The organism is Pseudomonas sp. 8_5_2 (genome assembly GCF_059295255.1).
On record NZ_CM181238.1, the window covers coordinates 2,119,088 to 2,342,832 of the forward strand.

The 223,745-nt window shown below is 58.0% G+C and carries 209 protein-coding genes, 1 tRNA gene and 12 pseudogenes (2 of these 222 running past the window's edge); 94 read left to right on the plus strand and 128 right to left on the minus strand.

The genetic code is table 11. The features are described 5' to 3' along the window. Positions 1-1,049, plus strand: the 3' portion of a protein-coding gene (locus AC5O5R_RS09755) for a TonB-dependent receptor family protein (RefSeq protein WP_494515462.1). It extends 1,048 nt beyond the left edge of the window; 1,049 of the gene's 2,097 nt are visible here — the last part of the coding sequence; its start codon lies off the left edge, out of view; the stop codon is at positions 1,047-1,049. 272 nt (positions 1,050-1,321) lie between these two features. Beyond that, positions 1,322-1,819 (plus strand): GNAT family N-acetyltransferase, encoded by a 498-nt coding sequence (locus tag AC5O5R_RS09760; protein ID WP_172286383.1) that lies wholly within the window; start codon positions 1,322-1,324, stop codon positions 1,817-1,819. Between the two features lie 51 nt (positions 1,820-1,870). Here AC5O5R_RS09760 and AC5O5R_RS09765 read toward each other — a convergent pair whose 3' ends face one another. Then, complete coding sequence (locus AC5O5R_RS09765; RefSeq protein WP_172225350.1) at positions 1,871-2,959, minus strand: asparaginase; 1,089 nt, start codon at positions 2,957-2,959, stop codon at positions 1,871-1,873. Between the two features lie 399 nt (positions 2,960-3,358). Here AC5O5R_RS09765 and AC5O5R_RS09770 point away from each other — a divergent pair, with 399 nt between their 5' ends. The 6 genes from AC5O5R_RS09770 to rbsD are packed head-to-tail and all read left to right on the plus strand — an operon-like array spanning position 3,359 to position 9,230. Further along, positions 3,359-4,318, plus strand: a complete 960-nt coding sequence (locus AC5O5R_RS09770; protein ID WP_494515228.1) for a sugar ABC transporter substrate-binding protein — start codon at positions 3,359-3,361, stop codon at positions 4,316-4,318. A gap of 20 nt (positions 4,319-4,338) precedes the next feature. Beyond that, complete coding sequence (locus AC5O5R_RS09775; protein WP_494515229.1) at positions 4,339-5,892, plus strand: sugar ABC transporter ATP-binding protein; 1,554 nt, start codon at positions 4,339-4,341, stop codon at positions 5,890-5,892. Next, a complete protein-coding gene (locus tag AC5O5R_RS09780) occupies positions 5,889-6,884 on the plus strand; it encodes an ABC transporter permease (RefSeq protein ID WP_172225341.1) in 996 nt (331 codons plus the stop codon). Before AC5O5R_RS09775 ends, AC5O5R_RS09780 begins: the two co-directional genes overlap by 4 nt. Before the next feature lie 4 nt (positions 6,885-6,888). Further along, on the plus strand, positions 6,889-7,911 hold the full coding sequence (locus tag AC5O5R_RS09785; protein WP_172225339.1) for a LacI family DNA-binding transcriptional regulator: 1,023 nt from the start codon (positions 6,889-6,891) through the stop codon (positions 7,909-7,911). A 15-nt stretch (positions 7,912-7,926) separates the two neighbouring features. Beyond that, a complete protein-coding gene (gene rbsK, locus AC5O5R_RS09790) occupies positions 7,927-8,835 on the plus strand; it encodes a ribokinase (protein WP_172225336.1) in 909 nt (302 codons plus the stop codon). Beyond that, positions 8,832-9,230, plus strand: coding sequence for a D-ribose pyranase (rbsD, locus tag AC5O5R_RS09795; protein ID WP_172225333.1), 399 nt, complete (start codon positions 8,832-8,834; stop codon positions 9,228-9,230). Before rbsK ends, rbsD begins: the two co-directional genes overlap by 4 nt. A gap of 117 nt (positions 9,231-9,347) precedes the next feature. On the opposite strand, the gene AC5O5R_RS09800 is transcribed toward rbsD, so the two are convergent. After that, entirely contained in the window at positions 9,348-9,560 is a 213-nt protein-coding gene (locus AC5O5R_RS09800) for a hypothetical protein (RefSeq protein WP_172225311.1), read from the minus strand. 259 nt (positions 9,561-9,819) lie between these two features. Here AC5O5R_RS09800 and AC5O5R_RS09805 point away from each other — a divergent pair, with 259 nt between their 5' ends. After that, entirely contained in the window at positions 9,820-10,140 is a 321-nt protein-coding gene (locus AC5O5R_RS09805; protein ID WP_172285951.1) for an I78 family peptidase inhibitor, read from the plus strand. Between the two features lie 200 nt (positions 10,141-10,340). Here the strand turns inward: AC5O5R_RS09805 and AC5O5R_RS09810 are convergent, their stop codons facing one another. Then, entirely contained in the window at positions 10,341-10,553 is a 213-nt protein-coding gene (locus tag AC5O5R_RS09810; RefSeq protein WP_012273095.1) for a cold-shock protein, read from the minus strand. A gap of 159 nt (positions 10,554-10,712) precedes the next feature. Then, a complete protein-coding gene (locus tag AC5O5R_RS09815; protein WP_494515230.1) occupies positions 10,713-11,015 on the minus strand; it encodes a hypothetical protein in 303 nt (100 codons plus the stop codon). Between the two features lie 338 nt (positions 11,016-11,353). Here AC5O5R_RS09815 and thrS point away from each other — a divergent pair, with 338 nt between their 5' ends. The 12 genes and pseudogenes from thrS to AC5O5R_RS09875 all read left to right on the plus strand — a co-directional run. After that, on the plus strand, positions 11,354-13,276 hold the full coding sequence (thrS, locus tag AC5O5R_RS09820; RefSeq protein ID WP_494515231.1) for a threonine--tRNA ligase: 1,923 nt from the start codon (positions 11,354-11,356) through the stop codon (positions 13,274-13,276). Beyond that, positions 13,276-13,827, plus strand: coding sequence for a translation initiation factor IF-3 (infC, locus tag AC5O5R_RS09825; protein ID WP_172230002.1), 552 nt, complete (start codon positions 13,276-13,278; stop codon positions 13,825-13,827). The genes thrS and infC overlap by 1 nt, the downstream gene beginning before the upstream one ends. 61 nt (positions 13,828-13,888) lie before the next feature. Then, positions 13,889-14,083 carry a 50S ribosomal protein L35 gene (rpmI, locus tag AC5O5R_RS09830; RefSeq protein ID WP_008100408.1) on the plus strand — a complete coding sequence of 65 codons (195 nt, stop codon included), beginning with the start codon at positions 13,889-13,891 and terminating at the stop codon, positions 14,081-14,083. Positions 14,084-14,110: 27 nt separating this feature from the next. Then, positions 14,111-14,467 carry a 50S ribosomal protein L20 gene (rplT, locus tag AC5O5R_RS09835; protein ID WP_040069108.1) on the plus strand — a complete coding sequence of 119 codons (357 nt, stop codon included), beginning with the start codon at positions 14,111-14,113 and terminating at the stop codon, positions 14,465-14,467. A gap of 109 nt (positions 14,468-14,576) precedes the next feature. Next, entirely contained in the window at positions 14,577-15,593 is a 1,017-nt protein-coding gene (pheS, locus tag AC5O5R_RS09840) for a phenylalanine--tRNA ligase subunit alpha (protein WP_172229999.1), read from the plus strand. A 32-nt stretch (positions 15,594-15,625) separates the two neighbouring features. Beyond that, positions 15,626-18,007, plus strand: a complete 2,382-nt coding sequence (pheT, locus tag AC5O5R_RS09845; RefSeq protein ID WP_494515232.1) for a phenylalanine--tRNA ligase subunit beta — start codon at positions 15,626-15,628, stop codon at positions 18,005-18,007. A gap of 4 nt (positions 18,008-18,011) precedes the next feature. Further along, positions 18,012-18,314: an integration host factor subunit alpha gene (gene ihfA, locus AC5O5R_RS09850; RefSeq protein WP_054887105.1), complete on the plus strand. Its 303-nt coding sequence runs from the start codon at positions 18,012-18,014 to the stop codon at positions 18,312-18,314. Then, positions 18,295-18,651 (plus strand): MerR family transcriptional regulator, encoded by a 357-nt coding sequence (locus AC5O5R_RS09855; protein WP_172229993.1) that lies wholly within the window; start codon positions 18,295-18,297, stop codon positions 18,649-18,651. Before ihfA ends, AC5O5R_RS09855 begins: the two co-directional genes overlap by 20 nt. A gap of 116 nt (positions 18,652-18,767) precedes the next feature. Beyond that, a tRNA-Pro gene (locus AC5O5R_RS09860) sits at positions 18,768-18,844 on the plus strand. Positions 18,845-19,805: 961 nt separating this feature from the next. Next, complete coding sequence (locus AC5O5R_RS09865) at positions 19,806-20,111, plus strand: hypothetical protein (RefSeq protein WP_410927083.1); 306 nt, start codon at positions 19,806-19,808, stop codon at positions 20,109-20,111. 26 nt (positions 20,112-20,137) lie between these two features. Next, complete coding sequence (locus AC5O5R_RS09870) at positions 20,138-20,353, plus strand: hypothetical protein (protein ID WP_086975761.1); 216 nt, start codon at positions 20,138-20,140, stop codon at positions 20,351-20,353. Positions 20,354-20,758: 405 nt separating this feature from the next. Next, positions 20,759-21,145 (plus strand): annotated as a pseudogene (locus tag AC5O5R_RS09875) (IS66 family transposase); the annotation flags it as partial. A 38-nt stretch (positions 21,146-21,183) separates the two neighbouring features. On the opposite strand, the gene AC5O5R_RS09880 reads toward AC5O5R_RS09875, so the two are convergent. After that, positions 21,184-22,146 (minus strand): arsenic resistance protein, encoded by a 963-nt coding sequence (locus AC5O5R_RS09880; RefSeq protein WP_494515233.1) that lies wholly within the window; start codon positions 22,144-22,146, stop codon positions 21,184-21,186. 93 nt (positions 22,147-22,239) lie between these two features. On the opposite strand from AC5O5R_RS09880, the gene AC5O5R_RS09885 reads away from it, so the two are divergent. Further along, positions 22,240-22,674 (plus strand): MerR family transcriptional regulator, encoded by a 435-nt coding sequence (locus tag AC5O5R_RS09885; RefSeq protein WP_274883511.1) that lies wholly within the window; start codon positions 22,240-22,242, stop codon positions 22,672-22,674. A 483-nt stretch (positions 22,675-23,157) separates the two neighbouring features. Then, a complete protein-coding gene (locus AC5O5R_RS09890) occupies positions 23,158-23,451 on the plus strand; it encodes a DUF1652 domain-containing protein (RefSeq protein WP_410927081.1) in 294 nt (97 codons plus the stop codon). A gap of 73 nt (positions 23,452-23,524) precedes the next feature. Here AC5O5R_RS09890 and AC5O5R_RS09895 read toward each other — a convergent pair whose 3' ends face one another. Next, positions 23,525-27,628: a CheR family methyltransferase gene (locus tag AC5O5R_RS09895; protein WP_410927080.1), complete on the minus strand. Its 4,104-nt coding sequence runs from the start codon at positions 27,626-27,628 to the stop codon at positions 23,525-23,527. Between the two features lie 86 nt (positions 27,629-27,714). Then, positions 27,715-28,047 (minus strand): hypothetical protein, encoded by a 333-nt coding sequence (locus tag AC5O5R_RS09900; protein WP_494515234.1) that lies wholly within the window; start codon positions 28,045-28,047, stop codon positions 27,715-27,717. A gap of 288 nt (positions 28,048-28,335) precedes the next feature. Here AC5O5R_RS09900 and AC5O5R_RS09905 point away from each other — a divergent pair, with 288 nt between their 5' ends. Then, the gene (locus tag AC5O5R_RS09905) at positions 28,336-28,716 is read left to right on the plus strand and encodes a termination factor Rho (protein ID WP_494515235.1); all 381 of its coding nucleotides are present in this window, start codon (positions 28,336-28,338) and stop codon (positions 28,714-28,716) included. Positions 28,717-29,023: 307 nt separating this feature from the next. On the opposite strand, the pseudogene AC5O5R_RS09910 reads toward AC5O5R_RS09905, so the two are convergent. Next, positions 29,024-29,212: pseudogene (locus AC5O5R_RS09910) on the minus strand (con-10 family general stress protein); the annotation flags it as partial. 267 nt (positions 29,213-29,479) lie between these two features. On the opposite strand from AC5O5R_RS09910, the gene AC5O5R_RS09915 reads away from it, so the two are divergent. Next, positions 29,480-29,866, plus strand: a complete 387-nt coding sequence (locus AC5O5R_RS09915) for an NUDIX domain-containing protein (RefSeq protein ID WP_494515236.1) — start codon at positions 29,480-29,482, stop codon at positions 29,864-29,866. Between the two features lie 6 nt (positions 29,867-29,872). On the opposite strand, the gene AC5O5R_RS09920 is transcribed toward AC5O5R_RS09915, so the two are convergent. From AC5O5R_RS09920 to AC5O5R_RS09930, 3 genes are all read right to left on the minus strand, one after another. Continuing rightward, positions 29,873-30,676, minus strand: coding sequence for an OBAP family protein (locus AC5O5R_RS09920; RefSeq protein ID WP_494515237.1), 804 nt, complete (start codon positions 30,674-30,676; stop codon positions 29,873-29,875). 61 nt (positions 30,677-30,737) lie between these two features. After that, positions 30,738-32,069 (minus strand): SDR family oxidoreductase, encoded by a 1,332-nt coding sequence (locus AC5O5R_RS09925; RefSeq protein WP_494515238.1) that lies wholly within the window; start codon positions 32,067-32,069, stop codon positions 30,738-30,740. Positions 32,070-32,125: 56 nt separating this feature from the next. Continuing rightward, a complete protein-coding gene (locus AC5O5R_RS09930; protein ID WP_410927077.1) occupies positions 32,126-32,269 on the minus strand; it encodes a hypothetical protein in 144 nt (47 codons plus the stop codon). 200 nt (positions 32,270-32,469) lie between these two features. Here AC5O5R_RS09930 and AC5O5R_RS09935 point away from each other — a divergent pair. The 3 genes and pseudogenes from AC5O5R_RS09935 (at position 32,470) to AC5O5R_RS09945 (ending at position 36,480) form a co-directional block, all read left to right on the plus strand. Next, a pseudogene (locus tag AC5O5R_RS09935) lies at positions 32,470-35,031 on the plus strand (bifunctional diguanylate cyclase/phosphodiesterase). A 152-nt stretch (positions 35,032-35,183) separates the two neighbouring features. After that, positions 35,184-35,540: a con-10 family general stress protein gene (locus AC5O5R_RS09940; protein WP_172224488.1), complete on the plus strand. Its 357-nt coding sequence runs from the start codon at positions 35,184-35,186 to the stop codon at positions 35,538-35,540. Positions 35,541-35,601: 61 nt separating this feature from the next. Next, positions 35,602-36,480, plus strand: coding sequence for a manganese catalase family protein (locus AC5O5R_RS09945; RefSeq protein WP_172224485.1), 879 nt, complete (start codon positions 35,602-35,604; stop codon positions 36,478-36,480). A gap of 39 nt (positions 36,481-36,519) precedes the next feature. Here the strand turns inward: AC5O5R_RS09945 and AC5O5R_RS09950 are convergent, their stop codons facing one another. Next, a complete protein-coding gene (locus tag AC5O5R_RS09950; protein ID WP_172224482.1) occupies positions 36,520-37,029 on the minus strand; it encodes a ferritin-like domain-containing protein in 510 nt (169 codons plus the stop codon). 188 nt (positions 37,030-37,217) lie between these two features. Between AC5O5R_RS09950 and AC5O5R_RS09955 the strand changes: the two genes are divergently transcribed. Then, the gene (locus tag AC5O5R_RS09955) at positions 37,218-37,436 is read left to right on the plus strand and encodes a hypothetical protein (RefSeq protein WP_494515463.1); all 219 of its coding nucleotides are present in this window, start codon (positions 37,218-37,220) and stop codon (positions 37,434-37,436) included. A gap of 45 nt (positions 37,437-37,481) precedes the next feature. Here the strand turns inward: AC5O5R_RS09955 and AC5O5R_RS09960 are convergent, their stop codons facing one another. From AC5O5R_RS09960 to cyoA, 5 genes are all read right to left on the minus strand, one after another. Next, positions 37,482-38,606 carry a mechanosensitive ion channel family protein gene (locus tag AC5O5R_RS09960; RefSeq protein WP_494515239.1) on the minus strand — a complete coding sequence of 375 codons (1,125 nt, stop codon included), beginning with the start codon at positions 38,604-38,606 and terminating at the stop codon, positions 37,482-37,484. An 86-nt stretch (positions 38,607-38,692) separates the two neighbouring features. Next, the gene (gene cyoD, locus AC5O5R_RS09965) at positions 38,693-39,031 is read right to left on the minus strand and encodes a cytochrome o ubiquinol oxidase subunit IV (protein ID WP_172224476.1); all 339 of its coding nucleotides are present in this window, start codon (positions 39,029-39,031) and stop codon (positions 38,693-38,695) included. Beyond that, positions 39,031-39,642 carry a cytochrome o ubiquinol oxidase subunit III gene (gene cyoC / locus AC5O5R_RS09970; RefSeq protein ID WP_494515240.1) on the minus strand — a complete coding sequence of 204 codons (612 nt, stop codon included), beginning with the start codon at positions 39,640-39,642 and terminating at the stop codon, positions 39,031-39,033. The genes cyoD and cyoC overlap by 1 nt, the downstream gene beginning before the upstream one ends. 3 nt (positions 39,643-39,645) lie before the next feature. Further along, positions 39,646-41,619, minus strand: coding sequence for a cytochrome o ubiquinol oxidase subunit I (cyoB, locus tag AC5O5R_RS09975; protein ID WP_494515241.1), 1,974 nt, complete (start codon positions 41,617-41,619; stop codon positions 39,646-39,648). A 5-nt stretch (positions 41,620-41,624) separates the two neighbouring features. Continuing rightward, complete coding sequence (cyoA, locus tag AC5O5R_RS09980; protein WP_494515242.1) at positions 41,625-42,548, minus strand: ubiquinol oxidase subunit II; 924 nt, start codon at positions 42,546-42,548, stop codon at positions 41,625-41,627. 219 nt (positions 42,549-42,767) lie between these two features. Between cyoA and AC5O5R_RS09985 the strand changes: the two genes are divergently transcribed. The 4 genes from AC5O5R_RS09985 (at position 42,768) to AC5O5R_RS10000 (ending at position 45,007) form a co-directional block, all read left to right on the plus strand. Beyond that, positions 42,768-43,085, plus strand: a complete 318-nt coding sequence (locus AC5O5R_RS09985; protein ID WP_172224467.1) for a hypothetical protein — start codon at positions 42,768-42,770, stop codon at positions 43,083-43,085. A gap of 96 nt (positions 43,086-43,181) precedes the next feature. After that, positions 43,182-43,406 carry a hypothetical protein gene (locus tag AC5O5R_RS09990; protein ID WP_494515243.1) on the plus strand — a complete coding sequence of 75 codons (225 nt, stop codon included), beginning with the start codon at positions 43,182-43,184 and terminating at the stop codon, positions 43,404-43,406. A 168-nt stretch (positions 43,407-43,574) separates the two neighbouring features. Beyond that, on the plus strand, positions 43,575-43,871 hold the full coding sequence (locus tag AC5O5R_RS09995; RefSeq protein ID WP_494515244.1) for a DUF6555 family protein: 297 nt from the start codon (positions 43,575-43,577) through the stop codon (positions 43,869-43,871). A 68-nt stretch (positions 43,872-43,939) separates the two neighbouring features. Next, entirely contained in the window at positions 43,940-45,007 is a 1,068-nt protein-coding gene (locus AC5O5R_RS10000; protein ID WP_494515245.1) for a zinc-binding metallopeptidase family protein, read from the plus strand. On the opposite strand, the gene AC5O5R_RS10005 is transcribed toward AC5O5R_RS10000, so the two are convergent. The 3 genes from AC5O5R_RS10005 to AC5O5R_RS10015 are packed head-to-tail and all read right to left on the minus strand — an operon-like array spanning position 44,991 to position 46,465. Next, on the minus strand, positions 44,991-45,434 hold the full coding sequence (locus AC5O5R_RS10005) for a DUF421 domain-containing protein (RefSeq protein ID WP_494515246.1): 444 nt from the start codon (positions 45,432-45,434) through the stop codon (positions 44,991-44,993). The genes AC5O5R_RS10000 and AC5O5R_RS10005 overlap by 17 nt on opposite strands. Positions 45,435-45,443: 9 nt before the next feature. Continuing rightward, positions 45,444-45,950, minus strand: coding sequence for a hypothetical protein (locus AC5O5R_RS10010; RefSeq protein WP_494515247.1), 507 nt, complete (start codon positions 45,948-45,950; stop codon positions 45,444-45,446). 11 nt (positions 45,951-45,961) lie between these two features. Next, positions 45,962-46,465 carry a CinA family protein gene (locus AC5O5R_RS10015; protein ID WP_494515464.1) on the minus strand — a complete coding sequence of 168 codons (504 nt, stop codon included), beginning with the start codon at positions 46,463-46,465 and terminating at the stop codon, positions 45,962-45,964. 180 nt (positions 46,466-46,645) lie between these two features. Between AC5O5R_RS10015 and AC5O5R_RS10020 the strand changes: the two genes are divergently transcribed. The 4 genes from AC5O5R_RS10020 (at position 46,646) to AC5O5R_RS10035 (ending at position 47,861) form a co-directional block, all read left to right on the plus strand. Further along, positions 46,646-46,879 (plus strand): PLDc N-terminal domain-containing protein, encoded by a 234-nt coding sequence (locus AC5O5R_RS10020; protein ID WP_064492737.1) that lies wholly within the window; start codon positions 46,646-46,648, stop codon positions 46,877-46,879. A gap of 91 nt (positions 46,880-46,970) precedes the next feature. After that, on the plus strand, positions 46,971-47,195 hold the full coding sequence (locus AC5O5R_RS10025) for a hypothetical protein (protein ID WP_064492789.1): 225 nt from the start codon (positions 46,971-46,973) through the stop codon (positions 47,193-47,195). A gap of 73 nt (positions 47,196-47,268) precedes the next feature. Then, a complete protein-coding gene (locus AC5O5R_RS10030; RefSeq protein WP_494515248.1) occupies positions 47,269-47,562 on the plus strand; it encodes a hypothetical protein in 294 nt (97 codons plus the stop codon). Further along, positions 47,559-47,861: a hypothetical protein gene (locus AC5O5R_RS10035; protein WP_494515249.1), complete on the plus strand. Its 303-nt coding sequence runs from the start codon at positions 47,559-47,561 to the stop codon at positions 47,859-47,861. The genes AC5O5R_RS10030 and AC5O5R_RS10035 overlap by 4 nt, the downstream gene beginning before the upstream one ends. A gap of 110 nt (positions 47,862-47,971) precedes the next feature. Here the strand turns inward: AC5O5R_RS10035 and AC5O5R_RS10040 are convergent. Then, a protein-coding gene (locus AC5O5R_RS10040; protein WP_494515250.1) for an IS3 family transposase occupies positions 47,972-49,341 on the minus strand; the annotation gives its coding sequence in 2 pieces (ribosomal slippage) (positions 47,972-48,850 and positions 48,853-49,341; 1,368 coding nt in all). 83 nt (positions 49,342-49,424) lie between these two features. Between AC5O5R_RS10040 and tnpA the strand changes: the two genes are divergently transcribed. The 4 genes and pseudogenes from tnpA to tnpC (AC5O5R_RS10060) all read left to right on the plus strand — a co-directional run bounded on the left by tnpA (position 49,425) and on the right by tnpC (AC5O5R_RS10060) (position 53,036). Continuing rightward, positions 49,425-49,745, plus strand: coding sequence for an IS66-like element accessory protein TnpA (gene tnpA / locus AC5O5R_RS10045; protein ID WP_494515251.1), 321 nt, complete (start codon positions 49,425-49,427; stop codon positions 49,743-49,745). Beyond that, positions 49,742-49,957 carry an IS66 family insertion sequence element accessory protein TnpB gene (tnpB, locus tag AC5O5R_RS10050; protein WP_494515252.1) on the plus strand — a complete coding sequence of 72 codons (216 nt, stop codon included), beginning with the start codon at positions 49,742-49,744 and terminating at the stop codon, positions 49,955-49,957. Before tnpA ends, tnpB (AC5O5R_RS10050) begins: the two co-directional genes overlap by 4 nt. A gap of 71 nt (positions 49,958-50,028) precedes the next feature. Continuing rightward, positions 50,029-51,054 (plus strand): IS110 family RNA-guided transposase, encoded by a 1,026-nt coding sequence (locus AC5O5R_RS10055; protein WP_494515253.1) that lies wholly within the window; start codon positions 50,029-50,031, stop codon positions 51,052-51,054. 447 nt (positions 51,055-51,501) lie between these two features. Continuing rightward, positions 51,502-53,036 (plus strand): annotated as a pseudogene (gene tnpC, locus AC5O5R_RS10060) (IS66 family transposase). A gap of 373 nt (positions 53,037-53,409) precedes the next feature. Here the strand turns inward: tnpC (AC5O5R_RS10060) and AC5O5R_RS10065 are convergent. Continuing rightward, positions 53,410-53,982 (minus strand): LuxR C-terminal-related transcriptional regulator, encoded by a 573-nt coding sequence (locus AC5O5R_RS10065; protein WP_494515254.1) that lies wholly within the window; start codon positions 53,980-53,982, stop codon positions 53,410-53,412. Between the two features lie 287 nt (positions 53,983-54,269). On the opposite strand from AC5O5R_RS10065, the gene AC5O5R_RS10070 reads away from it, so the two are divergent. From AC5O5R_RS10070 to AC5O5R_RS10080, 3 genes are all read left to right on the plus strand, one after another. Beyond that, the gene (locus AC5O5R_RS10070; RefSeq protein WP_494515255.1) at positions 54,270-55,628 is read left to right on the plus strand and encodes an MFS transporter; all 1,359 of its coding nucleotides are present in this window, start codon (positions 54,270-54,272) and stop codon (positions 55,626-55,628) included. A 39-nt stretch (positions 55,629-55,667) separates the two neighbouring features. Then, positions 55,668-56,138, plus strand: coding sequence for a cupin domain-containing protein (locus AC5O5R_RS10075; protein WP_494515256.1), 471 nt, complete (start codon positions 55,668-55,670; stop codon positions 56,136-56,138). A 94-nt stretch (positions 56,139-56,232) separates the two neighbouring features. Continuing rightward, a complete protein-coding gene (locus AC5O5R_RS10080; protein ID WP_494515257.1) occupies positions 56,233-56,541 on the plus strand; it encodes a DUF1330 domain-containing protein in 309 nt (102 codons plus the stop codon). A gap of 209 nt (positions 56,542-56,750) precedes the next feature. Here AC5O5R_RS10080 and AC5O5R_RS10085 read toward each other — a convergent pair. Together AC5O5R_RS10085 and mobH are read right to left on the minus strand one after the other, a co-directional pair. Continuing rightward, positions 56,751-56,975: pseudogene (locus AC5O5R_RS10085) on the minus strand (transposase); the annotation flags it as partial. An 893-nt stretch (positions 56,976-57,868) separates the two neighbouring features. Continuing rightward, entirely contained in the window at positions 57,869-59,581 is a 1,713-nt protein-coding gene (gene mobH, locus AC5O5R_RS10090) for a MobH family relaxase (RefSeq protein WP_494515258.1), read from the minus strand. A gap of 222 nt (positions 59,582-59,803) precedes the next feature. On the opposite strand from mobH, the gene AC5O5R_RS10095 reads away from it, so the two are divergent. Together AC5O5R_RS10095 and AC5O5R_RS10100 are read left to right on the plus strand one after the other, a co-directional pair. Then, positions 59,804-59,998, plus strand: a complete 195-nt coding sequence (locus AC5O5R_RS10095; protein WP_494515259.1) for a DUF7740 domain-containing protein — start codon at positions 59,804-59,806, stop codon at positions 59,996-59,998. Between the two features lie 124 nt (positions 59,999-60,122). Beyond that, positions 60,123-60,488: a histone-like nucleoid-structuring protein, MvaT/MvaU family gene (locus tag AC5O5R_RS10100; RefSeq protein WP_494515260.1), complete on the plus strand. Its 366-nt coding sequence runs from the start codon at positions 60,123-60,125 to the stop codon at positions 60,486-60,488. Between the two features lie 87 nt (positions 60,489-60,575). On the opposite strand, the gene AC5O5R_RS10105 is transcribed toward AC5O5R_RS10100, so the two are convergent. The 3 genes and pseudogenes from AC5O5R_RS10105 to AC5O5R_RS10115 form a co-directional block, all read right to left on the minus strand. After that, positions 60,576-61,514 carry an ArdC family protein gene (locus AC5O5R_RS10105; RefSeq protein ID WP_494515261.1) on the minus strand — a complete coding sequence of 313 codons (939 nt, stop codon included), beginning with the start codon at positions 61,512-61,514 and terminating at the stop codon, positions 60,576-60,578. 86 nt (positions 61,515-61,600) lie between these two features. Next, positions 61,601-61,924, minus strand: a complete 324-nt coding sequence (locus AC5O5R_RS10110) for a hypothetical protein (protein WP_494515262.1) — start codon at positions 61,922-61,924, stop codon at positions 61,601-61,603. A gap of 296 nt (positions 61,925-62,220) precedes the next feature. Beyond that, a pseudogene (locus AC5O5R_RS10115) lies at positions 62,221-62,585 on the minus strand (DUF3085 domain-containing protein). Between the two features lie 438 nt (positions 62,586-63,023). Between AC5O5R_RS10115 and AC5O5R_RS10120 the strand changes: the two are divergent. Beyond that, positions 63,024-63,386: a hypothetical protein gene (locus AC5O5R_RS10120; RefSeq protein WP_494515263.1), complete on the plus strand. Its 363-nt coding sequence runs from the start codon at positions 63,024-63,026 to the stop codon at positions 63,384-63,386. Here AC5O5R_RS10120 and AC5O5R_RS10125 read toward each other — a convergent pair. Genes AC5O5R_RS10125 through AC5O5R_RS10140 form a run of 4 tightly spaced genes read right to left on the minus strand, consistent with a single transcriptional unit; the run spans position 63,375 to position 67,560 of the window. Next, the gene (locus tag AC5O5R_RS10125) at positions 63,375-64,916 is read right to left on the minus strand and encodes a conjugal transfer protein TraG N-terminal domain-containing protein (protein WP_494515264.1); all 1,542 of its coding nucleotides are present in this window, start codon (positions 64,914-64,916) and stop codon (positions 63,375-63,377) included. The genes AC5O5R_RS10120 and AC5O5R_RS10125 overlap by 12 nt on opposite strands. Before the next feature lie 9 nt (positions 64,917-64,925). Further along, positions 64,926-65,228: a hypothetical protein gene (locus tag AC5O5R_RS10130; protein ID WP_494515265.1), complete on the minus strand. Its 303-nt coding sequence runs from the start codon at positions 65,226-65,228 to the stop codon at positions 64,926-64,928. Next, complete coding sequence (locus AC5O5R_RS10135) at positions 65,228-66,583, minus strand: integrating conjugative element protein (RefSeq protein ID WP_494515266.1); 1,356 nt, start codon at positions 66,581-66,583, stop codon at positions 65,228-65,230. The genes AC5O5R_RS10130 and AC5O5R_RS10135 overlap by 1 nt, the downstream gene beginning before the upstream one ends. After that, complete coding sequence (locus tag AC5O5R_RS10140; RefSeq protein WP_494515267.1) at positions 66,583-67,560, minus strand: TIGR03756 family integrating conjugative element protein; 978 nt, start codon at positions 67,558-67,560, stop codon at positions 66,583-66,585. The genes AC5O5R_RS10135 and AC5O5R_RS10140 overlap by 1 nt, the downstream gene beginning before the upstream one ends. Here AC5O5R_RS10140 and AC5O5R_RS10145 point away from each other — a divergent pair. Beyond that, complete coding sequence (locus tag AC5O5R_RS10145) at positions 67,559-67,687, plus strand: hypothetical protein (protein ID WP_263396446.1); 129 nt, start codon at positions 67,559-67,561, stop codon at positions 67,685-67,687. The two genes, AC5O5R_RS10140 and AC5O5R_RS10145, sit on opposite strands and share 2 nt — an antisense overlap. Positions 67,688-67,781: 94 nt before the next feature. Here AC5O5R_RS10145 and AC5O5R_RS10150 read toward each other — a convergent pair whose 3' ends face one another. The 9 genes from AC5O5R_RS10150 to AC5O5R_RS10190 are packed head-to-tail and all read right to left on the minus strand — an operon-like array spanning position 67,782 to position 75,207. After that, positions 67,782-70,523, minus strand: a complete 2,742-nt coding sequence (locus tag AC5O5R_RS10150; RefSeq protein WP_494515268.1) for a conjugative transfer ATPase — start codon at positions 70,521-70,523, stop codon at positions 67,782-67,784. Next, a complete protein-coding gene (locus AC5O5R_RS10155) occupies positions 70,523-70,942 on the minus strand; it encodes a TIGR03751 family conjugal transfer lipoprotein (protein ID WP_494515269.1) in 420 nt (139 codons plus the stop codon). The genes AC5O5R_RS10150 and AC5O5R_RS10155 overlap by 1 nt, the downstream gene beginning before the upstream one ends. Next, the gene (locus tag AC5O5R_RS10160; RefSeq protein ID WP_494515270.1) at positions 70,905-72,413 is read right to left on the minus strand and encodes a TIGR03752 family integrating conjugative element protein; all 1,509 of its coding nucleotides are present in this window, start codon (positions 72,411-72,413) and stop codon (positions 70,905-70,907) included. The genes AC5O5R_RS10155 and AC5O5R_RS10160 overlap by 38 nt, the downstream gene beginning before the upstream one ends. Continuing rightward, positions 72,403-73,209, minus strand: a complete 807-nt coding sequence (locus AC5O5R_RS10165; RefSeq protein ID WP_494515271.1) for a TIGR03749 family integrating conjugative element protein — start codon at positions 73,207-73,209, stop codon at positions 72,403-72,405. The genes AC5O5R_RS10160 and AC5O5R_RS10165 overlap by 11 nt, the downstream gene beginning before the upstream one ends. Continuing rightward, positions 73,206-73,847 carry a PFL_4703 family integrating conjugative element protein gene (locus tag AC5O5R_RS10170; protein ID WP_064492718.1) on the minus strand — a complete coding sequence of 214 codons (642 nt, stop codon included), beginning with the start codon at positions 73,845-73,847 and terminating at the stop codon, positions 73,206-73,208. Before AC5O5R_RS10170 ends, AC5O5R_RS10165 begins: the two co-directional genes overlap by 4 nt. Next, positions 73,844-74,245: a TIGR03750 family conjugal transfer protein gene (locus tag AC5O5R_RS10175; protein WP_494515272.1), complete on the minus strand. Its 402-nt coding sequence runs from the start codon at positions 74,243-74,245 to the stop codon at positions 73,844-73,846. Before AC5O5R_RS10175 ends, AC5O5R_RS10170 begins: the two co-directional genes overlap by 4 nt. A gap of 7 nt (positions 74,246-74,252) precedes the next feature. After that, entirely contained in the window at positions 74,253-74,630 is a 378-nt protein-coding gene (locus AC5O5R_RS10180; protein ID WP_494515273.1) for a TIGR03745 family integrating conjugative element membrane protein, read from the minus strand. Between the two features lie 15 nt (positions 74,631-74,645). Further along, positions 74,646-74,885, minus strand: a complete 240-nt coding sequence (locus tag AC5O5R_RS10185; protein WP_102689199.1) for a TIGR03758 family integrating conjugative element protein — start codon at positions 74,883-74,885, stop codon at positions 74,646-74,648. Further along, the gene (locus tag AC5O5R_RS10190; protein ID WP_494515274.1) at positions 74,872-75,207 is read right to left on the minus strand and encodes an integrative conjugative element protein, RAQPRD family; all 336 of its coding nucleotides are present in this window, start codon (positions 75,205-75,207) and stop codon (positions 74,872-74,874) included. Before AC5O5R_RS10190 ends, AC5O5R_RS10185 begins: the two co-directional genes overlap by 14 nt. 208 nt (positions 75,208-75,415) lie before the next feature. Here AC5O5R_RS10190 and AC5O5R_RS10195 point away from each other — a divergent pair, with 208 nt between their 5' ends. Further along, the gene (locus tag AC5O5R_RS10195) at positions 75,416-76,333 is read left to right on the plus strand and encodes a HamA C-terminal domain-containing protein (protein ID WP_494515275.1); all 918 of its coding nucleotides are present in this window, start codon (positions 75,416-75,418) and stop codon (positions 76,331-76,333) included. 1 nt (position 76,334) lies between these two features. Further along, entirely contained in the window at positions 76,335-78,434 is a 2,100-nt protein-coding gene (locus tag AC5O5R_RS10200; protein WP_494515276.1) for a DEAD/DEAH box helicase, read from the plus strand. Between the two features lie 114 nt (positions 78,435-78,548). Here AC5O5R_RS10200 and AC5O5R_RS10205 read toward each other — a convergent pair whose 3' ends face one another. From AC5O5R_RS10205 to AC5O5R_RS10275, 15 genes are all read right to left on the minus strand, one after another. Continuing rightward, on the minus strand, positions 78,549-79,013 hold the full coding sequence (locus AC5O5R_RS10205; RefSeq protein WP_494515277.1) for a nucleoside 2-deoxyribosyltransferase: 465 nt from the start codon (positions 79,011-79,013) through the stop codon (positions 78,549-78,551). Beyond that, entirely contained in the window at positions 79,006-80,643 is a 1,638-nt protein-coding gene (locus AC5O5R_RS10210) for an SIR2 family protein (protein ID WP_494515278.1), read from the minus strand. Before AC5O5R_RS10210 ends, AC5O5R_RS10205 begins: the two co-directional genes overlap by 8 nt. Before the next feature lie 315 nt (positions 80,644-80,958). Next, the gene (locus tag AC5O5R_RS10215; RefSeq protein ID WP_494515279.1) at positions 80,959-81,687 is read right to left on the minus strand and encodes a TIGR03747 family integrating conjugative element membrane protein; all 729 of its coding nucleotides are present in this window, start codon (positions 81,685-81,687) and stop codon (positions 80,959-80,961) included. Positions 81,688-81,725: 38 nt separating this feature from the next. Continuing rightward, entirely contained in the window at positions 81,726-83,849 is a 2,124-nt protein-coding gene (gene traD / locus AC5O5R_RS10220; RefSeq protein ID WP_494515280.1) for a type IV conjugative transfer system coupling protein TraD, read from the minus strand. Positions 83,850-83,858: 9 nt separating this feature from the next. After that, complete coding sequence (locus tag AC5O5R_RS10225; RefSeq protein WP_339467136.1) at positions 83,859-84,278, minus strand: integrating conjugative element protein; 420 nt, start codon at positions 84,276-84,278, stop codon at positions 83,859-83,861. Then, entirely contained in the window at positions 84,275-84,829 is a 555-nt protein-coding gene (locus AC5O5R_RS10230; protein WP_339467135.1) for a lysozyme family protein, read from the minus strand. Before AC5O5R_RS10230 ends, AC5O5R_RS10225 begins: the two co-directional genes overlap by 4 nt. After that, on the minus strand, positions 84,811-85,530 hold the full coding sequence (locus AC5O5R_RS10235) for a TIGR03759 family integrating conjugative element protein (RefSeq protein WP_494515281.1): 720 nt from the start codon (positions 85,528-85,530) through the stop codon (positions 84,811-84,813). Before AC5O5R_RS10235 ends, AC5O5R_RS10230 begins: the two co-directional genes overlap by 19 nt. Before the next feature lie 10 nt (positions 85,531-85,540). Beyond that, entirely contained in the window at positions 85,541-86,212 is a 672-nt protein-coding gene (locus AC5O5R_RS10240) for a hypothetical protein (protein WP_494515282.1), read from the minus strand. Further along, positions 86,209-86,724, minus strand: a complete 516-nt coding sequence (gene pilL2, locus AC5O5R_RS10245) for a PFGI-1 class ICE element type IV pilus protein PilL2 (protein WP_494515283.1) — start codon at positions 86,722-86,724, stop codon at positions 86,209-86,211. Before pilL2 ends, AC5O5R_RS10240 begins: the two co-directional genes overlap by 4 nt. A gap of 130 nt (positions 86,725-86,854) precedes the next feature. Further along, entirely contained in the window at positions 86,855-87,571 is a 717-nt protein-coding gene (locus AC5O5R_RS10250) for a DUF5983 family protein (protein WP_494515284.1), read from the minus strand. Positions 87,572-87,636: 65 nt separating this feature from the next. Next, positions 87,637-88,131 (minus strand): JAB domain-containing protein, encoded by a 495-nt coding sequence (locus AC5O5R_RS10255; RefSeq protein ID WP_494515285.1) that lies wholly within the window; start codon positions 88,129-88,131, stop codon positions 87,637-87,639. Positions 88,132-88,197: 66 nt separating this feature from the next. Next, a complete protein-coding gene (locus AC5O5R_RS10260) occupies positions 88,198-88,455 on the minus strand; it encodes a hypothetical protein (RefSeq protein ID WP_494515286.1) in 258 nt (85 codons plus the stop codon). 67 nt (positions 88,456-88,522) lie between these two features. Beyond that, the gene (locus AC5O5R_RS10265) at positions 88,523-89,056 is read right to left on the minus strand and encodes an STY4534 family ICE replication protein (protein WP_494515287.1); all 534 of its coding nucleotides are present in this window, start codon (positions 89,054-89,056) and stop codon (positions 88,523-88,525) included. A 741-nt stretch (positions 89,057-89,797) separates the two neighbouring features. Continuing rightward, positions 89,798-91,762, minus strand: a complete 1,965-nt coding sequence (locus tag AC5O5R_RS10270; RefSeq protein ID WP_494515288.1) for a DNA topoisomerase III — start codon at positions 91,760-91,762, stop codon at positions 89,798-89,800. A gap of 97 nt (positions 91,763-91,859) precedes the next feature. Continuing rightward, on the minus strand, positions 91,860-92,204 hold the full coding sequence (locus AC5O5R_RS10275; RefSeq protein WP_110159816.1) for a helix-turn-helix domain-containing protein: 345 nt from the start codon (positions 92,202-92,204) through the stop codon (positions 91,860-91,862). Between the two features lie 141 nt (positions 92,205-92,345). Between AC5O5R_RS10275 and AC5O5R_RS10280 the strand changes: the two genes are divergently transcribed. Continuing rightward, positions 92,346-92,573 carry a hypothetical protein gene (locus AC5O5R_RS10280; protein ID WP_183675066.1) on the plus strand — a complete coding sequence of 76 codons (228 nt, stop codon included), beginning with the start codon at positions 92,346-92,348 and terminating at the stop codon, positions 92,571-92,573. A gap of 93 nt (positions 92,574-92,666) precedes the next feature. Here AC5O5R_RS10280 and AC5O5R_RS10285 read toward each other — a convergent pair whose 3' ends face one another. From AC5O5R_RS10285 to AC5O5R_RS10325, 9 genes are all read right to left on the minus strand, one after another. Continuing rightward, the gene (locus tag AC5O5R_RS10285; RefSeq protein WP_012052638.1) at positions 92,667-93,095 is read right to left on the minus strand and encodes a single-stranded DNA-binding protein; all 429 of its coding nucleotides are present in this window, start codon (positions 93,093-93,095) and stop codon (positions 92,667-92,669) included. Positions 93,096-93,100: 5 nt separating this feature from the next. Beyond that, positions 93,101-93,595: a DUF3158 family protein gene (locus AC5O5R_RS10290; RefSeq protein WP_494515289.1), complete on the minus strand. Its 495-nt coding sequence runs from the start codon at positions 93,593-93,595 to the stop codon at positions 93,101-93,103. Then, positions 93,592-94,347 carry a PFL_4669 family integrating conjugative element protein gene (locus AC5O5R_RS10295; RefSeq protein WP_494515290.1) on the minus strand — a complete coding sequence of 252 codons (756 nt, stop codon included), beginning with the start codon at positions 94,345-94,347 and terminating at the stop codon, positions 93,592-93,594. The genes AC5O5R_RS10290 and AC5O5R_RS10295 overlap by 4 nt, the downstream gene beginning before the upstream one ends. Before the next feature lie 151 nt (positions 94,348-94,498). Further along, positions 94,499-95,722, minus strand: a complete 1,224-nt coding sequence (locus AC5O5R_RS10300; RefSeq protein WP_494515291.1) for an STY4528 family pathogenicity island replication protein — start codon at positions 95,720-95,722, stop codon at positions 94,499-94,501. Next, positions 95,716-96,267 (minus strand): DUF2857 domain-containing protein, encoded by a 552-nt coding sequence (locus AC5O5R_RS10305; RefSeq protein WP_086974438.1) that lies wholly within the window; start codon positions 96,265-96,267, stop codon positions 95,716-95,718. The genes AC5O5R_RS10300 and AC5O5R_RS10305 overlap by 7 nt, the downstream gene beginning before the upstream one ends. A gap of 16 nt (positions 96,268-96,283) precedes the next feature. Beyond that, positions 96,284-97,819: a ParB family protein gene (locus AC5O5R_RS10310; protein WP_086974437.1), complete on the minus strand. Its 1,536-nt coding sequence runs from the start codon at positions 97,817-97,819 to the stop codon at positions 96,284-96,286. A 14-nt stretch (positions 97,820-97,833) separates the two neighbouring features. Beyond that, entirely contained in the window at positions 97,834-98,712 is an 879-nt protein-coding gene (locus AC5O5R_RS10315; protein WP_086974436.1) for a ParA family protein, read from the minus strand. A 3-nt stretch (positions 98,713-98,715) separates the two neighbouring features. Then, on the minus strand, positions 98,716-98,931 hold the full coding sequence (locus AC5O5R_RS10320; RefSeq protein ID WP_494515292.1) for an AlpA family transcriptional regulator: 216 nt from the start codon (positions 98,929-98,931) through the stop codon (positions 98,716-98,718). 113 nt (positions 98,932-99,044) lie between these two features. Further along, positions 99,045-99,782: a hypothetical protein gene (locus AC5O5R_RS10325; RefSeq protein ID WP_494515293.1), complete on the minus strand. Its 738-nt coding sequence runs from the start codon at positions 99,780-99,782 to the stop codon at positions 99,045-99,047. Between the two features lie 301 nt (positions 99,783-100,083). Between AC5O5R_RS10325 and AC5O5R_RS10330 the strand changes: the two genes are divergently transcribed. Then, on the plus strand, positions 100,084-101,067 hold the full coding sequence (locus AC5O5R_RS10330) for an IS5 family transposase (RefSeq protein ID WP_086974433.1): 984 nt from the start codon (positions 100,084-100,086) through the stop codon (positions 101,065-101,067). A gap of 860 nt (positions 101,068-101,927) precedes the next feature. Here AC5O5R_RS10330 and AC5O5R_RS10335 read toward each other — a convergent pair. Genes AC5O5R_RS10335 through AC5O5R_RS10350 form a run of 4 tightly spaced genes read right to left on the minus strand, consistent with a single transcriptional unit; the run spans position 101,928 to position 106,894 of the window. Continuing rightward, positions 101,928-102,893 carry a LysR family transcriptional regulator gene (locus tag AC5O5R_RS10335; protein ID WP_494515294.1) on the minus strand — a complete coding sequence of 322 codons (966 nt, stop codon included), beginning with the start codon at positions 102,891-102,893 and terminating at the stop codon, positions 101,928-101,930. A gap of 32 nt (positions 102,894-102,925) precedes the next feature. After that, the gene (locus tag AC5O5R_RS10340) at positions 102,926-104,335 is read right to left on the minus strand and encodes an efflux transporter outer membrane subunit (RefSeq protein ID WP_494515295.1); all 1,410 of its coding nucleotides are present in this window, start codon (positions 104,333-104,335) and stop codon (positions 102,926-102,928) included. A 1-nt stretch (position 104,336) separates the two neighbouring features. After that, a complete protein-coding gene (locus tag AC5O5R_RS10345) occupies positions 104,337-105,368 on the minus strand; it encodes an HlyD family secretion protein (RefSeq protein WP_494515296.1) in 1,032 nt (343 codons plus the stop codon). Continuing rightward, the gene (locus AC5O5R_RS10350; RefSeq protein ID WP_494515297.1) at positions 105,365-106,894 is read right to left on the minus strand and encodes an MFS transporter; all 1,530 of its coding nucleotides are present in this window, start codon (positions 106,892-106,894) and stop codon (positions 105,365-105,367) included. The genes AC5O5R_RS10345 and AC5O5R_RS10350 overlap by 4 nt, the downstream gene beginning before the upstream one ends. A gap of 78 nt (positions 106,895-106,972) precedes the next feature. Here AC5O5R_RS10350 and AC5O5R_RS10355 point away from each other — a divergent pair, with 78 nt between their 5' ends. Continuing rightward, entirely contained in the window at positions 106,973-107,725 is a 753-nt protein-coding gene (locus tag AC5O5R_RS10355) for an IclR family transcriptional regulator (protein ID WP_494515298.1), read from the plus strand. A 509-nt stretch (positions 107,726-108,234) separates the two neighbouring features. Here AC5O5R_RS10355 and AC5O5R_RS10360 read toward each other — a convergent pair. The 4 genes from AC5O5R_RS10360 to AC5O5R_RS10375 all read right to left on the minus strand — a co-directional run bounded on the left by AC5O5R_RS10360 (position 108,235) and on the right by AC5O5R_RS10375 (position 111,304). After that, the gene (locus tag AC5O5R_RS10360; RefSeq protein WP_494515299.1) at positions 108,235-108,891 is read right to left on the minus strand and encodes a TetR/AcrR family transcriptional regulator; all 657 of its coding nucleotides are present in this window, start codon (positions 108,889-108,891) and stop codon (positions 108,235-108,237) included. Positions 108,892-108,923: 32 nt separating this feature from the next. After that, positions 108,924-109,355: a cupin domain-containing protein gene (locus AC5O5R_RS10365; RefSeq protein ID WP_494515300.1), complete on the minus strand. Its 432-nt coding sequence runs from the start codon at positions 109,353-109,355 to the stop codon at positions 108,924-108,926. 171 nt (positions 109,356-109,526) lie between these two features. Next, on the minus strand, positions 109,527-110,642 hold the full coding sequence (locus tag AC5O5R_RS10370) for an alcohol dehydrogenase catalytic domain-containing protein (protein ID WP_320327444.1): 1,116 nt from the start codon (positions 110,640-110,642) through the stop codon (positions 109,527-109,529). Positions 110,643-110,722: 80 nt separating this feature from the next. Next, positions 110,723-111,304, minus strand: coding sequence for an amino acid synthesis family protein (locus AC5O5R_RS10375; protein ID WP_494515301.1), 582 nt, complete (start codon positions 111,302-111,304; stop codon positions 110,723-110,725). Positions 111,305-111,429: 125 nt separating this feature from the next. Here AC5O5R_RS10375 and AC5O5R_RS10380 point away from each other — a divergent pair, with 125 nt between their 5' ends. From AC5O5R_RS10380 to AC5O5R_RS10390, 3 genes are all read left to right on the plus strand, one after another. Beyond that, positions 111,430-112,281 (plus strand): fumarylacetoacetate hydrolase family protein, encoded by an 852-nt coding sequence (locus AC5O5R_RS10380; protein WP_320327446.1) that lies wholly within the window; start codon positions 111,430-111,432, stop codon positions 112,279-112,281. A gap of 38 nt (positions 112,282-112,319) precedes the next feature. Further along, complete coding sequence (locus tag AC5O5R_RS10385) at positions 112,320-112,880, plus strand: VOC family protein (RefSeq protein WP_320327447.1); 561 nt, start codon at positions 112,320-112,322, stop codon at positions 112,878-112,880. A gap of 109 nt (positions 112,881-112,989) precedes the next feature. Next, a complete protein-coding gene (locus AC5O5R_RS10390) occupies positions 112,990-114,573 on the plus strand; it encodes a bifunctional 3-(3-hydroxy-phenyl)propionate/3-hydroxycinnamic acid hydroxylase (protein ID WP_320327448.1) in 1,584 nt (527 codons plus the stop codon). 131 nt (positions 114,574-114,704) lie between these two features. On the opposite strand, the gene AC5O5R_RS10395 is transcribed toward AC5O5R_RS10390, so the two are convergent. Then, on the minus strand, positions 114,705-115,388 hold the full coding sequence (locus AC5O5R_RS10395) for a GntR family transcriptional regulator (RefSeq protein WP_320327449.1): 684 nt from the start codon (positions 115,386-115,388) through the stop codon (positions 114,705-114,707). 391 nt (positions 115,389-115,779) lie between these two features. On the opposite strand from AC5O5R_RS10395, the gene AC5O5R_RS10400 reads away from it, so the two are divergent. The 6 genes from AC5O5R_RS10400 to AC5O5R_RS10425 all read left to right on the plus strand — a co-directional run bounded on the left by AC5O5R_RS10400 (position 115,780) and on the right by AC5O5R_RS10425 (position 123,737). Beyond that, positions 115,780-116,202, plus strand: coding sequence for a GlcG/HbpS family heme-binding protein (locus AC5O5R_RS10400; RefSeq protein ID WP_494515302.1), 423 nt, complete (start codon positions 115,780-115,782; stop codon positions 116,200-116,202). 98 nt (positions 116,203-116,300) lie between these two features. Continuing rightward, complete coding sequence (locus AC5O5R_RS10405; RefSeq protein ID WP_494515303.1) at positions 116,301-117,953, plus strand: DUF1302 domain-containing protein; 1,653 nt, start codon at positions 116,301-116,303, stop codon at positions 117,951-117,953. Positions 117,954-117,976: 23 nt separating this feature from the next. Beyond that, positions 117,977-119,326 (plus strand): DUF1329 domain-containing protein, encoded by a 1,350-nt coding sequence (locus AC5O5R_RS10410; RefSeq protein ID WP_320327451.1) that lies wholly within the window; start codon positions 117,977-117,979, stop codon positions 119,324-119,326. Positions 119,327-119,408: 82 nt separating this feature from the next. Next, positions 119,409-120,521, plus strand: a complete 1,113-nt coding sequence (locus tag AC5O5R_RS10415) for a WD40/YVTN/BNR-like repeat-containing protein (protein ID WP_494515304.1) — start codon at positions 119,409-119,411, stop codon at positions 120,519-120,521. After that, a complete protein-coding gene (locus AC5O5R_RS10420) occupies positions 120,518-122,938 on the plus strand; it encodes an efflux RND transporter permease subunit (protein ID WP_494515305.1) in 2,421 nt (806 codons plus the stop codon). The genes AC5O5R_RS10415 and AC5O5R_RS10420 overlap by 4 nt, the downstream gene beginning before the upstream one ends. Positions 122,939-122,975: 37 nt before the next feature. Continuing rightward, positions 122,976-123,737, plus strand: coding sequence for a hydroxypyruvate isomerase family protein (locus AC5O5R_RS10425; protein ID WP_320327453.1), 762 nt, complete (start codon positions 122,976-122,978; stop codon positions 123,735-123,737). 130 nt (positions 123,738-123,867) lie between these two features. Here AC5O5R_RS10425 and AC5O5R_RS10430 read toward each other — a convergent pair whose 3' ends face one another. Together AC5O5R_RS10430 and AC5O5R_RS10435 are read right to left on the minus strand one after the other, a co-directional pair. Then, positions 123,868-124,332, minus strand: coding sequence for a lipocalin-like domain-containing protein (locus tag AC5O5R_RS10430; protein ID WP_320327454.1), 465 nt, complete (start codon positions 124,330-124,332; stop codon positions 123,868-123,870). A gap of 9 nt (positions 124,333-124,341) precedes the next feature. Continuing rightward, positions 124,342-125,106, minus strand: a complete 765-nt coding sequence (locus AC5O5R_RS10435) for a 3-oxoacyl-ACP reductase FabG (protein ID WP_426622692.1) — start codon at positions 125,104-125,106, stop codon at positions 124,342-124,344. 101 nt (positions 125,107-125,207) lie between these two features. Here AC5O5R_RS10435 and AC5O5R_RS10440 point away from each other — a divergent pair, with 101 nt between their 5' ends. From AC5O5R_RS10440 to AC5O5R_RS10450, 3 genes are all read left to right on the plus strand, one after another. Then, complete coding sequence (locus AC5O5R_RS10440; protein WP_320327456.1) at positions 125,208-126,143, plus strand: LysR family transcriptional regulator; 936 nt, start codon at positions 125,208-125,210, stop codon at positions 126,141-126,143. A 149-nt stretch (positions 126,144-126,292) separates the two neighbouring features. After that, positions 126,293-127,402, plus strand: coding sequence for an alcohol dehydrogenase catalytic domain-containing protein (locus AC5O5R_RS10445; protein WP_320327457.1), 1,110 nt, complete (start codon positions 126,293-126,295; stop codon positions 127,400-127,402). 104 nt (positions 127,403-127,506) lie between these two features. Further along, positions 127,507-128,511: an AraC family transcriptional regulator gene (locus AC5O5R_RS10450; protein ID WP_404601812.1), complete on the plus strand. Its 1,005-nt coding sequence runs from the start codon at positions 127,507-127,509 to the stop codon at positions 128,509-128,511. A 420-nt stretch (positions 128,512-128,931) separates the two neighbouring features. Here AC5O5R_RS10450 and AC5O5R_RS10455 read toward each other — a convergent pair whose 3' ends face one another. Genes AC5O5R_RS10455 through srpA form a run of 5 tightly spaced genes read right to left on the minus strand, consistent with a single transcriptional unit; the run spans position 128,932 to position 135,361 of the window. Next, on the minus strand, positions 128,932-129,225 hold the full coding sequence (locus AC5O5R_RS10455; RefSeq protein ID WP_135198386.1) for a LysR family transcriptional regulator: 294 nt from the start codon (positions 129,223-129,225) through the stop codon (positions 128,932-128,934). Beyond that, positions 129,212-129,595 (minus strand): antibiotic biosynthesis monooxygenase, encoded by a 384-nt coding sequence (locus tag AC5O5R_RS10460; RefSeq protein ID WP_494515306.1) that lies wholly within the window; start codon positions 129,593-129,595, stop codon positions 129,212-129,214. The genes AC5O5R_RS10455 and AC5O5R_RS10460 overlap by 14 nt, the downstream gene beginning before the upstream one ends. Positions 129,596-129,647: 52 nt before the next feature. Beyond that, complete coding sequence (gene srpC / locus AC5O5R_RS10465; protein ID WP_320327459.1) at positions 129,648-131,060, minus strand: solvent efflux RND transporter outer membrane subunit SrpC; 1,413 nt, start codon at positions 131,058-131,060, stop codon at positions 129,648-129,650. Continuing rightward, positions 131,050-134,199, minus strand: a complete 3,150-nt coding sequence (srpB, locus tag AC5O5R_RS10470) for a solvent efflux RND transporter permease subunit SrpB (protein ID WP_254466020.1) — start codon at positions 134,197-134,199, stop codon at positions 131,050-131,052. Before srpB ends, srpC begins: the two co-directional genes overlap by 11 nt. A gap of 13 nt (positions 134,200-134,212) precedes the next feature. Beyond that, positions 134,213-135,361 (minus strand): solvent efflux RND transporter periplasmic adaptor subunit SrpA, encoded by a 1,149-nt coding sequence (srpA, locus tag AC5O5R_RS10475; RefSeq protein WP_494515307.1) that lies wholly within the window; start codon positions 135,359-135,361, stop codon positions 134,213-134,215. 226 nt (positions 135,362-135,587) lie between these two features. Between srpA and srpS the strand changes: the two genes are divergently transcribed. Together srpS and AC5O5R_RS10485 are read left to right on the plus strand one after the other, a co-directional pair. After that, a complete protein-coding gene (gene srpS / locus AC5O5R_RS10480) occupies positions 135,588-136,367 on the plus strand; it encodes a solvent efflux transporter transcriptional repressor SrpS (RefSeq protein WP_423519610.1) in 780 nt (259 codons plus the stop codon). Between the two features lie 5 nt (positions 136,368-136,372). Next, a complete protein-coding gene (locus AC5O5R_RS10485) occupies positions 136,373-137,023 on the plus strand; it encodes a TetR family transcriptional regulator (RefSeq protein ID WP_494515308.1) in 651 nt (216 codons plus the stop codon). A gap of 18 nt (positions 137,024-137,041) precedes the next feature. Here the strand turns inward: AC5O5R_RS10485 and AC5O5R_RS10490 are convergent, their stop codons facing one another. The 10 genes from AC5O5R_RS10490 to mhpB all read right to left on the minus strand — a co-directional run bounded on the left by AC5O5R_RS10490 (position 137,042) and on the right by mhpB (position 149,705). After that, positions 137,042-138,685, minus strand: coding sequence for an acetolactate synthase large subunit (locus AC5O5R_RS10490; RefSeq protein WP_494515309.1), 1,644 nt, complete (start codon positions 138,683-138,685; stop codon positions 137,042-137,044). Between the two features lie 194 nt (positions 138,686-138,879). After that, a complete protein-coding gene (locus AC5O5R_RS10495) occupies positions 138,880-140,628 on the minus strand; it encodes an FAD-dependent oxidoreductase (protein WP_135198394.1) in 1,749 nt (582 codons plus the stop codon). 373 nt (positions 140,629-141,001) lie between these two features. Beyond that, the gene (locus AC5O5R_RS10500) at positions 141,002-142,243 is read right to left on the minus strand and encodes an MFS transporter (RefSeq protein WP_135198395.1); all 1,242 of its coding nucleotides are present in this window, start codon (positions 142,241-142,243) and stop codon (positions 141,002-141,004) included. Positions 142,244-142,305: 62 nt separating this feature from the next. Next, the gene (locus AC5O5R_RS10505) at positions 142,306-143,574 is read right to left on the minus strand and encodes an OprD family porin (RefSeq protein WP_135198396.1); all 1,269 of its coding nucleotides are present in this window, start codon (positions 143,572-143,574) and stop codon (positions 142,306-142,308) included. Positions 143,575-143,615: 41 nt separating this feature from the next. Further along, complete coding sequence (gene mhpT, locus AC5O5R_RS10510) at positions 143,616-144,833, minus strand: 3-(3-hydroxy-phenyl)propionate transporter MhpT (protein ID WP_135198397.1); 1,218 nt, start codon at positions 144,831-144,833, stop codon at positions 143,616-143,618. Positions 144,834-145,100: 267 nt separating this feature from the next. Continuing rightward, on the minus strand, positions 145,101-146,111 hold the full coding sequence (mhpE, locus tag AC5O5R_RS10515; protein ID WP_423519600.1) for a 4-hydroxy-2-oxovalerate aldolase: 1,011 nt from the start codon (positions 146,109-146,111) through the stop codon (positions 145,101-145,103). An 11-nt stretch (positions 146,112-146,122) separates the two neighbouring features. After that, a complete protein-coding gene (locus tag AC5O5R_RS10520) occupies positions 146,123-147,061 on the minus strand; it encodes an acetaldehyde dehydrogenase (acetylating) (protein WP_494515310.1) in 939 nt (312 codons plus the stop codon). 13 nt (positions 147,062-147,074) lie between these two features. Continuing rightward, the gene (gene mhpD / locus AC5O5R_RS10525; protein WP_494515311.1) at positions 147,075-147,869 is read right to left on the minus strand and encodes a 2-keto-4-pentenoate hydratase; all 795 of its coding nucleotides are present in this window, start codon (positions 147,867-147,869) and stop codon (positions 147,075-147,077) included. A gap of 11 nt (positions 147,870-147,880) precedes the next feature. Further along, complete coding sequence (locus AC5O5R_RS10530; protein ID WP_173880905.1) at positions 147,881-148,738, minus strand: alpha/beta fold hydrolase; 858 nt, start codon at positions 148,736-148,738, stop codon at positions 147,881-147,883. Positions 148,739-148,760: 22 nt separating this feature from the next. Continuing rightward, positions 148,761-149,705 carry a 3-carboxyethylcatechol 2,3-dioxygenase gene (gene mhpB, locus AC5O5R_RS10535; RefSeq protein ID WP_494515312.1) on the minus strand — a complete coding sequence of 315 codons (945 nt, stop codon included), beginning with the start codon at positions 149,703-149,705 and terminating at the stop codon, positions 148,761-148,763. A 336-nt stretch (positions 149,706-150,041) separates the two neighbouring features. On the opposite strand from mhpB, the gene AC5O5R_RS10540 reads away from it, so the two are divergent. Next, positions 150,042-150,707 (plus strand): GntR family transcriptional regulator, encoded by a 666-nt coding sequence (locus AC5O5R_RS10540; protein ID WP_039591843.1) that lies wholly within the window; start codon positions 150,042-150,044, stop codon positions 150,705-150,707. Here the strand turns inward: AC5O5R_RS10540 and AC5O5R_RS10545 are convergent. From AC5O5R_RS10545 to AC5O5R_RS10555, 3 genes are read right to left on the minus strand one after another with little or no spacing between them, the layout of a single operon-like run. Then, the gene (locus AC5O5R_RS10545) at positions 150,702-151,619 is read right to left on the minus strand and encodes a SphA family protein (RefSeq protein WP_232891669.1); all 918 of its coding nucleotides are present in this window, start codon (positions 151,617-151,619) and stop codon (positions 150,702-150,704) included. The two genes, AC5O5R_RS10540 and AC5O5R_RS10545, sit on opposite strands and share 6 nt — an antisense overlap. Before the next feature lie 22 nt (positions 151,620-151,641). After that, positions 151,642-152,181 carry a cupin domain-containing protein gene (locus AC5O5R_RS10550; RefSeq protein WP_494515313.1) on the minus strand — a complete coding sequence of 180 codons (540 nt, stop codon included), beginning with the start codon at positions 152,179-152,181 and terminating at the stop codon, positions 151,642-151,644. Positions 152,182-152,226: 45 nt separating this feature from the next. Then, positions 152,227-153,342, minus strand: coding sequence for an alcohol dehydrogenase catalytic domain-containing protein (locus AC5O5R_RS10555; RefSeq protein WP_494515314.1), 1,116 nt, complete (start codon positions 153,340-153,342; stop codon positions 152,227-152,229). Positions 153,343-154,021: 679 nt separating this feature from the next. On the opposite strand from AC5O5R_RS10555, the gene AC5O5R_RS10560 reads away from it, so the two are divergent. Further along, complete coding sequence (locus AC5O5R_RS10560) at positions 154,022-154,168, plus strand: antitoxin Xre/MbcA/ParS toxin-binding domain-containing protein (protein ID WP_426622686.1); 147 nt, start codon at positions 154,022-154,024, stop codon at positions 154,166-154,168. A 413-nt stretch (positions 154,169-154,581) separates the two neighbouring features. Here the strand turns inward: AC5O5R_RS10560 and AC5O5R_RS10565 are convergent, their stop codons facing one another. After that, positions 154,582-155,112 carry a hypothetical protein gene (locus tag AC5O5R_RS10565; RefSeq protein WP_494515315.1) on the minus strand — a complete coding sequence of 177 codons (531 nt, stop codon included), beginning with the start codon at positions 155,110-155,112 and terminating at the stop codon, positions 154,582-154,584. Positions 155,113-155,719: 607 nt separating this feature from the next. Here AC5O5R_RS10565 and AC5O5R_RS10570 point away from each other — a divergent pair. Continuing rightward, positions 155,720-156,420 (plus strand): annotated as a pseudogene (locus AC5O5R_RS10570) (transporter substrate-binding domain-containing protein). An 18-nt stretch (positions 156,421-156,438) separates the two neighbouring features. After that, positions 156,439-156,861 (plus strand): annotated as a pseudogene (locus AC5O5R_RS10575) (EamA family transporter); the annotation flags it as partial. A gap of 104 nt (positions 156,862-156,965) precedes the next feature. Here AC5O5R_RS10575 and AC5O5R_RS10580 read toward each other — a convergent pair. From AC5O5R_RS10580 to AC5O5R_RS10595, 4 genes are all read right to left on the minus strand, one after another. Further along, on the minus strand, positions 156,966-158,216 hold the full coding sequence (locus AC5O5R_RS10580) for an amidohydrolase family protein (RefSeq protein ID WP_494515316.1): 1,251 nt from the start codon (positions 158,214-158,216) through the stop codon (positions 156,966-156,968). A gap of 137 nt (positions 158,217-158,353) precedes the next feature. Next, positions 158,354-159,661: a c-type cytochrome gene (locus AC5O5R_RS10585; RefSeq protein ID WP_494515317.1), complete on the minus strand. Its 1,308-nt coding sequence runs from the start codon at positions 159,659-159,661 to the stop codon at positions 158,354-158,356. Positions 159,662-159,671: 10 nt separating this feature from the next. After that, positions 159,672-161,447, minus strand: coding sequence for a GMC family oxidoreductase (locus AC5O5R_RS10590; RefSeq protein ID WP_494515318.1), 1,776 nt, complete (start codon positions 161,445-161,447; stop codon positions 159,672-159,674). A gap of 70 nt (positions 161,448-161,517) precedes the next feature. Further along, complete coding sequence (locus AC5O5R_RS10595; protein WP_494515319.1) at positions 161,518-162,234, minus strand: gluconate 2-dehydrogenase subunit 3 family protein; 717 nt, start codon at positions 162,232-162,234, stop codon at positions 161,518-161,520. 233 nt (positions 162,235-162,467) lie between these two features. On the opposite strand from AC5O5R_RS10595, the gene AC5O5R_RS10600 reads away from it, so the two are divergent. The 13 genes from AC5O5R_RS10600 (at position 162,468) to AC5O5R_RS10660 (ending at position 176,770) form a co-directional block, all read left to right on the plus strand. Next, positions 162,468-163,514 carry a LacI family DNA-binding transcriptional regulator gene (locus AC5O5R_RS10600; RefSeq protein WP_320327489.1) on the plus strand — a complete coding sequence of 349 codons (1,047 nt, stop codon included), beginning with the start codon at positions 162,468-162,470 and terminating at the stop codon, positions 163,512-163,514. Positions 163,515-163,633: 119 nt separating this feature from the next. After that, entirely contained in the window at positions 163,634-164,839 is a 1,206-nt protein-coding gene (locus AC5O5R_RS10605; protein WP_494515320.1) for a mandelate racemase/muconate lactonizing enzyme family protein, read from the plus strand. Between the two features lie 55 nt (positions 164,840-164,894). Beyond that, entirely contained in the window at positions 164,895-166,283 is a 1,389-nt protein-coding gene (locus tag AC5O5R_RS10610) for an MFS transporter (protein WP_494515321.1), read from the plus strand. A gap of 35 nt (positions 166,284-166,318) precedes the next feature. Next, complete coding sequence (locus tag AC5O5R_RS10615) at positions 166,319-167,506, plus strand: L-dopachrome tautomerase-related protein (protein ID WP_494515322.1); 1,188 nt, start codon at positions 166,319-166,321, stop codon at positions 167,504-167,506. A gap of 153 nt (positions 167,507-167,659) precedes the next feature. Continuing rightward, on the plus strand, positions 167,660-168,154 hold the full coding sequence (locus AC5O5R_RS10620) for a GlcG/HbpS family heme-binding protein (protein ID WP_320327493.1): 495 nt from the start codon (positions 167,660-167,662) through the stop codon (positions 168,152-168,154). Between the two features lie 67 nt (positions 168,155-168,221). Further along, positions 168,222-168,764 (plus strand): GlcG/HbpS family heme-binding protein, encoded by a 543-nt coding sequence (locus AC5O5R_RS10625; protein WP_183674152.1) that lies wholly within the window; start codon positions 168,222-168,224, stop codon positions 168,762-168,764. Beyond that, complete coding sequence (locus AC5O5R_RS10630; protein ID WP_183674154.1) at positions 168,761-169,660, plus strand: DoxX family protein; 900 nt, start codon at positions 168,761-168,763, stop codon at positions 169,658-169,660. The genes AC5O5R_RS10625 and AC5O5R_RS10630 overlap by 4 nt, the downstream gene beginning before the upstream one ends. Positions 169,661-169,730: 70 nt before the next feature. Then, the gene (locus tag AC5O5R_RS10635) at positions 169,731-170,753 is read left to right on the plus strand and encodes a LacI family DNA-binding transcriptional regulator (RefSeq protein ID WP_494515323.1); all 1,023 of its coding nucleotides are present in this window, start codon (positions 169,731-169,733) and stop codon (positions 170,751-170,753) included. Between the two features lie 241 nt (positions 170,754-170,994). Continuing rightward, complete coding sequence (locus AC5O5R_RS10640; protein WP_320327497.1) at positions 170,995-171,717, plus strand: gluconate 2-dehydrogenase subunit 3 family protein; 723 nt, start codon at positions 170,995-170,997, stop codon at positions 171,715-171,717. A 17-nt stretch (positions 171,718-171,734) separates the two neighbouring features. Beyond that, entirely contained in the window at positions 171,735-173,501 is a 1,767-nt protein-coding gene (locus tag AC5O5R_RS10645) for a GMC family oxidoreductase (RefSeq protein ID WP_320327498.1), read from the plus strand. An 8-nt stretch (positions 173,502-173,509) separates the two neighbouring features. Then, complete coding sequence (locus AC5O5R_RS10650) at positions 173,510-174,829, plus strand: c-type cytochrome (RefSeq protein WP_494515324.1); 1,320 nt, start codon at positions 173,510-173,512, stop codon at positions 174,827-174,829. Between the two features lie 131 nt (positions 174,830-174,960). Continuing rightward, positions 174,961-176,250, plus strand: coding sequence for a carbohydrate porin (locus AC5O5R_RS10655; protein ID WP_320327723.1), 1,290 nt, complete (start codon positions 174,961-174,963; stop codon positions 176,248-176,250). 115 nt (positions 176,251-176,365) lie between these two features. Next, positions 176,366-176,770, plus strand: a complete 405-nt coding sequence (locus AC5O5R_RS10660; protein ID WP_320327500.1) for a helix-turn-helix domain-containing protein — start codon at positions 176,366-176,368, stop codon at positions 176,768-176,770. Here the strand turns inward: AC5O5R_RS10660 and AC5O5R_RS10665 are convergent. Beyond that, complete coding sequence (locus tag AC5O5R_RS10665) at positions 176,753-178,165, minus strand: tyrosine-type recombinase/integrase (protein ID WP_320327501.1); 1,413 nt, start codon at positions 178,163-178,165, stop codon at positions 176,753-176,755. The genes AC5O5R_RS10660 and AC5O5R_RS10665 overlap by 18 nt on opposite strands. A 640-nt stretch (positions 178,166-178,805) precedes the next feature. Here AC5O5R_RS10665 and AC5O5R_RS10670 point away from each other — a divergent pair. Continuing rightward, positions 178,806-180,374: a GmrSD restriction endonuclease domain-containing protein gene (locus tag AC5O5R_RS10670; RefSeq protein ID WP_494515325.1), complete on the plus strand. Its 1,569-nt coding sequence runs from the start codon at positions 178,806-178,808 to the stop codon at positions 180,372-180,374. A gap of 244 nt (positions 180,375-180,618) precedes the next feature. Here AC5O5R_RS10670 and AC5O5R_RS10675 read toward each other — a convergent pair whose 3' ends face one another. After that, positions 180,619-182,295, minus strand: coding sequence for a DNA cytosine methyltransferase (locus AC5O5R_RS10675; protein ID WP_494515326.1), 1,677 nt, complete (start codon positions 182,293-182,295; stop codon positions 180,619-180,621). A gap of 279 nt (positions 182,296-182,574) precedes the next feature. On the opposite strand from AC5O5R_RS10675, the gene AC5O5R_RS10680 reads away from it, so the two are divergent. Then, on the plus strand, positions 182,575-183,039 hold the full coding sequence (locus tag AC5O5R_RS10680) for a very short patch repair endonuclease (protein WP_494515327.1): 465 nt from the start codon (positions 182,575-182,577) through the stop codon (positions 183,037-183,039). A 105-nt stretch (positions 183,040-183,144) separates the two neighbouring features. On the opposite strand, the gene AC5O5R_RS10685 is transcribed toward AC5O5R_RS10680, so the two are convergent. From AC5O5R_RS10685 to AC5O5R_RS10730, 10 genes and pseudogenes are all read right to left on the minus strand, one after another. Next, positions 183,145-184,059, minus strand: a complete 915-nt coding sequence (locus tag AC5O5R_RS10685) for a PD-(D/E)XK motif protein (protein ID WP_494515328.1) — start codon at positions 184,057-184,059, stop codon at positions 183,145-183,147. Continuing rightward, a complete protein-coding gene (locus AC5O5R_RS10690; protein ID WP_494515329.1) occupies positions 184,052-184,750 on the minus strand; it encodes a DUF6339 family protein in 699 nt (232 codons plus the stop codon). Before AC5O5R_RS10690 ends, AC5O5R_RS10685 begins: the two co-directional genes overlap by 8 nt. Further along, the gene (locus AC5O5R_RS10695; RefSeq protein ID WP_494515330.1) at positions 184,747-185,706 is read right to left on the minus strand and encodes a hypothetical protein; all 960 of its coding nucleotides are present in this window, start codon (positions 185,704-185,706) and stop codon (positions 184,747-184,749) included. Before AC5O5R_RS10695 ends, AC5O5R_RS10690 begins: the two co-directional genes overlap by 4 nt. Continuing rightward, on the minus strand, positions 185,703-187,751 hold the full coding sequence (locus AC5O5R_RS10700; RefSeq protein WP_494515331.1) for a hypothetical protein: 2,049 nt from the start codon (positions 187,749-187,751) through the stop codon (positions 185,703-185,705). The genes AC5O5R_RS10695 and AC5O5R_RS10700 overlap by 4 nt, the downstream gene beginning before the upstream one ends. Positions 187,752-187,754: 3 nt before the next feature. After that, positions 187,755-190,583, minus strand: coding sequence for a Z1 domain-containing protein (locus AC5O5R_RS10705; RefSeq protein WP_494515332.1), 2,829 nt, complete (start codon positions 190,581-190,583; stop codon positions 187,755-187,757). Positions 190,584-190,980: 397 nt separating this feature from the next. Next, a pseudogene (locus AC5O5R_RS10710) lies at positions 190,981-191,171 on the minus strand (hypothetical protein); the annotation flags it as partial. A gap of 62 nt (positions 191,172-191,233) precedes the next feature. Further along, a pseudogene (gene tnpC / locus AC5O5R_RS10715) lies at positions 191,234-192,726 on the minus strand (IS66 family transposase). Next, positions 192,608-193,099 carry an IS66 family insertion sequence element accessory protein TnpB gene (gene tnpB, locus AC5O5R_RS10720; protein WP_494515465.1) on the minus strand — a complete coding sequence of 164 codons (492 nt, stop codon included), beginning with the start codon at positions 193,097-193,099 and terminating at the stop codon, positions 192,608-192,610. Before tnpB (AC5O5R_RS10720) ends, tnpC (AC5O5R_RS10715) begins: the two are co-directional and overlap by 119 nt. 20 nt (positions 193,100-193,119) lie before the next feature. Beyond that, a pseudogene (locus AC5O5R_RS10725) lies at positions 193,120-193,386 on the minus strand (transposase); the annotation flags it as partial. 123 nt (positions 193,387-193,509) lie between these two features. Then, positions 193,510-194,879, minus strand: a protein-coding gene (locus AC5O5R_RS10730) for an IS3 family transposase (protein WP_494515250.1) whose coding sequence is annotated in 2 segments (ribosomal slippage) — positions 193,510-194,388 and positions 194,391-194,879 — 1,368 coding nt in all. Because the reading frame shifts where the segments join, the coding sequence is not laid out codon by codon here. A gap of 108 nt (positions 194,880-194,987) precedes the next feature. On the opposite strand from AC5O5R_RS10730, the pseudogene AC5O5R_RS10735 reads away from it, so the two are divergent. After that, positions 194,988-195,685 (plus strand): annotated as a pseudogene (locus AC5O5R_RS10735) (HNH endonuclease); the annotation flags it as partial. Positions 195,686-195,839: 154 nt separating this feature from the next. On the opposite strand, the gene AC5O5R_RS10740 reads toward AC5O5R_RS10735, so the two are convergent. Both AC5O5R_RS10740 and AC5O5R_RS10745 read right to left on the minus strand, forming a co-directional pair. Next, the gene (locus tag AC5O5R_RS10740) at positions 195,840-196,103 is read right to left on the minus strand and encodes a DUF3077 domain-containing protein (RefSeq protein ID WP_494515333.1); all 264 of its coding nucleotides are present in this window, start codon (positions 196,101-196,103) and stop codon (positions 195,840-195,842) included. A gap of 160 nt (positions 196,104-196,263) precedes the next feature. Then, entirely contained in the window at positions 196,264-196,506 is a 243-nt protein-coding gene (locus AC5O5R_RS10745; protein ID WP_494515334.1) for a hypothetical protein, read from the minus strand. Between the two features lie 482 nt (positions 196,507-196,988). Between AC5O5R_RS10745 and AC5O5R_RS10750 the strand changes: the two genes are divergently transcribed. After that, a complete protein-coding gene (locus tag AC5O5R_RS10750) occupies positions 196,989-197,705 on the plus strand; it encodes a hypothetical protein (protein ID WP_494515335.1) in 717 nt (238 codons plus the stop codon). A gap of 30 nt (positions 197,706-197,735) precedes the next feature. On the opposite strand, the gene AC5O5R_RS10755 is transcribed toward AC5O5R_RS10750, so the two are convergent. The 3 genes from AC5O5R_RS10755 to AC5O5R_RS10765 form a co-directional block, all read right to left on the minus strand. Next, on the minus strand, positions 197,736-198,434 hold the full coding sequence (locus AC5O5R_RS10755) for a hypothetical protein (RefSeq protein ID WP_172286268.1): 699 nt from the start codon (positions 198,432-198,434) through the stop codon (positions 197,736-197,738). Next, entirely contained in the window at positions 198,419-199,258 is an 840-nt protein-coding gene (locus AC5O5R_RS10760) for a hypothetical protein (protein WP_494515336.1), read from the minus strand. Before AC5O5R_RS10760 ends, AC5O5R_RS10755 begins: the two co-directional genes overlap by 16 nt. Positions 199,259-199,535: 277 nt before the next feature. Next, positions 199,536-199,694, minus strand: coding sequence for a hypothetical protein (locus AC5O5R_RS10765; protein WP_494515337.1), 159 nt, complete (start codon positions 199,692-199,694; stop codon positions 199,536-199,538). Positions 199,695-199,904: 210 nt separating this feature from the next. Here AC5O5R_RS10765 and AC5O5R_RS10770 point away from each other — a divergent pair, with 210 nt between their 5' ends. Further along, positions 199,905-200,402 (plus strand): hypothetical protein, encoded by a 498-nt coding sequence (locus AC5O5R_RS10770; RefSeq protein WP_494515338.1) that lies wholly within the window; start codon positions 199,905-199,907, stop codon positions 200,400-200,402. A 478-nt stretch (positions 200,403-200,880) separates the two neighbouring features. On the opposite strand, the gene AC5O5R_RS10775 is transcribed toward AC5O5R_RS10770, so the two are convergent. Genes AC5O5R_RS10775 through AC5O5R_RS10785 form a run of 3 tightly spaced genes read right to left on the minus strand, consistent with a single transcriptional unit; the run spans position 200,881 to position 203,578 of the window. Next, the gene (locus AC5O5R_RS10775) at positions 200,881-201,063 is read right to left on the minus strand and encodes a hypothetical protein (protein ID WP_494515486.1); all 183 of its coding nucleotides are present in this window, start codon (positions 201,061-201,063) and stop codon (positions 200,881-200,883) included. Next, positions 201,060-201,323 carry a bacteriocin immunity protein gene (locus AC5O5R_RS10780; protein WP_494515339.1) on the minus strand — a complete coding sequence of 88 codons (264 nt, stop codon included), beginning with the start codon at positions 201,321-201,323 and terminating at the stop codon, positions 201,060-201,062. The genes AC5O5R_RS10775 and AC5O5R_RS10780 overlap by 4 nt, the downstream gene beginning before the upstream one ends. Continuing rightward, complete coding sequence (locus AC5O5R_RS10785) at positions 201,320-203,578, minus strand: pyocin-S2/colicin E7-DNase domain-containing protein (protein WP_494515340.1); 2,259 nt, start codon at positions 203,576-203,578, stop codon at positions 201,320-201,322. The genes AC5O5R_RS10780 and AC5O5R_RS10785 overlap by 4 nt, the downstream gene beginning before the upstream one ends. Positions 203,579-204,133: 555 nt before the next feature. On the opposite strand from AC5O5R_RS10785, the gene betT reads away from it, so the two are divergent. Further along, entirely contained in the window at positions 204,134-206,356 is a 2,223-nt protein-coding gene (betT, locus tag AC5O5R_RS10790) for a choline BCCT transporter BetT (protein ID WP_172286277.1), read from the plus strand. Here the strand turns inward: betT and AC5O5R_RS10795 are convergent. Beyond that, positions 206,349-207,431 (minus strand): hypothetical protein, encoded by a 1,083-nt coding sequence (locus AC5O5R_RS10795; RefSeq protein WP_172286278.1) that lies wholly within the window; start codon positions 207,429-207,431, stop codon positions 206,349-206,351. The genes betT and AC5O5R_RS10795 overlap by 8 nt on opposite strands. A gap of 303 nt (positions 207,432-207,734) precedes the next feature. Here AC5O5R_RS10795 and AC5O5R_RS10800 point away from each other — a divergent pair, with 303 nt between their 5' ends. Then, positions 207,735-208,133: a hypothetical protein gene (locus AC5O5R_RS10800; protein WP_172219143.1), complete on the plus strand. Its 399-nt coding sequence runs from the start codon at positions 207,735-207,737 to the stop codon at positions 208,131-208,133. Between the two features lie 523 nt (positions 208,134-208,656). Here the strand turns inward: AC5O5R_RS10800 and AC5O5R_RS10805 are convergent. Together AC5O5R_RS10805 and AC5O5R_RS10810 are read right to left on the minus strand one after the other, a co-directional pair. Further along, positions 208,657-209,820, minus strand: coding sequence for an AAA family ATPase (locus tag AC5O5R_RS10805; RefSeq protein ID WP_172219145.1), 1,164 nt, complete (start codon positions 209,818-209,820; stop codon positions 208,657-208,659). A 180-nt stretch (positions 209,821-210,000) separates the two neighbouring features. Next, positions 210,001-210,180, minus strand: coding sequence for a hypothetical protein (locus tag AC5O5R_RS10810; RefSeq protein ID WP_172219147.1), 180 nt, complete (start codon positions 210,178-210,180; stop codon positions 210,001-210,003). Between the two features lie 277 nt (positions 210,181-210,457). On the opposite strand from AC5O5R_RS10810, the gene AC5O5R_RS10815 reads away from it, so the two are divergent. Then, positions 210,458-210,757: a hypothetical protein gene (locus tag AC5O5R_RS10815; protein ID WP_172219148.1), complete on the plus strand. Its 300-nt coding sequence runs from the start codon at positions 210,458-210,460 to the stop codon at positions 210,755-210,757. 8 nt (positions 210,758-210,765) lie between these two features. Here AC5O5R_RS10815 and AC5O5R_RS10820 read toward each other — a convergent pair whose 3' ends face one another. From AC5O5R_RS10820 to AC5O5R_RS10830, 3 genes are all read right to left on the minus strand, one after another. Then, a complete protein-coding gene (locus AC5O5R_RS10820) occupies positions 210,766-211,593 on the minus strand; it encodes a helix-turn-helix transcriptional regulator (protein ID WP_172219149.1) in 828 nt (275 codons plus the stop codon). A 286-nt stretch (positions 211,594-211,879) separates the two neighbouring features. Then, positions 211,880-214,831 (minus strand): autotransporter outer membrane beta-barrel domain-containing protein, encoded by a 2,952-nt coding sequence (locus AC5O5R_RS10825; RefSeq protein ID WP_172219170.1) that lies wholly within the window; start codon positions 214,829-214,831, stop codon positions 211,880-211,882. A 302-nt stretch (positions 214,832-215,133) separates the two neighbouring features. Further along, positions 215,134-216,042 (minus strand): LysR family transcriptional regulator, encoded by a 909-nt coding sequence (locus AC5O5R_RS10830; RefSeq protein ID WP_172219150.1) that lies wholly within the window; start codon positions 216,040-216,042, stop codon positions 215,134-215,136. A 139-nt stretch (positions 216,043-216,181) separates the two neighbouring features. Between AC5O5R_RS10830 and AC5O5R_RS10835 the strand changes: the two genes are divergently transcribed. Both AC5O5R_RS10835 and AC5O5R_RS10840 read left to right on the plus strand, forming a co-directional pair. Then, entirely contained in the window at positions 216,182-217,006 is an 825-nt protein-coding gene (locus AC5O5R_RS10835; protein ID WP_172219151.1) for a phytanoyl-CoA dioxygenase family protein, read from the plus strand. A gap of 80 nt (positions 217,007-217,086) precedes the next feature. Beyond that, the gene (locus AC5O5R_RS10840) at positions 217,087-218,478 is read left to right on the plus strand and encodes an amino acid permease (RefSeq protein WP_172219152.1); all 1,392 of its coding nucleotides are present in this window, start codon (positions 217,087-217,089) and stop codon (positions 218,476-218,478) included. A gap of 153 nt (positions 218,479-218,631) precedes the next feature. Here AC5O5R_RS10840 and AC5O5R_RS10845 read toward each other — a convergent pair whose 3' ends face one another. The 4 genes from AC5O5R_RS10845 to AC5O5R_RS10860 form a co-directional block, all read right to left on the minus strand. After that, on the minus strand, positions 218,632-219,978 hold the full coding sequence (locus AC5O5R_RS10845; protein ID WP_256678412.1) for an MFS transporter: 1,347 nt from the start codon (positions 219,976-219,978) through the stop codon (positions 218,632-218,634). A 93-nt stretch (positions 219,979-220,071) separates the two neighbouring features. After that, positions 220,072-220,254 carry a DUF2783 domain-containing protein gene (locus AC5O5R_RS10850; protein ID WP_172219153.1) on the minus strand — a complete coding sequence of 61 codons (183 nt, stop codon included), beginning with the start codon at positions 220,252-220,254 and terminating at the stop codon, positions 220,072-220,074. An 11-nt stretch (positions 220,255-220,265) separates the two neighbouring features. Beyond that, positions 220,266-221,966, minus strand: a complete 1,701-nt coding sequence (locus tag AC5O5R_RS10855) for an FAD-dependent monooxygenase (protein ID WP_172219155.1) — start codon at positions 221,964-221,966, stop codon at positions 220,266-220,268. Between the two features lie 130 nt (positions 221,967-222,096). Next, positions 222,097-223,745: the 3' portion of an OPT family oligopeptide transporter gene (locus AC5O5R_RS10860; RefSeq protein WP_172219157.1), read on the minus strand. It continues 109 nt past the right edge of the window; the window shows 1,649 of its 1,758 coding nt (coding positions 110-1,758); its start codon lies off the right edge, out of view; its stop codon occupies positions 222,097-222,099.

Consider the following 223,745-nt stretch of genomic DNA (forward strand, 5'->3'; position numbering starts at 1 on the left):
TGCCGGGCAACCTCACCTTTACCGTCGGCGCCGATTACGACCAGAGCAAGGACGACCGCCGCGGCTACCAGAACTTCAGCGGCGATCAGCTAGGCGTGAAGGGCGAACTGCGCCGTGACGAGCAGGACACCGCCACCAGCCTGGACCCGTACCTTCAGGCCCACTGGGAAATCGGCAACTGGACCAGCGAGCTGGGGCTGCGCTACAGCACGATGGAAATGCGGGTAGATGACCATTACCTGGCCAACGGTGATTCCAGCGGCTCGAAAAAGTACCAGCAGGCCACACCTTCGCTGTCGGTGATGTACGCGTTCACGCCTGACCTGCGTGGCTACGTGAGTGTTGGCAAAGGCTTCGAAACCCCCACGCAGGCCGAGATGGCCTATGCCCCGGGTACCGCCGAAAGCTTCAACTTCGGCCTCGAACCCGCCACCAGCATGCAGTATGAAATGGGCGTGAAGTACCGGCTTGGCGAACGCACGCGGCTGAATGCGGCGGTGTATGAGATTCGGACCGATGACGAAATCGTCGTCGACAGTTCAAAAGACGGCCGCACCAGCTATCGCAATGCCGGGCGTACTGTGCGGCGCGGTTTTGAGGCGAGCCTGCAGAGTGACCTGAGCGAGCAGTGGCAGACCACCCTGGTCTACACCCGCACCGATGCGCGCTACGCCGAGGATGTCAGTCAGACCATCGAAAGCGGTAACCGGTTGCCCGGTGTGCCGCTCGACAACCTGTATGGCGAGCTGCTGTGGAAGCCCGTCGCGTCCATCAGCATGGGTGTTGAAGGCCAGTACCGCAGCAAGGTCTACGTGGATGACAGCAACAGCGCCAAGGCGGCGCCGGCGTATGCCGTGTTCAACTGGCGCACGCGGTTCGAGCAGCATGTCGGGGCGTGGACGTTCCACCAGCTGGTGCGGCTGGACAACCTGTTTGACCGGCAGTACGTGGGGTCGGTGATTGTCGGCGACGGCAATGGGCGGTACTACGAGGCAGCGCCTGGGCGCTCCTGGTATGCGGGGGCGGGGTTGGAGTATCGGTTCCGGTAACGGTGTTGCTGACAGGTTTTGGGGCTGGCCCGGAATACTCCCCACCGGGCCGATCCAAGCGCAGTTTGACGAACAGAAGCTGCAGCAGTTGATGGAGTTGTTGAATGACCTGAAGCGTATCGAGCCTTGATTCCCCAGGCCGCTCCTGCTTCGACTGCATGGGTGTCAAGCCATCTGCAGTATCGGTGGGAGCCTGGCTTGCCAGCGCTCACCGGCGCAGCCGGTGCCATGCACTGCGATAATACAATCAAACTGATTCTGGAGCCTGTCCCATGAGCAACACGCAATTCCGCCAGCCTGTCGTGGCAGACGCCGAGCGCTGCTACGCCATCGAGATTGGCGCCTACGAGGGTGACGAAGCCGCCACCCTGGAAAAGATCCGCACCCGTATCAGCCAGTACCCGCAAGGCTTCCTGCTGCTCGAAGACTCGCAAGGCATCGTCGGCTTCATCAACAGCGGCTGCGCCCACCAGGTAGTGATGTCCGACGAAGCGTTCAAGGAACTGGTCGGCCACGACCCGCAGGCACCCAACGTGGTGATCATGTCGGTAGTGGTCGACCCGGCAGAACAGGGCAAAGGCTACGCCAGGTTGCTGATGAATGAATTCATCCAGCGCATGAAGGCGCAGGGCAAGCAGACCATTCACCTGATGTGCAAGGAACAGCACGTCGAGTTGTACCGCAAGATGGGCTATCAGTACGTACAGCCTTCGCCCTCTGACCACGGCGGCATGGCCTGGCATGAAATGGTCATGAACCTGCAGGGGTGAGACCCAGGGAAGCGGGGCACGAGGGTGCCCCGGCTTCCTTGGGTTAAGCGATCAATACTCCCAGAAGATCCGCTGCAGCTCTTTGCTGTCCTGGGTCTTGGTCATCGCCACCATCGCCAGAATCCGCGCCTTCTGCGGGTTCAGGTCATGGGCCACGACCCAGTCGTTCTTGTCATCGGGCTGCTCGGCGTTGCGCAGCACGAAGCCACCCTGGTTGACGTGGGACGAACGGATGATCTGCACGCCATTCTTGCGCAGTTCCTGCAGCGCCGGCACCACCCGCGACGACACCGAACCGTTGCCGGTACCAGCATGGATCAGCGCCTTGGCACCGCCCTGTGCCAGCGCCTTGTAGGCGGTGTCGGTGACGTTGCCATAGCCATAGGCGATGTCCACCTGCGGCAGGCTGCTGATCTGCTTGATGTCGAACTCGGAGTTGACCGTGTGGCGCTTGGCCGGCAGGCGGAACCAGTAGGACTTGCCTTCCACTACCATGCCCATCGGGCCCCAGGCGCTCTTGAAGGCTTCGGTCTTGATGTTGACCGATTTGCTGACATCACGACCCGACTGGATCTCGTCGTTCATGGTCACCAGCACGCCCTTGCCACGCGACTGCTTGTCGCCGGCCACGGCCACGGCGTTGTACAGGTTGAGCATGCCGTCTGCGGACATGGCGGTGCCCGGGCGCATCGAACCGACGACCACGATCGGCTTGTCGGTCTTTTCCACCAGGTTGAGGAAGAACGCGGTCTCTTCCAGGGTGTCGGTGCCGTGGGTGATGACGATACCGTCGACGTCGTTGCTGTCGGCCAGTTCGGCAACGCGCTTGCCCAGTTTCAGCAAGTCTTCGTTGGTGATGCTTTCGGAGGCGATCTGCATCACCTGCTCGCCGCGGACGTTGGCGATATCGGCCAGTTCCGGCACGCCGGCGATCAGCTTGTCGACGCCCAGCTTGGCGGCCTGGTAGGTGGCGCTGTTGGCGGCGCTGGCGCCAGCACCGGCAATGGTGCCGCCAGTGGCGAGGATGACCACGTTGGCCAGCTTCTGCTGGGTTTCGGCTTCTTTGGCCGAGGCGGTGGCGGGCAGGATCAGCAGCAGGGCGAGTGCGCTGGGGGCGAAGGTTTTCAGTGCGGCATTCATCGTTATTGTTCTCTCTTCCTAATGAGACGTTTGTTGTGTCGCCCCGTGTTTCAGGCACTTTTCATACCACACCGGAGCGTGCTGTCTGTAGGAGCGGCCTTGTGCCGCGATGGGCTGCGTAGCAGCCCCGACTTTCTTCGCTGAATCATCCATCCTGGGGCTGCTGCGCAGCCCATCGCGACACAAGGCCGCGCCTGCAAAGGCAAGCATTCCATTCGAGATTCCGAACAAGCATAGGAAAAGGTGTTCGGTTTTTCGGAAAAAATCTGGATAATCGGGCCAGCAGTGTTTTGGCCAACGATAGCCAAGCGGCATTGACAAACCACGGTCCTGTTACCATAGTTAGTCAACGCAAACGTTTGCGATCCGATAAAAAAACAAGATTCGGAGTCATCGTCCATGAAACTGCCGTTCCCCGGTCGTCTGCTGGCCCTCGCTGTCGTTTCCTCGCTGTCCCTCACCCTGCCGTTTTCCGCCGCCCACGCCGAAGACCCGCCCAAGGTCGCCCTGGTCATGAAGTCGCTGGCCAACGAATTCTTCCGCACCATGGAAGACGGCGCCAAGGACTACCAGAAAGCCCACCCCGACCAATTCGAGCTGGTCGCCAACGGCATCAAGAACGAAACCGACACCGGCGAACAGATCCGCATCGTCGAGCAGATGGTCAATGCCGGCGCCAAGGCCCTGGTTATTGCCCCTGCTGATTCGAAGGCGCTGGTATCGGCGGTCAAGAAGGCAATGGACAAGGGCGTGGTGGTGATCAACATCGACAACCGCCTGGACCCTGAGCTGCTCAAGAGCAAAGGCATCAGCGTGCCCTTTGTGGGCCCCGACAACCGCAAGGGCGCACGCATGGTCGGCGATTACCTGGCCAGCCAGAAGCTCAAGGCCGGCGACCAGGTGGGCATCATCGAAGGCGTGCCGACCACCACCAACGCCCAGCAGCGCACCGCCGGCTTCAAGGACGCCATGGATGCCGCGCAAATGCAGATCGTTTCGGTGCAGAGCGGCAACTGGGAAATCGACAAAGGCAACGCGGTTGCCGCGTCCATGCTCAACGAGTACCCCGACCTGAAAGCCCTGCTGGCCGGCAACGACAGCATGGCCCTGGGCGCCGTGTCGGCCGTGCGCGCCGCCGGCAAGGCCGGGCAGGTGCAAGTGGTGGGCTACGACAACATCAACGCCATCAAGCCGATGCTTGCCGATGGCCGCGTGCTCGCCACCCTCGACCAGGCTGCCAGTCAGCAGGCCGTTTACGGTATTCAGGCCGCGCTGAAAATGGTCAAGGGCGAGAAGCCCGATGTGGATGCCGACAATGTCATCCAGACCCCGGTCGAACTCATCACCAAGAAGCCCTGACGCTGCCAGGAGAAACGGCCATGCCGGCATCGGCCAATGAAGTGGTGCTCGCCGCCAGCGGCCTGGGCAAGACCTACGCCCAGCCCGTGCTGGGCGAGGTCAGCCTGAACCTGCGTGCCGGCGAAGTGCTGGCCCTGACCGGCGAAAACGGCGCCGGCAAGAGCACCCTGTCCAAGCTGATCAGTGGTCTGGAAACCCCCACCACCGGCCACATGCGCTACCGCGGCCAGGCCTATGCGCCCGGCAGCCGCAGCGAGGCCGAGCGCATGGGTATACGCATGGTCATGCAGGAGCTGAACCTGCTGCCGACCCTGACCGTGGCCGAGAACCTGTTTCTCGACAACCTGCCCAGCCGTTTTGGCTGGATCAGTCACAAGCGCCTGCGCCAGCTGGCCACCGCTGCCATGGCCCACGTCGGCCTCGACGCCATCGACCCGGACACCCCGGTCGGCGAGCTGGGCATCGGCCATCAGCAGATGGTCGAAATCGCCCGCAACCTGATCGGCGACTGCCATGTGCTGATTTTCGACGAGCCCACCGCCATGCTCACCGCGCGCGAGGTGGAGCTGCTGTTCACCCAGATCGAACGGCTGCGCCAGCGCGGGGTGGCCATCGTCTATATTTCGCACCGGCTCGAAGAGCTGCAGCGCGTGGCCCAGCGCATCGTCGTGCTGCGCGACGGCAAGCTGGTGTGCGACGAGCCGATCCAGCGCTACAGCAGCGCCGAGCTGGTCAACCTGATGGTCGGCCGCGAACTGGGCGAGCATATCGACCTGGGCCGCCGGCAGATCGGCGCGCCGCTGCTGAAGGTCGACAAGCTCAGCCGCGCTGACAAGGTGCGCGAAGTGTCGTTCGAGGTCAGGGCAGGGGAGATTTTCGGCATCTCCGGCCTGATCGGCGCCGGCCGTACCGAGCTGCTGCGGCTGATCTACGGCGCTGACCGTGCCGACAGCGGCAGCATCGCGCTGGGCCAGCCACTGCAGGCCGTAAAGATCGATTCGCCCAGGGCGGCGGTGCGGGCCGGTATTGCCTTGATTACCGAAGACCGCAAAGGCGAAGGCCTGCTGTTGACCCAGTCGATCAGCGCCAATATTGCCTTGGGTAACCTCGGCGCGGTGTCGCGCGCCGGTGTACTCGAGGGCGAGGCCGAGCGGGCCCTGGCCGAGCGCCAGATCCAGGCCATGCGCATCCGCAGTGCCGGCACCCACCAGGTGGTGGGCGAATTGTCTGGCGGCAACCAGCAGAAGGTGGTGATTGGCCGCTGGCTGGAGCGCGACTGCCAGGTATTGCTGTTCGACGAGCCCACCCGTGGCATAGACGTCGGAGCCAAGTTCGACATCTATGGCCTGCTGGCCGAATTGGCGCGCCAGGGTAAGGCGCTGGTAGTGGTGTCCAGCGACTTGCGCGAGCTGATGCTGATCTGCGACCGCATCGCCGTGCTGTCCGCCGGCCGCCTGATCGACACCTTCGACCGTGACCACTGGAGCCAGGACCAGCTGCTGGCGGCCGCCTTCGCCGGTTATCAGAAACGTGACGCGCTGCTGCATGATGCAGCCCCCAGGATGGACGCATGAAAACCACCCCGCTTGACAGCCAGGGCGCTACCCCCGTGCGCCGCAGTGGCAGCTACCATGGCCTGGGCACCTACCTGGGCCTGGCCGGCGCCTTGTTGGCGATGATCGTGCTGTTCTCGTTGCTCAGCAGCCATTTCTGGTCCTACAACACCTTCAGCACCCTGGCCAACCAGATCCCCGACCTGATGGTGTTGGCGGTAGGCATGACCTTTGTGCTGATCATTGGCGGCATCGACCTGTCGGTGGGTTCGGTGCTTGCGCTGGCGGCCTCGGCGGTAAGCGTGGCGATTCTGGGCTGGGGCTGGGGCGTGCTGCCTTCGGCGCTGCTGGGCATGGCCGTGGCCGCGCTGGCGGGCAGCATTACCGGCGCCGTCACCGTGGCCTGGCGCATTCCGTCGTTCATCGTTTCGCTCGGCGTGCTGGAAATGGCCCGTGGCCTGGCCTACCAGTTCACCGACTCGCGCACTGCCTATATCGGCGATGCCTATGCCTGGTTCTCCGACCCGGTCGCGTTCGGTATTTCCCCTGCGTTCATCATCGCCTTGCTGGTGATCGTGCTGGCCCATCTGGTGCTGACCCGCACCGTGTTCGGCCGCTACCTGATCGGTATCGGCACCAACGAAGAGGCCGTGCGCCTGGCCGGCATCGACCCGCGCCCGTACAAAGTGCTGGTGTTCGCCCTGATGGGCCTGCTCGCCGGCCTGGCCGCGCTGTTCCAGATATCGCGGCTGGAAGCGGCCGACCCCAATGCCGGCGCCGGCCTGGAGCTGCAGGTGATCGCCGCCGTGGTGATTGGCGGCACCAGCCTGATGGGCGGGCGCGGCTCGGTCATCAGCACCTTTTTTGGCGTACTGATCATTTCTGTACTGGCCGCCGGGCTGGCGCAGATCGGCGCCAGCGAACCCACCAAACGCATCATCACCGGGGCGGTGATCGTCATCGCCGTGGTGCTGGACACTTACCGCAGCCGGCGTGCAGCCCGGCGGAACTGAAACCATGGCAACCATCAAAGATGTCGCGGCACTGGCGGGTATTTCCTACACCACCGTGTCCCATGTACTGAACAAGACCCGGCCTGTCAGCGAGCAGGTACGGTTGAAGGTAGAAGCCGCCATCGTCGAGCTCGACTACGTGCCCAGTGCCGTGGCGCGCTCGCTGAAGGCGCGCAGCACGGCCACCATCGGCTTGCTGGTGCCCAACAGCGTCAACCCGTATTTCGCCGAGCTGGCGCGGGGCATCGAAGACGTCTGCGAACGCAACGGCTACTGCGTGATCTTGTGCAATTCCGACGACAACCCGCAAAAGCAGCGCAGCTACCTGCGCGTGCTGCTGGAAAAGCGCATCGACGGCCTGGTGGTGGCCTCGGTGGGCCAGGACAGCGACCTGCTGCAAAGCCTGGCCTGCGTGCGCACGCCTATGGTGATCGTCGACCGTGAACTGGAAGGCGTCGATGCCGACCTGGTGCGCATCGACCACGAGCAGGGCGCCTACCTGGCCACCCGGCACCTGCTGGAGCTTGGCCATCGGGACATCGCCTACATCGGCGGCCCCGCCGAAACCGGCGTCACCCAGCTGCGCCTCGGCGGTTTTCGCCGGGCCATGGCCGAAGCCGGGGTGCAAGTACAGGGCAGCCGCGTGCTGCACTGCGACTTCACCAGCCCCGGTGGCCATGCAGCGGCAGCCCGGGTGCTGGAGGGCGAGCGGCCCACCGCGATTTTTGCCGGCAACGACATGATCGGCTTTGGCGTGCTGCGTGCGGCGGCCGAACGCAATATCAACGTACCTGGCGAGTTGTCGGTGATCGGTTTCGACGACATCGAACTGAGCCGTTACGTGTACCCACCGCTGACCACGGTGGGCCAGTCGATTCGCGAGCTTGGCGAAAACGCCGCGTCGCTGTTGCTGGCGCGCATCGGTACGCCCCGCCAAGGCGCGGCAGAGCAACGCATCGTTGCCCCGCGCATTGTCTTGCGCGAGTCCACCGGGCCGCGCCCGGACCTGTTCAACGATTACCGCTAACGCTAAGGAAATGTCATGAATGCCAAGGTCGTGGTGGTCGGTAGCCTCAACATGGACCTGGTGGCCCGCGCGCAGCGCCTGCCCCGGGCCGGCGAAACGCTGCCTGGCGACAGTTTTTTCACCGTGCCGGGCGGCAAAGGTGCCAACCAGGCGGTGGCAGTGGCGCGGCTGGGCGGCAGCGTGGCGATGATCGGCAACGTGGGTGACGATGATTATGGCCGGCAACTGCACCGGGCCTTGTACGTCGAGGGCATCGACTGCCAGGGCGTCAGCACTTGCCCGGGGGTGTCCAGCGGGATAGCGCTGATTACCGTGGATGCCGCCAGTCAGAACTGCATCGTCATCATCCCCGGCGGCAATGGCCTGCTGACGCCACAATCGGTAAAGGCGTTTGATGCGTTGCTGCAGGCGGCCGAGGTGATCATCTGCCAGCTGGAGGTGCCCATGGATACCGTGGCCTGGACCCTGGCCAGGGGGCGTGAGCTGGGCAAGCAGGTGATCCTCAACCCCGCGCCCGCCACGGGCCCGTTGCCCGCGGACTGGTTCGCGCACATCGACTACCTCACCCCCAACGAGAGTGAGGCCGAGGCCCTGACCGGTATTGCGGTCACCGACCAGGGCAGTGCCCGGCGGGCCGGCGAGCGCTTGCTGCAACTGGGGGCGGGCAAGGTCATCATCACCTTGGGCGCGCAAGGGGCGTTGCGGGTGAGCGCCCAAGGCCATCAGCACTATCCGGCGCCGGTGGTGCAACCGCTGGACACCACTGCTGCCGGCGATACCTTCATCGGCGGCTTTGCCGCTGGCCTGGTGCGCGGGCTGGGGGAGGGCGAGGCCATCGCCTTCGGCCAGCGCGCAGCGGCCCTGTCGGTCACCCGCGCCGGGGCCCAGCCGTCCATTCCTTATCTGGCGGAGCTAGCGCCATGAAGAAAACCCCGCTGCTGAACGTTGCCCTGTCGCGGACCATTGCCGGCATGGGGCATGGCGATATTCTGGTGATCGGTGATGCCGGGTTGCCAGTGCCGCCGGGGGTCGAGCTGATTGACCTGGCCATCACCCCGGGGCTGCCGGATTTCGCCAGCGTGTTGCGGGTGGTGCTGAGCGAATTGCAGGTCGAGCGGCATGTGCTGGCGGAGGAGATGCAGAAAGTGGTGCCGCCGGCGCTGGTCGAGATCGAGCGCTTGAAGGGCAAGCTGGGCAAGCGGGAATGGCTGAGCCATGAAGAATTCAAGGTGCTGTCGCGCAGTGCCCGGGCGGTGGTGCGTACTGGGGAGTGTCAGCCCTATAGCAATATTGCGCTTGTTTCTGGTGTGACCTTTTGAAGGTGGGTGTTGGCCGTCGATCGCTGGCAAGGCAGTCCGTCAGGGATTGCATCAGGGCTGACAGGTGGTTACCGGAAAATATGCGGCGCCTGTCAGTCCCGATGCAGCCCAACCCGCTCAACGCCCGTTTGGCGCGATCGGAACAGCGGCATGCGAAGCAAACCGCTCGAACACCTGGTCGATAAAGCTGCGTGCCGCCTCGCTGCCGCGATCGCGCACCAGCAGGTCGACGGCAATCAATAGCAATTCCTCGGGGGTACTGGGGCTATAGGCGCTCTGGCCCTCGGCCCACCTGACCTTGATATCGGCATCGATGCTGTGGCTGCTCATGAAAGGCTCTCGCTTGCGGCCCGGGACGAAAGGGCGAACACCGGATCCTGATGTTCGCAGGAGGCATTGTGCCTTCACTTCCTAAAGTAAATCATGACTTTGCAGGGCAAACCAAGCGCCTCGTCAGTTAAGCGGTAAAATTCGGTCACGATTACCTTTCGCCTGACACGCCGGGTTGAGGCAGACTTGTCCGGTTTTGCAACCAACGCTTGGCGGAACTGTCGTATCAGGCAGTTCCCACACCGATTTAGGAGGATTCATGTTCCGTACCCGTGCTTTGTTGGCAACCCTGGCTGTGGCAGCTGTCCTGGCTGGTTGCAGCACTGGTGGCAGCGCTGGGGGTGGCAAGGCGCCAGAATCCCCAGCCGGCAACGATGGCCGCTGCGAAGCCAGCGGCGCCGATTTCGCCATCGGCAAGCAGGGCAGCGCCGAGCTGCTGGAGCAGGCACGCAAGGCCAGTGGTTCGCAGATGGCGCGCATTCTCAAGCCCCACGATGTGGTTACCCTGGAATATCGCTCCGAGCGTCTGAACCTGAATGTAAACGAGCAGGGCACCGTGACCCGCGTCAACTGCGGTTAAACTCGCAGCCTGGCTCCGCCCTCTGTATCAGTAGGAGCAGCCTCGAGCTGCGAAGAGGCCGGCACTGACCGACCATTATGTGCCGGCCATGTGGGCCACTTCGCAGCACAAGGCTGCTCCTACCAGCTCGGCGCCGGCTTCAGGGGCGGTGGCCCATAAAAAAACCCGCCACAAGGGCGGGTTTTTTCACAGCTTCCGAATTACTCCGGACGAACCTGTGCAGCCTGCATGCCCTTCTGGCCGCGCTCGGCGACGAAGGAAACAGTCTGGCCTTCTTTCAGGCTCTTGAAGCCGTCGGATTCGATGGCCTTGAAGTGAACGAACAGGTCGTCGCCGCCGCCTTGTGGGGTGATGAAGCCGAAGCCTTTCTCATCATTGAACCATTTGACGGTGCCGGTTTGGCGATTGGACATGGGATGAATCTCCAGACATTAAATTTTCAGTAGTGCAATGCGGCGAAAGCTACGGAGCACGGACAACATCATAGTCTAATTCTGCGCGTGTAGCGCCTTTTACATTCATCAGAAGCTGATTCAGCTCAAATAAATGCTCGCCAACCCCGCTTTAAGGCTTCAGCTATGGGGTGTGCAGGCCTTTTTTACAACGTTTTGGGCCTTGGCCATCAGCTTGGCATCCACCCCGTCACTACTATCGAGGTCGGCAATCTCTGCATCGGTGAAGTTTTTCTTGATGGCTTGCGCGCCGCACGAGCAGTGCTTGGTTGCCATTTCGGCGCTCACGCCCTGGTTTGTCGCTACCTGCCGGCACTGGGTCATGTAGTCTTTCTCCTTACCTGGCGGGAAATCACCTGCGTGAGCCGCCAGCGGCAGCAGGGCGCTCATGGCACATACGGCCAGAAGGGACTGAAATCTCATAACCGGTTACTCCTTGGGTCAAGGTCTCATCAAGAGTAGGTTGCTTCCCAAAGTCTGAGCGGTATTTTTCCGCGTTAGTTCACCGCTTCGGCGCAATTGCCAAATATTTCTGCTTGGGGTGCAACCCGCGTGCTAGCATGCTCGGCTTGTGGTCGCACTGTGCCGGCTGCAGCTATCTTTTTTCTTTCCAGTCACTCTGGTTCGCCCCTGACAAGCCGAAAGGCTTCTGCCACTGTGAGGCAGGCTTCCTTGATGAAGGAAGGCAGGCCGGATCTTGTACTGGCTCATCCCAACCCACGTGACCTTTGGTAGGGGTCACCACTAGGAGAGGAGGCGCCATGCCCGTAATTACTCTTCCCGATGGCAGTCAACGTTCGTTCGATCACGCCGTATCCGTAGCCGACGTTGCCGCTTCGATCGGTGCCGGCCTGGCCAAGGCCACCGTCGCCGGCAAGGTCGACGGCAAACTGGTCGACGCCTGCGACCTGATCAACCACGACGCCACCCTGCAGATCATCACCCCTAAAGATGAAGAGGGACTGGAGATCATCCGTCACTCGTGTGCCCACCTGGTCGGCCACGCGGTGAAGCAGCTTTACCCGACCGCCAAAATGGTGATCGGCCCGGTCATCGACGAAGGCTTCTACTACGACATCGCCTACGAGCGGCCCTTCACCCCGGAAGACATGGCCGCCATCGAAAAGCGCATGATGCAGCTGATCGAAAAAGACTACGACGTGATCAAGAAGGTCACGCCGCGTGCCGAAGTCATCGACGTGTTCACCACCCGTGGCGAAGACTACAAGCTGCGCCTGGTCGAAGACATGCCGGATGAACAGGCCATGGGCCTGTACTACCACGAAGAATACGTCGACATGTGCCGCGGCCCGCACGTGCCCAACACCCGCTTCCTCAAGGCATTCAAGCTGACCAAGCTGTCCGGCGCCTACTGGCGCGGCGATGCCAGGAACGAGCAGCTGCAACGCGTGTACGGCACTGCCTGGGCTGACAAGAAGCAGCTGGCAGCCTACATCCAGCGCATCGAAGAAGCCGAAAAACGCGACCACCGCAAGATCGGCAAGCAGCTCGACCTGTTCCACCTGCAGGAAGAAGCCCCGGGCATGGTGTTCTGGCACGCCAATGGCTGGACGGTGTACCAGGTGCTTGAGCAGTACATGCGCCAGGTTCAGCGCGCCAACGGCTACCTGGAAATCAAGACCCCGCAGGTTGTCGACCGCATTCTCTGGGAGCGTTCCGGCCACTGGTCCAACTACGCCGAGAACATGTTCACCACTTCGTCGGAAAGCCGTGACTACGCGGTAAAACCGATGAACTGCCCGTGCCACGTGCAGGTGTTCAACCAGGGCCTTAAAAGCTACCGCGACCTGCCGCTGCGCCTGGCCGAGTTTGGTGCCTGCCACCGTAACGAGCCTTCCGGCGCCCTGCACGGCATCATGCGCGTGCGTGGCTTCGTACAGGACGATGCGCACATCTTCTGCACCGAAGAACAGGTGAAGAAAGAAGCCGCAGACTTCATCAAGCTGACCCTGGACGTGTACAAGGACTTCGGCTTCAGCGACATCGCCATGAAGTTGTCCACGCGTCCGGCCAAGCGCGTCGGTTCCGAAGAGCTGTGGGACCGCGCTGAGTCAGCGCTGGCCGACGCCCTGAACGAATCGGGCCTTGAGTGGGAATACCAGCCGGGCGAGGGCGCCTTCTACGGCCCGAAAATCGAGTTTACCCTGCGCGATTGCCTCGGCCGTAACTGGCAGTGTGGTACCCTGCAGTACGACCCGAACCTGCCAGAGCGCCTGGATGCCAGCTATATCGCCGAAGATAACAGCCGTGTGCGCCCGGTCATGCTGCACCGCGCCATCCTCGGGTCGTTCGAGCGCTTCATCGGCATGCTGATCGAGCACTACGCTGGCGTGTTCCCGGCGTGGCTGGCACCGACCCAGGCGGTGATCATGAATATCACCGACAAGCAGGCCGATTTCGCCCTCGAGGTAGAGAAATCTCTGAACGGTAGCGGTTTCCGTGCCAAGTCGGACTTGAGAAATGAGAAGATCGGCTTTAAAATCCGCGAGCATACTTTGCTCAAGGTCCCGTACCTTTTGGTTATAGGGGACCGCGAAGTCGAAACGCAAACCGTCGCTGTGCGCACTCGCGAAGGCGCTGACCTGGGCTCCATGCCCGTCGCCCAATTCGCAGAGCTGCTGACACAAGCGGTTTCCCGGCGTGGTCGCCAAGAATCGGAGTAATGACTATTAAGCGTGAAATGAGAAACGATAAGCGTGCTGTACCGAAGGCCCCGATCAACGAGAATATCTCGGCCCGCGAGGTTCGGTTAATTGGCGCAGACGGCGAGCAGGTTGGCATCGTCTCGATTGATGAAGCGCTGCGTATCGCTGATGAAGCGAAGCTGGACCTGGTAGAAATCTCTGCAGACGCGGTACCACCGGTCTGCAAGGTCATGGACTACGGCAAGCACATCTTCGAAAAGAAGAAGCAGGCCAACGAAGCCAAGAAAAACCAGAAGATCATCCAGGTCAAAGAAATCAAGTTTCGTCCAGGGACGGAGGATGGGGATTACCAGGTAAAACTACGCAACCTGGTACGTTTCCTTACCGATGGGGACAAGGCCAAGATCTCTCTGAGATTCCGTGGTCGTGAGATGGCCCACCAGGAGCTGGGCATGGAGCTGTTGAAGCGGGTTGAAGCTGACCTCGCCGAATACGGCACCGTTGAGCAGCATCCTAAGATGGAAGGACGCCAGCTTATGATGGTCATCGCCCCCAAAAAGAAGAAGTAATCTCCCGGGCACGGCAGGCCTGATGATTATTGTGTAATTTTTTTCGAATGCGGAGTTCAACATGCCAAAAATGAAAACCAAAAGCGGTGCTGCGAAGCGCTTCCTGAAGACAGCTTCGGGCTTCAAGCACAAGCACGCTTTCAAGAGCCACATCCTGACCAAAATGTCGACCAAGCGTAAGCGTCAACTGCGTGGTAGCAGCTTGCTGCACCCGTCCGACGTGGCGAAAGTCGCGCGCATGCTGCGCGTTCGTTAATTCTGGTTAAGATAGAGGAAGTTACTCATGGCTCGTGTTAAGCGCGGCGTTATCGCTCGTAAGCGTCACAAAAAAATTCTGAAACTGGCTAAAGGTTACTACGGTGCACGTTCGCGCGTATTCCGTGTAGCCAAGCAAGCGGTCATCAAGGCAGGCCAATACGCCTACCGCGACCGTCGCCAGAAGAAGCGTCAGTTCCGCGCACTGTGGATTGCTCGTATCAACGCCGGTGCCCGCGTTAACGGTCTGTCCTACAGCCGTTTCATCGCTGGTCTGAAAAAGGCTTCGATCGAAATCGACCGTAAGGTTCTGGCTGATCTGGCAGTGAACGAAAAAGCGGCGTTTGCTGCGATTGTCGAGAAAGCTAAAGCCGTTCTGGCTTAAGTACCCGCGACAATCACCCGGCGGCGCTAGCGCCGTCGGGCATTGAACGTCATCGATAGGGGAAGAGCCTTCAAAGCTCTTCCCCTATTTTCGTATCTGGAGTCTGTACATGGAAAACCTGGATGCGCTGGTCTCCCAAGCCCTTGAGGCCGTGGAGCGCGCTGAAGACATCAATGCCCTGGAACAGATCCGGGTTAATTATCTCGGCAAGAAGGGCGAGCTGACCCAGGTGATGAAGACCCTGGGCAACCTGCCAGCCGAAGAGCGGCCGAAAGTCGGCGCGCTGATCAACGACGCCAAAGAGCGCGTCACCGTTGTGCTCAATGCCCGCAAGGCCGCCTTTGAAGAGGCTGAGCTCAGCGCTCGCCTGGCTGCCGAATGCATTGACGTCACCCTGCCAGGCCGCGGCCAGGCCACCGGTGGCCTGCACCCGATCACCCGTACACTCGAGCGCATCGAGCAGTTCTTCACCCACATCGGCTACGGCATTGCCGAGGGCCCAGAGGTCGAAGACGACTACCACAACTTCGAAGCGCTCAACATCCCCGGCCACCACCCGGCCCGGGCGATGCACGACACCTTCTACTTCAATGCCAACATGCTGCTGCGCACCCATACCTCGCCGGTGCAGGTGCGGACCATGGAGTCCAGCCAGCCGCCGATCCGCATTGTCTGCCCGGGCCGCGTCTATCGCTGCGACTCGGATATCACCCACTCGCCGATGTTCCACCAGGTCGAAGGCCTGCTGATCGATCGCGATATCAACTTCGCCGACCTCAAGGGCACCATCGAAGAATTCCTGCGGGTATTCTTCGAAAAAGAACTGGCGGTACGTTTCCGCCCATCGTTCTTCCCCTTCACCGAGCCGTCCGCCGAAGTCGACATCCAGTGCGTGATGTGTTCCGGCAACGGCTGCCGCGTGTGCAAGCAAACCGGCTGGCTCGAAGTCATGGGCTGCGGCATGGTGCACCCAAGCGTGCTGCGCATGTCCGGCATCGACCCTGAAGAGTTCCAGGGCTTCGCCTTCGGCATGGGCGCCGAGCGCCTGGCCATGCTGCGCTATGGCGTCAACGATTTGCGTCTGTTCTTCGACAACGACCTGCGCTTCCTCGCGCAATTCCGCTAGGTCAATGCCGACGCAACTTTCAGGAGAACAGCATGAAATTCAGTGAACAGTGGCTGCGCGGTTGGGTAAACCCGCAAGTCTCCCGTGACGAACTGGTCGCCCGCCTGTCCATGGCCGGCCTCGAAGTCGACAGCGTTACCCCCGCTGCCGGCCAGTTCAGCGGCATTGTCGTGGGCGAAATCCTCGCCACCGAACAACACCCGGACGCCGACAAGCTGCGCGTGTGTCAGGTGACCAACGGCCAGGAAACCTTCCAGGTCGTGTGCGGCGCGCCTAACGCCCGCCCAGGCATCAAGGTGCCATTCGCCATGATCGGCGCCGAGCTGTCTGGCGACTTCAAGATCAAGAAGGCCAAGCTGCGCGGCGTCGAGTCGTTCGGCATGCTGTGCTCGGCTGCAGAGCTGGAAATCAGCGAAGAAAACGACGGCCTGCTGGAACTGGCTGCCGACGCCCCGGTGGGTGAAAACATTCGCACCTACCTGAGCCTGGACGACGCCAGCATCGAAATCGGCCTTACGCCGAACCGCGGTGACTGCCTGTCCATCGCTGGCCTGGCCCGCGACGTCAGCGCCCTGTACGACACCCCGGTCACTCGCCCGGTGGTGCCTGCCGTCGCGCCGGCCCACGACGAAGTGCGCCCGGTCGAAGTCAGCGCCCCGGCTGCCTGCCCACGCTACCTGGGCCGCGTTATTCGTAACGTCGACCTGAGCAAGCCGACCCCGCTGTGGATGGTCGAGCGCCTGCGCCGCAGCGACGTGCGCAGCATCGACGCCGCCGTCGACATCACCAACTACGTGATGCTCGAACTCGGCCAGCCGATGCACGCCTTCGACCTGGCAGAAATCAACGGCGGCATCCGCGTACGCATGGCCGAAGAGGGCGAAAAACTCGTCCTGCTCGACGGCCAGGAAGTGGCCCTGCGCGCCGACACCCTGGTAATCGCCGACCACACCCGCGCCCTGGCCATCGCCGGCGTAATGGGTGGCGAGCACAGTGGTGTGAACACCGAAAAAACCCGCGACCTGTTCCTCGAAAGCGCCTTCTTCGAGCCGATTTCCGTCGCTGGTAAAGCCCGTTCCTACGGCCTGCACACCGATGCCTCGCACCGCTACGAGCGCGGCGTCGATTCGCAGCTGGCCCGCGAAGCCATGGAGCGCGCCACCGCGCTGCTGCTGGACATCGTTGGCGGCGAAGCCGGCCCGATCGTCGAAGCCGTCAGCCAGCAGCACCTGCCACAAGTGGCCCCGGTGACCCTGCGCGACGAGCGCATCACCCAGATGCTCGGCATGCAAATGGACCCAGCCCAGGTCGAGCAACTGCTCAACGCCCTGGAACTGACCACCACCCGTGAAGGGGAAGGGCAGTGGACCGTCAGCGTGCCAAGCCATCGCTTCGACATCAGCCTGGAAGTAGACCTGATCGAAGAGCTGGCCCGCCTGTACGGCTACAACAACCTGCCGGTTCGCTACCCGCAAGCCCGCCTGGCCCCGCAAGGCAAGCCGGAAACCCGCGGTGACCTGCCAACCCTGCGCCGCCTGCTGGTTGCCCGCGGCTATCAGGAAGCCATCACCTACAGCTTCGTCGACCCGAAACTGTTCGAGCTGTTCAGCCCGGGCGTAGAGCCGCTGCTGCTGGCCAACCCCATCTCCAGCGACATGGCCGCCATGCGCGCGTCCCTGTGGCCAGGCCTGGTCAAGGCACTGCAGCACAACCTGAACCGCCAGCAAGACCGCGTGCGCCTGTTCGAAAGCGGCCTGCGCTTTGTCGGCCAGCTGGGTGACCTGCAGCAGCAGCCAATGATCGCCGGCGTTATCACCGGCAGCCGCCTGCCAGAAGGCTGGGCCAACGGCCGCGACAGCGTCGACTTCTTCGACGTCAAAGCCGACGTCGAAGCCCTGCTGGGCTACTCCGGTGCACTGGCCGACTTCACCTTCAGCGCCGGCAAGCACCCAGCCCTGCACCCAGGCCAGACCGCCGCCATCGAGCGCGACGGCAAACTGGTCGGCTACCTCGGCGCCATCCACCCAGAGCTGGCCAAAGCCCTGGACCTGGACCGCCCGGTGTTCCTGTTCGAGCTGGTGCTGGGTGAAGTGGTCGAAGGCCGCCTGCCGAAATTCAGCGAACTGTCCAGGTTCCCGGAAACCCGACGCGACCTGGCCTTGATCGCCGGCCGTGATGTGGCTTCCAGCGCGGTGCTTGAATTAATTCGTGACAATGCAGGCGAATGGCTCACAGACCTCAGGCTGTTTGATGTCTACCAAGGTAAAGGCATTGATCCTGATAGAAAAAGCCTTGCCGTCGGCTTGACCTGGCAGCATCCATCGCGCACTCTTAACGACGATGAGGTGAACACTACCCTGCAAAACATCCTCACCTCGCTCGAACAAAGGTTGAACACCACGTTAAGGAAATAACGGCATGGGTGCTCTGACGAAAGCTGAGATGGCCGAAAGGCTGTACGAGGAGCTAGGGCTTAACAAGCGTGAGGCCAAGGAGCTGGTCGAGCTGTTTTTCGAAGAAATTCGGCACGCACTTGAAGAGAACGAGCAGGTCAAGCTGTCCGGTTTCGGCAACTTCGACCTTCGCGACAAACGCCAGCGGCCGGGCCGCAACCCCAAAACCGGGGAAGAGATCCCGATCACTGCACGGCGCGTCGTCACCTTTCGTCCAGGGCAGAAGTTGAAGGCCCGGGTTGAGGCCTATGCTGGAAGCAAGCCATAACGACGAACTGCCCCCCATACCGGGCAAACGCTACTTCACCATTGGTGAAGTAAGCGAGCTTTGCGCGGTAAAGCCGCACGTGCTGCGGTATTGGGAGCAGGAGTTCGATCAGCTGAACCCGGTTAAGCGGCGGGGGAATCGGCGGTATTATCAGCGGCAAGACGTGCTGATGATTCGGCAGATTCGGGCCTTGCTGTATGAGCAGGGGTTCACCATTGGCGGGGCGCGGTTGCGGCTCTCCAGTGATGAGGCCAAGGATGAATCTAGCCAGTACAAGCAGCTGATTCGGCAGATGATTGTCGAGTTGGAGGATGTGCTGGTGGTGTTGAAGAAGTGAGCCTGGGTTTTTCTGATGAGTGGAAATTTTTTTGAGAAAAAGCTTTCACTTATCAGATGGTTAGGGTACATTCTTCAACGTTCTCGGCAGGATTGAGAACATGCTTCAAGCCCAGTCGGGGCGTAGCGCAGCCCGGTAGCGCACTTGCATGGGGTGCAAGGGGTCGAGTGTTCGAATCACTCCGTCCCGACCAAAAAACTCCAAAGAATCCAGTCACTTAACGGTGACTGGATTTTTTTATGGCTATGGTTTTTTGCGGTGAATTCATTTTTGCCCCACTTTTTGCCCCACCGCGAAATCTCTTGAGTTTGTTGGCTTGTTATTGGTTCCTCTTAGATTGTCTGACCTTCAGCCAAGTGCTTACTCAGGGTTTCGCGTGAAAATCAGGTGTTACCAGGTGGTGTACGCCTTTCAGGATACGTCTATCGGCTGCTGACAATGACCGCGTGGCGGTCTGATCAATGCAGTTTTTAGGGCGACAACAAGCCTGGCTTATCCAGTCCGAGTATCCGAGTCCATGTGCCACTGCTTCAGCTCCAGACCCTGCTGAGCAAGCCAGGCTTTGAAGGCGGCATATTCCTCGTCGAAGTCTGGCTCGTCGGGGTGGCTCCACCATCCGTCTTGGTCGCGCTCGACTGCCACACGTTGGATCAGCTTGATTCTTCAGGCATGACGTTTCCTTAAGCTGATGAATTCAGCTTTCTTTGGGAATAAGACAGGGGGTTTGATGGTCTAGATGGCAGACGGCCAGCAAAACCCTACTTAAACGAAAGTGGGCTGCGCGCGTTATGAGGAAAAATTAAATGCTTAATGCCGACCAGAAATATCGTGCATATCAGCTCCTAAAGGAGCTTGATAAGACGACTTCGTTGCTCATGAATCGTGTGGCGTACAGCCATGGCGCAAAGCTTTGCTGGAGTGAAGATCTCGAGTCTCAACGCAAAGCCTTTGAGGACTGGATGCATTTCGCTAGAACTATAAGCGACGATCTGTAAAGATTTTCGAAGAAAATTGTACAATAATATTAAGATGTACAGGTTTTGGCCGATTGTCAGTTTCAGTTCTCAATGTTGCAATTTCCGCTTGTCTGTCGGGATATATTCGTTATTTTTGGTTTCTAGTAAGGAATACAGATCAAATTTAACGGAGGAATTATGAGAACTCGAGGACAAGCGTATTGGGATTGGGCAGACCCGAGTCTTCACCACCGCTCCCATGACGAGATCCTTGACGATGGCACTCAGATTGATGTGCAAGTCAGGTTATCTCGCACAGGCAACACGCAGTTGTTCATCGGTGTCTATGCTCAATCAGGTATTGCATTGTACGAACAGGCTTTCGATTCCCGGCCCGGAGAGTCAATGACCAAAGCGCTGGCTTGGGGCGTGGGACGTGCTCGCGTATTCGCTTGTGAGCCATCTTCAACCAAATCTACGTCAGCTTTGGCAAGTGGAAGGTAGCGACAGGACGTTCGGAGGACAGACCAATGTCATCAGCCAACGAAGTGGAAATTCAGCTTGAGCAAGCGTTGCTCTCAGTACTTGCGGCAGCGGACCAGTTGGGGGTGGACCCGGAAGACCTGCGACTCGTAGCCATCGGCGGCATCTTGGGTCACGGCTCGTGGAGCTGGGTGGATAATGACCAGGCGCTAGGTACCGTTGCAGTCCTGAATCGTGCTGCGGAGACTTTGGAGTTACATTAGGTGGCGCATAGATTCCATTTCATGGCAGGAGCACAGATGTGCTCCTGCCAGCATTTTCGCTACAGGATAGCGTGCGGCTGTAGAGCGAGACCCTTCACTGCCTCGCGGTAAATGAATTTGATATTGTCCCAAAGGGATCGTCTGGCGCTGAGCATATTCACCCTCGCCATCGCAGATCTCGCACCCCTCTCTTGGCTCGTCCAGTTCGAGGCATTCAGGGCATTCGCGGGTTACCTTCAGCTTGAACTCGCCAAGCAATAGGGCTTTGGCTCCATTCTCGGCGATGGGCCGCCTGGGCATGATGCAGTACCCTTCAGGAATCAATGCAGCCGGCGCGCTCGATTCCGTCATCGGGCCAAGACCCACGACCGGCAGCCCAGTAGCCGCCGCATCCCTCTCTGCCTGGCGGTGCCGATCAGCAAAACATTACATGAGTGGATGTTGGCCCAGCGCCACCTAGTGCCCGACGGATCAGCCACGGCCAAAGCCCTCGATTACAGCCTGAATCGCTGGGTAGCGCTGACGCGCTACCTGGGCGATGGGGCTGTGCCCATCGACAACAACCAGGTTGAGAACCAGATACGGCCATGGGCGCTCGGACGCTCGAACTGGTTATTTGCCGGGTCGCTACGCAGCGGGAAACGGGCGGCTGCAATCATGAGCCTGATCCAGTCAGCGCGGCTGAATGGTCATGATCCGTACGCCTATCTAAAGGATGTTCTCACGCGCCTGCCGACGCAGCGCGCGAGTGAGCTTAATAAGCTGCTGCCGCACAGGTGGGCACCTGTTTAATCGCGCAGGGTGTTTTGTCCTTAGGTCTTCCCTGGCATCTACATTTTGCGCCACACCAAAGCAGGAATTGCTCGGATGTAAATTAGTTCGCTGACCAACTCAATCAGAGTTTGAGTAATGACTGCTGCCGCAGCGAGCCCTCTGATTTCCTCGGGCAAGGCCAATGCCAATGGTAGAACTACCAATGAGTTTCGTGTCGAGCTGCTGAAAGCGACTGATCTTGCCGTGCTAGCCGGTAACTTAAACGCCCGAGCCACCAGCGCACCCACCACGGGTGCCAAGAGCATGAAACCAATGTAGACGGGAATAACAGGCAGCAGCTTGTCCATGTCTCTGACCACCGTTGAAATCTGAGAGCCGATCACTACGACCAATACAGCCGCCATAGCTGGCACAGGCATCCAAGCCCATACATTGTTCCAGCCCTCAACGACGCGTGACCCCTTTGCCCCGGCAGCTGTTGCTACTGCCAAGACCAAGGGTAAAGCGATCAGCACTACGAAGGCCTCAACAAATAGGCCGACCGATATAACCACCGCCGAGTCATCACTCACCATGAAGGCTAGATAGAGGGGTAGTAGCACAAGCTGAAGCACGAGTAGTAATGGCGTTGCCGCCAGAGTCAGTTTGGAGTCGCCCTTACCGATATGGGTAAACACCACAACATAATCGATACAAGGCGTCAGCAAGACCAATAGTGCGCCCACCAATATCGCCGGGTGGTCGGCTAGGCCCATCGTCAACGCCCAAACCAACAGGGGGATGGCGACGAAATTGGCGGTCAGCAGCGCGGTCATGAAACGCTTGTTTGCAAGCCCTTTGCGGAGATCCAGGAATGGGATCTGTAGAAACATGGCGTACATCAGCACAGCAATGGCTGGTGTCACCAACGCACCTAACGCTTGAGAGGCATCAGGTGCGAGCAGGCCTCCGATAGCCGCGACAATGACCGCGACGAAGTAAACGGGAATCTGGTTCTTCTCTAGCTGCTCTCTGTCCACGGAATGCCCTTAAAACGCGTGAAATCATTTTTCGATTGAGCAGGTTAATATCTGTAGCTACTACAGGTTCAAGAAAATGCTTGGGGAGTTTGGATGTCAGGAATCGGAGCACTGTCGAAATCAACGGGTTGCCACATTGAAACGATTCGCTACTACGAGAAAATAGGCCTTCTCCCTCCGGCCCTACGGTCGACAGGGCGGCATCGAATCTATACCGAAAAGCATCGGTCACGACTCATCTTCATCAGGCAGAATCGTGAACTGGGCTTTCCACTCGACGATATCCGCGAACTCATTGCGCTCGCGGCAGATGCTGATCGTCCGTGTGCTGATGCGTTGTCAGTGGTCAAGAAGCACTTGGCAGAAGTGGAATCTAAGGTAGCTAAGCTCCAGCAGATCCGGATAGAGCTGCTCTCAATGACAGGCACGTGTGAGTCAACATGCCTAGGCTCGAACACTCCAGACTGTACGATTGTTGAGTCACTGTTCGAACCCGTTGCTGGGGCTCGCTCTGGTTGCTGCTCCTAGACGAGTCAAGAGCATAGGGGGAGCAAGCTGCCGTCGAAACCGAATAGCGCGATAGTCTCGACAGGGTGTTTCGAGCGTCCGTCTACACCAAACGGGCTGGTGCAAGATGTGTTCGGCAGACGCTTACCTACGGACGTCTTGCCGACCTCTACATACCTAGACCCAGAAATGCACATCCGTACCCTGAGGATCGCTTCGCGCCACATACCCGAGGCAGGAGCCGTATGCGGTAGTTCCGCACGTACGGATCTGTGCGGGGGGTGGCAGGTAACTGCCATCCCTACCGAGACCACTTGTTTAGCTGCAGGCACTCCTGAGCCTCGCCCGCTTCCCAAGTTTACGTGCAGATACCATCTGCCTCCGAACGGATAAAGGACATGATCATTGAAGAAAAACGCTCCCGGTAAGGTCTCGCAGCAGGGCAGAATTTTTGAACAGGCATAGGAGTTTAACCTCAAAATTAAAACGCCTGAGGGAATGATCATGGACCTTTACGGGCTATCTAATCTAGAAATTCTCCAGCTGATAGAGCGCGCGTTTCTACCAGATGTCTGCAGGTGCACGTTAGCTGGAGACCTCCTGAGCTTGAGCCTTACGAGCTATCGCGACCCCAAAAAAAGTGTTGTGCTGCAGGCGGTTGATTCACAGGTCCTTAATTCCGCCCGTGAAATTGCCGGTTTGATTGCAGATGCACGGATTCAACTCGCAGGACTGACGGCAGTAGACGTGGTGCACGTAGCTGTTTCTGTAGAAGTGGGGCCACGGCGCGACCCGTAGGCCGCCCTGGCGATAGAGTACGTTGCGGTTCGGCGGTGCTCACGGCTGAGCCTCAGTGGAATAACATATGAATTTACGAAATGCGTAATCCTTCGATAGTTTCTATCAGTACCTCATACTGCACAGGCTTGGTCAGGTGCTGATCAAATCCGGATAGAGTAGAGGATACCTTGTCACCATAGCCCGAAAGAGCGATGGCAGGCGTCTTCTGCAAATGGTTGATCTTGCGCAGTTCACCAACCAGTTGATGTCCATCCATACCCGGCATGCCAATGTCCGAGATAATGACATCGTAGTGGGTAACTTTGGCGTGCTCGACCACTTGCAAGGGATCATGAAATGCCGTCACCACAGCTTCTTCCATTTCAAGTAACTGTTGCATGACGTCCAATATTTCGGTCGAGTCGTCGACGAGCAAAATCTTGATGCCATGCAACCGCGCAGCTTGCACCGGATCCTGGGAAGGCCCATTGACCGATGACTGAGCACAAAGCGGCAAAGTGACGGTGAAGGTACAGCCAAGGCCGATACCTGCGGAAGAGGCCGCAACGCTTCCACCATGGGCTTCAACCAGCTGACGAACCAAAGACAAGCCAATGCCAAGGCCTTCCCGCTTGTGCGTGGAATGCTGATGCGTGGCTTGACTGAACAGGTTGAATACACGATCCAGATCCTGTTTCGTCAGCCCGACCCCGTTATCGACAAACTGCAGTTTCACCGTGTCGTTCACTTGCTTGACAATAATCTGGATGACGGGATGCGCTGCGCTGAACTTCAGGGCATTGTTGAGTAGATTCCAAATCACTTGTTCAAGGCGCGTGACATCGCCGTTCACCCAGCAGTCACCCCTGGCCTCAGGCTCGATCTCGAGCGTGATGTGGCCTTCAGGACATTCGCTGGAGGCGACGGCAAAGATTTCTTCCAGGATGGCCGTGATTTCAACCGGCTGCTTTTTGAGTTTCAGTTTGCCTGTGCGAATACGGGCGACGTCCAGCAAGTCGTCAATGATACGCGCTTGGCTGGCAACCGCATCACTGATGGTGTCCACGGCCTTGCTGGCGCGCTCCGCTGCCCGAACTGCCGGTACGCGTCGCAAGATTTCAGCATTGAGCTGTATCAAGTTTAACGGGTGCTTCAGCTCATGAGACATCACAGCGAAAAATTCGTCCTTCATGTGACTGTTGGTCTGGGTTTCTTTGAGGATACGGCTTTGCTGCTCTTGCATGCGCTTGTGCCCAGTGAGGTCGCGGGCAATTTTTACATAACCGCTGAGTGAGTCGCTTGTCAAAGTGGCGACTTCGCCACTGCAGTAGAAGCGTTCGCCCCCTTTACGCACATGCCAACGCTCGTCTAGGCAGCGGCCCTCCAGGTGGGCCTTGCGCAGCTCCTCTGCCGGTACGCCGCTGGCGCGGTCTTCGGCGCAAAAGATCAGCTCAAAGTATTTGCCGATAACTTCCTCTTTGACATAACCAAAAATCATCTCTGCGCCCGTGTTCCAGTCGCTGATCATGCCGTGTTCGTCCATGACAATGATGGCGAAATCGTGAGTGCTTTCCGCTACCAAGCGCATGCGTTCCTGCCCCAGCCGCAGGCTTTCTTCAGCGGCGCGGCGCTTGGTAATATCGATGAACGTCAGGACCGTCCCATTGATCAGGTTTTCGTTTGACCGGTACGGCAGCAAGCGGGCGATATACCAGCGTTGGTTGTTACTGGGGACTTCGCGTTCGATGATATTCAACGTTTCAAATACAGCCGCCGCATCGTCGGTAAGCTGCGGATAATCCAGCCGGTGGGTAATGTCTAGCAAGGAGCGGCCCGTGTCGCTGGTCAACATGTTGAAAATATCGGTAGTACGAGGCGTGAACCAACGAATGCGCATACTTTTATCGACAAAGATGGTCGCGATGTCGGTGGACGCTATCAAATTGCTAAGGTAGTCGTTGACTTTGTCGGTTTCTTCGACTTTGGTCTTCAGCTCGTAGTTGACGGTTAAGAGTTCTTCATTGATCGACTGCAGCTCTTCCTTACTGGTTTCCAATTCCTCCGTAGCTGAGCGCAGCTCTTCGTTGATGGCTTGGGCTTCCTCGTTCGAGGCTTTGAGTTCCTCACTCGAGACTTCCGACTGTTCAATGGTCTCCTGAAGCTGAAGTTTGGTTTGATGCAGTTCCTTTTCCAGCACGGCCAAGGCAGGGTTGTCCGCGCTCGACGGTGCCTCTTGCCGCTCAGGCGAAGACGGCGGGCCAACCTGAAAGACGACCAGGAACACGTCATGATCGGTGGCTTCGTCGCGGTATGGCTCAATGAGCACGCGTACACGTTCGTCGCCGAGTGTCGCCACGCGCGAGCTCGCGCGCTTACCGCTTTGCTGGGCCTGGTAAAGCGTTGTGCGTAACTCCAGACGCAGCGCAGGGTCGATCAAATTGACCAGATTACGGTTAACTTCACCGGCGACATAACGCAGAAAGCGCCCCACCCCGTTGTCCAAGTGCAGAATATCCAAATTGCCGTCGACCACCAGGCTGGGCGGCTGGATGCTTTCCAGGGCGCGCCGATGGATATCGGCAAAGGAAATTTTCCCGGCACGCTTGGGCACCACTGGCACTGACTCATCGATGCCGCTGCGTACATAGCCTGCACGTGGAATGGTAGGCGAACGCCGTTCCGTACTGCTGAGCTTCGCGCGATAAATACGATTGCGCTTATCAATGGCGACAAACAGTTCAGGACACACATCGGCGGACTCGGATGAGCCCAGAAACAGGTAGCCACCGGTGCGAAGCGCGAAATGGAACATTTGAAGGATTTCGCGTTGAACTTCGCGGTCGAGGTAAATCATCAAGTTGCGGCAGACAATCAAGTCGATTTGCGAGAACGGCGGATCCGCCAGGATGTTGTGCTTGGCAAACAATACGACATCGCGCACTTCCTTGTTGATCCGGTAGTGCGATCCTTCCTTGACGAAGTAGTGGCGTAAACGGGTAGGTGGGACGTCGGTCAAAATGGCTTCGGAGAACTGCCCGGCGCGGCCTTTGGCAATGGCGCGCTCATCCACATCGGTGGCGAACAGCTGAATTTTGCGCTCGCTGTTTTCCAGCGACTGATGCTCCATTGCCAAGATCGCGAGGCTATAGGCTTCTTCACCGCTCGAACAACCTGCCGACCAGATGCGAATCTCTTCTCGCTGGGAAGGGTTCTGAGGCTTTCGTGCGAAAATTTCGCCGAGAACGCTTCGTTCCAACGCTTCAAACGCTTCACGATCGCGGAAGAAATTGGTGACGCCAATCAACATGTCACCTAATAGCGCCTTGGCTTCTTCGGCATGGGTTTCAATGTAGGTGAGGTAGGCGGCCAGGTCAGCTTGGGTCGTCACCTGCAGGCGACGCTCGAGTCGCCTCAGCACTGTCGCGCGCTTGTAGTGTTTGAAATCATGCCCGGTACGGTTACGCAGCACAGCGAGTATTTGCCCCAGCAGGTATTCATCGTCATATTCGGGGGAAACCGCGACGGCGTCGCAAGGCTGGAAGGCATTGGAGGCGGGGAGTCGAATCGTTTGAGCGTTGCGCCACAGATCGAGCAGTTTTTGCGGCATCTCGGCAACTGGCAATATGACATCCACCAACTGCGTTTCGATTGCAGCCCGTGGCATGCCATCAAATTCCGCATCCTCCGGGTTCTGCACAAGCGTCACGCCGCCTTGCTCTTTGATTCGCGACAAACCCACCGCGCCGTCCGAACCGGTTCCCGATAGCACCAGGCAAAATGCGCGGTGCTTGTGAACGTCTGCCAGGTCTCGAAAGAACAAATCGATGGCGACATGAGTCCCCTGAGGCCGGGTTGCAACATTGGCGTGCAGGTAGCCATCGTTCATCGCCAATTGCCTGGCAGGCGACAACACGTACACGTGATTAGGCTTGATCTCGCAACGCCCGGTCACCTGTTGAACGGGCATTTTGGTGCTTGAGGCGAGAATTCTGTCGATGACGCTTTCGTGATCGGGCGAGAGATGTAGCACCACCACGAATGCCATACCGTTATCGGCTGGCATGTTCTCGAGAAATTTTTTGAGCGCCTGAATGCCCCCCGCCGACGCACCGATGCCAACCACCGGAAATGGCAGCTCGCTCGGCACTATCTCTTTGCGCTGCGGTAATGCGGTTTTGTTATCGTCAGCGCTCATAGCAGGATTCTCATCGGAAGGACAAAAGCGGCCAGTCTAGTTCAGCCCGACGCGCAACAAAACAGGCATGTAAGGAAGGCCCTTGTTCAGTCGGTGAACGCGAGCGTACGCGGGTGATAATGCTCGTCTTTCGTGGCGGCCGATGCCGGCGCCAGGGTGTGCGCAACGTCGTTGCTGGCCGGGGGCTCAGGGAAGTCCCTGTCGATAACAGCGAGGTGTTCTAATGCATCTGCATAGCAGCGCAGCGCTGAAGCTTTCAGTCGTTTATAGCGTTCGAACTGCTCCGCATCCAATTGGGGGTGAGTCAAAATTTGCTCCGCTTGCTTGAGGCGTCGATGCGCCTCGCCGAGCAGCCGTTGATTCTGTTCAAGAGCAAGGGCTCGGCATCGTTTCAGTTCATTCGCTTCATCAGACTGCATCGCGGCGTTCTCCACAGAATACCCTTTAACTTGTGACTGGGTACGCATCAGTGGGTGCTATCGAATGTGTTCGAAAATCTGCAACGTGTGAGCGCTTAATGCATCGATTTTTTCAACCGATAAGCCGCCTATGGCTTGAGCATGCAAGTGAGCGACAGGCGACGGAATATCCCTCGAATCGGATGCTGACGGATCAGGTACCTGCTGCAGCCGTTTATCCATTTTTCGGCACTCTGCCGAAGGGCAGGTGTTCAACCGTTCACCCAGAGCCTTTCAGGAGTGACGGTCATGCCCCGTGGAGACAAAGACAAATACACCGAGAAGCAAAAACGCAAAGCTGAACACATCGAAGAAAGCTATGAGTACAAAGGCTTTTCCAAAGATGAAGCAGAGTCCCGCGCTTGGGCCACTGTCAACAAACAGTCCGGTGGCGGAGAGAAAAAGGGCGGTTCGGGCAAGCAGACGCCGGCGAGCGAGAAGAAAACAGCGCGCTCCGATTCGGCCAGGCGCGCAGCTAAAACCCGAGAGGGCCACGCACGCACCTCGGGATCTTCGCTGCAAACCCAGACCAAGGAAAGCCTGATGAAGGAAGCCCGCAGCAAAAACATCAAGGGGCGCTCGAGCATGTCCAAGGCGCAATTGATAGAGGCGCTGCAAAAACACGGCTGAATCGCCAGCATGGGTTGCTGCAAGGAGTTTGCATGACGGGCGCCGTTCGCTCACCGTGGTGAAAGCATGCAGTAAATTGCCTGCTTGAACGGGTTGTTGCGCGGGGCCTTCCATTTGCCCGGTCCAAGCGTCCCGTGACAGCTTGCGATCTAGCAGCGCAGGAAAGAAGAACGTGCCTATTTAATTACAAGGCTCCAGCGCGTCGATGAGAGAGGGCACTGATCAGCCCGCGCCAACGACCCGAGCTGATCAGCCATGCCAGCGTGAAGCTAGGTCAGCATGCTGACCTGGCCTCGGTCACGCGAGGTCATTCACTCTTGCGACCACCACCGTGGCTGTGCTGGCCGCCAACGCGGCCGGCTTCGGATGCACGTTCACGGTCATTGGCGAAATTGCCGCCTGAAGCTTTCCCCCCTTTGCGCCCGGCCTCGGACGCCTTCTCCCGATCATTTGCGAAATTGCCTGGGTTGTTTTGAGCAGTGCCGCCTTGATTGCCACGGTTACTTTGATTGTTAGCCATGATCTTTCACCTCATGTCAGCGCACAGGAAAGTCTGTGTTCAACTAGGACGGTAGGCGCGGCGCAATTGTCTCGGGTGATGTGGACATTTACCGATGAGTTGCACTAAAGATAAAGTCGGCAATGTGTTGTGCTCAAATGCTTTGGCATCAATGTATTAGGCAACGTCAACACGCTATTGGCTTGAACCTCCGCGGTGAGGAACCAGTCCATCGTCATATGAGAATGGTGAAAGGAGGCGGGCATGTCCAAGCCAGGCAAGCTCAGGTCAAGAGCAACCGTGCTGTGCTTTCGCGGGGCCAGGGTATTGCTGGTGCGCCGCAAATCGCGCAAATGGAATTTTCCAGGGGGCGGCGTCAAGCCGCACGAGGCCCCGTTGAATGCGGCCATTCGCGAACTCCAAGAGGAAACAGGCATTTGCCGAGAGCACCTGGTACCGCTGTGTACCCTTCGTGCGGGCGATATTGTTCATCACATCTTCACGATGCAGATCGATGAGCGAGACCACCCCGTGCCGCAAAACGAGATCGTGGCGTGTAAGTGGGTGCAGCGCGACAAACTGGCACCGTCTCTGCTCAAGCCCGCTGCTGCCGCACTGCTGGCACGAGAGCTACCGGCACTGATCGCCTGACACGGCTCAAGGACTTGAGCGGCTGTTGGCATCGTTTGGCGTCGGGGACGCGGCAGGGCTATGCACATGCTGGCCGGTCGGGTCAGTGAGCTGAATGATTGTGCCATGCTCCCAACCGTTGGCTGCGGGGTCGACAGGGGGGATCGGTATATCCGCACGTTGGACCTTGCGCTTGCGAGTATCCAGCTGCAATCGCTGATTGCGTTGCCGAACCATGGCTGGGTCGGCCTGCCCATCTGCGGTGAACCCCATCATCAATTGCGGCACACCCAAGGGCAGGCGCTTGTCCTGATCGGTATGCCATGTATGCCACGTCTTGCCATACGTATGGGCCAGCCGGGTCATCAACGCGTGTTCGGCGCTTGCAGGGATGTTGGGTGCGCTCAACTGCCCGGATGACACTTCATACCCGTGGCTGTGCCACATGGCCTTTTCAGCGGCAGGCAGTTTGGCGAACAGGCTGGCATCGATGATGTACTCTACGCCCATGATCTTCGCGTCTTTGGTTGTGCCATCGTAGATCACGCATTGAATGACATCCTCGTTGAGGACAGCGCAGTAATGATGAGCCTCCATTTGTGCGTCTGGCTGGCCATTATAGAAATGAAACCCGTTGAGGTAGGCATTGAGGGCATCGATCGGGGGCTTGGTCTGAAGCACTGCAGCGCCTGCTTCAAGCAGCTGGGTGCCAGCGGTTTCCGGCCTTCCAGGTGCCTCTACGGGAGACTGCGTGGCAACACTGCCGCAGCCCCAGACAAACAGGCTGCAGGCAACAGGAAGGACAGCGCGGAAGGTTTGGATTGCGTGCATGGGGCGTTTTCCAGGGCAATGCGCGTCTCGCCGGGCCGAGACGCGCGATGGTCAATGGGCGTTATCGTTCAGTGCGGTTGCGCAGCAGCGCGTAGGCGCAGGCGCCCACCAGCAACGACACGGCAATACCCATTAATACGGGGGCTTTTTGCTGGCCTTCGCGCCATCCGCCATGTACCTGGCGCTCGCCGCTTGGCGGGGCGAACAGGTTGCCCGATGAAACATCGGCGGCGGGGCTGCGGCTCAATCCGAGACGGGCCAGCCAGCCTGCCAGATGGCCAAGCCCTGGAACGATGTAGCTGGCCAGATGTGCTACGCGGGCTGCGCTCCCCACTGTCGTGGATGCCCTCGGTGTGATCGCACAGTTCACCATCGCCTTGGCTACGCGCTCGGGGTCATAGATTGGCCCTGGCGGCTTGAGTGCATGCCCGGTGTAGTTGCCACCGTCACGAAACCCTGGGGTATCCATCACGGCGGGGTAGATATCGCAGACATGAATATCTGCAAACTCGGCGAGCTCGCCGCGCAGGGCTTCGGTCAGGCCACGCAAGCCAAACTTGCTGGCGGAATAAGCAGCCGCATAAGGTTGAGCGACCCAGCTTCCCAGCGACAAGGTATTGATCAAGATGCCGCTTCGCTGCGACTTGAAGTAAGGCAGGGCCACATAGGCGCCGCGCAAGTAGCCGATCAGATCGGTCTGAATCACTTGCTCATGGGCTTCAAGGGGTGTTTGGTCGAAACGCCCCACGGCCCCCACACCTGCATTGTTGATCCATATATCGATGCGGCCTTTGCCGAATTCGGCGGCGCGCGCTGCCAACGCCTGCATATCCGCGCTTTGGGTAACGTCGGTGGTCACCGCAACGGCATCGGTACCGCACTCGGTGCATTCATCGAGCACTTCGAACAGGGCGTTCTCATCGCGTGCAGCGAGGACCAGGCGTGCCCCTTTGCAGGCAAACGCATGCGCTGTAGCGCGGCCAATGCCACTGGATGCACCGGTGATAACCACTACCTTGCCACGCAGTGGTCCAGTGAACGTTTTGCCGTTTGGCTCGCTCAAGGCTTGATCAGCCTCTGGCAATTCATCGTCCACACTGGAAGCAGACACATCAGCCTCGATTCGCGACAGTTCGAGTGACGTCCCGTCGACCAACTTCAACGTGAGGTTTTCAATGTGACCGGCAACCCGATCGGGGAAAACCGGTTCGCCCTCGGCATCCAGGCTGTCATAGATGAACCGCTGCCCATCGAGCCAGCCAACGGCGGTCAGCAGCTCGGGCCCCAGATAATACTTACCGTCCAGAAAAAAGCCTGCAAATTGATGCGCACGTTCAACGTTCTCGACGCGATAGCGTTCCCCTGGCTTCATACCCGTTGCTTTATCGATCATGGCTGACACCTCTGCCTGGTTTCAATGGGTTATGGCGTGGGCATTGCCCAGGCGCATCAGCCATCGGACTGCTCTTCGGGTGGCACCTGATCGTCAGGCCAATCGGGAGCCTGTTGACCAGGGGCGGGCTTGGGCGCGGGTTCACCTGGGTTCTGAGGGACATCATCGACATACGGGTCGTGTTCGTCGGGGGCTGCCATGGGGGGCTCCTATGCAGTTGGTTTGCCTTCCATTAGGCAGCCGTTATGCTCTGGCTGTTCCATCTGATTGTTTGGCAATTCAACGATTGCCGAACTCCGGGGTTGGCCTGTGCAATGCGTAGGCCACCGGTTGTCATTTTTACCGATCGTTCTTCTTGATCGGTCTGTCAATGGAAAGAATCCCTGCAGATGGTGACTGAATGGACCCGATTTCTGATAAAGATCTATCGACGCGTAGCCACGTGGTCCGACAATTGATCGTCGTGTTTACCGGCCTGTTGATGGTGGTACTGATTGTCGGCTTGGTGTCTCTCTACCGGATTGCCGGGTCACTTGATCAACGCGAAATGGCGCAAAGCCGTTTTCATGCTGAGTCTGCAATGGCCCAGCTACAAAAAAATGAGCGAAGCTATGTCCTTACCCACGCCATCTGGCAGTCTGCATTTGACCATCTAGGCCGCGAGGTCGATGTGCAGTGGGCTTTTGATGAAGATAACGTTGGCCCCACGCTGTTTACCGCTGACGGTTATGTGGGCGTGTTCGTACTCGATGATGACGGCAGCCGCTACGCCATGGTCGATGGCCAATTGAGCGATGCATCATTCGCCCACTACAGCCCCGAGGCTGACCTGATCCTCAGCCAGGCGCGGCAGGTTGCTGCCAAGCAACAAGCCACTTCAGGCTATTTCCAGTTTGGTGGGCAGCCGGCACTGTATACGGCTGCGGTCATCCAGCCGCCCTCGATGCCACATCATCTACCGGCGCCCAGTGCGGTACTGGTATTTGTCCGGCGTCTCGATGCCAGCCTGCTCGAGCCCTTGGGCCGTGCTGCTGGCCTGTCTGGCTTTGCCGTCTCGGATCGCATGGCCGCCGACGGGGCGAAGGGTAGGCTGGCGCTTGAAGGCAGTGGTCATACGCTGACGTGGCACAGCGAACGCCCGGGCAGTGAGCTGGTGTCCACCGTGGTGCCTGCGCTGGCCTTGGCGGGAGTGCTCATTGGCTTATTGATGACGCTGTTTGCCCGTTATGCCATCCGCGCCAGCACGGGCATGGACCGCAGCCATGAACAACTCGCGGCGTCCAAAGCGGCGCTCGAGACCAGCGAGGAGCGGTTTCGGGCTGTGGCCGAAGCGTCATCCGACTGGATCTGGGAAACCGATGCCGACTTGCACCTGAGCTATCTGTCGGCGCGGTTCGCTGAACTCACCGAGCACAAGGCAGACGCTTGGCTGCATCGACCGATTACCGAGCTGCTCGATTGCGACACCGCGCAGCTTGAAAACTGGCTGCACGGCCTGGCTGCCAGCCACGCTACGGGCAGCTTGCGCTGCCAGTATCATGATCACCTGAGGCAGCAGCGTATTTGCCGCATTGCGGCACGGGCAAGTTTCGATCGTGGTGTCTGCAAAGGGTTTCGTGGCACCAGCAGCGATATCACCGACGAGGTTGCCGCCCATGCACAGATACAACACCTGTCGCTTCACGACGCCCTCGGGGTTGCCAAACCGCAATAAGCTCTTTCGATTCCTGGAACAAGCGGGGCAAGGCGCTGTGCCCCAAGCCATCGCGCTGATCTTGCTGGACCTCGACAATTTCAAGCCCATCAATGACAGCTTGGGCCACCCGGCCGGTGACGCTGTGCTGATCGAAGTGGCGAGGCGCCTGGGTGAGATAACGCGCGACACTGACTTGGTAGCACGTTTGGGGGGCGACGAATTCATCATCGTGCTCTCGCGCCCCGGGCAGCGCGTCGACATGGACCGCTTTTGTGCTCGCGTCGTGGAGTCGTTGCAACAACCCATGTTGGCTGAGGGCCATTCCGTGCAGGTCGGGGTCAGCCTGGGTGTGGCACTCTCAGCGGAGTACCCGGGCACCCCCAGTGACCTGATCCGATACGCAGACATTGCGCTGTACAGCGCCAAGTCTGCTGGCAAACACACCTGGCGTTATTTCTCTGCGCAGATGAACGAGGCGCTGCTGGAAAAGCGCGTGCTTTAACGCGAATTGCGCGAAGGCATTGGCCGTGATGAGCTCGTATTGCATTTCCAGCCGCGCTACAAGGTCGATGGCACAACGGTCGCCTCGGTAGAAGCGCTGGTGCGTTGGCAGCATCCGCGTCAAGGTTTGTTACGCCCTGATCGCTTTATTGCGTTGGCCGAGGAATCCGACCTGATCGTGCAGTTGGGCAACTGGGTGATCCACGACGCTTGCGCCAAGGTCAAGGCCTGGCCAGTGGCAATCATGGTCTCGGTCAACATGTCACCCGCGCAGTTCAGCCGTAGTGAGTGGTACGTGATGTCGCCGAGGCGCTGCGCCAGACAGGGTTGCCTGCCCACCGCCTGGAACTGGAGATCACCGAAAACGTGATGCTCAATGACGTCGAGGGGGCCTTGCAGACCATGAACGCGCTGAAGGAGCTGGGCGTTCGGCTGAACATGGATGACTTCGGCACCGGTTACTCTTCGCTGGGCTATCTGCGAACTTACCCGTTCGACAGCATCAAGATCGACAAACGTTTCGTTCAATCCTTAGGTAAGAGCGTGAGTGACCGCAGCGTGGTTCAGGCCATCATCAATCTGGGCAATGCCATGGGCATGACGGTAACCGCCGAGGGCGTTGAAACTGCCGAGCAACTGGCCCTGCTCAGCGATGATCAGTGCCATGAAGTACAAGGTTTCCTGCTCAGCAAACCGGTCGACAACGACGCCCTGATACGGCTCATGCTTACTCGACAGCCGAGCGCTGAAATGCCCACCGATTAATAAAGCTACGGCTTATCTTGCCCGAATATTTTGTGCTCAATACCTTCGAGCGTTTCGTCAGGGATCGCAAAATTTCTTTCACCTACAAGCCATTGCTGCAGGTCATTAGTGAACACAGAACATCCTGTGTTAACGACATGAGGTGAAAGATCATGGCTAACAACCAAGACAACGACCGTAGCAACCAGGGCGGCAACGCCAACACTAACCCAGGCAACTTTGCCAATGACCGGGAAAAAGCATCCGAAGCAGGTCATAAAGGTGGCCAGATGTCGGGCGGCAATTTCAAGAACGATCCTGAACGTGCATCCGAAGCGGGTCACAAAGGTGGTCAAGCATCAGGCGGCAACTTCAAGAACGACCCTGAGCGTGCATCCGAAGCAGGCCAGAAAGGTGGCCAGGCCTCCGGTGGCAATTTTGCCAACGACCCGGAAAAAGCCTCGGAAGCAGGCCGCAAAGGCGGCCAGCACAGCCATGGCGGCGGGCGCAAGAGCGATGACAATCGCTGATCAACGTTGAATCGACCGGGGCGGCTCTGGCCGCCCCGGCGAGCTGATGAGGATTTTGCCAATGTTCATGCACAACAAGCGATTGCAATATACCGTGCGGGTCGCCGAGCCCAACTCTGGGCTGGCCAACCTGCTGCTGGAACAATTCGGTGGCCCGCAGGGCGAACTGGCTGCGGCCATGCGCTACTTTACTCAGGCGGTGACGGAGGACGACCCAGGGCGCAAGGACATGCTGTTCGACATTGCCACGGAAGAGTTGAGCCACTTGGAGATTATTGGCTCGATCGTGGTCATGCTCAACAAGGGGGCCAAGGGGCGCCTGGCCGAGGGGGCTGAAGCGGAAGGTGAGCTGTATCGCTCGCTGACCGGCGCCGGCAACGACTCGCATATCACCAGCTTGCTGTATGGCGGTGGTGCGGCCCTGGTGAACTCTGGCGGCATCCCCTGGACGGCCGCCTACATAGACACCATCGGCGAACCTACTGCCGACCTGCGTTCAAACATTGCCGCCGAGGCCAGGGCGAAGATCGTTTACGAGCGACTGATCAATGTCACCGATGACCCCGGTATCAAGGATGCCCTCGGCTTTTTGATGAGCAGGGAAATCGCCCACCAGATGTCGTTCGAAAAGGCCCTGCACTCGATTCAACCGAACTTCCCGCAGGGCAAGCTGCCCGGTGATCCGGCCTTCAACCGCACCTACTTCAATATGTCTCATGGGGCAGAAATGCGGGGGTCGTGGAACGAGGGACCGGATTGGAATTACGTCGACCAGCCCGAACCTGCCGTGGATGGCGGCGATGGCATGGCAAGTGTGCAGCTTGACCAGGCTTCGGCTGCGGCTGCCGATGCCATGAAAGTCAGAACTCAGTCCAATCCCGAAGCACAACCCTTGACCGGCGCTGAACTGGGCAAGGTCAACGGCGACCAGCCGGCCTGAAAATACCCGCAGCGGAGGGTGTCCGCTGCGGGCCTCATTCTAGCGTTTAGCCTCGGTGTCCGGGTTGGCAGACCGGGCCAGGAACGCACGGGTAATTTCCGGAAGGTGGTCCTTGAGCCACTGAGCCATCGCTTCTTCTTCCTTGAGTATGGACCTGCAGGCTTGCGCGGTGGCGGTGTCACCGGCCGCTTCGGCCGCCTCTATCAATACCGTGTACGACGCGATCTCCATGTTTTCGAATACATAGCCAGACATGGCGCCCTTGACCACTTCATCGCTCATGACCATGCCACCGACAGCCTGGCCGAACGCCATGAGCTTGCCGGCAAGGTCCTTGAGCGTGGAAGTGCTACCCCCCAATCGCTCGATGCACCCGAGCAGCAGGCGTTGTTGCCCTTGGGTTTCTTCGATGTGCTGAACGATACGCCCCTTGAGCTCGGGGTAATGTTCGAGACGTTCGGCCTGGCCCTTGAGCATGCTCTCGGCCTGTTGCTCCATGGCATGTGCGTCGCGCAGCCAGTCCAGCAGATTGTCTTGTACCGTTGCCATTTCAAGTACCTCGCTTCCAGTAATGGGTACAGTTGGGAAAACGCCAGTGCTGTAACGATCGATTGAAACGACAGATGGCACCCAAAGCATCAAGCTAGAGCCAGTCGTCAGCCCTGCTGAACGCCAACGCTCAAGCCTGGATCAACCCAATGAGTCGTCCCCGTCTGCAAGCCTCGGAGAACCCAGCGATGGCCAAGTATTTGTATTTGATCAGCTACATCTTCGACAACCAGCCCGGCACTTGCGAGTTCCGCAGTGACGAAGAAGACCTTAGCCGCGAGGCTGCCCGCGAGTACCTGCAAGGTTTGCACCGCAACGAAGCGTCCTCTTTCACGGACGTACAAGTGCAGCGGCAGGAGCACGATCATGAACCGGGCACTTCGCCCGGCCATTATCAACAGCCTTGAGTCAGGCCGTGGGCAAGGGGGGCGAGATGCCCTTCATGCCCTTGTTCAAGCGCCTCTGAGGCCTCGCCCCTCACGGCCTTGCCCCAGCCGGTTGGCCTCCTCTGGCAAGGCGGTGACTTTGATTGCGCGTACCGGCACGGCGAATTTGGCCCCTATCGTGGAGAAGCGCTCCAGGAGCCGAAAATTGATGGCCTGCTGAATATCCATGTACAGGTTGTAGCCTGGGTCCTTGACGATATAGACACATTCGAACTCCAGCGCTTCCTTGCCGAAGCCGCGCAGATGTGCGCGGTCGAAGCGTACCTGCTGTTGGTCTTTGATGGCTTCTTCGACGATGGCCGGCGCTTTTTTCACCGCCTCGGTAGGCGTGTCATAAGAGAGGCCGAATTCAAACACGATCCGCCGTTCTTGCAGGCGCTTGTAGTTCTGGATCGTGCTGCTGATCATGCTGGCGTTGGCCATCACGATCTGCTCGCCACCGAGGCTACGGATGCGCGTGGTCTTGAGGCCAACGTGCTCGACGGTGCCAGCCAGCGGCCCGATGACGATGAAGTCGCCGACCTCGAAGGGCTTGTCCACCGCAATCGACAGCGAGGCGAACAGATCGCCGAGGATGTTTTGCACGGCCAAGGCTACCGCGATGCCGCCCACGCCCAGACTGGCGACAAAAGCGGTGATGTTCACCCCCAGGTTCGACAGCATTGCCAGAAGCACCATGGACCATAGCAGCACCCGCGCGCCCCAGGCCGAAAGGGTGGCCAAGGCACTGCCTTGGTTCAGGCCGGTAGCATTGTGGCGGGCGAAATAGCGGCTCAACCCCAGGCCAATGGCGCGGTTGGCCCACAGGCCGATCTGCAATGCGGCAACCACGAACCACAGGCTGCTGACCCGAGTCAGCCAGCGTTCTGGCAGGTCGAGCATACTCAGGCCCACCAGCAACGAGGCGAGGAACAGCAAAAAGTTGCTGGTACCTGACATTACTTTGGCCAGTACCTGGCTCAACGCGCCATCGTGCTCGGACCAGCGCCGGACCCGGCGCAACAGAAAACTGATGGCAGCGCGGGCCACCAGAAACGTGAGCAGTGCCACGCACAGTGCTACAAGCACATTGAGAATGGAGATACCGAATACGGTGGTGTCGGTGAACAATGCAATGAGTCGATCATTCATTGGCGGTTAGCCTCCTTGGTTGCCCTGGATTGATAAGCAGGTCACTGTGCTTGGACGTCAATGAGGCGCCGCATGTCGATCGGATTTCACAAACCCAGCATGTTGTAATGCACGTAGTACATGATCCACAGCGAGAGCCCCACCAGCAGTACGATGATCACGGCCGTAAACACCAGTGCTACCAAGCTCCAGCGTTGCTCGCGTGCGGTAGTCAGGTGCAGGAAGAACACCATGTGCACGAGGATCTGGATCACTGCGCAGGTCAATATCAGCAAGAAGGTGATACTGCGCGGGAGGCTGGGATACAGGGCCAGAGCGAACGGAATCAGCGTCAACAATGCGGCCAGCACGAAGCCGATGTTGTAAGTCTTGTGGCTGGATTGGCTGGCCCCGGCGCTGCTGTGAACCTGGCTTTCGCTGCTCATCAGATCACCCCGAACAGGTAGACGACGGTAAAGACGCATACCCACACGATGTCGAGAAAGTGCCAGAACAGGCTGAGGCAACTAAGCCGTGTGGAGTTGACGCAGCACAGGCCGCGCTGTTGCACTTGAATCATCAGCAGGGCCATCCACACCAAGCCAACCAGCACATGCAGGCCATGGGTGCCGACCAGCGTGAAGAACCCGGTGAGGAATGCACTGCGTTGCGGGCCGTAGCCTTCGGCGATCAAGTGATGGAACTCGTTGATCTCCATGGCGATGAACCCCAGGCCTAGCACAAAGGTAATGCCCAGCCACTGCAGCACTCGACGCTTGTCTTTGCGATGGTTGGCCAGCATGGCGTAGCCATACGTAATGCTGCTGAACAGCAAGAGAAAGGTTTCTGCAAGCACGTAGGGCAGTTCGAAGATGTCCGCTGCGCTGGGCCCACCGGCCACCGCCTGGCCCAGGACGGTATAAGTGGCGAACAACGTGGCGAACAAAATGCAGTCGGTCATCAGGTAAATCCAGAAGCCGAACAGGCTCAGAGAGCCGGCATCTTCATACCCTTGCTCCTGCTGATGGGCAGACTCATTCAGAACGATATGCGACATGGTTCAGGCCTCCGCCATCAGTTGGCGCCGTTCGGTTTCTACGCGCTCGACTTCCTCGGCCGTGACGTAGTACTCGGTATGCTGGTCGTAGCTACGTACGACCAAGGCTGCGACTGTGGCAAGCAGGCTGGTAATCACCAGCCACCAGATGTGCCACACCAAGGCGAAGCCCAGGACGGTGCTGAGCACGCCGATCACCACGCCCAGGCTGGTGTTGCAGGGCATGTGAATCTTGCGGAAATCCGCCTCGATCAGTGTCTTGACGCCACGCTCCTTCATTCCCCAGTACGCGTCGATACCGTGGACCACCGGCTGCTCGGCGAAGTTGTAGAACGGCGGCGGCGACGCGGTAGCCCATTCCAGTGTGCGTCCGTCCCACGGGTCACCGGTGTGGTCGCGGTTTTCGTGGCGCTTGCGAATGCTCACGACCAGTTGCATGACTTGGCAGGCCACGCCACAGAGAATGATCAGCACACCAACCATTTCCAGTAACAGGAAGGGGCGCCATTCCGGCACGTTGAAGTGGTTCAGGCGCCGGGTCATGCCCATGAAGCCGAGGAAGTAGGAGGGCATGAAGGCAAAGTAGAAGCCTGCCAGCCAGCACCAGAACGCGGCGCGGCCCAACGGGTCATAGAGCTTGAAACCAAAAGCCTTGGGGAACCAGTAGGTGAGGCCGCAGAGGTAACCGAATACTGCTCCCCCAATAATTACGTTATGGAAATGCGCAATCAGAAACAGGCTGTTGTGCAGCAAGAAGTCCGCGCCCGGCACGGCCAGCAGTACACCGGTCATACCGCCAATGCTGAAGGTGACGATGAAACCTACGGTCCACAGCATCGGCGTTTCAAAACGTACTCGACCGCGGTACATGGTAAATAGCCAAGTGAAGATTTTTACCCCGGTGGGCACGGCAATGATCATGGTCATGATGCCGAAGAAGGCGTTCACGTTGGGCCCTGCGCCCATGGTGAAGAAGTGGTGCACCCAGACGATGAACGACAGCACGGTGATCACGATGGTCGCCCACACCAGTGAGTGGTAGCCGAACAGGCGCTTGCGTGAAAACGTCGACGCCACTTCCGAGAAGATGCCGAAGGCCGGCAGAATCAGAATGTAAACCTCCGGGTGACCCCAGGCCCAGATGAGGTTGATGTACATCATCGGGTTGCCGCCCATCTCGTTGGTAAAGAAATGCATGCCCAAGTAGCGGTCCAGGCTAAGCATGAACAAGGTGGCGGTAAGGATCGGAAAGGCTGCCAGAATCAGGATCGACGTGCACAGCACCGTCCAGGTGAATACCGGCATGCGAAACAGTGTCATGCCGGTCGTGCGCATTTTGAGAACAGTGACGAAGAAGTTCAGCCCCGTCAGCAACGTGCCTATGCCGGATATTTGCAGTGACCAGATGTAATAATCGACCCCCACCCCAGGGCTGTAACCGATGCCCGACAGCGGCGGGTAGGCGACCCAGCCGGTGCGGGCGAACTCACCAATGCCCAGCGAGATATTCACCAGCAAGGCGCCCGAGACGAACAGCCAGAAGCTCACTGCGTTGAGGAACGGATAAGCCACGTCACGCGCGCCGATCTGCAGCGGCACCACGATGTTCATCAGGCCGACCACGAACGGCATGGCCATGAAAAAAATCATGATCACGCCATGGGCGGTGAAAATCTGGTCGTAGTGTTCCGGCGGCAGATAGCCGGGTGAGCCATCCGATGCCATCGCTTGCTGCGTGCGCATCATCAACGCGTCGGCGAAACCGCGCAGCAACATCACCAGGGCGACAACGATATACATCACACCGATGCGTTTGTGATCGACCGAGGTGAACCACTCCGTCCAAAGGTACGTCCATTTGCGCTTGTAGGTGATGGCCCCGACCCCGCCAATGCCGATCAGACCGACCACGGCGAGGGTGTACATGATGATGGGCTCGTCGAGGGGGATGGCGTCCCAGCTCAATTTTCCGAACATGTGCGTTACTCCTTGCTGCCTTGCGGCGTTTCACCTTGCGGGTCGCTCAAACGCCGCTCGACCTCGCGAGAACGGTTGACGCCCTGGTACTTGTCGATGAGTGACTGGAACAGCTGAGGGGTGACCGCAGCGTAATGCTCCACCGGGTGGGCGACGCTCGGTTTGGCCAGCCGGGCATAGCCGTCCGGGTCGAGCTGACGTTCTGAGCTGCGTACCTTGGCGACCCAGGCATCGAAGCCAGCCTGGTCGAGCGCCAGCGCCTTGAAGTGCATGTCGGAAAACCCCGGGCCGTTGTAGTTGGCGGCGATTCCGGTGTAGGTGCCTGGGTGATTGGCGATCAGGTGCAGCTGGGTCTGCATGCCGGCCATGGCGTAGATCTGGCCGCCCAGCGCGGGGATGAAGAACGAAGTAATGGCGCCATCGGCGGTCACGCGAAAGTCCACGGGCGTATCAACGGGCATTGCCAGTTCATTGACGGAGGCGATGCCCAGCTCGGGGTAGACGAATAGCCACTTCCAATCGGTGGCGATCACCTGCACTTTGACCGGGGGCCTGTCGGATTCGAGTGGTCGATAAGGGTCTAGGGCATGGGTAGAACGCCAGGTCACGATACCGAGCACGATGATGATGACCAGGGGCACACCCCACACCACCGCTTCGATGACCCGAGAATGGCTCCACTCCGGGGTGTAGCGGGCCTTTTCGTTGGAGGACCGGTAGTGCACCGAGAAGACCAACGCCATGATCATCACCGGGACCACCACGATCAGCATCAGCAGCGTGGCCAGGATGATCAGGTTGCGTTGTTCCGACCCCACCTGGCCTTTTGGGTTGAACAACACCATGTCGCAGCCCGCCAACTGCAGCGTGACGAACCCCAGCAGCATCAACCCGAGCAGCCGGGCGCCCTTCGTGAATCCCTTTGCCATGTCCTTGTCCCGTAATTGTTGCCGAATGTTTTGGCTTGTTCAGTTAGAAGAATGAACACGGCAGGAAGGTTGTCTGGAATTCATGTATTGACGACGAATGGCGGTTGTACAAAAAGAAGGTTTTGTACAACCAAGCCGGCTGTCTGACGTTGTTGATTGTTTTCGACTGATGAGCGGTGAGAACGATCTACCGGCTACACCATCGGCGAGGGCAGACAAATGAAAAAAAGAGGCGAGACCTACCGACAATGGTATGACCCGATCCTGCACCATCAGACCCACGAAGAAGCCCTTGATAACGGCACCTGCCTGGAGGTGCAGGCACGGTTGTCACGCACAGGTGCCACGCAATTGTTCATCGGTGTCTATCGCGCAGACGGTTCACTGATTTGCGAGCGGGCATACTCGCAACGTGCCGGCGAAACCGTGAGTCGCGCACTGGTATGGGGGGTTGGTTATGCCAGACGGGTTGCGGTAGAGGGCAAGATGAATACGTCGTCATTACGGCCTACGGCGCGGCGTTGGCCAACCCGCTGACGCGTCGGGCCTGTTGGCCGTTGAGGCAAACGGAACAAACTTTTTGCCCGCCTTCGGGTTCTTCTGAAATGACTTCAACAGTACGAGGAAATCCCCATGAAGCGCACCGATGACAACACAGGCGACAAGGTCCCGCAGCCGCTTGCTTCTGAACAGGCGCAACGTGGCGAACAGCTATCAGGCCCGGTGCTCAAACAGCCGGAGCCGGAAACCGAGGCGGTGGACAAAGCCATAACGCCTACCTCGATCAAGGAACAGGAGCAGCAGACCCAGCACATCAATCAGCGTCTGGCTGAGGTCGACGAAAAGAAACAGTCTTGATCGCCACAACATGCGACCGGGTGTCTAGCCCGGTTTCATGGCGAGCTCCGCGAAGGCGTAGTGCCTTCGCGATTGCAACGCTAAACGCGCAATGACCAGTCAGTCTAAATTTCTGAATTTTTTTTGCTTTCGCCCGCTCCATTAGCCTGAGCAATGGAGGAGAGTCCCATGGCAGGACCGCAAATGTATGTCATTGAATATGAGCTACATGGAGAATTCCGCACCTTCATCATCCGGCTTGAGCGTATGGACAACGCTGAAGCCTGGCACTGGGCGAGCTGCGATGCGGGGGTAGGCATCATTCCCAGGTTCGGCCAGCACAAGATAAAGAAGGTCAGCCGGCCCATGGCGGAGCGGTACGGCATTGCCAATGTACGTTGGAGGCCATCAGGGCAAGGCCCCGAATTTGTCCCGCTGCCTATCGATGTCAAGAAATTCTCGAACAGCGGCACAAGCAGCGCCTGAGGCGTTGCTTGCTGGCAGGCAAGGCCAGGGTCGTCGCCCTGGCTATTTCAAAAGACAGAGGTAGCCCCATGGAAATCATGCCGCTGCTAGAAGCCTTGTTACTGGCCCGCGGCCCAGGCGGCCAAGAAGATGAAGTGCGGGCGGTATGTCGCGATGCGCTTGGGGCGTACTGCGACGATGTGCATACCGACAACGCCGGCAACCTGCTCGGGGTGATCCGCGCCGCTGGCGATGCCAAGCCCGACGCGTCGATCAAGGTCATGGCTCACCTGGACGAAATTGCCATGATCGTAAAGAACGTCAGGCCGGACGGCACGCTCGAAGTGCTGGCACTCGGCGGCGCGCAGCCAATCAGCTTTGGTGTCTGCCCTGTGGACATCCTGGGTGATCGACAGATGCTTCCCGGCGTCCTGTCTTTCGGGTCGATGCACAGCAGTGGGCAGACCGCCAGCGGGCGTGACGTGCTGGCTGGAGCGGCGCAGTGGTCTGACCTCCATGTGGTCACGCGCAAACCCAAGAAGGCGTTGGAGGCAGTCGGCGTACGGCCAGGTACGCGGGTGGTGCTGAGCCGCCATTGGCGGCAACCGTTCAAGGTCCACGACAGCATTGCGGCGCATTTTCTTGACGATCGCGCGCCCTTGGCTGCGGTGATCCATTGTGCTCATCAGCTACAGCTAAGGCGCAGCGAATTGCGCCAGGATGTGTGGTTCGTATTGACGACGTTGGAGGAAGAATCCAACGCGGGCGCTATGTATGCGGCGTCCAGGCTGCCGGGCGATACCACCATTGCCGTCGAGGTCGGTCCGGTGCTGGAGGAGTACGGAACCAGGCTGTCTGCCGACCCGATCATCAACACGGGTGACCAGAAGGGCTATTACTCCCGCCAAGTGGTACAGGTCCTGATCGCGGCCACGCACCGGGCTGGTTACACCCCCCAAGTCGCACTGCTGGTTGATTTTGCGTCCGATGCAAGCGCAGTGCTCAGTACCGGTACGGACGCCCGAGCCGGCTGCATCGCCATACCCACAGAAAACACCCATGGTTTCGAGATGGTGGTGCAGGAAGGCATTAACGCCTGTGCAAGCAGCCTGCTGGAATACCTGCTGCAACCAGAGCAGATCATTCCTGAGGTATGATCGAGATCTTGCCATTGCGCTCGACGATGGCGAATTTGATTTGCTCGACGGTTTCGATGCCTTGGCTGTCGCGTGCAGATTCGAGGATATCGTCCTCGGTCAGCCGTGCTCGGCGCATGCGTTGGTGAAGAAAGCGTCCCTGTTCGACCACCAGCGTTGCATGGCCGTCGAGCAGACGTGCCAAAGGTCTGGAATTCAACTTGGCCAACGACAGACCTACATCCAGCACAATCAGCGTGGCAATCACCAGAACAGCATTGGTAAAGGAAAAGTCCTCACCCAGCAACGCCTGCTGAGTCGCTTCGCCAATGATCAACAACAGCACGAAGTCGAACGTGGTCAGGTCGGCCAACGAGCGCCTGCCAGCCACACGAAACAGCAACATCAGGACAATGTACATGCCTGCCGCACGAAGGATGGAGTCCATGTCACGCTCCTAGGGGTACAGGAAGGTAGTGAAATGTACCGCGCTGCTCGGGCCTGCCCTGACACTGCCTTCAAGGGTGCCGACATAGTCGCTGCGCAGCGTCAGGTAGAGGGTGGCCACACCGTCTTCGCTGGTGCCAAGTTCCAGCAGCAGTGCCTCGCCATGAGACCGCGACACCAGCGGCTCGGGCTGCAGGGTCTCGATACTGGCCTCCTGCAGCAAGGTTCCGCCCAGCAGCAGTATGACCGGCTTCCCGGGGGTGCCGCGAACTGTGATTCGCATGTTATCGGTACTGCCTGTACGGCTGAGCCGCTGATACTCGACCCGTACACGGCCGTCGCTACTCACGGCCTGGGCGTCACTGAGCGGTCCATTGCCAAACAATCCGGCCAGGGCAAGCAACACGATCAGCACCAGCGAGTACCATCCAACCCGCTCGAAGCGCCATACACGGCGCTGCATGGGCATGTCTTCCTCGACCGGGTGATGCCTTGAGATCAGCTCGTCTTCGCTCACGGCCTTAGCCCTCAGGCGCGCTCACCGCGCAGCCAGCGTTGATGGTAATGCTCCAGGTGTGACAACCCGAACAATGCCCCCTGGCGGATGATGTCTGCGCGGTCACCAAAGAAACGCTGCGTCCGGGTGAAAACGGCAAGTGGCTCGCCGGCGAAGGCCCAGGCAAAGCAGACAGTGCCCGGTGCAATGCCGTCTTGCGGCTCCGGCCCTGCGACACCGGTGCTGGCGATGGCAACTGTGGCGTCGCTGTCCTTCAACGCACCCAATGCCATTTCCCAGGCCACAGCCTCGCTAGTAAGCCCGTAGCGTTCAATGGTTTGTTGGCTAACGCCTAGGAGCCTTCTTTTGGCGCTGGGCGAATAAACGACGTAACCGCTTTCAAGTACTTCGCCGGTACCCGGTACTGCCGCCAGCAATGAGACCATGGCGCCAGCCGTGCATGATTCGGCAGTCGTCAGGACCAGATTGTGGGTCCTTAGGTAGTCAAGCGCCTCGAATACTGGATCTTTAGACATAGTGGGCCATCCGAGTGCTGTTTTGCGATGGACGTGTTGCGGGCAAAGTTGGTTCAGTGTGCGTGGCGTCCATTCATCTAAGCCGGATAAAGCTGCCTGAACTTTGAACGGCACGCAGGCTTCCCTTTTATACGAGGCCATGGTTTTCGTGGCCTGTTATTTGGAATAGGAGAGGCGGTCATGACCGAGCCTGTGACGTATTTCTGGATCGCCGTGGCGGTGATCATTCTACTTGTCGATCTGTGGGCCATTGTCAGTGTCTTTCGCAGTGACAAAGCCGATGCGACCAAAGCGCTGTGGGCGCTGTTACTACTGGCACTGCCCATCGTCGGCCTGGCTATCTGGGGCATCATGGGGCCGCGTGGCATCAAGCGCGGGACGGGACCGTCATCCCCCGAACATAGTAAGGGGTGAAGCCAAACAGACGGCTTCGCAATGCGTTGTGTCTCAGCCAAATTTCACGAAAGAGGCTAATATTCGCAGGGAAACTAGCCTGGGCATGGTAATGGACAAGCGTACTTTCGTAGGAATGGTTGAGGCCGGCGAGCCGTTGATCCAGCAGGCAGTGGACGCATTCCGTGCCTACCACGAGGCTCAGGATTGTAGCGCTCCACCAGAGGAGGTTGAACGGCTCCGCCTGCTGGCTGAATCTCTGTTCCAGGCGGTCTCCGACTACCAGTTCCGGGTCATAGCCAAGGCTCGTGGCAAAGATTTGCCACCATTGCACTGACCTGCTGATCGGCAATTCCCCGTACCAGGTTTCGCCTATAAGATACTGTATTTTTGTACAGTGTCGGTACCCTATGTATTTCCTCCTCGTTCGCCGCCGCGTGAATGGCGTGGCCATCCCCACCAGTCAGCTCAGGAAGATCAGGCCGCTCCGGGCAGACATCCACATCGGCGACAATCACAGTGAGCCACTGGGCCGGGTCGCTACTCAGGCCTGGGTATTCAACCCGACCCCTGGGCCTGACGTGATACCCCGGCTACACGACGCCAGGGTCAACTGCATGGCCCAGCTCGGAATGAACATCAACGGCATCGAGGAGATCGACGGCGTGATGTACGCGCAGTCGTGGTGGTGCAGGGCGGAATGATGGCCGGGATACCGCGCGCTTGGCTCGATGAGCTGAACGACCAATGCGCCCTGGCCACCGACCCAGATGGCCGTGCCGCCGTGCTGGCCGAGATGGCCATGGCCGCCCACTGTCGCGGGGAAGTGGGCGAAGACCAGCTGTGCCAGATGCTGAAGTTTGCCGAGGCGGCGCGGCTCTACGGCCTAAACGAGCACGAGGACATGTACGCCTGCGGCCTGGTCGGATACCACGACCCTTTGCCGGAATGGGGTATCGAATTGATCAAGGGGGTAGGGAAGGAGACGCCCACGCTGGATTAGGTGGGCGGTCGGCAGAACGTAAGCGTCCGGCGAACTCACGTTCCGAACTCCAGCATTAAGGGCGATGGTGTCCGCGTATTTTGATCTGACCCCGAAATGTTGGACGCCTTCTATGCCCGCCGGGCTTGAGTCCTGTATTCCACAGGGCTCAGGCCACTCAGCTTTAGCCTGATTCTCGAATTATTGTAGTAGTGTATGTAGCTTGCTATCCCGGCTTCAAGCTCTTCTAGGTTATTGAATTTGTTCAGATAGAAGAACTCAGATTTCAAGGTGCCAAAAAAACTTTCCATCGCCGCATTGTCATAGCAATTGCCTTTGCGAGACATGCTTTGCTTCACCGCATGCTCGTTCAGTACACGTCGGTAGATTGGCATGCGGTATTGCCATCCCTGGTCTGAATGTAGGATCGGCTTATCACGAGGCTTTAGTCGCTCAAAAGCCTGCCGCAGCATTGTGCCGACCATGTCGAAAAGTGGTCGCCTGGCAGTCTTGAAGGCGATTATTTCGCCGTTGTAGAGGTCGAGTATCGGCGAGAGGTAAAGCTTGTGCTGGCCAACTCGAAACTCTGTCACATCAGTTACCCATTTCTGATTTGGCCGTTTTGCCACGAATTTCCTCTTCAGTAGGTTGGGCGCTATCTGACCTTCCTCTCCTCTGTAAGCGCGGTATTTTTTGATGCGCACACAGCTTTTCAATTCAAGCTCGCCCATGAGGCGCTGGACAGTCTTGTGGTTCACCAGGTGGCCGCCCCGCCTAACGGCAGCAGTGATACGGCGATACCCGTACCGCCCCTTGTGCTCTTCGAAAATCGAGCGAATACAGCTTTTTAGCATCGCGTACTTATCACCCGCTTGTCGCACCTTTTGTTGATAATAAAATGTGCTGCGGGCGAGGCATGCCAGTTTCAGAAGGCCGTCTAGATGATATTTCTGCCTCAGCTCCATCACGATTTGCGCTTTTTCGGCTGCGCAGATCGTTCCTTTACTTGAACCAAGGCTTCTAGCTTTTTTAAATAATCTATTTCCATCCGCAGCTGCTGCACTTCGACCAGCAAATCATCGCGGGTGCGATCTTCGTCGTCCGTAGAGGCGAGCTGAGAAGGCTGGGGGATTTTCGCCATTTTGCTATGAAGTCCACTTCCTGGATGCCGGGATAATGCATCTAAACCGCCCTCATCATAGCGACGTTCCCACTGGCCAATGATGTCGAATTTTCGAATGTCAAATAGTGCGGCCGTTTGACGATAAGACAGCTCTTCATCACGCATGCGCTGCAATACGCTTAGCTTGAACTCGGGGCTGTAGTGTTTCTTTTTCTTGCGTTTCAGCCCCACCTCACCAAGCGCCTGGTACGCCGCGATCCACTTTCGAAGGGACGAGACATCAACTCCATGTCGGTGCGCGACCTCTCTGTGGCCTGCGCTACCCGAGCAGTAGTCTTTCACCGCTGAGAGCTTCACCAGCTCTGTGTATTTTTCCATGCCTTCCCCCTGTGATGATGTCCAAGGTCTGGGGGTCAGATCATTTTTAAGCGGACGCGATCACCCTTATCGCCAGGATTTCCATGCGCCAACGAAGCTCTTATCCGAAACCGTTCAAAGCCCAGGTCGTTCAGGAATGCCTGCAACCTGGCGCAACCGTGTTCAGTGTCGCCATCAACCACGGCATCAATGCCAACGTCATCCGCAAATGGCTGCCGCTCTATCGAGATCAGCCCGCAGCGGTTTCACTACCAGCTTTCGTCCCGCTAAAAGCCGCACCTAAACGGCCAGTCGAAGCGTCAGTGATCATCGAGTTGCCCGTGGCCGGCCAGGTGATCACGGTGAAATGGCCAGCCTCGGATCCCGAGGGTTGTGCGCAATTTATTCGTGCTTTCGCTCAATGATCCGTATCGATGCCATCTGGCTGGCCACCGAGCCGATGGACATGCGCGCCGGCACCGAGGCGGCATTAGCCCGGGTGATTACGGTGTTCGGTGCGGCGAAGCCGCACTGCGCTTATCTGTTCGCCAATCGCCGGGCTAACCGGATGAAAGTGCTGGTGCACGATGGCGTCGGTGTCTGGCTGGCAGCGCGTCGACTGAACCAAGGCAAGTAATGAGATGGGTCACCCCTCACCCTGCGAGGGCTACGCTTTCGCAGGGTGTTTTTAATTCGGAGACCATCACCATGAGCGATTTGGCACTGGTCGGTATCGACCTCGGCAAACACACCTTCCATCTGCACGGTCAGGACAAATCCGGTCGAGACCTGTTTCGCAAGAAGCTTTCACGACAGCAGATGATGCGGTTCTTCGCCAACCTATCCGCTTGCACCGTGGTGATGGAAGCCTGCGCTGGTGCGCATTTCGTAGCGCGTGAGCTGACAGCTGTGGGCCATCAAGCCAAGCTGATTTCCCCGCAGTTCGTTAAGCCCTTCGTCAAAGGCAACAAAAACGACTTCATCGATGCGCAAGCGATCTGCGAGGCCGCTTCGCGCCCGACAATGCGCTTTGTTTCACCTAAGACCGAAGCCCAACAAACCCTTTCAGTATTGCACCGCCTGCGCGAATCGCTGATCCGCGACCGCACAAAGGTCGTCAATCAGGTGCATGGATTCCTGTTGGAGTTCGGCATCAGCCTGCCGCAGGGGCTGGCCGTCATGAAGCGCCTGTCTGATGTGCTCGCCGAGCACGAGTTGCCTGTTCGGTTAACAATGCTGCTACAGCGCTTGCACGACCATTTCGTCTACCTGGACGAGCAGGTCAAGGGGCTTGATAAAGAGCTAGCAGGCCAACTTGCTGACGATGATCTGGGCAGTCGTTTGCTGAGCATGCCGTGCGTCGGGCCGATCACCGCCAGCCTGCTGGCTGTAGAAATGGGTGATGGCCAGCAATACGGTTGCAGTCGCGACTTCGCAGCGTCCGTCGGACTGGTGCCCAGACAATACAGCACGGGCGGACGGGCGAATTTGCTGGGGATCAGCAAGCGTGGTGACAAGAACCTAAGACGGCTTTTGGTGCAGTGCGCCAGGGTCTACATGCAGCGTCTAGAGCATCAGAAAGGCGCTCTGGCCGACTGGGTGCGCAGCCTGCTGATGCGACGTCATTCCAACGTAGTCGCCTGCGCGCTGGCTAACAAGCTGGCACGCATAGCGTGGGCAATCGCCGCACACCACACCGAATACAAAGCAGGGCCAGACGCGCTGAACACCTAGCCCTGCGGTTGATGCTGTACCACGATTCACCTTTCAGGTTTTGCGATAGCTGAACAACAGATGAAATGAACGGCCTACCGGCCTGGCGAAGATCCTTACAGTGAAACCGGCTAGCTAGAGAAGCCGAGCAAGTTCTTAAGGTTCGTCAGGCGCGACTCTCATCGTGGCGCGGGGTATACCCCAATTAGACGCCGGATAGATTTAAGCAAGCCAACAACTTCATCCGTTAAACAGTATTGCAAAAAATGGGGTGACCATAGATTCCACTGGCCCGGCATTCGCCACGGCTGCGAGGTCGAACTCGACAGCGAACAACTCCAGGCGTTGGTGCTGGGCCTGCCGTGGCAGCGCGTCGGTGCAGGCGGTGTGATTAGCATGCTGTAAACGCCGGCCATTTGGCCGGTCTACTTGTCGTCGCCCCGCGCCTGCTCTGGCACAATCGGCGGCATGACTTTCTCGCCCAACCTCGACCAGATGACCCCGGAACAGCTTCGTGCCTTGGCGGCACAGGCGTTGCAACTGCAATCCCAGATCGAGGCGATGAGCAGGAAGATTCAGAACGATGAAATCCTCATCGAACAGTTCAAGTTCGAAATCGCCCTGCTCAAACGGCACAAGTTTGCCAAGCGCAGCGAGCAAATCAGCCCGGCGCAAAGCAGCTTGCTGGATGACCTGCTCGACACAGACCTTGAAGTATCGAGACCGAGCTAAAACAGCTTCTCCCAGATGCGCCACAGGCCGAACCACGACATTCCCCGAAACGTGCGCCTTTGCCGCCGCAGTTTCCACGCACGGTGATTCGTCACGAACCCGAAAACACCTAGTGCGTCTGTGGCTGCCAACTTCAACGCATCGGCGAAGACGTCAGCGAGAAGCTGGATTACACGCCGGGCGTGTTTACCGTCGAGCAACATGTGCGGGGCAAATGGGCCTGTCGCCAGTGCGAAACCCTGATCCAGGCCCCGGTGCCAGCCCAGGTTATCGACAAAGGTATCCCGACCGCAGGTTTGTTGGCCCACGTGATGGTGGCCAAGTTTGCCGATCACTTGCCGCTGTACCGGCAGGAGAAAATCTTTGGCCGCGCCGGGCTGGCAATTGCTCGCTCGACCCTGGCGCAGTGGGTCGGACAAACCGGCGTGCGGCTTCAGCCACTGGTCGATGCACTGCGTGAAGCCGTGCTGAACCAGGGCGTGATCCACGCTGATGAAACACCGGTGCAAATGCTTGCGCCAGGCGAGAAGAAAACCCACCGGGCCTATGTCTGGGCGTACAGCACGACGCCGTTTTCAGGGCTCAAAGCGGTGGTTTACGACTTCAGCCCAATCCGTGCTGGCGAACATGCGCGCAACTTCCTGGGTGACTGGAACGGCAAGTTGGTCTGCGACGACTTCGCTGGCTACAAAGCCGGTTTCGAACAAGGCATCACTGAAATCGGCTGCATGGCCCACGCCCGGCGCAAGTTCTTTGATTTGCACGTGGCGAACAAAAGTCAGCTGGCTGAACAGGCTCTGCACTCGATCAGCGGCTTGTACGAGGTCGAACGTCAGGCGCGGGACATGAGTGATGAAGAGCGCTGGCGAATACGACAAGAATTGGCGGTGCCGATCCTCAAAAAACTGCATGACTGGATGTTGGCTCAGCGCGACCTGGTGCCCAATGGATCAGCCACGGCCAAAGCCCTCGATTACAGCCTGAAACGCTGGGTAGCGCTGACGCGCTACCTGGACGATGGGGCTGTGCCCATCGACAACAACCAGGTCGAAAACCAGATACGGCCATGGGCACTTGGGCGCTCGAACTGGTTATTTGCGGGATCACTGCGCAGCGGTAAGCGGGCTGCGGCAATCATGAGTTTGATCCAGTCGGCGCGCATGAATGGGCATGATCCGTATGCCTATCTCAAAGATGTGCTGACGCGGCTGCCGACCCAACGGGCCAGTGAGATCGGACAGTTGCTGCCGCATCAGTGGGTGCCGGCCTGACTTACGCAAGGTGAGTTCGCCGGACGCTTACGGCAGAACGCCGGATGAGGGTGAAAATCGGTTCCAAAACTGAAGCGGCAGCCCTTGTAGTATGCGGCCTGTAGCCGTTCCGTTTCGTCTTTGTTTTGCAAGCGATTTTGAGCTACAGCCCGCATGGCGCGGGGCTTTATATTACGGTCTTGAAAACCGCTGCCAAGCAACAGTCTTACGACATCGGCGGGCTCAGCAGGTACAGCGATTGGCTCCTATCGATCCGAATCTGACATCGAAAAGCTACTTTTGACAAGCTGAACGAGCTGGTCAATGTTATTTCTCGGTTGCCGACTTGTAGGAGCCTTTCCTCGTCTGCACCTGCTTTTGTTACTCTACCTCCCTAATCAAGCACGATGATTTTGGATACAAGCTCTGCGCTGTTCTTAGCCTTCAATTTTTTCATCAGGCGCGCACGGTGAACCTCTACGGTTCGATGAGAGATGTTCAGTCTGCGGCCAATCTCTTTGCACGTCAGCCCATTCACAATATCTACCGAAATTTCACGCTCTCGAGGCGTTAAATTCACGGCCGTGCGGATAGCACGATCAACCCGCTCGAAGTGCCAGACCATCAGCTGGAATGGATCTTCGGGTGTCAACGTGAAGCCGTTTGCCCGAGCCCAGAACACTTCTCCGCTGCGGTGTTGCATGAAGCGCTCATCCGAGTAGGCGCCGTTCTTAGCGTGCCGGAGCCAGTTCAGGCTCCGCTCTCCTATATCGCGGAAGTCGGCCTGTGATGGGTAGAGCTTGAGTAGGAGCTTCCCAATAAGCTCCTGGCGCTCAAAGCCAAAGAGGCTTCCGAAGGCCTGATTGAGCTCTAGGATGCGACGGTTCGACGTGATCACCTGGGGAGCCGGAGAGCATTGAAAACCAATCCGCTCAAGTTCTTGCGGCTGACGTGAGTAATCACTCATAAGGGGAGCCTTAAGACGCTAGGGTACCAACACTCAGGGTACCACGCTCCTGATACTCATTCGTGTACGTAGTTGCACGAATAGCGGCGCGTTGATGGGTGATGCAATCTGGAATGGCTCTGTGAATTGAACAGCAACCGGTGCCATTGGCATGAGGAGGGTGCCGATTGAAGGGACTGGGCCTCATAAGAGCAGGAAATAAAGACTGCGAGAGGCTGCCAATGCAAGTCCACATCGAGAAAAAATGCGTGTGTAGTTCTTAAATAACAACAAAAGAGGATGCAGCTATGAGTGATAGCGCTGATGGTGTAGTTCGGCAACGTAGGCGTGCTTTCATTGGTGCCACCTCGGGGCACCTCATCGAGTGGTATGACTACGGTGTTTATGGCTTTCTGGCGGTCTATATCGGCCAAGCGTTCTTCGTATCTGATGATCCAACCACAAGCTTGCTGAGCAGCTTCGCGGCCTTTGCACTGAGCTTTTTCATCCGGCCGCTGGGCGGTCTCTTCTTCGGGCCGCTCGCAGACAAGATCGGACGCCGGCGTACCTTGATCACGGTCTTGGTAATGATGTCCGGATCCACCTTCCTGATTGGCCTTGCTCCTACGTACGAAACGATAGGTATCGCTGCACCCATCCTGTTAGTGCTGATTCGGTGCATTCAAGGTTTTTCAGCTGGTGGAGAAATCGGGACGATTACGAGCTTCATCTCGGAATATGCTGGGCCAGGTCGTAGAGGTTTCGCCACTTCCTGGTTGATGGTCACTGCTGTATTGGGACTGGTGTTGGGCGGAGTTGTCGCCAACGGCATGACCTACTTAATTGGCGCAGAGTCAATGCAGGAGGGTGGATGGCGGATCCCGTTCCTGCTTGCAGGCCCTATGGGTTTGGTGTCGATGTACATTCGACTGAAGCTGGAGGACAGCCCTGAGTTCTTGGCATTGGTCCACTCTGGTGAAACATCCAAAGCTCCGCTTCGTGAGGTATGGCAGTGGAAACGGTCGATAACTTTGGTTTTCTTCATTATCTCCCTTCACAGCTCGATCTTTTACCTGGTCCTCACGTTTGCATCGACGTATATGTCAAAGATTCTGGGTTTCAGTAGTGGTGTGACGCTGCTGTACGTGTTCATCGCTAGTGTCGCGTCGGCTGTTGTGATGCCGCTAGGTGGTATATTTACTGACCGCTACGGCCGAAAGGGCTTTCTTTTGGTTGTGGCTGTTCTTGCCACCTTGGCTATGTACTGGCTTTTCAGTTCTGCCGAAGGCGCGACACCGTTCTCCTTCCTGGCCCCTCTTATGGTCGTGGCAATTTTGTTTGGACTCTATGCTTCGTCTACCTATGCCACGATGAGTGAGTTGCTGCCGACAAAAGTTCGTTCAACCGGTATCGCTATTGCTTACAACATACCGGTAGCATTGTTCGGTGGAAGTGCGCCCTTCATCTCGACGTGGTTGATTCAGCGGACAGGCGACCTTTCATCACCCTGGTATTTCTACGTGTCCACAGGCGTTGCTTCAATAGTCGCATTGTTACTGCTGCGGAAAAGTGACTTCGTCGGTACCCAGGTGTTTGCACGATCGGAGCCTGATCAGGAGGCACGCGTGTTTCCGCGAAGCCAAGGTATTCCGGTTGAGCATGAATGATCGGGCATTAGTCATACTGAGAAAGGCGAGAAGAAATCCATGAATACTGAACATTCGAAATCGGATCCTCAGGTAACAATCCCTGAGCAGGTAACAAACATGTTGCAGAAGCTGACCCACGCGACGCCCGAGAATGCGCCATTTGTTGCAGGGCGCCGGCATTTTTTTAAATACCGTGATTTGGGGCTGACCGATGCCACCGACGGCGCGGCACGAGCGCAGGTTACTTGTGCGACGGATGTGATGGAGGAAACCGGTTGGCATTATCACATCTGTGATGTGCATTTTGTTTTTGCGCTGCGGGGATGGATCGATCTTCAGTTCGAAGATGGGCGCACTGTCCGTGTGAACACCGGCGAGTCGCTGTTCATTCCACCAGGGCTCAAGCACAACGAGACAGCCATTTCGCCGGATTTGGAGCTGTTTGAAATGTCTGTGCCGGCGAAGATGGGCACCGTCGCCTGCGATCCACCACCTCACCTGCCAAAAAATGGTAATAAACCGGTATAGCTATCAAAATCCGCAACCGCGGGGCATTACAGGGAGATGCTGTCCTGCTTGAATCTTTATGATTTTGACCGTCGCAAAGGAGTGAGGCATTTTTATGAGTATGAAGGGCTACCTTTTTGCAGAACTTACCGTCCACGATCATGATGTCTTTTATCAGGAGTATATGGCGAAGGTGCGTCCGATACTCGAAAGCTGGGACGCTAACTTTTTAATATCGACCGACGTTCCTGAAGTCATCGAGGGTGGTCGTACAGTGCCCAGGGTGATTATGATTGAGTTTGAATCAGTGCAAAAGGCGCGAGATTTTTACTACTCGGAAGCGTACCAATCCATTATCAAGCTTCGATTCAATTCTTCCAGAGCACACCTTTACATCATGGAAGGACGTGCAGCGAAGGCCTGACCGTGAGGCTGAGTCAGCAGCATGGAGCTGGTAGCGGTCTCGGGCTCTACCATGCTGTCTCAGTGGTGTAGGTCCGAAGGCTCTTTCCGCCGGTTATAGAGAGCTAAAACTGTCGCGAAACAATTAAAACCGTCGCAGAGAAAGGGAGCCGTCACTGGCTCCCTTTTTTTGTACGGTTTTACTCCTGCTGCACCGTTACACCCCCTGCTTTAGGCTCTGTACGAAAAGAGATGTCGCAAACACCGCATGGAACAAGCCAGTGAGACCATGGCGGCATAGCTTTTCGCGAGCTTGTCGAAGCGTGTCACGATGCGGCGGTTCTCTTTCAGCCAGCCAAACATACGCTCGATGAAGTTGCGCTGTCGGTACTTGGGCCGATCAAACAGTCTGGGTAAGCCTGGCTTGGGTTTGCGCTTCATCGAGCGCATCCGCACCTATACCTGAGTCTGGCGCTGGCCTACATCGGCGCTGAAGGAAAACCTGCTCCCAAGAATCTGATCTTCGCATCGTCAGTTAAGCCCGACCTCCGGCTCAGCAACGCTCTGGATAATGATGTCGAGGTGATGACCAGTGTGGATAGGGTGCTGATTTATGACCGGTCAATAGGACATGCCGGTTTGCTATGGCGAGACCTGCAGTCATGGTACGAGGAGAAGGAAGGGCTCAGTAAAGGGGAGGGCAAAAAGCCCTTGTATCAACGCTTGAGCGAGAGTCTCAAGGACACATCGAAGGTGCAGTCACTGGCGTTCACAAGCTTCTACAAAGCGTTCCCCAGGGAGAACGTTCCAAACCTCCCAGCTCTACTGCCAGAGGTCTGGTTTCACTGGGATCCGCGGTTGCGCAACGTGGCAAAGAGGCGTTGCTCCGGTCGCGGATGGATTTTCTTCTGCTGTTGCCCGGCGGTGTCAGGATAGTCATCGAAGTCGATGGCCAGCACCATTACGCAACGGATGATGGCCGAGCTAGCCCGAAGCGATACTCAGACATGGTGGCTGCAGACAGACTGCTCAGGTTGTCAGGCTATGAAGTGTATAGGTTTGGGGGATACGAGCTTAGTCAGTCTGGCGCTGAAGAGGTGCTGGTCCGGTTCTTCCGAGTACTATTTGATCGATACGCTTTGTTATGACAGCGTGATGCGATGAGCTCGCCTCGCTTTTCGGCAAGGTTGTGTGCATAGGTCTGAATAGCCTGCCATGTTGTAGAAAAGGTTGGGATGTGTAGAAATACCTTGTGGTCTCCAGTAAACGCACCAGCACTATTAGCGGCACCATTACTGACTGCCACATCCCACACGATTCGCGAATGAACGGCTGGGTAGTTCCGGGCTTTAAGAGATTAAAGTCAAAAACGGATTGTTGGCGGGAAGTTCCCTCGAAATTGATCTGGCGTCGCGTAACAAGTAGCCATTCAATGAGCTAGCTTTGCGGGGACCTCTGACCTCGCAGCCCCAAATATTCCTACCATTGGGCTTTCTCAGATGAACATCCAACTTCTCAAATTGACGTTGGAGGCTTCGCCATTCCTCTCTTTGAGTCGCTGTTTCGACCAACGTGGCGTGCTCGACAGCGTAACGCTGGAAAATGCCCGGCGTGACTAGGAAAAAAGTGCCGTCCACGGTGTGGACCTTTGCCTTGCTGTCGTTGACCAGTAAGCGATGAGTATGGATTCCGTCGCGCAGCCACTCGAGGAAGGCAAGCCCTGCGGCATCCTGGGGTGGCGCAGCGGCAGATTGCTGGCTTCCCGTGCCTGATCCAGTTTCGAGCTCGCCTGGCACTTGCAGCATGTCCATCAAATCGTCGAGGTAGTCGAAATCCTGATTCAATTGCTCGGGGGCGTGCATTTTTTCTTCTGGAACTACTTGCGGCCGATCTGGGGCTGACTCGCTGATTTCATGAGTTGGCAGAGAATCGTCCAGCACCGGCTCAACCGTACCGCCAAAGTATGCTGGCCGGGGCTCATCGGCCCAAATCAGGCCCGGCCTTAGGCGAAGAAAGGTAAAACGATGCTGCCAGTCCCCGTCTGTGACGGCGGCGCTCCACACCGCTTTCCCTTCACCTGTCGCGTCCACCAATCCATGTGATTGCAGCTCATCGAACAAGGCGATATTGGAGGAGGGGATACCATCCACGGATTGGGCCAGCAGGTAGGCACGCAGTTTGTCAGTCGCAGTTTTGCTGACCAACCACAGATGGTCCGGGGTGAGCCAGCCGGCCGCGCCGGGCTGGTTGAGCTTGAATTCGTTTTTGATCAGGTGGCGCAGCCCCGTCAACAGATGATGTTGCAGCGAGCGCTTGGGTGCTTGCAGTGCCTTTATCGGGTTGGCGCCGATGTTTTGCGCCGTGGAAACCCTGTCTGCCTGCAGTACGAGCTCCCCAAGCGTGCCGGCGAGCTCATAGTGGTCGGCTAGCAAGGACAGTAATTGTTTCCACAGTGCTGGGTAGATGCAGAGCCAGTCGAGTAGGACTGGGGGCAGGATCTTCATATACAGCAAACCTGCGGCGGCACCGTGTAAGTGGTAATCCCGGTCGGGGAGGTAGCGGAAGCGGTAAGGCTGGTTCAGGGGGCCGTGCCAGGGGTGCCAGCGTTCACCATTCTGGTACTCCACCTGGAGATCGACGGCAATTTTACCAACATCATGGAGAAGGGCGCCGTAGGCAATGGCGGCGCTCCAGGCATCAGCCTGCGCGGCCTGGTCTTCCGGTGCGGCACCACTGGGGAGCAGGTAGGACTGACGCAACTTCAGGCTGCACGCCACCACCTCCAAGCCGTGGTCGAGCATGCCCCCAGGATAGGCATGGTGATGACTCTCACTGGCCGGTAGTTGCTGTACATAGATGGCGTAGCGGTGGATCGGTCCGAGGTAGAGTTGCTCGAACTGCGGTTGAGAAAGGGCAGTGTATTGCCAGATGCGGTCAAGCAGCTTTTTGCGGTGGCCAGCAGCAAGCAGTGATTCTGCCGACAGCGCTGGAAGAAAACCCTCGGCGGCGGATTTGGTCTCTTCGGGAAGGCCTTTTTGAGGTTTGAACCACCAGCGTTTCATCGCAGTACCTGCCTTGCGTTCAAAAGGTCCTTTTGCCTTTTCGGATAAGCCTCTTACCCTTGCGCCCCCTTCCATTGACACCATTACCCTTTACCGCCTTGGCCTTTTTCGCGAGTGCAATAATCCGAAGTCTGGCGCGTCGGGTTAGCCGGCCGATCGGCATAGCCGACCCTTTCGAGTGGGGGTAGTCTGCCCGGCATCATTTTTTAATCTGGGGCGCTGATGACGCTGAGTGATGCTCTATTGATCGTGCTGCTGACGGACCGAATTCATGGCACTGATGCTGCCATTCGGTCTGCCGCCAAGCGCGGTGCGAAAAAGATGCCGCGCAGCCAGCGCGACATCTTGTTCAAGATTGGCAACAGCGTGGCGCCTCGCGAAGTGGTAGCGCATCTTTGTCAGAACTTGGCTGACTGATCTGTCACAGAGTTTTGCAATTAATGAGAATGAAATGACTCTTAGATTGGCAATTAATACTCGGATATTGAGTGTGTCTCAGTTACTATGCCTTCACATGTCTCATGCCTAGGAAAGATCTCTCATGTCCAAACTTGCCGAATTCAAAGCACTGGAAGCGCAGCTGGCCGCTCAACTTCAACAGCTGGATGCGATGAAAAACGATTCTGGCCTGAAGCAGGAAATCGAGTTTGAACAGAAGCTCAAGGCCTTGCTGGAGGAGTACGGCATGAACCTGCGCCAAGTGATCACCATTCTGGATCCGTCCAAGGGCGTGAGCGTGAGTGCCGCTAGCGCGTCGAGCGGCGCTCAGCGCAAGCCGCGCGAAGTCAAACGCTACAAGAACCCGCACAGCGGCGAGGTTGTGGAAACCAAGGGTGGCAATCACAAGATCCTTAAGCAGTGGAAGCAGGAACACGGCTCGGATACCGTCGAGAGCTGGCTGCAGTAATCGGTTGCGCAGTTGCAGCGGCCGATGCTCGGCGCTGCAGGCAAAACAAAGGCCCCAAATCGGGGCCTTTTTGCTGGTTGAGGGAAATCACGCCGTGAGTCGCTCCGTCGCTTGAGTCGTGTGATCGGACTGCAGTGTCAGCAGGTACTCCGAGGCCTCACGGGCCAGGCCACTGGCGCGGAAGATCGCACGCTTGTCTTCCTTGAGGATCTTCAGCCAGGAGGCTAGATACTCCTCGTGGCGCAACTCTCCCTGGGTTCCGGTCAGCGCGCAGAGAAACGCTGCACCCATTTCCGCGACCAGTTCCTCGAAGGCATAGGCTGCGGAGCCGAACGCGTGCCCGCCGGTGATGCCATCGCGGTTCAGGCGCGATCGGTGACCCGACCAGTGAGTCAGCTCGTGCAGAGCCGTCGCGTAGTAGCTGCCGACGTCCTCGAATTGAGCCTTGGTGGGCAGCTGGATGCGATCGCGCAGCGGCTGATAGAACGCGCTATCGCCGTAGCAATGCTCGATCTGCGCGCCGCTGGCTTGCAGCAACTGTTCGGCCGGGGCATGGTCGATAAACACGGGCGGCTCGGTATACTCAGCGGGGTCTGGCTCCTCGCCAGGCAAGCCTTCGGTCTGCTCGATGTTGAACAGGCAGTGCGTGCGCAAGAGGGCGAACTGCACCATTTTTATATTGCCCTCTTCATCGCGAACGACCTGGCCGTCCTCGTCGTGCGCCTCCTTGCTCATTGGTTTGTACAGCACCGCGAGGGTGGATTGCTCGCCCTTGCGTACATGGCCGCCAGCTTTGCGTGCCTGGTTGAAGGTCAGCCAGCGATCCTGCGTGAAACCTCGCAGCCGAGCCTCGGCCCACAGCAGTGGAATGTTGATGCCGGCGTAGGGGCGTTTGGTGATGGCATTGATGGGAAAAGGGGAGTCAGCACTTGAACCGCTGGTGGTCCAGGGTTTGATCCAAGGGATCACGCCTTGGCTCAAGGCGCTGACGATCTTGTTGGTGACATCCAGGTAGATATCGGACATTGCGTTCTCCGGGCGTGTAGGGGGAACGCTGCCCAGCCGGGAAGGGTTCCCGGTGGGGTAGTGAGGCAGTAGCGGTGCTGACAGGGTCAGAGGGCGGCGATATCTACTACGATTTCGCCGGGTAGCCTGATGAGCAGAAAAACCGGGCCGCTGGGTGGCGTGATGCGAGCCAATTGAAGCTGCGGCAGTTGAGCCGATACCGAAATGCCGTTGCGCCGCGAGTGGTCGAGTTGCAGCTCAATGGGGCAGTGTGAGGTACGCGGTACCGAGTTCAGTACGCTGTTGAGCAGGTCTGCCAAGCGCATGGCTGACTGTCCAATCGGTTCTTCGCCTGTGGCAGGTGCAATGAACTGCTGCCAAACACCGGGGCTCAGCACCACCGCATCGGAAAAGCGCTTCATCCTGGACATTGGGACCTCCGCGTAGCTGATCCCGCGACATCTCATGTGAGGTTCGTGCGTGGTGCTCAATCTGAACAAGGCATTGAGCAGGGGGCGTCCATTTATTAAACCGTGCTTGGCCGTGAGGTCAATCTCCGATCCCTACCTCCAATGGAGGGCTCTATCCAGGGAGTTCCAGCGAAGACTTCCGTCCTTGGATTCCTGACAAACGGCGATCTTCAACCGACTGAAGATGGATGCGCGAGGCGCCCAGAGAGGCCCGGTTAAGGTGCCGCTCTGGGTACGCGTGGAGCTCGCTTCTGCGTTCAAGACTTGCCTGCCGGATCAACCTCGGCGGCCAGGTACAGGTGGGTGGAGGTGGCTCCACCACCAGGGATCCTGCGGTGCCGCGAAGGCTGGCGAGGACAGGATCATCGACGTCGAAGTGCTCGGCAAAATCATCGCCGCCGAATTCATCGCGGGCGCGATTCCACCAAGTCTCGAAGTCGTCGACGTTGGGGTTGCAGCCAGTGGCATAGGCCACGCGTTTGCGGCCACCGCCATCCGGTTTGCTTTCGCCGATCTCGGACATGAGGTAAACACCGTGGTCCTTCACCAATATCAATCTGCAACCATTGATACCGGCCTCGGCCAACACGGCGTGAAGTTCAGTGCCTGTGAAACGCAGCATGATGAGATCCTCCAGAGGGTGCGCAGGAACGCCACCCTGTGTGGGAGAGTTCCCAGCACTGGAATGGATGTGAGTAGGGTGCAACGAAGACGCAGGTTCAGTAAACCCGGGGGAGTAGATAGCGTTCATCACCGGGGAACGGTGACCATGCGAGCTGCCGAACGCGTATCGCATTTCGGGGTAACCATCACATGCGTGACGTAGCCTCAAAGGTTATGGCTACCTGGGTGCTGGAAAACCAGCGATTGCACTTACTCAATACCAAGCAGGGTGACTGCGGTCAACGGCAGGAACGGTGCACCAGCAGGCTTCGAGTCCACAAAGTTCCAAGGCGATGTTTCAGTCTGCTGCTGAACGATGAGCGGTGCTGTTCGTAGTTCTGAAAGGAGTAGACTTTAATCTTGGATCCAACGGGCTGTTTGCCTGTGGAGGTGCAAGATGACAAGTCAATTCCGTCCATCATTTTCGGGCCGCTTAGGTTCTGGCCTGGGAACAGCCTGGCGAAATTTGGTCTCCAAGCTATCTGGCTCTCGTCGTCTAACTCAAAGTCCACGTAGACAATTCATTGTGACAGCAGCTAGCAAATTGCTCTTCTTGTTTGGTCTTGCTGCTGTAGCTCTCGCTATTGCTTTGCTGATCATCACCAACCTGGCAGTTGCGCTGCTTCGTAGCTGGTGGGAGAACGGCGAACTTGTGGCGAGTCGGGACGAATCAGTCCCAGACTCTCTGGGGGCTGACCTCTATATTGGCGATTACGATAGCAACGGCCATTACATAGGCGACTTTAAATCACCTGATTGATTTCTTGCCGGCGCTCGTCAATTGCGCTGTGCCTTTGCTCGCGGCGTCGGTCGCATTTTTGCCCCCACTTGCCAACATGCTCTGGATCCCGTTACCCACGGCATAGCCTGCCCAGCTCATAGTGCCCACGAACAAAGCCGGCAAGACAATGAACATCGCGCCCATGACGTATTCGATCACTTGCGCGGTGACTGTTCCATCCATGAACCCTGCTGTCGGTAACGACAACAGTGCTTGGTCTGTACCCGATACCTGGTTGTACAGCGTTTCCAGCATGCTCGAGTCGATCCAGCGCGCGAGCTCCCACCAGAAGGTGAGCATGTGCAGCGTGAACAGCGCGAATGTGATCGTCATGAGCGCCTTGAGCTGGTAGGTGCTGATCAGCAGCACCAGTGGCAGACTGATGATCGTGCCCATGATCAGAAAGGCCTGGACCATCGGCAAGGCCGCGCGCAGCGCATTCATCGCCGGGAAGTTACTGAACGAGCCTAGGGCCAAACCCGTATTGGTGGCCAGGTTGTTGAGCCCTTGCGTCAGCGAACCGCCGCGGGCGCTGCTGCCGTAGTCCTGGAACACCTGCCCAGGTGCCATGCTCAATGACTGCTGCCGTGGGCTCACCAGCTCGCGCAAGGTGGCGTCTTCGACCTCCGTAGAGGTGCGCCCCGTCAGCCAGCCCCGCAGCTGCGATAGCAGTGATGGATCAACCTCGGCCACCAAGCGATCGCGCAGTCCGATCGTGCCGTCGCTCCACCACTGCTTGCAGGTGGGGTAGCCGGCGCCGTTGTCGAGCTGAGGCAGTGAGGTGTCCCGGGTCTCATCGTACGGCCACTCGACACGGGGCGTTCGCGAGCGGTCGGTATCGTAGTAGCCCGGTGTGTTGAGTAGGTACGTCGAGCCAATCCAGGACGCGTCGTAGCTCTGCGATTCATCCAGCTCGGGACGATTGGTGAACAGCCGCGAGCGCGAAAAGCCGTAGCAGTCTCGGGTGAAGTCGGCGACTTCCTGCAGCAGCACCTGGTCGTTGATGCGCGAGCTGTCGATCTCCATGCGCATGGCCCGGATGTCGGGCGCGCAGGGAATCGACGCGGTCGCGGCGGCGGTGATGCCTTTGCTCGTTGCATGCACGAGAAACCACCACACCGGCACGTTCGCTGACTTCTCGCCGATGGTGTTGAAGATCGTACCCCAGGCCGTGTCGGCGGGCCTGGCCATGGACACGCCACAGCGCTGGCTCGCGGCATCGTCAAAAGTCACGGAGGACAGGTTCAGCGGGAAGAACGGCATGCAGCCGAATAGAATGACCACGTAGCTCATCCACAACCGGTTCTCGACGCGAGGGATAGACAGCAGGCCCTTGTTGCCCTCGTCGGCCCCCTGTTGGCGGGCCGACAGCCATTCTTGCAGGATGATCGCACCGAAGGGGGCGGCGAACAGCCCGGTGTCCGCTAGTGTGTTCCAGATGCCGTTGTTGATGATCCAGGCCAGCAGCGACAGGTAGTACTCAAGGTAGCTGTTGGTGCTCATGTTCATGGCTGCACCTCACACGCGAGACATTTCGACCAGGATGATCGAGCTGAAGCCGATCAATCCCAGACGCTTTAACCGTTGCTGGTCCTCAGGCGCAGGCCGCATGCGCAACGCTGCGGCCCAACCGGTGAAGATCAGGGTGAAAAGCAGGGCGCGCCACCACGCCAAGTAGGCGGCAGTCGCCTGCGTGGGTCCGAGCCAACCCAATTGGGCGGCGGGCAGTTGTAGTGCCAACCAGGCAATCAGCAACTTGATCAGCAGGGTGCCGAGGATCAGCAGTACCTGGGCGATCACAGACCTCACAGAAAGCGGCATCAAGGTGTGCTCCTTTCCTGTTCAGCCCGATGGAGTCGGTCCGGCTCCGGGTCGCGCTGATCGATGTATCGCGAGGCGTCAGCACCGCCGGCGTGACGATCAAGGACCAGGCTGGCGGTATTGGTGGCCAGTGATTGACGTACCTGCAGCTCGGTTTGCAGCAGGCGGATCTCCCGTTCCAGGGTTTCGACGTTGCTATTGAGGGCAGTGGTGGCGGGCTGTGCCGACGCCACGTTCGGTTCGTGGCTGCCGGCGAACAGCGTGCGCTGCAGCAGCATCGCCTTGTAGATCACGCTGGCCAGCGCGGTCTCACTGGCGAGGCGCCGGGCCAGCAAGTTCTGGTCGGGATCATCGCGCAGCCCCTCGATGACGCCGCGCGAGACCTGCAACAAGGGGCTGGAGACCTTGCTGAGGTTCTCTGGGGTAGGCTGGTCGGCGCCAGAGACCATGCGCTGCAAGCCTTCCAAGTGTTCCGCGTAGGTTTCCTGGATCAACGGCGATAGGCCCGTACCGGCGGTTACACGCAGCGTCTCGCAGTCGTCACAGGTCTCCACCTCAGTTTCACCGAGCACCCGTGTCGCCCATTCTGAGGCCTCCTCGGGGCTCGACCAGGCTTGGCAGATGGCGCCATTCTGGCAAGCCGACCCGACGGCCGAGGTGTCCTCGACTGCCCGGTTGTGCAGCAGGTTGTAGCCAGCCTTGACCACGTCCGAGGTCACCCGGATAGGTTGCTGACCGTTGCCGCCAGCTTTCTGCCCACCGACCCAGCTGACGCCGTTGTTGCCGTTGTTCGACTCGGTATCCTTCACCGCCATTACGGCATCGCCGCCGGACTGCTCGAGGTTGTGCTGCATCTCCTGGTTCTGGGCCAGCGCACCCCATCCGGCCTGGTCGACCTTGTCGGCCATTTTTGCCGCCATCGCTTGGCAGGTGAGCTTGGAACGATCGAAGTCGATGCGCCCCTGCAGCACGCCATTGCTCAGTAGCTCATACAGACCAGGATTGGCGCGCTGGATAATCATCGCCGGCAGCGACATGACTGCCTGTGTAGCGTTCTGGATGACATTGCCCATGATCTGCTGGAAGCCCTGGGTAGCGCCATTGAGCTGGTTTTGTAGGGTGTTCGAGAGGTTCATGTTTCCGCACATCATATTGGCCCGCCAGGACATACCGACGCCGAGGCCATTGGGTCGGTAGAGCGAGGAGGGCGCTCCGGCTGCTGAGCCGCCACCGATGGTGTACATCACGCGGTCATCCATGACCGGAGCCTGGTCACCAAGGTGGTAGCCGTTCTCTGCAGCATGGCCTGCGGCACACACAAGGAAGCATACGAGTCCGAGCGCGAGGTTGTTCATCACTGGCCTCCATCAAAGTCGATGCTGAACAGAAACGTCTGGCCCATACGCTGGCAGCAGCGGTAGGGCCGCCACAGCGACCAGGCGTAAGCGCCGTCGGTGCTCTGGACCGTTGGGCTGGGGAAGATGGCGCAGGTGTTCTGGATCACCGGGACGAGCAACTGCCAGCGGTGGTTGTTGATGTTGTTCTCCATCACCGGCTGCGGCGGCCAGTAGCCGGGTGCCGGCATCGGCTGCAGCGGAAGATAAACGTGCGGCTGGCCAACGCGGGTGATGAAGTCGCTGGCGCGCTGGGCCATCACGGCAGCCGCCTTGAAATCATCGGGCTGCACCAGAAAACCGTGTCGCGGATACACGCTGCCCCACATGTCCCCAAGTGCCTGGTTGCCGATCTCACGCATCCCAGGTACCAGTGCCTGCGGGTAGACGGATTCGGGAACAGCCTGGCGCCACGCCAGCGGGTCGAGCGTACTGAGGTAGTAGGGCGCAAATGGCACGGCCCCACTTGGGCAGGCATAGCCGAACGTATGCGCCAGGGCCGTGAGGTCTGCCCCGCCGGGATGCCCAATGCCGTCGACATTCTTGAACCTGGGCAGGTTATCGCGCTGCGGCGAAGGCGTGATCAGGTTGCCACCCCCTTGCGACCCCAGCGTCGGCGCCGACAGCGCCGACATTTCGCTCCAGGGATTGCCGCCGGTGTCGGCATAGCTCGATACCACCAGCTCGGGAATGAAGTGACGGATCTTCGGTGAGGTCCGCACCGTGCAGCCGAGCGGCGTGCAGAGCAGCCAGTAGCAAATCCCCACGACCCGGTACTCTAGGCACTGCAGCGAAGTGACGGAGGCGATGATGGTTGGCGTGGTCAATGCCAGACACTGCTCGGCGGCAACCAGCAGAGCTGCCGCGGTGAATGCACCGCCACGGCGAGCCTTTCTGGGTTTCGGCGCTTTGCTTCGGGTGAAGGCGGTGACGTTCATGGGCAACGCTCGGCAGGTGGCAGCGGTGTGCATCCGTGCGCCAAGTTCCAGCATCCCGGATCCGGTACTGGAGGAGGGCGGACAAACCGAGTCCGGGGTGATCGGTTTCGTCGGACGCTCGATTTAGCGGCGCGAGATGAGCAAAAATGCCAGAGGAGTACAAATGTGCTCTTACCGATTTTTACTAAGCTGATGGGCTCGGATAGCCCTGACGGTGTCGTTCACGAGATGCCGCGCAGGCGATCAATCTCCGCCGCGACCTGCAGGGCGGCATCCAGTTCGGACTGCTGGTGCTCTTCCATCAATCGCCAGCGCTGAGCTTTTTCCTCGGGCTCGGTCATGGCCAACGCGAGGTACAGGCTCGGTGGTACCGCGCGGAACAGCGTTTCCAGGTTCTTCGACAGGACCACACCCTCGGTGTATTTGCCCGAGGCCTTGCTCGCGGAGAGCAGCAGCGCTTTCTGCGCCGGCGTGAGTTTCTTGAAGCGGGCGATCTCCTCGATTTCTGCTGGCGGCATATTCAAGCAGATCCACCACTCGATCATGTTGAGCATGGTCTGCGCCGCATCGGGCAAGTCGGCCATGTTCTGCGTTGCCAGCCAGAACCAGGCGCCGAGCTTGCGCCACATCTTCGTACCCTTGACCACGAAGGGGGCCAGCAGCGGGTTCTTGGTTATAATGTGGCCTTCATCGGTGACCATGATGATTGGACGCCCCAGGTACTGATCGCGCTCGGCGATGTTGTTCACCGTGTTCATCAGGCTGATGTAGCTGATCGACATCTGCGCTTCGTAACCCTCACGGGCGTACGTGGCAAGGTCGACGATCGTTACGTCGCTCTCCGGCCAAGGTGTGCCGGGCCGGTCGAACAAAGCACTTTCGAAACCCTGGCAGAACAGGTCGATGGACTCGGCCATCTCCTGCGCGCGCTCGCGGCGTTTATCCGGCCAGTGGGTATCGCTTGCGACTTTACGCAGGGCATCGCGAACATGGCGGGTCAGCACCTGCTGCTCAGTCGTCGCGCAGTGCCGGGCGGCATCGAGGATGCACTCGCGGATCAGGCTGCGGTCTGCCCGGCTCAGGCGCGCCTCTTCTTTGGCTTCGCCGCCGGTGATCATCAGCCGCGCGGTGATCTCCAGCTCGCCTAGCACGTCGCGCTGCTCATCGCTGTCCGGCGCGGCTTCATCCAGGTCTTCGGTCGACAGACTGGCGACCTGGTCCGGATGTTCGATCAGGCGCCGGGCATGGGCAAAAGGCGCCAGGCTCACATCACTGCCCGGTTTGAGCTGAACCTTATTGACGGACAGCCCGAGGGTGGCGAAATAGTCGCCTTGCAGGCCAAAGGAGTTCCCGGCTTCGACGATGAACAGTCGCGGTCGGTACACGGCCATGACTTGCATGAGGATCGAGACCAGGGTGGCCGACTTGCCGGCGCCGGTCGGGCCGAACAACAGCAGGTGGCCATTCATCGAGCGGTCGAAGCGCGACAGCGGGTCGAATGACAGCGGCGCTCCACCGCGGTTGAAGAAGGTGATACCCGGGTTGCTGGTACCGATGCTGCGCCCCCAGAGCGGCAGTAGGTTGGCGACGTGCTGAGCAAATAGCAGCCGGGTGTACCAATTGCGTGTGTCCCGCGCCGGGTTGTAGACCATCGGCAACCAGCGCAGATAGCTGTTGCAGGCGGCCACTTCATCACCCTCGCGCACCGGCTGCAGGCCGGCGCCGAGTAGTACGTTGGCAGCCTGGACCGAACGCTGGCGCAGCTGCTGTTCATCGGCACCGCGCAGGTACAGCGCCAACGTGCCGCGGTACAGTTTGTGTTGGCGGCCAATCAGCGCGCGGGCCTCTTCCACGTCCTGGCGGGTCTGGGTCGAGGCGAGGTTCTCGCCGATGGCTTTGCGCGCCAGGCGATTGAGCTGCTCCTCGAGCACATCCTGGGGCGTTATCACCAAGGTCAGGCTCATCACCGCCTGCTCGGGCAACTGATCGAACAGGGCGTTCAAGACTTCGCCCTTGCGCGTTTCGCCGGTCAGTTGGCCGATATGCGGCGGCCTGCGCAGCTTGTCGACCACCATCACGGCGTGCGGCTGTTGATCGAAGTACCACAGACCTTGCTCGCTGTCGGAACGCGGCTCATGGAAGAACAGCCGCTCGGCGAAATCGTGGTCGAACGGCAGCAGTAGCTCCTCGCCGTCATCTCCTTCCGGATAAGGCACACGTCGATAGAACGCGGCGGGGGATTCGCCGGTGAGGGGTGGAGCGGGGTTGAACCAAGGCAGCAACCAGGCGTAGAAATCGCGCCCGGTCAACCGTCGAGGGCTGACTCCGCACGCCTGCAGCGAGGCCACCAAGCGGTCGCAGGTGCGGTTCAACAGCTGGACCGGGTTCTGCCCATCCTCGTCGGCTTGGTCGCCGAGCCAGCGGTAGACCACTAGGCGAATCCGCCGGTTGCTACCGCGCCACGGCAGGTGAGACACCACATGGTCGTCGAACAGCCCGCCCGGTTTGCCGACGGCATCAAGGTGACGCTGCATCGACGCGAGGAAGGCTTCGGTGAACGGCGTGCCTCGCGCACGCGGCGCGATATAACGCTCCAGGCGTTCAAGGTACGGGGCAAAGTCACTGTCGTCCTGGCAGAAGAACTGCACCACCCAGGGCGCCTGGTCGAGCTCGTCGAAGCTGTCCTGCAGTGCATCCTCCAGCGCGTCGCGCGCCGCCATCAGCCATTCGGGCTCGCGCCCCTCGGTTCCGATGGGTTGCAGCTCGAGCACGGCGCCAACGGAACGATTGTCATCAAGCAGAAAGCACTGCTGCTGCTCCAGATACTCGACCCATGGCAGGTGGTCGGCGAAGCTGGGGTTGTGCGCATACTGGGCAGCCTCGTCGGCCAGTGTGGCTCGCCGACGTTGCGCCGAACGCCAGGGCTGCCAGCGCGGTGGGTCGCGACTCGCGTCATCGGTCATCACAGATCTTCCAGGCGCTCGCCGGGCAGCGCGTATTGGACCTTCTCGTACAACGGAAACACGGTCGAATAGCCAGGCACAGGTGTCTGCTGGGTACCGGCCAGGTGTGGGTATACGTACATGACTAGGTCCGGGTTGGGTAGGCGCGGGAATTGGGCACGGATCTCGTTGGCCGCCGTGCGCGTGTAGGCGCTTTGGTCGTTGTTCAGGCGCTCGGTGTCCAGCACCGGGCGACGCAGCTCGCCACGCGCCTCCAGCAGCTGTTGCTGAGTACCGACCGAGCCACCGCCGTTCCAGATATCCAGCATGGTGTTATTGCCGTGGGGCAGCATTTCCTCCTTACTGGTGGAGCAGCCGGCCAGGTGCAGGCCGAGCAGTAGGCTAATCCAGATCCAGTACCGAGACGGATGGGCTTTCATGGTTCACTCTCCGGCCTTTGGGTTCGTAGTCGATGCTGATTTCGTGGTCCAGATGCAGGGCCACTCTGGCCCCAGGCGGCACGTAGATCGCGGCGAAGGCTTCGCCGTAGAGCTTGTTGATCCACTCACGGATGTCGCCAATGCCACCGCTGATCACCGAGTTCAGCGCGCTGTTGCCGCTGTTCTGGGTCAAACCCAGGCTGCCGCTGGCCGAATTGATGAAGGAGGTGTTGGTCTGCTCGCTGCCCAGGGCTGCAGCGAAGCCGGCGCCGGCTGCGGTGATCAGGCTCTGGCTGCCCAGGTACTGCTGGGCGTTGGAGCGGCGCTCACCGGAAATGCAGGGGATGCCGTAGGGGTCGGAAATGTAGCCCAGGCCGCCGCGGATCTTCTCAGTGTCCGAGGTCTGGGTGCTGCTGCGATTGCGGCTGACGACCTTCTGCGGCTGCGGCACCGTGCGAACGGTGCCGTCGCCGAAGACAAAGGTGATCGACTCGACCTGACCACGAACGCAGGACAGCGTCCAGTCCCCCGCAGCGGTACCGCTCATGACCGCGCCAAGCACATCCGGCAGCCCGATGCCGTTGGCAGTGAGGTTGTCCGGGCCCACCAGCACCTTGAACGGATAGGGATCGTTCACTGTGCCGTCCACCGGCACCCGGCCAATCAGTGCTGTCATGGCGATCGAGCCCATCAACGTCGAGTTCTCGGGTATGGTGTAGACTGGCTTGGCGCCTTCGGTACGGTCCTGAGCGTTTTCCAGATCACGCTCGCCTTTGGCGACGGCACGCAAGCGGTCCTGGCCACGGTCGATGGCGTTGTTGTCCAGGCCGTGTAGGTCCTTGAACTTCGAGGTCAGCGATGAGAGCGGTCCGTCGGCTTTACCGGTGTCTTCCTGGCCGGCGCGTACATTCGACGGTTCGATCCACTGTACCGCATCTGCCGGTGCTGGAGCCCCTGCAAATTGCTGCTCGTCGCCCGGTTCAAGACCGAAGCCCGCAGGTACATCCGACTTTGCAGCTGGCTTTCCGGTGAGCTGGTCCTTGAGTCTGGAGAGTAGCCCCTGGGTCTCGCGGTGCTGCTGCTCGGCCTTCTGCCGGGCATCGTTGGCCTGCTGGCGCTGCTCGGTGACTTGTTGGGTGACGCTGCTCAGCGTGCTCTGGATGCGCGTGTCGATGTTGCCCTCGCGCGTGCGCAGCCGGCTGTTTTCAGTCTGCAGTACATCGTTGCCTTTCTTCAGCGTCTGCATCTCGCTGCGCATCGCCTTGACCTGGCCAATCAACGTGGCCACGGTGTCGCGCGGGGTGTCGCCGGCGATGCCCAAGGCTTTGGCCTGTTCCGCGCTGAGCGTGGCATTCTCCGGATCGTGAGTGGGCTGGCCATCTGGAGTGGTCACCCAGGACTTGATGATGATCAGCACGATGCCCAGCAGGACCGCAGGCACAAACCATTTCAGCAGGCTGTTAGCTTTCATGATCGGCAGCCTCCGGTTTTGCCGGGGGCAACAGCAGCGCGTGCTTCAGGTCGCCGCCACGGGTAACGAGATAAGCCACGGTGGTGTCTTCAGGCGTGCCGGCAAGTCCGAGGTCTGTGTGCTGGAACGTCGCGGCATACAGCGTGGCTTGCAGGTGGCGCGGGTCGAGCACCACATTGCCAGGGCCACGATTCACGATCTTCACCGCTGTCACCCAGTAGTCGCCCAGCCGCCAGGCGGCGAGTGCCTTGATCGAAACCCGCTCGGTGGGCAGCAGCGAGCTGAACGCAACAGAGTCGCTCAGCGGCACCCGGCGCACACCGGGCAGTGGTGCCACGGTACGCAGGGGCGCATAGAGGTTCTGCGCCGCATACCGGGTGAGCACCACCGCTACCGGCGTCGCGGCAGGTGCCGTGTCTTTGGCAGCTTCCACGTCCGGTGTCGGAACCTGGGCCACGATCTTGACCGGTTCCAGTGCCTCGCTGCCCTTGAGCGCCTCGATGTCGATCAGGATGATGTCGCCCGACTTCACCGACTGCAGTTGCAGCCGGGTAGGGGGAAGGGCTTCCGCGGCGCGCAGATACACGCTGCCACTGACGGACTGCACCCGCAGCTTTCCGGCGATCGCATTGGGCAGGCCGACGCGCACATCCTCATCCAGCATCAGGACGCGCTCCTGGCCCACCGTAAGTGGAACGGCCAGCGGCAGGCGATCCCAGTATTTGACCTCAACGGCACCAACGACTGAACTCCAGCCGGCGGCTACCACCACTATTAGAATCAAGACACGCATCATCCCGCACCTCCAGGCAGCGTCAGCTTCTGCGGTGTGCCTTCGTAGCAGTCCAGGGCCAGGCCCCACTTGTTGTGCTCGGGGTCGACGTCGAAGCGCACCACCCGTAGCGGATAGCGCACGACCACGCGCTTCACCGGCTCGGCGGCGTAGTACTCGTCGGCGTTGAGGTCGAGCTTCACCAGCCAGCTGTGCTTATCCAACTGTTTCACCCGCAGGTCCGGGTCGTCGCTGTAGCCGCGGCCCAGCACCTCGTATACGCCGCGCACCCGGCCGCGCAGTTCGCCGGCAGCTTTGCGGTACTCGAAATCACCGTCGAAGAAGGTCTTGCACGCCGGTGTCAGGTAGGGCTGCAGGGCAAAGATGGCGCGGTGGTAATCGACCTCGCCGTCGGTGGGCCAGCGGTTGAGCTGGCCGAAGATGTACAGCGCGAAGGCGTAGATGTTTTCCGGGGGGACATCCCACCATTTGCGTGTACTGCCGGAGCGCAGATCGGGCGGCACGTGAATGGTCAGCTCGGAGGGCGAGGACTGCCAGCCGTACCAGAGCCCGCAGCACAGCAGTGCCAAAATCGACACGGCGAGACGCAGGCTGAAGATATGCGCCTGCTGCGCATCCACCTTGTTACGGAAGCGGCTCATGGCGTCGACCTCGCATGTCGACGCGTGCGGCGCACGGTCCAAGGCCCCGAGTGCAGGATCAACTGATGAGTGCCGACACCCCAGTGCACTGCCAGATGCCATTGCAGGCGACGATACAGCCAGGTTTCCGGGCGGGCGCGCTTGGCTCGGCGAATCAGCTTGCCGCCACCCAGCAACACCAGCGCCATGCAGATGAAGATGCATGTGGGGAGGGTGGCGATTGAGGCGGTGGCCACCGCCAGCGGAGCACCGAGAATTACTCCCAGCCCGGCACCGACTACTAGGGCGACCCACATCTCGTCGTTGGTGAGCCCGCGGAGAACGGCGGGGTCTCGGTTGAGGCGCTCCGGCAGGAAGGTCAATGTGCCATCAGGCAGCGTGGTTGAGGCATCGGACATAGTGACCTCACAGGATCGTCGCGGCTTTGGTGAGGAACCACAGGATCACCACCACCAGCAGGGCGCCGACACCGACCACGGCACCGAGGTCCTTCCAGGTCTTGCGCTGGTTTTGTACGTCGGCGTAGACGGTGAGCGAGTGCCAGGCCACGCCAAGGAAGGCGAGGGTAGCAATCAGCAGGCCGAGCAGAATGCCGCCGTCGTAGGCGTAGTTCTTGATGGTGTCGATCAGGCCCGAGCCCTCACCGCGAGACGGTGCTTCCATGGTCGGCAGGTCGGCCCGGGCCAGTGTCGAACTCAACAGGATCAGACCGCCGAACAGGGCTTGCGAACAGGATTCCCGCAGCAGAGCGAGCGGGCGATGATAATGACGGGGGAGGTTCATGGCGTGGTCTCCTGATTACGACAGCATGAAAAACATCAGCACGATCAGGGCGAGGGCCAGGCGCAGCGTGCTGCCGCCGAGCGCACCGAAATTGAGGTTGCCGGCCGCCCAACCGCGATAGCCGGTCCACAGGGCCCAGGTGCACCAGAGCAAGGCGAGCACCAGCACTGATGAGCGCCACAGCACTGAGCTGAGCTGCGGGGTGAACCCGGCCACGACCGAGAACGCGTTGAGTTGGGCGTCAGTCATGCTCATCGGATGCCTTCGCGAGGGGCGCTTCAGTGCGGTAATCACCGGTCAGATCGACCAAGTCAGCCGGCTGCGAGCGGGAGGGCGAAAGGTATTTGTGGATGCCTTGACGCATACGCTCGAGGTCTGCAGCGAACCTTGAATAATCGAAGCGATAGCGGGCACCTGCGGTATCGGCTGAGCCGCTGTTTGCACGGTCGGCCAACAGCTCGATCGCGGTGATTTGCCGCTGCACCAAGCTCAGATCCGAACGCTCGCGCCCCTCTTGAGCTGCGGCACCGAGCGACACCAGATAGGCAAGAAGCAGGGCGGAAGAAATAGTCGTCATGGCAAAGTCCAGTTGTGCATCTGGTATCCATCTTCAGGGCGTGGTTTGGCATTGGCATGTGGAAAAAGGAATTGGATTGAGTCATTTTTTATGACTGCGCTGATCCGTTCAGCTGTCGACCCAGAGACGATGTTGAGGCTTGACGAGGCATGGCGTCTCCCACAGAATCAAGGCACTATGCCATTACCAATGAATGTGTGGGTTTGAAATGGATTTCTCGATACTTATTGATTGCCATTTTGACGACTTAAAACTTACTGAGCCCTCTGAAATTACGGCTCAAAAGAAGGTTTTAAGCGTGGTCAATGATTACGAAGATGGCAAGTGGCGATATACTAAGTTTCAGGACTTTATTTGGGATAATATCGCAGAAACTTCACTGTCGCAGAGGGAACGAGAAAGCCTGGGCGGTAAGCCATCTTCCTTATTGAGGGCTGCAGCAAAGAACCTCCGTTTGACCGACAAGGACGGTGATATCGGGCGTGGTAGTGAGTTGGCTGAAATTGTGCTTTATGGAATTATGAAGCATCAATATTCAGCTTTGCCGGTAGTACCTAAAATATTTTACAAGCAAAATTCTCAAGATAATGCAAAGGGTGCGGATAGCGTGCACATTGTCTTGGAGGGGCAAGATTTTAGTATATGGTTTGGTGAGGCTAAGTTTTATACCAGTATTAAGGATGCCAGGCTGGGTTCGATTATTGCTTCGGTGGAAAATGCTCTTGATACGAACAAATTAAAGAAAGAAAATAGCATAATTACTAATGTGAGCGATCTGGATGGGCTTTGCCTTGATGCAGAGCTTGTTGCGCGAATTAAAGAATCTCTTTCTAATCAGAGTTCAATTGATGGGCTGAAGCCAAGGCTGAATATACCTATTTTGTTGTTGCACGAGTGCGATATCACTAATGGCTCTAGAACACTTAGCGCAGCGTATGAGTTAGAAATTATTGAGTATCATAAGCAGAGAGCGCTGGCCTACTTCAAGAAGCAAGCGGAGGAGCTTGGGGGTAGGGTTTTTCTTTACTCTGAGATAAAGTTTCACATCATATTGTTTCCGGTTCCTCAGAAAGCGCCAATAGTCGATAAGTTCGTTTCTAAGGTTGAGTTTTTACGAGATGAGTAGCATGGATGCGTTTGAACAGTGTCACGTCGTCAACGATCTTATGGAAGGCGGAAATGAAAGTGCCGCAAGGGATGAATTGATAAAGCTTTTGCATGAGTTCAAGATCTCGGGTACGCCATACTCGCCGGTAGTAAATCACCTCATTCGCAGGGCTGGTCTTTATCCTTACTTAGAATTAAACTCGTCTTCATGGCAGGATAGATTAGTTCATGAGGCATTTAAGGTAGATGTGGGCGGGAGTGAAAAAATCACACTGCACCGAGAGCAGTCATTCTTGCTTCATAAGTTGCTTAATGGGGAAAGTATTGCTGTAAGTGCACCGACTAGCTTTGGGAAGAGCTTCGTTATAGACTCTTTTATATCTGTGAGGCGACCCAAAAATATTGCAATAATTGTCCCGACGATAGCTCTGACTGATGAGACTAGACGGAGGTTGCAGCTGAAGTTTGGTTTCAAATATAAGATCATTACTACAGCAGACCAAACGCTTGCGGATAACAATATTTTAATTTTTCCGCCTGAAAGGGCTATTCAGTATGCTGAGAAGCTCGAGTCATTGGATATTCTAATCATTGATGAATTTTATAAGGCGAGTCATGCGTTGGATAAGGAGCGCTCGCCAGCTTTGCTGAAAGCAATTCTCCGGCTAAGTAAGTTGTCAAAGCAGCGCTACTTCCTGGCGCCAAATATTAGTAGCATTAAAGACAATGTTTTTACTAAGGGTATGGAGTTTTGCAACTTAGATTTCAATACGGTTTTTTTAAAGAAGTACGACCTCCACGAAGAAATAGGTGGGGACGAAATCAGAAAGAGTGAAGTCCTCCTTAAGATCCTTTCAGAAACAACTGGGAAGACGCTGATATACGCCGGAACTTATTCAAATATCGACCGCGTCACAACTCTTCTTATCGCTGACGCTGCTCGGAGCACCAGCCCACTTTTAGAAGATTTTAGCCACTGGCTTGCCAAAAACTATGATCCTAATTGGCCTCTTACTCAACTGGTGAAGCGTGGAACCGGCATCCATAATGGCCAACTACATCGATCCTTGAGCCAATTACAAATCCGCTTGTTTGAAGAGGTTGACGGACTTCAGCGATTAGTATCTACCTCTTCGATAATTGAGGGTGTTAATACTTCGGCGCAGAACGTTGTGCTTTGGAGTAATCGTAGCGGTAAAGGCACGGCTAAAATCACAGATTTTTCATACAAGAATATTATTGGGCGAGGAGGTCGAATGCTTCGACACTTCGTTGGTAATATTTATATTTTGGATAAGCCCCCCGTTGAAGTTGCTACTGAGCTTAAGCTATCGGTGCCAGATGAGTTATTGGGCGGGACTAATGAAGATGATTTTCGAGACGATTTGACGGCAGATCAAATCGCTAAAATCGTGGCGTATAAAGAAGAGCTTGTTGAGCTTGTCGGTGATGACGGCTACAAGTTCATACGTGATAGTAACTCCATTCAAACTACGCACTCTGGCGTAATCAAGGATATTGTGACTGATCTGCACAATAATCCTAGCTCCTGGAACGGGTTGAAGTACCTTAATTCTGAGCGAACCGGCGACTGGGATCGCCTGCTTTACAAGATCTTGCGGCTGCAACCCGGGGTTTGGGGCGCTTCATATACTAGCGTTGTTGAATTTATCAAGATACTGTCTGGAAATTGGCGATACTCGATTCCAGAGCTTCTGGCCCAAATGGAAAGTCTCGATATTGGTGTGGACGATTTCTTCAAGCTAGAGAGAACCGTAACTTTCCGCTTGCCAGGGCTGTTGGGTGATATCTGTGTTCTGCAAGAGAAGCTTCTGGGAGCGCCCGCAAACGACATTAGCCCCTTCATAGCAAAAGTTTCCTCTGCTTTCTTGCCGAAAGTGGTCTATCAGTTGGAGGAGTATGGGCTGCCGAGATCGATTTCGAAAATAATTCATCGCTCGGGATTGCATGACTTTGAGGATGAGTTATTAGATATTCATGCTGCTATAAATAAATTATCGCAGAAAAGAGATAAGATTCTGGACTATTTTAATAGTCAGGGGGATCGGTTTGAGCTATACATTCTTAATTATTTCTACGAAGGTATTGCTCATCGATGAGCTAATTTAGTGAAGCAGTGATCGCATGGCTAATGCCTTTGGCTTCATTTGCAGAAGGCGGTCAAGTCATGCCGCCTCGAAGTTTTGCCAGACTGCAACTTATCCTCACCAATTTTAGCTGCTGGATCGGGTGGGAGATCGGGCTTGGATATTGATTTTCACCCAGTCCAGTAAGCTTTTAGTGTCTCTAAATATTCTTTCACAACTCTGGCTAATCATTGGGTTGTTTCCAGTGGGTAACGCCTGTCTAATATCTTCCTGCAGGGCGATGCATTTTTTATTATTTGCAAAGCAGTAGCCTAATTCAAATGCTACACCTTCGTCTATGTGTGCGCCGTGCAGCACTGCTAATATAATGTCGGATTCTGACATGGCCTGGATGTCTGCATCAAATACCATTCTGGCGGCAATGTCTTCCCGAACACCACCTTTAACGATGTCGCGCAATAATAGGCCGTCGTCCTGCGGTAGAAATACATCAAAAAATGGGGAAAGTTCTTTCTTTAATGAAGAGTTGTAGTTTAGCTCCATTTCATTGAAGAGTGGGGCGGCAAGATACAGGCTAAGTCTTTTAGGCATTTGCGATATTCCTAAGTTCGTTGTCTAGGTCGGAAGGGGTGTATGCTGCCGAAAATATTATCTTGGCAACATCGCGAATTACATCTATTTCTTTCCTTCCAGTTGATTGAACGAAGTTTGGGTTTAAGGGTTTGTACAGTTTAAGGCTTTTTTCCTGTAGCTGAGCTATCTTTTCAGGAGGCCAGCTGGTTTCCTTTCTCTTTGTTATCAGCCTCGACCATATCTCTGAAGGCTCGCCAATCATGTGAATGATTTCTCCAGCTGCAACAGTCTTTGAAGATTTTCCGGGCCTAATGCCTTGGCAGAGCATTGATCGCGCCCTATCCTCAATGGTGATGTCCACGACAAAAGTCAAGGGGTCCATCGGGGACCTATCAATTATGAATACACCAACCTTTTTGCTTGATAGGTAATTGTTTTTCTTTCCGAATTGCTGATTGGTCCAAGAGTCAATAGTGATGGTCTTATGGGTGGATAAATCTTCTGGTGAATTCGCCATTTCAGCAGGGCGCTCGTCGAACCACTCATCGAGCGTTATTAAATTGCCGAACTGGCTTAAGACGGTAGACTTCCCAATTCCTATAGAGCCGACCATGTAATAACAATATTTGGTGGGGAGTCCGAGGATGTCAGATTCAAGCAAGAAGTCATCTTCTGGAAGTGTTATTGCGTCCAGGAATTCTCGAATGTCTGAATTTGTGAAGAATAGAGTGATGAGATTGTAATTGTTGAAGTTAGCTTCGAAAATAGCCGCCTTTGATTGAGAGTCTAGGATTTCGTCGTCTCTCATGAATCGAATGAAATAATTGTAGTTGCCAGGACTTATCGTGGCGGACTTTCGGAGAAGGTGAAGTAAGGTTGAGTCTGTCAGTGAATGCCCTAGTAATATGCTGGTCTTTTTTGTCAGCACATGAAGTAAGGTTGAAAGTCCACCGCCAATTCCTTCAAGGAGTTGGTCCGCGAAAGCACCATCAGAAAATATCAAGTTTTCGCTTTGAAACTTCTTTTTGTCGAATGGTAAGAAGCCGTTTGGGTGATAAATTACGCACTTATCCTTGGTGAACTGTGAGTGGTGAGACCAGATGGTTTGATAGGGGCGCTCGTGTTTGGTCGGGTTGAGGTCCGTAAATGATAAGCCATACTCAACATAGTCATCAAAATTATAGTTAACAGTCAATTCTGATTGTTTGATGAAAGCTATCATCTGCTTGAAGTATGGGTGCTCGTCGATTGTCTTTCGGCGCTCGTTTTCTTTTGTGTCGCTATACAAGGCTTCATGAATAAGTTCGCGCCAGTCAGAGAGGATTTTACGCTCAACTAAGTTTGAGTCAGTGTAAATCCCGCTTGCGATGATTTCAGCTTTTTTAAATGAATAGAAAATTTCGAAAAGCACTAGAGCTGCCTTCCCGGGCGCATCGGCGACCAACATGGCTTCGGGTGCCTTAGTTTGCATGGTGCTCTTTATTTTCTCGATTAAGCTCCCCCAAAGTGGAAGCTTTAAATCCCAGCTGATTCCAGCTCCCAGGACCAAGCTTGCCTTATTTTTATGGAGCTGTACTCGAAGTTGGCATATATATTTCCACGCAGCTATGACCTCACTGGATTGAAATTTTGATTCCGTTGGAGCCATTATCATCTTCCCTAGCGTAAGCTGTGAGATAAAGATTAAACAGACAAGTGTCTATAATGCTAATGCAGTTCGTGTGGCGGTTGGCTCATGGATCGAGTAAGTATATTCGATTTTTTTAATGCAATGATAGAGAGATCAAAAACGAAATCGATAGCTACCAGTGTCAGAGAGCATGAGGGCGTGGAAGTATGGCTAGAGGAAGAAATTCGATTGGGTCTAGATAGAAACACTCGCGCCGAGGCGTTAGGTGATCCGCAGGTGGGTGCTGTCTGGATCAATCGGGTCTGAGATGCCTCGTCAGGTAATGCAGAGCAGTTAAAGGTATTTTTTGAACGTCGTGGCGGTTATCGCCACCATGCAACCGAGCAGCGCGGCACATGGCAACAGCACCCAGATGGGGTTGAGTGACCAAGGCAGGGAGAGATAGATCATCCAAGGGCTTATCATTAACGGCAGCAATGTTCGCTTAGCTCTATGGTAGACAAAGCTGCTCTCGCGTCCCGCTCCGAATTTGCGCAGATCACGGCGCATCAATCCGTCAACCGCGCCGGTGATCACCGCAAGGAGGAACAAGGGGCTGGCTAAGGTGAGAACGGCCAGTCGCACGACGAAAGTAAAGACCGTAAACAAGGCCGCCAGCAGGTAGTCCTGCATCACAATGTAGACTTGTGCCAACTGTCCCTGCAATGACGCTTCGTGACTGAGAAGTTTCAGCTGGATATCGGATTGCGCCCAACCAGAGCGCACTACGACCCAGTTGTTGAGGTGTTCGAGGACCTTGGCGGTCGCTTGCGCCGGTTCTTGCACGAGCAGCGAATTCTTGAAGTGATTGCTGAGCCAGCCCAGCTCACTCAGCCACATGGCATGGCTGTGATGCCAGCGCTGCTCGGGCCAGAACCAGAGCATGCCCATGAACTCCAGCACGATGGAGAATATCAGCGAAGCGAACAGCAGGCCGAGTAGCCGCAGGCACAGTTCGAGCATGCCGAAGATGAGCCCCGGACTTCGCTGTGGAGGAGGTGGGGTGGCTGAGGTGGTCGACATATGGGCTCCAGAGTATCTGGTTGCACACCGGGTGCTCATCAGGAGTGTCTGCGTCCTGGTGGAGGCATCTCGGGATCAAAATCGACCGTGGGAGCACCTCCCGCGCTACTCCACCAACTCCCCGCGTGGGCGTTGTAGGACTCGCGCATGCGCGCGGCCAGGGTCTGCAGGTCCGCCGGCATTTGGTCGTCATTGGCGGGTTTCGGCAGTGGCATACGCACTTTCCATAGCTGCCCCCCTTCCTGGAACGAGAACATCTGCCCCTTGGGCAGGGCGATGATGTGCGCCGGTTCGATCAGAGGCACGGCAGTGGTGGTCACCCGGTCCTGTGAGGAAGAGGTGAAGTCGGTGCGAGCATCGGGATCGGCGGTGTCCGTCGCACCGGAGACCAAGGTACGTGTCTGCACGTTGACCTTGGGCAGTTGGTTGGTCAGTAGTTCTGCGGTCGCGGTCTCCCGTACCCGTAGCATCTGCAGGGTGTTGAAGTTGCCGATGACTTGGCCGGCCTTGGCCCGGTTGCCGATCCGCGCCTCGATATCGCTCAAGGTCTGGGTGTAGGCGGTGACCTGAATACCGGCACCGCCGCCTTTGTTGATCAGTGGAATGAACTCGTCGCCCATCAGCTCGTTGAACTCGTCAGCGTGGAGGTTGATCGGCACTTTGTCCGCGGCGCTGGAGGAGCCTGGCAGACCATGATCGATACCGTGCTTGTAGATATGGCCGGCGACGGAGACCAAGTCGGCAAACATCGAGTTGCCGACGGCAGCCGCCACTTCGGCATCGGACAGCGCGTCCAGGCCGACGTAGACGATGCCGCGTTTGCGGATGACCTGCAGCCAGTCGAAGATCGGCCGTGGATCGTCGAGGTCGGTGTAGTTGGGGGCGAGCAGTTGTGCGGTCTTGCCGCTGGTGAGTTTTTCCAGGAGTGGCAGCAGCGAAGCGACGATCTTGTCGAAGTAGGTGCGATCGTAGCGCACGGCTGAACGGAGGCCGTCCATCACCGGATCGAAGATGCGTTTGGCGGTCAGGTACTGCTCGATGGCGACCACGCGCTTTTCCCGACCAACCATGTGCCGCGGTATGTTCTTCTCGTTCAACCGGCCTTCGATTTGCACGATCGCTTCCCAGGCCTGAGGATCATGGCGGGCGAAGAAATGCTGGGCATACTCGATGAACAGCGCATCGATGTTCACCACGTGCCGCTGGATCTGCAGGTAGTCCGGGCGCCGGCCGAGCTCGATCAGCGCCCGGGCGATGATGTTGACGAAGCGCCAAGCGAACTCGCGAAAGGCTGCGGAATTGCCTTCGCCGCTCAGTTGGCCGGCGATGCGGGTGGCGACTTCGGAAATGCGGCCGAAGCGGCCGATGGCGTTGTAGCGTGCAGAGATCTCCGGCCAGCCAAGGTGAAACACGTAGAACTCATGCTCGCGGCCGGCCCGCCGCGCTTCCACATACATGCGTTTGAGCAGGTCGGCATCGCCCTTGGGGTCGAAGACGATCACCACTTCCTGAGTAGGGCGGTGGATGTCCTGGGTGATGTACACCTCGGCCAGGCGTGTCTTGCCGACCCGGGTGGTGCCCAGGACCAGGGTATGCCCGACGCGTTCGCCCAGCGGCAAGCTGGCTTCCTGTTCCTTCGGCTCGACGCCATGCAGCAGCGGTGAGCCACCCACCGGCGGTAGCGGCCGCACCGGGTTGAATGGGCTGTCCCAGGCGGTCAGGCGGGGCAGCAGTGACAGCCCGGGTGGGGCCTTCTCCAGCAAGTGCTCCATCCGCCGCGCCCACTGGTGGGCAGCCGATTGATTGACGTAGCGGGCCAGCGCCGGGTTTTGCGCCTCGAGCAGGCGCTGGGTGTGCAGGCGGGTCCAGCGAAAGCCGCGGCCCATGAACAGGCGCTTGCCGCTCACCGGAATCTGTCGGCTGGTCAGCGAATAGCGCGGCAGGCGGCGGATGTTGCGCCGGTAGCGCAGGACGATCCGCGCCTCGTTGAGCCGCTTGAGGCCGAACGCGGTGTAGGCCAAGGCCATCCCTGTGCCCACCTCGGGCGACAGGGCCACCGCCCAGGGCGAGTGCAGGCAGAGGGCGCCGGCACCGGCGCAGATGCCCACGGTGTACAGCTCCACCGCAGGGCGTAGCAGGGATTCCATAGCATGCTCGCCCATGGTGCACCCTCACTGCTCCAGGCCGGTGGGCGTGATCAACACCGGGTAGTGCTCCAGTTCCAGGCGTTCGGCGATGTCGTCACCACTCACCGGCCAGATGTTCAGCCTCGGGGCTGCCGCCTGGATACGGCGCAAGGCTTGGGTGTCGGCCACTTCAACAGCCAGGCCGCTGGCGCCCAGGTCCTGCAGCCTCTGTGCATGCTGGGCCAACCATTTCAGGGATGCGGGGTCTTGCCCGACCAGGAACAGGGGCGTGAACCCGGGCAACTTCAGGGTCCTTGGCGACACGGCACCAGGTGACAGGCGTGTGCTGTGTACGGGGAGGGCCCAGGTCAGCGCGCGGGGATCCGGCAGCTGGCTAGGGCCCGCGAGCGCGCCAACCGTCCACCACAGGCAGGTAAACAGCGTTACCCAGCACCGACGGTTCATGGCTGCGGCTCTCCTGGGGATGCCACGACCGCCTGGACACGCTGCCAGTGCTGACTGAACTGTCGGCGGTACTGCGCTGCGGGTTTACCGCCGGCAGGACGGTGATAGCGGCCCGCCGCCACGACCCAGTCACCACTGTCGGCATAGTGGCCGCGCAGCAGCTCGGCGGTCACGGCCAAATTGGCGCGTGGATCGAGGGCATCGCAGGCGCTGCGGTAGCGGTCCGGGTGGTAGCCGAGGTTGGTCTGCCCGAGCCCGACATCGATTCGCTTGGGGTCGTGACGGACCAAGGCCTGTTTGAGTGCGGTACACGCCTCATCACGGCGGGCGAAACGCTGCGGTGTGCCAGCAACATTCAAGGTCCAGGGCCAGGGCATGAGGTGACCCCGCAGTGGCGTACCGCTCTCCTGAAGGGCAATTGCGAACAGCACGGAGGCGGGGATGCCAGCGCGCGCAGCGGCCAGTTGATATGCAGGCGGCGGCAGCGCGTCGGCGTGAACGGCCGTGGCGCCGGTCAAGGCCAGCGCCAGGATCAGTCGATGCGCTGCCATTTCCCGTCCACCTGCTGGTAGCGCGCCGGCAAGGGGCGGCTGGCGCCCAGGGCGAACCAGCGGCCGCGGTCATGGTTGAGGGTGACCTGGCCACTGCTGACCTGGGCGGGGGTAATGCCCGCGCCACGTGCCCACTGGCGTAGACGCCCATCGTCACCCTGGCTGCCGACCAGGTACACATCGAGGTGCGCGCCGCCTTGCAGCCATTGCTGGGTGTTGGAGACGCAGGGCGGGCAGCGTTCCTCCACAAACAGGGCAAAGCGGCCGGCAGGGGTAGCCGCTGGATCGTCTGCCATGCCTTGCACGGGCAGCATGCCCGGGAACAGCCGCGCCCAGGCGGCGGTGTAGGCTTTTTGATAGGCCAGTTCGCGCTCGGCGCGTTTGGCTTCGAGACGGACCTGCAGCTCGGCGTACCGTTGCCGTTCCTGGGCCGAGTCGGCTTCCACCCCGAGGGTGGTGAGCGGATCGAGCTGCGGCGACCAGTAGTGACGGGGCCCAGCCTGCAAGCGCTCGAACTCGACCCACTCATCCTCTGTCAGCCCCCAAGCCTTGGCCCGAGACGCATCGGATGCCTGCCGATCCAGTAGCGTCTGTTCGCTGAACTGCGGGGCCGAGTCGACCAGCTTGGGCGCGCTCCACGCCAGTCCTGCAAACAGGCAGCCGGGGAGCAGGATGAACGAGAGAAAGGAGAGCCGAGTCATACGTACCTCGTCACGGCAGGGGCAGCGTGCGATCGCCCTGCCCGGGGACATGGAACACCACCCGGTCGCTGCGAATCGCGCGCAATTGCCAGTTGTTCAAGCTGTCGCCGGGCTGTAGCAGGTGCACGGTCGTCAGTGAATGCGCACCTGCGGGCAGGGCGGCCACGAAGCTGACGTCACCTCGGGTCTCGATACCCAACAGAGTGAAGGGTGGGGCCAGAGGCTTGGCCTTGGCTTTCTCACCGCTGGAGGCCTGCGGTTGCGTATTGGCGGTTGCAGGCGCAGAAGGGCGGGTCGACAGTTTCTCGAGCGTGGCCTCTGCCGTGGCCAACCGTTGTCCCAAAGCCATCAGATCGTTGCTGCTTGGTCCTAGTGGTGCTGCCTGGAGCGCCTTGAGCGAGACGGCCAGCTCATCCTGCTGCTGGCCGAGGGCGGCCTGCGCTGCAGTGTGTCGACCTTGCGCCTCGCCCAACGCCAGGACCTGCGGCTGCAGCGTCGTGAGCCGGTCGGCCAACGCATCGATATCGCGGCGCAAGGCCGGCGCTGGATCGGCCGGGGCGTTGTGGGCCGCAGCTTGAAGCTCGGCCAGTTGCTGATGATGGTTGTACGTTTCGGCGGCGAGCACGGCGGCGCCCAGGCACAGGGCACCGACTACCAGGGCCTGAAAATGAAGGACCTTCATGGCGTGAGCTCCAGGGTCGAGTAGGGAGGAGCGGGCGTCGGCACGCGCAGGGCAAAGCACACGGTCCGATCGACCGGATCGATGTCGAGTCGCCAGGCCGGGCCGCCGATGATGGTCAGGGCGTCCAGCAGTGAGATGGGGCCGAATTGGTGCTGCACTGCGGGGAGAGGGCGATGGAACAAGCGATCCACCGCTGCGCTATCGGCACACAGCGCGTAGCCTGAGCGTTGCAGCACGTGACGCAGGGCTTCACCGACGGTGGCATGCAGGGCTGGCGCAATTTGTACGTTTACCAATTGATACAGCGGCTGGCGCTGCTCCAGCGTTGGCCGGGTGGTGACCAGGGTGTAACGGTCCTGGCGCACCCAGGCCGGCAGCTGGGCTTTCGGCTTTGGCAATGCCGCCGGCAATGCGGGTGGTGCTGCGGGAGCCGGGGCCGGAGGCGGTGGCGGCGTGCTGCAGCCCGCCAGGGCGATCATCAGTCCGAGGGTGGAGAGTGTGGGTGTGTGCATGACCGTGTCTCGACAAATGTTGCCGATACGATGGCGAAGGCGTGAGTCGAGTCCCCACTGGAAAACCGAATCTGGCCAGACAGCTTTACAGCCGGCTACCACAAAAAAGGCGCCCGGGAGGGCGCCTTGGTCAGTCTTCGGTGAATAGCGGTAGCTCCGCCAGTGGTGCGGCGTCAGGGTCAAAGATCAGCAGGCGGGTGTCTGCCTGGCCTGCCAGCATCAGCAGCTGGAGCAGCACAGGCGGGACATGGTCATCGCGCATGCGCGCACAGACTTCGCTGGCGCTCCAGCCGATCCTACTGGCTTCATGTGCCGCTACCCACGGTGTCGAGTACAGCTTGCACCCCACGGCGTGGTTGCTGTTGAGCTCGAAGCACTCGAAGAAGCCCGCTGGCGAATTGCACCTAGTGCACACCTGCAAGAACTCGAACTCGTCTGCGGGCATGTGCGCGCTGCTGATCTCCCAACTGCGGCTGTAGTGTCCGGTGGCAAAGGACAGTTGCTCGATCAGGTTACGCGCCGCCTCGACGTTGCCGAGGTCGCCGATATGCATCGAGCGTCCGAGCTGATTGCCCAGGATCTGGTAGAGCACCGTGTTCACCAGGCCGTCGGCCGGGCAGCGCATGCGCATAAACTCGGGTACGCACACACCGTCGGTGATCACCGCGACGTCGTCATCGAACAGGCACGGTTGCAGGCGAATGACCTCATCGGGCAGCTCGTTCTGAGCCGGGTGCAGGGCGCGGTAGCACGGTGGGCAATCGTCGGCATAGCTGATTTGCAGGACACGCTCGTAGCGCAGGTCTTGGAAGCCGCGAAGAAACGGATTGGTAAGAGAAGGGTGCATGGTGGTTCTCCGAAAACGCCGAGGCCACCCCGAACGGGCGGTGACCTTATGGGCAAGGTGGGCTGTCACATCCAGCCGCATTCGGCCAACGAAAGCGGAGTGCCTTCGCCGACGATGATGTGGTCCAGGACGCGCACCTCGACCAAGGCCAAAGCCTCGGTCAGGCGGGTGGTGAGCACCCGATCGGCGCCGCTCGGTTCCGAGCAGCCGGAGGGGTGGTTGTGGCTGAAGATTACGGCGGCGGCATTGTGTTCGAGTGCCTTGAGGACCACCTGGCGGGGATACACGGAGGCGCCGTCAATGCTGCCGGTGAACAGGATGTCGAAGCTCAGCACACGGTGGCGCGAGTCCAGGCAAAGCAGGGCAAACACCTCGTGCTGGTAGGGGGCGAGCTGCAGCTTCAAGTAGGCCGCAGCATCGGCGGGGGTTATCAGCACCTCGCCGCGCTGGAAGTGACGCTGGTCCAGCAGCTGCAGGGCCTCGGTGATCAGCGCATCCTCACGGGCGCGTTGGGCCAGTACGGGATCGAGCGGGTCGACCAGGTTCAAGGCGGTGTTCATGGGCAATTCCTCGTGAGAGCTGAGGCGCCTCCTGAGGGCGTGTCCCAGGCTGGTTTAAGTGTGTGATCAAAGGCGCGTAAAGCGATGCGGAGTGCCGTGCAGGGGGCTTTGGCAGCCTTCGCACGGTTGCATGGAGAAGGCCTCGATACCGGCGCCGGTATGCGGATCGAAATCGGCGCTCAGGGGCAGCAGGGCCTGCAGTTGTGCGCGCATGTGAGCGATGCGGTGTTCGACTTCAGCCTCGCTGTAGTACAGCGACAGCGCACTGAAGTCGTCGTAGGCGACCGCCTGCAGGCAGTCCTCGCAGAGCCAGAAGCTTTCCATGGCGACCTCCGATGTGCATGAACAACAGGCGCTCCTAAGAGCGCCTGCTGCGGGCGGCCAACCTGCCTCAGGCAGACTGGCGAGCGGCGGTGGATTTACGTGCTGCGGGTGGGGTTGGCCGGCCTTGGTCAGCCTCACTGTCCGCCTGTTCCGACTCTGCTGCTTCAGCAGCCTCAGGGGCTGCAGCAGCGTCGGTCCGAGCCGGCGCACGGTAGCTGAACTGGCCGTCGACCTTGATCCACTCGATGAAGATCAGTCGGCCTTTGAGGCTGGCGCCGGGTTGCCCCTTGCGTTCGCCTTTCTCGTACATGAACGGATCAACCCAGAGGTCGCCGATGCGAAACGCGATAAGGACCTTGCGTTCGGCTTGGACGTCTTCCAGGTGTTCACGGATCAGCCGGTCGGCTTCACCGCTGGCGACTTTGCAGTCGAAGCGGGTGTACTCGACGTCGTCCGAGGCACCGTGCAAGGCAGCGATGTCACAGGCCATGAACGCTTGGCCGCGGCGAACCGGGACTTCGCGAACACGGTTCAGGTAACCGATGCCTTGGGTGTGCAGGTTGAAGTAGGTGGTGGGGGCGTTATTGCTTGCAGTAGTCATGATGGAGCTCCTGTTCAGCAGAACGCGGACATCCACCGGCCCTGGCGGCTGGTGAGTTCCGCAAGGGGAGGTGCGAACACATGATCGGTCGAGGAAGCGCTCATCACCGATGGGACGGTGACCGTGCGAGCTGCCGAGCGCGAGTCGCACTTTGGGGGAGAACCACCCGAAGTGGGCGTAGCCTTGAAGGTCCTGGCTACCTGGGTGCTGTCAACGACAGCGGTGTGCAGCTCATCTATAAAACGCCGCGAAAGGCCCGTCAACCATGATCTTCAGGCGCTCTGAGCGGGCGGAATCGGGTGGCTTTCGGTGGATAGTCGGCGGCGAAAAAATAGCCCGACGGTCATCAGGCTAGGAGGAGTTGGACCACCCTTGACCCGGCGATGTGACACCGGAGTCCGTCGCAGAGCTCCACTGCCGATCCACCTGGATCAACCGACCCTTGTCGTGGCCTGGGTCGGAATCAACTGGCACGCATCCGCGCACAAAAGGTGCCCAGTGTTTCGCCGGCGGGCACCGGAGCTGAGCATCGTCGCCGAAGCGGATGACCCCTGAGGCCTGGTACAAGCCGCACGGGTCATCCACCTGGGAGACTTGGAACGCTGAAAAGTCATCCGCTGATGGACTGAAGTGTGGCTCCGAACTCTAGGAGTCTGACCGAGCTGCCCGGAGCGAATCGGTCTAGGTCGCCAAGCGGCGAGGGGCCAGATCACTACACCAGCGCTGTGGTGTGCCGTCAAGTCATGCGTTTTTCGCCCGCTTGATTTTTGCCACCGGTTTGGTGGCCTGGCATTCGGGGTAGCGGATGCACGACCAGAAGCTACCGGTGCGACCTTTGCGCTGGCGCATGGCGCTGCGGCAGACCGGGCAGAAGGGCCCCTTGCTGGGGGGCGGGCGCAGGGCGAGCGTGGCGTTACTGCGCACCAGTCGAGTCAGCCATTCTGCCTGCTTGGCGAGAAAGGTCTCGACGCTCAGCTGGCCCGATTCGATGCGGTCCAGCGCCTGCTCCCACAGTGCGGTCATGACCGGGTCGGCCACCTCTGGTGGCACCGCTTCGATCAAGGTATGCGCCGCCGCTGAGGCAGCCAGGCTGCGATTTTTCTTGGCCAGGTAGCCGTGGTCGATCAGGCCCTGGATGATGGCCGCGCGGGTGGCCTCGGTACCGAGCCCGCAGCTGTCCTTGAGCTTCTGCTTCAGGCGCGGATCGGCCACCTGGTTGGCGATGGTTTTCATGGCTTTGACCAGCGTGCCTTCGGTGTAGGCCTTGGGCGGTTGTGTGCGCTGTGCGTTGAGCTTGGCGTCGATCAGCGCCACCGTCGCGGATTCACGCAACGTCGGCAACTGCTGCGCCTGTTCGTCCGGCTCGTTGCCGTCGGCCTCGTTGATCACCGCCTTCCAACCGCGGACCAGGATCTGCTTGCCACGGGCCATCAGTTGGTCTGCCTGGCTGTGCAGCAGTGCCTGGGTCTTCAGGTACTCGTGCTCGGGCATGAACTGCGCGAGGTAGCGGCCGCGAATCAGCGTGTAAACCGCCCGCTCGCGTTCGGAGAGCTGCGCCAAATCCAGGGTGACAGCGGTAGGAATGATGCCGTGGTGCGCGGTGATCTTGCTGCTGTTCCAGGCACGGGAGCGGCGGCTGGGGTCGACTTCCTTGAGCACCGCCCCCAGCGATGGTGCAGCGGCCAGGGCGTGAAGCACGCGCGGCACCTCATCGAGCATGCTCTCCGGTAGGTAGCCGCAATCGGTACGCGGATAGGTCGTCGCCTTGTGGGTTTCATACAGGGCCTGGACGGTGGCCAGGGTCTCCTGTGCACCGAGCCCGAGCTTGGCCGAGCAGATCTCCTGCAGTGTGCCCAGGTCGAACAGCAGCGGCGGGCCTTCTCGCACGTGTTCGACTTCCAGATTGTTGATCACGGCGGTGCCGACTTGAATAAGGCGTTTCAGCGCCTGCTGTGCGGCGGTTTCGTCGATACAGCGTCCAACCGCATCGCTGACCGCGATCGTGGGCTGCCAGCGCGCTCGAAAGCGGATCCCGTTCTGCTCCAGGTGTGCATCGACGGTCCAGAATGGCTGCGGCACAAAGCTGGCGATCGCCCGGTCGCGCTCGACCACCAGGCGCAAGATGGGGGTTTGCACGCGCCCCACCGGCAGCAACCCATCGAAACCGGCGCGGCGGCCGAGCAGGGTGAACAGCCGGCTCAGGTTGATGCCGACCAGCCAATCGGCACGGGAGCGGGCGAGGGCACAGTGGTACAGCGGCAAGGTCTGCTCTCCTGGGCGCAAGGCGCTCAACGCCCGTCGGATCGACGCTTCATCCAACGCGGACAGCCACAGGCGCAAAATCGGCCCCTGGAACTGGCAGCGCTCGAGAATCTCCCGGGCAATCATCTCGCCCTCGCGGTCGGCGTCGGTGGCGATCACCACTTCGCTGCATGTCTGCAGCAGTTGGCCGATCACCTTGAGTTGGCCAGCGACCTTGGGCTTGGCCACCAGTTGCCAGCGGCTGGGAATGATTGGCAGATCGTCCAACGACCAGCGCTTGTAATCGCCATAGGTTTCAGGCGGAGCGGTCTCCAGCAGATGGCCGACGCACCAGGTGACCGTGACGTTCCGACCCTTCAGGCAACCATCACTGCGGCGGCTGGCCTGCAGCACCCGGGCGATGTCGCGGGCTTGGGATGGTTTCTCGCAGATGAACAGGCGCATAACCGTGCCCTCTCGGTGGGTACCGACAGGGTGGGGGTGTGGTCACGAAGCGCCAGGGTAAATCCGAAGGTGCCGAGTTCATATCGGCGGGCGGGTGTTACTTGCGTTGCGCGAGGTGGCTTGCCAGCGTTTTCAGAGACTCCAGGGCGAACTGCTTATCCGCCTCATCGAGTTCCTTGATGATCGAGTTGATCTGCACGCCCAGGTCCTGCGGCCGAGGGCTGATCGCGAGCAGCAGTTCATCGGCCGGGCAGCCGTACAAGTCGGCCAATTGCAGCAGCTTGGATACCGAGAGCTCAACGAAGCCTCGCTCCAGGCGCGACACCGCTTCGCCGGAGATCTGTAGGTGCTCGCCGACTTGCGCCTGGGTCAAATGCCGGGCACGACGATACTTCGCTAACTGGCGGCCAATGTGATGTGGGCTAGGCTCTTTGACGGGCAATGGGGGGCTCTCCAATTCGACCTATATGGTCGAACAGCACCCCAAAGATATGAACGACTCAAAAGGTTGACTAACAACTGTACGAGGCGTATCACCGGTAATTAGATGGATGACTCGACCGTCACCACGGAGGCAACAAACTTGCACGGATCCCACCAGAGTGAGGCAGATGCGTTAGCGATCAAGGCCTATGAGCTGTTCATGGCCACCCATCTGGAACCGGACAAGGAGCAGGCTCGCGCCCGGCTAGTCGCCTGGGTTCAGGAGAGTCCGCTGCACTGGCGGGCATTCCTTGCCCTGGACCAGTACTTGGCGGAAGTGAAGCAAATGCTGGAACATGAGCGGCATAGGAGTGCCCGGCGAGAATGAAACATCGGCAGCAGCCGGTGTTGCCCGCTGAGCTGACTCTATGGCTCCAGTGATATCGCGCTGCGGGCGGTAATTCCACTGAGTACCACGCACTTACCCGGACTTGCGCGGCGCTTTCTTACCACCCCCCTTGCGCGAACTACTGGCGTTATCGCTGGCTTTCTCGCGCATGGTCACCGAGGCCAGGCGGTGCGGCAGGATACCGATGCGCCGGGCCTCCACCTTGAACGTCACGCGCGCGTTGTCCTCGCTGTCCTCCCACTCCTCCTTGACGGTGCGCCCTTCGACCAGGACGCGCATGCCTTTCTGGTACAGCGTGGCCCAGTGTTCGGCGTCACGGTTCCAGAGCTCGACGGGCGCCCAATAGCCGCCGCGATCCTCGTAGCCGCCTTCGCGCGGTACCGGGTTGTCGAAATAGACATTCAGCCGCAGCAGGCGGCGCGGCTCATCCGGGTTGGTGTTGAACTCCTGATACTCCGGAACGCTGCCGATGTTGCCTTCACCAACAAACAAAGTACTCATGCGGGTTACTCCTCGGTGGAAGAATGGGTCAGGGCGAGCTCGGCGGCCTCGAGCTTGCTGGCACCAGTGATGGCCTGGCGATACAGCGACTGCAGGCTGCTCATCTGCAGGTTCAGCACCACGCGGTTGGTCTCCAGCTGATACAGCGCCTGCCGCAGTTCCGGGTGCAGCCGCGGCTGAACCACCGCCTCTTGCCACACCTGCACGCCCATGCGCAGAAAATCCGGACTGCGCCAGCGCAGGAAATCGGTGCCCGTCGCGCTGTGCTGGACGACCAGTCGCAGCTCCAGCAACGAGAAGGGGGGCAGGGCCATGATCGCCAGCATCACCGCCATCAACTCGGCGACCTGGGTGCGCAGGCGCAGGATCGTCTCGGCGAACTGCTGCAGCTCCCCCTTACCCTTAAAAGGCTTTAAAAGGCCTTTTAGGGAGGCACCTTGTGCGAACTCACGATAGGCATCGGCTGACAAACGCCGGGCAATGGCTTCGGCCAGGGTCATGCCTCACCCCCGTCGTTCGGGGTGTCGGCTGTGGGCTGCTCCTCGGCTTCCGGCGGATTCGGGCCTTCGAGCTCGGAGGGCGCTTTGCTGCGGGCGATCGGCGGGGCGAACTGGGAGCGGCGCGTCCCTTCGAGAATGTCCTGCGGCAGGGTGCCGAACTTGTCGATGGCTTCGCGGGCACGGGCATTGTTGGCGGCCATGTCGTCCCGACTCACCCCGGCCAGGCGGTAGCGCTGCGCCAGGCCGAACAGGCTGCGCAGCAGATGGGCGCCGTCATCGATCCAGGATTCCATGTCACCCCGACCGATCAGCGCCGTGTGGTGGGCGAGCAGCACCCGCCGGACCAGGGTGTCGTAGTCGGTGAGCAGGTAGATCGCGAGAAAGCCCAGTTGGCTGCCGATGAACAGCGGCAGGGTGACGGGATGGATGTTGAGGTTGTCACCGACATCGACTTGCGTGGGCAGTGCCCGTTCTACACGGCTCATTTGCTGCGTCAGCGTGGCCATGTCCAACCTGGCCTGCAGCAGCTTTTCTTCCAGCTGCAGCATGAACCAGTCGGCATATGGATCACCCTGGCTGCTGGCGTGCTTGAGCAGGTTGGTGACGCTGATGTAGCCGGGCATGCCCAGGATCGGGTGTACCCCGTCGCGACCGCTACGCCCTTGCCACAGCCGTGCCGCATGATGCGTGTGCAGGGTCAGGGTGATGCTGCTGCGCAGGGACCCCAGGTTGAGTTGATAGTGATCGACCATCGCCAGTACCTCGCCGTCGGAATGACGCCGACGATGAGCCTAACCCTGGCCGGGAACGCGAATCATCGCGAAGGTGGTGCGGTCACATTTCCAGAAGGGTGGACGTTGTTGGAATCTATGGCATCGGCATTATGTCCACCGAGTTCCAGCTCTATGTCGCCGTCGCTGCAGGGATTCCTCGGCAACGTTGTTTCAGTTCCTCCAAGCAGGAGAGGGCAAGTGGCGAGACGGTGCGCTGACCGCTGCGCTTGGGTCGCTCGCGGGGCGTTTCTTCCGACGCAGGCTTGGCTGTGCGTGAAGGAGGGGCTGCGGATGTCCCTTGCTCAGCACGCGCAGCCCACAGGGTGAATTCGCCCTGGCAGGCGCGCTTGATCAAGCCCATCAGATAGGCGACGGGTTTTCGGATCTCACCGCGGGCGCAGCGCACCGCCGCTTCGTTGATTACCGCTTGTTGCTGTTCCGGCTCGAGCTGACGCATCGCCTGGGAGGCCATGCGCCGCTCATTCGCGTTTAGCGGTAAATCTTCGGGCCATCGCGCTCGACCAAACTCCACCTGCCCCAGTACCGTACTTTTTTTGCTTTGGTCTTTCTGTACTGTACGGCCAGCGTCGGTATTCCGAACCACAGGCAAATCCGGTGCATTGCCGCAGGGTTCGGGATTTGTTGCCGGAGCCCGCGAATTCCGAACGAGGTCGAGTGCGCCAGGTTCGGAAATCTGTGGGGCTGCTGCTTCGCTCTTCAGCGGCAGCGTTTGCTGTTGGACCGGCGGCAGCGAGCCGAGCTTGTCCTTGTCGACTTGAGCGACTTGCGGGTCGGCCTGGATTTCCGCGATCACATGCTGCGCCACGTCTCGGACCCCTTTGGTGGCATGAGAGAGGTTCTGTTGCAGCAACGCCGCGTAGCCGCTGTCCAGCTCCAACTGCTCGGCCGCGGTCAACGGATCGCCGTGCAGGACGTAGACGCAACCACGCAGGCAGCCGTTGGCATCCCGTGAGCGCTCCACCAGACTGAGCCAGCGAGTAGTGCGTAAGACATTCAGCGCCCGGGCGATGGTTTCCCGTGAGGCCTGGGCGCCGCAGGGACTGGTCGCCAGGTAAGGTTGCAGGTCCTGGTAGCGTGGCGTCTTGACCTTACGTTCGGTGATCAGCCAGCGCAGCACCTGCCAGGTATTACGTTCCAGTGGCGTCAGCCGGCGGTCCAGCAGCAAGGTCTGCGGCAGCGGGTTATTGTCGCCGTAGTAGATCGTCCGCACTGCGGGAACATCGGTGGAGACAACCAGTTTGCCCCGCGCCGCGTACCACTCATTTCGGCGCCGAAGGGCGTCGTAGCACTGGCGCACCACGTCCTGCCAGTCGACCTCGTAAAAGCTCAGCATGGTGTGCCTCCGTACAGTTCGACCTGTTGCCAGACCAGGGTCAGGCTGATGTGTTGCTCCTCGGCCAGCATCATCATGGTGTCCAGCGGATCGCTGTCCGGTTCTTCCGTGCGCAACTGGCTCCAGCGATTCCATACGGCATGCTCCTGCGCTTCACTGAGCTGGACCGGCCGACCGCGGTGCGTCTCGATCTTCAGCACACGGCGGCGCAACGCGGTTTCCGAATGATCCAGGCCAAAGCAGCGGTACATGATGTTGGAGCTCGCGCCCAATTTGAGCGCACGATTGATCAACCGCTCGTTCTGTTCATCGCGTTCGGCCTGGACGATCAGGCGGCGCAACACGGTGATATCGACCTTCACTTCGACCCAGGCGATCGACGAGTGTGCCAGGTGGGACAAGGTAGTCGGCGGCAGCGACTGCAGCACCTCGATGTCTTCATCGGCCAGGCCCAGGGCCTTGCAGCGCTGCAACCGGCCATGGCGCAGCTCATGCAGTACTTGGTTCAACATGGCATGGTTCAACAGATTGAAAGTCGTGCTCATGAGGTGGCTCCTCACGTTATCGAGTGGACGACAGCGTCAGTTCGATCAACTGACGGGCGTGGCGGATCAGCGTGAACAGCTGCTCCAGCTGGGCATCAGGAAGGCGTTCAAGGCCCACCGTCAGGGCTGGGCGGTCGGTAAAGGGCAGGTCGTAGACGCCGATCAGCAACTGACCAAACAGTGCTGCCGGCAACTGCTGGCGCTCCTTCCAGGTCACGTCGTCCTGCAGGCGCAGCAGGGCAGAAAGTAACAGCTGGATACCGGTGTGCCGTGGGCTACTATGCTCGCTATGCCCCGGTGAAAGCGTGAAACCTAGGTCGTCTGCGAGCGCGTTGACCATGTCGCCAGCGTCTGCGTAGACGGCAAGCTCGGCGGCCAAAGACGCGCAGCTCGCGCGCAAGGCGCTGATATCGTCCATTGGTGCTGTGCCTGATGGCGCCGTCACGACCGGCGTTGGAACATCCTTGAACTCTTCCAGGTGGTTTTCCGGCAATGGCTCGGCCCCCAGCGCCTGGCGTATATCGGGCAGGCGTGGTGCTTGCTGCGTCGGGAGGCCCGCACTAGCTTCTGTCGGGGGATCGGGTACCGCAGTCGGCGCTTTTGGCGGATGTACAGATGAAGGCGAGGACCTTGCACACTCGTCCGCTGGCGTGGGGGGAGGGGTAGGAGTGCTGGCGGCTGAGGGCAGCGAAGGACTTTGTTCCTGGTGCAGTTCCAGTGCCAACAGACGAGGTGTCTGCTCCAAGGACACGGACATCCTGGCAATGAGTTCATCCTGCAGCTCACTCGAATCCAGTTCCGGCTTTTCGCCGTCGAACGCTGATAGAACCTCGAACCACAACAGCGGGAACTGCTCGGAAGCACCGAAGTACCGATTCCAGATCGACTCCGCTCGCCGTCGCAAGCTGATGAGGCGCATGATGGCGGATTTGCCCAGGCCCGCGTACAGCACCTGCGGGATGGCAGGGAGCAGATGCTCGAGCGCATCGAACATGCGGCTGATGTGTGATTGCGAGATGGGGTAGCCACCCTCACTCAAGCGTGTGGCGAGCTCGCTTTGGGTGAGGTGGGTGTCCGCGGACTGGAACATGTCCTGGAGCTTTGCCACGGCCAGAGCCCGCTCGATAAACGTCAATTGGCCGTGCAAGTCACTCTCGGCCAGGTGCCCGAGCAAGGCATGTGACTCCGATTGCCACGGACGGAACAGGCAATGGATACGGAAGAAGCGCTCTTCGCGCGTTTCCTGCCACAGTTCACCGAGGATGCTTAGACGCGTGTTACCGCCGTTGCGGATGATGAAGTGCGGCTCATCGGGACGGCGGGTGATCGCAGGTGGCTGATCCAGGCCACGCTCGCGGATTGAGGCTTTGATGTCGTCGTAGAGCGGGTTGCGCACCACACGCGGGTTGAGCTCGTAAGGGCGCAGTTGCTCGAGAGTTACCACCATCGGTGTATCGCCAACGGGGGCCACGGCGAGGTCGCGGTCATGTTTTTGGGGAAAGTGCGCCTGTTGCAACTGACGCGTGATGTCTTCAGAGGTCGGCGGCTTCATCACTCATCCTCCGGTCAGCCGCGACGGATCTGCTGGCACTCGGCAGTAGCCGGGTGGCCAGGCATAGGCGCGTCGAGAGCGCCGAGCTCCTTAGCCCATTGTGGAAACAGCTCGATAGCCAAGCCACGCATGATCTCGGCGGCACAGGGGCTGCGGCTGCCGGGCGCTGGAATTGGCTCTACCCGGTGCACAGGCAGGCCGAGCGAAGCGGCATTCGGATAAGCCACACGATCGGGGATCACCGTGCTGCAGACGCTGACATGAGGGGCTTCCTGAAAAGAAGCTTGGAGGCTCTGCATGATCAAGCGCGTATCGCGGCGGTTGGCATTGACCTGGTTGAGGAGCAGCTTTACTGATGGCAAGTCAACGCCCAGGTAGCGGTAGGGTTCCAACTCTTCGAACAGACCCAGCGTACCCCTGCGCAGCTCGCGCGCGGCGAGCATTTCCGGCAGGACCGGGCATAGCGCGCAAGCGGAGGCGAGGATGACCATCTCCACGACCACGCTGCGTGCGCCTTGGGTGTCGATGATCATCACGTCGTAGTGATCCTCGAAGGCAGGCAGCAGGTTGCGCAGGCGCAGACGACCATCGGCCGCGTGCAGCAGCAGGGTGCTGATGTGCCCGGCGCGGTCGTTGGAGACGATCAAATCGAGGTGCTGGATGACAGTGGCAGAGATCACCTGATCAGGTGCCGTGAGCCGCTGGGCGATAAGTTCGTAGCTACCGGCCCCACGTGCCTCGCTCATGGTGTAGTAGCTGGACAGCGTCGGTTGGCTGTCCAGGTCCAGTAGCAGAACGCGAAGGCCGGCATCGGCGAGCACGCCGCCAAGGTTGGCGGCGACGGTAGTCTTGCCCGCGCCGCCCTTGGTCGAGATCAGCGAGAGGACGTCCATGAGTTAGTCTCCCGTGGACAGTCGGTCCTGAACCCACTGTTCGATTTCCAGAGAATCCCAACCGACAGCGCGGGTACCGATGCGCCGGCATTGCGGGAATTGGCCAGCCTTCATCAGGTTGTAGATGTGCGAGCGTTTGAAGCCGGTTTTCTGCTCCACTTCATCGCGGCGCATGATGTGGCGGTCGGCTGCCAGAGGGTTAGGACTGATCGGTTGCATGATGTCACTCCGTAGCGCCGGGTGGCGCGTGGTGGGAAGTGACAGTCAGTGAAGATCGGAAGAGAGTGAAAAACATTGTCAGGCAATGCCGGGCATTGCCTGACAATGCGGCGTCAGCCCCGTTCTACTTGGGCTATAAGCCGGCGCGCGTCGGAAAATCGCCGATCAATGGTACTTTTACTCAAACCCTCCACCCCGGGAAAGCGCAGCAGAATGGCTTGCACCAACGCTGCCTGGCTGGAATAGATCGACTGCTGCTTGCCGTTCTGGTTTTTCCCAAGCGTGGTCTCCAGCATTGCGCCAATCAGCCTGTTTTGCATGGCTTCGGAGGTCTCGGAAGGGATGCCCAGTGAGTCGAGTCGCGCTTTCAGCTTGTCGTTGAGCGTGGAAAGCGCTGCCATCTCCTCAGTGGCGGCGGCATAGGTTTGCTGCAACTGCTCAAGCGTGCTCAGGGCAAAGTCGAGCTGGGCCTGCTTGGCCAAATGCGCATCCAGGCTGACGCATCCCGAGTGATCAACATTCTGCGAAAACAGAAAGGCAGGCTTCTGATCGGGATGGCTTCGCAAAAACCAGATCAGAAGGTCGGTGCGCCGAACGGAGTAGTAAACCCGGTGGACGTGGCTCTCCAACGTTATCGGCTTACCCAAGTAAGTGGCGGGCAATTCGCCGCTGAGAATAGCCTCGTAGATGCACTCGACGTGGTCGTGCAAACTTGGCCATTGCGGAAAATGCTTTCGCAGGCTGCCTGGCTGGGAGAGATCTACCTGAAGGATCTCGTCTTCGTGGTCGGAGAGTTCACACCACAGAATGGCGGCGTCAATGGGATGGTACGAGCTTTGTATCGGTATCATGGCACACAGCCTCCTGCTGCGTTCATCCTAGAATCGCTGGCGGGGGCTGATCCGGCCCCGTCGAGCGAGCCGGGTTCCGAATGGCTTTTTCGGATCCAGCGTTAATGACAGTACTCTGATAGCTTGGTTCTGCTAGGTAGAGCCGACTGCGACAGGATTTGACGCGAATCATCCTTGTCAACATTCTGCTCCGAAAGTCTTACCTGGATACCTAGGGGCTCTCCGATCAAGTCACCACAGGCCGTCTGACCTGTGCTGAAATAGCCCTCCGTCCAACTACCCTCTACAAGCCCTCCATCCCATGAGTCAGATGAGCTTTTCCGATTTCGAGTACGCCGGTAAGCGCAAGCAAACCCGTCGCGAGCGTTTCCTGGCCGAGATGGAGCAGGTGGTACCGTGGAGCGGTTTGGTGGCATTGATCGAGCCGCACTACCCAAAGGCTGGCGGTGGTCGCAAGCCGTATCCACTGGAAACCATGCTGCGTATTCATCTGCTGCAGAACTGGTTCTCGTTGAGCGACCCAGCCATGGAAGAGGCGCTTTATGAGATCACTTCGATGCGCCAGTTTGCTCGCCTGACGCTCAGTGCTCCGATCCCCGAAGACACGACAATCATGAATTTCCGGCACCTGCTGGAGAAGCACGAACTGGCCTCGGGGATTCTGGAAACCATCAACAATTACCTGCGCGACAAGGGGCTGTCGTTGCGCCAGGGCACCATCGTCGATGCCACCATCATCCACGCTCCCTGTTCGACCGAGAATAAGGAAGGTAAACGCGATCCTGAAATGCACCAGACGAAGAAGGGTAATCAGTATTTCTTTGGCATGAAGGCGCATATCGGTGCCGATGCTGAGTCGGGCCTGGTGCACCACGTCCACGGCACAGCGGCGAAAGTGGCTGATGTAACAGAGGTCGCCCACCTGTTGCATGGCGATGAAAACGTTGTCTGTGCCGATGCGGGTTATACCGGCGTCGAGAAACGGCCGGAGCATGAGGGGCGGCCGGTGATCTGGCAGATTGCGGCTCGTCGTAGCACCTACAAGCACTTGAGCAAACGCAGCGTGCTCTACAAAGCCAGACGCAAGATCGAGAAGGTCAAAGCGCAGGTGCGAGCAAAGGTCGAACATCCATTTCGTGTGATCAAGCGCCAGTTCGGTTATGTGAACACCCGCTTCCGTGGCTTGGCCAAGAACACGGCGCAATTGATCACGCTGTTTGCCCTGTCGAGTCTGTGGATGGCACGCCGCCAATTATTGTCTGGTGCGGGAGAGGTGCGCCCGTGAGGGCAGATAACCAAGGCGTTGCCTTGATTATCCAATAATCAGCGTCTGAAATCGGGCTTTTCGGCGTTCCCAAGCCGTCCATTTTCGGATGATGAGTAACTTGTTCGGAGTTTCCCTAAGGCGCTGATGGATTGAGTCTGGGCGTCGGCTTACTGTTGAAGGTGTCTTTCCCATGTCTTGTAGCCGTCGCACTGCGACAAATACCTTCGAGGAATCAGAGATGGTCGTCGCCTGTGGATCAAGGCATACCCCGAGCTGTTTTCCTTGCCTGAGAAATACACAGCGCAGGATAGCTACAAAGCGACTGGCCTATCAAAATCCAAAGTAAAGCAGCGAAGCTTTAAATTTCCAGTTACTTCCGACGATTCGTCATCAGTCTGCGATCACTTGAAGTTCTGAAGAAGCTGCCAGATGAGCCGGATAGAACCAGTAGCCCCGATGCCCGACAGGCGACACTTTGAGCGGCACCCGCGACCACAGAACCAACAAGCCCAACAGCGGGGCCAATGCGGCCAAGACAAGTGCAGCTATTTCTGGCTTTGGGGAAGCATTTTCATAAAGGAAGGTGCTTCCCACCAGCAAGTGAGAAGCCATACATTCGGTGTTCTGGTGTAGTTACGCATGCTAGAGCCCACGTCGCCCTCTACGGGACGCAGGGCCATCACGTAGTCGTTGTAATTCGAATAAGCTGATGGCTGTTATGGCTGTTATGGCTGTTATGGCTGTTATGGCTTTTGTGGCCCGTAATTTTTATTGCAGATATTGCGACCCCGGACATAATGATGCTCCTGTATACAACTGCTCAAGTGGTGAAGCTTTACGAAGAAAACTGATTTGTGACTACATCCATGCTATAGGTTTTACTTCTGACAACTGCTGCTTTTTGCTATCGGAATATGCATTGGTGATAAAAAAAGGCTAGGATTTGCCACGATTTTATTGCTGCCCGACAGTCGCTTGGGTACGGTTTCTTTCAGAAAGCTCACCCATGTTCTGATTTTGGCATCCAGGTATTTTCTGGAGGAGTAAACAGCATATACGCTTTGGGGATGCAACTCGATCGTGGGTAGCAGTCGCTGCAGCTTTCCAGAAATTAACGCCTGCGAAGCGACATAATCAGGGATGATGCATACACCCATGCCGGCAATTGCACTATCGCGTAACGTCTGAGCAAGGTTCGCTTTCAGCCCGGTGCCATGGAAATCTAGAAAGCCCCGAACGTTGTTATAGTCGGCCAGTTCCTTTTTTCGATCATTGTTAAATCCGAGGATCCTATGTTTACTCAGGTCCTGCAGAGACCGTGGTTTTTCAAATCTCCGCAAATAATCAGGTGCTGCGCAGATGACGCTGGAAAAGCCTCCTAGATATTGGGCTACCATATCTGAGCTGGGCAGTGCGTCATGCTTGCAGACGACTATCTGCATATCCTGCTGTTCGTCGATAAGATTCGATGTTCCGGAGGTCAATGTTAATTCAAGGTCTACGTCGGGGTGATCTTTGGTATACGCAGCCATCATTTCCGCCAGGTGCTCGATACCAAACTCTATGTCTGACAGGATTTTCAGGCAGCCTTGCGGGGTCAGACAAGACTTGTTGGCCTCAAGCGCTGCCTCATCAACTTTTGCGACTATCTCTCTGCAGCTCTCAAGATATCTAGCACCGGCTTCCGTGAGTGACTGGTGGCGCGTATTTCTCTGGATAAGCCTGGCCTGGACCGATGCCTCCAAGTCCGATACGCAGCGTGATACGTGAGGAGTGGAAACATTCAACAGCTTCGCTACGCCGGAAAAGCTTCCAACGTCACTGACCTTAATGAAAACTCGCATGCAATTGAATAAATCCATTCCGCTATCCAACCTTAGGCTCGAGGCCAGCCGCCACCCAAGGCGCGATATAGCCGTACACGATCCAACGCCGCTTGAGTCGCGCTGTCGACAAGCGCGCTCTGAGTTTCGAGCAATGCACGCTGAACGCTCAGCACGTTGATGAAGTCCGAAGCCCCTTGGGCGTACCGATCACGCGCAGTGCTCAGTGCGATGTTGTTTTCCCTTACAGCTTCCTGGAGGGACTCGTGATGTTTCTTTTCCGCCGCATAGTCGGTGATAGCGGTATCAACTTCATGCCAAGCATTGAGAACGACCTTTTGATAGTTGATCGCTGCTTCCTGGGACTGTGCATTGCGCAGCGCCAGTGTTCCGGTCAATCGGCCACCTTGGAAAATCGGCAGGTACAAACTAGGGCCATACGACCACTGGCGGGAGCCCCAGCTACCGAGATCCGAGCCGTTGAGGGACTGAAATCCGAAGTCGGCACCCAAGCTGACTCTCGGATAAAAGTCTGCTTTAGCGACACCGATGGCAGCTACGGCGCGGTGCAATGCAGCCTCGCTCGCGCGAATATCTGGTCGCCGCGTTGCAAGTTCGGACGGCACGCCGAGGGGAACGTCCGGCGAAGGGTTTGGAATTTCCTTCGGGTCAATTAGTTCGTCGCGTAAGGCCCTGGGCGCTTTGCCTACCAGAAAGCTCAATGCATTTATGAGGCGCGCCTGGTCGGCTTCGAGCACAGGAATCGTTGCATCGATCGTCGCTACAAGCGCCCCGGAGTTGGCCGTATCGAGGTTTGTTGTTACACCGTTATCGAAACGAGTCTGAGTGAGCGTTCGGCTTTGCTTTGCGATTTCAAGGTTTTGCCTGGCGACAGCCAGCCTTGCTTGCACGCCCCTGAGTAGGATGTAGTTACTAGCAGTGTCTGCGGCCACGCTGAGCATGACGCCGTCGCTCTCTGCTTGTGTCACCTCAACTTGGGCGTCAGCAGATTCCACTCGGCGTTTAACCCGTCCCCAGAGATCCACTTCCCAGCTCGCATCAAGCGCACCGCCCCAAAGCTCATAGGGGCTTTGGCCATCACGATTGGACGCGTCGATCAGTCCCTTATTGCTGCTTCGTGCGCGCTGGTATGAGCCGCTCGCGTCAACTGAAGGCAATTCATCGCCACGCGTGACCTTCAAAACCATTCTGCTCTGCTCAAGCCGGCTGATTGCAGAACGGATATCCAGGTTGTTTTCCTTGGCTCGCTCGACAAGCGATGTCAGCTGAGGATCACCGAGCTGCTGCCACCATTGTGAGTCCACCGGGCCGAGTGAGATGCCTTTGGTGACAGACTCGGCCTGCCAAGTTTCAGGTAAATGGGCGTGCGGTTGCTTGAAGTCGGGACCAACGGTGCACGCACCTAAGCTTAAAAGAGCGACAAAAAGTGACAAGTGCTTCATTTTATTCAACCTTGGTTGTGTCAACGCTGGCGACGACCGACATACCAACTCGCAGTCTGTCCAAGTTTGGTTGGTTCTCATCGAAGATGATTTTTACTGGCAAGCGTTGCACGACCTTCGTAAAGTTTCCGGTTGCGTTGTCTGGAACAATTTCCGAGAAAGAAACGCCTGTCGCAGGCGAAACGCTTTCAATGTGACCGATGAAATCATGGTCTGGATAGCTATCGACGCGAAGCGACACTTTCTGATTGGCAGCCATATGTGCGAGCTGCGTTTCCCGGAAGTTTGCAATCACAAAGGCTTTTTCAACGGGTACGACAGCTAATAGTGTTTCACCTGGGGAGACGTTAGCTCCGACACGTACGGACCTGCGTCCAACCATGCCATCAAATGGTGCTTTGATCTTCGTGTATGACAGGTTCAACTCTGCTTGTCTAAGGGCGGCCTCGTTTTTATCCAAAACAGATTTCGCCACTTCCAGCTGAGCCTTCAACACATTCAACGCTTTTGACGCCGCGACTTTTGAAGCTGAATCCCGGTCGACAGCCGCTCGCCAGCTCTCCAGATCGGCCTCAGCTTTCTGCCGTTCTTGTTGCGTACCAGCACCGGCTGACGACAGATTCTTGTATCGTTTCGCATTTTCTTCAGCGAAACGAAGCGAAGCTTTGGTAGCGCGGATGGTTGCCGAAGCTTGGTCGATTACCGCACTCTGCCGTTCGATACTGGCGGCCAAATTGATCAGTTCGCTTTTTGCACCGTCCACGTTCGCTTGCGCCGATGCCCTGGCGACCAGATAGTCGCTGTCATCAATCTCAGCCAACACCTGACCTGTTTTAACCAGCTGGTTGTCCTCTACCAGTACGTTTAGAATCTGACCAGATACACGTGGGGACACCATCACAGAGTCGGCACGTATATAGGCGTCATCTGTGACCTGGATGTTGGAATTTCCGAGAAGCCTTGTTATGCCATAACCGAGGCAAATGACGATTGCGAGGCTCACAAGGCTTATTGCAGTTCTATGCTGTTTCATGACGTTACCGGAGGTTGCGGTGGATATGCACGTTTTGGGAGGACGAGGAGAATAACGAGAAGCGCTGATATAACGATGAGCAGTGCTAAGAAAGCGTCGCTGTAGCTAAGAACGAATGCTTGTTCACGTATGCGTTCAGAAAGTTCACGTAGCTGATCGATACTTCGCGAGTTTTCCATCAAGAGCGACCGTGCACCCGCACCATCAATCAAAGTATTGGAATGGAGGTGTTCACGATGAGTAATAAGGTTTTCCAGCGAGACCGACCCAATCACCGAAAATAGGCCGCGCATGGTATTCACCATCGAGGAGGCAAACGGCCCCTCCATCGGTTGGATAACGCCCGTCGCGTTCATCAGCAGGGGCACTACAACCATTGGCTGTCCAAATGTATGCAGGCACTGCAGAATGTAGAAGTCGTCCCGGATCCACTCCGAGGTTACGAATGAACCACCGATACACGCGGCTCCGATCATCAATAGACCGGTGGCCATCACGTATCGGGAATCCACCCAATTTCGGTTGATGACCCCTGCAACCATCGGCGCAAGAAGCAACTGAGGTATCGAAATGATCAGTGCTGTCGGCATCGTTTGTAGGGGCCGGTAGCCTTTTACCTCGGCCAAATAACCCGCTGGGATAGCGCTCCCAGCCAGCGTCAGCATCAGAAACAGGCACAAGGTGATCAAGCCGAAGGCGAAGTTTCTACGCTCCAGCAACTGCAGCTTGAACAGCGGCAGTGGATGAAACCATTCGTTGATCAAAAACAGAGGAAGCGCGATCAATGCACCCAGCAATAAAGCGCAGATCAAAGGCGAGTTCAGCCAGTCGAGGCGCTCGCCTTGGGTCAATCCCAATACCAGCATCGAGATGCCGCCGACGCCCAGAATGGCGCCTCGCCAATCAGCTTGTTTGAAGCGCTCCAGACGCAACGGATCTTGGGGCAGCCCATAAGCGATTAACGCGGCACCGATCAAGCAGGTGGGCACGATTTGCCAAAAAACCATCCGCCAGTCGCCGCCTTCAGTCCAGAGAGAAGCCAGCGGCATGGAAATGTTCGGGCCAAAAGTAGCCGTAAGCGCATAGGCTGAAAGGCCATAAAGCTTTACATGCCAAGGCAAGAACCTCAGCGCTACGGTCATGAGTAGAGGCGGCAGCGCACCTCCCGCAAGGCCCTGCGCGATGCGCAGAGCCACCAGGGTTTCATAGTTAGGAGCAAAGGGGATCAATACACCGAAGCATGCGAATGCCATAGTGACGACAATCGCGAAGCGCCGGAGCGAAAATGTCACTGCCAGCCAGGGCGACAACAGCATCGCCGACACCTCTGCGGCTGCGTAGACGGAACTGATCCAGGTACCTTGGTCATGACCTATCCCAAAGATTCCAAGGATGTCTGCGAGAGCGATATCTGTTACACGGTCGTTGATTCCAGACGTCAGTGCGGCGATCAAAACCCCAACCAGACCAAGTGCTAGACGAAGTCCGAATGGGGCGGGCGATGGTGGAGATGGGCTTTGCGACACGAAGAAGCACCTGAATGTGAATTGTAAACCTACTGTGTGGTACACTATACCGACCAGTGATACATTGGACAAGAGACGATGAATTCAGAAACCGACAAAGGCGGCGTACAGGTCATATCGCGGGTTGCAGCAATCCTCCGTTCGCTGGAGGACGAGCCAACGGGTTTGAGCCTGGGGGCTATTGCGAAAAAAAGTGATCTGCCACGTTCAACGGTTCAACGGATGGTTGAAGCGCTTTCTATTGAGGGATTACTAGAAGTGCGCGGGCGGGGAGCTGTCTGCTTGGGCCCAGCGTTCCTGAAGCTGGCCAGCCATAGCCACGTGGACCTGACGCAAGTCGCGCGTCCTTTTCTTGAGGAGGTTGCGCTGGCAACAGGTGAGACCACCGTATTGGTTAGCGCTAATGGTGCCGAACTCATCGTGCTGCATGCGGTGGTGTCGAACCGGGCGCTGCGGGTGACGCCTGTGGGCGGGATGCTGTACAGTATGTATGCGACTTCAGGGGGGAAAATTCTGTTGTCACGGCTAAACGACGAAGAAGTCGGTCGTCTGCTGGGCGACTCCATCGAATCGCTCACCCCTCATACCCCGTCAATTGGTGAGTTGATGGTGCAGCTTGAAAAAGTACGCGTTGAGGGTTTCGCCTACTCGAGGCAGGAACACACGCTCGGAATCGACTCGATCGCGTTGAGTATTCGCTCACCTCAAGGTCGTTACGCCGTAGAGGTCGTTGGGCCCTCCTGGCGTATCTCCAAGGAAGAGGCGCAGATCAAAGCATCGCTTCTCAAGTGCCAGGCGGACTTGGCCAACGTGATGCGCAATATCGACTGAACACCCGAAAGCAGCCGGTTATCGGCTGCTTCCCGAGTGTTGACGTCAGTTGAGAGCTGCGAGGTTTGAAGAGTCTCGCTGATTGAGCATTTTCCACCGGCTTGGCCTGATGAGAAGGTTTGCTGCACATGCGGCAAGCATGTGCTCTGGTGTCGCGACAGGTAGTAAGCCCGTTAGGCCCATTCCTGCTGAGAGCACCCAACCGGCGACCAAGGGGCCCGCTACCGACCCGAGACGTCCTACTGCGACTGAAGCCCGACACATGTCGCCCGAATTGCCTGGGGGGATATTCCAAGAGACAACGCGTAGAGCAATGATTGGCCCCCTATCGAGCAATAGCCTGCGAGGAAGCCCGCCGCGACGGTGATGGCAAATAGGTTGGCGAGCCGTAATCCAACCAACGCTACCAGCATTCTTATGTAGGCAATGCTTATCGCCAGACCTGATCTGCGAACATAACGGCTCCTGTCCGAAGCGTCTTCGAGATTCACGGTGATGTGGCAATCCGATCAACTTGCCTGCTGAAGGCGAATGCCCTGGACAGCGCCTATTATCAGGCGCTCTGCCACTCGCTCTCGCTCGACTTCCGAAATCGGGTAACTCTCCAGCCAATCAGGCAGATTGGTGATCAACTCCGCGATGACGTGATTCGATGCATCTATTATCTTGGGATCGACTCTTGTGCCCGTGCCCCCCAGCAACTGCATCAAGCTTTCTTCGAATTGCCTTTGCATTTTTTCAATGCGATGACGGTATTCGTCCTCAAGACTTGCGGTGTCTCGTTGTACGACTCGGCTGTGGAATGGAAACTCTCGGTGCAGTGCCAACCGCGCCTTGATGAAACGTTGAAGCGCTTTAGCCTTGTCCCCACCTGGCTGCAGGCAGTCATGCAGGATCGCCCCCATGTCCTCGTAAAATTCTTCCAACAGCTCAAATAACAGGTATTGCTTACTGGGGAAATGGTGGTACAGCGAGCCTGCTGTCAGCCCTAGATGACTCGCCAGATCCCTCATACTGACTTGCCCGAAGCCTTTGCAAGCAACCAGCTGGAGTGCTTTTGTGCGGCTTTCTTCGTAGCGCGATAAAGGCGGTGACTGAGACTCTAGGTCCGGCAACGGCCCTAACTCAGTCGTACCCTGAGCGACGTGGATGGATTTTTCACTCATTCAACCTGTCCTCAAAACACGACAGAACACGATCACCGGCCGGAGACCTCTGCTCCGATCATCACGAACAACGCTCTGGCAATTCGCTTGCTTTTGTTACGCCACGCATGCCGAGTGCCGTTTTGAACGACTACGTCACCAGCCTTCACCAGGCGCTCCTCGCCATTGTCCAATTCCAGCCATAATTCGCCCTCCAGGATGATTCCGTAATCCACGGTTGGGGTTGCGTGCATACCTGGCGCATCGGCTTCAAAGCACTCGAACAGCCCCGGGAGGGCCGCTGCCAATTCGCCGAATGCTTTCTCAGAGGCTATGGGATTTTGCATGACCTCATCCGGGGGGAAATCGAACAAAGCGATGCTTGTCCCTCCGACTGGAGGAATCAGTGAGGGATGTGCTGCTGTCGGATCATCAGTTTTCGCGGAGATGTAGGGCAGGCTATCGGTCGCCCATACCTGCGCCATTCCGTGTCCTGGGATGGAGGTAAAGGAGCAAGCTCGCGGGGTGAGGTCGTCCGATACAAAAACGGAATTTCCCGACGCGTCGTGGCCGGTTACGAGTCTTCTTATTTTCATATTGTTGTCTCGTGGCGTGTAAATGGTAGGTGGAGCGAAACCGCTCCACCTACAGTGCAATCAAGGACAGATGACGTAGTTGCTGAAGCCTCCGTGGCGGTTCTCAATGCCCGTGATCGCGCTATTGACGTCTTCCAGCTTGAACGCGGTATTTTCGAAGAACGACAGGTCCAGAACGCCGGACTCAACCATGTCGGCCATTTCCTGACCTTGGCCTGTCGTGAACCAGGCGGACCCGCTGATCTGAATATCGTTGTCCATGATCCAGTGAAGATCGATCGGAACCTCACCCGCGACGGCACCGATGTTGACCAGATGGCCGCCCCGATGAAGTGATTTCAGCGCTTGGGTCAGGCTTTCGTGTGGCGCACCGGGTCCTAACGCGTCGATGACGATATCGACGCCTTCACCGTGGGTGACTTCTTTGGCCCATTGGTCGGTCGGAAGACTTCCCAGCGTGTGGATTTCGATACGGCCGGGCGCCGCGAGGTCTTTTACGCGCTGGAACAGCTCTTCATTTCTAGCCGTCCCCAGAATCTTTTTCACGCCCATGGCGAGAGCCAATGCAACGGCTCCCAGGCCTAGCGTTCCACTGATTCCGTTGATCAAGACGGTGCTGCTTGGCCCAGCGTTCGCCTTGCGCAGTGCTTTGTAGGCAGTGCCGAGATAGCCCAGTCGAGCAGCAGTTTCATAGCTGATGTTGTCTGGAAGCTTCACGAGGCTGTATTGCGGCGCCGGGATGAATTCGCACAGGCCACCATAGGGGTAGTCGCCGTACATCCGAGGGCTTTTTGGTGTGAAGCCGAAGTAGCCGTTAAACGTATAGGCAGTGCAGGAGATGGAGTTGCCGGCGCGACAGGCACGGCAAGAGCCACAGTAGCGGCCAGGGTTGACGTACACCCGGTCGCCTACGTTGAAGTCGTAAACTTGCGAGCCGACAGCCTCAATGACACCGGATGGGTCGAGACCGAAAATCGCAGGGAAGGGTGGCAGCGGGTTTTGGGGAAACCACTTCACCCAGTTGGTCAGAATGTTGTGAAGGTTTGGAACAATGCCACATGCCTTGACCCTGACAAGCACCTCTGTCGGGCGAATCGATGGAACGGTGACCTGTTCCATTACCATGGGCTTTCCACCTTCATACAGGCGGGCGGCACGCATCATTTTTGCAGTCATTTTGTTTCTCCAACTCACATATTGTTTTTGTATTGGTATGAATCTGTGGAGCAGGTACCGCGCTAGGGCGGCAACCTCAATCAGCGCAAGCCGTCCTCTCCTTTCACGTCTTTAGCGTCGAGACCGCCCAAGCGGGAGTGGATACGGCCGCCGGTCGCCATTGCCAGGCCAAACGCAATTTCGCCGCGACGTGGGCCATCCCAGACAGTCATCTCCGCAACCCCGAAATGGCTACGCACGTAGGCAGCATGGACGTGACCAAGCGGAATCATTATTCGGCTACCGGGGGACGCGATCGTTTTGCCCGCCGGGACGATTGCTTTGGGATTGCCGAGTGCCTCGCGCATGGCCCAGCCGCCTGCCTCGTGCCAAACCGCACCGTGTTCGAGTTCACCGTCTTCACCGACGATGGCTCCTTTTCCGTAGGCCTGAACAACCTGGGCGCCCCCCAGCGTGTGGATCAAGCGTTCGGAAAGCTCGCTGCCTAGTGCTCTGAGCTCCTGCATGAAAGGCAAAAGATCTTCTACATATTTACCAGCGTAGGGATTGGTGATGACGGCAGTGGCGACGGCGATGCGCAAAGGCGATGACCGACGAGGCCCCCCTTCATGAAACACCTCCTCAACGTCCAGCTTGACCTTACGGATACTCACGAGCGACATGCGAAACCTCCGATACCGAAGCCTGAAGGGCTTGTTATTTTTTTTGAAGCGGTCTTCCGGATTATGCACTTAATGATGTATGGTGCAAGAACTTAGTTTTTATGCACAAAAAACAAGGAGACATCATGAAGCTGATTTCGTATCACAAGTCCGGGCAAGCCCTCTACGGTGCTGTTGAAGGCGATGGCGTCGTGGAGCTGAGCCGTCGTTTTCCACAAGCCCCTGATCTGGCGTCATTTCTGGCTGATAGCTCACGGCTCGCTCAGGCCCGAAAAATGGTCGAGGAAGCGGGCCCTGACTACGCATACTCCGACATTCAGCTCGACTCGGTAATACCGAATCCTGGAAAGGTCATTTGCGTAGGCATTAACTATGTCGCGCACGCTGAGGAGGCTGGCAGGAAGGTCGGGCAGTTCCCGGTGATCTTCCAGCGCTTTGCTGAAACGCTGCTTCCTCACGGAGAAGCGCTCGTCCGTCCGAAGGTTTCGCAAGAGTTCGATTTCGAAGCCGAGCTTGCGGTAGTGATCGGCAAAGGGGGAGCTCACATTGCCCCGGAGGACGCTATGGACCACGTTGCTGGCTACACATGCTTCAACGATGCCAGTGTGCGTGATTGGCAGTTCCATACACATCAGTACGGGATGGGTAAAACCTTCCGGAAAACTGGCGCCCTCGGCCCATGGCTCGTACCCGCCTCAGAAATCTCCGATTATCGTGAGCTTGTCGTGCGCGGTGTCCTTAACGGCGAGCAGCTGCAAGAAGGACAGCTCTCCGAGCTGGCTTTCGACATCCCAGCTCTGATTTCCTATGTATCCAAAGCCTTGCCATGGAACCCGGGTGACATTCTGGCTACCGGCACGCCCAGCGGGATCGGCTTCAAGCGCACGCCTCCGATTTTCCTGAAGCCAGGCGATGTGTTTGAGGTAGTGATCTCCCAGATCGGCACGCTCTCCAACACCGTCATTGACGAAGCCTAAAAGCCACACCACACAAGCATAAAAATTGGAGGTTTCACATGCCGGCTCTTCCTCGAATCAACTTCACTCATTCGGGTGTGTTTTGTACCGACCTGGATGCCATGGTCGATTTCTACTGCCGTATTCTGGGCTTCGTTGTCAGTGACAAGGGTGTTGCCTCTACAGGTAATCGCCTGTTTTTCATGACGCAGAACCCCGAATTGCATCACCAGGTCGTTCTGTTTGATGGTAAGCCTGCCAACCTTCCGTTCAACCCGATCAACCAGCTGTCATTTTTGCTGGACTCCCTTGACGATCTCAAAACCTACTATCAGTTCGCCAAAAAAAGCGGGATCGAGAACATCGCTCAAGTTGACCATGGGAATGCTTGGTCGATTTATTTCACTGATCCTGAAGGCAACCCCGTAGAGATGTACGTCGACGCGCCGTTCTACACCAACCAGCCTTGCAAGGAGCCGCTGGATCTGGAGCTCCCGACTGAGGCTATCTTGGCCCAAACCGAAGCGATGTGCCGTCGTCGCCCGGGCTTCCAGACTCGTGAAGAGTGGATGGAATCCACCCGTGCCCGGATCGAAGAACAACGCGTGCGCATTGGCTGATCGACGATAGCCTTTGGCGGAAGCAATCCGCTGAACGCATCTAGCTCCGTTGAGCTTCCAAATAGCTCAACGGAGCAGCACCTGATAAAAATAAAAGCCGGAGTAGACGATGGACTACGATGTGATCATTGTTGGAATGGGCCCCGTGGGTGCCATGTGCGCGAACCTTGCCGGCCTATGGGGCCTAAAGACGCTGGTCGTGGACAAGTCCGAAGAAGTGTACGCCAACCCTCGCGCGATGGGCTTCGATCATGAGGTCATGCGTGCATTTGGGAACATCGGTTTGGCAAAAGATATTGCTGATTACGTCATGCCCTATCGGCCGTCTGAGTACCACACCACAGGCTCTCATCTGATCAAGCGCATCGATGCCGCAAAACCCCCATTTCCTTTGGGCTGGGCACCTAACTATGTTTTCTCCCAGCCTCCCGTGGAGAGAGCCCTACGGGAAAAGATTTCGAGCTTGCAGAATGTTACCGTTGAACTCGGTGCTGAAGTTTTAGGTGTTGATACTGCGAATGCAGAGGCGGCTGTTCGGATTCTTTCGAAGAATGGCGAAGAGCGTACCGTCAGCGCCAGTTACGTCCTCGCTTGCGACGGTGGCACGAGTCCCATCCGGACCCGTCTAGGCCTCAAGATGGAAGACCTCTCCTTCGATGAGCCATGGCTCGTAGTGGATGTGATCTTGAATGAAGGAGCAGGAGAGACGCTGCCGAAGACAAACGTTCAGTTCTGCGAGCTCGCAAGGCCCTGTACGTTCGTTGTGGGTCCAGGCAGGCATCGTCGATGGGAGTTCATGATCAATCCGGAAGAACAGCCGACGGAAGTTTCCCAGCCCGAAAATATCAAAAAGCTGATCTCCAGGTGGTTGCCTGAAGACGAGTACCAGCTATGGCGCGCGTCTGCCTACCGGTTTCATGCCCTGATCCTTGAGCAGTGGCAGTCGGATCAGATTTTCTTTCTGGGCGACGCTGCTCACATGACCCCGCCCTTTCTCGCTCAAGGGATGTGCCAAGGCATTCGCGACACAATGAACCTGGTGTGGAAGATCGCGCTGGTGAAGCGCGGATTGGCCTCACCAGACCTCCTGCAGACTTATCAGGCAGAACGCATTCCGCACGTTCGACAGACAACGCTCGCCGCAAAAGAGTTTGGCGAGTTGATCTGCGAGCGCGACAAGGATCGGGCGGCTCGCCGAGATGCTCATCTCATCCAGCAGATGAACGAAAACCCAGGCGGGACAATTCGACAGTCGCTAATCCCAGGCCTTTCTCAAGGGTTCATAGCAAACGCAGCGCCGGCAGGAGAGCTGTTTCCTCAACCCAAAGTGGTGAACAACCAAGGCGCGGTAGGCCTGTTGGATGAATTCACGGGCCAATCATTCAGGGTCGTGATCGCTGCTGGCTTCGATGCAAGTGCGCTTCTGCAATGCTTGCGCAGTAGCCAGGCACTCGAAGGGTTGCCCATGAGCGTTGTGCGATTGGTTAACGATAAGCCGACTCAACGTGACGAGTATCAGGAAGCTGACGGTGTGCTGGGGCGCTGGCTCGATAGCCGGGGCTGCCATGTTGTAATTGTGCGACCTGACCACTACGTCTACGGCGGCGCGATGACCGTTGCATGGGCCATGGAGTTGCTGGAGGGTATGGAGCACGCGCTGATGTGCCAAAAGTCTGAAGCGATCATGGAATAAAGCATAAACAGACAGAACGTTTAACCAGGCACCAACCCTGCCTGCCGAAGTCCACGATCGCTTCGGGGGGCAGGGCATTCATTCAGCCCGCGATCTGATTCAAACCATATTTGACCGTGGCCAGTGTGCGCTTATTGAAGGGTGGCTCGCTGCTTTTCCAATGCTTCAATGACCCGCCCCAGCGTGTTCTGGATATGGTTGCGCAAAAGCGTAACGGCTTTCTCGGAGTCTCTGGCCAACGACGCGTCCATGAGCTCCTGATGTTCATTCCCTTTATGCCGTTCCACAATTCGTTGCTTGGCAGAAAAGCGTCTGTATCGCTCGGCACGATCAAAAAGCGAGTCGATCATCCGCAGCATAAGGGGTGAAGGACAAGCCGAGAAAAGTGCGAAATGGAATGCTTTATGCCGCGCAGACCATTCTTCGTCGAGCGTCAGCGGTCCGGCGTCGAGCTTACGTTCTGTCAAATTGAGCCGGTGAAAGGCGCCCAGAACGTTTGCTTCCCACTCGTCGTCACCGAAGCGGATCGCATCACTCAACGCTTCGCCTTCAAGGAGGCAGCGCAAGCGGGTGATCTCACGGAAATCAGCCTCGGAAATCGCAGCCACACGAAAGCCTTTGTTATCGCTGGCTTCAACTACGCCGTCTTGTGTTAGCCGATTGAGCGCTTCGCGAATAGGTGAGCTGCTAAGCCCATAGACCTTCGATAGCTCAGCGACCTTGAGCCTCTCTCCTGGGCGCAGCTCACAGCAAACAATCGCCTTTTTCATCTTGGCCAAAGCCACGTCGATGAGCGGACTGTTGAGGGGGGTCATAGGGGCTCGTCCTAAATTTGCATTAAATCAATTTTATGCGCAAAAAATAGTTTGATGCAAAGAAATTAGGCGGAATTGCGCACGTTTTTTATCACGGCGCAACCCTGAAACCAATTCATTTTATCGGGAGCGCTCTAGCCTGCGGCTTACCAACACCTTATCTGCAGCATCTGGGGTTATCCGCGTTTGCGCCGCCCCACTTCCAATGGCCCTCAAAGGTTCGCGCTCTGACCTCCCGTCCGACTGAACCCTGAGGCTGTCTTCCCGCCAGCTCCCTGCGCGATCCAAAACCAGCTTGACAACAGATTTGCGCAAGGATAGGTTTTGTGCACAAAGGTAATTTGGATGCAATAAAAGTATTTTGTGCATTATCCATCATCGCGGAGGTGCTATGCGACATGTGCGGATATTGGAGCTGCGGGATGCCGAGCTGATGCTGGAGGCGGCAGCGGAAGAAGCGTCCCGGTGCGGGTGGAATGTCTCGATGGCCGTGGTCGACCAATGCGGTTGCCTGATGGCTTTCAAAAAAATGGATCGGGCAACGGTGTCCTCTGCGCAGACCGCGATCCAAAAGGCACGAAGCGCAGCATTGACCAAGCGACCTACGAAGTTTTTCGAGGACATGGTCAATGCCGGTCGGCCAGGAGCCGCGATGATCGATGGAGTATTTCCCATCGAAGGTGGGCTTCCAGTTCAGGTGGGTGACGAAACTGTGGGCGGCTTAGCGGTAAGCGGCCTGAAGTCAGAGCTGGATCTGGTTTTGGTAGAAGCGGGGCTTTCTGCTTTCGCTCGTCATTGTTCAACGTTGGCTTAACGCAGGTTTTTTCCAACTCAACGCAATTGTTCATTTAAAAACCGCATCCGAATGCGGGCAGATGGCCTTTACAAAAACAAAAAAACAGGAACATCTTCATGAGATTACCAAAGGTTCGGCTTCGTCCGCTGCAAACCTCGTGCACATCATGCGCCGTCGGCGCGGCGATGATTCTGGGGTTCTCATCCCAATCCTCTGCATTCCCAATCGACACCGGTAATCCGGATCTGACTGCGACCTGGGACAACACGCTGAAATACAGCAACGCGTGGCGGGTCAACAAGCTTGATCACAAAGTTGCAGCCGGTCCCGGCACGTCTAATAGCAATCCAAACCTGGACGATGGCGATCGTAATTTTGATCGCGGGCTGATCTCCAATCGCTTGGACATCCTCTCTGAGCTGGACATCAAATACAAAGATGTAGGAGCACGACTGAGCGCTGCATCCTGGTACGACAATGTCTACAGCAAACACAATGACAACGACTCACCGGGTACCGCCAACTCGGTCAGCGTCGATCATGACGAGTTCACCAGTGACACCCGGCGAATTCACGAGCAAAAGACCGAGATCATGGATGCCTTCGTATATGGCTCCAAGGATATCGGCACCACCTCGCTGTCAGGTCGCCTGGGGCAGTTCACACAGATCTACGGTGAGAGTCTGTTTTTCGGCGCGAACGGTATAGCCAACGCTCAATCGACAGTCGATCTGGTGAAGCTGCAGTCGGTGCCCAGTTCACAGTTCAAAGAGATCTTGATGCCGACCAAACAGCTGTCCGGGAACTGGCAGCTGAACGACAAGCTGAGCATCGGTGCTTACTATCAGTTCGAATGGAACAAGACCCGCCTGCCCGCTGCAGGAAGCTATTTCAGTGGAGCAGACTTTGTCGGTGAAGGGGGTGAGCGCGTATTTTTCCCCACTGGCGTTTTGCGTCATGGAAAGGATGAAAATGCACGTGATTCAGGCCAGTTCGGTGGCCAGATCAAGTTCACTTTGGACGATTGGGAACTCGGCCTCTACGCAGCGAAATATCATGAGAAGACTCCGGTCTTTTACTTCCGGCCGGCGGCCTTGGTGCCAGGTGCCAACGATACCTTTATCAATGTCTACCCCGAGGATGTGAAGGTTTTTGGTGTCAGCTTCAGCACGCTGGTTGGTGAGGCGAACATAGCGGGTGAGACGTCTATCCGATTCGACACGCCCCTTGCAGGTGTAGGTGGCACGATCATCACCGGAATGGACTCTGACAACGACTCCAACCCTGCTTATCCGGTAGGCCGATCATGGCACGCGCAAGTATCGATGGTGAACGTCTATGGCGGATCTGCGCTTTGGGACGGGGCCTCCTTTGTCGGCGAGCTTGCTTTCAATCGCCGTCTCAGCGTCACGAAAAACGCAGATCAGCTCGATCCCAATACCACACGTGATGCCTTCGCGCTGCGCTTCACATTTGAACCTCAGTACTTCCAGGTATTCCCGGGAATCGATGTTCAGACGCCTGTCACCATCGGATACAACCCTTCAGGACGGTCTTCGGTCACACCGCAGGCATTCGGCCCTGAACACGGCGGGGACCTGACGCTGGGGCTGAAGGCAGATTACAAGAAGCAGTGGTACGCCTCTCTCACCTACACGAATTTCTTCGGCGAGGCTGGCCCTGTCATCAACGCCGCCAACTCGTACACCTACCAGCAAAGCATGAAGGATCGGGACTTCATTGCCTTCTCGATTCAGCGAACCTTCTGAGCAGAAACAGGCGGGCTTGAACAATGACAAAAAATACATTGCTACTGGTTTCTACACTATCGCTTTCGGTACTGGCCAGCACAGCATTCGCTGTCGGCCCAGATGAGGCTGCAAAACTCAAAAACACTCTGACTCCTATGGGGGCCGAGAAAGCGGGCAACGCTGATGGATCGATTCCGGCGTGGACGGGCGGCCTGACCAAGGACGTCTCCGGACCTAAATTTGGCGACGTGCCTGCTGATCCGTTCCCAGGAGAGAAGCCAACGCTTCAGATCACATCGAAGAATGCCGGTCAGTACGGCGACAAGCTATCCGAGGGTACGAAGGCGCTTCTTGCAAAGTATCCTGAGACATTTCACCTGGATGTTTACCCTACTCACCGCACAGCGGCGGCGCCTGAGGAGGTTTATAAGAACACGTTCGCCAATGCGACCAACTGCAAGCTCGTCAGCAATGGATTGTCGGTACAAGGCTGCTTCGGGGGTATCCCGTTTCCTATCCCTAAATCGGGTAGCGAGGTGATCTGGAATCACCTGCTGCGGGTCGAGGCCGAGTCCATTCAGATGGGATACGCCAACGTGATCGGAAACGCGGACGGAACCCGGACGCTGGCCAGCCGCGGTGTCGAGAACTGGCAGTATCCGTACTACTACAAAGATGGATCGGCAGATAAATGGTCCGGCCAATACGCGCTGCTGCGCTTCATCACCAATGAGCCGCCATTCAAGGCCGGCGAATCACTGGTGACTCACGACAGTATCAATGCCGAACAGCCAAGAGAGGCATGGCAGTACCTGGTGGGACAGCGTCGTGTGCGTCGCGCTCCCACTGTGGGATACGACACTCCTGACTTCGTGGCATCAGGCGCCAACTACTTCGATGAGGTCCAGGGGTTCATCGGGCATCCGGATCGCTATGACTGGAAACTGGTAGGGAAGAAAGAGATGTACATCCCCTACAACGACAACAAGTTTCATGCAGAAAAACGTGACGACGCCTTCGCGCCCAATCACCTGAACCCGGATAAAGTCCGCTGGGAGCTGCATCGAGTCTGGGAAGTTGAGGCCACTGTTGCCCCGGGCAAACGCCACGCTGTACCAAAGCGTAAGTTCTATATCGATGAGGATAGCTGGACCGTGTCTTTGGTCGATGGGTATGACGCAGAGGGCAAGCTGTGGCGCGTATCTCAAGTCCTTCCTTACGTTGTCCCATCAATTCCGGCGGTCGTGGTTAAACCCGTGGTCATTTACAACCTTCAGGCCAAGACCTACAGCGTTGTACAGAGCCTCAACGGGGAAACCTACAGCGTTGTCCCGCGTAAGCCTGAAAACTTCTTCACGGGCACTGCCGTTGCTTCTGGATCAGTTCGCTGAGCGGCCACTCCCATCACCAAGAAGCGAGCCCAGTGCGCAGCCCTTGTGGCTGCGCACGCGACCTGAATTTGAGGCAACACCTATGGTCAGTCGACACATCGAGCATTTCGGTAAGCAGGCGATAGCTGCATTACTGGTCTTCATCGGGCTGGGTAGCGGGATAGCTGCAGCAAAGAGCGCAGACCTATTCGAGCAGCCCGCCATTTCGAGCGTCATGGCGACGCGGTCCGTGATGCTCAGCGTTGCGAAAGCTGGGAAGCGTCTGATTGCAGTCGGCGAGCGAGGCTTCATCATCATCTCGGACGACAACGGGGGGACTTGGACTCAGGTGAGCTCACCTGTCAGCGTCACGCTCGTCAAGGTCTCTTTCGTTGACGCCAAGCAGGGCTGGGTCGTCGGCCACGCCGGGGTTGTGCTGCACAGCCGAGATGGAGGGTTGAGTTGGACTCGCCAACTCGATGGTGTGAAAGAAGCTCAACTGGAGCTTGATGACGCACGGCAACAGGCGTCTGTTGGAGAAGCGAGTGAGCAAACCAAGGAACGTTTGAATCAGGCCCAGCAGTTTGTAGATGACGGCCCGGACAAGCCATTGCTCGACGTTCTCTTCTTTAACGCCCAAGAAGGCATCGTGGTGGGTGCGTATGGCCTGGCGTTTGTGACTCGGGATGGCGGAGCGAGTTGGCAATCGATTCGCGGCCAGATAGACAACCCGTCCGGTTTGCATCTCTACAGCCTGCAGAAGGTAGGTAATGACATCTTCATCGCGGGTGAACAAGGACTGCTGCTGCGCTCCAGAGGGGGAAAAGGCCGCTTCGAAGCTCTGACGTCTCCCTATGAAGGGACAGCATTCGGGCTGCAAGCAACCGCTGACGGTTCAATGATTCTCTTTGGCCTGCGAGGTAACGCGTTTGTCTCGCCAGATAGAGGTGAGTCCTGGCGGAAGCTGGATAGCCTGCAGCCCATTAGCCTCACAGCCAGCGTTCGCCGCTCAGACGGAGCTCTGCTTCTGGCCGATGAGTCTGGCAGGGTCCTTCGCTATGAAGAGGGGTCGACGAAGTTGGCTAATGAATCCGTCGGCCAACCCAGTTATGTGAGCGGAATGGTCGAGGCCGCGAATGGAAATCTGGTGCTCAGTACCACAAGAGGAATGCTGTCCTCAACCTGGCCGGACGTCGGCTCGGAGAGTTCGAAATGAATAGCTATGCACGCACGAAGAATGATTCGATGACCAACGAATTAAAAGCATTCGATCCCAAGTCAGGTACCGTGGTTGAGCGCTTGCTCTTCAACCATCGAATCTGGGTACTAGCTGCCTGTGTGCTGCTGAGTCTGTTCTTTGGTCATCAAGCGATGAGCCTCAAACTCAATGCCGCATTTGAAAAAATGATTCCTACCGATCACCCATACATCCAGAACTACCTCCGGAACAAGGGGCAACTGGGAGAGGGCGGCAATACGCTACGCATCGCCATTGAAGCCAAAGATGGGACGATATACGACAAGGAGTATCTGGAGGTTGTCAAAAAGATCACGGATGAGGTTTTTCTGCTTCCGGGCGTCGACCGTTCCTACATGAAGTCGCTCTGGACACCGGCCACCCGCTGGATTGGTGTGACGGAGCAAGGTTTTGACGGCGGGCCTGTCATTCCTGATGAATACGACGGGTCAGCTAAAAGCCTGGATCAGGTTCGACAGAACGTTGAACGGTCCGGAGAAATCGGAAGGCTGGTAGCGGCCAACCTCAAATCCAGTATCGTACTGCTACCCCTTCAAGAATCGGCTACAGAGTCAGGCAAGCCTCTTGACTACCATGCTCTTTCTCAGCGGCTGGAGCAGATTCGCAGCACTTATGAATCCGACAAATTCAAGATTCACATCACCGGCTTTGCCAAAGTGGTGGGCGATCTCATCGACGGCATGCTGCAGATGGGGTTGTTTTTCGCTGCGACTCTTGTGATTTGCGCCTTGGTGCTGTTCTGGTACACACGGTGCATCCGAAGCACCTTACTCGTGCTGCTCTGTTCGAATATTGCTGTGGTGTGGCTGTTGGGTCTGCTACCAACGCTTGGATTCGACTTGGACCCCTATTCGATCCTGGTGCCGTTTCTGGTCTTTGCCATTGGCCTGAGTCATGGTGCACAAAAAATGAATGGCATCATGCAGGACATCGGCCGGGGTGCGAACAAGCTGGTCGCTGCACGTTTTACCTTTCGCAGGCTATTTCTCACCGGACTGATGGCCTTGGTGGCAGATGCTGTCGGTTTTGCAGTCTTGATGATCATCAAGATTCCGGTAATTCAAGACTTGGCAGTTACTGCAACGATGGGCGTGCTTGCGCTTATATTCACCAATCTGATCCTCCTCCCAATCCTGCTCTCCTACACCGGGGTCAGTAAGACCGCCGCTGCCCGGGAGGCCGCTGCAGATCAATATTCCCGATTGGACAACGCGCATATCAGACACCCATTCTGGGCATTCCTGGACCATTTCACGGAGCGTAAGTGGGCATCGCTGGCAGTCATCGCCGCACTCGCCCTGGGAGCTCTCGGCTTTGTGATCAGCCTGAACGTGAAGATTGGTGATCTGAATCCTGGCGCACCGGAATTGAGACCAGACTCCCGATACAACACCGACAATCGCTTCATGGTCAGCAATTTTTCGGCGAGCAGCGACAAGTATGTGGTGATGGTGAAGACACCCCAGTACTACTGCGCCAATTACGACACGCTAGTTAGCGTCGACGCGTTGGAAGCGCAGTTACAGCAATTGCCTGGCGTCGTCTCGACATCATCATTGGCAGCGTTGAGTAAACAAGCTTCTGCCGGGATGAACGAAGGCAGCATGACCTGGTACGAGATTCCCCGAAATCAGGGACTGTTGAATGCGATCATCACGCGAGCCCCGAGGGAGCTTTTCAATCAAAACTGTGACCTGCTGACAATTTATGTTTACCTGTCTGACCACAAGGCGGATACGTTGACCAACGTCGTCCAGGCGGTCGAGCGCTTCGCTGCTGCTCACAACACGACGGATTTGCAGTATCTGAACGCCGCAGGCAACGCGGGCATTGAGGCAGCCACCAACATCGTTGTCAAACGATCCAACGTGCAGATGCTGTTTATGGTTTATGCCGCAGTCATCGCGCTGTGCTTCATCACCTTCCGCTCCTGGCGTGCGGTGGTATGCACGGTTCTGCCCTTGATGCTGACATCGATCCTGTGTGAAGCATTGATGGTCGGACTGAACATCGGTGTGAAGGTAGCGACACTTCCTGTCATCGCACTCGGCGTTGGCATTGGGGTCGATTACGCGCTTTACATTCTAAGCGTGACTCTCGCTAACATCAGGCGCGGTCTGTCCCTTTCGGACGCCTATTATCTGGCGCTACTGTCGACCGGAAAGGTTGTGGTCATGACCGGTATCACCTTGGGTATCGCCGTCCTGACCTGGGTACTTTCACCGATTAAGTTCCAAGCTGACATGGGCATCTTGCTCGGCTTCATGTTCATCTGGAACATGGTAGGAGCACTGATCCTGGTTCCCGCCTTGGCGCACTTCCTGCTGAAGCCTCAGACCGCATCAAAAGCGACCCCCAACCTGGTGATGAGCTGACGTAATCATGAATGGTTCGAACATCTCTGGAAAACGAATGATCAATTACGCTGCCAACCTAACCCTGATGTTTCAAGAGTGGTCCTTCCTGGATCGATTCGAGGCAGCACGCGAGGCTGGGTTTGAGGCGGTTGAATTCAGCTTTCCTGCCGACATTCCGGCGAACCAGGTGCGCGCCCAGCTTGAACGTACTGGCTTGCGTCAGGTTCTGGCGACGGTCCGACTGCAGCCCGGTAGTAAAGGTACTGCAGCCGTTCACGGGCAGCAGAGCCGTTTCCGGGAGGACTTCCGGATTGGCCTGGAATACGCGGTCGAAGCGAAAAGCCCTCTGCTCCATGTTTTAGCTGGCACTGTTGTACGGTCGGACCTCGCGGCGTCCTGCGGCCAGTTTTTATCCAACATGGAATGGGCAATTCAGCATGCTGCCACGGAGAATGTTCGGGTAGTGATTGAGGCGATTAACCAGAACTCGGTACCTAACTACTTCATCACGTCCCTTTCCGCCGCATTTGATTGGTCTGCACGACTGCCGGGGCTTGGGGTGATTCTCGACCTGTATCACGCTGCGATGGAAGGGCTGGGGCCGGTTGATTGTATTGGTCGGTACGTTGAGCAATGCGACCATATCCAAATCGCAGGGTATCCGGGTCGGCATGAGCCCGATCGCGGGACTCTGGATCTCGGCGAAATCCTAGCTACGATCGAAAACAGTCATTATCGAGGATGGGTAGGCTGTGAGTACCAACCGGCGGGCCCAACAGTCGACGGCCTGCGCTGGCTGAGTTCAATCAGCTCCTGAGGCAGATAAAAAACTCAGACTGTCCAATCGGGGCTGGTGGGACCCTTCGTTGGTGTCGGTGCTCGATTTCCCGATCAAGCGTTGGTGCTTGCGTTGGGGTTCGACGCAAAACGGTTGCTGAGCTGCGGCACTAGCGGTCGATGGGGAATGGCGACTTCGCCCTACGCCAACAAATCCGTGCGTTTACTGTACGTCCGCTAGAGCGATATTGACTGTTATTGCCAAGCTCCAAGACATCTCCCGCAAGATTTACCGTTCGCGGCTGCACCTGGCCTATCCAATTCGGGAACATCGAAACTGCGATGGTGTGGGTGAGCTGACCCGATTGCTCGTCCACATTGAAGGGGCCGCAGTAGGAAATGTACGACAGCCCTTGGGCGCGGTATTCCGCATCGGTACCTTCAAACCAGTCACCCGAGAAAAAAGATGCCCGATTTGGCATGCTCAGCTGAGCCGACATATAACCATCTGCTGTGTACATTATGAAGCCTTCAGGATGTTCGCCGAAGGGATGTATGGGCTCGGATCCGTCCACTGGGTATTCTGTGTAGGTTTCGAGCACCCAGGTTCCAATCAGTTTTTCTCGCATGCTCATAGTCGTACCTCACATCGTCTGCTGCATATCGTTGTCGATTGGCAAAAGCTGTCCAGAGATGGACTTGCCTGCGTCCGATGCCAGGAAGACTGCTAGTTCTGCAATGTCTTTCGGGTCCACGAGGCGTTGGAGAGATTGAACCGAAAGCGCCTTCCTACGTTCTTCCTCCACGGAGTTGCCGCTGAGACTGGCTCTACCATTGAGCACGCTTTCAAAGCGTTCCCCTTCGACAGCTCCGGGCAGAATGGCGTTTACACGGATCCCATACGCGCCAAGCTCGCGTGAAAGGCTCTTAGTGAAACCAATCAGTCCCCATTTACTGGTCGAGTAGGGGGAACGATCGGGGTAGCCCAGTCGTCCCGCAACAGAAGACATGTTGATGATTGAGGGGCGGGATGAACGCTTGAGCGCAGAAACGGCCAGGCGCGTAACGTTGAAGGTACCATTCAGGTTTATCTGCATTACCTTGTCCCACTCATCAGGGTCAAGCTGCTCAACCGGAGCGGTGGGGCCGGATACCCCAGCGTTGTTGACGAGAACATCTAGACCACCCATGGTTTCGATGATGCCTGGAATGCTGAGTTCAAGGCTGCTGCGATCAGCTACGTTGCACACTGCGGTGCGGATAGAAGGATGCTCTAATTTAAGGCGGCTTAAGCCCTCAGTGTCGATGTCGACTACCGTGACGTCGGCGCCGCGGCTGTTGAAAGCCAGCGCGATCGCATGCCCGATACCAGATGCTCCCGCTGTTATCAGTACTTTCTGCTTGGTCATGATTGATTCCCAATAAATGCTCTGGGAGAACAATAGATTCCCGTGAAGCTATCCATGAAATTGTTTATCGTTATGCGACCTATCATTAGGATGGATTGGTCATGGACCTATCGCGTATCGACCTCAACCTCTTGGTTTCGCTGGACACGTTGCTGGCTGAGATGAACGTGACTAGGGCAGCTACACGCCTTCACATCAGCCAGCCAGCAATGTCTGCACAGCTGTCACGCTTGCGCGAGCTCATGGGCGATCCGCTGTTGGTCCCTATACAAAAAGGCCGGAGCATGACCCCTACTGCACGGGCCTTGGCGTTGCGGGGACCTCTTCGCTCGGCATTGAAGACGCTCGGTTCAGTCATTCAAAGTGAGTTGGAATTCGATCCTTTGAACGACGAGAGGGTCTTCCGGATAGCCGCCTGTGATACAGCCTTGAGCACCATCTGCGAGCTGTTGATCGCCTCAATCACCAAGCACGCAGGCACGCAGATTCAGGTGTCACTCAATGCCGTTGATCCTGGACTCATAGGACGGCAAATGGAGGAGGGTTTTTTCGATCTGCTGATCGACTCAAGCCGCGGCCTTCCGCAGGGCGTAAAACTCACAGCACTGGGGAACGATGAGTTCGTCATGGCGCAGCGCAAAGATCACCCTCGTGGACGCGAGCCTCTTACCCTGGATGGGTATTGTGAACTCAATCATCTTGTCGTATCGCCAGAACGGGAGAGCTTCAGGGGTTACATGGATGAGTATTTGCGTTCCGCCGGCATGAGTCGAAGGATCAACCTTACCGTGCCGACCGCTGGGATGGTCCCAGGGGTCCTGATGTCGACGGACTTGGTCTGTACGATGCCTCGCATGCTTATTCAGTCCCAGCACGAAGCCATCGAGACGTTTGAGTTGCCGTTTAAAAGCGAGCCTTTCCAACTCGTGATGGCTTGGCATCCGAGGGATGATGCTGACCCGGCTAATCGCTGGCTGCGTCAGTTGGCCCAAAATCTGGCTGCATCAACTCAACCCGCACCGAGCGACGCCAATTAATTTCGTTATCTGGATAGCGGCTACTGGACCTGGATAGCCACGTTTGAAGTCGAGCGGATAATTAGAGCTGTGGCCGCCGATGCGCCGGTCACACCTTAACGGCTCCCAAGAGCCCCACAGCCCTGACAAAAAAAAAGAGGGTTTGCTTCATGCCAGGTACGATGTTGGCTGCTCGCCTCCACGAAGTTGGTGGCAAATTTACCGTGGACGAAATTCCTCTTCCTGATGTTGGAGAGCATGACGTCCTGATCAAAACTGCCGCCTGCGCTGTTATCCCCAATCTGCGCAACGTCGTCACAAATTTCCCGGAGTGGTACCCGTTTCTACCGCTGCCTGAGCTGCCTGCTGTGTTCGGTTTGGATGCCGCTGGCACCGTGGTATCGGTTGGTCGCTCTGTGAAAGATTTCAAGGAAGGCGACCGGGTCTACGTCAATCCTGGACTGAGTTGCGGTACATGCAAACAGTGCCTGGCCGGACTTCCGACGCGGTGCGCTAGCTATACCTTCATGGGCTATTTCGGATTCAGCCCGTCTTCGAAAGAGGTATTCCGCGAGTATCGCCATGCCGGATACGCCCAATTTCTCCGAGCACCTGCGCGTAACCTGATCACTTTGCCTGACGACTTGTCATTCGAGCTAGCCACACGCCTTGGATACCTAGGCACTGCTTACTCTGCGTTGAAAAAGCTCGAACTCACGCCAGGTCAGAGCTTGCTGGTACTGGGGGCTTCTGGAACCTTGGGTATCGGTGCGACACTGGCCGCAGTAGCGATGGGCGTGACGGATATCATCGTGGCAGCACGAGATGGGACTGCACTCGAACGGCTCCGCCAACTGGCCCCAAAGCGCATTCGCACGCTGCAAATCACGAGTACCGACTTGCATTCAAGCATTCGTGAAATGGCTCCGTGCGGAGTTGATGCAGTCGTTGATACGCTTGGCGCGAAGGCTCCGGCGGAGCTTTCTGTTTCGGCCATGAACGCCGTTACGTCGGGAGGAAAGATCGTACAGATCGGCGGAGTCAGCGGACCTATTCCTATCGATCCTCACCCGTTCATGTGTACACAGCTTCAGTACATCGGCTCCCTGTGGTTCACCACCGCAGAAGCCCAGGAGCTGATGGCGTTGATCAGAACGGGATTGCTCGACACCAATCAGTGGGCACCTCGACCCTACACACTGGACCAGCTCAACGAAGCCCTTGAAGACGTCAAAACCGATGCTAGCGGCTTCCTGAACTACCATATCGTGCACGGCTAATGGCGGAGCAGGGCGACGATACAGATCGTCGCCCTGACGTTGTTCTCAGTTCCCTTTTGTTGCTAGGTTGCTTGTACAACTCACTGCCTTTTTGAGGGCTCTCCATGGCCTGGCCCAACGTCGCCCCATTTGTACCATCTGATCAGGTCCTCGCGGATTTCAGCGTCTGCGAGTCGTCCAATCTTGAGGAGGCAGTGCTGTGCGGTGAGCGGATGTTTTGCAAGAACCGGCTTGAAAAAAAGGGAACCGAGTTCAAGGCTCAATTTTTTCATCGGTCGGCTGGCGAGGCTGGGGTTGCCAGAATGTCCTTTGGGGGAGAGGTCGCTATCCATCCAGGGAAGCTGGATAATATCGTGCTGGTCCAGTCGGTCCTCACTGGCCATGAACACGTGATCAGTGATCAGTTACGCCTCAACTGCAACCCGGGGCATGCCACCGTTTTCAACTACCACCGGCACTCCTTCTTCAATCATTTCCCTGGCACTGACAAGCTGCTCGTCCGTATTGATCGAACGCTGCTGGAAACCATGCTTCAACGTCAGCTGGGGAGGAGTATCAAGCAGGACATTTCCTTTCAGCCTCAGTTGCCAATGGATACCTTCGCTGGCCAGAATTGGCTGCAGACACTGGGGTGGGCTTACAGCCAGCTGTCGTCCAAGTCATTACATTCATCGCATCTACAAAGCCTAATTGGTGAGGTGCTGGCCTCTTCTTTGCTCGAGTTCCATGAAAGTAATCACAGCCAGGCGCTGCGGGATTCGGCCGAAAAGAAAGTAGTCCCCGCGATTGTACGGATGATTGAGGAGTTCATGGAAGAGCATGCTCAAGAGCCCCTCACGATCTCGCAGATTGCAAGGCACGCTGGCGTGACTGCTCGAACAGTTCAGCTGAGTTTTCAACGCTTCCGCGGACTGTCACCGATGCAATTCTTGAAGGAGATTCGCCTGCGGCGCGTTCGTGTAGAGCTCGAGACCCCGCAGCATGCTCACGTTCAAGTTTCGTCCACTGCATTGAAATGGGGCTTTACCCATCTCGGTCGATTTTCCTCTGATTACAAGCAGCGATTCGGAGAATCACCTTCCATGACGATCAAGCGGAGAGGGGGATAAATGAGCTTTGTTCAGCGTCTGCTGATAGTGTAGTCCTATGATAAATTGTAGTTGAACAAGCAGGGTGGTGTTGAGCGAAGAAGTTTATCGATAGTGACTATTATTATGTTTGATTTCACCGGTTGGAGGTTTTCCATTACTGTACATCTCGATGAAGTGAGGCGCGGTACCCTTCCTTGTACCAAGCGAGTGTCCTTCATTGCCCTTTGGTGTTGCCGCTTGCCCGCAAGCGGCTTTTTTACCAAAATTCTTTAAGTCGTTGCTTCTCAGATGAGCGCGTAGTGGCCTTCATTTTGGCTCCTTGGATGGTATAAATAACCTCCCTTTACTATGGCCGTCAGGCCATAGTTTTTTTTACGTCTTCGATTTGGAATAGGGTGAAGCCGCCTGGGGGAAGGCGGTTGAAATATTGCACTTAACTTACTGAGCGCTCTCTTTATCCACGCTGGCGAGTGCCTCCTGCAAAGTGTGGAATGCAGGTCCTAGAGCAGTAGCGAGCTGGTCAGCGCGCTCTGTTGGTATCCAAGGCCGCTTACCCAAAAAGAGCTCATCGCCAAATCGTTTGCGAAGCTTGGCTATGGTATTGCTGATGGCTGGCTGTTTTACCCCCAAGCGTTGGGATGCCCGTGTCACTCCTTTCTCTTGGTACACCACCAAGAAAGTGATTAAACTATGTAAGTCTGCATTCAGCAAGATTTTTTCAGGGCTCTGCATGTTGGCTCCGTATTTCACTATCCATAAATAATGATCTGAAGCAGATGCTTCGGCAGCTGGATGTCAAGAACGCTATCAACGCTGCGAAACTCGAATTTGAAAAATGATCAATCATATCCTTTTCGTTGGTCCAGAAGCCGCTAATAATCATCGAGCTGAAGTATTTGTTTAGCGCGATTATCGAGTAGCTCATGCACCCCGGCTCGGTGCGGAGCACGTTGACCAGCTCGTCTATGGCTAAAAGAACATCATCGTCAGGACGCTTATCAAAGCGAACCTCTATCGCGCTTGCTGATGTCAACGACATTGCTATTGCTCCCGATTTAAAATTGGCGTTGGCTCGCCACTTTAGGTCGAAGAATTTATTCAAGCATTCTCTTGAAAAGTAGGGCAGCACTTCTGTAAGGCGCTGCCCCAGATTCTCAGTTCTGGCTTACGCTCCAGCCGCCCCCAAGGGCTTTGTAAAGCTGGACTTCACTGTTGATTTGATCGAGCTGATCATTCAATAGCTTCTGTTGTGAGGCGAACAGTTCGCGTTGGGCATCCAGTACTGTCAAGTAGCTATCAATGCCCTGGTCGTATCGCTGCTGTGCTAAGCCAAAATACGATTTGTAGTTATCAACCAATTCGTTCTGAGCACGAAGCTGCTTGCCATAAGTTCCCCTCGCAGCGAGGCCGTCGGCTACCTCCCGGAAAGCCGTTTGGATACTCTTTTCATAAGTCGCAACGCCCACATCCTTCTGAATTTCAGCGTAATCGAGATTGGCTCGCAGCTTTCCTGCATTGAAGATCGGCACACTGATTTGTGGAGCGAAGCTCCAGCTTTCAGATCCGCCGTTGAACAGTCCGTCCAGATCGCTGCTGGCTGAGCCCGCTGACGCTGTCAGGCTTATGCGTGGAAAAAATGCCGCACGAGCCGCCCCGATGTTTGCATTAGCGGCCATAAGCTGATGCTCGGCAGAACGGATGTCCGGTCTGTTTAGTAGCAGATCTGCTGGTAGCCCTGCTGGAACCTTCCCTATGGCACTCATGGCCAGTGGCAAGTTTTGTGGCAAATCAGTTGGAATCTTGCAGCCCAGCAACAATTGCAGTGCGTTTACATCCTGCGCGATACGCCGGGTGTACAAAGCCTGCTGTGCCTGGGCTTGGTTAACCAGCGTCCTCGCCTGTCGGACATCCAGCTCCGACGAAGTACCCGCCGCTGCGCTGGACTCGATCATTGCCAGGCTTTCGACGTAGCTGGTCAGCGTCGCTTCGGTCAGCTCCAAAAGTGCTTGGTCGGTTCGCCACAGAAAATAAGTGGTTGCCACATCGCCTATCAGTGCGATCTGAACGCTGCGTTGCGCCTCCTCAGTAGCCAGATACTTTTCAAGCGCTTGGCTGGACAAGCTTCGGATTCGGCCAAATAAGTCCAACTCGTAGGCAGTCACCAGGCCGACTTGGTACTGGCTATCGATCCGAGAATCGCCGGTGGGGGACAAATCATCAGGCAAGCGGGTTCGATTTCCAGATGCTTCGCCATCAAGTGTGGGAAACCGCTCCGCTCGTTGGATACGGTAAAGCGCTCTATAGGATTCAACATTTTTGGCAGCGATTCGAAGATCTCTGTTGTTCTCCAACGCCGCATCGAGGAGGCGGACCAGCGCTGGATCTTTGAAGAAATTTTTTGCCTCGGGGAGAGCCGCCGCGATACTACGCTGGTCTCCCTGCCCGCCGTAGGCCTCGCCCGTTGGCCATTGCGCCTGCACGGGGGCGGCTGGCTGCTGGTAGTCGGGCATCAAGCTGCATCCGCTGAGCATCAGCAATGCAAAGACGGGGAGCGACTTAAACTTCATGAGTCACCTCCTTGACCGCTTTTGGCTTTCGTTTCATGAGCCCCTCGAAAAGCTTGACAACTACCACGTAGAACAGCGGAACAAAGAAGACGGCCAGCACGGTTGCTGTGATCATGCCTCCGACGACGCCCGTAGCAATGGAGTGCTGGCTCCCAGCGCCTGCGCCCGATGCAATGGCCATCGGCAGCACACCGAATGTGAATGCCAGCGAGGTCATCAAAATCGGACGCAAACGCAGCTTGGCGGCCTCTATCGCAGCTTTGACGATCGGATAACCTTCCTTTTCATACAGCTCTTTTGCGAACTCCACGATTAGGATGGCGTTCTTGGCGGACAGGCCAACTGTCGTCATCAAGCCCACCTGGAAGTACACATCCGCCGTCAGGTCGCGCCAAAGCGTTGCCAGCACGGCGCCCAAAATACCCAGAGGAACAACCATGATCACCGAGACCGGTACCGACCAGCTTTCATACAGTGCGGCCAGGCACAGGAATACGATCAGCACAGTCAATGCGTAGAGCAATGGTGCCTGGTCGCCAGTCTGTATTTCTTCATAAGAGAGACCGGTGTAGCTCAGGCCGATGCCAGCAGGGAGCTTTTGCATGATTTCAGCGATGGCAATCATCGCGTCACCAGTGCTGTATCCAGGGGCTGGCTCGCCGAGGATGTTCAGGGAAGAAATGCCACCGTAGCGCTCCAGCTTCGGTGAGCCGTTCACCCACTCACCGGTTGCAAACGCCGAGAACGGAACCATCTGGCCAAGGCTATTGCGCACGTACCATTTATCGAAGTCTTCTGGAGAGATTCGCGAGATGTCTTCGCCCTGTACGTACACCCGTTTGACCCGACCGCGGTCGATGAAGTCGTTGACATACATCGAGCCCCAGGCTGCCGACATCGTTTCGTTGATAGACGCGATGCTTACCTGCAGCGCACGGGCCTTTTCGTCATCAATGTTCACCTGGAATTGCGGCTCGTCGTCCTTACCGTTTGGACGCACTGCTTGGAGTTTGGGGTTTTCGCTTGCCAGTTGCAGGAACTGGTTTCGAGCTGCCATCAATGCTTCATGACCAAGACCTAGGTTGTCCTGTAGGTACAAGTTGAAGCCCATCGCGTTCCCCATTTCCAGAATGGCAGGGGGCACGAACGCCATGACGCTGGCATCTTTGATCTTGGCAAAATGCTGATTAGCCCGTTGCGCGATGCTGAATACGTCTTGCCCAGCGCCGTGACGCTCCTTCCAATCCTTAAGGGTAATCAGTACCAGCCCCGAGTTCTGACCACGACCAGCAAAGTTGAAACCATTCACCGTCAGGAAGTGCTCAACCAACGCACCTTCATCATTGCTCAAGTAGTCTCGCACCTCTTGAAGCACACCCTCGGTGCGCTCCGCTGAAGCATTTGCCGGCGTACGCACTTCGATCATCATCAAGCCCTGGTCTTCGTTGGGCAGGAATGCCTTCGGGATCTGGGTGAACAGATAGCCGGTTCCTCCAGTGATCAGCAAGAACGCAAGCAGGTATCTACCGCGCCCCTTCAGCATTGCACCGACGCCTCGCTCGAATCGCAGAGTGCCGCGGTCGAAGATGCGGTTGAACCAGCCGAAGAAGCCCTTTTTCTCGTGGTGGGAAACGCCTTCCGGAGCTTTGAGGATGGTCACGCAAAGTGCTGGAGTGAACACAAGCGCGACAAAGATCGACAGTCCCATGCAGACCACGATGGTGATCGCGAACTGTTGATAGATGATGCCAGCGGATCCACCAAAGAAAGCCATCGGTACGAACACAGCCGACAGCACCATGCCGATACCCACCAAGGCCCCGGAAATCTGGTCCATCGACTTACGGGTAGCCTCAAGTGGCGTCAACCCCTCGTCGTGCATGAGCCGCTCAACGTTCTCGACCACGACGATCGCATCATCGACCAGCAAGCCGATGGCGAGCACCATGGCGTACATGGTGAGTACGTTGATACTGAGGCCGAAATAGGGCAGAAGTGCGAATGTGGCGAGCAGCACCACGGGAACTGCCAGGGTGGGAATCAGTGTTGCCCTGAAGCTCTGTAGGAACAGATACATAACCAGGAAGACCAGTACCACCGCTTCAAAAATAGTGTGTACTACCGACTCAATCGAGGCATCAACGACAGGTGTTGTATCGTAGGGATAAATGACCTCCACGCCATCTGGCAGATAGGCCTTCTGCTCCTCCATCAGCTTCTTGACAGCTTCTACGGTCTCCAGCAGGTTGCCACCGGTGGACAAACGCAGCGCCAGGCTTGCGGTTGGGGAGTCCTTGTATTTCGCGGAAATGGCGAAGCTGTCAGCCCCCAGTTCGGCACGTCCGACATCCTTCACTCGTACCTGTGAGCCGTCCGCGTTCACCTTGACCAAGATCTCATCGAACTGGCTAGGCGTTGTCATGCGCGTCTTGCCGAGAACGGTGGCATTCAGCTGGACGCCTGAGCGAGTTGGTAGTCCACCCAACTGGCCAGAGGACACTTGGACGTTCTGTTCCCGGATAGCATTGGCTACATCAGTAGGTGTCAGCTGATAGCTGTTGAGCTTGCCTGGATCTAGCCAGATACGCATTGCGTAAGGCGAGCCAAACAGCTGGAAATCACCGACGCCTGGAATGCGCGAAATGGGATCCTGAAGCTGTGAAGCGATCAGGTTGCCCAGGTCGAAGTTATCGAGCTTCCCCGAGCGATCCACCAAGCTCATGACCAAGAAGAAATTCATCTGGTACTTCACTACGCGAAGCCCCTGACGCTGAACTTCCTCCGGCAAACGAGGTGTCGCCAGTTGCAGCTTGTTCTGCACCTGAACTTGAGCGATGTCCGGATCGGTCCCCTGTTCAAAGGTCACGATGATGGTCATGCTGCCGTCAGAGGCGCTCTCAGCCGACATATATCGGAACCCATCAAGACCACTGAGCTGTTGCTCAATGACCTGGACCACCGTGTCCTGGACGGTTTGTGCAGAAGCACCTGGGTAGCTGACCTGGATCGAAACGGCAGGGGCCGCGATGTTTGGATATTGGCTAATCGGCATCTTGGCCAGCGAGAGCGCGCCGGCGAGCATTGCCACGATAGCGAGAACCCAAGCGAAGATCGGCCGGTCGATAAAGAAGCGAGACATTTACGGCGCCCCCTCAGTTAGCCGAGGCTTCAGTGGTAGCGGCGAAGTCAGCTACCAAATCCACATTTTTGGCTTCTACCGCATTGACGGCGATGCCGCTGCGGACACGTTGAACACCTTCGGTCACGATTCGCTCTCCCTCGGATACGCCTTTGCTGATCAGCCAGGCGTTGCCCACAGTTCGTAGGGTCTGGACCTCGCGGGCCTCAACAGTGTTGTCGGCCTTCACCACCCAGACACTTGGCACGCCACGCGTATCGCGGCTGATGGCTTGTTGTGGAACCAGGATCGCCGCCTGCTGCACACCTTCCTTCAGGAGGGCGTGAACAAACATGCCTGGAAGCAACTTGCGATTAGGATTCGGGAATTCGGCGCGAAGGGTTACTGAACCTGTGGTCGGATCAACGCTGACCTCAGAAAACTTAAGGGCGCCCGGGATTGGGTAAGCACTACCGTCATCCAGGGTCAGGCTGACTTCGGCCTGGTTCTCACCTGTCTTCTGAAGTCGCCCTGACTCCAATGCCTGTTGCAGGCCCAGCAGCTTCGTGATCGGCTGAGTGACGTCAACATAGATCGGGTCTAGCTGAGTAACAGTGGCGAGCGACTGTGCTTGACCGTTAGTAACGAGTGCACCCTCGGTAACTGTCGACCGTCCGATGCGGCCTGAGATCGGCGAAAGCACACGGGTGTACTGAACGTCGATACGAGCGACCTGATAGTCAGCCTCCGCCTGTTTCCATGCGGCAAGGGCATCGTCGTACTGCTGCTTGCTCACAGCCTTGGTTTTCAACAACGTTTCATATCGTCGAGCCAGGTTCTGCGCAGTAGTTCGATTGGCTTCGGCCCGACGCAATTGCGCCTCATAGGTACGCGGGTCAATTTGATAGAGCTGCTGACCCAGCTTGACCTCAGTCCCCTCAACAAAGAACCGCTTTTGAAGGATCCCCGATACTTGTGGGCGCACTTCCGCTACCCGGTAGGCCGAGGTCCGGCCGGGCAGGTCGGTTGTCAGGGTCAGAGACTGTGAGCGGACGGTGTATACGCCCACGTCAGGGGGAGGCGGAGCTGAGGCGATGTGGTCTTTTTCACCACAGCCGGTCACCAGCATCAGCGCCGTTAGGGGAATTGCATGTAATGCACGCGAGGATCGTATCTGTCTCACCGATTTGCTCCATCTCTGCGCCCCTAGGCCGGGGACTTGTAATTGCTGAATCACCATGTGGTCAAGTGTACCACTATGCGATACTATGAGCGCAAGCAAGCAGTAATAACCATCGGTCGAACGTTGGTGAGATAGGTGTTCGGAACGTGTGACTGGCTAGGCGAGGCACGGAGCTCTAAAGTGGCGGCCATAACAGATGCTGCAGCGGTGCACGCTGAGGAGAGATATGAACCAATCAGACGAAGTCGGTGGCAAGGCGGGGGGTATTCAAGTCATCGCCAGAGCTGCCTCGATCATGCGAGCCCTTGGCAGTCATCCGAATGGCTTGAGTTTGGCGGCTATCGCGCAGTTGGTCGGGCTGCCGCGCTCGACCGTCCAGAGAATCATCAACGCCCTGGAAGAAGAGTTTTTGGTTGAGGCATTGGGCCCTAGTGGAGGCTTCCGCCTTGGGCCGGCGCTTGGCCAGCTCATCAACCAGGCACAATCAGACATTCTTTCGTTGGTAAAGCCGTACTTACGCTCACTGGCGGAGGAGCTTGAAGAGTCGGTCTGCCTGGCTTCTCTGGCCGGCGATAAAATCTACGTGCTGGATCGCATCGTGTCAGAACGAGAGCTGCGTGTGGTGTTTCCGATTGGCATCAATGTGCCCGCCGCTGCGACCGCCGCAGGTAAGGTCCTTTTGGCAGCGCTGCCTGAGGAGTCACTCCCAGCAGCACTCAGTGATCAACTTCCAGTGTTCACCCCAAACACGCTCGGACGACAGGCGCTGATTAAGCAACTGAGTGAAATCAGGGCGAGCGGCATAGCAAGCGATCTGGATGAACATATCGATGGCGTTTGCTCATTCGCAACGCTTTTGGATACCTACCTTGGCTATTACTCCCTCGCAGTCGTAATGCCGAGTTCCAGAGCGAGTAAGCAGTCGGACACGATCAAAAAAGCTCTGCTATTGACCAAGCAGAATATAGAGCGCGCCATCGGTCGCGCGTCAAAGAAAGCGCCCTAGTTAAAATGGCCAGGAAGACGGTAGCCGAGGCTGAGGAAACACGACAGCGCATTATCGACGCGGCTGTCGAGGTGTTCGCTGCCCAAGGAGTTCCAGACGCTACGCTGGACCAAATAGCCCGAAAGGCAGGCGTCACTCGTGGCGCCGTTTATTGGCATTTCAATGGGAAGCAAGAAGTACTTCAGGCGGTGCTGACATCGCGGCAGCATCCACTTGAATTGGAGTTCTCCGCCGACGACGGAATCGAACTCTCCTGGGAAGCTGTGGTGACCGCCATGCTTGATGCTGTTAATAGCCCCCAGTCAAAGCGGTTCTCGGAAATCTTGATTTATCAGGGGGGGGACGAATCGGGTCTGATCCATAGCCGCATGGAGCAAGCGAGTAATCGATTCCTGCAGTACATTCATCAGGTGCTTAGGCATGCGATTATTCAAGGTGAATTGCCGAAGACTCTGGACCTTCTCACTTCGATAGCCGTCTTCAAAGGGTTGGTCACCGGGTTGCTTTATGAGGGCCTACGCAGCCAGCATCAACCGCCTCAAGTCATCAAAGCCGCGCTGAGATCATTCTTGGCGTTGCTCAAGGAGCCTCCTCGCCACTTACTGTGCGAGGAGGTTCAAGTTCCGCAAGCCTCAACAGAGTACTGTCAACAGTAGCGCCGTTTCTGCCACTGATTAGACCGCCAGCGCTCGCTCGCGCAGTTCACTGTTCAGGATGCGGTCGTTCTCGCTGTAGTCGACTGGGCAGTCAATGACGTGAACGCCGGGGTTGGCAATACAATGATCCAACAGTGGCAGCAAAGCATCCGCGCTTTCCACCCTGTGTCCATTGGCACCATAGGCTTCGGCATATTTGACGAAGTCCGGATTGCCGTAGTCGAGACCGAAATCGGTGAAGCCCATGTTCGCCTGCTTCCAGCGGATCATGCCGTAGCCGTCGTCACGCAGGATTACCACGGTAATGTGCATGTTCAGGCGAACCGCGGTTTCCAATTCCTGGCTGTTCATCATGAAGCCACCGTCGCCACACACCGAAATTACCGGGCGATCCGGGTACACCAAATGGGCGGCCATGGCTGACGGCAGGCCGGCGCCCATGGTCGCCAAGGCGTTGTCGAGCAGCACGGTGTTGGGCTTGTGCGCCTTGTAGTTGCGGGCGAACCAGATCTTGTAGATGCCGTTGTCTAGAGCGACGATGCCTTCGGACGGCAGCACGCGACGGATGTCGGCCACCAGGCGCTGAGGATAGACCGGGAAGCGGTCATCGTCGGCGCCTTCGGCGATCTGGGCTTCGTTGGCTTCACGAATCGCCATGAGACGGGTGAAGTCCCAGTGCGAGGTGTCGCCCAGGCCTTCAGCGATCTGCCAGACGGCGTTGGCGATGTCGCCGATCACTTCTACCTGCGGGAAGTACACGGCGTCGACTTCGGCGGAACGGAAGTTGATATGGATGACTTCGGTGCCGCCACGGACCATGAAGAACGGCGGCTTCTCGATCACATCGTGGCCGATGTTGACGATCAGGTCAGCCGCTTCGATCGCACGGTGCACGAAATCACCGGACGACAGCGCAGCGTTACCCAGGAAGCGCGGGCTGCGCTCGTCAACCACACCCTTGCCCAGCTGGGTGGTGACGAACGGGATACCAGTCTTATCGACCAGCTGCTTGAGGACCTTGGCGGTCATCTTGCGGTTGGCGCCGGCACCGATCACCAGGATAGGGCTGCGTGCGGTGCGCAGTTTCTCGATGGCAGCCTCGATGGCCACGTGCTCGGCCAGCGGCCGGCGGTGCAAGCTGCGCGGGATCGGCATGGCATCGGTCTGCTCGGCGGCGATGTCTTCCGGCAGTTCCAGGTGCACGGCGCCCGGTTTTTCTTCTTCGGCCAGGCGGAACGCTTCACGCATGCGCGAAGGGATGTTGTCGGCCGAGGCGAACTGGTGGGTGTACTTGGTGATGGGGTCCATCATGCCGCACACATCGATGATCTGGAAGCGGCCCTGCTTGGACTTCTTGATCGGCTTCTGGCCGGTAATCATCATCATCGGCATACCGCCCAGGTAGGCGTACGCACTGGCGGTTACCAGGTTGGTAGCGCCAGGGCCGAGGGTCGACAGGCTGACGCCGGTCTTGCCGGTTAGGCGACCATAGGTGGCGGCCATGAAGCCCGCGGACTGCTCGTGACGGGTCAGTACCAGCTTGATCTTCGACTTGCGCAGGGATTCCAGCAGGTCGAGGTTCTCCTCACCGGGAATGCCGAATACATACTCGACACCTTCGTTTTCCAGGCATTGCACAACGACATCAGCGGCCTTAGCCATAGTTCACCCTCATCGCACTCGAGGCAGTTTGGACCTGAGAGGGAGGCGCAGCAGCAGGTGCGCCACTCTCCCACGGGCTCTTATCGGTTGGTTTTTACATCTAGTGTTTGCAGCGCAGCGGCCGAGTGGCCTCCAGCGCGGTTGGAGCAAATAAAAAGAAGGCCCGGCATCGAGCCGGGCCTCTGAGGTATTGCTTAACCGAGGACGCTTTGGAGAGCCTGCTGCAGTTCTGAAACTGCTTCGTCGGCCGACCAAACAGCGTTGCTGTGCCGCCAAGCGACATAGCCATCAGGTCGAACCAGAAGCGCGCCTGCCTCGTGAATCTCACGAACCGATTGCCAATCGCAGTAGAGGTCCGCGGTCCCTTTTGCGCCTGTGACAACGGTTTTCAGGAATGGCTGGTTCAAGCTTTCTGCAGCAGCCACCCATGCCTGGCCGGCAAGGCCCGTGATAAGCGTCATTTGCCCTTTACCCACGACATCGAGTGTAGAAATCCGGTGGCCGTTTTCGTTAACCAGCCAAGCGTGAGGAAGCTTGGCACCAGGGCGAGTGGTAGCCTGCAGGTACAGTTCTTTGTCACGAGCCCAGAGTTCAACACCATCCCTAGGATCAGCTTTAACGGCAGAGGACACGTAGCGCTGGTTCAGCTCGACACCTTGAGCGTTGAATTCGCGACTCTTGATTTCCAGCGCCTTCTGCAGGTTCATGCGAACTTCCACACCAGCCGGGCTGGGGTCACGCATGCGATCAAGCAGCTTGGCGATTGTGTCCACGCCATTGCCAAAGTTGAAGCACTCTTTCAGCAGGGCATAGTCCTTACGCGACTGGTTGGCACGTGCCACGATCTGCTTGCCCACGGGAGCACGCTCTGCGGTGTAGCTTTCCAGCAGATTCGGATCGGCAAAGCCTTTAAGAACGTAAGCCAGCTTCCAGGCAAGGTTGAAGCCATCCTGCATACAGGTGTTGGAGCCCAGGCCGCTTGATGGTGGGTGACGGTGAACAGCGTCGCCGGCACAGAACACTCGGCCACGGGAGTACTCGGTGGCATGTGCTTGGTTTACATACCAGGTCGACATGCGTTCGATCTGAACTTCCAGCTTGGGATCACCGACCAAAAGACGAATCTTGTCTAGTACCACTTCTGGCGATAGATCCGGAGCGCCTTTGGTTATGTCGAAGCCCCAACCCGCAATCCACTGATCCCACGGACGGATGGCGCGCAACAAACCCATGCCGATCTCACCGAAACCAGCCTCTGGAGTAGCGATCCACTGCAGGATACTTGGACGGTGTTCTACGTACTTGCTCAGGTCTGCGTTGAAAATGACGTATGCGGTTCCAGCCCTTGCCATCTCGCCTACGATCGGTAGGTCGATTTCTTTAGCTACTTTGGAGTTGGCTCCATCGGCGCCCACCAGATACTTCGCTCGGACCTCGTATTCGATACCGGTCAGAACGTCCTTCATGCGAGCAGTTACACCTTCGGCATCCTGCTTATGGCTCAAGTATTCGGTGTTGAAGCTCACTTGAGCACCGCGTGCTGCAGCATGCTTGAGCAGGATAGACTCCATTTCAGGCTGGATGAGATCCAGCATGGTGCATGGACTGCCCTGGACGTAGTCGCCCTTGCGTTTGTCGCCAGTGCCCCAGGTGCGCATACGTGCGATTTCTTCACCTGCCAAACTGGTGGTGAACAGCGTATCGCCCATCTGATCCCAGGGCGTGGCCGCTCTCACCACCTCCTCTTCCAACCCAAGGTCACGCACGACCTCCATGGCACGCTGGTTCGTGATGTGAGCGCGCGGCGAGTTTGCCAGCCAGTTGAACATGGTGACCATTTTTACCCGCACACCGTAGGTGGCGAGTGCTAGGGCAGTGGTCGCACCAGCAGGGCCAGTGCCGATCACCAAAACATCGGTGTCAAAGCTATTGGAGGTAGTCATTTTCTTATTCTCCAGGCGTTACAAAGGTCGTTTCGAGCTCGCTAAGGCTCGGATCAGTTTTGGTGCTGGAAACCGGAACGCCGACGAACTAGGCGTCAGGCAGTGCCAGCTTTTAAGGACGAACGTCAGAACGCTGCGACTTAGAGTGCGCGTATGGGATGAGGGGCTGCTGCATGGGACCTCCGGATATTTATTGTTCTTTAGGTTCAGGGCAATCAGGTCAACGCAAAGTGCGAGGAGTAGCCTGCCGCCAACCCATGCTTGCATGCTAGCATGCAAGCATGACGTAGACAACGAGGCTGAAGCTGCATTTCGTCAGCCTCTCTAGTGCCTGCTTTTGCCCATCCCCTGGGGGCACTCAGCGCGCAAGCAGTTAAGTTTTTTCAACCGCTTCAATTTCTTCTCTTTCTGATATGGGGCGACAAGTAGCTATCATACCTACCAGAGCAATGAGGGCCGCAGCTAGGCAGAAACTCATCAACAGCAACGCTGCACTCAAGGCCGGCATCAGCTCGTAGAACCAAGGAAGAGTCACACTAATCCCTGCGGAGAAAAGCATTTGAACAGTCCGGAGGAGTCCTGAGGCGGTGCCTCTATCCTCTGTTGCCGTTGAAAGTGCACTGTGGGTTGCTGCTGGGGATACCAATCCAAAAAAGTAGATCGTTAGGCTGGTAAATACGACAAGCATGGTTAACGAAATTTCGCCGAGCGTTCTCTGCAGTACGAGTGCTGCGATGCTAATCAGTAAGCCTGAACAGCCGATCACCATGACCCTTCTGTCGGTCCAGCCTCGACGGTTCAAGGCAGCGGTGGTCAAGGAGCCAAAAAACGCGGCACCTGAGATGAGAGAAATAAGCAATGAAAATTGAAGCCCCGTTACAGAGTAATCACCGTAAAAAATTTTTGGCGAAGCCGTGATGAATACGAACATGATGGTAAAGCAAGCGGCATAGATGATTGATGAGCAGGAAAAAACCAGGTTCTTCAAAAATGCCGCGCATCGAATGACTGCTGAGGTGAACGAGATTTGCTTACGCAGGGTCGGTATAAGTGTTTCTTTATAGGTTAAACAGAGCCCAAGCCAAATGGCGGCCCCCGCCAGCGCCTGTACGAGGTGAACCGTACGCCAGGACCAGAAATCAGTGATCACGCCGCCAAGCAATGGCGCGATCAATGGTCCGAGACCCACAACCGCCGTCAAGCTGGCTATATGGGTGCGTGCTGTCTGTTCTGGAAGACTCTCTCTGACAATCGAGAACGGAAGGGCAACACATGCACCGGCAGCGGCACCCTGGAAAGCTCTAGCCACAAGCAGAGCCGTGAAGTCACTGGAGTGTGAACAGGCTAAAGCTGCGAGGCTGTAGCATAATAGGCTGACTAGTAGCGTGATGCGACGACCGAAGCGATCAGCGATCAGCCCGCTGACAAGAGGTGTTGAGCAGAACCCAGCGAGGAATATCGCCAAGGTCAACGAGCCTTTTCCCCCTTGCACACCCAGTTCATGCTCCAAGTTAGGAATCCCAGGCAAGGACATGTCAATTGACATTGGGCCAAGCGCGCAGATCGCACCAAACAGAAAAGTAAACCAGATCCCTAGTGTGCTGCGACCTGTCATGCTCAACTCCTATGTCGTCACTCTTTTTCTTCCCCGGATTGAAACGGCACTAGCGCGTCGTTTCACCACAAAGCAAATGTGTAGTCGACGTTCACTCGCAGCTCATTGTCATCACGGTGAGTAGCGCCAGGACCGAAATCATTTCGATACCAAGCGTGCCTTACTCGGAGTGCCACATCTTTGAAGGTACCGCTCTGGATGACATAGGAAAGCTCGACGTCTTTTTCCGACTCTTTGAGATTGCCGCCGCCAAGGTTCGGAAGATCAATGTTGTCCCCGCTGACGTAACGCAACATGCCCTTCAGTCCTGGGACGCCAACCCCAGCGAAGTCATAGTCGTACTTGACCTGCCAGCTTCTCTCTTTAGGGTTTAGGAACTCCGAGCTTAGGGTGCCTTCGGTTATCACCAGAGGCTCAGTACCAAAGAGATAGGGCATAGCGGTATCGCCGGTCAGCTGCATGAAGCCAACGCCGAGACGATGCACGCCGAGCTGGTAGGTCATCATCAATGCAGTATTGCGGTTGTCTACCTGCCCAGCTTTTGCGGATCCATTGTCTTTGGAGTCATAGAAGCGGAAGTCGGAAGTGAGCCGTCCTGAACCCAGCTCACGGGTGTCGACGAAACCGAGGTAGTTCTTGTCGTAGATGTCTTCCAGCTCTGCGTAGTAGTACTTGAGGGTTAGGTTTTTGGACCAGGCGTAATCGCCGCCCAAGAAATAGAAGGCATCAGACTCCGCAGCTCCGTTGAAACGTCCGTTCGGCGCTGAAACTCGCATCTTTTGGTAATCAGTTGAATCTCGTAGGTTGATTCGGTCCAACCACCCCGCGTGCAGTGACAAATTGCTGATGTCTTGCGAGCGCAGGTAGGTCCCGCGGAAAGTCTGTGGCAGCAGCCGTGTTGGACTTGCGAATGCGATCGGCAAGAACGTGCTCACAGTGCCGTACTGCAGCTCGGTTTTGGAAACTTTGATCTTCGCTGTGAGCCCTAGCTCGGAGTAATCCTTAGCGGGCTCCCTGGTGGCGGCAGAGAACGGCAAGAGGCCAGTGCCTACCCGGTCTGGTGAGGAGTCCAGGCGCAAACCCATCATGGCTTGAGCATCCAATCCAAAGCCGACCACGCCCTCGGTGAAGCCCGAGTTGAAATTGACGATGAAGCCTTGGGCCCACTCTCGCGCCGCAGCTTGCGGCGTCTGGTTGATGTAATTGCGATCGAAGTAATAGTTGCGCAGCGTTACCTTAGCTTTCGAATCTTCCACGAACCCGGCTGCCTGGAGTGAAGCAGCATGCATAGCCAGCAGCCCGGCGAATGCAATAGTTGTTGATTTGCTCATGTCGTGTCTTCTTTTTTGTTTTTGTGATGACGCAATTTCGGTCAAACCGCTGAAGCACTCAGCTCAGGGCGCTTCTTCAGAGACGAGAGATAAAGCAGCGAGATAGCCGCTAGAACGATGCCCGGCGCCGAGGCCAACATTACGCCGCCCGCACCGGCCCCCAGGACCATCATTTTTCCTACGACGAGTGGTCCCGTCATGGCACCAATACGACCGACAGCGAGTGCTGCGCCGGTCCCGGTCGCCCGGCCATTGGCGGGATAGAACTGAGGAGCAAGGGCGTAGAGCACGCACTGGCCACCCGTTGTGAAGATGCCGGCCAAGAATCCTGCACCGATCATGGTAGGGAGTGAAGCCGCCACGGTCAGGCAGGCCAAGGAAATCAGAATGCCCCCATAAACCAGTGCCGACATGGCCCAGATAGGTAGGCGATCCATGGCAACGCCGAGCATCAACGTACCCACGGCCGCTCCAAGCTGCATGGCCAATACGACGACGCTTGCCTCGCTCGGTTTGAATCCCTGTCCAATCAGGATGCTTGGCAGCCAGTTGATCAGGATGTAGGTGACCATCAGTGTGAAGAAGAAGCTAACCCACAGGAGCAGGGTTTTCTTCAGTGCACCGCCTTCAACCAGGATGGCTTTGGTGGAGGGAACTTCGATCGTGGTGGTGGCTGCAATTGATTGCTTGTACACGTCGGGCAGGAAGAGAACCAGCAAGGGAACGATGACCAAAGGGACCACGCCGCCGACGTAGAAGACGAGCTTCCAGCCAGCCCCGAAATCCAGCAGCCCAATGGCGGCTGCCAACGCGGCCCCCAGCGGTACACCGCAGTACATCAAGCTTACTGCCGTGCCTCGCATGCGCTCACCAGCGGCTTCAGAGGCGAGTGCGATCAGGTTGGGCAGCGATGCTCCCAACCCCACGCCTGTCAGGAGCCGGGCGAACAGCAACGCGCTGAAGCTCCAGGCAACCGTAGTGACGAGGGAGAAGATGCCGAATAGTGCAACCGAGACGATGAGTACTTTCTTCCGGCCATAGCGATCAGCAAGGCGGCCGCCAATGAAAGCGCCTGGGAGCATACCAAGTACGCCAACACTGAAGACCCAGCCCATTTCCAGCTTATCCAAGCTGTAGTCGGCAGACATGCCGTGAGCCGCGATCCCTGGGGCTTGGAGATCCAAGCCTTCCATCAATGCTACGAGGAAGCAAAGCGCGATGGTGATGAAAAGTTTGGTCTTGTCAGTTTTGTCAGTCATAGCGACCCCCTCCGAAGCCCTTGAAAGGTCTTCAGAAAACACGTGATTGTGGTTTTAGTAACGCCAGTAATGTGGAGCTACATCAGCTCAGTAATCACTCAGAAAAGAGTGAGTAGGTGGGCTGATCACTGCGTGTTCGGAGGTGCTGCCAGTAGGGATTTTGCGAGGCATTCATGTCGGGTGGTCTCTCTTATTGTTGTCTCATAGACCCCCTCCCTGACGGGAGGGGATTGCTGCAGACAGCTTGCGTGGAGCTGTCTGCGAACCTCAGCGCTTCAGCAAATCCAGTGCGACATCGACGATCATGTCTTCCTGGCCGCCGACCATGCGGCGTTTGCCCAGCTCGACCAGGATGTCTACTGCTTTGATGCCGTAGCGAGCAGCTGCAACTTCTGCGTGGCGAAGGAAGCTCGAATACACACCGGCGTAGCCGAGAGCGAGAGTCTCTCGGTCAACACGTACCGGGCGATCCTGAAGTGGGCGAACCAGATCATCTGCTGCGTCCATCAGGGCGTACAGGTCAGTGCCGTGGTTCCAACCCAGCTTGTCTGCGGCCGCAATGAACACTTCCAGTGGTGCATTACCGGCCCCGGCGCCCATGCCTGACAGGCTCGCGTCGATGCGGTCACAGCCTTCTTCGACGGCGACGATCGAGTTGGCCACGCCGAGGCTCAGGTTGTGGTGCGCGTGGATACCGGTGTGAGTGGCCGGATCGAGCACCGCTTTCACTGCGCGGAAGCGCGCACGGATGTCATCCATATTCATCGCGCCGCCGGAGTCGACGACGTAGATGCAGGTGGCACCGTAGCCTTCCATCAGTTTGGCCTGCTGCGCGAGCCCTTCGGGGGTCTGCATGTGGCTCATCATCAGGAAGCCTACCGTGTCCATACCGAGCTCGCGGGCGTATTCGATGTGTTGCTTGGAGACATCGGCCTCGGTGCAATGGGTGGCGACACGGACAACGCGAGCGCCCGCGCTGTAGGCAGCTTTGAGGTCGTGCAAAGTACCGATGCCTGGGAGCAGCAACGTTGCAATCTTGGCGTGCTTCACTGCGTCGGCGGCAGCTTCGATCCACTCGATGTCGGTGTGTGCGCCAAAGCCGTAGTTGAAGCTGGAGCCTTGAAGGCCGTCACCGTGAGCGACCTCGATCGAATCGACCTTGGCGGCATCCAGTGCTCGAGCGATTGCTTGGACCTGATCCAGCGAGTACTGGTGACGAATAGCGTGCATACCATCACGCAGGGTCACGTCCGAAATGTAGAGCTTTTTACCGTTCATATCTGCGCTCCTCAGGCTTGGCTCATCGACTGTGCCATGCGCTCGGCGGTAGCCAACGCAGCAGAAGTCATGATGTCGAGATTGCCTGCGTACGATGGCAAGTAATGTGCAGCACCCTCGACCTCAAGGAAAACAGAGGTCTTCAGGCCGCTGAATTTGCCGTGGCCGGGAATGTTCAGTGGGGCAGATTCAGGGATGACTTCAAACTGCACTTTCTGCTTGAGGCGGTAGCCGGGGACATACGCATTCACGGCGGCAACCATTTCTTCAATGGAGGCCTCAACCTGATCCTGGTCCGCTGCTTCAGACAACACGTAGACGGTGTCGCGCATCATCAGAGGAGGCTCAGCCGGGTTCATGATGATGATGGCTTTACCTTTGGCTGCGCCGCCAATGACTTCGATGGCTTTCGAGGTGGTTTCAGTGAACTCGTCGATGTTCGCACGGGTGCCAGGGCCTGCCGATTTGGAGGCAATTGATGCGACGATCTCTGCGTAATGCACTTTGGCAACACGCGATACTGCAGCGACCATCGGAATAGTTGCTTGCCCGCCGCACGTGACCATGTTCAGGTTCTGCGCGTTGACGTGTTCTTCGAGGTTCACCACCGGCACACAGTATGGGCCGATAGCTGCCGGAGTAAGGTCGATCACACGGATGCCCGGTTTGCACTCACGCAGCATGGCGTCGTTTTTGACGTGAGCACCGGCGCTGGTTGCATCAAAGACGAAATCGATGTCAGCAAACTCTGGCATTTTGATCAGGCCGGCGACCCCTTCGTGAGTGGTAGCCACGCCCATTCGGCCTGCGCGGGCCAGACCATCAGAAGCAGCGTCGATACCAACCATCACGGCCATTTCCAGGTGCTTGGCATTGCGCAGGATCTTGATCATCAAATCGGTGCCGATGTTTCCGGAGCCGACAATGGCGACTTTGCGTTTTGTAGTCATTTCTAGATCTCCATCACTCGACACTGAACGACACGCCGACGCGGCCAAGGCCATCGATCTCGGCTTCAAAATGATCACCTGGGCTTACGCCAACCATCGGCCCTAATGCACCGGTGAGGATGATGTCACCTGCTTTCAGTGGCTCACCAAACCCAGCCATTGTGCGGGCGAGCCAAACGGCCGCGTTCAGCGGGTTACCCAGGCATTCAGCGCCATTTCCGGAGCTGACAAGTTCACCGTTTTTCGAGAGGCGCATCGTTGCACCCCGCAGGTCAAGCCCGTCGATGCGCTGTGCAGGACCACCGAGCACAAAGCATCCGCTTGATGCGTTGTCTGCTACGGTGTCGGCGAACTTGATGTTCCAGCCCTCAATGCGGCTGCCGACAATTTCAAGCGCCGGGAGAACCCAGCCAGTTGCGGCGATGACGTCTGCGAAAGTTGTGGAAGCGCTAGGCAGGTCGCGTTCCAGAACCAGTGCAATTTCTGCCTCGATTTTGGGCTGCAGAACACGTTCGAACGGAACCACTTCGTTGTCGCCGTACGCCATGCCTGCAAACAGGCAGCCGAAGTCCGGCTGGTCTACGCCCAGCTGGGCCTGGACCTTGGGGTTGGTCAATCCAATCTTGCGGCCAACCAGACGCTGTCCATTTGCGATGGCATGGGCTTGGTTCAAGCGTTGAATCGCATAGGCACTTTCCACGTTTGTGGCGCCGATCACGTCACGCAGTGGTCCAACAGGCTCGCCCTTTCCTTCAGCTCTGCGCAGATCAGCCGCCAAGCGCTCAAGGGTCTCTTGTGTAATGTTCATCGTGACCTCGATCAGTGGGTGAGGAAGTCGAGAACCATGCGGTTGAACGTGTCCGCGTGTTCCCATTGGGCCCAGTGGCCGCATTTGTTGAAGACATGCAGTTGAGAGTTGGGGATGCCGGCAACCAGGCGCAGGCCGGTGTCCATCGGGACAAAGCGGTCATTGCGACCCCAAACTACGAGGGTCTCGGCCTGAATCTCGCCGAGGCGATGACTGAAGTCAGGGAACTGCTTGAGGTTCGCAGCGAGGCTCGCGGTGAAGTTTTCGAGATGGTCTTTTCGAGCCAGCATGTTGTCCAGGCGCGCTTGGAACAGTTCCTCGGTGAGGTCGCTGGTGTCGTAGACGAAGATGTTCATCATCTTCTTGAGGTTTTCGATCGTTGGCTCGCGGTACAGGCCGTTGAGCAATTTGATGCCTTCAGTCGGCATTGATACGAATGGGCTGACCCCGCCGGTGCCTCCGCCCATAAGCACGAGTTTGCCTACGCGCTCAGGCCAAGTCAGCGTGAAGGCTACGGCTGTATGGCCACCCATGGAGTTGCCCAGCAAGTGCACCTTGTCCAGGTCCAGCTTATCGACCAAACCTTTCAGAACACGGGCATTAAGATCGGAGCGAGAGCCTGTGCTGACGATCGAATCACTTTTACTCCAGCCAGGGCAGTCCATGAGGATGACCCGGAAGCCAGCCTCTACCAGTGGCTCGATGTTGCGATTGAAGTTGGCCCAGCCGCTAGCACCAGGGCCAGAACCGTGCAGCATGACAACCGTTTCTTTGCCTTCACCGCAGTCGTTGTAATGAATATTCAGATCCAGCTCGCCGTCTTGGACGCGAACGAATTTGCTGGTGTCTTTTTCAGTAATTGCAGTCACGATTGATTCTCCGTGAAGGTTGTTAGCGCTGAGAGTGCGCACTGATAGAGCCGAAGCCTGCGATCCACTCCGGGATCTCTCGGTAGTAGCGATCTGTCGCGGTGTATGCGCCGTGGGCAGCGAGCGCTGAGAACGCAGCGACCCAGGCCTTGACCTCATGCGTGGATTTGCCGGCCAATTCGGAAAGATGTGCGTTGGGGAGCTTATCCAGATCGCTCAACAGGTCCTGCTCAACAACGTCGAGGAAGTATTGATCCCACTCGGGATTCAGCGGGTGGAGGGTGTTCTGATCTTCGACAAATCGCTCAGCTGCGATGACCACGCGTTGGGTGCGAGCGGTGCGCTCGTCTTCTGGCAGGTTGCGGCCACTGCCCATGAGCCGATCAGCCATCCGGGCATCGACTTTGGCTAACTCCGGAACTGGAGGTTGATGTGAAAGGCCGCCCGATCCCAGGAACAGCACCCGCTTGTTCAGGGTGCGCGTGAATCGACCGACCGCATCACCCATCAATCTGACTCGCTCGAAGGTAGGCAGAGGCGGCGCCACACAGTTCACGAAGATCGGCAAGACCGGATACTTGTCCAGGCCGCCGAGAAGAAATTCGAGCGGTTGAGCGAAGCCGTGGTCGACCTGCATGCGATACGAAACAGGCATGTCGATGCCATTGCTCAGCAGAGACTCAGCACAAGCTTCAGCGATGGATTTGGGGACAGACAGGGTGCCGGCGAGCGAGCCGAAATCGCCGATGGCTTCTGCCGCCATGCCCAGGCAGAAAGGGGGCATGACATCGTAAAAGAAGCCGTTGTAATGGTCTGGAGCGAAAAGCACCACGAGCTCAGGATCGAAAGCGGCGATGCGTGCACGGGCGGCGCGGATCACCTCATCTACTTCATCCAGCACGTTCTTGGGCGGATCGAAATGCCCAATGAGGGGCGTGTGCGATAGGCAATGCAGGTAAGCGTTCATCGATACGAAACCTTTACGTCGTGCCCCAGTGCAGGCCGCCTCGCACTGGGACGGCATGAGCGCTTTCCTCAATGCCTTACGGCAGAGGGGCAGCGCCATGCAGGTAGATTTGTTTTTGTCTGCCTGATCATCATGCACGCTAGAATGCTAGAATGCTAGCATGCAAGCTTGGAGATGCCCGCTCATCGTCGTATGGATTCACGCCTTGGAAAAAATCGGGCGCGACGGATGACGAAGCGATTGGTGCGAAAATCTGGTTTACTATCCGAAATGCTAGTATGCAAGCCAGTTAGCGAAATGTTGAATCGCGCACTCAGTCCTAGGAAGATCACACCGATGCAAGTGGCAAACAAGAAGACCGCTATCTATCAGCACATTTTGGAACGCCTACTGAATCGCAGATATGCGTTCGGTGAAAAAATCCTGGTTAAGGAAATCAGCGAGGAAACGGGTGTCAGTCGTCAGCCAATCATGACCGCACTGAACAGCCTGCAGGAGAGGGGCTTTGTCGTGATCACTGCCCAGGTTGGATGTGAGGTTGTGCACCCTACACGTTTGGAAGTTGATGACTTCTACCAAATGTTTGCGAACAACGAAGCGCTTATCGCAGGGCTTGCTGCTGAGCGTGGCTCCCCTGATGATGTGCTGCGTATGTCCGAGATCAACGACAAAATTAGAAGCATCAATCCAGCTCACAGCGATGCTGCCGACAGTTATCGGAATTTGAACGTAGAATTCCATCGCGTGCTGCACTCAATGGCGAAATCGCCAATACTCTCGTCACGCCAAGTAGCAAATTTCGAGCTATCCGACTTTTTCATCGTGCAAACCTGCGGCTTCCAAGTGCACTTGGGGGCTGCTACTGATGAGCATGATGAGATTCTTGCAGCGCTGAAAACGAGGAACAAAAAGGCTGCAGCCAATGCGGCTGCGAGCCATATTCACAGTGTGGCGAAGGATGTCGTATCTAAAATGCCTGAGGCTGAGAAGCTAGCCTCATAGCGGGAACGCGAACTCAAGCCATAGAGAGTCGCCTTTGGGACCGTTCTTGACCGCGGTCTCACGCATCCACTTGAGCACGACCCCTGACTTCTGATCAAACGCATAGAAGATTTGGGGGCCAACGGCGAATTTACTCAGCCGGTTCCCATCATCGAGGTCACCATGGTCGTAGCGATCATCGGTGACCTGCTTGGTGTAATATCCCACCAAACCCAGCTGAACCTTGGGATTGGACTGCAGCCTGTAGCCAAGCAGGTAGTCGACGTTGAACACGTTGCCCGAGCGATAGTCGGTGTCGTCGTTCTTCGCATTGATGGTGAAGGTCGGTGCAATCGAGACCTCCCAGTTAGGGTGGGGGAACCAGGTTAGGTCAAATTCCTGAGTATAGCTCGCATAGCCTGGCGGGCTATTCGCTAACTTATTACCGTCATAGTTTCCCAATGGGACAAAGGCACTGAATCCCGTTAGCAAGTGCAAGTTTTCGGAAGGCGAGTAGCCGACATATAGAGGGGTAAGGTACAGCTGCCTGAAGCCGGAGTCTGTATCACTGTTTCCGAATGCCTCAACCTTGATCTTGTTCGCTGACCCGATGATTCCGCTGCTGAGAGTAACGCCGCTATCGAATTTCACGTCCCACGTGTGCACCACACGAATAGCTTGAACAAAATTCTCCAAGCTGAACCCTGGGACAGAGGATTTGCCACTGTTGTCTTTAAAGCTATCCGCCTTGTAGTAGGCGGTATAACTGTACAAAGAGGTTTCACCTGGTGGGGGCAGGATTGCCGGAAGAACGGTCTGTACGCCTAGCGGCCAAACGGTATCTCCACTTTCAGTACCGTAACATAGCGAAGAAACGAGCAAAGAGCATCCGAACGCGCTAGCAACGCCGGCGCGTGTTACATAACTTTTCATTGTTATTATCCTATGTAATTTTTTACCGCAGGACGTGGGCGCCAATCAGGACGAATGTAACCCACGCAGGTTCGGTCCCGGGGTTTCGCCAAGCATGTATATTGCCTTGCTGCACCACGATGTCTCCGCTCGCGAGCTCCCTGATCTGGCCGTCGTCCAGTTCGAGAATGAGAGGGCCTTTGACCACAATGCCGTAGTCGACTGTCGGAGATGCGTGCATGCCTGGTCGCTCAGGGTCGAAGCATTCATACAGTCCAAGCAGGTGGCGTTGCTGCTCAGCATGGGCCTCCTCGGGATTGAAATCCGAGGACTGGAAGATTGAGTCAGGCGGGAAGCTCACCGCCAGACACTTGGTTTCTCCAGGCTGAGGCAGCAGTGAAGAGCTGGCTTGGACTGGATCGTCAAATGCTTCAGGAAGGGACGGAGATGCCACCGTTTGCCATATTAAAGAAGTAGCGAATCCTGGAATATTTTTGTACTCATGGGTCTGAGGCGCGAAACCGTCGGCTAGGAATACAGCTTTACCATTCTGCGTGCCTGCAACTACTCGTCTCACTTTCATGTTGGATCTCCGACTGAGCGCCGCCCGATCGAGCGGCGCTGCGTTTCAGGTCAGGCTGGGATTGATTACAACGTTGGTGAAACCGCCTTTGCGATCTGCTATCGCATCCATCGCCTCGTTGACCTGTTCGATGGCGAATACTTCCTGGTCGAATACCGATAGGTCCAAGGTGCCAGCGGCAGCCATTTCGGCCATGTCCTGACCTTCTGCCACAGTGAACCAGAGGGAGCCGATCACGCTAATCTGGAAGCACATGAGTTTGAACATCGGTACTGGCAGGTCCTCAGACATACCCCCGATATCCACCATGCGGCCGCCGCGGCGAAGGGCACCAATTGCGTCAACGGTAAGTTCGTGAGGAGCGCCAGGGCCAACCGCATCAATGAAGACGTCAGCACCGAGCTCATCAGTGTGCTTACGTACCCAATCACCCAGTGGCTCATCGCCGACGGAAATCGTGAAAATACGATCTGGGGCGAGAGCGCGAACGCGCTCCAACAATTGGCGGTTGCGAGCCATTGCGAAGATTTTTGTAGCCCCCATCGCCAGGGCAAGCAGGACGGCTCCAAGTCCGAGCGTACCGGTGGCGCCACTGATCAGCACAGATTGACCAGAGCAGACGGCTGCTTTTCGAAGGGCCGAATAGGCTGTGCCGAGATAGCCAAACCGGCACCCCTGCTCGAAGGAGATAGCTTCAGGGAGCTTGACCAAGCCCGATGCCGGCGCGGTCATGTATTGGCACAATCCGCCGTAGGGGTAGTCCTCAAAGATTTCTTGGGAGCCTGGGCCAAACCCGAAGTAGCCTTGGAAGGTGAATGCGGTGCAGTTGATATGCTGACCGCGCAGGCAGGCATGACAGGAGCCGCAGCTACGGCCGGGGTTCACGTACACGCGGTCTCCGACTTTGATGCCGTGCACGCCTTCACCCACTTCTTTAACGATGCCTGAGGCGTCCAGGCCATAAACCGCCGGCAGCTTCGGGAGGGGGAGGTAGGGGAACCATGTGGAGTAGCTTTCGATGACATTGCGAAGGTTAGGCACCAAGTTGCAAGCCTTCACCTCCACAACTACGTCGTGTGCACGTGGTTTCGGGACCTCGATCGAGTCGAGCTGGAAGGTCGGACCAACCTTATGCAGACGGGCAGCTTTCATCATGCTCATTTCTATTTTCCTTATTTTCATTGGGCCAGTGGCCGTGGGCACTAAACAGACAGGCATCTAGCTCGCGAGAGCGGTTAAGCGCTTGAGAAAACGACAGGGGTAAGGCCTGCCTTGGGTGGGGGCCTTTAGAGGATCGCGACACGTGGAAACGTGAGGGAAAGGTAGAGGGGCTCTGCACGCAATGCTGACCATGATGGGCACCGCTTGTTTGTAGTTATGTGTCCATCATGCATCACTAGAATGCTAGCATGCAAGATGTCTTTCGTCAGATGGAGGTGCCGCTATTCATCTCAATCGCTTGAGGGCTTAGCGGCTGTCGCGCCTGCCTCCTTTGCACGTAGGCAGGATTCCATACGCCTGTCCGGGTGCTATGTCCGCAGGCCGGACGATCGTGCAATTCAGCAGCGGAGCTCGGGAAAGCGCATGCTGAGGCTTTACTAGAAGGATAAGGTATCTCGGCCGGATCTTGGCAACACCGGTCATCTCTGACCGACGCTTCGGGTCAAGCATTGCAGTAATGTAGGTCAGACCCGAGGATTTAGAAGTGATATCGGAGGCCCGCATGCTAGCGATGGTTCTGCTCGGCCCTTGTCTTTCAGCAGGTCCCCGTTGCTGGAGCAGTCAGTTCCGTTGTTTTGCCGCGCGGCGGGACCAGATTTGAAGGCTGGCGGCTTTTGTCTTGGGGAACGATGGCCTGGCGGCTGACTGGTTGACCCAACCGGCTTTGGGTCTAGGGAGGCGAATCCCCTGCAGTCTTCTGGGAGATAACGAAGGTTATCGCCAAGTCATTGAACACCTTATACGGCTCGATTACGGTGTTTATTAATGTGCTGGGGCAGTGAGTCTGCCAAGAGTCACACGGTCTGACAAATGTGTACCCCGCTGGATTGATGGGCTGCCAAGTGGAGCTTGCCTGCGTAGAAGGAGGGTCAGCAGAGGCATCAAGCCATGGGCTACAGTCGAGGTTTTGTAATCGTGCGTCGGAATCTCCCTCCTCATCTGAGCCTTAATCAAGAGGTATCACGGACCGCAGTTTTTGACCGAACATTGAATAGAGGCAACAGATATTGCTCCCTCCCAGTTATATCCACACGAAAGAGGGCGCTCGACCGTGTCAGAATCGGGCCGCCTGTAAATCGCAGAGTGCTGTGAAAAATAATTTTAGTATAGCTGGAAGCTGATCGCCGTCGTTTGGATTTTGTTTATATCGAAGATTCATCAGCACCTCCGTTACGTGGCCTACGGGATGATTGATAGCTTCCGTAACAGGCTGACCTCGCTGACGAAGCCTTCCACGGTTGTGTCTTTGTTGAAAGCGAGATATGCGTCGCACTGTGAAAGGAAATGCTCGATGTTTGGATTGATGGTTTCTTTGTAGCGCACCTCATCCATCACGTGTGCTGCCGCTTCCTGAGCCGGTTTGCACATGGAGCGCGTCCACAGATCCCACATGCTTGACCCACCTGGTGCCCCTAAAGACGTTCCACTTCCTGCCAAGAAGCCAAGATTGGGAACTTGCAATGCCGCAGCGAGCATGTCCGACAAAGCTGTGCGGTTGGAAACGATCCTCGCTGGATCAGGTGGTGGAACGCCCTTGAGGACGGTGTAGGCTTCTTCATTCAATGGCGCCCAATCAGAAGCCCCTGGTACCAGGTAGGCCTGAAGGCCCTTACGGTTAGCATCAAGCTCCACAGGAGTGTTAGCAGCGGGCGAGGGTACTACGGCATCTTCAGAAGGGTTGACGGCTGGCGTGGCGTTTTCGTTGGACATCAACACGATCCTTGAAGATGTGGCGTATCGCGATGGCGTCCTATGGGCCAATCGAGTGCGCGTGATGAAACCTATGGGCAACGCAGTATGAGCATAATGCCATCAGCGCTCTGAAACCGGTAGTGGGAGAGGCCGCTGAACCTGATAGATACTTATAACTTATGTCTAGAGTGCCAGTCTTTAATGGTATGGGCGCTTTATTTGGCCAATTTCGAACAACCCTCGGGGTCTTGTGCGCTATCCTCTTAGTCCTACACAGCTCTAACTCTTTCTCGAGGTTTTAGAAATAAGAGAAAGCTACGAGCATATTGCTATCTATGGCGAGCAAAATGCTCGCCAGTACGAGCTTAATGCCATCTTGTACCGGTCAACTGATGGCGTAGCATGACAACATGAGCAAGATGACAGCAGCCATGCACGGAAGCGCTTAGGCATACAGCGCTCATGGATAACTGTGGTTTTGACGAGCACAAAATCGTCGAAATGGCTAGCCCTTAATTTAATTACAATATCTAGGGATTTCCAAATGATGTCACTCCGTAAGCTTTTTGTTTTGGCTGCGCTTCCCTTCTGCATCAGCCTGGTGCAAGCGAAAGAGTATAAATAGATCAGATTTGGCGTAGATGCTAATTACGCTCCCTTTGAGTCCAAGGCTCCAGATGGCAGCGTTGTTGGGTTTGATATTGACTTGGGAAATGCGATTTGCGCTGAGCTCAAAGCTGAGTGCAAATGGATCGAAAGTGATTTTGATGGGCTGATTCCTGGGCTTCGTGCAAATAAGTTCGATGGTGTGCTGTCCTCTATGACGGTCACGTCTGTACGTGAAAAAGCAGTCGATTTCACAAATGAACTGTTCTCCGGCCCAACGTCGTATGTCTATAAAAAGGGCTCTGGGCTCAGTGCGGATGTGAGTTCGCTCAAAGGCAAGAGTGTTGGATTTTTCCAGGGCAGCATTCAGGAAGGCTACGCTAAAGCGGTTTTGAAGAAGGCGGGTGTTAAGGTTCAGTCCTACCAAAACCAGAGCCAGGTTTACTACGATCTTGTGTCGGGCCGGCTCGATGCTTCTATCCAGGACACGCTTCAAGCCAAAGCAGGATTTCTAAGCTCGCCTCAAGGTGCTGATTATGAGATGAGCGAGCAAGTCGAAAGCGAGTTGCTTCCCTCTAAACGGCCATCGCCGTTGTCAAAGGCAATGATGACCTCAAGGCGCAGCTGAATAAGGCCATTAAGGCAATCCACGAAAATGGAACCTACGCCAAGCTCCAAACGAAGTATTTTGGTGATTTGAACCTTTACAGCGGTAAGTAATGGGGCTGGAGCTTTGTCGCAAAGCATAATTTCCAAGGCATGGCGGCCTCGTGCCTCAATAGCTGGTTATTCTTGCTTGGAGGGGCCAGCCTGCTGCCGTTCGCTTTGAACTCGTTGCTCAGAATAGGACGAAAGGATTGGTTAGTCGGCGTGGCGGCGGGTGGTGTGCTGTTCGTTGCGTTTGCATTTCAAACGACAGGCATCCAGCTCACGTCGCCCTCGAATGCTGGATTCATAACCGGGCTTGCAGTGGTTTTCACTCCTCTGATCCTGTATTTCGTGAGTGGTGAAAAGACCAGTGCCCTCCAGCTCGCAGGAGCTGTCATTGCCTTGGCAGGCTTGGGCCTGTTGGGGGGATGTGGCTGTCGAGCTGGTGTTGCCACACCGCACCCCAAGCTCACCGCCACAGACGGCTGCGGACCAGCAGATGCTGGATGCTGAAATAATCCGCAGCGCGGTCGCTTGGCGGAGCTACCTTGCCCAAGCGCCAGGCGCATAGGCGGATCGAGGCCCCAGGTGCTCCTGGGGCGTGCCGCACGTCGGGTTCACGGCTGCTCGGTGCGCGCTTGCATCTGTGATGCTGATACTGCTGCACGTTGCAACAGGTCGGGTAGATCAGGGGCCAGCAGCTTGCCGTTCTGTTTGACCAGCCTGCCATCGACCATCACGGTGCTTACGTTTTCCGGCCGGGCCGAGTAAACCAGCAGGGCTGCCGGATCGCCACCGGCGAAACCCGAGGTATTGACGCCGTCAAGAGCGATGATCTGCAGGTCGGCGCGCTTGCCGGGGGTGATCGAGCCTATTTCGTCTGCACGCCCCAGCGCTTCGGCGCCGCCGCGTGTCGCCAGGCGTAACAGGGCGCGAGGGTCTGGCGCTGCTTCTTGGCGCAGCCCGCCGCTCCAGGTCAGGGCCACCAGGCGAAGGCTGGCGAACATGTCAGCGCTGCCTGCCAGCGCATTGCCATCGATGCCCAGCCCTTGGCGTGTGACTGCACTGAAGTGGTCCAGACGGGTCAGGCCATAGCCGACCCGCTGCTCGCTTACCGGGGTAAGCGACAGACTGCCTCCGGCCTTCTCCAGCGCCTGAAGTTGTTCTGGCGTAGCGTCGGTGGCATGTACCACCGTAAGGCCAGGATAGAGGTAATCACGTGTGATGAGCGCGTCGAACATGGGTTTCGATTCGCCGCTGACATGCACCTGAATCGGTAGTTCAAGGCGGCGAGCGGTATCGTATTCACGCTGGCGCATCGCCCAGTTGTCGGCATCCTCGCGATTGCGGGGCAGGCGCCATGCCAGGCCCATCCGCACCAGGCCGTCGCCCTGCTGGACAAGCGTCTTGAGCTGTTCGAGATCGATGGGGTAGCGGGTAGTCTTGTCGGGGCCGCCGTAGAACAACGTGGCGCGAATTCCCGCGTCCTGCAAGGCGCGAAGACCGGCCTCGCTGTGCGCTGGCGACAGTACGTTGTCGAAGTAATCGCCCGTGGTGGTGATGCCGCCCGCCAGCAGCTCCAGCGCTCCCAGGCGCATGGCGGTGTAGGTATCGTCGGCGCTCATCTGCGCAGCCAGGCGCGAGCTGACATGGAAGAACTGGCCTTGGTGGTTCCTGAACTGCCCGCGCATGGTCGTGACATAGAGATGGTTGTGCGTATCGACGAAGCCTGGCATGACGATCTGCCCGCGGGCATCTACAGGGTCTGCATCAGCGGCCTGCAGATTGCGCCCCACCGCCACGATGCGGCCGTCCCTAATCAGCACGTCCCCTTGCTCGATATCGCCCAGGGTCGGATCCATCGTCATGATCCACCCTCCTTGAATCAGTATCGAAGCCGAGGGCTCCTTTGCGGATACCAGTTGCCAGGGTGAGCAGAGCAAGAACAGCAGCGCGACTATCGGTAATTTCATGCGTCTCATCCTTGTGATGAAGTAACGGCGGGTTAATGCTCGGCGTGCATTTGCATTGCCGCATTCAGGGTGTGTCTGGCCCGGGCAACCTGCTCCGCCTGGATGGTCGGCGCTGCGTTGCCCCAGCTGTTGCGTACATAGGTAAGCACAGCAGCGATATCCGCATCGCTCAGCTTCCAGTCGAACGAAGGCATGCCGGCACCGGTCAGGTTATGCTCGGTCACCACCGCCTTGCCTCCTTTGAGTACCGTGGCGATCAGATTCGAACCGCTGGGGGTGCGCACTCCAGGGTTGTCGGCGAACGCGGTCACCATGCCGTTGATCCCTTCGCCTTTGAGGTTGTGGCAGGCCATGCAGTTGTACTCGTAGACCTGCGCGCCGCGCTGCATGACGGGTTCGCTGGCGGCCAACGGCTTCGGCGGCTGGGCGCCTGAGCCGGGCAGCGACTTGAGGTACTCGGCGATGGCGGCCAGATCGGGGTTGGTCAGATGCTGGGTCGAGAACTCGACCGCTTCACCCATGGCGCCGGAGGCGATCGCCTGGTGGTTCGCACCCGTCTTCAGGTACGCCTGGATCTGTTCATTGCTCCAGGTGCCAAGGCCGCGATAGGCATCGTTGGTGATCTCCGGCGCATGGCTGCCAAGCAGCTCGGCGCCTTGCAGGTATTGATCGGTATCGCCGCCAAGCCAGTTCTTCGGGGTATGGCAGGCGCCGCAGTGGCCGGCGCCCTCGACCAGATAGCGGCCGCGGTTCCATTGCGCGGATTGCTCAGCCTGGGGCACGAAAGGCTTGTTGTCGAAATGCAGCAGGTTCCAGCCAAGCAGGCTCAGGCGGATGTTGTAGGGGAAACCGAGTGTGTTGCTCGGTGCCACCTGTTTGACCGGCTGCAGGGTTCGCATGTACGCCCACAGGTCATGCATGTCGGCATCATTGATGTTGACGTAGGCGTTGTAGGGCATGGCTGGATACAGCAGCTGGCCGTTGCGGTGCTGGCCATGGCGCACCGCACGGAAGAAGTCCCGCTCGGTCCAGTTGCCGATACCGCTGCTGCGCTCGGGGGTGATGTTGGTCGAGTAGATGATGCCGAATGGCGTCTCCAGGCCATACCCGCCGGCGTAGGCTTTGCCGCCTGGCGCGGTGTGGCAGGCGGCGCAGTCGGCTTGTCGCGCGACATAGGCGCCGCGGGCGGCAGCGGCCGGGTCGACCGGCTCGGCATCGGCCGCAGCGACCCGGTCATCGGCGACGTTGACCGGGCTGGTGTCGCCATTGACCAGCAAAGCACCACCCAGGCCTGCGAGCATCACCACGGCCAGCGCCGACAGAGCGTTTTTCTTGTTCATATGCCTTCTCTCATGCCTGTACCAGCGGGCCGGGGTTCTTCACGTACTGCTCGAGGATGGCCTTGGCCGTCCACAGTGCCAGGGCACCGATGGTCACCGTGGGGTTGTAGCCACCGTTGTTCGGGAATGACGAGGCGCCCAGGACGAACACGTTGTGCGCGGCCCAGCACTGCTGGTAGCGGTTGAGCGCGCTGGTGCGCGGGTCGGTACCCATGACCACGCCGCCATTGGTGTGCGAAGAGTCGTTGGCGCGGAATGGGGTGTAATGGTCCGCGGCAAAGTTGTAGGACTCGATGCGCGTGCCGCCCACCTCGCGCGCGATCTGCTCGCACTTGCGGCGGATGAACTCGCCCGAGCGCTGATCGTTGAGGTTGTAGTCGAAGGTCATGCGCATCAGCGGGCGACCGTAGTTGTCCTTGTAGGTGGGGTCGAGGTCGAAATAGGCGTCTTCATGCGCATAGCTGGTGCCCTGGCCTTGGACCATCGCCCAGTTCTGGTAGCTGTGCCGGAAGGCCTGCTTCCAGCCTTTGCCCCACGCCGGGGCGCCCTTGGGCAGCACCCCCGCCATGCCGATGGGCAGACCGCTGTTGGACAGCGACTGAATACCGGCGCCGCCGATGAAGCCAAGCCCGCTGTGGTCGAAGTTGTCGGCGTTGAAGTCATCGATCTGAATGGCCAGGCAACCGGTGTTCATGAACGGGTTGAGGTGCTCGTTTTCGAACCACAGGTAGGCGTATGAAAGTGTCTGGAAGCTGTAGTTGCGCCCGATCACCCCGCGCCGGGTGCGCGGATCGTAAGGCTCGCCGATGCCCGACAGCAGCATGAGCCTGACGTTGTCCAGCTGGTAGGCGGCCAGGATGACGATATCGGCCGGCTGCTCGCCGCGCTGGCCGTGCTTGTCGATGAAGGTGACGCCGGTGGCAGTCTTGCCGTCCGGCGCCTTGTTGATGTGCAGCACTTCGGTTTCGGTCAGCAATTCGAAGCTCGGGTGGCGCATCAGTGCTGGCACCACGCAGGCATTGGGGCTGCTCTTGGACCAGTTGCCACAGCCGAACAGCTGGCAGTAGCCGCAATAGGTGCACGGCCCCATGCGCACGCCCAGCGGGTTGACGTAGGCCTGGGAGATCGTACCTGCGGGTACGGGGAAGGGGTGGTAACCCATCTCGCGGGTCTTCTGGCTGAAGATGTCGTTCCAGTGGCTGGGCACCAAGGGCGGGGTAGGGAATTCACGGCTGCGTGAGCCTTCGAAGGGGTTGCCGCCCGGCACCACCTGGCCCTGGATGACGCCTGCCTTGCCGCTGGTGCCGGCGATGCGCTCGAAGCGGTCATAGAATGGTTCGAGCTCTTCATAGTTCACGCCCCAGTCCTGAACTTGCAGACCGGGTACCAGCTGCTGCTTGCCATAACGCTCGATGGTCTTGCTGTAGGGCTGGAAGTCGAACGGGTTGAAACGCCAGGAGGCCGCCGCCCAGTGGGTGCCGGCACCCCCGACGTTGTTGCCCAAGGTCAGGTTGCTCCACTCACGCACCGGCAAGGCCACCTGACGGGCGTTGTTGCGTACGGTATAGGTCTCGAGGCTGGGCGGCTGGAGAATTTCCTTGCGCGTCGCCCAGCGCAGTTCGTCGGTATCCACCGACGGCGGGAAATCGCTGGCCGTGTCGCGCCAGGCACCGCGCTCGATGGCGACTACGCGCAGGCCCGCCCTGGCCAGTTCCTCGGCAATCACCGAGCCTGACCAGCCGAGGCCGATAACGACTACATCTGCTTTAGGTCTTGTTGTTCTCATGGAGCTTCCTTGCGCGCAGCCGGCTGCCGACAGGCCCGTGGCTGCCGCGTGCATGTTCGAAGAATGGGTTTCAGCTGGCCCGATCGAGCAGGCTCACCGGTTCCAGGTCCAAGGGCACGCCCTTGCGATGGATGTAGGGGCGATAGTCGTAGCGCGCCCCTGGGAAGCCGATCAGGCGCCAGCCGACCATGTCACGATTGCCCCCGTACATGGGGTCGGCCAGGTAGCCTTCGCGCACGTTCTGCAGCAGCAGGGCGAAGAAGTTGGCACCGATCTCTGACGGCAAGGCGGGGTCGGCCCCCTCCATCGCCCTGAGCAGGGCATCCTGCTGGTCACCGTGCAGTGCGCTGAATGCCCGGCCGTAGCGGCTTTGGCAATACTGGCCAAGGCGCTCGAGACCCAAGCGGTAGCGCTGCGCAGGCGTGTGAGCGAACTGCGGCCCTTGCTCGGGGGTGCCTTGGCTGAACGGGCCAAGACGATAACTGCTGGCAGCCTGGCCATACGGGCCAGCCAACTGCCGGTCGATGAACGTCACGCAGCCGGCCTGGCTGGCGCTCATGCCCAGTTCGTCTTCGGGGATCAGGCGATCGAACAGCGCGGCCACTTCGTGCGCCTCGGCTTCGGTCAGGTAGGTCAGCCCGCCGGCCTTGGCCGGGACGGGCAAGACATCGGCGCGGGTGCCGGTGGCAGGGTGGGGGGCAGTGCTCAACACGCCCGCGCTGGCGCTGCCGATCGCACCAAGGGCGCTCAATTGAACGAGTGATATCAGCGCTTCACGTCTGTTCATGTCCATCATCCTCAGGACGCGCGTTCACCAGAGCCGGTGCAGGCACACCGCGCTTGCGTGACGCTCGAGTTGTTGTTATGGGCGCAGCGCAAAGGCGGCTCGGCGCTGGCGGGCCGAGTCTATTGGCCGTGGCGCGAATTGCGCCACGGCCGTTTTGACGGGTTTCCTTCAAGATTTTCACAAGCTACTCTGGCGCCACTTCAACAATCGATCAGCGTCGGGGTAGGGCGGGCATGGCGGCACAGGGCAAGGAACACACACGCACGGCGGTCACCCTGACCGATGTGGCGCGCCTGGCCGGTGTCGCGCCGATGACCGTGTCGCGCTACCTGAACCAGCCGGAAGCCGTACGCGAAGCCACCCGCCTCAAGGTGCGGCGGGCCATCGAGCAGACCGGCTACGTGCACAACCGCCTGGCCGGTTCGCTCAAGTCGAGCCGCACGCGGCTGGTGGCCCTGGTGGTGCCGATGGTGACCAACCCGCTGTTTTCCGACACCTTCCAGGCCATCAACGAGCGCCTGGCGAAGGCCGGCTACCAGGTGCTGCTCGGGGTATCCGGGTACCAGAGCCAGCAGGAACAGGAGCTGCTCGAGGTGATCCTGAGCCGTCGCCCGGATGGCATCATCCTCACCGGCACCCTGCACACCAGCACCAGCCGTAATCGCTTGCGGGCAACGGGCGTACCGGTGGTGGAAACCTGGGACCTTTCAGATGAACCGATCGACATGCTGGTCGGCTTCTCCCACGAGCGGGCCGGGCGCGAGGTGGCGCGCGTGCTGACCGGGCAGGGCTATCGGCGCTTTGCCTTGTTCGCGGTGGATGACCCACGCGGGCTGCGCCGGGCCGAGAGCTTTGTCGAGACCCTGGCCGAGCAGGGCATCACCGACGTGCATCGCCAGACCTGGCAGGGTTTGCCGGCGCTGGAGCAAGGCCGTAATGGGCTCCGGCAACTGCTGCTGGAAAACCCAGGCGAGCACGAGCCGTGGATGGTGGTTTGCACCTCCGACACCATTGCCCAGGGCGTGCTGACCGAGGCCGCGGCCCGTGGCTTGCGAGTACCGCAGCAACTGGCGGTGATGGGGTTCGGCGACATGGCCTTCGCGGCGCATACCTTCCCTGCGTTGTCCACGGTGCGCATCGACGGCAAGTTGATGGGCGACACGGCGGCCGCGCTGCTGCTGGAGCGCCTGGCCGGCGGCGAGCAGGCGCAGACCACGGTGGACATCGGCTTCAGCCTGGTGCAGCGTGACAGCACCATGGATACCGCTAGCGAACGTTAACATTCTCGGTCGCGCAATTAATTTTCCGCATCCCCTTGTCGTCCACTCAGCGATGCGATAGGTTTTTTAGCAGAAATGGTAACGATACCATTCTCTGAAAAGGACTCAGGACAAGAACAATGTCGAAGATTACCTGTGTTAGAACGCTGCGCCTGCCCGAACGCCCCAAGCTGCTTTGGCTGGAGATCGAAACCGATGAAGGCCTGATCGGCCTGGGTGAAACCTTCCGTGCCGCGGCCACGGTCGAAGCTGCGGTGCACGAACTCATCGCGCCAGGCTTGATCGGCCGTGACTCACGCCAGATAGAGGCGATTTCGCTGGAACTGACCACCCCCTACATCGGCTACCACAGCGCCAGCGCGGAAATTCGCGCAGCCAGCGCGGTGGACATCGCGCTGTGGGATCTCAAGGGCCAGCGCCATGGCGTGCCTGTCCACGAAGCGCTTGGCGGTGCCTGCCGCGACCGCATCCGTGTGTACAACACCTGCGCCGGCTACGACTTCAACACCCAGCAAGGCGCACGCCGCGAGATCACTACGGCCGACCGCGCCCAAGGCCCTTACGACGATCAGCTGGCTTTCCACCGCGATGCCGGCGCCCTGGCCGTCAGCCTGGTCGAGGAGGGCTACACGGCCATGAAAATCTGGCCATTCGACCAGTTCGCCCGCCAGCCGGGGGCAAACAGCATCAGCCTCGACCAAGTACGCAAGGGCTGCGAAGCGTTGCGCCAGATCCGCGCCGCGGTAGGCGATCGCATCGAGATCATGGTCGAGCTGCACAGCCTGTGGGACAGCACGGCCGCGCTGCGCATCTGCCAGGCGTTGGAGGACTTCGACGTGTACTGGGTCGAGGACCCGCTGTGCAAGATGGACGACGCCCAGGCACTGGCCGACCTGCGCAATCGCACCCGCGTACCGATCTGTGCCAGCGAGACCCTGGGCGGCAGCACGGCCTACCGGGACCTGCTCAATGCCGGCAGCCTCGATTACCTGATGCTCGACCTGGTGTGGTGCGGCGGCTTCACCGAAGCGCGCAAGATCGCCGCGCTCGCCCAGGCCTACAACAAACCCCTGGCCCCCCACGACTGCACTGGCCCTGTCGCGCTGTTCGCAGGCTTGCATCTGGGGCTGCACGCCCCTACGGCGGTGCTGCAGGAAGTGGTCAGAGCCTCGTTGGCGACCTGGTACGGCGAGCTGGTGACGCAGCTGCCGTGCATCGAGGCAGGCCATGCCTTGGCCCCGCGCGCACCCGGCCTGGGTACCGCGCTGCGGCCTGAAGTGCGCAGGCGCGCCGATGCCATCGTGCGTGAAACCACCGCCCATTGACCTCCCGGCCGCGGCTCCGTGCGAGCCGCCATGCCGACCGGGTATCGAGAATACAATGAAAAAAATACATTCTCTGCGCCGTTACATCGCCGAGCATCGGCGCCATGAAGTCATCGCTTTGCTGTTCGTGATGATGATCATCAACCAGGGCGACCGTGCCACGCTGTCCATCGCCGGCGCCAGCCTGGCCGACGAAATGGGGCTGGGCCATGCCCAGATGGGCTGGTTGTTTTCCGCGTTTGCCTGGGCCTACATGCTGTTGCAGCTGCCCGGTGGCCTTGCCATCGACCGCTTCGGCAGCATCCGTGTGCTGGGCCTGGCCATCGTCGCCTGGTCGGTGTTCACCGGCCTTATCGGCACGGTGGCGATGATGCCGGTCGGGTTGGCCTTCGTCGCGGTGTTCGCCTTCCGCTTCCTGGTGGGGGCGGCCGAAGCGCCGTGCTTCCCGGCCAACAGCAAGATCGTGTCGATGTGGTTCCCGACTGCCGAAAGGGGCACCGCCACGGCCATCTTCAACTCTTCGCAGTACTTTGCCGCCGTGGTGTTCACGCCTTTGCTCGCCTGGGTCTCGACGCGCTGGGGGTGGCCGTGGGTGTTCTATGTGATGGGTGCGGCCGGGGTGGCCATGGGCGTGGTATTCATCCGCAGGATCAAGGCACCGATCGAGCATGCGTCGCTCACGCCGCTGGAGCTGCAGACGATGCAAGCCGGTGGCGCCAGCCTGCGTGAACATACGGGTGACCGTCCGCCGCAACAGGGCTGGCGCGATACCTGGGCGCGCGCCCGTGAGTTGCTGCGCCAACGCATGTTCCTGGGCATTTACCTGGCGCAGTTCTGCATCAGCACGCTGACGTTCTTCTTTCTGACCTGGTTCCCGGTGTACCTGGTGCAGCAGCGCGGGCTGTCGCTACTGGATGCCGGGTTGCTGGCAGCGGTGCCGGCGATCTTCGGTTTCATCGGCGGGCTCACCGGCGGCATGCTGTCGGACTGGATGCTGCGCAAAGGGCTGTCGCTGACCCTGGCGCGCAAGCTGCCGATCTTCATCGGCATGACCCTGTCGATGAGCATGATCCTGTGCAACTACGTGTCGACCGACCTGCTGGTGGTGCTGTTCATGGCCCTGGCGTTCTTCGGCAAAGGTGTGGGGGCGCTGGGCTGGGCGATCATCGCCGACGTTTCGCCCAAGGACAGCATCGGCATGAACGGGGCGATCTTCAACACCTTCGGCAGCCTGGCGGGGATCGTCACGCCCGTGGTGATCGGCTACATGGTGCAGTCGATGCAGTCGTTCAATGGCGCCCTGGTGTATGTCGCGCTGAACGCGGTCGGCGCCTTCGTCAGCTACCTGTTCATCGTCGGCCCGCTGCGCCGGCCAGGCGATGCCCCGACCGTACCCGGCAAAAGCCCGGACAAGCCTGCGCTGAACACCATCGGCGCCCACTGATTGCACTACGGACCATGACGAAAAGGACAACAACAATGATGATCCCAAGGACCTTTGCCCGTACCCTTCGCACTGCCGGTCTTGCGCTCGGGCTGTCCTGCGCTTCGCTGGTGCAGGCGTATGATATTCCGCCCAGCGGCCAACCCTTGATCGAAGTCGCCAGGCTTGACTGGCTCTGCAATGCGGTGGCCCTGACCTCCGATGGCCGCTTGTTCGTCGGCTTGCCACGCTGGCCGGGCTTCGAGAAAACCCCTTCGATCGCCGAGGTACTGCCCGACGGCAGCCTCAAACCCTTCCCGGGCGGGCAATGGAACGAGTGGGCCCCAGGCAAGCCCAACGCGCAGGCACTGGTAAAGATCAACACCATTCACATTTTCGACGACGACACGCTCTGGGCGATCGACCAGGGCGAGGACGCCGGCCCCAAGGGCATCAACCCGGGGCAGAAGATCCTGCAGTTCGACACCCGCAGCGGCAAGCTGCTGCGCAGCATCAGCCTGCCTGAAAAGGTGCTGCCGGCCGGCGCCAACCTCAACGACCTGCGCCTGGACCGCGAGCATGCCTACATCACCGATTCGGGGCTCGGTGCCATTATCGTCGTCAACCTGCGCACAGGTGACGCCGTACGCCGCCTGGCCGGGCATCCTTCTACACAGATGAATCCTCAGCGCCGGCCGTTCGGCGAAAACGGCCAGCCGCTGCTGCTGGCCGATGGCAGCGATCACCAGGTGCATTCCGACCCTATCGAATTGAGCCCGGATGGCCAGTGGTTGTACTACCAGCCGCTGAGTGGGCCGCTGTGGCGGGTGCCGACCGAGGCGCTGCGTGACACCCGACTGAGCGAGGCGGCTCTGGGTGAGAAAGTCGAATTCGTCTACGACACCAGCCCGCTGACCGGCACTGCGATGGACAGCGCCGGCAACCTCTACCTGGGCGAATACGACAAACCAAGGGTGACAGTGCTGAGCCCGGACGGCACCTTGCGTGTGGTTGCCCAGGACACGCGGCTGTGGAACCCCGATGCGATGATCGTCAGCGATCAGCGCCAGCTGTATATCCCGGTGCCACAGAGCGCGCGTATGGCCTCCAACCGCGGCCCCGGCGGCCAGGATGCGCTGGTCAAGCCGTTCATGATCTACAAGGTCCAGTTGCCGGATGCTCTGGGTGCCCGTGCACACGTGCCAGCAGTCGCAGGCAAGCCGCTGGCGACTGCCGAGCGCTGATCAACCTAGCCTTGCGGGTCAACCGCAAGGCCGACTCCCACCCTTCGCCCAAAACGCGATTGCCAAGGCGCGCGCAGGTTGCGCTCGCCCGCAAAAACCGTTTCGCCAGCCCTGTGCAGTGAGCACAGGTCATAAACCCAAGGAGATGTACCCATGAAAACAACAATGACCATGGCCGCTTTGTCCCTCGCCCTCAGCGTTGCTGCCATTCCAGCGGCGCATGCCGCAGACGCAGCGAGCGCATCGGTGGTGGCCCAGCAGAACCTGTCCACCGCAGCGGCGTTGCAGCTGGCGCAGAAAGCCACTGACATCGCCCGCAGCCGCGACATGAAAATCTGCATTGCCGTGACCGACGCTGACGGCCACCTGCTGGCGTTCACCCGCATGCAGGGGGCTTACGCGGGCTGCGTCGAGGCGTCGATCGCCAAGGCGAAATCCGCCGCGCGCTTCGCCATCGACACCATCACGTTCTATGACCTGGCGCGTAAGGAAAACCTGGCCATCGGCACCATCCCCGGCATCCTGCCCGCGGTGGGCGGCGTGGTGATCAAACACGCCGACAGCGTGGTCGGCAGTGTCGGCATCAGCGGTGCAACCGACCTCACCGAACAGCAGCTTGCCGTGGATGTCGCCGCGAGCCTGCGCTGACCCGCATGGCCTCCTGCGCGGCAGCCGGGCAGGGGGCCAGGACCCTGATCAAACAAAGGAATGAACCATGGGCTTGAGTTCCAGACTGGGCGCATCGATGCGCCTGCCGTCGATCCTGTGCATCGCGACACTCTGTGCGCCCTGGGCGATGGCGTCCGAAGGTGCTTTGCGTGGCACCCATACGCTGTCTCTCGAGGGGGCTGCGGCATTGCTCGACAGGGCGGTGGCTGCGGCAAGCCAGGAAGGCGTGCATCCCTGTATCGCAGTGACAGACGCCAGCGGCTACCTGCTCGCGTTCAAACGCATGGATGGCGCGGCACCGGGTTGCGTCGAGGCGGCAATCAGAAAAGCCAATTCAGCCGCAATCAATGATGTCGACACCGTCGTGTTCTACGACCTGGCACGCAAGGAAAACCTGCAGTTGGGCAGCATCCCGGGGATCTTGCCGGCGGTAGCGGGAGTGGTGGTGCGCCAGCACGGCCAGGCAGTGGCTGCGCTGGGGGTTGCCGGCGGCGCGAGCGATGCCCAGGAACAGCGCTTCGCCACTGACCTTGTGCGGGCCTTTGAAAAGACCCTGCCTACCTCCATTGCCGACGGAGGCCGACCATGAACAATCCGCTATTGACCCTGGACACCGTCGACGGCGCCTACGCGCGCGACTACAACGTGCTCAAGCCCGCGTCGGTGCCCAACGCGCTCGGCGTGGCAGGCTTGGCGGCGACGCTGCTCGCTTCGATCTACTGCGGTTGGGTCGATCATTCGCTGCCCGACTTCGCCGCCTGGTCCAGCACGCTGTGGATGTGCGTGGCCTTGTTCAGCGCTACGTTCATGACGCCTCGGGTATTCGCCCCCGGGTTCCTGCTGTCGCTGCTGCCGTTTCTGATCGCCTGGCGAGTCGCGGCGATGACCGATGCGCGGGTGATGGTGTGGGTCGCAAGCATCGCCGCCGTGCCGTTGTTCCTGCAGTTCGTCGACTGCGTGGCCAGCGACCTGCGCCGCGACCGGGGAAAATCGAGCGCCTGGTTGGGCACCCTGCTGTGGCAGGCCACCCTGGTTCGCATGTATTTCGGTCTGAACGAGCTGTGCCACAGTTCGGAGAAGATTTTTGCCGGAATGGACTGGTTTCATCGGCTGGAAGCCGGCTTCCAGGGCTTCGGCCTGGGGGAGGCCGCAGCCGCGTTCGTCGTGCTGGGCGGCCTCATCGAGCTGGCCAGCGCCGTGAGTGTCGGGCTGGGTTTGTTCGCCAGGCTCGGCGCGGTGCTCAGCCTGGTGTATTTCCTGGTTGCCACGGTCGGCTTTGGCGGCGAATGGAGCCGCGGCTATGCCTGGGCCTCGGCGGGTGGAGGCGGCTGGGAGTATGTGATGCTGCTGATGGTGGTGTTTGCCGGCGTGATGTTCACCGGTGCCGGCAAGTTCTCCCTCGATGGCTGGTTGATCCGCAGCGGGCGCATGCCTCGACGGCTGCTGCCGCTGGCGGTGAACGCCCAAGGCAGCGATCAGCCCTAGGGCTAGCCGGAGTAGGCGAAACACCAGCGGCGTGGCAGACTTCGCGGTTTTGGTAACCGGATGTTTCGCCATGGACAGGTCTGACCGTCGTCAAGGCATGGCTGACGTCGCCGAGCGCGCGGGCGTCAGCCTGAGTACCGTCGACCGAGTGCTCAACGAGCGCGGCAGCGTGTCCGACGCCAAACGCCGCAAGGTGTTGCAAGCTGCCCAGGCGCTTGGGCTCAAGCGCCTGCTGCCCTCGGCCGTGCATGGGCTGTTACGCTTTGATCTGGTGATGGTCGACAGCGCCACCGACCACTTCAAGCGCCTGGCTGCGGCCTTCGGTCGGCAGGCGCAGATCCATCGCTCGCGCCTGGTACTGCAGCGCCACACCTGGCAGGAGCGAGCCCCCCAGCAGCTGCCGGACCTCATCAATCATCCGCGGGTGCCGCGTCAGGGCCTGATCGTGGTGGCCCAGGATACCCCGGACGTCCGCGCAGCCTTGCGCGCGCAGGTGGCTGCCGGGGTGCCGGTGGTATTGCTCACCACCAGCATGCCGGGGCTTGCCGGCACCACCTATGTGGGGATCGACAACCAGGCTGCGGGTCGGGCTGCCGGCCGGCTCATGAGCCAATGGGTGCAGGGCCGCGAGGGCAGGGTGGTGCTTTTGACCAATTCGTTGCTCTACCACGCTCATCAGCAGCGCGTGCAAGGCTTCCTTGATTTGATGGCCGAACGCGCGCAACAGGTCGAGGTGGTGGGGCCGGTCGAGTGCTTCGATGATGACGACCTCAACGCAACGAAGCTCAACGACTATCTGCAGCAAGGCCCGGTCAGCGGGTTGTATAGCACCGGTAGCGGTTCGGCGGGGGTCTACCGCGCCCTGGCCAGGCAGGCCCAGCGCCCGGTATGGGTCAGCCATGAAGCCACCGCCGCGCATGCAGCAATGTTGCGTGAAGGGCTGCTCTCGCTGGTGCTCGATCAGGACCCCGAAGGCCAGGCGGAGGCGGCGATTCAACAACTGCTTTACGCCAACGGCGACCTCGACGCGCCGCCCCAGGTGCGCCCGCAGTTACGTATCGTGATCGATGAAACCGTCGAAGACTTGCGCTAGATGAGGCGTTTTGACGTAAACACGTCAAAGCCATGATGGCGTGGCGCAATGCCGCACCCTAAGATCTGCGCCGCCGTCGTCAGTAGGCCGACCGGGTAAACCGGTTCGCGCCGTGCTTTTTCGTATCCCCGCCTGATTGCCAAGCCCTTGGTGAGCACCCTGTGCCTGCCATGAGCTGTTGCGTGCGCGAAAAACTGCCACCTGTCGCACGGTCCCCGTGATTGTCGATAAGGAGAACTCCATGAAACGTAGGGACGCCTTGCGTTCAATGGGCGCGTTGTTTGCCGCTGCCGGCCTGGCCAAGGTCGGCGCAGTGGAACTCAAGTCAGTGCCGCCAGAAACCGGCCTGACCCGCGAGATGCTGCCATCCCCGGTCATGAGCGGTGGCCAAGGCAATGTCTTCAAGGGCCAGGCGCGCGCCACCCTGACCGCCGTGTTCGACCGCCTGATCCCGCATGACGAGCTGGGCGCATCCGCCAGTGAGGCCGGCTGCGTCGACTACCTCGACGCGCAGATGAACGGCCCGTATGGCGAGTCGAAGGACCTGTACCTGGACCGCCCACTGCGTGCCGACGAGTCGCAGTTGATGGGGCTGACCATCAGCCTGCGCACCCGCCGCGAGTACACCCTGGCCGGCCTCGAGTTCATCGACAGCCACGCGCGCAAAGCCCATGGCCGCGCCTTCGCAGAACTCGACGGCGAGCAGATGGACGCGATCCTGCGGCAGCTGGAGGAAGGTCGTCTCGACTGGGAAGGCACAGGTAGTGGCAGCCGCCTGTTCGAGTTCCTGCTACTCAGCGTACGCGAAGGCTACTTCGCCGACCCGCTCTATGGCGGCAATCGCGGCATGGTCGGCTGGAAGCTGGTGGGCTTCCCCGGAGCCCGTTACGACTACCGTCAGTACATTGACCGTCGCGGTCAGAACCTGGGCCTGGAGCCCATCAGCCTGATCCCGGTGAGCTGAGGCCAGAGGAAAACAACATGGCAATTACACGTAAACAAGCTGACGTAGTGATCGTCGGCCTGGGCTGGGCCGGCTCACTGATGGCCGAAGAACTGACCCGCGCTGGGCTGGAAGTGGTCGCCATCGACCGTGGCCCGTGGCTGGACACCTCCACCGACACGCCGCCGGCCGTCGATCCCGATGAGCTGCGCTGGACTATCCGCCGCGAACTGCTGCTGCAACCGGGCGACTACACGCTGACCTTCCGCAACCATTCCGGCCAGACAGCAGTGCCAACCCGCGAACTGAAAGCCTTCCAGATGGGCAAGTCGGTCGGCGGCGCCGGCTTCCACTGGGCCGGGATGGCCTGGCGTTTCTCCGAGTGGGACTTCCGCGTGCGTTCGGCGACCCTCGAGCGCTATGGCGCCAGCAAGCTCAAAGGCCTGGAGCAGGTGCAGGACTGGGGCATTACCTACGCCGATCTCGAACCGTTTTATGACCGCTTCGAGCGCATTGCGGGGATTTCGGGTGTCGCCGGCAATATCAACGGTGAGATCCGCCCCGGCGGCAACCCGTTCGAAGGGCCGCGCAGCCGCGAATTCCCAACCCCGGCGCTGAAAGACTCGCAGTTGATGCAGATGTACCGCGCAAGCACCGAGCAAATGGGCTTGCATCCGTTTTACATCCCGGTCGCTCACGTCGGCTCCGCCTACGTGAACCCGCTGGGCGTGAGCATGGCGCCGTGCACCTACTGCGGCTACTGCATGTTCCACGGCTGCGGCAACTACTCAAAGTCCTCGCCCCAGGCCTGTGTGATCCCGGCGCTGATGCGCCGCAAGAACTTCACCCTGATTACCCAGGGTTACGTGACCAAGATCCACAAGGCCGACGACGGCAAGACTGCCACCGGCGTGAGCTACTTCGACGAGCAGGGTCGCGAGGTGATCCAGCCGGCCGATATCGTCGCGCTGTGCTCGTTCACCTACGACAACGCCCGCCTGATGCTGCTCAGCGACATCGGCAAGCAGTACGACCCGGTCACCCAGACCGGCACCATCGGCCGCGCCTACAATTACCAGACCTGCGCCGGCGCGCATGTGTGGTTCGAGGACGAAACCCTCAACCCGTTCATTGGTGCCGGCGGCCTGGGCATCCAGGTCGACGACTACAACGGTGACAACTTCGACCACAGCCAGCTCGACTTCATCGGCGGTGCCGGTTTGCTCACCGTATCCCGCGAGGGCATGCCGATCGGTCGCGCAGGGCTGCTGCCGCCGGGTAGCCCGCGTTGGGGCAAAGGCTTCAAGCAGACCTACAAGGACAACTACCAGAACTACGGGATCATCTTCGGCCAGGGCACCTCGATGCCGACCCGCGATGCCTACCTATCGCTGGACCCGAACTACAAGGACCGCTGGGGTACGCCGCTGCTGCGCATGACCTTCGACTGGAACCGGAACGACCGCAACATGGCGCGTTTCATCGAGCAGCGCGCGGTGGACATCGGCAAGAAGATGGGCGCCAAGCACGTGCACACCTTCAACTCGGCGGCCAAGTCCTGGACCCCGTACGACGAGAACTCCAACCACACCCAGGGCGGCATGATCATGGGCGAAGACCCGCGTACCAGCGCGGTCAACACCTACCTGCAGAGCTGGGACGCGCACAACGTGTTCGTGGTCGGCGCCTCGGCGTTCCCCACCAACGCCGGCTACAACCCCACCAGCACCGTGGGCGCCCTGGCCATCCGCACGGCCCGGGCGATCCATGAGAAGTACCAGCACAACCCCGGTTCCCTGGTGTGAGGCCTGCGATGATCAACAAGAAAACTGCCCTGATCGGCGGCGCTGTCCTGGCCCTGGCCGGCGCCGTGATGCTCGGCCTGGTGATCCAGGCCAATTCTACCGCGCGTTCGGACATGGCCGATGATTCGGTACGCCTGAGCGACTTTCGTTCGTCTGACGCGGCCTTGGTCAAGCGCGGCGAATACGTCATGCGTTCGGCCGACTGCGCGGCCTGCCATACCGCCAAGCACGGTGCCTTTGCCGGTGGCTACGTGATCGGCACGCCGTTTGGTGACATCCAGTCGTCTAACGTCACCCCCGACCGTGAAACCGGTATCGGCAATTACACCGAGCGCGACTTCTTCAACGCGGTGCGCCAGGGGCGTGGCCGGCACGGCATGCTGTTCCCGGCGATGCCGTACACCGACTACACGCGCATGAGCGACGATGACCTGCATGCGTTGTGGGCATTCTTCAGCACGCTCGAGCCCAAGGTGCATGAAGTCGACGAGCTGGCAGGCATGAACTTTCCGTTCAACCAGCGCCTGCTGATGGCTGGCTGGAACTGGATGTTCTTCGAGAACAAGCCATTCGTGCCTGACCCGGCACAAAGCCCGGAATGGAACCGTGGGCGTTACCTGGTCGACGGCGCGGGGCACTGCGCCGCTTGCCACAGCCCGCGCAACGGGCTAGGTGGGCCAGTGGTCAGCGAAGCGCTGTATGGCGGGTTGGTGGGTACCTGGTTCGCCCCCAACATTACCAATGATCGGCACCTCGGGTTGGGCGACAGCTCGGTAGAGCAGATCGTCGACTATCTGAAAACCGGCAGTGACGGGGTGGCCGTCGCCAGCGGGCCGATGGCCGAAGCCATCGAGAACTCGACCCAGCATCTGACCGATGCCGATCTGCGCGCAATTGCCATCTATCTAAAGTCGCTACCGGGCAGCGGGCTGCCGGCACCCGAGGCGCTGGCAGCCTCCGAGCCGCGCATGCAGCGTGGCGCGCAAGGGTATGAGGTGCATTGCTCGGCGTGCCACGGCACGGCAGGCGAGGGCGTCAGCCACATGATCACCGGCTTTGCCGGCAACAAGGCGATCCTGGCCGGCAACACCGACACCTTGACCAGCGTGGTGCTGGGTGGCGCGCGGGCGGTGCACACGCACACCTATGTCACCGGGGCCGGCATGCCGGCGTTCGACTGGAAACTCAGTGATGCCGAGATCGCCGACATCCTGACCTTCATGCGCAATAGCTGGGGCAACAGCGCCGCAGCGGTGACAGCCGAAGAAGTGGCCAGGATGCGCAAGCAGCTTGAGCTGCCTGAGCAGATGCGCGCCAGCGTTCAGTAAACACCCGTCGTCGGCAAGCCGCAGTGCTCCGGAAGGAGCCGGCTTGCCGACGACAGCTTCCTGTCAGTCTGCAGACCAATAACAAAGAGAATCCCATGCTCCCTTTCAAATACCGAGCCCTGCTCGCCGCCATGGCCTGCGCACCGCTGGCCCACGCTACCGAACCCTTTGCCAGCGATTCGCCATGGGCGCTGGGCGACTGGAACGGCACCCGCAGCGATCTGGCCCAGCAGGGCATCGACTTTGAATTCGCCTACGTCGGCGAAATCGGCGCCAACCTGGGTGGCGGCTACGACAATGATCGTAGCGCCAGCTACAGCGACCAATACTCCCTTGGCGCGCGTTTCGACCTCCAGAAGCTGCTCGGCTGGCACGATGCTCGCTTCCAGCTGACCGTGGCCAACCGCAACGGAGAAAACATTTCCAACGAGCGTGTCGGCGACCCGCGCGTCGGCACCCTGAGTTCGTCCCAGGAAGTTTGGGGCCGCGGCTCGCATTGGCGCATGACCCAGCTTTATTACCAGCAGGCGTTCTTCGACCGGCGCCTGGACATCAAGGCCGGCCGCTTCGGCGAGGGCGAGGATTTCAACAGCTTCGACTGCAACTTCCAGAACCTGACCTTCTGCGGTTCGCAAGTCGGTAACTGGGGAGGTATCTGGTACAACTGGCCGATCACCCAGTGGGCGCTGCGGGTCAAGTACGCGCTCACGCCTGAGCTGTTCGCACAAATCGGGGTATACGAGCAGAACCCGTCGAATACCGAAAATACCAACGGCTTCAAGCTCAGCGGCAGCGGCACCAAAGGTGCGGTGCTGCCGGTGGAATTGCTGTGGAAGCCGCGCATCGACGGCCTGCCAGGTGAATACCGCGTGGGTTATTACTACAGCACCTCGAACGCCAACGACGTGCTCAAGGACAGCAATGGCCAGCCAGCGGTGATCAGCGGCGCAGCCTACCGCAGTGCATCGAGCAAGCACGGGGTGTGGTTCGGCGCTATGCAGCAGGTTACCCGGCACGCTGGCGACGCCGCGCGCGGGCTGAGCCTGTTCGCCATGGCTACCGCGCACGACCACAAGACCAGCAAGGTCGACCACTACGTTTCCGTCGGGGCGATCTACAAGGGCCTGTTCGACGCACGCTCCGAAGATGATATCGGTCTGGCGATCTCCGAAGTGCACGTGAACCCGGCCTATCGCAAGAACGCGGCTCTGACCAACGTGGTCAACGGTGTTGATGATTACGTGGATCCCGATTACCTGCCGGTGCAGGAGACCGAATACAACGCCGAGCTCAACTATGGCATTCACTTCACTGACTGGCTGACAGTCCGCCCGAACCTGCAGTTCGTTCGACACCCTGGTGGGGTGAGGGAGGTGGATGATGCTTGGGTAGGTGGGGTGAAAGTCCAAGCCACCTTCTGACCTTTGTCACGCGGGTCGCTTTCTGCGCCCCGCTTGGACAGGCAAGGGTCGGTCATCGCAGGCCTGTCGGAGAAACGAGCAAACGCACATGATGGCTCGGTCGAGGAGGGCATGAGTGGCTAATATTTCATTGAATGAACTGGGCTGGAAGGACGCCACTCTGGAATATCTGAGCCGCCTGCCGGTCAAGGACTGGCCAACGCAGCGCGAGCTCACCAAACGACTAGCGATCAGCGAACAATTCTATCGTTACCAGTTGCAGCTAGAAGGTGCTTCTTATAGGGCACTGAAGCAAGAGGTGCGCATGACGCGGGCGCTTCATCTGCTGAGCAGTGGATCCTACCGGAGCATTGGGGAGGTCTCAGACGATATGGGATTTTGCGATGAGCATTCTTTTCGCAAGGTGTTCAAGCGTTGGGCGGGGTGCTCGCCGACCCGCTATTTAATACGCCATTCGCCGCCCCGGACCGAAAGCCCTCGACCCGTCAACTCTCGTTACGCATCACCCACTGCTCGTTAGTGATGGGTCGCTAAAGGCTGACAAGATATTCACAAGTTCCCCTCCCAGCCTACACCATGCGTCTTTTTTTTCTTTCGCATAGTCGTAATGTAGATAATGCCTGCGCACTCTTGAACCACCCAGTAGGTGGTTCTGGCAGCGGTCGATGATTTCAAGAGTCACTCCCAGTTCCTGCATGAGCGTCGCTCCAGTGCGGCGCAAATCGTGCGGGGTCCATTCACCTCTGCGGCCCTGGCTAAGCACCAGCGAGTCGTCATGATGGCGTCCTGACAATGCTTTGCTTCGATTCTTGAAGCTGCACTGGCGATCACCGATCAATTTGCTGACTGTCTTGGTGTCGACATGGCTCTTCTGGTCCTTACCGGGAAAGCAGAAAGGCGTATGTCCGGTTTCTGCTTTTAGTCGTTGAAACTGTTCCAGTGCAAAAGGTGACAGAAACACATGATGATCCTGTCGTTTACCTTTGTGTCCCTTTGTTGCGGTAGCCGGTATGAACCAGGTACCCTTAACCAGATCCACGTTCCTCCATTCAGATTTCAGCAGCTCGCCAATCCGGCAGAGCGTGCTCAGGCATATCCATACGGCGCATTGAACACGCTGGTTGACCGGACGAATCCCTGAGTATTTCTGGCCAACGTCCAACGTGTCATAGTCGTGTTCAAGCCGGGAGAAAATATCGCGCAACTCCCGAATCTCATCTGGATTGAGCAGGCGGTCGCGTTGCTCTTGGTAGTCGTGATCCAGAAGGTTTTTGATGTCTAACAAGTCCGCTGGGTTGCCGTCAGCCAGTAGAGTGCGCCACGGCTTGCGTTTTTCTGCCCAGCGCAGCATCTGACCGATATCATTGCTGCGAATCACAACGGTACGGTTGAGGCCGCGGGCTTTGACTGAGCGCAGGACAGTTAGCAAGTCCTTCTCGGAAAGAATTCGCAGGGGCTTATTTCCAATGATGGGAAGGACGTCCTTGGTGAAACTTCGCCGCAATTCGGCATTACCATCCTCTCGCGCAACACCATCCCGAAGCCATTCTTCAAAAAGCTCTGCTACCGTCTTGTTTTCAGCAATCTGACGTTCGGCATCTGCAAGTGTCGCTGCCACCGAAACCTGTGCTTCGATCTTGGCGGCTCTGCGCGCGGCGCTCGGTATGATGCCCTTGGCGGCGATCGCCTTCACTTCGTCGCGTTCGGCACGGATTTGGGCGAGTGACTTTTTGGGCCAGCTACCCAGGCTATGGTCGCGCTTCTCGCCTTGCTGCTTGAACTCGTAACGAAAAAGTACTGTCACGCCACGCACACCCGCGCGAACCTTGCCTACCAGCCCACCATCCTCGCGGAGGATCGTTCCATCATCGTCAGCGGTGATCGCTTCCAGGAATTTCACTGTCAGCTTGGGCATGTCCTACCCCTTGCATTAGTCGGTCACAGTAGAATTTTACCCCACTTTTACCCCACCGAATTGCTCGGCTGTCGGAGGAATTGAGCGGATCGTAATGGGCGCTGATTACGGCTGAACCCATTGAATTTACTGGGCAATCACGATCCAGTGACATTCATTGACAGCCACCGAAAACCATGGATAATGCGCATGGGGTGCAAGGGGTCGAGTGTTCGAATCACTCCGTCCCGACCATTATTGAAAACGAAAAAGCCCAGTCGGTAACGACTGGGCTTTTTCGTTTGTCTCGTATCGTCCTAAATAAAGTTTGCACCTCCCATCCCGAATTCTCGGAACCCTACAGTTTGAAACGCACACAGCGGCATAAATCGCTGTCTTGTAAATTGGCAAGCGATCGAGCTGCATCGATGTGGCTGCAGTGTTGCTCGAGTATTATGTTTGCGACATAGCGTTCGAGCTCAGGCGTAAAGCTTCAGCGGTGACTGCTCGTCGAACGTTTCTCGATGGCTGTGCCTGATATGACTTGGCCGTTATATGAACTGCGTGCGAAGTCGTTCTGCTAGCAAATAGCTCTGCCACTACTCTTAAAAATCCTCTACCATGAAGCGTTATGTATGGAGACAGCCGACTTGAGGGTCATATGGCACTGAAATCAAACCTGGTAAACCTCGATGCGATGATCGCAAGAGCAGATTTTGCCATATCCGATGCCGACGCAGCTCTGTTTGAGAATGTGGCGACCATTTCTCTGCGAGAATTCTCTTCTGGTGGGATGATGGGGCCGAATCTTAGGAAGCCTGATTTTCAGAGGGAAACCAATCATTGGACTCCAGATCAAGTGGTGTCATTGCTTGAGTGCTTCGTAGATGGGGATCTGATTCCATCGGTTATTCTGTGGCAGTCTCCAACGTATCTATTTGTGATTGATGGCGGGCATAGATTAAGTGTACTGAGATCTTGGGTGGAAGATGATTATGGGGATGGTCCGGTTTCTCAGGCTTATTTTGGATATGATATATCGCAGTCCCAGAGGGAAATCGCTAAAAAAACGCGCGATTTGATCGCGAGAAGAGTTGGTACCTGGCAACACTACCAAGCGCGGAGCTCAGATATGGGGTCAGCTATTGTTGATAGAAAGAGGTTGGCTACGGTTATTAGTAGAGGGTTGCCGATACAGTGGGTTAAGGGTGATGCAGATAAAGCTGAGAGTTCATTCTTTAAAATAAATATGAAGGGCACTCCTCTTGATGATATTGAGGAAATGCTGCTTAAAAATCGAAAGAAACCAGTCCCGATAGCTGCTCGTGCAATTATCCGATCAGGGAAGGGGCACAGATATTGGTCTAGTTTTTCCCCTGCGGCAATGCTTAAAATCGAAGATACCGCAAAAAATCTCCATTCAACCTTGTTTGATCCAGAGCTGAAGAGGCCAATCAAAACTCTTGATCTTCCATTGGGTGGCCCGAAAGTAGTTAGGGCGGCTTTACAAACTTTAATTGACTTTGTTCTCGTTTCGGTGCGAGATCAAATGGGCAATCCAAAAGTAATATCAGAGATGGATGATGATCTTGATGGAGGTGCGACGGTTAGGGCCCTAGAAAAAGCCCTCGGTTTGGCTAAAAGAATCACCGGAAATGACAATGGAAGCTTGGGCTTACATCCGGCAGTATATTTTTATGGGCCGACGGGGCGTCATTCTGGAGGGCTTTTTATGGGTACCGTAGTGTTGTTGGGTAAGAAGATATCTAACAATGATCAGTCATTCTTTCCTAAATTTACTAGGGTTAGGGAAAGATTGGAGTGGGAGCTGATAGAGAAAAAGGAATTGATCGCTACTATTCTACAAAAAAGCTCCAGCAAGAGCCGTGCGGTCGTCTACGCTGAATTGCTCGAGAAGCTAATACAAGCCTTAGATAAAAACTTAGAAATTTCGGAGCAAGATATAATCAAGTTTTCAGGTGCAGCTGGGAAGGTTTTTGTTGGTGACTTGGGATCTGTTTCGAAGGCGTTCAGTGACGATGTTAAGAGTGAAGCATTTATAAGTGTTGCGTTAGCTTCTGCTCCGAAATGTGCAATTTGTAAGGGCTACCTAGATCCAGAAAAATCCATCTCGTACGATCACGTCGTCAGGGCAAGGGAGGGTGGTATTGGATCGTTAAGTAATCTGCAATTGACACACCCATACTGTAATCAGTCGGTTAAGGCTTGAAGTCTTATATCAAAATCGAGTTCTGCTGCCCAAGAGCTATTTCGCTGCAGCGGCGCGATTTCTAAAAAGCTTGACCAGGACAGCTAGGCCTAGTCAAGCTGGAAATGAATTCTGTTGCGCCGTGGGTTCGCAATCAAGGCAGGAATTTTGCCTGGTTTCGATTTATGCGTGACAGCTTGCTGTTTGCCTTACGCCAACTTTAGATTTCCATGCGCATATTGCGAGTGACCTTTTTGCCATGCTACTAGAAGCTTGGGTGTCTCAAGGTTTGAGTGTGCATAGATTCTTCCAATTCGGAAGCGCGTCGACATACTATTTGATAGACAATTTCTGCAATTTTATTAGCGAGCAAAGGCGGAACTGCATTTCCTACTTGGTGGTATTGCTGGGTTCGATTCCCTTCGAAATAGTAGTTGTCTGGGAATGTTTGAAGTCGTGCAGCTTCGCGAACGGTCAGGCTACGACATTGCGCAGGCTCATAGTGAATAAAGTAATGCCCATCTTTAGAGATGTGACTTGTAATGGTAGTGGCCGGAAGATCTGCAAGTTGTACTCTGAAGCGGTCACTAAACTTGCCGCTTTCCCAGTTTTTGTGTGCTGGTGCAAGTCCGGGAAGTGAGAACTGCTGATGCCCTTTTGGCGAGTATTTGTTGTGCTCAGCGAATGTACTTGCAAATACGTACCGGCGGAGGTCCGCGCGCATATGGCTACGGGCATCATGACTCATCCAGTATTTTATCTTGGGATCCTGATACCAATCATCCAAAGATGGGACGCCTGTGACCCCTTGCCCTTCTTTTTTAATCACGCGCTGATCGCCGGAGCTTTTTGGTGAATCGAATAGCGCCTGGCGAGTAGCCCGAAGAGGAGCAATTAACTCACCATTTTCAAGCTCAGCATAGCGCACCAGATCATCCACCTCATCCGCAACAGCACGATACCAAGCTTCTTGAGAGTCCGTGCCCCGTGATAGCTTGCTTCTGAGCTTGGGCAGCTCTCCAATCGCTTGTTTTACCGAAACTGGTTCAGTTGTATTCAACAGCTCGTGTGGCGGAATATTGCCGTGTTCGTCGACAGCTATTCCTAAAAGAATGACGCGATGTCGGGCTTGAGGAATTCCGTACTTCTCAGCTTGGATGATAAAGGACTTTGGGTTCACCCTATCAATGCAGTCTGAAGAGCTGACAGACTCCTCGGAAACTAGTGAGCAAATCTTGTACTTTTGACCGCCCTCTACATTATCTAAAGCCTTAGTAGGGTCCATCAGATCCTGAAGAATTTGTGCAAAAATCCCTTTGCCTCCAACTTTAGAGGATAAGATTCCTTTTACATTTTCCATAACAAATACGGTGGGGCGATAATCCTTGATGATGCGCAGATAATCTTTATATAAGAAATGCCTATGATCATTCTCGGCGACGTAACCCTGCTTAGCTTGGTTTCTGGCTCGTCCTACGATTGAATAAGCTTGGCAGGGGGGGCCCCCTATGAGAACCCATGGACGCCCATCTCTATTCAGTCTTTCTTTGATAAGATAGTTTAATTCTTTGTCGCCGCTTTCTGAGCCCAAGGTTATCTGGCGTGCTTCTTGGTCAGCCTTAGTCCAATAATCAACTGTATCAGGGCTGAAGGGCTCTGTTGCCTCGCCATTGCAGTAGCGATAGTAATCCTTCAGGCCGTCAGGATAATCACGCTTGAGCAAGCGGTAGAACGCACGCAGCCGCAGAGTCTGTCTGGCAACAGGGTCCATTTCGGCTGAAACGATGATGTCGAACCGCTTGCCCTTGCCTGAGGAAGAAAAGCCCTCACCCAGACCGCCAGGGCCAGCGAAAAGGTCGACGATCTGGATAGCATCTTCGACTGCAATGGCTGGCTCAGCGGCTGCCTTAGGCGGGAAAAGGGGGTTCTGGTATTCAATCATGGGCGTCGTCGTCACAAAATCAGGGATGGCTACAGCGTGGGAAGCCGAGTCACGCTACTCTACTAGGATTGGAGCGGCAGTGCAGCTTCAGGGGCAATTTGCATGGTCACATTTTTCCAGCTTGAGGTCGGATGGATAAACTCCGTCTCGCTGAAGTCAATCCGAGACCTCCTTTGCCTCTTTGTGCAGCGAGGCCATTAACCGATAGCGAAAAAATAGCCAATTGTGGTTGAGGTCCAAGTGCGCTAAGGCAGGTGTATGCGTCCTAGGGAGTGATTGATGGACAGAGTAAGCAAAGAAGTTAGGTCTCGTATGATGGCCAGCATTCGCAACATTAATACAGTACCTGAGATTAAGGTCCGGAAACTGCTGCATAGGCATGGTTTCAGATACCGCTTGCATCCAAGAGAGCTTCCAGGTTGTCCAGATATAGTGCTCCCTCGCTACCGCCTCTGCATATTCGTCCATGGCTGCTTTTGGCATAGGCACCCAGGTTGTCAATATGCGACCGATCCCAATTCTCGAAAAGACTTTTGGCAGTCAAAATTCGAGCAGAACGTGAAGCGAGACGCCAGAAGTCGGACAGAATTAATTCGGCAGGGGTGGCGCGTCTTCGAGTTGTGGGAGTGTGGAATTCGAAAGCCAGATTCCGAATTAAAGTGGCTGTTAGAGGCATTGCCAGACCTTGGTCAGCAATATGTCTCCTGGCCCGACTTAACTAATTCTTCTTCCATCTCACAATGAAATTGATTTAGTCAGGCCGGGGGCTCTTAAATTCTCGTGATCCGTTGCGGTCATCTATTTCGCTTCGGTGTTAGTAGTCGCTGCTCGAACAATGATAGTGCAGCTTTAAAATTTCTGCGATTGCAAGCCAGAAAGGTCCACGCCATACTCCAGCTGAACAACACCCGTTGGTATGGCGCCGCCCTCGAAACTAGCAGGCGTTACACGGGGGAAGCATTCATCAACCGTATAAGATCGCACTTCTAGCAAGTTGTATGCCTCTTTTCGTACAGCGCATCCTGCTTCCATACCAAGCCGCTGTAAAGCGGCTTCTAGCATGGCGGCATCAATTCCGAGCGCAATTAGGCGATCACAGACAAGATCTATCGATAGGCCGGCTTCAACTGGCTCGAATCTGAAATGTATCAGTTCCAGCGGCTTGCCGGATGAAGCAGCCAACTGGAACTGACCAGAAATTTTGACTATGGCCCCGTAGCGGCTGATTGTTGACTTGATCTCATAGTCGGTAGTTGGGGTCTTGATGTCCACTACACCGCCGTAGGGGCCGCTCCACTCAAAGGAGTCTCCTCTGATGACCAGTATCTCCAATGCGAGCAACTCTGCGAGTACATCATAACCATGTTTGTCGATCAGTGCGTTCCCAAGTAGGTGGCGCCATCGCTCCCACCAAACAATTGGGTCAGCCAATAGTGCTGAGCGGGTATCGGTGCCAAGGTCGGTACTCACCATGTGCGCACAAATCAGTCCGAACTCGTTGCGAAGCCATTCCATGGACGATTCCAAGCGAAGAAAGCGCCTGTGCTCGCCTGAAACAATTCGTTCTACCGTTCTGAGTCTAGCGCCAGAAAATCCTTCTGAAATTTCCAGTGATTCAGAGCACTCAACTGCAACACCAAACCTATTGTCTTCTCGAAAAATCCACGCTGGGGCCTCTGAAGGCATCGTTTTGATGAGTAGCATTCGACCGCTTTGGTCAAGGTTGGCAAAGCCTTCCTGGATCTCTTTCAGCAGGTCAGTCATGGTCACCATCCGAACTCTTAGAAGCGCAGCCCACGTCTGAAAAAAGCTCGTCGACGTAGCCGAACAGGCCCCCTTTACATAACAGAGGCTCTTTCAAAACGATTTGCGCCGTATTGAGCTTCATGATTGCCCTGAACTGATCTTGGGAAGGGTTGCGCAGAAGACGCATCGCAAAAATCTCTCTTGTAAGGTCAATTCTGAAACCTCCCTTACCTGGGCGCTCGACCAGTTGCACGACCGTATCCGTAGTTACGCTCTCCAATATCTTACGAGTGCTCTTTTCCGAGCCTTGCCATGTTAGATATACCGTCCACCACACCGCACGCAACCAGATGCGGCTTCGCCCCTTCCAGAAGCGAACTGGTGGGGCGCTATCCCAGCGGCTTTTCACTAGGTCTGGAAATACCCTCAATGAAAGGAAGCGCCACCAGCCATCATCGGCTGCGGTTCGAAGGTCCATACCTGCCTCTTCCAGTATCTGGAACAACGCTAGTCCGACTTTCATGTCATAAGCGCCAGGGCCTGAGGAGTTTCCTCTAGCACTTGCATCATACGGCGATACCACAGCAAGCAGTTGCTGGCGTATTTTTTCGACTTCCGGATTGCACTTTTCTGGAGTGTACGAGCCCTGCTTCACCATTTCGTCGAAGTGGCGCTGCGATAATTTAAGATTCAGTGTCGGGAAGTTCATTTTTTGGCCTCCAGCTCCCGTACACGGTTGTCAAGCCAGCATTGGGTAGATTTGAAAAGTTCTGGAAGGGAGGCTGTGTTCAGGTGACCTAATTTTATGAATGCTCGCACCGCTTCCGCAATGCTTCCGATCCCGTCATCGGCTTCGGGGGCGTCCATATACGTATCGAACTCAACTCCCATGTCATCTTTGACATGAGCAACAACCAAGGCGAGCCAAGCTGCAAAAACCTGACGCATCAGTGGCGACTGCTCGATATTAAGAGCCCGGCGATCGCGTAACTGATCGAAATGAGGGTGGCTGCTGTTAAGTACCAAAGCGACATATTCACTGGTAAACGGCTCATCCTGCGGGTCGCTCCAGTGGGCCTTCAGCTCCCACAGTGGTTCCTCTTCACCCAAAGCTTCTTCGAGCACAGGGAAAAGGGAGCCGTCACCGTCAATGATGATTTCTATCGGCTGTGTCAAAGGTCCCAGTCGAGCTCCTGACTGATTTGCGTAGCCTGGGATGTAATCTGATGCGTGCCTGCCTACGAATGCTTGAACCGATATATGGCCACTGCCTCTGACAGTTCCTGATTTGAGTTCGAGCTCGAGAATTATATTTCTATCACTTGCATCGTGCTGCAGTCCATGTATCTCCCCAAGAGTTCTCCAGCTCGAGTCTGCAGATGCCCACTCCAATGCGAGCAAAACTTCAGTTTCCGCAGTTGCCACCCCCTCAGGACCGAATATGGCTTCCAGCAGAGCTGATCGTTCAATCACGCATTGAACCATTAGAGAATGTTCGGCCGGATTCCAATCACTATCCTTGCCGATGGCGTACTGATAGTGAGTCACGGAGGTAACACCAGGATCGAGATAGTCATCTGAGCTGAAGCTGAAATCCACTACCGAATCACTTACGTTGGGGAGGGGGGCATTCAGCATGCGATACAGGGGCAGTCGAGTGCTCATTCCACTCCCCCATTGGTATCCAGAATCCGAACTCCGACGACAGGTCGCAGGAGCTTGCCACCGGACTCGCTCACTTTGACTAAAACTTCTCCCTCAAGCACCAAATCAGAGGGAATGGGATTTGCGCCAGTAATGGTGAGTTTTACGCCGCTTCCATCAGCAGATTGTGAGCAATTTACAATGGCAGTGCTACTCGTGATGCGCGGTGATTCCAATCGAAATGGGAACGAGCTGAGCCCACTTTCAAACCATCCTTCACATGTGATTGGTCCGGACTCTGAGTCAACAGAAACTATAATTTCCCTCGGGGTATTTACTTGCACGATTCCCCACCTTAAGCACCACTTCATGGCGATGCTGGATGCTGCATGCTTGATTTCTCTTATTTCAAGCATCGGCGAAGTTACTTTTATTCCTTTGGAGCCGTGCGCAGTAGTAGCACGTGGCGTAGTTTTACCAAACCGACCATCACCACCAAAGCCTCGATTAGGTAGTACCAACTCGGCCAGTTTGCGGGACATCCGCATGGATGGTTTTACAGTCACGCTAGGCTGCGGTGGCACGCCGAACTCCTTCCAAGCTCGGCCGCACTGCGAGCGAATCTTTTCAACGATCCGCCCTCCATTTACGTCTACCCACGCAGCATGATCGGCACGCTCGCAACTTCGCAAATAACCTTCTAGGTTCTGTATGCTCGAGCGTAAACCCCGTGCTGCCGATGGCATAAGTTCCTGTTGCGAATCTGGCAGAAAGATGCCTACGGCGTATCGTCCGTCCACAAAACCAGCGAAACCACCGGCCCAGCCTCTTGAGTCAAGACTGTCATCCCAGCAGATATTCATTCCAGGTGAGCGCATGAAGGTCATGATCGGTCGATGGGGAGCGCCGCTGTCCTTCTTCGAGAATATACAAACTTCTGGGCTCGGGTTGTTGTGTGGTGCTTCCATTTGCAATTGGCGAGGAGTTAGCGCCACTGCAAGCAGTTGCCCCGCCTGACCACTGCCCACGAATTCGCCGCGCAATGAAATAGACCTATTCAGCACTTCGTTGAGCTTGACGCCTTGTGTCGTAAGGTAGTCGCTCGCTTCGGGCACCTCTCCTACCGCGCGGTCATACAAACACTGAGTTGCTCTGAAGATTGGCAACATGTCATCGCTAGTTACCTCTTTCCCGTTTACAGATGCTCTCAGATATCTACCGCTAGCGAAAAATGGGTTATCCAGCCGGGCGCTGAACCAGCGCTGAATCGCGACACTTACATAGTCCGCGTACGTATGAGTCCACCACGGCGCCGTCGCGCCTTCTTCTTCGAATACAGGCAGCAAGGTTTCCTTCAATAGCGGAATTATGATTGCCGTTCCGGTCTCCCTATCGGTGAATGGCTCGGCACCAAAGGCCATCAGAATATCTTTAATACGGCCAGGCTCGGTGATTGCTTGTAGAGCTTCTTCTGCTCCCCACCATGCGATGCCGGTTTGTGTCGTGAGTTGCAATCGGTCTTCACGGCTCTCATCTTCAACCAGTGAGGCCACCAGCCGCTCCTCATACCCTTCGGCATTCTTTATCCGGCTGTAATAGATAACCAAACCGGCGCCCATTCGGAAGTAACACGTCTTGCCTAACCCCCATGAACCACCAGCGCCGTCATCTGAGCGAGTTCTTCCGATTTCGAACACAAGCTTCAGAAAATTTCCATGCTGGCCGTTGTTTTCGACGCTGTCGAAGGTCATCGGCCCGGTCAGGCCTTCTGTATCAGAATCACGAATTTCAAGCAGTTTCGGTGTGCGCGGGTAGCGCTTGGCCAGCATCTGCAGATCTAAACCTTCACTAAAAGTGGTAGAAATTGCATCCAGAGAGTGCTCGCGGATATGGAAATCCACTGAAACTGGACGTCCCCGAAGTCCATTTCGGCCCGCATCAAGGGCGTTCTGAACGGATTCACGTACCAATAGGTCCAGCAATGGGGTTTCTTCGTTCTGCAGCGCGCGAAGCAAAAACGCCCCGGACTCTTGCATGGGTTGCAGTGGGAGGCAGTAGTATTTCATGTGTCAGATCGCGCCTACTTTCTCCTCGAGACTTTCTTCCGATCCCGAGAGAGGTTCAGGAATGTGCACAGTCACGTGAGTGACATAGCTCTTCTTCTTGCCTTGCGAGCCCGGTAGATAAAGACTGATGCCTACGATGTGGGCTTTGGCATTTAGTGATTCTCGCTCTCTACGCGGTGCAGGCTTCACCTTTGACGGATTGTCATATTTACTGGTTTTATCGATGAGGTAGATGAGTAGTTGAGGTGTATTTCCGACGCCACCTTTACTGCGTAACTCTGCTACTTTGAAGTTAGTGAAAATCGCCTTTGAAAGCTCATCGCCTTCAAGCTCTCGTACATCCGCCAGCAAATCCTTTGGATCGCGCAGCGCGCCAATGGATACACCATCATCCGAGCGTTTGTCAGCATACCGGCTACGGTTAATTCGACCAACAGCTTTGCCGGCGATCTCCCAACTATTTCCTTCCTTTGGAGAACTACCAGCAACGACAACGTTCCAGTTTGTGTAGCCGGCAGCATCAGCATGTTCGCCGAGCCATTCTAGAAAAGCTGTAATGTCGGAGAAGAACTGATTGCCAGGATGGAACGACAAACGTGCCAAATACTCAGCTATTTGGCTCACATCTACGTTGCGCCAGACGAGGCTATTGGCCCCCTTCAATTCAGACTTTTCGAGATGGGCACCTGCTGAATTCAGAAACTCCTCTGTGAGCTGTAAATTACCATTGAGTGCTTCTGCAGCATCATCGCCATCATGGAAGACCGTCGTCTGCCGATTAATACCTGAAAAGTCGAATGCAGCTTTGATCGCGCGCTGCATTCTGTTCGCTCCAGTTGGACGAATCCAAGCCAACCTTGCATGCACCCGGACACGCGGACCGAATTCATCAGGCCTTGAGCCGCCATGCATGAAGCGCTGCAGATCATCACGAAGCTCTTCTTCCGCAACTGTCATGAATTCGTATTTGGTTCTTGTGTCATCAGACATCCAGATCCTTGGCAACAATTCATAACCCTTGCGATATCCAAACCAACGCCCCATCTGCATGAGGGAGTCTGCCTGTGCCGAGCCACGCAGGAAGAAGGTACTAACTAGGTTCTCAATTGTCAGTCCGCGGGAAAGGGTTCCGCCGCCGATCACAATAAAAGCTGTGCAATAGTCAAGTTTTTGAGCGGCGTCAGGATAGAATAGGCGCCGGACTTCATTGTCATCGTTGACCCCATTGTTGGCGCAGTTGTCAACGCAAACATGGACCCCTCGGTGATACATAAGCCTGGAATCAGCGTCGAGTTGAATGGCTGTTACCGTGTTTAGAAGCATTCGTATTTCTGGGAAAATACTTTCAAACGCTGGCAGCTCTCGAAGTTCTGAGAGTCGTCCGTAGTCAGGGAAGCGTATAGAAAACTGGTTGACGTCTAGATCTTTCGAGACTTTTTCCCATACATGCCTAAAGAATTGATCCAGCTTAGTATCACTGTATTCTGACCATGCTTCGAGCGCAGTCTGTATTGCTTTGCTCATGTGATCATGGTGGGCCTGCCTTGCGCTTGTATGAATCAACATACTGACGGGTTTTGCAAGACCTGACAACCGCATCGCGGCCACGCAGCACAAGTACCAGATCAGACTTTCTCTCAGTGCTTGAGATAGGGTCAGGTCTTCGCCTTCATGAATGCTGCGAACCTTTTCCAAATCATCGTTAGTGATTTCACGAACGATTCCAAGCGGCTCTTTATTCTGGTCAGGGTATCCGAAGATCTGCACAGGTCCGAAATGTTCATCCGCTTGTGGCAAAGCAGCTATGAAGTCGGTGGGGTAGAGGGTATCACCAGGACCTTCGTTAAGGAAGTTGGCTGCGGGAGTAGCAGTAAACGCCACGTAGTTCACGCTTTGCAGCGGCAAACTGATCAATTGCAAGATGAGATCGTTGATAACCGTGCGTTCATCCCTGGAAACGTCATTCGCGTTAATCCCTGCCTGATCCGCCTCGTCATCTATTACCACGAGCCGCATTTGCGACATTCCCTGCGGATGTGCACTGATCCAATCTATGAGGTGCCTCAAGCGCGCGGGGTTCTTCAGGCAGACCACTAAATGACGGTCTCTCCGGCCGGCGTCGAACTGCATGTCCTGCGCACGAGCTCCATAAGGACTATTTCTAGACGGGTGTTCAATTGACTTCCAGCTGAGGTTGCCATCATGCTCGAAAAGATCGCCGACGAGTCGCTTGCCGGTTTGTACCCGCAGATTCTCCAGCGTGCCGGTGAGTACGACGAATAGGTTCCATCGATAGTCTGCGGCCATTGAAATTAGGCCGGCCATGTTGGCAGTTTTTCCGGACTGGACATGCCCTACCACCAAGCCTTTCACTGCGGCTCGATCTTTTGTGTTTTGGCGAAGGTGCTTGAGTACACGCAAAGCAGATTTCTGGATGTTATCGACCGAGGCTTCCTTCCAGCCTTGGTTGATCAGATGTTTCCTGTAGAGCTGCCAAGCACTCCGCCCCTCTTGTGGCACAGCTAAGCCAGGTTCGGCCTCTTCGGGCCCAACAATGATCAAGGGTCTCGCCGCGGCTACAGACTGCTGCTCTGCGTGTTCCTTGTGCCAGACGAGTTCCTTCCAACGTTTGAATCGCTCTTCCGGGCTATTTCCCAGCGAAGGCCAATCCTCCATTTCCTCCTGCATCAGGAACCAGTCATTGACCTTCTCGAGCGATTCCCCCAAGCGGCCGAGCGCGGCGATGTTGATCCAGCTCCTGCCCTTCAGGCGCCAGCCATCAATGAATGCGCGGCATTTGTCGTACGCTGGGTCAATACTGTAATCAGCCATGAGCATCCCTACTTTAGTCGGAGGACAGCCTGAATCAGGTACATTCACTTTGCATTCAGGTCAGAAAGTGGCATAGTGGCACAGCGCCGCATGCCTTGCAAAACCGCATTATCAATGCGGCCACTCAGTACCTTCCATGATTGCTTGAGCGCTCTTTTCCTCGCGAACCAATGCCACCTATTGAGTAGAGAGACTCCAAATCTGACCAAAAGCTGTGGGACCGGAGACCGACCTTGCGACGACGCTGTGCGTCAACTGTCTCGCTGTAACTACATCGTTAGCGGGTTATGACTCTTAATCGATGAATCGATGTATTGAGAGGAATGGTGTACGGGCGATGGGTATTTAAGTCTTGAGCGCATGCTGACTTGCAAATGTGGTTATTAAATTCCGTGCTTCAGGCAATAGGAGGCGCCGGGCCAGCCTTGAGGATACCAAGCCCAACCCGCCACCTCCAGCGCCACAGCGGCTCATCTAGCAACCCAACCCCCCGCAACTGCGTCTGCCCTGGTGCTTCTCCAGCTCCAGCACATTGCACCCCTCACACGCCGTCAACGCTTCGATTAGCGGCCTGATATGCGACACCACCGTAAGCGTCCGCCCAACTCACCTTGCGTAAGTCAGGCCGGCACCCACTGATGCGGCAGCAGTTACCCGACTTCACTCGCTCGCTGTGTCGGCAGTCGCATCAGGACATCTTTGAGATAGGCATACGGATCATGCCCATTGATGCGCGCCGATTGGATAAGGCTCATGATTGCAGCCGCCCGTTTACCGCTGCGTAGCGACCCGGCAAACAGCCAGTTCGAGCGCCCAAGTGCCATGGCCGTATCTGGTTCTCGACCTGATTGTTTTCGATAGGCACAGCTCCATCGTCTAGGTAGCGCGTCAGCGCTACCCAGCGTTTCAGGCTGTAGTCGAGGGCCTTGGCCGTAGCTGATCCGTTGGGCACCAGGTCGCGCTGAGCCAACATCCACTCATGCAGTGTTTTGCTGATTGGTACCGCCATTTCCTGACGGATTCTCCAGCGATGTTCATCACTCATGTCCCGTGCCTGGCGTTCGATCTCGTACAAGCCGCTGATCGAGTGCAACGCCTGTTCGACTAGCTGACTTTTGTTCGCGACATGCAGATCGAAATATTTGCAACGAGTGTAGGCCATGCAGCCGATTTCAGTGATGCCTTGCTCAAAACCAGCTTTGTAGCCAGTGAAGTCGTCGCAGACCAACTTGCCGCTCCAGTCGCCCAGGAAGTTACGCACATGTTCGCCGGCACGACTGGGGCTGAAGTCATACACAACTGCTTTCAGTGCCGAAAACGGCGTGCAGCTGTAGGCCCAGTGGGTTTTCTTCTCGCCCGGCGCAAGCATTTGCACCGGTGTTTCGTCAGCGTGAATCACGCCCTGCTTCAGCACCGCTTCACGCAGCGCATCGACCAGCGGCTGAAGCCGCACCCCGGTTTGTCCAACCCACTGGGCCAAGGTCGAGCGAGCAATTGCCAGTCCGGCGCGGCCAAAGATCTTCTCCTGCCGGTGCAGCGGCAAGTGATCGGCAAACTTGGCCACCATGACGTGGGCGAGCAAGCCTGCGGTTGGAATACCTTTGTCGATGACCTGGGCCGGAACCGGCGCCTGAATCAGGGTTTCGCACTGACGGCAGGCCCGTTTGCCACGTACATGTTGCTCGACGGTAAACACGCCCGGCGTGTAATCCAGTTTCTCGCTGACATCTTCGCCAATGCGCTAAAGCTGGCAGCCACAGGCGCACTGAGTGTTTTCGGATTTGTGACGAATCACGGTACGCGGAAACTGCGGCGGCAATGGTGCACGTTTGGGTGATTGCCGTGGCTCGGCCTGTGACGAAGCGGGAAGAAGCTGTTTTAGTTCTGCCTCGATAGCTTCAAGGTCTGTATCGAGCAGGTCATCCAGCAAGCTGCCTTGTGCCGGGCTGATTTGCTCGCTGCGCTTGGCAAACTTGTGGCGTTTGAGCAGGGCGATTTCGAACTGGAACTGTTCGGTGAGGATTTCATCGTTCTGGATCTTTCTGCTCATCGCCTCGACTTGGGACTGCAACTGCAACGCCTGTGCCGCCAAGGCACGAAGCTGTTCCGGCGTCATCTGGTCGAGGTTGGGCGAGAAAGTCATGCCGCCGATTGTGCCAGAGCAGGCACGAAACGACGACAAGCAGACCGGCCAAATGGCCGGCGTACAGCATGCAGATCACGCCGCCTGAGCCGACCCGCTGCCACGGCAGGCCCAGCACCAACGCGTGGAGTTGCTCGCTGTCGAGTTCGACCTCACAGCCATGGCGAATGCCGGGCCAGTGAAACCTGCCTTGATTCAGGCGCCGCGCGGCAAGCCAGACACCCACGCCATCGTGTACCAGCACTTTCATCTGGTTAGCCTGGCGATTGGCGAACAGATAAGCGCAGTGCGGCTTCGCTGCACCGAACACCGCGATCACTTGGGCCAATGCCGTTTCGGTACCGGCGCGCATGTCCATCGGCTTGGTGGCCAGCTAGATTGCATCGATGCGGGTCATCGAGCGACAGTCCGGATAAATTGCGTGCAGCCCTCGGGGTCTGAGGTAGGCCATTTCACTGTTATCACTTGGCCGGCCATGGGCAACTCGATGATCACTGACGCTTCGGCTGGCCGTTTAGGTGCGGCTTTTAGCGGGACGAATGCCGGTAGTGAAGTTGCTGCGGGCTGCTCTCGATACAGCGGCATCCATTTGCGGATGACGTTGGCATTGATGCCGTGGCTGATGGCGACACTGGACACCGTTGCGCCAGGTTGCAGGCATTCCTGAACGACCTAGGCTTTGAACGGTTTCGGATAAGAGCTTCGTTGGCGCATGTGAATCCTGGCGATAAGGGCGATCGCGTCCGCTTAAAAATGATCTGACCCCGAAATGTTGGACGCCTTCTATGCCCGCCGGGCTTGAGTCCTGTATTCCACAGGGCTCAGGCCACTCAGCTTTAGCCTGATTCTCGAATTATTGTAGTAGTGTATGTAGCTTGCTATCCCGGCTTCAAGCTCTTCTAGGTTATTGAATTTGTTCAGATAGAAGAACTCAGATTTCAAGGTGCCAAAAAAACTTTCCATCGCCGCATTGTCATAGCAATTGCCTTTGCGAGACATGCTTTGCTTCACCGCATGCTCGTTCAGTACACGTCGGTAGATTGGCATGCGGTATTGCCATCCCTGGTCTGAATGTAGGATCGGCTTATCACGAGGCTTTAGTCGCTCAAAAGCCTGCCGCAGCATTGTGCCGACCATGTCGAAAAGTGGTCGCCTGGCAGTCTTGAAGGCGATTATTTCGCCGTTGTAGAGGTCGAGTATCGGCGAGAGGTAAAGCTTGTGCTGGCCAACTCGAAACTCTGTCACATCAGTTACCCATTTCTGATTTGGCCGTTTTGCCACGAATTTCCTCTTCAGTAGGTTGGGCGCTATCTGACCTTCCTCTCCTCTGTAAGCGCGGTATTTTTTGATGCGCACACAGCTTTTCAATTCAAGCTCGCCCATGAGGCGCTGGACAGTCTTGTGGTTCACCAGGTGGCCGCCCCGCCTAACGGCAGCAGTGATACGGCGATACCCGTACCGCCCCTTGTGCTCTTCGAAAATCGAGCGAATACAGCTTTTTAGCATCGCGTACTTATCACCCGCTTGTCGCACCTTTTGTTGATAATAAAATGTGCTGCGGGCGAGGCATGCCAGTTTCAGAAGGCCGTCTAGATGATATTTCTGCCTCAGCTCCATCACGATTTGCGCTTTTTCGGCTGCGCAGATCGTTCCTTTACTTGAACCAAGGCTTCTAGCTTTTTTAAATAATCTATTTCCATCCGCAGCTGCTGCACTTCGACCAGCAAATCATCGCGGGTGCGATCTTCGTCGTCCGTAGAGGCGAGCTGAGAAGGCTGGGGGATTTTCGCCATTTTGCTATGAAGTCCACTTCCTGGATGCCGGGATAATGCATCTAAACCGCCCTCATCATAGCGACGTTCCCACTGGCCAATGATGTCGAATTTTCGAATGTCAAATAGTGCGGCCGTTTGACGATAAGACAGCTCTTCATCACGCATGCGCTGCAATACGCTTAGCTTGAACTCGGGGCTGTAGTGTTTCTTTTTCTTGCGTTTCAGCCCCACCTCACCAAGCGCCTGGTACGCCGCGATCCACTTTCGAAGGGACGAGACATCAACTCCATGTCGGTGCGCGACCTCTCTGTGGCCTGCGCTACCCGAGCAGTAGTCTTTCACCGCTGAGAGCTTCACCAGCTCTGTGTATTTTTCCATGCCTTCCCCCTGTGATGATGTCCAAGGTCTGGGGGTCAGATCAAAAATACGCGGACACCATCGCCCGTAAAGCTGGAGTTCGGAAGGTGAGTTCGCCGGACGCTTACGGTGATTTACTACAAAGGCCGTATCAAGGACAAAGCCTTCACGTCCGCGCGCCTAAGCGACGCGCCGCATTATTTTGGCAAGGCGCGCATCGGCAAGGTCTACCCGGACTCAAAGAGTGATAAGGGTGATCTGTACGCGTTCATCGAGAGCTTTACGCCGTTTGAAAACGCTGTCCTTTCCAAAAACGACGGGGTGTACCTGGAGACTATTCCCGCTACTCGCGCGAAAAATTACTGGCGTGACGGGGTTCGGCCCGTCTCCCAAGCCGATTACGATGCCATCTTGAGCTATGCGAAATTTTCGCCTTTGCAGGATGAAGCGGTCGTGTCGAACACGGAAGAAGATGCTTACATCTTCGAGTCGTTCAGTGAGGGTAGCAAGACAAGCTACTTCGGCACCCGCTACGAGCGCCGGAAAGACCTCAGGATAAAGGCCATTGCCTTCCACGGGCTTGACTGCAAGGCCTGTGGATTTGATTTCGAACATGCTTACGGTGAGCATGCGAAGGCTTCATCCACGTTCACCACGTATTGCCGATTTCGGAATATGGTGGGGAGCAGACCGTAAACCCTGAGACAGATCTGGTGACGTTGTGCGCCAACTGTCATGCAGTGGTGCACCGCAAGCGAGACATGACTCTGAGCGTTGAGGAGTTGAAAGGTATGCTACGAGGGCGATGGGTCAACGATTCGGTGTAGAAACGAAAGCGGAAAACGACTGAGCCGACAGCCCTAAGTCAGACTTTGCAAATCTCTTGCAGTCTGCTTTTCTGGCTAGGCCATACAGCCGGATCGCCTCCGAGACCTGGATCTGATTTTTGGTCTCGAAGACATCCGTGGTGCAATTGGTGAGTCAGCGCATCATTCCCAGCTCGGCATCATCCATAAGCGCTTTCGCCATGGCGCAGAGGTAGTGAGATGCCCAGATCAGCTGCGGTTTATCGTCCATCAAACCGTCCAAGGTCATATCCCGTGCATAGCCAATCAGCTCCGAGGCCTGTTCACGGGCACTTTGGCAAGGAATGCCGGCTGCTATGCGGAAGAGGGGATGGGTTTGGTTTGCACCTTGGTAGAACGTGGTTTTGCCGACGGTGAATTTGGTTTCTTCTGTAGACATTATTCAATCTCCCCGAAATCTCTAACGCCTGAGCTGGCCTTATCGTCAGCAATCCCCACAGCTGCTCACAAGCGCCCAAGCCTGTGACATAGGTCAGTTCACTGTCGGGGCCTGGCTTGCCGGTAATGGGCCATGCCCAGGCGACACAATCAATAAGGCCTCAGTGCGAAGTCCTGGGCTCGGTGGGCGCCTGAAGCTGCACCAGCGCGGACTCAAGCAAAGCGCGCAGCGTCTCCAGTTCATGCATCGAGGTCATCATCAGAATCGACACAGGCGACTTGGGCTGCAGCAATATGGCCTGATGCACAACGGTCGCCGCGCACAGTGCGTATTCCGATGCCTGGATCAAGGTGTCTTCAAGGCAGAGAGTTTTGTGAGGTGGATCAGGGACTATCTTCAGCATGCTCACGCTCCAACAATGGTTGAGCTGCACACCGATTAGCCGTCAAGCAGGAAGGGTGGCAGCTGTACGTAGGTTGACGGACCGAGATTGTTGGCACTCGGCGCACACAATGTGCCCGTACGTACAGCCGCCATAAGCGTATGCACACGAACAACAATCAGCGGCCCGTCAAGGTCGGTCGCTGAATTGGCAGCGACGGATCGAGACTAGGTCCCACGATTTGCGTGTGCAACGAAAATCAGGCGCAGGGAGTATCTTTGGGAAATGCCCTACAAGGAAGTTCTTTTTTCTGATTCTTTCCCGGCGTTTGCCATCGAATTCTGCTGCGTTCGCTACTGGGCTACCGCTTCAAACCTCTCAAAAAGCGAACCACCCACTCATCCCTGTATCCAGTCATGTCCCGATGATGTCAAACGGTCACCATGGACTTACGCCCCCCAGCCCCCGAAACTGTCCCTCACGCACCCAGACCAAGGCAGGTCATGACCAACCTCAAACGCACCACCTCCCTCCTGCTGTTGCTGGCCACAGCCTCACTCACGGCGTGCCTCCCCTGGAAACGCGAACGCGCCGCCTACGCGGACCTCTGCCAATCCGAATTCCAGTTCAAAGTCCCAGGCCCGCAGGGCCAAACCACTCTCTACCTGGAAACCTACCTCTACGATCACGCCGCCCTATGGGGCGAAAAGCGCTACGAGCAAGGCCTGCACGTGCAGTACCCGGGCGAGCAGTACCCGCGGCCGGAATTCTTCGTGCAGATGATCGCCTACAACAAGGACCGCCAGCGCCCGTCGACCGACTCCAAAAGGGGCCAGCCGCCGATCCCGGTGCTGTACGACAGCCGCCAGGCCTACATTACCTTCGAAGACGGCTCGCGCCTGAATGCGCGGCCCGAGGTGTACGTGGGCCTCAACGATATCTACGACTATCCGACTGTGACCGAGCGGGCTGCCAGGCCATCGCCGTACGACATCAACAGCGATGAAGTGCACCGGATGATTCCCAAACTCACCAACAACAAGCGCTATGGCTCGGCGTATGTGATCTTCCAGACGGACAAGCTGAACGCCGACGCCAAGTGGACCATTCACCTGGGTAGCCTGCAGGTGCAGGGGCGCGAGGTGGCGATTCCGCCGCTGCGGTTGTGTTATCACCCGGTGAAGAAATGGATCGGTATCGAGCCGCTGATGCGGCCCTGATACCAAGGTTTGAAGGGGGTAAGTGCTTTTCTAGTTTTGCTGCGGAAGGCCAGCCCACCCGTCCCGCATGCCTGCAAACACGTTCAAGCTTGGGCATACCAGGCGCACCATGCGGTCTGCCTTGCGGCGGAATTTGAGGTTTTCGTCCTCCGTCCACACGTAGGCTTTGAGCCAGATCGTCACGGAACCGACCTGAAACCGCAGGGCGCTCTCTTCATCCAGGATCTTCAGCGCTCGCTTGATCTTTTCGTCGCGCTCGAAAACGGTGGCTACCAGCCCGACGCGATAATCCAGGCCGCTATCCTGTTGCTGTTTCACCGCGCGGAAGTCGGCATCGGAGAAACGATAGTAGCCCCCTCGCTCCAGCTCCAGTTCGGTCTTGATCTCATCATCCTGATAGCTATACGGATGGCTGTGGTAATCGCCGAGGAACGTGACCTCGGGGAAGAACGTATCGATGAAGCTTTGTTTGATTTCCTGCGGGGCAGCACCGTAGGAAATCGACCCTTTGTCTCGGGTGACAGCGGTGCACGTGTCTGCCCAAACCACGCGATACAGGGTTTGTCCGCCAATGGTGGTTTGAGCGTAACCCCACAGGTGGCCGAACGTTTCCACCCGCGCTGAGAAATCACCGTTTTCGAGTTGGTGCTCGACCTTGTAGGCTTCCAGCGCCGAGGTGACGATGCTGAAGAATGCCTGTTCGGATATCGATACTACTGAGTTGACCATGGGTTGCCTGGGGTTAGTCGATCGGTTGTAGGGGCGCCGTTCGGCGTGGCTTTACGGTAGGGTTCGCCATCAACCGTGCTGTTGGCCGCGACGGTTTGTAGGTCCGGCAGATTGCGCAGGAGGATCTGGTCGATCAGGAAGCGGCGTGCTGCACGTGATTTGGCACTGACGCTGCTCGGGTGCTGTATGCGGTAGCACTGCACCGAGTCATGCAGGCGGAAGCGCCACAGTTGGTTAACCGGTATGCCGTGCATACGGTAATCACCAAGCTTGCTGCAAACACTGTGCTCACCCTTGTGCGGAAAGAACTGCTGCCTTATGCGGGCACTGCTCGCGCCGTTGGCAAACACGATGATGTCAGGGCGAAGAATGTCGATTTGCGCCTCGAGCAGGCGCTTGGATACCTGCATGAGCTGCGTGAAATACCGCCAACGCATGGGGGAGCCTCGCTGCCATGCGAAGCTGAAGAGGTTGGCCCAGGCGATACCCAGGGTTTGATCAGCCTGGCGTATTTCGCGGAGAAAGTTGAAGAAGCTGGCTCCGCGGTCGGTTTTGCAGTGTAGATACTTTGCAAAATGGCTTTGCTGTTTTGCCATGGCGCGCTGGATGTACTCGTCCAGGTCTGCAAAGCGGCGCGTTTCGCGGCCCACGACCATGATGCGGTTCGTGGCCTGCTCGAATTCCGGTGAGGTACCAGGCAGGAACAAGCCTGAAAGGTGCTTGAAATCCGCTTCTTGATCGCGGCTGCGGTCCAGCCAATGCAGCGGGAGGTCTGATAATGCTTGGCGGAACGCTTCCGTCAATTGCTGATGTTTGCTTTCCATCGCTTGCTTTCCAAGGCCGCATCAATGCGGGGATTCTGTGGTACGGAAGGTTTGCAAATTGGTGGGGTAGTGTCAAATTGATGTCACGCATCGCGCGCCCGGCAGCGCATCAGCGGTTGAGGGTAGGGCGGTTCATTGGCGGGCGCCTGAGAGGTGAGCGGCGATGAAGGGGGAGTTGGCCTTCTCATTCGGGCGATTCACGGCATGTGATCATGCTGATCGCAAATTCGGGTAAACGCGCTTCAAGCCATGTTGGGCTCGGGCAAATCTCGTCAGTTCACTGCCGCTGTGAACGTTGAAACCAGCTGACTGCGATCTGCACGGCGGCTGCCACCAGGCAAAGCAGCCCGATCTGCCAGCCGCCCTGCAGCCCCAAATAATCGCCTATCGTTCCGACGATCAGGACGGTGAAGAAGATGGTGAAAGGCAGAATCATTTTGTTTATCGGGGCTTTCAGCAGGCTGCATGGGCATAGGTAAAGCGCAGCGTACTCGGCAGAAATGAGCGCGGATCATAGCAAGCCCGGTTCCGCGTAAGGCGTCGCGTGCATGGCTTCATCACTAGTATCAAAGTGATATCACTTTGGATATAGTTGCGCCCGGCCGATGACCGGCCTTGCCAATGATGGCGCAGTGGAGCACTCCTGATGATGGTTCGGAAGTTGATTGGGGCAGCAGTAGTCGTAGCAATGCTGGGTACTCAGGGTTGCGCGAGCATCGTTGGAGAGTCGCGATACCCGGTCGCGGTATCCAGTGCGCCGATGGGGGCGTCATTTGAAATCACCGACAAGAACGGCACCGTCGTACACACGGGCAATACCCCAAGTACCGTTACCCTGAAGTCGGGCAAAGGCTATTTCTCGGGGCAGACCTATGCGCTGCGGTTCAAGAAAGAAGGCTATCCGGACAAGACCGTGGAACTGGATTCGAGCCTCAGCGGTTGGTACTGGGGCAACATCCTGGTCGGGGGAATCATCGGCCTGCTGATCGTCGATCCTCTCACCGGCGCCATGTACAAACTGCCGGAATTCGCCTCTGCAGATATGGGCAAGCCGTTGGCTGACATTGGCGAGCAGCCCCTGAAAGTTGGCGTAATCGACGATTTGACTGCTGCTCAGCGCGAGCGTCTTGTTCCGGTTAACTGATCAACTGCAGCTACAGCCCGTCTCCCAGCCCTCCGGGCTGCGCTGTCGCGCAGGGAACTCTGCCCGCAAGCCCGCCGCATCAGGTGTGGGAGCCTGGCTTGCCGGCGATGGGCTGCGCAGCGGCCCCAAGGTCTCAATTCAGTCACAATCCGCCAGAATGGTGTCGCCTGCATTGGGGCTGCTTCTCAGCCCATCGCCGGCAAGCCGGGCTCCCACAGTGACCGCGTCAAATCATGGAGATACGATTGGTCCATGAGATCGGTCTTAGCCGCGAACACCGGGGCAGCCGGTGCCATGCTCCGCGGTGGCTGCTTCGCGGGTGAACCCGCTCCCACATTGAATGCGGCGGGGCTGCGTTGCACCTTGTGACCCAGCTCTTTCGGGCTGCGCTGTCGCGCAGGGAACTCTGCCCGTAAGCCCGCCGCGTTAGGTGTGGGAGCCTGGCTTGCCGGCGATGGGCTGCGCAGCGGCCCCAAGGTCACGTCTGCGAATAAGGCTGTTCACTGCAACCGATTTCAGTGATGCCCTGCTCAAAACCAGCGCTGTAGCCCTTGGGGTAGAACGGCTCGATCAAGCCCAGCAGTCCACTCCAGGGTACAACCTGATTCATTTCGGCGTAAACGCGCTCGCGGCGTATCTGTGGGGCGGGTGCCGGATTCATTCTGGTTTGAATCCCGACTTGCCGTTGGCTGCACGCCACTCTTTGATTATGCGTAGAATTTCTTCAGGCGTGTCAAGGCCGTCTGCTTCAGGCCAATAAATCAGGTCTGAGCCGTTGGGGTGTTCGCTCAAAACCTTGAATGCCATGATTTGTGCATCAAGTTCTTGATCGCTCATATTGTCTGGTGGGTTGATTATTGCTTTGATAAGGTTCAAGAAGTCAGGTTCTGTATATTCGGAGATCGTGGCTTTTTGAGTCATTCGGAGGCCCCATAGTGAATGTCGTGATGCGCCGCTGGCGTAACTACCCTTAAGTTGTCTACGTCGTAGACAGCTCCGTTCTCGGAAATTGGAATCACGTGGTGGAGCATGAAGGTTGCGTGACCTTTGTGGTGATCTTTGTCGCGTGCTCTGGGCGCGCGCCCGTTGGCGATAAGACTTTGGTTTGCATCATTGAACTGGCTAGAAAGCTCTGGGGTATCGGATATCGCCTTCCAGAATGCGGTTCTGAACGCATCGAAATCTCGAAACTCTCTTCCCCTCAGCGCATTTGCAATTTGCGTCGGGATTTTTGCTCCGGTCTCCCTGGTTATGTCTCCAAGCCAGATACCATCGATTTGCGCCCCTGAGCCCATGGCAGTGCCCGGCTCATATCTCGGGCTCCTGAACACCACCAGAATAGGCGGTAATCCAGAGTCTATGGGGAAGGTGATGATCAGCCGTTCCTGGTCCAGCAGGTCAAGCGCGGGATAGCCCTCCTGCTCGATGATGACAGGGTTCAGGCTGCTGCCGGTGTACACGACGGCACCTAGCGGGACTTGCGGCAGGCTGGTGGAGCTTCCCTCTTCACCGCCCGGCGCGCTAACGGGGGTCCAGGTCAAAATTCGCTGCGGATTATCCAGTGTCAGACTGTACACCTGCCGTTCACTGTCGAACGTTGCTGCGCGTACCGCCACTGGCTTGCCGCCCGGCACCACATAGAGATCCAGCTCGTTTTCGTTCTCAACCCCCGCCAGAAGGTAGAGCAGGTCGATGCTGGTCGAGGATGCCGCCAAGGCAGCAAGGTCAGGTCCACCGGCAGGGCTGAGGCTACCTAGGGGTGTGCTGATGAGGTAGTGGCGTTCACTGTTGCCCAGCGCTGACGGCCACGCCATCGCAAGCGTGCCGACTGTAAGCGAGGGGATAGCCGTAGCAACAAGGCGGGCTATTGCGGCCCCGATCGCTTCTCCCAAGGCTGAGTAAGCTGCTTCGGCCACCGCAAAAGTGCTAGCACCAATGGGGATTACGGCTGGCGTTGATCCCGCTAAACGCACGCCATTGATATAAGAGATGCTGCGTCGCTGGGCTTCTTGCCTTTGCCGTTCGGCTTCCGCAGCCAAGCGCTCGGCTTCGGCTTGTTGGCGTGCAGCTTCTTCCTGAGCAGCGAGTTGACTCAGGAGGTTTTCCACTTCAGTCGCGCGCTGCATCAGATTCTGCGTGGCACCTGCATATACACCCAGAAATCTGATCGATTCGGTTAGCGCCAGTGCCCGGTGATATTCCTGCCAGCGGGGGCCGGCCCGGCGCAAGCGTTGCTCATCTACAAGATGCAAAAGCCCTTCAAGTTGCGGTTTCGACAGGGGGCTGTTGATGCGTGGATTTCGATCATGATACTGCGGTATTTGCGATTGCTTGGCCTGTAGCAAGGCCGCAGCGGTTGCCAAGTAGGCGCTGAAGGTTTGAACAAGCGTGAGCGCGTCGTCAATGACGGTTTGACCCAGCTCATGCTGAAGCACGTTGGGTAAACAATCGAAATGTATTTGCCGCTCTGTTTGAATCTGCGCCGTTCTGCGCGCAATCATTTGCGGCAAATCCGCAGGAAGGCTGAGCTCTTCCTGGTCTACTTGGCTTGCCAGTGCATGAAGTACGTCCGCCAATGCTTGGTGCTTCTGAGCTTCCAGGTGTAAACGGTACGAACCCTCCCAGGATTTCTGCAGTCTTGTGGCCCATTCCACCCCCAATTCCTGGCCCGTTGTCGCTGCGAAGAATCCCGGGTCCAGAAACCGGCTCATCATTGAGTCGCCGCGCTTGTAGAATGCGGGTACGCCAAAGTAGTTATTGGCTTCCGGTAAAATTTGCAAATAGCCATCACGAATCTGGCTGATGCGTAACGACAGTATCTGTTGCTCTGTTACGAGTGTGGATACGGCGCCGTTTGTACTGCTTGCCTCGGCTTTGATCTGAGCTTTCAGTGCATTTATGGTTTCAGGAAGCTGGCTTGTTTCAGCAGCGTACTTATCTGAATAGTCCTTTTCGATGATCTGAAATTCTTCTGTCAGCACCCGGCGCGTGGAAATGACCCGAGCAATGTCGTTTTTGGTTGGACTGGTGCCACGTGGATAACCATCGCTTAGCCCCCAGCCACCTGCGCCCGGCCCACCCCCACCGCCACCAATAAAACTCAGTTCAATACCTGTTGGTGCTTGCGCACTGATGTACAGCGCCTCATTGAGATAATACGTATTGTCGCGTGCCATGTAGGTTCTCCTGGTGGCTACATGGGCTAGCTTTACGTACATCGAATTTGCAGTATGTCAGCTGCAGCCTGTCAATCGGTAGGAAGCTTCGGTGAGCGACCAGACGGTGTCTGATCAGCATTTCAAGTTTGAATGAAATCGGATCTCAGGCCAGCGCCTGTGTTGGAGGGGATGCTGCAGCGGCGGTTTAGGGTTCGAAGCGGGCGAAGCGATTGATGGACCCGGCTGTGCCGGTGTTCGCGGGCGTGCCCGCTCCCACAAAGATTGTGCAGGCTTTCAGATTTCGAGCAAGGCTGCTGCGTGCCCATCAGACCAAGTTCAACGTGAAATCAGTGAGTTAACGCCCCCGATCAAAGCCATCCCTGCAGAAAATGTTATGGTAGGTCCCTCGGCGAGGTGATTTTTTCGCCGCACCGCCATTCTCCCCGTGTAATCCCCCAGGTGTTTGCCCGTCCATGCGTACGGCTGCCGACATCTGATCCCGCAGCGTTTCCAATCAGCGAGCGCTCACCCGTTCCCCGTGTGCTTCAAGCCACATCGAAGTAGGAGTAGACCATGCCTGTCAAACCGTCTGACGAGGATCAGCCGAACACAATACAGCCCAATGGCCCGATGCCGAACGCTGAAAATGAACCGCTACGCGCCGCCCTGGAGCGCAAGCGCTTCGGTGGTCTGGACCGCCGCCATGAGCGTCATGAAGACGATGCGCCCGTGTCGCGAAGTGACCTCAGCAAAGGCCCGCAAGAGCTCATCGAAGACTACCAGTCGCATATCAACTGGTCGGTAGTGATCATTTCGTCAGTGGTGATTCTGGCGTTCTCGATTTGCACGATACTCAGCCCCGCTGAAGCGCGCACGACCATGAAGCTGATTGTGGACTGGATCGCGATCAACCTCGGCTGGTATTACGTGCTGACCATGACGCTGGTGATCGCCTTTGTGCTGTGGGTGGCGTTTTCCAAGGAAGGTGACGTGCGCATCGGGCCTGATCACTCGCGGCCGCAATACAAGCTGGTGACCTGGGTCGCCATGTTGTTCGCGGCAGGCGTGGGTATCGACATGCTCTTCTACTCGGTCACCGGGCCGGTCGTGCAGTACCTCACACCGCCCGCTGGCCAAGGCGGCACGCCGGCGGCCATGCAGGATGCCGTGGTCTGGACAATGTTCCACTACGGCATCGCTGGCTGGGCGATGTATGCATTGCTGGGCATGGCCATGGGCTATTTTGCTTACCGCTGGGGCATGCCGCTGTCGATTCGAGCGGCGCTGTATCCCTTGCTGGGCAAGCGCGTGCGGGGCCCGCTTGGGGATGGTATCAGCATCATTGCGTTGATCGGCACGGTGTTCGGTGTCGCCACCTCGATGGGCATCGGCGTGGTGTTGCTGAACGTCGGCTTCTCGCTCATCTTCGGCCTGCCAGAGGGGCTTGGGCTGCAGATCGCATTGGTCGGCGGTGCGGTGCTGCTGACCATCGCCGCGACCACCTCCGGTGTCGACCGGGGTATCCGCTGGATCGCCGAGCTGAATCTGTGGAGCGCGGTGGCGATGATGCTCTACATCCTGTTCAGCGGGCAGACGGCGTTTCTATTGAATGCGCTGGTGGAAAACATCGGCCGCTTCATCGTCACATTCCCCGCACGCACCTTGCAAACCTTTGCTTACCAGCCTGGCACCACCGACTGGATGGGCTCATGGACATTGTTCTTCTGGGCGTTCTGGCTGGCTTGGGGGCCGTTCGTGGGGGTATTCCTGGCCCGTATCTCCCGTGGCCGCACCCTGCGCGAATTCGTTATCGCTGCCATCACAGCGCCGGTGCTGTGTGACTTCATCATCGTCTCGCTGTTTGGTAATTCCGCGTTGTTTCAAGTGATGCAGGGCAACACCGAATTCGCCGAACTGGCAATGCAAAGCCCGGAGCGAGGCTGGTACGCGCTGCTCGGCATGTTCCCTGGCGCGATGTTCCTGATCGGCCTGGCGACGCTGTCCGGGCTGCTGTTCTACCTGACCAGCGCCAACTCGGGCGCGATGGTGATGTCGAACTTTTCTACGTCGATCCCGGACCCTTCGCATGACGGGCCGAGCTGGCTGCGCATCTTCTGGGCGATCATGACTGCGGTACTCACCGTGGCGATGCTGATTGCGGGAGGGGTGACCACCATGGAATACGCCACCCTGATCTTCGCCTTGCCGGTCACGGTCATTGCCTACCTGGTCATGGCCTCGTTCTACAAGGTGTTGCGCATGGAACGTGCCGAGCGCGAAGGGCAGGTGCTGCGACGGCCATCGATGGCCCCGATCGGTGGCCACGTGCCAGAGCGTTCATGGAAGCAGCGGCTGGAGCAGATGCGTGCGTTTCCGTCGCAGCGCCAGGTCAGCCAGTTTCTGCAGCGCACTGTCCGGCCTGCACTGGATGAAGTCGCCGCCGAATTCGGTAACCAGGACTACCAGGTCGAGCGTGAAAACATCAGCAATGCCTACGGCATCGAAGAGCCGATACTGCGGCTGCCGATGGACACGTTCCGCGACTTCCTCTACCACGTTGCCATGGTAGAGGCACCGGTGCCGATGTTCGGCGGCCGCATGTCGCGGGAGACCGACGTGTACTACCGCCTGGAGGTTTACACCCAGACCGGCTCGGGTGGCTATGACCTGATGGGTTTGACCAGGCAGCAGATCATCGACGACGTGCTGGAACGGTATGAAACGCACCTTGCGTTCCTGACCCTGTCTGCCCAGACGGATACGGCATCGGTCATTACACCGCCCGGTGTCACTTGATCAGCGACAGATACCCGGCCACATCGCGTTTCTGCAGCAGCATCCTGAGTTGGCGCCGCCCCCAATGCATCCCCGCGGCCTTGTACCTGAGCAGCGCAACAACCAGCGACAAGGCAAAGATCTGTGGCACATAGGTGATCAACCATTGCGTCGTCCTGCCCAGGGCACCGGTCAGGCGAATGTCAGGCATCAGTTCGGTAAACCTGAGCACTACATAGCCTGACGGATGCAGGGCCATGAACAGATTCAGCAGCAGGATGCCGGGCACGGCCAGCACAATGGCGCGTAGCAGATGGCCCTCGGTCCAGCGCCAGACCTTGGGTGCCAGCAGGGGCAGGACCATTCGGTTGAAGACCAGGGCAACCAGCCCCCAGCAGGCCAGCGGCCAGTAATCCCCGCGTTGTGCCACGCTGTTAATCAGCGATTGCAGCGGCAACATGAACGCCGCCACTACCGAGTCGGGGTTGTGCGCCAGCGCAAACAGCCCGATGTAACCCTCGTTCCCGGCCATGGCACTGGGTGTGTTGCGGTGCAGCAAGCTCATTGCCCCATACAGCACGGTCATCACTGCGCTTAACGAGAACGCCAGCCCCAGCACGGCGCTCAAGCGGAACTTCAGGCTGGTGGAGATGATGTGGTAAAGCGAGCGATTACGGGCATCCATGAAAGCAGTCGCGTCGGCCGCGCTGATGATGCCGTTACGCACGGGTGAGGTTTTCTCGACGTCGGTCTCGCGCTCCATTTCCTTTATCAGCAAGCGCGCGATCTTGCTGTTCGATGCCTGGTTGACCTGCCAGATGTTGGTGTATTGCTGCACACCGTCGACGGCTTTCTTGAAGCCGCCGCTGAGCACGCCATCAAGGAACACGGTGTGCAGGTTGGGGCCGATGAACCGGCAGGTGCCGCTTGCCTGTTGATAGGTCACTTGCGCCTGTGCCGCGACCGCGTGACCGCTGGCGGTAAACACGTTTGGCTGGTCGGCGGTGGTCTGGTAGCGATCCACGGCAAATACCTGGTGGCGGTGCGGGGTGTTCATCACTTCCCGCAGGGCTGGCAGCAACCAGTCTGCACTCATCGCACCCCATTGGAAGTTCACGGAGGTGTCTGCGAAGACGTCCAGATGGTATTCGCAGATCAGTTGGCAAGCGCCTTTGCACGTGGCGCAGGTGACCTTGCCCGCTCGGCACGACCTGCAGGTGATGTTCCCTGAGCTGTGGCAGATGTGGCAGGGGATCGTTCCCGAATCATTGCACCTGTTGCAAGGCATGCCGGGCCTGCGGTTGCCGTTGCAAACGTTACAAGGCAGGCGTAATGAGCGGTAGCATCGATCGCACGGTTCGAGGGCGCTGCCCCTGCATCTGGAGCATTGGGTTGTGCCATGTCCGGCGCACCCCTGGCAGTCTTCGATGCCGCAGTAAACATTCTGGTCAGTGAGGATGCGAAACTTTCCAGGCTCTCGGTAGCGGCTGACATTACTTTTCAGCTGCGCCTGAGTCTGGTCCCGCAGAAAACCTGGTGCGGCCAGCAGCTGTTGCTGTCGATGGCTGAGTACCGCGCGCATATCGGCCTGGTCATACAGCGGGCCGGTTGCCTGGCTGACGTAGCGGCTCTGGTACTCGAACGCGTAGTTGGCGGTGACGGTATAGGTGAGCTCGGCCCGGTGCTGCTGCACATTTTGCACATTGACTGGCGCGGTGACCTTTTCGCCGAAGGCGTCCTGTGCCTTGGCCTTCATCGCCTGGGCGATATCGTTGGCGGTGAAACCACTTGTTCCTGACATTTGCAATCCATGGCTGGGGCTATTCTTGAAAGGCGCATTTTGCCAGCGCCGAGTCGTGCGGGTACAGCGCATGTGTGGGTTCCCCGCGAACACCGATGAAGCCGGTGCCATGCAGCGAAGCAAAGGCCCTATAGGCTAAAGCCAGTCAGTCAAGGCTGATGGGGCTGCTGCGCAGCCCATCGCCGGCAAGCCAGCTCCCACCCAGACCGCATCGAATTCAAGCCATGCGCCGTACTTGTGGGATCCAGGCTTGCCGACAATGGACCGCTAAGCGGCCCATTGCTTGACTGACAGGCATTCTCGCCACATCGAATTCAAGCCATGCGCCGTACTTGTGGGATCCAGGCTTGCCGACAATGGACCGCTAAGCGGCCCATTGCTTGACTGACAGGCATTCTCGCCACATCGAATTCAAGCCATGCGCCGTACTTGTGGGAGCCTGGCTTGCCGGCGATGGGCCGCAAAGCGGCCCCATTGGTTAACTGACTGGCATTCCCCGATAGGCTGCCATCGGCCCAACTCAATCAACCCATCGCCAAAGCGGCTCATCCAGCAACCCGACCCCACGCAACTGGGTCTGCCCGTGATGCTTCTCAAGCTCCAGCACATTGCACCCGTCGCACGCCGTCAGCGCGTCGATCAGCGGCTTGCTGTGCGAGACCACCCACACCTGGCTGCGTTGCGAAGCGCGAATGATCAGCCGCGCCAGGGCCGGCAGCAGGTCGGCATGCAGGCTGGTTTCCGGTTCGTTCAGCACCACCAGCGACGGTGGCCGTGGGGTAAGCAGCGCCGCCATCAACAGCAGGTAACGCAGGGTCCCATCGGACAATTCAGCCCCGCCCAGCGGTCGCAAAAGCCCATGCTGATGCAGCCGCACGCTGAACAACCCTCCCGGCGGCGCATCAATCTCAAGCCGGCTACCGGGGAACGCGTCCTCCAGGGCCGCTGTAAGGTCTTCAACCTCGCCAATCTCGATAATGGTCTGCAACGCCGAAGCCAGGTTGCGCCCATCGTGATGCAGCACCGGCGAGCGGGTCCCTAGCTGTGGCTGGCGGCAAGGCGCGTCGCGGTCGATGCGGAAGTGGTCGTAGAACCGCCAGCTGTTGATGAACGCGCGCAGGTCGCCAATCTCTGGCGCCTGGCGGGGGCGGCCGACAATGTTGAAAAAGCTTTCGCCGCTGTCGGCATGCTGGTCGAGCACGGTCCAGCTGTTGCCCTCGCGGGCGCGCACCATGGCGTTCTTGCGTTCGACCAGCAGCGAGGCGGGGCGATAGGCGCCGGCGCCCCAGATGGCTTCGCACTTGATCTCGGGGTCGAGCATGAAGGCGGTTGGGTAGGGCACGGGGATCGGCAGGCCGAGGGAGATGGCAAAGCCGAAATCTTCGGTGGCGAAGCCCAGGCGCAGGCGTTTGGCTTCGCTTGGGTGCTGGCCCTGGATGGGCACTTCGCCGCGCTTCATGCGCGCACTGGTTTGCGGGCCGGCCCACCAGGTGGAGTCCAGGCCACCTTCGCGCGCGAGAGCTTCGATTACCCCGCCCTGGGCGGTTTCGGCCAGCAGGCGCAGGGCTTTGTAGAGGTTGGATTTGCCGCTGCCGTTGGCGCCCGTTACCAGATTGAGCTGGCCGAGGGGCAGGACGAGATGGTTGATGGAGCGGTAGTTGCCGATGGCGAGGGTGGTGAGCATGCCGTGCGTCCGAGCTTGGAGCTGATGGGCAATTGTGGCTGGCCTCGACACCTGGATGGAAGCGAAATCGCAGGCAAAAGAAAGCCCGCCGAAGCGGGCCAAGGTCTATCACGTAGGGATGGTGCGATTGTCCCTGGGGCCTCGTGAAAATTAGGTGAAAGAAAAGTCCCCAGACCGTGATCATCGCGATGCTTTTTGCCGCTGTGCACGCTGGAAACGGCTGACCGCGATCTGCACGGCAGCGGCCACCAGGCACAGCAGGCCGATCTTCCAGTTGCCTTCCAGGCCGTAATGCTCGGCGATCTTTCCGCTGATCAGGACGCTGAAGAAGATGGCGACAGGCAGGATCAATTTGTTCATCGGGGGCTTCCAGCAGGGTGTACATGGCTTGGGTGAACGGGCAGCTCACCCAGCGAAGAAGAGCAGCGATCATAGCAAATCTGTTTCCGCGTGAGTGGTGGTACAGGGCGCGGTGATAGCACTTCACTGATGTGCCCGTGAAGCGGTGTTTATAGAGATGAAAAAAATGAAGCAATTTGCCATCTCCAGTGGTCGATCCAGTTGGATGGGGCTAATTCGAAAGTAGGATTCCCCGCGCGCCTTTGGACACTGCCAATGTTGGTCGCTGGAGGGCTATATGCGAATGAGGGGTAACGTTTACTGGGCATGGGTCGATCCTACGCTTCACCACCGCTCCCATGAAGAAACGCTGGGCGACGGCAGCCGGATCGACGTGCAGGTGAGGCTTTCGCGCACCGGTAGCACGCAGATGTTCCTGGGGGTGTATGCGCGTTCCGGCATGGCATTACACGAAGAGGCGTTTGCCTCGCGGCCAAACGAGTCGATGGCCCGGGCGTTAGCCTGGGGTGTTGCCAGGGCGCGTCGGCTTGCCGATGAAGGTTTCTTTGCCGCTGATCCCATGGCGGCCCTGGAGTAGAGGGGCCGTCAATGAACCGGGCTCGACCACTTGCGTTGGGTCGCCAGGGCCAGCAACTCCCGCTGGCCGGCAATCCCCAGCTTGCGATACAGCCGCTTGATGTAGGTGGCCGCACTCGACTGCTGTATGCCCATGCTCGTACTGATGGCTTGCACGTCGCAGCCGGCCAGCATCAGCTGCAGCAGCTCATGGTCACGCCGGGTCAGTTCCGGGTACAGGCTGATGACGCGCTCACTGAGCAGCGCTGGCATTTCATTGGCTTCAAGATAGGCGCGGTAGTGCAGGCGGGAGATTTGGACGATCAGCGGGGCGGCTGTTTCGATGACATTGATCTCGTTGGCTGAGAAGCGGCCGTGTTCTCGGCCGCGGTAGAAATTTATCGACAGCCAGCGGTTGCCATCGCAGTGGCTTAGCAGCGCGACGCGCTCGGATATTTGCGGCAGCTCGTAGCAGATGCGTCGGTAGTCGCGGTGGGCGATGTCCTCGATGCCCTGGCGTTGCACCATGATGCGCTCGGCGCTCGAGGGGGTAGGGCGTGCAGTCATCGCCTGCTGGTTGCCGTCCATGCTGTAGAAGCGTTCGGCGTAGTTGCTGGAGATTCTGGGCAGCTCGAGCATGCGGGCGCGGTCGGCAAAGGAAATGATCTGCGGGCTGCGGTTGGGGCTGTAGGCGAAGAGGGTGCATTGTGCCAGGGGCACCTGAGCGCCGAGCAATTTCAGCATGTCGGCGGCCAGTAGCTTGCCGTGGCTTTCACTTGTGCGCGAGAGCAGGCTGGCGGTTTGCTCGACGCTCAGGCGGAAGTCGCTGGTGGATGGGCGTAATGGCCAGAATTCCATGCTGAGCTCCGTGGGGACAAGGCATGATTTATTGTTGTACGCGGCCCGGCGGGTGAAGGCCAGTCAGTCAAGCAATCGGGGCCGCTTTGCGGCCCATCGCCGCGGTTCGTCGCCACGACAAGCCAGGCTCCCACAATTACGGCGCATGGCGTGGACTCGATGGGCTGCGCAGCAGCCCCTTTAGCCTTGACTGACTGGCATTAGCCTGGCGGGGGCTGTTGAGCAGGATAACCAATTTGTCAGCCAGGCAGCCAGATGAAGCGGGGCTGCGCAGCAGCCCCGTGGCTCAGAAGCGAACCGTGATCCCCGCATTCACCGAGTGCATGCGGGCGTCCGAACCGAACTGGCCCTGATACGACAGCCCCACATCCGTCTGGCGGTTCAGTTGCACCTTCGCGCCCACTTCGGTCATGGCCACGTTGCGCGTCTGGGCGATCCCCTGTACCGCGAAGTCCGGGCCGCCGGCAAAGGCCTGGGTGCTGCCAGGGTCCAGGTCACCGTACGCGCGGCGCCAGCCCAGCGAGCCGTAGAACTGGGTGTCGTGGTTGGCCACGCGGGTGTGTGTCGAAGCGCGCATGCCCACGGTCGAGAACCAGGTGTCCTGCTGTTCGCTGGACACATCCAGGGCCGCTGCACCGCCTTTTTCACGGAAGCTGTCGGCGTCGTATTTCACGTAGGAAACGCCCACGAACGGCTCCAGCGCCACCGCACCCAGGCCGATGCGATAAGCTGCTTCGCCACTGGCCTGCAGCGTGTTGGCGTCGCGCTTGCCCTTGAGGTGGTCGGTGAAGCCGGCAAAGGCCACGTTGCGTTTGCTGTCCAGCTTGTGCCAGGTGTAGCCGACGTCTGCACTCAGGCGCAGGGCATCGAGTTGGGCACCGGTGTACAGGCCCAGGTGGTAGTTGTCACTGTGGCCTTTGGCATCGCGGTCGTCGGCATCGAACTTGGTGCGGCTGTAGCCACCGTAGACGCCGGCGCGCCAGTCGGGGTTGAAGCTGCCGTCGGCGCCCATCAGCACACCGCCGGTGCGCTGATGCAGGCCGCTGGCGCCGTTATTGCCGTCCAGCCGCGACCAGTTGCCGAAGGTTTGCGCCCAGGCCCCGCCCTGCGCTTCAGGGGTGGTTGGCATCAGGCTCGATGCACCCAGCGGCATGCGCACCGTGGTGCTGTCGAACAGGCTGCGCAGACGAGTGCCCAGCACGCCGGAGACCACCTGGCTGTTGGCGATCAACGCGGTCCCGGTGCTGCTGTGGTAGTCGCCGGAGAGCTGATCGATGGCATTGCGCGCGCTGTCGGCATCCAGCACCAGCAGGTTGTTGTACAGCCGCAGCGGGTCGCCGCTCTGCTGCAGAACGCTGAGTGCGCCCGCAGTGTTCCACTGGTTCTCGGTGAGCGCCACGGTCTGGAAGATCCCCGGTGTGCCTGGCCCGCCCGTTTCTGGCGGCTGGACGGGTGGCTGCACCGGTGGCTCGACAGGCGGCTGCACCGGAGGCTGCACAGGCGGCTCTACCGGAGGCTGCACCGGTGGTTGCACAGGCGGCTCGACCGGCGGTTGCACAGGCGGCTCTACAGGCGGCTCTACAGGCGGTTCCGGCGTGGTGGTCTTCTGCGCGATGGTCAGGTTCAGTTCATTGGCCGTGCGCTGCAGGCTGACGTCGAGGAACGCGGATTGGGTGAATGCCTGGGCATACGCGGTGCCGGCGGCGGCACCGTCGACTACGCCGCCCTGGGCGGCCAGCAAGGTGTAGGTTTGCCCGGTCTGGTAGCTTTGCGCATCATTCAGCGTGGTCACATCCACCCGCGTGCCACGCAGGGTCGCGGTGCCGCTGACATTGACGTGGTCCGAGCCGCCATCGCCGGCGATGTCTGCGGCGTACCGCGAGCCGGCCGCCATGTCCAGGTCGCCCTTGATCGACAAGGTCCCCAGCGCGCCCTCACCCGGAGAGAGGGTACCGCCCGAGGCAACCTGGGTTGTACCGACCTGACCGCTACCGGCCAGCACGCCGCCGTCCAGTACCTGAGCGCGGTTGCTGTAGTTGCCGGCGGCGTCGGTGTGGCCGACGGTGCCGTTGACCACCAGGGTGCCGTTGCCGACGCTCAGCAACGAGGTGCCGCGTGGGTTGCTCTGGTCAACATCGCCGGCCAGCACCAGGCGCCCGCCGCGCACCACGGTGCTGCCGGACATGCCGCTGAGGTCGCCGCTGAGGGTGGTATTGCCGCTGAAGGCGTAGACACGCCCTGCGCCACTGATGCTGTTGCTGACCTGCAGGTCGCTGTCGGTGTGGTTGAACGCCAGCGCTCCGCTGCCGGCGCCAAAGCGGATCGCCGTTTGCGGGTCCAGGCGCCCGGCGGCCTGCGCGGCGCCGGCGGTGATGGCGTCGATATCGGTGCGGCTGTCATCCCTGACAACCCCGCCACCGATGCTGAGGGTGCCGCGTGCAGCCGAGTTGATACTGGTCAGCTCGCTGATGTCGATGCCCTCGGTGCTGCTCAGCTCGGCGCCATCGGACAGCACCAGGTTGGTGCTGTAGGTCGTGGTACCCACGGTCAGCGTGCGCGTGGCCAGGCGCGTGCCTGCGCCGGATACGCTGACCACGGTGTTGCGGCCGATGTTGGCAGAGCCCAGTTCCATGGAGTCGCTGGTCAGCACCGCGCCATTGCTCAGGCTCATGTCGTTGCGGTTACGGAAGGTCCCAGTGTTGTCCCAGCGCGTGTTGGCGCCGGACAGCTCGCTGATCGAGTTGATGGCCACGCGTTCGCTGGCAAGCTGCCCACCATCCTTCAGGGTAATGCGCGAGTCGTAGAGAAACACCCCGCCTGAGGTCACGTTGACGGCATCCACCTTCGAGCCTTGACCGCTGACCAGCAGGTTCGCCCGGGACAGGGCATTGCCGGCATTGCCGTTGTCGCTGAGCTGAAGGTCGCGCACCAGCACTTGCCCGCCGTCGAGCACATTCAGCGTGCCCTGGCCGGCGCCGCCAACAACGAGGGTGTTGCCCAGCACGGCAGCGGTCCGCGGCACCACCCAGCGGGTACCGGGGCCCTGGACCGTGACGGTGGCCATGGCCGCACTGGCTTCGTTGTTGGTAAGCGAGCCACCTATTCGCCCGCCTTTGCTGGTGAGTTCGGCACCGTTGTTGATGGTCAGGCTGGCAGGGACACCGTTGCCGGGGCGCAGTGACACCGTGCCGTCATACGCGCGGTCGCTGCTGAAGGTGTCTTGCCCGCTGTCGAGGATGTAGTCCGCCGCGTGGGCGTTCGGCAGCATGGCGAGGGTGATCGCGAACGTGAGCGGGGAAAGTCTGAATAGGGGGTTCATGGCGACTCCAGATACTCCATTTGATGCCACGCAAGTGGCTGCCAGCCTCGAGGGCAATGGCATTCCTTAGGTGCAACGCATTAACACCGGGAGTATCGGGAGCGCTCGCCGCGCGGAGAATAGTACGCATGTACTAGCGTGTTCCGGAACGTGATGCGGCGCACATCGTGCCGTGCAGGTACTGCATCCAAGGAGCGGGCCGGCCCGCGAAGAGTCCGGCTTCAGACCGCTCCGCCTGCAACCTCACCAGCAACCCAACGGCTGAATGCCTCCGCGACCGGCGAAGGGTGCATTGCAGCGGATTGCGCCAGCACCACTTTCTGCGGGGATACCTCTTCCAGTAATGGCCGGCACAACAGCGGGGTGCCGTCATAGCAGTGGTCGCCGGCAGGCCGGGTGCATGACAGGGCAACCCCGTAGCCATGCGCGACCAGGCCCCTTTGCATCTCGAACGTCTGGGTAAATTGCTGGGTACGCGGTTGCAGGTTGTGCGCCCAGAACAGTGACAGGAAATACTCGCGGGTTTGGGCGATGTCCTCGAGGATCACGCACTCTTGCGCCAGCTCATGCAGGGGTATCGCTGCCAGGCCGGCTAGCCGGTGGTCAGTGGCGACCAGCGCGTAGGGTTTCAATTGCGCCAGTACCTGGCGCGGCAGCGAGGGATCAAGGCCTATGTCATAAGTCAGCGCGAGCTCGGCTTTACCGGCACTGAGGTGGCGGTGTACCCCTGCCAGATCAGTCTCGAACAGTGTGACCTCGACATCGGGGTGTTGCTTGCGAAAACCGGATAGCAACCGCGGCGCGTAATAAGGCCCCAAGTCCTGAAAACAGATAAGCGACAGGTTGCCGCGCAGTGAGCCCGGAGCGGTCTCCGCCTTTTGATTCATGGCGATGGCCATGCCAATGATTTCGCGTGCCTGGGCCAGTAGCCGCGTGCCCGCAGCAGTAAGCTCGAGCCCGCGACTGACCTGGCGGCGGAACAGCCGCTCGTTCAGCGCCTCTTCCAGCTGGGCAATCGCAACCGAAACCGAAGGCTGGGACACGTGGCGGGCCCTGGCGGCAGCACTGATGCTGCCATGTTCGGCCACGGCGACGAAGTATTCGAGCTGTCGGAAGGAGAACCCTATCATGTTTTCCTATACTCAAAATTAGGAATTATATTCTTTTCCTATTGGTGCCAAAACGCAATACTCGCTGCGCACCTTGCTTATCGCGTTCATACACCTGGCAGGGGTGCTGTTGCCCAATAAAAAGACTAAAGGGTGCTCTATGAAACCGTCCGCCGAATTTCAACTAACTGAAGAAACCATCGAGGCATTCCAGCGCGAGGGTGCTGTCTGCGTACGTCAATTGTTCACGCCAGAAGAAGTTGCCCTGCTGGAAACCGGCATTGAACAGAATTTGAAAGCGCCAAGTGAACGCGCCAAAGTCGCGAGTCGCCCGGATGACCCGGGTTGGTTCTTCGAGGACTTCTGCAACTGGGGCGATATTTCGGCCTATCGCCAGTTCATCTTCGAAAGCCGGGTGGGTAGCGTTGCCGCGCAATTGATGAACAGCGAAACAGCCCGGCTGTATCACGACCACCTGCTGGTCAAGGAGCCCAATACCCGCCAGCGCACGCCGTGGCATCAGGACCAGCCCTACTACAACATCGATGGGCGCCAGAACTGCAGCATGTGGATGCCGATCGATCCCGTCGCCAGGGAGTCCACCCTGGAGTTTGTCGGCGGCTCGCACCTTGGCCCCTGGCTGATGCCGCGCAGTTTCCTCGACAGCCAGGCGCAATGGTTCCCGGAAGGCAGCCTGGCCGACCTGCCGGATATCGAGGCCGATCGCAGCGCCTGGAATATCCTCGGCTGGGAGCTCGCGCCAGGTGATGCGGTGTTCTTCCACATGTTGACGTTACACGCCTCTGGCGGTGTCGGTGGCAATCGCCGGCGGCGTGCTTTTTCGGTGCGCCTCCTGGGCGACGACATTACTCACGCACCACGCCAATGGAAAACCTCGCCACCGTTTCCCGGGCTTGAAACGCAACTGGCCAGCGGTGCCACGATGGACCATGAACTGTTCCCGGTGTTGTGGCCAAGGGCTTGATGAGTGCAATGACGCGTGCCTGATTAAACCGCGCAGCATCGGTGTTGTGCGGGCCTGATAATAAAATCAAGAAGGTATCTATGAACGCTCAATCCTCACCGCAACTCAAGCGGGGTCTCACTACCCGGCATATTCGTTTCATGGCCTTGGGTTCTGCTATCGGTACGGGGCTGTTTTATGGCTCGGCATCGGCAATAAAGTTGGCAGGGCCTTCGGTGTTGCTGGCCTACCTGATCGGTGGCGCAGCCATTTACATGATGATGCGCGCCCTTGGCGAAATGGCGGTTCACAACCCGGTGTCCGGGTCGTTCGGCCACTATGCCAGCCAGTACCTCGGTCGTTATGTAGGCTTTCTGACGGGCTGGAGTTACGCGTTCTCGATGCTGATGGTGTGCCTGGCAGACGTGACGGCGTTCGGCATATACATGGGGCTGTGGTTCCCTGAAACACCCGCGTGGGTCTGGGTGCTTGGGATAGTGTTCTTTATCGGGGCGCTGAACCTGTGCAGCGTGAAAGTGTTCGGCGAGATGGAGTTCTGGTTGTCGTTGCTCAAGGTAACCGCCATCGTCGCCATGATTGTCGCAGGGGCCGCCGTGCTGCTGCTGGGTATCCAGCTGAATACTGGTACGGGCACTGTTGCCGGCATCTCGAATCTATGGAGCCATGGTGGGTTCTTCCCCAATGGCGTCAGTGGCATGATTGCCTCCTTTACCGTGGTGATGTTCGCCTTCGGCGGGGTCGAAATGATCGGTATTACTGCAGGGGAGGCAAAGGACCCGAAGCGCGTGCTGCCCAAGGCGATCAATTCGGTGCCACTGCGCATCCTGTTGTTCTACATCCTTACCCTGCTGGTACTCATGGCCATTTACCCTTGGACGGGTATTGGCAGTCACGGTAGCCCATTCGTGCAGATCTTCAGTGGTCTGGGTGTCAGTTCTGCGGCAACCGTGTTGAACATTGTGGTGATCTCTGCGGCGGTTTCGGCGATCAATAGCGATATCTTCAGCGCTGGGCGAATGATGTACGGCATGGCGCAGAACGGCCAGGCGCCTGCCGGTTTCGCGTCACTCTCGCGTTTCGGTGTGCCGTGGATGACGGTTGCTGTAATGGGCATCGCACTGTTGCTGGGGGTGGTCTTGAACTACCTGGTGCCAGAGGACCTGTTCTTGGTGCTCGCCTCGGTAGTTACGTTCTCCATTGTCTGGGTGTGGTTGATGATCCTGCTGTCCCAGGTGGCCATGCGCCGTGGCATGAGCAAGGAAGAGGCGGCTGCTCTGGAATATCGCGTGCCGCTGTGGCCGGTAGGGCCAGCGTGTGCGATTGCATTCATGGTGTTCATCTTTGGCGTGCTTGGTTGGTTTCCGGCCAGCCGCACAGCGATGTATGTCGGGGTTGGCTGGCTGGTCCTGTTGTCCCTGGGTTACTGGTTGTGGGGTGTGCGCGCACCTCGCCCGGTGTCGGCAAGCGCTTGAGGCATTGATTTGTGGGGTGTGCAAGTTCGCTCATAGAACTGCACATGACTTACTGATTTAGCAGGGGCCTTGTGGGAGCGGGCGTGCCCGCTCCCACAGCGCCCAGCATCAGTTCTCTGCTCGACAGCGCAGCTCAATGGGCTGGGCAATCCCCTACAGGTTCGGTGTTGGCTTTGGGGTGGACGAGGGCAATGGCAGCAAGAAGGTCAACAGCGCGCCGATCACCAGCAGCACCGTGGCGTAGACAATCCCGGCAGTGAAGCTTTGGGTCAGGTCCTTCAGCCACCCGACCACCAGCGGGTTGAGCGCCGAGCCGATGTTGCCGAACGCGTTGATCACCGCAATACCGATCGCCCGTGCCTTGAACGACATGGCCTGGTCCGGGGTGGTCCAGAAGATCGACATGGCGGTGTACGAGCCGGTGGCGGCCATGCAGATGCCTGCCAGCTGCACCTGGGGGGCGCCGGCATACGCAGTGAACATCCAGCCGGCCGCTGCCACCAGCATGGGCAGCACCAGGTGCCATTTGCGTTCCCGGGTACGGTCGGAATGCAGGCCCCACACCAGCATGCCGATAATGGTGCATACCTGTGGAATCATCGCCAGCAAGCCAATGGTGCTGTTACTGCTGCCGGCGGCACTGATGCTCTTGATGATCAACGGCGTCCACACGGCGATCATTGCCAGGGTGTTGACCAGGCAGAAATACACCAGGCTGAACATCAGCACCGTGGGCGAGAGCATTTCGCGCAGCAGGCTGGGGCCCTTGTCTTCGGGGGTGGGGGTGGCTGCCGGGGTGTCTGCGGCCAGGGCGTGCTGCAAATGCTGCTTTTCCTGCGCATTCAACCAGTGGGCCTGTTGCGGCTTGTCGTTCAGGTAGTAGAACACCACCAGACCCATGATCACCGATGGCATGCCTTCGAGCAGGAACAGCCACTGCCAGCCGTGCAACCCCCATGTGCCGTCCAGGCCAAGAATCAGGCCGGAAAGCGCCGAGCCGAAGCCTGCCGTGAATGGCATGGCGATCATGAACAGGGCATTGGCCCGTGCCCGATAGGCCGCCGGGAACCAGAACGTCAGGTACAGCAGCACGCCAGGTAGAAAACCGGCTTCGGTAATGCCGACCAGGATTCGCAGCAAGTACAGGCTGTGCGCATCGGTCGCGAACAGTGTCGCCGTGGAGGCGAGCCCCCAGGCGATCATCAGGCTGCCGATCCATTTGCGCGCGCCGACCTTGGCCAGCGCCATGTTGCTGGGGATACCACAGGCGATGTAGGCGATATAGAACAGCGTGGTGGCCATGCCGAACTGGGTACTGCTCAGTCCCAGGTCGCCCATCATGGTCAGGCCGGCAAAGCCGATGTTGATACGGTCGAGAAACGACAGCACAAAGCAGGCGAACAAAAAGCCGAGCAAGCGCCTTGAAACCTTGCGCATTACCGCTTGCTGCGGGTTGCCGGTGGTTGTTGCGGTGGTAATGGGGGCTGTGGTGTGGTGCATCTGGGCGCCTGATTATTATTGGTTTGAGCGGCACCGGCCGCTGTGCCGGCGCGCAAGGCAAGGGCTGCGCCGGTGCTTGTGCAGCCGCAGGTTCTACAGGTCCTGCAGGGCGGATCGGGTCAGTTCGGTGAAGGTCTGGGCATCGCCGATAGCCTGGGCACCGAGCAAGGCCAGCTTGGTCAGAAACAGCTCGGCCTTGGCCGGTGTGGCCTGGTCCAGGGCTTCGGCCAGTACGTCGTAAACCACTTCCAGGTCTGTTGCGCTAAGGGTATTCATTGCGGTTGCTCTCAGTGTTTGCCCAGGGCGGTGTCGATGGCGAGGTGCAGTTTTTCGGCAGACAGTTGCTGCCAGCGGGCGCAGATGTGCTGGTCCGGCCGCACCAGGTAGGCGCCGCCACGGGTGATGCCGTACTTGCTGGCGATATGGCCCGTCGGGTCGTCGATCAGCTGGTCGGCGCCGGTGATGGCAGGCTGCGCGCTTTGCGCAATCGCGATGATCTGCAAGGGCACGCCGCTGTCGCGAATGGCATTCGCCTGCGCGCGCACATCGCTGGGGATACAGTCACTGTCGGTGAAGCAGAGCAGGTGGAAACACGCACCAAGGCGGTCGAACAGGTAGTCGTTTTCGGCCAGCTTGATGTTCAGCATCGGCGCACCGTTGCGCGGCCCAGCACTGAACAGGTCGTTGTCGTCAGTTGCACAATTGAGCACCGAATCGGCGTAATCGTGCGGCCGCGAGGTGCGCCAGTGGTACAGCGGGCGGACGAATGCCTGGGTCAGGGACAACGACAGCACTGCATCACGTACAAGCCGGTAACCAGCGCTGGGCGGGGCCATGAACCGGGTGCTCTTGCCGGCCTCGCTGATGATTTCCCGCGCGGCACTGACCCGCTCGGTGGAATAGGAAGGCAGCAGCCTCGGGCCTGCCAGCCCTTTGAGGGTGAACGCCAGTTTCCATACCAGGCTGTGGCAATCCTGGAAGCCGGTGTTGGCGCCACGCACCCCGAAAATCGGCAACAGGTGGGCTGCGTCCCCTGCGAATATCACGCGTTTGTGCAGATAATCCGGCAGCGTCAGGGCACGCGCCGAATACACCGAACTCCAGTCCATCTCCCACTCAGGGGCTTTGACGCCGAGCATCTCCAGTTGAGCGTTGATGCGCCGGCGCAAGGACTCAGGTTGCAGCGCCTGCTCCGGGGTCTCGTTTTCCGGCAGCTGGTAGTCGATGCGCCAGATATTGCCCGGCTCGCGATGCATCAACACCGTGTTGCCCGGGTTCCAGGCGGGGTCGAAGTAGGCCAGCCGCTCGGTGGGCAGGTCCAGGTCGATCTTGATATCAGCGATCACGAACCGCCCTTCGTAGGCGGTGCCTTCCAGTTTCAGGCCGAGCAAGGTGCGGATCGCCGAGCGGGCGCCGTCAGCCGCCACCACCCAGTCGGCGTCCAGTTCATAGCTGCCGGCAGGGGTATCGATGCTCAGGCGGGCGAAGCCGTCATGCTGCGCCAGGCCGGTCACGTGGTTGCCCCAGCGGATGTCCACCAGCGGGTTGGCCTCGGCAGCCTCTGCCAGTAACTGCTCCAGGCAGGGCTGCTGCAGGTTGGTCATGGGTGCATGGCGGTCGTCCGGGTCGTGCGGGGTTTCCATGCGGAACACCAGCTGGTTGCGGTAGAACGAATTGCCGCAGCTCCATGGCAGGCCCAGCGCGCAGACCCGCTCGGCCACGCCCACTTGTTGCAGGATTTCCATCGAGCGGCGGGTGAACACGATTGCCCGGCTGCCTTCGCTGAGCTGCCGCTCAGACGCCAGCACCACACAGGCGATGCCATGGCGGGCCAGGTCCAGGGCGGTGGTCAGGCCGATCGGGCCGGCGCCGACCACCACCACCGGTTTGCGGTCAGGGTGCGCGGCGCCGACGCTGGCGGTGTGGGCAGGGAACACGTGATAGTCGAAATACAGGGAGCGCCGCGGCTCGCTTTGGGGCTGATGCATGGCAATGCACGTCCTTATTCTTGTATGAGCTCAGGGCTCTTCAGGTGTGCAAATGACTGTACGTGAGGCGGCGGCGGGCGATGTCCCCTGCAGGGGACAATTGCAGTGGATGGCCACGATTATCGCAGTGCTATAGCGTGCGCAGCATCTCCCAGAACGATGCCCCTACGCCCATGATGCTTTCACCGGCAATCAACCCGGCTGCCGCCGTGATCGCGAAGCGCTCGGTGATGCTCGGCCAGCGGCGACTGACCAGCCAGGTCAGCACCGCGCCAAGGCCCATCATCATGGCGATCGATGCCGGTAGAATGAATGCCAGCCCCAGCGCCGCGGTGCTCGGCAGCCAGCGCGCCACACGCTGCGGCAGCAGGCTGTCCAGTGCGCCCAGCAGCACGCCGGCCCCACTACCGGCCACGATCGCCCAACGCACCTCCGGCGGCAGCGCACCCAGGCCCTGGGTCAGGGTCTGGGCCACCGCTTTCCAGGTCGCCACGGCCGGGGCCGGCCACTGTTCGGTGAGCAGCATGGCCTGCGGATCAGGTATCAGCATCAGGTACACCAGCACGCCGACCACGCTGCCGATGAAAATGCCGATGCACTGCGCAATCAGCTGCTTGTGCGGGGTGGCGCCGATCGCCAGGCCAACCTTGAAGTCGTTCATCAGGTCGGTCGATTGCCCGGCCGCGCCGCCCGCCGTGTTGGCGCTCATGAGGTTGATCGCCACCTGGCCCGGGGCGACCAGACCGAAGCTGAGCTGCGACAGCTTGCCAATGGCGCCAATGGGCGCGATACCAGTGGCGCCGACCACGCGCGCGGCGACCACGGCCAGGCATACCGCCAACGGGATGCTCAACAGCGCCATCCACCAGTCGATCCCGAACAGCAGCGCCTGCAGGGTCACGACCAGCGCGATGGACAGCAGCAGGCCCGACGCAGCCGCCGGGGCAAAACGCAGCCTGGCGCGCGGCGGCCGGGCGGTCAGTGCATCAGCGGGTGATCGCCGCCGCACGTGCACCAGGCGAACAGCCAATGAAGTCAGGGTCGCACACACCATCAGGCTCACGCCGGGCCATAGTAGCCATTCCACCAGCGCGGCAAACTGTGGGCCGCTGGCGTTCGGGCCCAGCACCACCCAGGCATGCTCGATCAGCCACGGCGCCAGCCCGCCCCACGCCAGTGCGGCGCCCAACAGCAGCGTCAGGCCCACGCGAATGCCGATGATGCCGCCAAAGCCGATCAGCAACAATGAAGGATCGAGCGTGAAGGTCAGGCGCTCCAGCCCAGGTGTGGGTGACCAGCGCGGTATCGCCCAGGCGAAGCTGTCGATCCATTTCACCAGCCCGGACAACAGCGCGGCACTGCACAGTACCTTGATCCGGGTTATTGCTTCCTGCCCGTGCTGGTAGATCTGCTGCAGCGTTTCCAGGGTCGCCATGCCTTCGGGGAACTTCAGGTCAGGGTCGTTGAGCAGGGCAGGGCGCAGGTACCAGGCGATCCAGATGCCCAGAAAACTCACCGAGAACACCCAGGCCATCATCGGCACCGGGTCCAGCTGCTGGCCGGTGAGCAGTGTGTAAGCAGGGATCGGCGCCACCAGCCCGCCGGAAACGATCGAGGCGGCGGCGGATGCCACGGTCTGGTTGATGTTGCTTTCGTGCAACGTCCACGGGGGGCGCTGATTTCTGCGCCCTGCCAGGCCTTTCCACAAGGCGAAACCGATCAGCAAGGCGATGATCGACATGTTGAATGACCAGCCGATCTTCAGCCCGACGTACACGT

Coding starts and splice junctions, on each gene's coding strand:
- AC5O5R_RS09760 (WP_172286383.1), top strand. CDS start 1,322: ATGAGCAACACGCAATTCCGCCAGCCTGTCGTGGCAGACGCCGAGCGC.
- AC5O5R_RS09765 (WP_172225350.1), bottom strand. CDS start 2,959: ATGAATGCCGCACTGAAAACCTTCGCCCCCAGCGCACTCGCCCTGCTG.
- AC5O5R_RS09770 (WP_494515228.1), top strand. CDS start 3,359: ATGAAACTGCCGTTCCCCGGTCGTCTGCTGGCCCTCGCTGTCGTTTCC.
- AC5O5R_RS09775 (WP_494515229.1), top strand. CDS start 4,339: ATGCCGGCATCGGCCAATGAAGTGGTGCTCGCCGCCAGCGGCCTGGGC.
- AC5O5R_RS09780 (WP_172225341.1), top strand. CDS start 5,889: ATGAAAACCACCCCGCTTGACAGCCAGGGCGCTACCCCCGTGCGCCGC.
- AC5O5R_RS09785 (WP_172225339.1), top strand. CDS start 6,889: ATGGCAACCATCAAAGATGTCGCGGCACTGGCGGGTATTTCCTACACC.
- rbsK (WP_172225336.1), top strand. CDS start 7,927: ATGAATGCCAAGGTCGTGGTGGTCGGTAGCCTCAACATGGACCTGGTG.
- rbsD (WP_172225333.1), top strand. CDS start 8,832: ATGAAGAAAACCCCGCTGCTGAACGTTGCCCTGTCGCGGACCATTGCC.
- AC5O5R_RS09800 (WP_172225311.1), bottom strand. CDS start 9,560: ATGAGCAGCCACAGCATCGATGCCGATATCAAGGTCAGGTGGGCCGAG.
- AC5O5R_RS09805 (WP_172285951.1), top strand. CDS start 9,820: ATGTTCCGTACCCGTGCTTTGTTGGCAACCCTGGCTGTGGCAGCTGTC.
- AC5O5R_RS09810 (WP_012273095.1), bottom strand. CDS start 10,553: ATGTCCAATCGCCAAACCGGCACCGTCAAATGGTTCAATGATGAGAAA.
- AC5O5R_RS09815 (WP_494515230.1), bottom strand. CDS start 11,015: ATGAGATTTCAGTCCCTTCTGGCCGTATGTGCCATGAGCGCCCTGCTG.
- thrS (WP_494515231.1), top strand. CDS start 11,354: ATGCCCGTAATTACTCTTCCCGATGGCAGTCAACGTTCGTTCGATCAC.
- infC (WP_172230002.1), top strand. CDS start 13,276: ATGACTATTAAGCGTGAAATGAGAAACGATAAGCGTGCTGTACCGAAG.
- rpmI (WP_008100408.1), top strand. CDS start 13,889: ATGCCAAAAATGAAAACCAAAAGCGGTGCTGCGAAGCGCTTCCTGAAG.
- rplT (WP_040069108.1), top strand. CDS start 14,111: ATGGCTCGTGTTAAGCGCGGCGTTATCGCTCGTAAGCGTCACAAAAAA.
- pheS (WP_172229999.1), top strand. CDS start 14,577: ATGGAAAACCTGGATGCGCTGGTCTCCCAAGCCCTTGAGGCCGTGGAG.
- pheT (WP_494515232.1), top strand. CDS start 15,626: ATGAAATTCAGTGAACAGTGGCTGCGCGGTTGGGTAAACCCGCAAGTC.
- ihfA (WP_054887105.1), top strand. CDS start 18,012: ATGGGTGCTCTGACGAAAGCTGAGATGGCCGAAAGGCTGTACGAGGAG.
- AC5O5R_RS09855 (WP_172229993.1), top strand. CDS start 18,295: ATGCTGGAAGCAAGCCATAACGACGAACTGCCCCCCATACCGGGCAAA.
- AC5O5R_RS09865 (WP_410927083.1), top strand. CDS start 19,806: ATGAGAACTCGAGGACAAGCGTATTGGGATTGGGCAGACCCGAGTCTT.
- AC5O5R_RS09870 (WP_086975761.1), top strand. CDS start 20,138: ATGTCATCAGCCAACGAAGTGGAAATTCAGCTTGAGCAAGCGTTGCTC.
- AC5O5R_RS09885 (WP_274883511.1), top strand. CDS start 22,240: ATGTCAGGAATCGGAGCACTGTCGAAATCAACGGGTTGCCACATTGAA.
- AC5O5R_RS09890 (WP_410927081.1), top strand. CDS start 23,158: ATGGACCTTTACGGGCTATCTAATCTAGAAATTCTCCAGCTGATAGAG.
- AC5O5R_RS09895 (WP_410927080.1), bottom strand. CDS start 27,628: ATGAGCGCTGACGATAACAAAACCGCATTACCGCAGCGCAAAGAGATA.
- AC5O5R_RS09900 (WP_494515234.1), bottom strand. CDS start 28,047: ATGCAGTCTGATGAAGCGAATGAACTGAAACGATGCCGAGCCCTTGCT.
- AC5O5R_RS09905 (WP_494515235.1), top strand. CDS start 28,336: ATGCCCCGTGGAGACAAAGACAAATACACCGAGAAGCAAAAACGCAAA.
- AC5O5R_RS09915 (WP_494515236.1), top strand. CDS start 29,480: ATGTCCAAGCCAGGCAAGCTCAGGTCAAGAGCAACCGTGCTGTGCTTT.
- AC5O5R_RS09920 (WP_494515237.1), bottom strand. CDS start 30,676: ATGCACGCAATCCAAACCTTCCGCGCTGTCCTTCCTGTTGCCTGCAGC.
- AC5O5R_RS09925 (WP_494515238.1), bottom strand. CDS start 32,069: ATGATCGATAAAGCAACGGGTATGAAGCCAGGGGAACGCTATCGCGTC.
- AC5O5R_RS09930 (WP_410927077.1), bottom strand. CDS start 32,269: ATGGCAGCCCCCGACGAACACGACCCGTATGTCGATGATGTCCCTCAG.
- AC5O5R_RS09940 (WP_172224488.1), top strand. CDS start 35,184: ATGGCTAACAACCAAGACAACGACCGTAGCAACCAGGGCGGCAACGCC.
- AC5O5R_RS09945 (WP_172224485.1), top strand. CDS start 35,602: ATGTTCATGCACAACAAGCGATTGCAATATACCGTGCGGGTCGCCGAG.
- AC5O5R_RS09950 (WP_172224482.1), bottom strand. CDS start 37,029: ATGGCAACGGTACAAGACAATCTGCTGGACTGGCTGCGCGACGCACAT.
- AC5O5R_RS09955 (WP_494515463.1), top strand. CDS start 37,218: ATGGCCAAGTATTTGTATTTGATCAGCTACATCTTCGACAACCAGCCC.
- AC5O5R_RS09960 (WP_494515239.1), bottom strand. CDS start 38,606: ATGAATGATCGACTCATTGCATTGTTCACCGACACCACCGTATTCGGT.
- cyoD (WP_172224476.1), bottom strand. CDS start 39,031: ATGAGCAGCGAAAGCCAGGTTCACAGCAGCGCCGGGGCCAGCCAATCC.
- cyoC (WP_494515240.1), bottom strand. CDS start 39,642: ATGTCGCATATCGTTCTGAATGAGTCTGCCCATCAGCAGGAGCAAGGG.
- cyoB (WP_494515241.1), bottom strand. CDS start 41,619: ATGTTCGGAAAATTGAGCTGGGACGCCATCCCCCTCGACGAGCCCATC.
- cyoA (WP_494515242.1), bottom strand. CDS start 42,548: ATGGCAAAGGGATTCACGAAGGGCGCCCGGCTGCTCGGGTTGATGCTG.
- AC5O5R_RS09985 (WP_172224467.1), top strand. CDS start 42,768: ATGAAAAAAAGAGGCGAGACCTACCGACAATGGTATGACCCGATCCTG.
- AC5O5R_RS09990 (WP_494515243.1), top strand. CDS start 43,182: ATGAAGCGCACCGATGACAACACAGGCGACAAGGTCCCGCAGCCGCTT.
- AC5O5R_RS09995 (WP_494515244.1), top strand. CDS start 43,575: ATGGCAGGACCGCAAATGTATGTCATTGAATATGAGCTACATGGAGAA.
- AC5O5R_RS10000 (WP_494515245.1), top strand. CDS start 43,940: ATGGAAATCATGCCGCTGCTAGAAGCCTTGTTACTGGCCCGCGGCCCA.
- AC5O5R_RS10005 (WP_494515246.1), bottom strand. CDS start 45,434: ATGGACTCCATCCTTCGTGCGGCAGGCATGTACATTGTCCTGATGTTG.
- AC5O5R_RS10015 (WP_494515464.1), bottom strand. CDS start 46,465: ATGTCTAAAGATCCAGTATTCGAGGCGCTTGACTACCTAAGGACCCAC.
- AC5O5R_RS10020 (WP_064492737.1), top strand. CDS start 46,646: ATGACCGAGCCTGTGACGTATTTCTGGATCGCCGTGGCGGTGATCATT.
- AC5O5R_RS10025 (WP_064492789.1), top strand. CDS start 46,971: ATGGACAAGCGTACTTTCGTAGGAATGGTTGAGGCCGGCGAGCCGTTG.
- AC5O5R_RS10030 (WP_494515248.1), top strand. CDS start 47,269: ATGTATTTCCTCCTCGTTCGCCGCCGCGTGAATGGCGTGGCCATCCCC.
- AC5O5R_RS10035 (WP_494515249.1), top strand. CDS start 47,559: ATGATGGCCGGGATACCGCGCGCTTGGCTCGATGAGCTGAACGACCAA.
- tnpA (WP_494515251.1), top strand. CDS start 49,425: ATGCGCCAACGAAGCTCTTATCCGAAACCGTTCAAAGCCCAGGTCGTT.
- tnpB (WP_494515252.1), top strand. CDS start 49,742: ATGATCCGTATCGATGCCATCTGGCTGGCCACCGAGCCGATGGACATG.
- AC5O5R_RS10055 (WP_494515253.1), top strand. CDS start 50,029: ATGAGCGATTTGGCACTGGTCGGTATCGACCTCGGCAAACACACCTTC.
- AC5O5R_RS10065 (WP_494515254.1), bottom strand. CDS start 53,982: ATGAGTGATTACTCACGTCAGCCGCAAGAACTTGAGCGGATTGGTTTT.
- AC5O5R_RS10070 (WP_494515255.1), top strand. CDS start 54,270: ATGAGTGATAGCGCTGATGGTGTAGTTCGGCAACGTAGGCGTGCTTTC.
- AC5O5R_RS10075 (WP_494515256.1), top strand. CDS start 55,668: ATGAATACTGAACATTCGAAATCGGATCCTCAGGTAACAATCCCTGAG.
- AC5O5R_RS10080 (WP_494515257.1), top strand. CDS start 56,233: ATGAGTATGAAGGGCTACCTTTTTGCAGAACTTACCGTCCACGATCAT.
- mobH (WP_494515258.1), bottom strand. CDS start 59,581: ATGAAACGCTGGTGGTTCAAACCTCAAAAAGGCCTTCCCGAAGAGACC.
- AC5O5R_RS10095 (WP_494515259.1), top strand. CDS start 59,804: ATGACGCTGAGTGATGCTCTATTGATCGTGCTGCTGACGGACCGAATT.
- AC5O5R_RS10100 (WP_494515260.1), top strand. CDS start 60,123: ATGTCCAAACTTGCCGAATTCAAAGCACTGGAAGCGCAGCTGGCCGCT.
- AC5O5R_RS10105 (WP_494515261.1), bottom strand. CDS start 61,514: ATGTCCGATATCTACCTGGATGTCACCAACAAGATCGTCAGCGCCTTG.
- AC5O5R_RS10110 (WP_494515262.1), bottom strand. CDS start 61,924: ATGTCCAGGATGAAGCGCTTTTCCGATGCGGTGGTGCTGAGCCCCGGT.
- AC5O5R_RS10120 (WP_494515263.1), top strand. CDS start 63,024: ATGACAAGTCAATTCCGTCCATCATTTTCGGGCCGCTTAGGTTCTGGC.
- AC5O5R_RS10125 (WP_494515264.1), bottom strand. CDS start 64,916: ATGAACATGAGCACCAACAGCTACCTTGAGTACTACCTGTCGCTGCTG.
- AC5O5R_RS10130 (WP_494515265.1), bottom strand. CDS start 65,228: ATGCCGCTTTCTGTGAGGTCTGTGATCGCCCAGGTACTGCTGATCCTC.
- AC5O5R_RS10135 (WP_494515266.1), bottom strand. CDS start 66,583: ATGAACAACCTCGCGCTCGGACTCGTATGCTTCCTTGTGTGTGCCGCA.
- AC5O5R_RS10145 (WP_263396446.1), top strand. CDS start 67,559: ATGGGCAACGCTCGGCAGGTGGCAGCGGTGTGCATCCGTGCGCCAAGT.
- AC5O5R_RS10140 (WP_494515267.1), bottom strand. CDS start 67,560: ATGAACGTCACCGCCTTCACCCGAAGCAAAGCGCCGAAACCCAGAAAG.
- AC5O5R_RS10150 (WP_494515268.1), bottom strand. CDS start 70,523: ATGACCGATGACGCGAGTCGCGACCCACCGCGCTGGCAGCCCTGGCGT.
- AC5O5R_RS10155 (WP_494515269.1), bottom strand. CDS start 70,942: ATGAAAGCCCATCCGTCTCGGTACTGGATCTGGATTAGCCTACTGCTC.
- AC5O5R_RS10160 (WP_494515270.1), bottom strand. CDS start 72,413: ATGAAAGCTAACAGCCTGCTGAAATGGTTTGTGCCTGCGGTCCTGCTG.
- AC5O5R_RS10165 (WP_494515271.1), bottom strand. CDS start 73,209: ATGATGCGTGTCTTGATTCTAATAGTGGTGGTAGCCGCCGGCTGGAGT.
- AC5O5R_RS10170 (WP_064492718.1), bottom strand. CDS start 73,847: ATGAGCCGCTTCCGTAACAAGGTGGATGCGCAGCAGGCGCATATCTTC.
- AC5O5R_RS10175 (WP_494515272.1), bottom strand. CDS start 74,245: ATGTCCGATGCCTCAACCACGCTGCCTGATGGCACATTGACCTTCCTG.
- AC5O5R_RS10180 (WP_494515273.1), bottom strand. CDS start 74,630: ATGAACCTCCCCCGTCATTATCATCGCCCGCTCGCTCTGCTGCGGGAA.
- AC5O5R_RS10185 (WP_102689199.1), bottom strand. CDS start 74,885: ATGAGCATGACTGACGCCCAACTCAACGCGTTCTCGGTCGTGGCCGGG.
- AC5O5R_RS10190 (WP_494515274.1), bottom strand. CDS start 75,207: ATGACGACTATTTCTTCCGCCCTGCTTCTTGCCTATCTGGTGTCGCTC.
- AC5O5R_RS10195 (WP_494515275.1), top strand. CDS start 75,416: ATGGATTTCTCGATACTTATTGATTGCCATTTTGACGACTTAAAACTT.
- AC5O5R_RS10200 (WP_494515276.1), top strand. CDS start 76,335: ATGGATGCGTTTGAACAGTGTCACGTCGTCAACGATCTTATGGAAGGC.
- AC5O5R_RS10205 (WP_494515277.1), bottom strand. CDS start 79,013: ATGCCTAAAAGACTTAGCCTGTATCTTGCCGCCCCACTCTTCAATGAA.
- AC5O5R_RS10210 (WP_494515278.1), bottom strand. CDS start 80,643: ATGGCTCCAACGGAATCAAAATTTCAATCCAGTGAGGTCATAGCTGCG.
- AC5O5R_RS10215 (WP_494515279.1), bottom strand. CDS start 81,687: ATGTCGACCACCTCAGCCACCCCACCTCCTCCACAGCGAAGTCCGGGG.
- traD (WP_494515280.1), bottom strand. CDS start 83,849: ATGGGCGAGCATGCTATGGAATCCCTGCTACGCCCTGCGGTGGAGCTG.
- AC5O5R_RS10225 (WP_339467136.1), bottom strand. CDS start 84,278: ATGAACCGTCGGTGCTGGGTAACGCTGTTTACCTGCCTGTGGTGGACG.
- AC5O5R_RS10230 (WP_339467135.1), bottom strand. CDS start 84,829: ATGGCAGCGCATCGACTGATCCTGGCGCTGGCCTTGACCGGCGCCACG.
- AC5O5R_RS10235 (WP_494515281.1), bottom strand. CDS start 85,530: ATGACTCGGCTCTCCTTTCTCTCGTTCATCCTGCTCCCCGGCTGCCTG.
- AC5O5R_RS10240 (WP_494515282.1), bottom strand. CDS start 86,212: ATGAAGGTCCTTCATTTTCAGGCCCTGGTAGTCGGTGCCCTGTGCCTG.
- pilL2 (WP_494515283.1), bottom strand. CDS start 86,724: ATGCACACACCCACACTCTCCACCCTCGGACTGATGATCGCCCTGGCG.
- AC5O5R_RS10250 (WP_494515284.1), bottom strand. CDS start 87,571: ATGCACCCTTCTCTTACCAATCCGTTTCTTCGCGGCTTCCAAGACCTG.
- AC5O5R_RS10255 (WP_494515285.1), bottom strand. CDS start 88,131: ATGAACACCGCCTTGAACCTGGTCGACCCGCTCGATCCCGTACTGGCC.
- AC5O5R_RS10260 (WP_494515286.1), bottom strand. CDS start 88,455: ATGGAAAGCTTCTGGCTCTGCGAGGACTGCCTGCAGGCGGTCGCCTAC.
- AC5O5R_RS10265 (WP_494515287.1), bottom strand. CDS start 89,056: ATGACTACTGCAAGCAATAACGCCCCCACCACCTACTTCAACCTGCAC.
- AC5O5R_RS10270 (WP_494515288.1), bottom strand. CDS start 91,762: ATGCGCCTGTTCATCTGCGAGAAACCATCCCAAGCCCGCGACATCGCC.
- AC5O5R_RS10285 (WP_012052638.1), bottom strand. CDS start 93,095: ATGAGTACTTTGTTTGTTGGTGAAGGCAACATCGGCAGCGTTCCGGAG.
- AC5O5R_RS10290 (WP_494515289.1), bottom strand. CDS start 93,595: ATGACCCTGGCCGAAGCCATTGCCCGGCGTTTGTCAGCCGATGCCTAT.
- AC5O5R_RS10295 (WP_494515290.1), bottom strand. CDS start 94,347: ATGGTCGATCACTATCAACTCAACCTGGGGTCCCTGCGCAGCAGCATC.
- AC5O5R_RS10300 (WP_494515291.1), bottom strand. CDS start 95,722: ATGCTGAGCTTTTACGAGGTCGACTGGCAGGACGTGGTGCGCCAGTGC.
- AC5O5R_RS10305 (WP_086974438.1), bottom strand. CDS start 96,267: ATGAGCACGACTTTCAATCTGTTGAACCATGCCATGTTGAACCAAGTA.
- AC5O5R_RS10310 (WP_086974437.1), bottom strand. CDS start 97,819: ATGAAGCCGCCGACCTCTGAAGACATCACGCGTCAGTTGCAACAGGCG.
- AC5O5R_RS10315 (WP_086974436.1), bottom strand. CDS start 98,712: ATGGACGTCCTCTCGCTGATCTCGACCAAGGGCGGCGCGGGCAAGACT.
- AC5O5R_RS10320 (WP_494515292.1), bottom strand. CDS start 98,931: ATGCAACCGATCAGTCCTAACCCTCTGGCAGCCGACCGCCACATCATG.
- AC5O5R_RS10325 (WP_494515293.1), bottom strand. CDS start 99,782: ATGATACCGATACAAAGCTCGTACCATCCCATTGACGCCGCCATTCTG.
- AC5O5R_RS10330 (WP_086974433.1), top strand. CDS start 100,084: ATGAGTCAGATGAGCTTTTCCGATTTCGAGTACGCCGGTAAGCGCAAG.
- AC5O5R_RS10335 (WP_494515294.1), bottom strand. CDS start 102,893: ATGCGAGTTTTCATTAAGGTCAGTGACGTTGGAAGCTTTTCCGGCGTA.
- AC5O5R_RS10340 (WP_494515295.1), bottom strand. CDS start 104,335: ATGAAGCACTTGTCACTTTTTGTCGCTCTTTTAAGCTTAGGTGCGTGC.
- AC5O5R_RS10345 (WP_494515296.1), bottom strand. CDS start 105,368: ATGAAACAGCATAGAACTGCAATAAGCCTTGTGAGCCTCGCAATCGTC.
- AC5O5R_RS10355 (WP_494515298.1), top strand. CDS start 106,973: ATGAATTCAGAAACCGACAAAGGCGGCGTACAGGTCATATCGCGGGTT.
- AC5O5R_RS10360 (WP_494515299.1), bottom strand. CDS start 108,891: ATGAGTGAAAAATCCATCCACGTCGCTCAGGGTACGACTGAGTTAGGG.
- AC5O5R_RS10365 (WP_494515300.1), bottom strand. CDS start 109,355: ATGGCGCAGGTATGGGCGACCGATAGCCTGCCCTACATCTCCGCGAAA.
- AC5O5R_RS10370 (WP_320327444.1), bottom strand. CDS start 110,642: ATGACTGCAAAAATGATGCGTGCCGCCCGCCTGTATGAAGGTGGAAAG.
- AC5O5R_RS10375 (WP_494515301.1), bottom strand. CDS start 111,304: ATGTCGCTCGTGAGTATCCGTAAGGTCAAGCTGGACGTTGAGGAGGTG.
- AC5O5R_RS10380 (WP_320327446.1), top strand. CDS start 111,430: ATGAAGCTGATTTCGTATCACAAGTCCGGGCAAGCCCTCTACGGTGCT.
- AC5O5R_RS10385 (WP_320327447.1), top strand. CDS start 112,320: ATGCCGGCTCTTCCTCGAATCAACTTCACTCATTCGGGTGTGTTTTGT.
- AC5O5R_RS10390 (WP_320327448.1), top strand. CDS start 112,990: ATGGACTACGATGTGATCATTGTTGGAATGGGCCCCGTGGGTGCCATG.
- AC5O5R_RS10395 (WP_320327449.1), bottom strand. CDS start 115,388: ATGACCCCCCTCAACAGTCCGCTCATCGACGTGGCTTTGGCCAAGATG.
- AC5O5R_RS10400 (WP_494515302.1), top strand. CDS start 115,780: ATGCGACATGTGCGGATATTGGAGCTGCGGGATGCCGAGCTGATGCTG.
- AC5O5R_RS10405 (WP_494515303.1), top strand. CDS start 116,301: ATGAGATTACCAAAGGTTCGGCTTCGTCCGCTGCAAACCTCGTGCACA.
- AC5O5R_RS10410 (WP_320327451.1), top strand. CDS start 117,977: ATGACAAAAAATACATTGCTACTGGTTTCTACACTATCGCTTTCGGTA.
- AC5O5R_RS10415 (WP_494515304.1), top strand. CDS start 119,409: ATGGTCAGTCGACACATCGAGCATTTCGGTAAGCAGGCGATAGCTGCA.
- AC5O5R_RS10420 (WP_494515305.1), top strand. CDS start 120,518: ATGAATAGCTATGCACGCACGAAGAATGATTCGATGACCAACGAATTA.
- AC5O5R_RS10425 (WP_320327453.1), top strand. CDS start 122,976: ATGATCAATTACGCTGCCAACCTAACCCTGATGTTTCAAGAGTGGTCC.
- AC5O5R_RS10430 (WP_320327454.1), bottom strand. CDS start 124,332: ATGAGCATGCGAGAAAAACTGATTGGAACCTGGGTGCTCGAAACCTAC.
- AC5O5R_RS10435 (WP_426622692.1), bottom strand. CDS start 125,106: ATGACCAAGCAGAAAGTACTGATAACAGCGGGAGCATCTGGTATCGGG.
- AC5O5R_RS10440 (WP_320327456.1), top strand. CDS start 125,208: ATGGACCTATCGCGTATCGACCTCAACCTCTTGGTTTCGCTGGACACG.
- AC5O5R_RS10445 (WP_320327457.1), top strand. CDS start 126,293: ATGCCAGGTACGATGTTGGCTGCTCGCCTCCACGAAGTTGGTGGCAAA.
- AC5O5R_RS10450 (WP_404601812.1), top strand. CDS start 127,507: ATGGCCTGGCCCAACGTCGCCCCATTTGTACCATCTGATCAGGTCCTC.
- AC5O5R_RS10455 (WP_135198386.1), bottom strand. CDS start 129,225: ATGCAGAGCCCTGAAAAAATCTTGCTGAATGCAGACTTACATAGTTTA.
- srpC (WP_320327459.1), bottom strand. CDS start 131,060: ATGAAGTTTAAGTCGCTCCCCGTCTTTGCATTGCTGATGCTCAGCGGA.
- srpB (WP_254466020.1), bottom strand. CDS start 134,199: ATGTCTCGCTTCTTTATCGACCGGCCGATCTTCGCTTGGGTTCTCGCT.
- srpS (WP_423519610.1), top strand. CDS start 135,588: ATGAACCAATCAGACGAAGTCGGTGGCAAGGCGGGGGGTATTCAAGTC.
- AC5O5R_RS10485 (WP_494515308.1), top strand. CDS start 136,373: ATGGCCAGGAAGACGGTAGCCGAGGCTGAGGAAACACGACAGCGCATT.
- AC5O5R_RS10490 (WP_494515309.1), bottom strand. CDS start 138,685: ATGGCTAAGGCCGCTGATGTCGTTGTGCAATGCCTGGAAAACGAAGGT.
- AC5O5R_RS10495 (WP_135198394.1), bottom strand. CDS start 140,628: ATGACTACCTCCAATAGCTTTGACACCGATGTTTTGGTGATCGGCACT.
- AC5O5R_RS10500 (WP_135198395.1), bottom strand. CDS start 142,243: ATGACAGGTCGCAGCACACTAGGGATCTGGTTTACTTTTCTGTTTGGT.
- AC5O5R_RS10505 (WP_135198396.1), bottom strand. CDS start 143,574: ATGAGCAAATCAACAACTATTGCATTCGCCGGGCTGCTGGCTATGCAT.
- mhpT (WP_135198397.1), bottom strand. CDS start 144,833: ATGACTGACAAAACTGACAAGACCAAACTTTTCATCACCATCGCGCTT.
- mhpE (WP_423519600.1), bottom strand. CDS start 146,111: ATGAACGGTAAAAAGCTCTACATTTCGGACGTGACCCTGCGTGATGGT.
- AC5O5R_RS10520 (WP_494515310.1), bottom strand. CDS start 147,061: ATGACTACAAAACGCAAAGTCGCCATTGTCGGCTCCGGAAACATCGGC.
- mhpD (WP_494515311.1), bottom strand. CDS start 147,869: ATGAACATTACACAAGAGACCCTTGAGCGCTTGGCGGCTGATCTGCGC.
- mhpB (WP_494515312.1), bottom strand. CDS start 149,705: ATGAACGCTTACCTGCATTGCCTATCGCACACGCCCCTCATTGGGCAT.
- AC5O5R_RS10540 (WP_039591843.1), top strand. CDS start 150,042: ATGCAAGTGGCAAACAAGAAGACCGCTATCTATCAGCACATTTTGGAA.
- AC5O5R_RS10545 (WP_232891669.1), bottom strand. CDS start 151,619: ATGAAAAGTTATGTAACACGCGCCGGCGTTGCTAGCGCGTTCGGATGC.
- AC5O5R_RS10550 (WP_494515313.1), bottom strand. CDS start 152,181: ATGAAAGTGAGACGAGTAGTTGCAGGCACGCAGAATGGTAAAGCTGTA.
- AC5O5R_RS10555 (WP_494515314.1), bottom strand. CDS start 153,342: ATGAGCATGATGAAAGCTGCCCGTCTGCATAAGGTTGGTCCGACCTTC.
- AC5O5R_RS10565 (WP_494515315.1), bottom strand. CDS start 155,112: ATGTCCAACGAAAACGCCACGCCAGCCGTCAACCCTTCTGAAGATGCC.
- AC5O5R_RS10580 (WP_494515316.1), bottom strand. CDS start 158,216: ATGACGATGGATCCGACCCTGGGCGATATCGAGCAAGGGGACGTGCTG.
- AC5O5R_RS10585 (WP_494515317.1), bottom strand. CDS start 159,661: ATGAACAAGAAAAACGCTCTGTCGGCGCTGGCCGTGGTGATGCTCGCA.
- AC5O5R_RS10590 (WP_494515318.1), bottom strand. CDS start 161,447: ATGAGAACAACAAGACCTAAAGCAGATGTAGTCGTTATCGGCCTCGGC.
- AC5O5R_RS10595 (WP_494515319.1), bottom strand. CDS start 162,234: ATGAACAGACGTGAAGCGCTGATATCACTCGTTCAATTGAGCGCCCTT.
- AC5O5R_RS10600 (WP_320327489.1), top strand. CDS start 162,468: ATGGCGGCACAGGGCAAGGAACACACACGCACGGCGGTCACCCTGACC.
- AC5O5R_RS10605 (WP_494515320.1), top strand. CDS start 163,634: ATGTCGAAGATTACCTGTGTTAGAACGCTGCGCCTGCCCGAACGCCCC.
- AC5O5R_RS10610 (WP_494515321.1), top strand. CDS start 164,895: ATGAAAAAAATACATTCTCTGCGCCGTTACATCGCCGAGCATCGGCGC.
- AC5O5R_RS10615 (WP_494515322.1), top strand. CDS start 166,319: ATGATGATCCCAAGGACCTTTGCCCGTACCCTTCGCACTGCCGGTCTT.
- AC5O5R_RS10620 (WP_320327493.1), top strand. CDS start 167,660: ATGAAAACAACAATGACCATGGCCGCTTTGTCCCTCGCCCTCAGCGTT.
- AC5O5R_RS10625 (WP_183674152.1), top strand. CDS start 168,222: ATGGGCTTGAGTTCCAGACTGGGCGCATCGATGCGCCTGCCGTCGATC.
- AC5O5R_RS10630 (WP_183674154.1), top strand. CDS start 168,761: ATGAACAATCCGCTATTGACCCTGGACACCGTCGACGGCGCCTACGCG.
- AC5O5R_RS10635 (WP_494515323.1), top strand. CDS start 169,731: ATGGACAGGTCTGACCGTCGTCAAGGCATGGCTGACGTCGCCGAGCGC.
- AC5O5R_RS10640 (WP_320327497.1), top strand. CDS start 170,995: ATGAAACGTAGGGACGCCTTGCGTTCAATGGGCGCGTTGTTTGCCGCT.
- AC5O5R_RS10645 (WP_320327498.1), top strand. CDS start 171,735: ATGGCAATTACACGTAAACAAGCTGACGTAGTGATCGTCGGCCTGGGC.
- AC5O5R_RS10650 (WP_494515324.1), top strand. CDS start 173,510: ATGATCAACAAGAAAACTGCCCTGATCGGCGGCGCTGTCCTGGCCCTG.
- AC5O5R_RS10655 (WP_320327723.1), top strand. CDS start 174,961: ATGGCCTGCGCACCGCTGGCCCACGCTACCGAACCCTTTGCCAGCGAT.
- AC5O5R_RS10665 (WP_320327501.1), bottom strand. CDS start 178,165: ATGCCCAAGCTGACAGTGAAATTCCTGGAAGCGATCACCGCTGACGAT.
- AC5O5R_RS10670 (WP_494515325.1), top strand. CDS start 178,806: ATGGCACTGAAATCAAACCTGGTAAACCTCGATGCGATGATCGCAAGA.
- AC5O5R_RS10675 (WP_494515326.1), bottom strand. CDS start 182,295: ATGATTGAATACCAGAACCCCCTTTTCCCGCCTAAGGCAGCCGCTGAG.
- AC5O5R_RS10680 (WP_494515327.1), top strand. CDS start 182,575: ATGGACAGAGTAAGCAAAGAAGTTAGGTCTCGTATGATGGCCAGCATT.
- AC5O5R_RS10685 (WP_494515328.1), bottom strand. CDS start 184,059: ATGACTGACCTGCTGAAAGAGATCCAGGAAGGCTTTGCCAACCTTGAC.
- AC5O5R_RS10690 (WP_494515329.1), bottom strand. CDS start 184,750: ATGAACTTCCCGACACTGAATCTTAAATTATCGCAGCGCCACTTCGAC.
- AC5O5R_RS10695 (WP_494515330.1), bottom strand. CDS start 185,706: ATGAGCACTCGACTGCCCCTGTATCGCATGCTGAATGCCCCCCTCCCC.
- AC5O5R_RS10700 (WP_494515331.1), bottom strand. CDS start 187,751: ATGAAATACTACTGCCTCCCACTGCAACCCATGCAAGAGTCCGGGGCG.
- AC5O5R_RS10705 (WP_494515332.1), bottom strand. CDS start 190,583: ATGGCTGATTACAGTATTGACCCAGCGTACGACAAATGCCGCGCATTC.
- AC5O5R_RS10740 (WP_494515333.1), bottom strand. CDS start 196,103: ATGTCTACAGAAGAAACCAAATTCACCGTCGGCAAAACCACGTTCTAC.
- AC5O5R_RS10745 (WP_494515334.1), bottom strand. CDS start 196,506: ATGCTGAAGATAGTCCCTGATCCACCTCACAAAACTCTCTGCCTTGAA.
- AC5O5R_RS10750 (WP_494515335.1), top strand. CDS start 196,989: ATGACCAACCTCAAACGCACCACCTCCCTCCTGCTGTTGCTGGCCACA.
- AC5O5R_RS10755 (WP_172286268.1), bottom strand. CDS start 198,434: ATGGTCAACTCAGTAGTATCGATATCCGAACAGGCATTCTTCAGCATC.
- AC5O5R_RS10760 (WP_494515336.1), bottom strand. CDS start 199,258: ATGGAAAGCAAACATCAGCAATTGACGGAAGCGTTCCGCCAAGCATTA.
- AC5O5R_RS10765 (WP_494515337.1), bottom strand. CDS start 199,694: ATGATTCTGCCTTTCACCATCTTCTTCACCGTCCTGATCGTCGGAACG.
- AC5O5R_RS10770 (WP_494515338.1), top strand. CDS start 199,905: ATGATGGTTCGGAAGTTGATTGGGGCAGCAGTAGTCGTAGCAATGCTG.
- AC5O5R_RS10775 (WP_494515486.1), bottom strand. CDS start 201,063: ATGAATCCGGCACCCGCCCCACAGATACGCCGCGAGCGCGTTTACGCC.
- AC5O5R_RS10780 (WP_494515339.1), bottom strand. CDS start 201,323: ATGACTCAAAAAGCCACGATCTCCGAATATACAGAACCTGACTTCTTG.
- AC5O5R_RS10785 (WP_494515340.1), bottom strand. CDS start 203,578: ATGGCACGCGACAATACGTATTATCTCAATGAGGCGCTGTACATCAGT.
- betT (WP_172286277.1), top strand. CDS start 204,134: ATGCCTGTCAAACCGTCTGACGAGGATCAGCCGAACACAATACAGCCC.
- AC5O5R_RS10795 (WP_172286278.1), bottom strand. CDS start 207,431: ATGAGTGCAGACTGGTTGCTGCCAGCCCTGCGGGAAGTGATGAACACC.
- AC5O5R_RS10800 (WP_172219143.1), top strand. CDS start 207,735: ATGTCCGGCGCACCCCTGGCAGTCTTCGATGCCGCAGTAAACATTCTG.
- AC5O5R_RS10805 (WP_172219145.1), bottom strand. CDS start 209,820: ATGCTCACCACCCTCGCCATCGGCAACTACCGCTCCATCAACCATCTC.
- AC5O5R_RS10810 (WP_172219147.1), bottom strand. CDS start 210,180: ATGAACAAATTGATCCTGCCTGTCGCCATCTTCTTCAGCGTCCTGATC.
- AC5O5R_RS10815 (WP_172219148.1), top strand. CDS start 210,458: ATGCGAATGAGGGGTAACGTTTACTGGGCATGGGTCGATCCTACGCTT.
- AC5O5R_RS10820 (WP_172219149.1), bottom strand. CDS start 211,593: ATGGAATTCTGGCCATTACGCCCATCCACCAGCGACTTCCGCCTGAGC.
- AC5O5R_RS10830 (WP_172219150.1), bottom strand. CDS start 216,042: ATGATAGGGTTCTCCTTCCGACAGCTCGAATACTTCGTCGCCGTGGCC.
- AC5O5R_RS10835 (WP_172219151.1), top strand. CDS start 216,182: ATGAAACCGTCCGCCGAATTTCAACTAACTGAAGAAACCATCGAGGCA.
- AC5O5R_RS10840 (WP_172219152.1), top strand. CDS start 217,087: ATGAACGCTCAATCCTCACCGCAACTCAAGCGGGGTCTCACTACCCGG.
- AC5O5R_RS10845 (WP_256678412.1), bottom strand. CDS start 219,978: ATGCACCACACCACAGCCCCCATTACCACCGCAACAACCACCGGCAAC.
- AC5O5R_RS10850 (WP_172219153.1), bottom strand. CDS start 220,254: ATGAATACCCTTAGCGCAACAGACCTGGAAGTGGTTTACGACGTACTG.
- AC5O5R_RS10855 (WP_172219155.1), bottom strand. CDS start 221,966: ATGCATCAGCCCCAAAGCGAGCCGCGGCGCTCCCTGTATTTCGACTAT.